The sequence below is a fragment of the Streptomyces sp. XY006 genome, assembly GCF_002237655.1.
Taxonomy (GTDB): domain Bacteria; phylum Actinomycetota; class Actinomycetes; order Streptomycetales; family Streptomycetaceae; genus Streptomyces; species Streptomyces levis.
The window spans coordinates 1-230,686 of record NZ_NOKT01000010.1 but is presented as its reverse complement, the minus strand read 5'-3'; the positions used below and the strand labels follow the sequence as shown (position 1 = coordinate 230,686).

General features: G+C 72.1%; 184 protein-coding genes, 1 tRNA gene, 1 rRNA gene, 1 pseudogene and 1 riboswitch (1 of these 188 cut by a window edge). Of the genes and pseudogenes, 66 read left to right on the top strand and 121 right to left on the bottom strand.

Annotated features, from left to right (window positions below; translation table 11 throughout):
- Positions 1 to 910, top strand: the 3' portion of a protein-coding gene (locus CHR28_RS14245; RefSeq protein ID WP_094053967.1) for a sugar ABC transporter permease. The gene continues 392 nt to the left of window position 1, outside the view; only the last 910 of its 1,302 coding nucleotides appear in the window; the start codon falls outside the window, past its left edge; the stop codon is at positions 908 to 910.
- A gap of 46 nt (positions 911 to 956) precedes the next feature.
- Positions 957 to 2,315 (top strand): ABC transporter substrate-binding protein, encoded by a 1,359-nt coding sequence (locus tag CHR28_RS14240; RefSeq protein WP_094053966.1) that lies wholly within the window; start codon positions 957 to 959, stop codon positions 2,313 to 2,315.
- Between the two features lie 102 nt (positions 2,316 to 2,417).
- On the opposite strand, the gene CHR28_RS14235 is transcribed toward CHR28_RS14240, so the two are convergent.
- The gene (locus tag CHR28_RS14235) at positions 2,418 to 5,213 is read right to left on the bottom strand and encodes an aconitate hydratase (protein ID WP_094053965.1); all 2,796 of its coding nucleotides are present in this window, start codon (positions 5,211 to 5,213) and stop codon (positions 2,418 to 2,420) included.
- 420 nt (positions 5,214 to 5,633) lie between these two features.
- On the opposite strand from CHR28_RS14235, the gene CHR28_RS14230 reads away from it, so the two are divergent.
- The 7 genes from CHR28_RS14230 (at position 5,634) to CHR28_RS14200 (ending at position 13,418) form a co-directional block, all read left to right on the top strand.
- On the top strand, positions 5,634 to 5,834 hold the full coding sequence (locus tag CHR28_RS14230) for a DUF4236 domain-containing protein (protein ID WP_094053964.1): 201 nt from the start codon (positions 5,634 to 5,636) through the stop codon (positions 5,832 to 5,834).
- Between the two features lie 92 nt (positions 5,835 to 5,926).
- On the top strand, positions 5,927 to 7,456 hold the full coding sequence (locus CHR28_RS14225) for a helix-turn-helix domain-containing protein (protein WP_094053963.1): 1,530 nt from the start codon (positions 5,927 to 5,929) through the stop codon (positions 7,454 to 7,456).
- A 612-nt stretch (positions 7,457 to 8,068) separates the two neighbouring features.
- Positions 8,069 to 9,550, top strand: a complete 1,482-nt coding sequence (locus tag CHR28_RS14220) for a Y4yA family PLP-dependent enzyme (protein ID WP_094053993.1) — start codon at positions 8,069 to 8,071, stop codon at positions 9,548 to 9,550.
- Positions 9,547 to 10,866, top strand: coding sequence for a pyridoxal-phosphate dependent enzyme (locus tag CHR28_RS14215; protein WP_094053962.1), 1,320 nt, complete (start codon positions 9,547 to 9,549; stop codon positions 10,864 to 10,866). The genes CHR28_RS14220 and CHR28_RS14215 overlap by 4 nt, the downstream gene beginning before the upstream one ends.
- On the top strand, positions 10,863 to 12,068 hold the full coding sequence (locus CHR28_RS14210) for an aminotransferase class V-fold PLP-dependent enzyme (protein WP_373453352.1): 1,206 nt from the start codon (positions 10,863 to 10,865) through the stop codon (positions 12,066 to 12,068). Before CHR28_RS14215 ends, CHR28_RS14210 begins: the two co-directional genes overlap by 4 nt.
- A 92-nt stretch (positions 12,069 to 12,160) precedes the next feature.
- Positions 12,161 to 12,943, top strand: a complete 783-nt coding sequence (locus tag CHR28_RS14205; RefSeq protein ID WP_094053960.1) for a class I SAM-dependent methyltransferase — start codon at positions 12,161 to 12,163, stop codon at positions 12,941 to 12,943.
- 175 nt (positions 12,944 to 13,118) lie between these two features.
- Complete coding sequence (locus tag CHR28_RS14200; RefSeq protein ID WP_094053959.1) at positions 13,119 to 13,418, top strand: hypothetical protein; 300 nt, start codon at positions 13,119 to 13,121, stop codon at positions 13,416 to 13,418.
- Positions 13,419 to 13,430: 12 nt separating this feature from the next.
- Here CHR28_RS14200 and CHR28_RS14195 read toward each other — a convergent pair whose 3' ends face one another.
- The 6 genes from CHR28_RS14195 to CHR28_RS14170 all read right to left on the bottom strand — a co-directional run bounded on the left by CHR28_RS14195 (position 13,431) and on the right by CHR28_RS14170 (position 19,201).
- Entirely contained in the window at positions 13,431 to 14,084 is a 654-nt protein-coding gene (locus CHR28_RS14195) for an ABC transporter ATP-binding protein (protein ID WP_094053958.1), read from the bottom strand.
- Positions 14,077 to 15,006, bottom strand: a complete 930-nt coding sequence (locus tag CHR28_RS14190; protein ID WP_094053992.1) for an ABC transporter ATP-binding protein — start codon at positions 15,004 to 15,006, stop codon at positions 14,077 to 14,079. The genes CHR28_RS14195 and CHR28_RS14190 overlap by 8 nt, the downstream gene beginning before the upstream one ends.
- A 98-nt stretch (positions 15,007 to 15,104) precedes the next feature.
- A complete protein-coding gene (locus CHR28_RS14185) occupies positions 15,105 to 16,004 on the bottom strand; it encodes an ABC transporter permease (protein ID WP_094053957.1) in 900 nt (299 codons plus the stop codon).
- Complete coding sequence (locus CHR28_RS14180) at positions 15,994 to 16,962, bottom strand: ABC transporter permease (protein WP_094053956.1); 969 nt, start codon at positions 16,960 to 16,962, stop codon at positions 15,994 to 15,996. Before CHR28_RS14180 ends, CHR28_RS14185 begins: the two co-directional genes overlap by 11 nt.
- Before the next feature lie 20 nt (positions 16,963 to 16,982).
- The gene (locus CHR28_RS14175; protein WP_094053955.1) at positions 16,983 to 18,572 is read right to left on the bottom strand and encodes an ABC transporter substrate-binding protein; all 1,590 of its coding nucleotides are present in this window, start codon (positions 18,570 to 18,572) and stop codon (positions 16,983 to 16,985) included.
- Between the two features lie 173 nt (positions 18,573 to 18,745).
- The gene (locus tag CHR28_RS14170) at positions 18,746 to 19,201 is read right to left on the bottom strand and encodes a DUF6299 family protein (RefSeq protein WP_094053954.1); all 456 of its coding nucleotides are present in this window, start codon (positions 19,199 to 19,201) and stop codon (positions 18,746 to 18,748) included.
- Between the two features lie 245 nt (positions 19,202 to 19,446).
- On the opposite strand from CHR28_RS14170, the gene CHR28_RS14165 reads away from it, so the two are divergent.
- Positions 19,447 to 19,641, top strand: coding sequence for a DUF5999 family protein (locus tag CHR28_RS14165; RefSeq protein WP_094053953.1), 195 nt, complete (start codon positions 19,447 to 19,449; stop codon positions 19,639 to 19,641).
- A 13-nt stretch (positions 19,642 to 19,654) separates the two neighbouring features.
- On the opposite strand, the gene CHR28_RS14160 is transcribed toward CHR28_RS14165, so the two are convergent.
- Together CHR28_RS14160 and CHR28_RS14155 are read right to left on the bottom strand one after the other, a co-directional pair.
- The gene (locus CHR28_RS14160; protein ID WP_094053952.1) at positions 19,655 to 20,053 is read right to left on the bottom strand and encodes a RidA family protein; all 399 of its coding nucleotides are present in this window, start codon (positions 20,051 to 20,053) and stop codon (positions 19,655 to 19,657) included.
- Positions 20,050 to 21,177: an acyl-CoA dehydrogenase family protein gene (locus tag CHR28_RS14155; RefSeq protein ID WP_094053951.1), complete on the bottom strand. Its 1,128-nt coding sequence runs from the start codon at positions 21,175 to 21,177 to the stop codon at positions 20,050 to 20,052. Before CHR28_RS14155 ends, CHR28_RS14160 begins: the two co-directional genes overlap by 4 nt.
- A gap of 126 nt (positions 21,178 to 21,303) precedes the next feature.
- Between CHR28_RS14155 and CHR28_RS14150 the strand changes: the two genes are divergently transcribed.
- Together CHR28_RS14150 and CHR28_RS14145 are read left to right on the top strand one after the other, a co-directional pair.
- Entirely contained in the window at positions 21,304 to 22,932 is a 1,629-nt protein-coding gene (locus CHR28_RS14150) for an AMP-binding protein (RefSeq protein ID WP_094053950.1), read from the top strand.
- Between the two features lie 15 nt (positions 22,933 to 22,947).
- Positions 22,948 to 23,760, top strand: a complete 813-nt coding sequence (locus tag CHR28_RS14145) for a PaaX family transcriptional regulator (RefSeq protein WP_094053949.1) — start codon at positions 22,948 to 22,950, stop codon at positions 23,758 to 23,760.
- A gap of 25 nt (positions 23,761 to 23,785) precedes the next feature.
- Here CHR28_RS14145 and CHR28_RS14140 read toward each other — a convergent pair whose 3' ends face one another.
- From CHR28_RS14140 to CHR28_RS14125, 4 genes are all read right to left on the bottom strand, one after another.
- Positions 23,786 to 28,045 (bottom strand): nSTAND1 domain-containing NTPase, encoded by a 4,260-nt coding sequence (locus CHR28_RS14140; protein WP_179272433.1) that lies wholly within the window; start codon positions 28,043 to 28,045, stop codon positions 23,786 to 23,788.
- Between the two features lie 43 nt (positions 28,046 to 28,088).
- Positions 28,089 to 28,460: a CU044_2847 family protein gene (locus CHR28_RS14135; RefSeq protein WP_094053947.1), complete on the bottom strand. Its 372-nt coding sequence runs from the start codon at positions 28,458 to 28,460 to the stop codon at positions 28,089 to 28,091.
- A gap of 122 nt (positions 28,461 to 28,582) precedes the next feature.
- Positions 28,583 to 30,934, bottom strand: a complete 2,352-nt coding sequence (locus CHR28_RS14130) for a bifunctional salicylyl-CoA 5-hydroxylase/oxidoreductase (protein WP_094053946.1) — start codon at positions 30,932 to 30,934, stop codon at positions 28,583 to 28,585.
- The gene (locus CHR28_RS14125) at positions 30,919 to 31,746 is read right to left on the bottom strand and encodes an enoyl-CoA hydratase family protein (protein ID WP_094053945.1); all 828 of its coding nucleotides are present in this window, start codon (positions 31,744 to 31,746) and stop codon (positions 30,919 to 30,921) included. The genes CHR28_RS14130 and CHR28_RS14125 overlap by 16 nt, the downstream gene beginning before the upstream one ends.
- 308 nt (positions 31,747 to 32,054) lie before the next feature.
- On the opposite strand from CHR28_RS14125, the gene CHR28_RS14120 reads away from it, so the two are divergent.
- Complete coding sequence (locus CHR28_RS14120) at positions 32,055 to 32,522, top strand: ATP-binding protein (RefSeq protein ID WP_094053944.1); 468 nt, start codon at positions 32,055 to 32,057, stop codon at positions 32,520 to 32,522.
- On the opposite strand, the gene CHR28_RS14115 is transcribed toward CHR28_RS14120, so the two are convergent.
- The 13 genes from CHR28_RS14115 to CHR28_RS14055 all read right to left on the bottom strand — a co-directional run bounded on the left by CHR28_RS14115 (position 32,479) and on the right by CHR28_RS14055 (position 53,175).
- The gene (locus CHR28_RS14115) at positions 32,479 to 33,909 is read right to left on the bottom strand and encodes an amino acid permease (protein WP_094053943.1); all 1,431 of its coding nucleotides are present in this window, start codon (positions 33,907 to 33,909) and stop codon (positions 32,479 to 32,481) included. The genes CHR28_RS14120 and CHR28_RS14115 overlap by 44 nt on opposite strands.
- A 144-nt stretch (positions 33,910 to 34,053) precedes the next feature.
- Positions 34,054 to 35,061, bottom strand: a complete 1,008-nt coding sequence (gene argF, locus CHR28_RS14110; RefSeq protein ID WP_094053942.1) for an ornithine carbamoyltransferase — start codon at positions 35,059 to 35,061, stop codon at positions 34,054 to 34,056.
- A gap of 106 nt (positions 35,062 to 35,167) precedes the next feature.
- Positions 35,168 to 36,391: an arginine deiminase gene (locus CHR28_RS14105; RefSeq protein ID WP_094053941.1), complete on the bottom strand. Its 1,224-nt coding sequence runs from the start codon at positions 36,389 to 36,391 to the stop codon at positions 35,168 to 35,170.
- A gap of 112 nt (positions 36,392 to 36,503) precedes the next feature.
- A complete protein-coding gene (locus CHR28_RS14100; protein ID WP_094053940.1) occupies positions 36,504 to 38,189 on the bottom strand; it encodes an HEXXH motif domain-containing protein in 1,686 nt (561 codons plus the stop codon).
- 93 nt (positions 38,190 to 38,282) lie between these two features.
- Positions 38,283 to 38,516, bottom strand: a complete 234-nt coding sequence (locus CHR28_RS14095) for a hypothetical protein (RefSeq protein WP_094053939.1) — start codon at positions 38,514 to 38,516, stop codon at positions 38,283 to 38,285.
- Between the two features lie 99 nt (positions 38,517 to 38,615).
- Complete coding sequence (locus CHR28_RS14090; protein WP_094053938.1) at positions 38,616 to 39,740, bottom strand: effector-associated domain 2-containing protein; 1,125 nt, start codon at positions 39,738 to 39,740, stop codon at positions 38,616 to 38,618.
- Complete coding sequence (locus CHR28_RS14085; protein WP_094053937.1) at positions 39,737 to 40,912, bottom strand: alpha/beta fold hydrolase; 1,176 nt, start codon at positions 40,910 to 40,912, stop codon at positions 39,737 to 39,739. The genes CHR28_RS14090 and CHR28_RS14085 overlap by 4 nt, the downstream gene beginning before the upstream one ends.
- Positions 40,913 to 40,999: 87 nt before the next feature.
- Positions 41,000 to 45,247, bottom strand: coding sequence for an FxSxx-COOH system tetratricopeptide repeat protein (gene fxsT / locus CHR28_RS14080; RefSeq protein ID WP_256984244.1), 4,248 nt, complete (start codon positions 45,245 to 45,247; stop codon positions 41,000 to 41,002).
- 57 nt (positions 45,248 to 45,304) lie between these two features.
- On the bottom strand, positions 45,305 to 46,375 hold the full coding sequence (locus CHR28_RS14075) for an AAA family ATPase (RefSeq protein ID WP_094053936.1): 1,071 nt from the start codon (positions 46,373 to 46,375) through the stop codon (positions 45,305 to 45,307).
- Complete coding sequence (locus CHR28_RS14070) at positions 46,372 to 47,898, bottom strand: VMAP-C domain-containing protein (protein ID WP_179272431.1); 1,527 nt, start codon at positions 47,896 to 47,898, stop codon at positions 46,372 to 46,374. The genes CHR28_RS14075 and CHR28_RS14070 overlap by 4 nt, the downstream gene beginning before the upstream one ends.
- A 196-nt stretch (positions 47,899 to 48,094) precedes the next feature.
- A complete protein-coding gene (locus CHR28_RS14065) occupies positions 48,095 to 50,635 on the bottom strand; it encodes a polynucleotide kinase-phosphatase (protein ID WP_094053935.1) in 2,541 nt (846 codons plus the stop codon).
- A complete protein-coding gene (locus tag CHR28_RS14060; protein WP_094053934.1) occupies positions 50,632 to 52,095 on the bottom strand; it encodes a 3' terminal RNA ribose 2'-O-methyltransferase Hen1 in 1,464 nt (487 codons plus the stop codon). Before CHR28_RS14060 ends, CHR28_RS14065 begins: the two co-directional genes overlap by 4 nt.
- Positions 52,096 to 52,251: 156 nt before the next feature.
- On the bottom strand, positions 52,252 to 53,175 hold the full coding sequence (locus CHR28_RS14055; RefSeq protein WP_094053933.1) for an LLM class F420-dependent oxidoreductase: 924 nt from the start codon (positions 53,173 to 53,175) through the stop codon (positions 52,252 to 52,254).
- 239 nt (positions 53,176 to 53,414) lie between these two features.
- Here CHR28_RS14055 and CHR28_RS37775 point away from each other — a divergent pair, with 239 nt between their 5' ends.
- Positions 53,415 to 53,588, top strand: a complete 174-nt coding sequence (locus tag CHR28_RS37775) for a hypothetical protein (RefSeq protein WP_179272430.1) — start codon at positions 53,415 to 53,417, stop codon at positions 53,586 to 53,588.
- A gap of 481 nt (positions 53,589 to 54,069) precedes the next feature.
- Here CHR28_RS37775 and CHR28_RS14050 read toward each other — a convergent pair whose 3' ends face one another.
- The 4 genes from CHR28_RS14050 to CHR28_RS14035 all read right to left on the bottom strand — a co-directional run bounded on the left by CHR28_RS14050 (position 54,070) and on the right by CHR28_RS14035 (position 56,881).
- Positions 54,070 to 54,540, bottom strand: a complete 471-nt coding sequence (locus CHR28_RS14050) for a DUF6099 family protein (protein WP_094053932.1) — start codon at positions 54,538 to 54,540, stop codon at positions 54,070 to 54,072.
- 198 nt (positions 54,541 to 54,738) lie between these two features.
- Complete coding sequence (locus tag CHR28_RS14045; protein WP_094053931.1) at positions 54,739 to 55,071, bottom strand: nucleotide pyrophosphohydrolase; 333 nt, start codon at positions 55,069 to 55,071, stop codon at positions 54,739 to 54,741.
- Positions 55,064 to 56,392, bottom strand: coding sequence for an ATP-binding protein (locus tag CHR28_RS14040; protein WP_256984243.1), 1,329 nt, complete (start codon positions 56,390 to 56,392; stop codon positions 55,064 to 55,066). The genes CHR28_RS14045 and CHR28_RS14040 overlap by 8 nt, the downstream gene beginning before the upstream one ends.
- A 93-nt stretch (positions 56,393 to 56,485) precedes the next feature.
- Positions 56,486 to 56,881, bottom strand: coding sequence for a cell division protein SepF (locus CHR28_RS14035; RefSeq protein WP_094053930.1), 396 nt, complete (start codon positions 56,879 to 56,881; stop codon positions 56,486 to 56,488).
- Positions 56,882 to 57,074: 193 nt separating this feature from the next.
- Here CHR28_RS14035 and CHR28_RS14030 point away from each other — a divergent pair, with 193 nt between their 5' ends.
- Positions 57,075 to 61,301 carry a bifunctional nitrate reductase/sulfite reductase flavoprotein subunit alpha gene (locus tag CHR28_RS14030; protein WP_094053929.1) on the top strand — a complete coding sequence of 1,409 codons (4,227 nt, stop codon included), beginning with the start codon at positions 57,075 to 57,077 and terminating at the stop codon, positions 61,299 to 61,301.
- A gap of 55 nt (positions 61,302 to 61,356) precedes the next feature.
- Here the strand turns inward: CHR28_RS14030 and CHR28_RS14025 are convergent, their stop codons facing one another.
- Entirely contained in the window at positions 61,357 to 61,872 is a 516-nt protein-coding gene (locus tag CHR28_RS14025; protein ID WP_094053928.1) for a YceI family protein, read from the bottom strand.
- Between the two features lie 122 nt (positions 61,873 to 61,994).
- Between CHR28_RS14025 and CHR28_RS14020 the strand changes: the two genes are divergently transcribed.
- The 5 genes from CHR28_RS14020 to CHR28_RS37770 all read left to right on the top strand — a co-directional run bounded on the left by CHR28_RS14020 (position 61,995) and on the right by CHR28_RS37770 (position 66,156).
- On the top strand, positions 61,995 to 62,528 hold the full coding sequence (locus tag CHR28_RS14020) for a MarR family winged helix-turn-helix transcriptional regulator (RefSeq protein ID WP_094053927.1): 534 nt from the start codon (positions 61,995 to 61,997) through the stop codon (positions 62,526 to 62,528).
- 163 nt (positions 62,529 to 62,691) lie between these two features.
- Positions 62,692 to 64,035 carry a hemolysin family protein gene (locus tag CHR28_RS14015; RefSeq protein ID WP_094053926.1) on the top strand — a complete coding sequence of 448 codons (1,344 nt, stop codon included), beginning with the start codon at positions 62,692 to 62,694 and terminating at the stop codon, positions 64,033 to 64,035.
- Positions 64,032 to 65,054 (top strand): hemolysin family protein, encoded by a 1,023-nt coding sequence (locus CHR28_RS14010; protein WP_094053925.1) that lies wholly within the window; start codon positions 64,032 to 64,034, stop codon positions 65,052 to 65,054. The genes CHR28_RS14015 and CHR28_RS14010 overlap by 4 nt, the downstream gene beginning before the upstream one ends.
- A 496-nt stretch (positions 65,055 to 65,550) precedes the next feature.
- Positions 65,551 to 65,778, top strand: a complete 228-nt coding sequence (locus CHR28_RS14005; RefSeq protein ID WP_094053924.1) for a hypothetical protein — start codon at positions 65,551 to 65,553, stop codon at positions 65,776 to 65,778.
- A 207-nt stretch (positions 65,779 to 65,985) separates the two neighbouring features.
- A complete protein-coding gene (locus tag CHR28_RS37770; protein ID WP_179272429.1) occupies positions 65,986 to 66,156 on the top strand; it encodes a hypothetical protein in 171 nt (56 codons plus the stop codon).
- A gap of 16 nt (positions 66,157 to 66,172) precedes the next feature.
- Here CHR28_RS37770 and CHR28_RS14000 read toward each other — a convergent pair whose 3' ends face one another.
- The 3 genes from CHR28_RS14000 to CHR28_RS13990 form a co-directional block, all read right to left on the bottom strand.
- Entirely contained in the window at positions 66,173 to 66,508 is a 336-nt protein-coding gene (locus tag CHR28_RS14000) for a DUF3140 domain-containing protein (protein ID WP_094053923.1), read from the bottom strand.
- A 6-nt stretch (positions 66,509 to 66,514) separates the two neighbouring features.
- On the bottom strand, positions 66,515 to 66,745 hold the full coding sequence (locus tag CHR28_RS13995) for a DUF2945 domain-containing protein (RefSeq protein ID WP_094053922.1): 231 nt from the start codon (positions 66,743 to 66,745) through the stop codon (positions 66,515 to 66,517).
- Positions 66,746 to 66,933: 188 nt separating this feature from the next.
- Positions 66,934 to 67,992, bottom strand: a complete 1,059-nt coding sequence (locus tag CHR28_RS13990) for a peptidoglycan recognition protein family protein (RefSeq protein WP_094053921.1) — start codon at positions 67,990 to 67,992, stop codon at positions 66,934 to 66,936.
- Between the two features lie 661 nt (positions 67,993 to 68,653).
- On the opposite strand from CHR28_RS13990, the gene CHR28_RS13985 reads away from it, so the two are divergent.
- Positions 68,654 to 69,247: a hypothetical protein gene (locus tag CHR28_RS13985; protein ID WP_094053920.1), complete on the top strand. Its 594-nt coding sequence runs from the start codon at positions 68,654 to 68,656 to the stop codon at positions 69,245 to 69,247.
- Positions 69,248 to 69,340: 93 nt separating this feature from the next.
- On the top strand, positions 69,341 to 70,009 hold the full coding sequence (locus CHR28_RS13980; protein WP_094053919.1) for a DsbA family protein: 669 nt from the start codon (positions 69,341 to 69,343) through the stop codon (positions 70,007 to 70,009).
- A 98-nt stretch (positions 70,010 to 70,107) separates the two neighbouring features.
- Here CHR28_RS13980 and CHR28_RS13975 read toward each other — a convergent pair whose 3' ends face one another.
- On the bottom strand, positions 70,108 to 70,806 hold the full coding sequence (locus tag CHR28_RS13975) for a GNAT family N-acetyltransferase (RefSeq protein WP_094053989.1): 699 nt from the start codon (positions 70,804 to 70,806) through the stop codon (positions 70,108 to 70,110).
- Positions 70,807 to 70,933: 127 nt separating this feature from the next.
- Here CHR28_RS13975 and CHR28_RS13970 point away from each other — a divergent pair, with 127 nt between their 5' ends.
- Positions 70,934 to 71,515, top strand: coding sequence for a sugar O-acetyltransferase (locus CHR28_RS13970; RefSeq protein WP_094053918.1), 582 nt, complete (start codon positions 70,934 to 70,936; stop codon positions 71,513 to 71,515).
- Between the two features lie 111 nt (positions 71,516 to 71,626).
- Here the strand turns inward: CHR28_RS13970 and CHR28_RS13965 are convergent, their stop codons facing one another.
- The gene (locus CHR28_RS13965; RefSeq protein WP_094053917.1) at positions 71,627 to 72,571 is read right to left on the bottom strand and encodes a hypothetical protein; all 945 of its coding nucleotides are present in this window, start codon (positions 72,569 to 72,571) and stop codon (positions 71,627 to 71,629) included.
- 1 nt (position 72,572) lies between these two features.
- Positions 72,573 to 72,950, bottom strand: a complete 378-nt coding sequence (locus CHR28_RS13960; protein ID WP_143655838.1) for a hypothetical protein — start codon at positions 72,948 to 72,950, stop codon at positions 72,573 to 72,575.
- Between the two features lie 177 nt (positions 72,951 to 73,127).
- On the opposite strand from CHR28_RS13960, the gene CHR28_RS13955 reads away from it, so the two are divergent.
- Complete coding sequence (locus CHR28_RS13955) at positions 73,128 to 76,754, top strand: CHAT domain-containing protein (RefSeq protein WP_094053915.1); 3,627 nt, start codon at positions 73,128 to 73,130, stop codon at positions 76,752 to 76,754.
- Between the two features lie 43 nt (positions 76,755 to 76,797).
- On the opposite strand, the gene CHR28_RS13950 is transcribed toward CHR28_RS13955, so the two are convergent.
- The 3 genes from CHR28_RS13950 to CHR28_RS13940 all read right to left on the bottom strand — a co-directional run bounded on the left by CHR28_RS13950 (position 76,798) and on the right by CHR28_RS13940 (position 81,542).
- Positions 76,798 to 78,126 (bottom strand): class I SAM-dependent RNA methyltransferase, encoded by a 1,329-nt coding sequence (locus CHR28_RS13950; protein ID WP_094053914.1) that lies wholly within the window; start codon positions 78,124 to 78,126, stop codon positions 76,798 to 76,800.
- A gap of 121 nt (positions 78,127 to 78,247) precedes the next feature.
- The gene (locus CHR28_RS13945; RefSeq protein ID WP_094053913.1) at positions 78,248 to 80,299 is read right to left on the bottom strand and encodes an APC family permease; all 2,052 of its coding nucleotides are present in this window, start codon (positions 80,297 to 80,299) and stop codon (positions 78,248 to 78,250) included.
- Positions 80,300 to 80,627: 328 nt separating this feature from the next.
- Complete coding sequence (locus CHR28_RS13940) at positions 80,628 to 81,542, bottom strand: PfkB family carbohydrate kinase (RefSeq protein ID WP_094053912.1); 915 nt, start codon at positions 81,540 to 81,542, stop codon at positions 80,628 to 80,630.
- A gap of 247 nt (positions 81,543 to 81,789) precedes the next feature.
- Between CHR28_RS13940 and CHR28_RS13935 the strand changes: the two genes are divergently transcribed.
- Positions 81,790 to 82,461, top strand: coding sequence for a potassium channel family protein (locus CHR28_RS13935; RefSeq protein WP_094053911.1), 672 nt, complete (start codon positions 81,790 to 81,792; stop codon positions 82,459 to 82,461).
- On the top strand, positions 82,461 to 83,138 hold the full coding sequence (locus tag CHR28_RS13930; protein WP_094053910.1) for a potassium channel family protein: 678 nt from the start codon (positions 82,461 to 82,463) through the stop codon (positions 83,136 to 83,138). Before CHR28_RS13935 ends, CHR28_RS13930 begins: the two co-directional genes overlap by 1 nt.
- A 75-nt stretch (positions 83,139 to 83,213) precedes the next feature.
- Here the strand turns inward: CHR28_RS13930 and CHR28_RS13925 are convergent, their stop codons facing one another.
- The 8 genes from CHR28_RS13925 to CHR28_RS13890 all read right to left on the bottom strand — a co-directional run bounded on the left by CHR28_RS13925 (position 83,214) and on the right by CHR28_RS13890 (position 90,986).
- Entirely contained in the window at positions 83,214 to 83,945 is a 732-nt protein-coding gene (locus tag CHR28_RS13925; RefSeq protein WP_094053909.1) for a DUF3159 domain-containing protein, read from the bottom strand.
- 3 nt (positions 83,946 to 83,948) lie between these two features.
- Positions 83,949 to 84,347, bottom strand: a complete 399-nt coding sequence (locus CHR28_RS13920; RefSeq protein ID WP_094053908.1) for an OB-fold nucleic acid binding domain-containing protein — start codon at positions 84,345 to 84,347, stop codon at positions 83,949 to 83,951.
- Positions 84,348 to 84,400: 53 nt separating this feature from the next.
- Positions 84,401 to 85,084: a response regulator gene (locus CHR28_RS13915; RefSeq protein WP_094053907.1), complete on the bottom strand. Its 684-nt coding sequence runs from the start codon at positions 85,082 to 85,084 to the stop codon at positions 84,401 to 84,403.
- Positions 85,081 to 87,624, bottom strand: coding sequence for a sensor histidine kinase (locus CHR28_RS13910; RefSeq protein ID WP_094053906.1), 2,544 nt, complete (start codon positions 87,622 to 87,624; stop codon positions 85,081 to 85,083). The genes CHR28_RS13915 and CHR28_RS13910 overlap by 4 nt, the downstream gene beginning before the upstream one ends.
- A gap of 132 nt (positions 87,625 to 87,756) precedes the next feature.
- A complete protein-coding gene (locus tag CHR28_RS13905) occupies positions 87,757 to 88,941 on the bottom strand; it encodes an alginate lyase family protein (protein ID WP_094053905.1) in 1,185 nt (394 codons plus the stop codon).
- Positions 88,942 to 89,099: 158 nt separating this feature from the next.
- A complete protein-coding gene (locus CHR28_RS13900; RefSeq protein WP_094053904.1) occupies positions 89,100 to 89,852 on the bottom strand; it encodes a DUF3710 domain-containing protein in 753 nt (250 codons plus the stop codon).
- 1 nt (position 89,853) lies between these two features.
- Complete coding sequence (gene dut, locus CHR28_RS13895; RefSeq protein ID WP_179272428.1) at positions 89,854 to 90,390, bottom strand: dUTP diphosphatase; 537 nt, start codon at positions 90,388 to 90,390, stop codon at positions 89,854 to 89,856.
- A gap of 11 nt (positions 90,391 to 90,401) precedes the next feature.
- Complete coding sequence (locus tag CHR28_RS13890) at positions 90,402 to 90,986, bottom strand: PaaI family thioesterase (RefSeq protein WP_094053902.1); 585 nt, start codon at positions 90,984 to 90,986, stop codon at positions 90,402 to 90,404.
- A 58-nt stretch (positions 90,987 to 91,044) separates the two neighbouring features.
- Between CHR28_RS13890 and CHR28_RS13885 the strand changes: the two genes are divergently transcribed.
- A complete protein-coding gene (locus CHR28_RS13885) occupies positions 91,045 to 91,503 on the top strand; it encodes a DUF3093 domain-containing protein (protein WP_094053901.1) in 459 nt (152 codons plus the stop codon).
- A 66-nt stretch (positions 91,504 to 91,569) separates the two neighbouring features.
- On the opposite strand, the gene CHR28_RS13880 is transcribed toward CHR28_RS13885, so the two are convergent.
- The 4 genes from CHR28_RS13880 to CHR28_RS13865 all read right to left on the bottom strand — a co-directional run bounded on the left by CHR28_RS13880 (position 91,570) and on the right by CHR28_RS13865 (position 95,152).
- On the bottom strand, positions 91,570 to 92,544 hold the full coding sequence (locus CHR28_RS13880) for a hypothetical protein (protein ID WP_094053900.1): 975 nt from the start codon (positions 92,542 to 92,544) through the stop codon (positions 91,570 to 91,572).
- A 13-nt stretch (positions 92,545 to 92,557) separates the two neighbouring features.
- On the bottom strand, positions 92,558 to 92,854 hold the full coding sequence (locus CHR28_RS13875; RefSeq protein ID WP_003993510.1) for a DUF4193 domain-containing protein: 297 nt from the start codon (positions 92,852 to 92,854) through the stop codon (positions 92,558 to 92,560).
- A 405-nt stretch (positions 92,855 to 93,259) separates the two neighbouring features.
- Positions 93,260 to 94,492, bottom strand: a complete 1,233-nt coding sequence (locus CHR28_RS13870) for a sensor histidine kinase (RefSeq protein WP_094053899.1) — start codon at positions 94,490 to 94,492, stop codon at positions 93,260 to 93,262.
- 6 nt (positions 94,493 to 94,498) lie between these two features.
- Positions 94,499 to 95,152 (bottom strand): response regulator transcription factor, encoded by a 654-nt coding sequence (locus CHR28_RS13865; protein ID WP_003993508.1) that lies wholly within the window; start codon positions 95,150 to 95,152, stop codon positions 94,499 to 94,501.
- A gap of 411 nt (positions 95,153 to 95,563) precedes the next feature.
- Between CHR28_RS13865 and CHR28_RS37765 the strand changes: the two genes are divergently transcribed.
- Positions 95,564 to 95,737 (top strand): hypothetical protein, encoded by a 174-nt coding sequence (locus tag CHR28_RS37765; RefSeq protein WP_179272427.1) that lies wholly within the window; start codon positions 95,564 to 95,566, stop codon positions 95,735 to 95,737.
- Positions 95,738 to 95,949: 212 nt separating this feature from the next.
- Here CHR28_RS37765 and CHR28_RS13860 read toward each other — a convergent pair whose 3' ends face one another.
- Both CHR28_RS13860 and CHR28_RS13855 read right to left on the bottom strand, forming a co-directional pair.
- Positions 95,950 to 96,765, bottom strand: a complete 816-nt coding sequence (locus CHR28_RS13860) for an inositol monophosphatase family protein (protein WP_094053898.1) — start codon at positions 96,763 to 96,765, stop codon at positions 95,950 to 95,952.
- 8 nt (positions 96,766 to 96,773) lie between these two features.
- Positions 96,774 to 97,901, bottom strand: a complete 1,128-nt coding sequence (locus CHR28_RS13855) for a ferrochelatase (RefSeq protein ID WP_094053897.1) — start codon at positions 97,899 to 97,901, stop codon at positions 96,774 to 96,776.
- A 170-nt stretch (positions 97,902 to 98,071) separates the two neighbouring features.
- Here CHR28_RS13855 and CHR28_RS13850 point away from each other — a divergent pair, with 170 nt between their 5' ends.
- Entirely contained in the window at positions 98,072 to 99,310 is a 1,239-nt protein-coding gene (locus CHR28_RS13850) for an MFS transporter (RefSeq protein WP_094053896.1), read from the top strand.
- Positions 99,270 to 100,589: a D-arabinono-1,4-lactone oxidase gene (locus CHR28_RS13845; protein ID WP_094053895.1), complete on the top strand. Its 1,320-nt coding sequence runs from the start codon at positions 99,270 to 99,272 to the stop codon at positions 100,587 to 100,589. Before CHR28_RS13850 ends, CHR28_RS13845 begins: the two co-directional genes overlap by 41 nt.
- Here CHR28_RS13845 and CHR28_RS13840 read toward each other — a convergent pair.
- Positions 100,513 to 101,322 (bottom strand): hypothetical protein, encoded by an 810-nt coding sequence (locus tag CHR28_RS13840; protein WP_094053894.1) that lies wholly within the window; start codon positions 101,320 to 101,322, stop codon positions 100,513 to 100,515. The genes CHR28_RS13845 and CHR28_RS13840 overlap by 77 nt on opposite strands.
- Positions 101,323 to 101,823: 501 nt before the next feature.
- Between CHR28_RS13840 and sepH the strand changes: the two genes are divergently transcribed.
- A complete protein-coding gene (gene sepH, locus CHR28_RS13835; protein WP_094053893.1) occupies positions 101,824 to 102,873 on the top strand; it encodes a septation protein SepH in 1,050 nt (349 codons plus the stop codon).
- A 203-nt stretch (positions 102,874 to 103,076) separates the two neighbouring features.
- On the opposite strand, the gene CHR28_RS13830 is transcribed toward sepH, so the two are convergent.
- Complete coding sequence (locus tag CHR28_RS13830) at positions 103,077 to 103,928, bottom strand: sulfurtransferase (protein WP_094053892.1); 852 nt, start codon at positions 103,926 to 103,928, stop codon at positions 103,077 to 103,079.
- A gap of 252 nt (positions 103,929 to 104,180) precedes the next feature.
- Between CHR28_RS13830 and CHR28_RS13825 the strand changes: the two genes are divergently transcribed.
- Positions 104,181 to 104,984 carry a VOC family protein gene (locus CHR28_RS13825; protein ID WP_094053891.1) on the top strand — a complete coding sequence of 268 codons (804 nt, stop codon included), beginning with the start codon at positions 104,181 to 104,183 and terminating at the stop codon, positions 104,982 to 104,984.
- 121 nt (positions 104,985 to 105,105) lie between these two features.
- On the opposite strand, the gene CHR28_RS13820 is transcribed toward CHR28_RS13825, so the two are convergent.
- From CHR28_RS13820 to CHR28_RS13805, 4 genes are all read right to left on the bottom strand, one after another.
- Positions 105,106 to 105,756 carry a thymidine kinase gene (locus CHR28_RS13820; RefSeq protein ID WP_094053890.1) on the bottom strand — a complete coding sequence of 217 codons (651 nt, stop codon included), beginning with the start codon at positions 105,754 to 105,756 and terminating at the stop codon, positions 105,106 to 105,108.
- Between the two features lie 43 nt (positions 105,757 to 105,799).
- Positions 105,800 to 106,996, bottom strand: a complete 1,197-nt coding sequence (locus CHR28_RS13815) for an alkaline phosphatase family protein (protein ID WP_094053889.1) — start codon at positions 106,994 to 106,996, stop codon at positions 105,800 to 105,802.
- Positions 106,996 to 107,583 carry a DUF5998 family protein gene (locus CHR28_RS13810; protein ID WP_094053888.1) on the bottom strand — a complete coding sequence of 196 codons (588 nt, stop codon included), beginning with the start codon at positions 107,581 to 107,583 and terminating at the stop codon, positions 106,996 to 106,998. The genes CHR28_RS13815 and CHR28_RS13810 overlap by 1 nt, the downstream gene beginning before the upstream one ends.
- Before the next feature lie 155 nt (positions 107,584 to 107,738).
- Positions 107,739 to 110,558, bottom strand: coding sequence for a bifunctional acetate--CoA ligase family protein/GNAT family N-acetyltransferase (locus CHR28_RS13805; RefSeq protein WP_094053887.1), 2,820 nt, complete (start codon positions 110,556 to 110,558; stop codon positions 107,739 to 107,741).
- 174 nt (positions 110,559 to 110,732) lie between these two features.
- Between CHR28_RS13805 and CHR28_RS13795 the strand changes: the two genes are divergently transcribed.
- Positions 110,733 to 111,014, top strand: coding sequence for an HPr family phosphocarrier protein (locus CHR28_RS13795; RefSeq protein ID WP_003993478.1), 282 nt, complete (start codon positions 110,733 to 110,735; stop codon positions 111,012 to 111,014).
- A gap of 178 nt (positions 111,015 to 111,192) precedes the next feature.
- Here the strand turns inward: CHR28_RS13795 and CHR28_RS13790 are convergent, their stop codons facing one another.
- The 4 genes from CHR28_RS13790 to CHR28_RS13775 form a co-directional block, all read right to left on the bottom strand.
- Entirely contained in the window at positions 111,193 to 111,888 is a 696-nt protein-coding gene (locus CHR28_RS13790) for a GntR family transcriptional regulator (protein ID WP_094053886.1), read from the bottom strand.
- Between the two features lie 187 nt (positions 111,889 to 112,075).
- Positions 112,076 to 112,864: a M23 family metallopeptidase gene (locus tag CHR28_RS13785; RefSeq protein ID WP_094053885.1), complete on the bottom strand. Its 789-nt coding sequence runs from the start codon at positions 112,862 to 112,864 to the stop codon at positions 112,076 to 112,078.
- Positions 112,865 to 112,876: 12 nt separating this feature from the next.
- Positions 112,877 to 113,044: riboswitch (cyclic di-AMP (ydaO/yuaA leader) on the bottom strand.
- A gap of 192 nt (positions 113,045 to 113,236) precedes the next feature.
- Positions 113,237 to 114,625 (bottom strand): M16 family metallopeptidase, encoded by a 1,389-nt coding sequence (locus CHR28_RS13780; RefSeq protein WP_094053884.1) that lies wholly within the window; start codon positions 114,623 to 114,625, stop codon positions 113,237 to 113,239.
- Entirely contained in the window at positions 114,622 to 116,031 is a 1,410-nt protein-coding gene (locus tag CHR28_RS13775; RefSeq protein ID WP_094053883.1) for a M16 family metallopeptidase, read from the bottom strand. Before CHR28_RS13775 ends, CHR28_RS13780 begins: the two co-directional genes overlap by 4 nt.
- A gap of 219 nt (positions 116,032 to 116,250) precedes the next feature.
- Here CHR28_RS13775 and CHR28_RS13770 point away from each other — a divergent pair, with 219 nt between their 5' ends.
- Positions 116,251 to 118,707, top strand: a complete 2,457-nt coding sequence (locus CHR28_RS13770) for a DNA gyrase/topoisomerase IV subunit A (RefSeq protein ID WP_094053882.1) — start codon at positions 116,251 to 116,253, stop codon at positions 118,705 to 118,707.
- Here the strand turns inward: CHR28_RS13770 and CHR28_RS13765 are convergent.
- The gene (locus CHR28_RS13765) at positions 118,704 to 119,792 is read right to left on the bottom strand and encodes a CobW family GTP-binding protein (protein WP_094053881.1); all 1,089 of its coding nucleotides are present in this window, start codon (positions 119,790 to 119,792) and stop codon (positions 118,704 to 118,706) included. The two genes, CHR28_RS13770 and CHR28_RS13765, sit on opposite strands and share 4 nt — an antisense overlap.
- A gap of 329 nt (positions 119,793 to 120,121) precedes the next feature.
- On the opposite strand from CHR28_RS13765, the gene CHR28_RS13760 reads away from it, so the two are divergent.
- Together CHR28_RS13760 and CHR28_RS13755 are read left to right on the top strand one after the other, a co-directional pair.
- Positions 120,122 to 120,361: a hypothetical protein gene (locus CHR28_RS13760; RefSeq protein ID WP_094053880.1), complete on the top strand. Its 240-nt coding sequence runs from the start codon at positions 120,122 to 120,124 to the stop codon at positions 120,359 to 120,361.
- 86 nt (positions 120,362 to 120,447) lie between these two features.
- Entirely contained in the window at positions 120,448 to 121,134 is a 687-nt protein-coding gene (locus CHR28_RS13755) for a DUF6082 family protein (protein ID WP_256984242.1), read from the top strand.
- Between the two features lie 15 nt (positions 121,135 to 121,149).
- Here CHR28_RS13755 and CHR28_RS13750 read toward each other — a convergent pair whose 3' ends face one another.
- Positions 121,150 to 122,313 (bottom strand): citrate synthase/methylcitrate synthase, encoded by a 1,164-nt coding sequence (locus CHR28_RS13750; RefSeq protein ID WP_094053879.1) that lies wholly within the window; start codon positions 122,311 to 122,313, stop codon positions 121,150 to 121,152.
- A gap of 110 nt (positions 122,314 to 122,423) precedes the next feature.
- On the opposite strand from CHR28_RS13750, the gene CHR28_RS13745 reads away from it, so the two are divergent.
- From CHR28_RS13745 to CHR28_RS13730, 4 genes are all read left to right on the top strand, one after another.
- Positions 122,424 to 123,752, top strand: coding sequence for a citrate synthase (locus CHR28_RS13745; protein WP_179272426.1), 1,329 nt, complete (start codon positions 122,424 to 122,426; stop codon positions 123,750 to 123,752).
- 53 nt (positions 123,753 to 123,805) lie between these two features.
- Positions 123,806 to 124,750, top strand: a complete 945-nt coding sequence (locus CHR28_RS13740) for a sucrase ferredoxin (protein WP_094053877.1) — start codon at positions 123,806 to 123,808, stop codon at positions 124,748 to 124,750.
- 84 nt (positions 124,751 to 124,834) lie between these two features.
- The gene (locus tag CHR28_RS13735; RefSeq protein WP_094053876.1) at positions 124,835 to 126,505 is read left to right on the top strand and encodes a sensor histidine kinase; all 1,671 of its coding nucleotides are present in this window, start codon (positions 124,835 to 124,837) and stop codon (positions 126,503 to 126,505) included.
- Positions 126,505 to 127,185, top strand: a complete 681-nt coding sequence (locus tag CHR28_RS13730) for a response regulator (protein ID WP_094053875.1) — start codon at positions 126,505 to 126,507, stop codon at positions 127,183 to 127,185. Before CHR28_RS13735 ends, CHR28_RS13730 begins: the two co-directional genes overlap by 1 nt.
- Before the next feature lie 126 nt (positions 127,186 to 127,311).
- On the opposite strand, the gene CHR28_RS13725 is transcribed toward CHR28_RS13730, so the two are convergent.
- From CHR28_RS13725 to CHR28_RS13715, 3 genes are all read right to left on the bottom strand, one after another.
- A complete protein-coding gene (locus CHR28_RS13725) occupies positions 127,312 to 128,904 on the bottom strand; it encodes a solute symporter family protein (RefSeq protein WP_094053874.1) in 1,593 nt (530 codons plus the stop codon).
- The gene (locus tag CHR28_RS13720) at positions 128,901 to 129,461 is read right to left on the bottom strand and encodes a DUF485 domain-containing protein (protein ID WP_094053873.1); all 561 of its coding nucleotides are present in this window, start codon (positions 129,459 to 129,461) and stop codon (positions 128,901 to 128,903) included. Before CHR28_RS13720 ends, CHR28_RS13725 begins: the two co-directional genes overlap by 4 nt.
- Positions 129,462 to 129,660: 199 nt before the next feature.
- A complete protein-coding gene (locus CHR28_RS13715) occupies positions 129,661 to 131,784 on the bottom strand; it encodes a DNA gyrase/topoisomerase IV subunit B (protein WP_094053872.1) in 2,124 nt (707 codons plus the stop codon).
- Positions 131,785 to 132,225: 441 nt separating this feature from the next.
- Here CHR28_RS13715 and CHR28_RS13710 point away from each other — a divergent pair, with 441 nt between their 5' ends.
- Positions 132,226 to 132,456, top strand: a complete 231-nt coding sequence (locus CHR28_RS13710) for a DUF7455 domain-containing protein (protein ID WP_094053871.1) — start codon at positions 132,226 to 132,228, stop codon at positions 132,454 to 132,456.
- Between the two features lie 165 nt (positions 132,457 to 132,621).
- Here CHR28_RS13710 and CHR28_RS13705 read toward each other — a convergent pair whose 3' ends face one another.
- The 7 genes from CHR28_RS13705 to CHR28_RS13670 form a co-directional block, all read right to left on the bottom strand.
- Positions 132,622 to 133,455 carry a S1 family serine peptidase gene (locus CHR28_RS13705; protein ID WP_094053870.1) on the bottom strand — a complete coding sequence of 278 codons (834 nt, stop codon included), beginning with the start codon at positions 133,453 to 133,455 and terminating at the stop codon, positions 132,622 to 132,624.
- Positions 133,456 to 133,728: 273 nt separating this feature from the next.
- Positions 133,729 to 135,270, bottom strand: a complete 1,542-nt coding sequence (locus tag CHR28_RS13700; RefSeq protein WP_094053987.1) for an RNA polymerase sigma factor — start codon at positions 135,268 to 135,270, stop codon at positions 133,729 to 133,731.
- 436 nt (positions 135,271 to 135,706) lie between these two features.
- Positions 135,707 to 136,594, bottom strand: a complete 888-nt coding sequence (locus tag CHR28_RS13695) for a FadR/GntR family transcriptional regulator (protein ID WP_094053869.1) — start codon at positions 136,592 to 136,594, stop codon at positions 135,707 to 135,709.
- Between the two features lie 161 nt (positions 136,595 to 136,755).
- Positions 136,756 to 139,173 carry an ABC transporter ATP-binding protein gene (locus CHR28_RS13690; RefSeq protein ID WP_094053986.1) on the bottom strand — a complete coding sequence of 806 codons (2,418 nt, stop codon included), beginning with the start codon at positions 139,171 to 139,173 and terminating at the stop codon, positions 136,756 to 136,758.
- A 184-nt stretch (positions 139,174 to 139,357) separates the two neighbouring features.
- Positions 139,358 to 140,116, bottom strand: a complete 759-nt coding sequence (locus CHR28_RS13685; RefSeq protein WP_094053868.1) for an NUDIX hydrolase — start codon at positions 140,114 to 140,116, stop codon at positions 139,358 to 139,360.
- Between the two features lie 153 nt (positions 140,117 to 140,269).
- The gene (locus CHR28_RS13680) at positions 140,270 to 142,192 is read right to left on the bottom strand and encodes a glycogen debranching N-terminal domain-containing protein (RefSeq protein ID WP_094053867.1); all 1,923 of its coding nucleotides are present in this window, start codon (positions 142,190 to 142,192) and stop codon (positions 140,270 to 140,272) included.
- An 830-nt stretch (positions 142,193 to 143,022) separates the two neighbouring features.
- On the bottom strand, positions 143,023 to 144,747 hold the full coding sequence (locus CHR28_RS13670) for a DUF4192 domain-containing protein (RefSeq protein WP_094053866.1): 1,725 nt from the start codon (positions 144,745 to 144,747) through the stop codon (positions 143,023 to 143,025).
- Between the two features lie 134 nt (positions 144,748 to 144,881).
- On the opposite strand from CHR28_RS13670, the gene CHR28_RS13665 reads away from it, so the two are divergent.
- Positions 144,882 to 147,047, top strand: a complete 2,166-nt coding sequence (locus tag CHR28_RS13665; RefSeq protein WP_094053865.1) for a RecQ family ATP-dependent DNA helicase — start codon at positions 144,882 to 144,884, stop codon at positions 147,045 to 147,047.
- 343 nt (positions 147,048 to 147,390) lie between these two features.
- Complete coding sequence (locus CHR28_RS13660; protein ID WP_094053864.1) at positions 147,391 to 148,005, top strand: hypothetical protein; 615 nt, start codon at positions 147,391 to 147,393, stop codon at positions 148,003 to 148,005.
- Between the two features lie 343 nt (positions 148,006 to 148,348).
- Here the strand turns inward: CHR28_RS13660 and CHR28_RS13655 are convergent, their stop codons facing one another.
- The 3 genes from CHR28_RS13655 to CHR28_RS13645 form a co-directional block, all read right to left on the bottom strand.
- Positions 148,349 to 148,978 carry a hypothetical protein gene (locus CHR28_RS13655; protein WP_094053863.1) on the bottom strand — a complete coding sequence of 210 codons (630 nt, stop codon included), beginning with the start codon at positions 148,976 to 148,978 and terminating at the stop codon, positions 148,349 to 148,351.
- A 68-nt stretch (positions 148,979 to 149,046) separates the two neighbouring features.
- Positions 149,047 to 149,748 carry a ribonuclease HII gene (locus tag CHR28_RS13650; protein WP_094053862.1) on the bottom strand — a complete coding sequence of 234 codons (702 nt, stop codon included), beginning with the start codon at positions 149,746 to 149,748 and terminating at the stop codon, positions 149,047 to 149,049.
- A gap of 81 nt (positions 149,749 to 149,829) precedes the next feature.
- Positions 149,830 to 150,447 (bottom strand): TetR/AcrR family transcriptional regulator, encoded by a 618-nt coding sequence (locus CHR28_RS13645; RefSeq protein WP_094053861.1) that lies wholly within the window; start codon positions 150,445 to 150,447, stop codon positions 149,830 to 149,832.
- 187 nt (positions 150,448 to 150,634) lie between these two features.
- Here CHR28_RS13645 and CHR28_RS13635 point away from each other — a divergent pair, with 187 nt between their 5' ends.
- A complete protein-coding gene (locus tag CHR28_RS13635; protein ID WP_094053860.1) occupies positions 150,635 to 152,185 on the top strand; it encodes an MFS transporter in 1,551 nt (516 codons plus the stop codon).
- 397 nt (positions 152,186 to 152,582) lie between these two features.
- Here the strand turns inward: CHR28_RS13635 and CHR28_RS13630 are convergent, their stop codons facing one another.
- The 3 genes from CHR28_RS13630 to CHR28_RS13620 form a co-directional block, all read right to left on the bottom strand.
- Complete coding sequence (locus tag CHR28_RS13630) at positions 152,583 to 153,488, bottom strand: ADP-ribosylglycohydrolase family protein (RefSeq protein ID WP_094053859.1); 906 nt, start codon at positions 153,486 to 153,488, stop codon at positions 152,583 to 152,585.
- Positions 153,489 to 153,500: 12 nt separating this feature from the next.
- On the bottom strand, positions 153,501 to 154,160 hold the full coding sequence (locus CHR28_RS13625; RefSeq protein ID WP_094053858.1) for a histidine phosphatase family protein: 660 nt from the start codon (positions 154,158 to 154,160) through the stop codon (positions 153,501 to 153,503).
- 160 nt (positions 154,161 to 154,320) lie between these two features.
- Positions 154,321 to 154,926 carry a YdbC family protein gene (locus CHR28_RS13620; protein WP_094053857.1) on the bottom strand — a complete coding sequence of 202 codons (606 nt, stop codon included), beginning with the start codon at positions 154,924 to 154,926 and terminating at the stop codon, positions 154,321 to 154,323.
- Between the two features lie 155 nt (positions 154,927 to 155,081).
- Between CHR28_RS13620 and CHR28_RS13615 the strand changes: the two genes are divergently transcribed.
- Positions 155,082 to 155,615 (top strand): TerD family protein, encoded by a 534-nt coding sequence (locus CHR28_RS13615; RefSeq protein ID WP_094053985.1) that lies wholly within the window; start codon positions 155,082 to 155,084, stop codon positions 155,613 to 155,615.
- A 107-nt stretch (positions 155,616 to 155,722) separates the two neighbouring features.
- Here CHR28_RS13615 and CHR28_RS13610 read toward each other — a convergent pair whose 3' ends face one another.
- Both CHR28_RS13610 and nrdR read right to left on the bottom strand, forming a co-directional pair.
- Positions 155,723 to 158,614, bottom strand: a complete 2,892-nt coding sequence (locus tag CHR28_RS13610) for a vitamin B12-dependent ribonucleotide reductase (protein WP_094053856.1) — start codon at positions 158,612 to 158,614, stop codon at positions 155,723 to 155,725.
- Between the two features lie 164 nt (positions 158,615 to 158,778).
- Complete coding sequence (nrdR, locus tag CHR28_RS13605) at positions 158,779 to 159,339, bottom strand: transcriptional regulator NrdR (protein ID WP_094053855.1); 561 nt, start codon at positions 159,337 to 159,339, stop codon at positions 158,779 to 158,781.
- A gap of 724 nt (positions 159,340 to 160,063) precedes the next feature.
- Between nrdR and lexA the strand changes: the two genes are divergently transcribed.
- The gene (lexA, locus tag CHR28_RS13600) at positions 160,064 to 160,843 is read left to right on the top strand and encodes a transcriptional repressor LexA (protein WP_030845416.1); all 780 of its coding nucleotides are present in this window, start codon (positions 160,064 to 160,066) and stop codon (positions 160,841 to 160,843) included.
- A 280-nt stretch (positions 160,844 to 161,123) separates the two neighbouring features.
- Here lexA and CHR28_RS13595 read toward each other — a convergent pair whose 3' ends face one another.
- From CHR28_RS13595 to CHR28_RS13575, 4 genes are all read right to left on the bottom strand, one after another.
- Entirely contained in the window at positions 161,124 to 163,103 is a 1,980-nt protein-coding gene (locus CHR28_RS13595; RefSeq protein WP_094053854.1) for an ATP-dependent DNA helicase, read from the bottom strand.
- A 387-nt stretch (positions 163,104 to 163,490) separates the two neighbouring features.
- Positions 163,491 to 164,321: a GNAT family N-acetyltransferase gene (locus tag CHR28_RS13585; protein ID WP_373453351.1), complete on the bottom strand. Its 831-nt coding sequence runs from the start codon at positions 164,319 to 164,321 to the stop codon at positions 163,491 to 163,493.
- A 217-nt stretch (positions 164,322 to 164,538) separates the two neighbouring features.
- Entirely contained in the window at positions 164,539 to 166,404 is a 1,866-nt protein-coding gene (locus CHR28_RS13580; RefSeq protein WP_094053852.1) for an IucA/IucC family protein, read from the bottom strand.
- Between the two features lie 232 nt (positions 166,405 to 166,636).
- Positions 166,637 to 167,971 (bottom strand): aminotransferase class III-fold pyridoxal phosphate-dependent enzyme, encoded by a 1,335-nt coding sequence (locus CHR28_RS13575; protein WP_179272425.1) that lies wholly within the window; start codon positions 167,969 to 167,971, stop codon positions 166,637 to 166,639.
- Positions 167,972 to 168,481: 510 nt separating this feature from the next.
- Between CHR28_RS13575 and CHR28_RS13570 the strand changes: the two genes are divergently transcribed.
- The gene (locus CHR28_RS13570) at positions 168,482 to 169,705 is read left to right on the top strand and encodes a trypsin-like serine peptidase (RefSeq protein ID WP_094053982.1); all 1,224 of its coding nucleotides are present in this window, start codon (positions 168,482 to 168,484) and stop codon (positions 169,703 to 169,705) included.
- Positions 169,706 to 169,978: 273 nt separating this feature from the next.
- Positions 169,979 to 171,178, top strand: coding sequence for a trypsin-like serine peptidase (locus CHR28_RS13565; RefSeq protein WP_094053851.1), 1,200 nt, complete (start codon positions 169,979 to 169,981; stop codon positions 171,176 to 171,178).
- Positions 171,179 to 171,336: 158 nt separating this feature from the next.
- Here CHR28_RS13565 and hflX read toward each other — a convergent pair whose 3' ends face one another.
- The 6 genes from hflX to miaA all read right to left on the bottom strand — a co-directional run bounded on the left by hflX (position 171,337) and on the right by miaA (position 179,683).
- Positions 171,337 to 172,830: a GTPase HflX gene (hflX, locus tag CHR28_RS13560; protein ID WP_094053850.1), complete on the bottom strand. Its 1,494-nt coding sequence runs from the start codon at positions 172,828 to 172,830 to the stop codon at positions 171,337 to 171,339.
- A 161-nt stretch (positions 172,831 to 172,991) separates the two neighbouring features.
- Positions 172,992 to 174,515 (bottom strand): M1 family metallopeptidase, encoded by a 1,524-nt coding sequence (locus CHR28_RS13555; protein ID WP_094053849.1) that lies wholly within the window; start codon positions 174,513 to 174,515, stop codon positions 172,992 to 172,994.
- Positions 174,516 to 174,607: 92 nt separating this feature from the next.
- A complete protein-coding gene (locus CHR28_RS13550; protein ID WP_094053848.1) occupies positions 174,608 to 176,905 on the bottom strand; it encodes a RelA/SpoT family protein in 2,298 nt (765 codons plus the stop codon).
- Positions 176,906 to 177,183: 278 nt separating this feature from the next.
- The gene (gene dapF, locus CHR28_RS13545; RefSeq protein WP_094053847.1) at positions 177,184 to 178,056 is read right to left on the bottom strand and encodes a diaminopimelate epimerase; all 873 of its coding nucleotides are present in this window, start codon (positions 178,054 to 178,056) and stop codon (positions 177,184 to 177,186) included.
- Between the two features lie 46 nt (positions 178,057 to 178,102).
- Entirely contained in the window at positions 178,103 to 178,636 is a 534-nt protein-coding gene (locus CHR28_RS13540; protein WP_179272424.1) for a hypothetical protein, read from the bottom strand.
- A gap of 108 nt (positions 178,637 to 178,744) precedes the next feature.
- Complete coding sequence (miaA, locus tag CHR28_RS13535) at positions 178,745 to 179,683, bottom strand: tRNA (adenosine(37)-N6)-dimethylallyltransferase MiaA (RefSeq protein ID WP_094053845.1); 939 nt, start codon at positions 179,681 to 179,683, stop codon at positions 178,745 to 178,747.
- Between the two features lie 182 nt (positions 179,684 to 179,865).
- On the opposite strand from miaA, the gene CHR28_RS13530 reads away from it, so the two are divergent.
- On the top strand, positions 179,866 to 180,132 hold the full coding sequence (locus CHR28_RS13530) for a hypothetical protein (protein WP_094053844.1): 267 nt from the start codon (positions 179,866 to 179,868) through the stop codon (positions 180,130 to 180,132).
- 26 nt (positions 180,133 to 180,158) lie between these two features.
- The gene (locus CHR28_RS13525; protein ID WP_094053843.1) at positions 180,159 to 180,569 is read left to right on the top strand and encodes an antitoxin; all 411 of its coding nucleotides are present in this window, start codon (positions 180,159 to 180,161) and stop codon (positions 180,567 to 180,569) included.
- A 156-nt stretch (positions 180,570 to 180,725) separates the two neighbouring features.
- Here CHR28_RS13525 and CHR28_RS13520 read toward each other — a convergent pair whose 3' ends face one another.
- From CHR28_RS13520 to CHR28_RS13505, 4 genes are all read right to left on the bottom strand, one after another.
- The gene (locus tag CHR28_RS13520; protein ID WP_094053842.1) at positions 180,726 to 181,445 is read right to left on the bottom strand and encodes a class III extradiol dioxygenase subunit B-like domain-containing protein; all 720 of its coding nucleotides are present in this window, start codon (positions 181,443 to 181,445) and stop codon (positions 180,726 to 180,728) included.
- A gap of 212 nt (positions 181,446 to 181,657) precedes the next feature.
- A complete protein-coding gene (miaB, locus tag CHR28_RS13515; protein WP_094053841.1) occupies positions 181,658 to 183,184 on the bottom strand; it encodes a tRNA (N6-isopentenyl adenosine(37)-C2)-methylthiotransferase MiaB in 1,527 nt (508 codons plus the stop codon).
- 63 nt (positions 183,185 to 183,247) lie between these two features.
- A complete protein-coding gene (locus CHR28_RS13510) occupies positions 183,248 to 183,913 on the bottom strand; it encodes a response regulator (protein ID WP_094053840.1) in 666 nt (221 codons plus the stop codon).
- On the bottom strand, positions 183,910 to 184,980 hold the full coding sequence (locus CHR28_RS13505) for a sensor histidine kinase (RefSeq protein WP_373453350.1): 1,071 nt from the start codon (positions 184,978 to 184,980) through the stop codon (positions 183,910 to 183,912). Before CHR28_RS13505 ends, CHR28_RS13510 begins: the two co-directional genes overlap by 4 nt.
- A 123-nt stretch (positions 184,981 to 185,103) precedes the next feature.
- Here CHR28_RS13505 and CHR28_RS13500 point away from each other — a divergent pair, with 123 nt between their 5' ends.
- Together CHR28_RS13500 and CHR28_RS13495 are read left to right on the top strand one after the other, a co-directional pair.
- On the top strand, positions 185,104 to 185,589 hold the full coding sequence (locus tag CHR28_RS13500; RefSeq protein ID WP_094053838.1) for a cation:proton antiporter regulatory subunit: 486 nt from the start codon (positions 185,104 to 185,106) through the stop codon (positions 185,587 to 185,589).
- A gap of 4 nt (positions 185,590 to 185,593) precedes the next feature.
- Complete coding sequence (locus CHR28_RS13495) at positions 185,594 to 186,847, top strand: cation:proton antiporter (protein ID WP_094053837.1); 1,254 nt, start codon at positions 185,594 to 185,596, stop codon at positions 186,845 to 186,847.
- A gap of 76 nt (positions 186,848 to 186,923) precedes the next feature.
- Here the strand turns inward: CHR28_RS13495 and CHR28_RS13490 are convergent, their stop codons facing one another.
- Entirely contained in the window at positions 186,924 to 187,331 is a 408-nt protein-coding gene (locus CHR28_RS13490; protein ID WP_094053836.1) for a MazG nucleotide pyrophosphohydrolase domain-containing protein, read from the bottom strand.
- A 95-nt stretch (positions 187,332 to 187,426) separates the two neighbouring features.
- Here CHR28_RS13490 and CHR28_RS13485 point away from each other — a divergent pair, with 95 nt between their 5' ends.
- Positions 187,427 to 188,428, top strand: coding sequence for a TAXI family TRAP transporter solute-binding subunit (locus CHR28_RS13485; protein WP_094053835.1), 1,002 nt, complete (start codon positions 187,427 to 187,429; stop codon positions 188,426 to 188,428).
- Here the strand turns inward: CHR28_RS13485 and CHR28_RS13480 are convergent.
- Together CHR28_RS13480 and CHR28_RS13475 are read right to left on the bottom strand one after the other, a co-directional pair.
- Positions 188,418 to 189,824 (bottom strand): sensor histidine kinase, encoded by a 1,407-nt coding sequence (locus tag CHR28_RS13480; protein WP_094053834.1) that lies wholly within the window; start codon positions 189,822 to 189,824, stop codon positions 188,418 to 188,420. The two genes, CHR28_RS13485 and CHR28_RS13480, sit on opposite strands and share 11 nt — an antisense overlap.
- A gap of 9 nt (positions 189,825 to 189,833) precedes the next feature.
- Complete coding sequence (locus CHR28_RS13475; RefSeq protein WP_094053833.1) at positions 189,834 to 190,520, bottom strand: response regulator transcription factor; 687 nt, start codon at positions 190,518 to 190,520, stop codon at positions 189,834 to 189,836.
- A 290-nt stretch (positions 190,521 to 190,810) separates the two neighbouring features.
- Here CHR28_RS13475 and CHR28_RS13470 point away from each other — a divergent pair, with 290 nt between their 5' ends.
- The 8 genes from CHR28_RS13470 (at position 190,811) to CHR28_RS13440 (ending at position 197,283) form a co-directional block, all read left to right on the top strand.
- Positions 190,811 to 191,587, top strand: a complete 777-nt coding sequence (locus CHR28_RS13470) for an amino acid ABC transporter ATP-binding protein (protein WP_094053832.1) — start codon at positions 190,811 to 190,813, stop codon at positions 191,585 to 191,587.
- A gap of 75 nt (positions 191,588 to 191,662) precedes the next feature.
- Positions 191,663 to 192,508, top strand: coding sequence for a glutamate ABC transporter substrate-binding protein (locus CHR28_RS13465; RefSeq protein ID WP_179272423.1), 846 nt, complete (start codon positions 191,663 to 191,665; stop codon positions 192,506 to 192,508).
- Between the two features lie 128 nt (positions 192,509 to 192,636).
- Positions 192,637 to 193,314 (top strand): amino acid ABC transporter permease, encoded by a 678-nt coding sequence (locus tag CHR28_RS13460; RefSeq protein ID WP_094053830.1) that lies wholly within the window; start codon positions 192,637 to 192,639, stop codon positions 193,312 to 193,314.
- The gene (locus tag CHR28_RS13455) at positions 193,311 to 194,216 is read left to right on the top strand and encodes an amino acid ABC transporter permease (protein ID WP_094053829.1); all 906 of its coding nucleotides are present in this window, start codon (positions 193,311 to 193,313) and stop codon (positions 194,214 to 194,216) included. The genes CHR28_RS13460 and CHR28_RS13455 overlap by 4 nt, the downstream gene beginning before the upstream one ends.
- Before the next feature lie 208 nt (positions 194,217 to 194,424).
- Positions 194,425 to 196,032 carry an FAD-dependent monooxygenase gene (locus CHR28_RS13450; protein WP_094053828.1) on the top strand — a complete coding sequence of 536 codons (1,608 nt, stop codon included), beginning with the start codon at positions 194,425 to 194,427 and terminating at the stop codon, positions 196,030 to 196,032.
- A 33-nt stretch (positions 196,033 to 196,065) separates the two neighbouring features.
- Positions 196,066 to 196,212: a putative leader peptide gene (locus tag CHR28_RS38970; protein WP_373453349.1), complete on the top strand. Its 147-nt coding sequence runs from the start codon at positions 196,066 to 196,068 to the stop codon at positions 196,210 to 196,212.
- A 94-nt stretch (positions 196,213 to 196,306) separates the two neighbouring features.
- Entirely contained in the window at positions 196,307 to 196,870 is a 564-nt protein-coding gene (locus CHR28_RS13445) for a cysteine dioxygenase (RefSeq protein ID WP_094053827.1), read from the top strand.
- Positions 196,861 to 197,283 carry a rhodanese-like domain-containing protein gene (locus tag CHR28_RS13440; protein ID WP_094053981.1) on the top strand — a complete coding sequence of 141 codons (423 nt, stop codon included), beginning with the start codon at positions 196,861 to 196,863 and terminating at the stop codon, positions 197,281 to 197,283. The genes CHR28_RS13445 and CHR28_RS13440 overlap by 10 nt, the downstream gene beginning before the upstream one ends.
- 120 nt (positions 197,284 to 197,403) lie before the next feature.
- Here CHR28_RS13440 and recX read toward each other — a convergent pair whose 3' ends face one another.
- The 4 genes from recX to CHR28_RS13420 all read right to left on the bottom strand — a co-directional run bounded on the left by recX (position 197,404) and on the right by CHR28_RS13420 (position 201,329).
- On the bottom strand, positions 197,404 to 198,270 hold the full coding sequence (recX, locus tag CHR28_RS13435; RefSeq protein WP_094053826.1) for a recombination regulator RecX: 867 nt from the start codon (positions 198,268 to 198,270) through the stop codon (positions 197,404 to 197,406).
- Between the two features lie 3 nt (positions 198,271 to 198,273).
- On the bottom strand, positions 198,274 to 199,398 hold the full coding sequence (gene recA, locus CHR28_RS13430) for a recombinase RecA (protein ID WP_094053825.1): 1,125 nt from the start codon (positions 199,396 to 199,398) through the stop codon (positions 198,274 to 198,276).
- 378 nt (positions 199,399 to 199,776) lie between these two features.
- Entirely contained in the window at positions 199,777 to 201,045 is a 1,269-nt protein-coding gene (locus CHR28_RS13425; RefSeq protein ID WP_094053980.1) for an AI-2E family transporter, read from the bottom strand.
- Positions 201,046 to 201,134: 89 nt separating this feature from the next.
- Positions 201,135 to 201,329 carry a DUF3046 domain-containing protein gene (locus CHR28_RS13420; RefSeq protein ID WP_094053824.1) on the bottom strand — a complete coding sequence of 65 codons (195 nt, stop codon included), beginning with the start codon at positions 201,327 to 201,329 and terminating at the stop codon, positions 201,135 to 201,137.
- 80 nt (positions 201,330 to 201,409) lie between these two features.
- Here CHR28_RS13420 and CHR28_RS13415 point away from each other — a divergent pair, with 80 nt between their 5' ends.
- Positions 201,410 to 202,357, top strand: a complete 948-nt coding sequence (locus tag CHR28_RS13415; protein ID WP_094053823.1) for a hypothetical protein — start codon at positions 201,410 to 201,412, stop codon at positions 202,355 to 202,357.
- Here CHR28_RS13415 and CHR28_RS13410 read toward each other — a convergent pair whose 3' ends face one another.
- The 3 genes and pseudogenes from CHR28_RS13410 to CHR28_RS13400 form a co-directional block, all read right to left on the bottom strand.
- Positions 202,358 to 202,666, bottom strand: coding sequence for an AzlD domain-containing protein (locus tag CHR28_RS13410; RefSeq protein ID WP_094053822.1), 309 nt, complete (start codon positions 202,664 to 202,666; stop codon positions 202,358 to 202,360).
- Positions 202,663 to 203,385: an AzlC family ABC transporter permease gene (locus CHR28_RS13405; RefSeq protein WP_094053821.1), complete on the bottom strand. Its 723-nt coding sequence runs from the start codon at positions 203,383 to 203,385 to the stop codon at positions 202,663 to 202,665. Before CHR28_RS13405 ends, CHR28_RS13410 begins: the two co-directional genes overlap by 4 nt.
- A gap of 32 nt (positions 203,386 to 203,417) precedes the next feature.
- A pseudogene (locus CHR28_RS13400) lies at positions 203,418 to 204,239 on the bottom strand (AraC family transcriptional regulator); the annotation flags it as partial.
- 91 nt (positions 204,240 to 204,330) lie between these two features.
- On the opposite strand from CHR28_RS13400, the gene CHR28_RS13395 reads away from it, so the two are divergent.
- The 3 genes from CHR28_RS13395 (at position 204,331) to CHR28_RS13385 (ending at position 211,128) form a co-directional block, all read left to right on the top strand.
- Entirely contained in the window at positions 204,331 to 209,412 is a 5,082-nt protein-coding gene (locus CHR28_RS13395) for an ATP-dependent helicase (protein ID WP_094053819.1), read from the top strand.
- A gap of 88 nt (positions 209,413 to 209,500) precedes the next feature.
- The gene (locus CHR28_RS13390; RefSeq protein ID WP_094053818.1) at positions 209,501 to 210,331 is read left to right on the top strand and encodes an Fpg/Nei family DNA glycosylase; all 831 of its coding nucleotides are present in this window, start codon (positions 209,501 to 209,503) and stop codon (positions 210,329 to 210,331) included.
- 32 nt (positions 210,332 to 210,363) lie between these two features.
- Complete coding sequence (locus CHR28_RS13385; RefSeq protein ID WP_094053817.1) at positions 210,364 to 211,128, top strand: SDR family NAD(P)-dependent oxidoreductase; 765 nt, start codon at positions 210,364 to 210,366, stop codon at positions 211,126 to 211,128.
- Between the two features lie 136 nt (positions 211,129 to 211,264).
- On the opposite strand, the gene CHR28_RS38320 is transcribed toward CHR28_RS13385, so the two are convergent.
- The 10 genes from CHR28_RS38320 to CHR28_RS13335 all read right to left on the bottom strand — a co-directional run bounded on the left by CHR28_RS38320 (position 211,265) and on the right by CHR28_RS13335 (position 226,474).
- A complete protein-coding gene (locus CHR28_RS38320; protein WP_094053816.1) occupies positions 211,265 to 211,555 on the bottom strand; it encodes a hypothetical protein in 291 nt (96 codons plus the stop codon).
- A 226-nt stretch (positions 211,556 to 211,781) separates the two neighbouring features.
- A complete protein-coding gene (locus CHR28_RS13375; RefSeq protein WP_094053979.1) occupies positions 211,782 to 212,252 on the bottom strand; it encodes a Dps family protein in 471 nt (156 codons plus the stop codon).
- A gap of 313 nt (positions 212,253 to 212,565) precedes the next feature.
- Positions 212,566 to 212,946: a helix-turn-helix domain-containing protein gene (locus CHR28_RS13370; RefSeq protein WP_003993396.1), complete on the bottom strand. Its 381-nt coding sequence runs from the start codon at positions 212,944 to 212,946 to the stop codon at positions 212,566 to 212,568.
- A gap of 109 nt (positions 212,947 to 213,055) precedes the next feature.
- On the bottom strand, positions 213,056 to 213,601 hold the full coding sequence (locus tag CHR28_RS13365; RefSeq protein WP_094053815.1) for a CinA family protein: 546 nt from the start codon (positions 213,599 to 213,601) through the stop codon (positions 213,056 to 213,058).
- Positions 213,598 to 214,452, bottom strand: a complete 855-nt coding sequence (gene pgsA, locus CHR28_RS13360) for a CDP-diacylglycerol--glycerol-3-phosphate 3-phosphatidyltransferase (protein ID WP_094053814.1) — start codon at positions 214,450 to 214,452, stop codon at positions 213,598 to 213,600. Before pgsA ends, CHR28_RS13365 begins: the two co-directional genes overlap by 4 nt.
- Positions 214,449 to 215,930: a 30S ribosomal protein S12 methylthiotransferase RimO gene (gene rimO, locus CHR28_RS13355; RefSeq protein WP_094053813.1), complete on the bottom strand. Its 1,482-nt coding sequence runs from the start codon at positions 215,928 to 215,930 to the stop codon at positions 214,449 to 214,451. Before rimO ends, pgsA begins: the two co-directional genes overlap by 4 nt.
- Positions 215,931 to 216,023: 93 nt before the next feature.
- A complete protein-coding gene (locus CHR28_RS13350) occupies positions 216,024 to 216,872 on the bottom strand; it encodes a helix-turn-helix domain-containing protein (protein ID WP_094053812.1) in 849 nt (282 codons plus the stop codon).
- Between the two features lie 264 nt (positions 216,873 to 217,136).
- Positions 217,137 to 219,896, bottom strand: a complete 2,760-nt coding sequence (locus CHR28_RS13345; RefSeq protein ID WP_179272422.1) for a DNA translocase FtsK — start codon at positions 219,894 to 219,896, stop codon at positions 217,137 to 217,139.
- 127 nt (positions 219,897 to 220,023) lie between these two features.
- A complete protein-coding gene (locus tag CHR28_RS13340; protein WP_094053811.1) occupies positions 220,024 to 220,704 on the bottom strand; it encodes a response regulator in 681 nt (226 codons plus the stop codon).
- Between the two features lie 307 nt (positions 220,705 to 221,011).
- Positions 221,012 to 226,474, bottom strand: coding sequence for a HAMP domain-containing protein (locus CHR28_RS13335; RefSeq protein ID WP_094053810.1), 5,463 nt, complete (start codon positions 226,472 to 226,474; stop codon positions 221,012 to 221,014).
- Between the two features lie 376 nt (positions 226,475 to 226,850).
- On the opposite strand from CHR28_RS13335, the gene CHR28_RS13325 reads away from it, so the two are divergent.
- A complete protein-coding gene (locus tag CHR28_RS13325) occupies positions 226,851 to 229,604 on the top strand; it encodes a SpoIIE family protein phosphatase (RefSeq protein ID WP_094053809.1) in 2,754 nt (917 codons plus the stop codon).
- Between the two features lie 69 nt (positions 229,605 to 229,673).
- On the opposite strand, the gene CHR28_RS13320 is transcribed toward CHR28_RS13325, so the two are convergent.
- From CHR28_RS13320 to rrf, 3 genes are all read right to left on the bottom strand, one after another.
- Positions 229,674 to 229,749: transfer RNA gene (locus tag CHR28_RS13320), tRNA-Thr, on the bottom strand.
- Between the two features lie 73 nt (positions 229,750 to 229,822).
- Positions 229,823 to 230,485 (bottom strand): DegT/DnrJ/EryC1/StrS family aminotransferase, encoded by a 663-nt coding sequence (locus CHR28_RS13315; protein ID WP_094053808.1) that lies wholly within the window; start codon positions 230,483 to 230,485, stop codon positions 229,823 to 229,825.
- 114 nt (positions 230,486 to 230,599) lie between these two features.
- Positions 230,600 to 230,686 (bottom strand): 5S ribosomal RNA (gene rrf / locus CHR28_RS13310); the annotation flags it as partial.

The following is a 230,686-nucleotide window of genomic DNA, read 5'->3' as shown; positions in this document are numbered from 1 at the left end:
GCTGGCGGTGATCGTGGCGGTGGCCGTCGGCACGGCCGTCGGTGCCTTCCACGGGGCCTTCCACGCCTGGCTGGGGGTGCCGGCGTTCGTGGTGACGCTCGCGGGACTGCTGATCTGGAACGGCCTGACGCTCTACCTGCTGGGCGCGAGCGGCACGATCAACATCGACGAGGAGGGGCTGGTGGCGTCCCTGACCAGCCGGCACTTCGGTGCCGACGCGGTGGCGTACGCGGTCGCGGCGCTCGGCACGGCCGGGTACCTGCTGGCCGCGCGCCGCCGTCGGGGCCGGCACCGCGCGGCCGGGATGCCGTACCGGCCGCAGGGCGAGATCTGGCTGCGCACCGCCCTGCTCGCGGTGGCCGCCTTCGCCGCCGCCTACACCCTCAACCGCTTCCAGGGCCTGCCGCTCGCCCTGCTGATCTTCCTGGTCGTACTGGTCGTCTCGGACTACGTGCTGCGGCGCACCCGCTACGGGCGGCGGGTGTACGCGCTCGGCGGCGGGGTCGAGGCGGCGCGGCGCGCGGGCATCGGGGTGGAGCGGGTCCGGGTGGCGATGTTCATGGTGTCGGGGACGCTGGCCGCGGTCGGCGGGCTGTTCGTGGCCTCGGGGCTGACCTCGGCGAGCCCGACCACGGCCCGGGCCGCCGGTTCCGGCATGCTGCTGATCAACGCGATCGCCGCGGCCGTCATCGGCGGTACGAGCCTGTTCGGCGGGCGGGGCTCGCCCTGGTCCGTGCTGCTCGGGGTGCTGGTCATCCAGTCGATCGCCTCGGGCATGGCCCTGCTGGGCGTGCAGGACGCGGTGCAGTTCATGATCACCGGAGGGGTGCTGCTGGCCGCCGTGGCGGCCGACGCCCTGTCCAGACGGGCGGCGGCCCGCAGCGGCCGCTCCCGAGCCACCCCCACATGACCGCATATGCATCCAAATGGGAAAAGTGGGTATACGGTCGGGTGTCATGACACGCAGCCGCCTCGTCAGGGTGGCCGTGACCGCCACGGTCGCCGCGGGCCTGGCCCTCGCCGGGTGCGGTGACACCGATCCGCCCGGCGCCGAGGAGCAGCAGGCCGACCTCAGCGTGCTCGCGACGGACGCACCCCAGATGCAGACCCTGGAGCGGCTCACCAAGCGGCACTTCACCGCGGAGACGGGCATCACGGTCGACTACACGCTGCTCCCGGAGAACGAGGCGCGCGAGCGGATGAACCGCGAGTTCGCCACCCAGGCCGGAAACCACGACGTGGCGAGCGTCAGCGCGTACGAGGTGCCGATCTACGCGGACAACGGCTGGCTCGCCCCGCTGGACTCCTATGTGAAGGCGGACCAGGACTTCGACCAGGACGACGTCCTGCCGAACCTGGTGGCGTCCCTGACCGGGGAGGACGGCAGGCTCTACGCCGAGCCCTTCTACGGCGAGGGCTCCTTCCTGATGTACCGCAAGGACCTCTTCCGCAAGGACGGCCTGACGATGCCGCCGGATCCGACGTGGCGGGAGGTCGCCGACCTCGCCGCCCGGGTCGACGGCACCGACGGCGCGAGCGGCATCTGCCTGCGCGGCCTGCCCGGCTGGGGCCAGAACCTCGCCCCGATCAACACGGTCGTCAACACCTTCGGGGGCGCCTGGTACGACACCGGCTGGAACGCGCGCCTGACCTCGCCGGAGTTCAAGGAGGCCGTCGGGTTCTACGTCGACCTGCTGCGCTCCCACGGCCAGCCCGGCGCCGAGCGGATGGGCGTCATGGAGATCCTCGACCGCTTCGTGGAGGGCGGCTGCGCCATGATGTACGACGCCACCTCGCTGGCGTCGACGATCGAGGCCGACACCTCCCCCGTCAAGGGCAAGGTGGGGTACGTCCCGGCCCCGCACGAGAAGACCGAGAAGGCCGGCTGGCTGTGGACCTGGGCGTGGGGGGTGCAGCAGGCCTCGGCGAAGAAGGACGCCGCCTGGGAGTTCATCTCCTGGGCCTCCTCCAAGGAGTACCAGGAGCTGGTGGGGCGCGAGCGGGGCTGGACGGCGGCGCCCGCCGGGAACCGCAGGTCGCTCTACGCCAACCCGGAGTACCAGCAGGCGGCCGGTGCCTGGTACCGGCAGGAGTACGCGGCGGCCACCGGCTCCGCCGACCCGCGCAACCCCGGTGTCGCCCCGCGTCCCTACGGCGGCATCGGCTTCCTGGACATCCCCGAGTTCGCCGTGCTCGGTACGGCGGTCTCGGAGCAGATCGCGGCGGCCATCGCGGGACGGCAGCCGGTGGACACGGCCCTGGAGAAGTCCCAGGACCTCGCCCAGGCCGCGGCGGCCAAGTACCGGGGCGAGTGAAACGGCGCGGGCCACGCCCCCGGTCACCCGGGAACGCGGCCCTCGAACTGCCCTGGACTGCCGTGGACCGTCCTGGACTGCCGGACTGCCCTGCCGGTCCGCCTACTTGCGGATCAGGCTGCGCAGCACGTACTGCATGATGCCGCCGTTGCGGTAGTAGTCGGCCTCACCCGGGGTGTCGATGCGGACGACCGCGTCGAACTCGACGCCGGTGTCGGTGGTGACCTTCACCGTGCGCGGGGTGGTGCCGTCGTTGAGCTCGGTGACGCCGGCGATGGAGAAGGTCTCCTCACCGGTGAGGCCGAGGGAGGCGGCGGACTGGCCCTCCGGGAACTGCAGCGGCAGGACGCCCATGCCGATGAGGTTCGAGCGGTGGATGCGCTCGTAGGACTCGGCGATGACGGCCTTGACGCCGAGGAGCGCGGTGCCCTTGGCCGCCCAGTCGCGGGACGAGCCGGAGCCGTACTCCTTGCCGGCCAGGACGACCAGCGGGATGCCGGCGGCCTGGTAGTTCTGCGAGGCGTCGTAGATGAAGGAGACCGGGCCGCCGTCCTGCGTGAAGTCGCGGGTGTAGCCGCCCTCGGTGCCCGGCGCGATCTGGTTGCGCAGGCGGATGTTGGCGAACGTGCCGCGGATCATGACCTCGTGGTTGCCTCGGCGCGAGCCGTAGGAGTTGAAGTCACGACGCTCCACACCGTGCTCGGTGAGGTACTGGCCGGCCGGGGTGTCGGCCTTGATGGCACCGGCCGGGGAGATGTGGTCGGTGGTGACCGAGTCGCCCAGCTTGGCGAGCACCCGGGCGCCGGAGATGTCCTGGACCGGGGCCGGCTCCATCTCCATGCCCTCGAAGTACGGGGGCTTGCGGACGTAGGTGGACTCGCTGTCCCACTCGAAGGTGTTGCCGGTCGGGATCGGCAGGGCCTGCCACTGGGCGTCGCCCGCGAAGACGTCCGCGTAGGACTTGGCGAACATGTCCTCGCCGATGGCGTTGGCGACGACGTCGTTCACCTCGGCCTCGGAGGGCCAGATGTCCTTCAGGAAGACCGGGTTGCCGTCCTGGTCGGTGCCCAGGGCGTCCTTGGTGATGTCCACCTTCATGGAACCGGCGATGGCGTAGGCCACGACCAGCGGCGGGGACGCCAGGTAGTTCATCTTGACGTCCGGGTTGATGCGGCCCTCGAAGTTCCGGTTGCCGGAGAGGACCGAGGTGACGGCGAGGTCGTGGTCGTTGACGGCCTTGGAGACCTCCTCCGGCAGCGGGCCGGAGTTGCCGATGCAGGTGGTGCAGCCGTAGCCGACGAGGTTGAAGCCGACCTTGTCGAGGTAGGGGGTCAGGCCCGCCTTCTCGAAGTAGTCGGTGACGACCTTGGAGCCCGGGGCGAGCGTGGTCTTGACCCACGGCTTGCGGGTCAGGCCCTTCTCCACCGCCTTCTTGGCCACCAGCGCGGCGGCGACCATGACGTACGGGTTGGAGGTGTTGGTGCAGGAGGTGATGGCCGCGACCGTCACCGCGCCGTGGTCGAGCTCGTAGGTGGTGCCGTCGGGGGCGGTCACCTGGACCGGGTTCGACGGTACGGCACCGGTGCCCTGGGCGTGCTGCGGGGCGCCGGCGCCGTTCTCCTGGCTGCCGTAGGCCGGGGCGTCGGAGGCCGGGAAGGACTCGTCGCTGGCCTCGTCGACCGGGGAGGCGGCCGCGGCCGGGGACTGCGCGACGGGGGCCTCGACGTAGTTGAGGACGTCCTTGGCGAACTGCTGGGCGGCCTCGGCGAGGACGATGCGGTCCTGCGGGCGCTTCGGGCCGGCGATCGACGGGACGACCGTGGCGAGGTCGAGCTCCAGCTTCTCGGAGAAGTCGGGCTCGGCGGCCGGGTCGAGCCAGAGGCCCTGCTCCTTGGCGTACGCCTCGACCAGGGCGAGCTGCTGCTCGCTGCGGCCGGTGAGCCGCATGTAGTTGATCGTCTCGTCGTCGATCGGGAAGATCGCGGCGGTCGAGCCGAACTCCGGCGACATGTTGCCGATGGTGGCGCGGTTCGCCAGGGAGGTCGCGGCCACGCCCTCGCCGTAGAACTCGACGAACTTGCCGACGACGCCGTGCTTGCGCAGCATCTCGGTGATGGTGAGCACCAGGTCGGTGGCGGTGGTGCCGGGCTGCAGCTCGCCGGTCAGCTTGAAGCCGACGACGCGCGGGATCAGCATGGAGACCGGCTGGCCGAGCATGGCGGCCTCGGCCTCGATGCCGCCGACGCCCCAGCCGAGGACGCCCAGGCCGTTGACCATGGTGGTGTGCGAGTCGGTGCCGACCAGGGTGTCCGGGTAGGCCTTGCCGTCGCGGACCATCACGACGCGGGCCAGGTGCTCGATGTTCACCTGGTGGACGATGCCGGTGCCGGGCGGGACGACCTTGAACTCGTCGAAGGCGGTCTGGCCCCAGCGCAGGAACTGGTAGCGCTCCTTGTTGCGGCCGTACTCCAGGTCGACGTTCTGCTTGAAGGCGTCGTTCGTGCCGAACTTGTCGGCGATGACGGAGTGGTCGATGACCAGCTCGGCCGGCGCCAGCGGGTTGATCTTCGCCGGGTCGCCGCCCAGCTCCTTCACGGCCTCACGCATGGTCGCGAGGTCCACGACACAGGGAACGCCGGTGAAGTCCTGCATGATCACGCGGGCCGGCGTGAACTGGATCTCCTGGCTGGGCTGGGCCTGCGAGTCCCAGCCGCCGAGGGCACGGATGTGGTCGGCGGTGATGTTCGCGCCGTCCTCGGTGCGGAGCAGGTTCTCCAGCAGGACCTTGAGGCTGTAGGGCAGCCGGGCCGAGCCCTCCACCTTGTCCAGCCGGAAGATCTCGTACGACTCGTCGCCCACCTGCAGCGTGCTGCGGGCGTCGAAGCTGTTCGCCGACACGACAGTCTCCTTCATTGATGTGCGCGTACCACCACGATCCTGCCGCCACGGCCTCTCGACCGATCCGCTAAGGTAAGGCTAAGTTAGGTAACCCTTACCGGGGTGACGGCTGCGGTGCTCCTCGGCAGATATCTCGATGTCGAGATAACTCTAGTACACCCGGGCCGGTTGGTCATGCCCGGGCACCGCCCGAGCCGCGGCCGCCATGGCCGAAACGCGCCGGCACGGACCCGCCGGCCCGCCGCGGCCACACCCCCGCCCGAAACAGCGCCGGCACCCTCCGCCCGGGACACCGCGGACACCGCGGACACCGCGGACACCCATCGGACGACCCCGCTCCCCCAACGGAGCCATCAGAACGGGAACTCGGGGTAACCGAACGGAACCGGGGACACCCGGTGACCCGAAAGGAGGCCCTGAATGCCCCTCACGTTCCGTAAGAGTTTCCGGATTCTTCCCGGCGTGCGGCTCAACATCAACAAGCGCTCCTGGTCCATCACCACCGGCGGCGGCAAGAACGGCCCCCGGCACACGCGCAGCAGTACCGGACGTCGTACGACATCGATGGATTTGCCCGGACCTTTCGGATGGCGGCGCACCACGACGTCCAAGCGACACTGAGGCGCCCGGGCGGGATTGACGGTCCCTCACACCCTCACCCGAACGGACCCCCCGCCCGGACCACATCTCATATCTGAGATAACCTCAACCCCATGGCAGACGACTACCTCGTACGCATCGGCAAGCTCATCCGCGACGCCCGGCAGCACCGCGGCTGGACGCAGTCGCAGCTGGCCGAGGCGCTCGGCACCAGCCAGAGCGCCGTCAACCGGATCGAGCGCGGCAACCAGAACATCAGCCTTGAGATGATCGCCCGCATCGGGGAGGCCCTCGACAGCGAGATCGTCTCGCTCGGCTACGCCGGTCCGATGCATCTGCGAGTGGTCGGCGGCCGCCGGCTGTCCGGTGCCATCGACGTCAAGACGAGCAAGAACGCGTGCGTGGCGCTGCTGTGCGCCTCTCTGCTCAACCAGGGGCGCACAGTACTGCGCCGCGTCGCCCGCATCGAGGAGGTGTACCGCCTCCTGGAGGTGCTGGGCTCCATCGGCGTCCGCACGCGGTGGATCAACGACGGGGTCGACCTGGAAATCGTGCCGCCGGCCGAACTGGACCTGGCGGCCATCGACGCGGACGCGGCCCGCCGCACCCGCTCGATCATCATGTTCCTCGGTCCGCTGCTGCACCGCATGGACCACTTCAAGCTGCCCTACGCCGGCGGCTGCGACCTCGGTACGCGCACCGTCGAGCCGCACATGATCGCCCTGCGCCGGTTCGGCCTGGACATCGCCGCCACCGAGGGCCAGTACCACGCCCAGGTGGACCGCTCGGCCAGCCCCGACCGCCCGATCGTCCTGACGGAGCGCGGCGACACGGTGACCGAGAACGCGCTGCTCGCCGCTGCCCGGCACGACGGCATCACCGTCATCCGCAACGCCTCCTCCAACTACATGGTCCAGGACCTGTGCTTCTTCCTGGAGGCGCTCGGCGTCAAGGTCGACGGCATCGGCACCACCACGCTCACCGTGCACGGCGTGCCGACCATCGACGTCGACGTGGACTACTCCCCCTCCGAGGACCCGGTCGAGGCGATGAGCCTGGTCGCCGCCGCCGTGGTCACCGAGTCGGAGCTGACGGTCCGCCGGGTCCCCATCGAGTTCCTGGAGATCGAGCTGGCGGTCCTGGAGGAGATGGGGCTCGACCACGACCGCACGCCGGAGTACTTCGCCGACAACGGCCGTACGCGCCTGGTGGACCTGACCGTCCGCCCCTCCAAGCTGGAGGCGCCGATCGACAAGATCCACCCCATGCCGTTCCCCGGCCTGAACATCGACAACGTCCCGTTCTTCGCGGCCATCGCGGCGGTCGCCCAGGGCAAGACCCTCATCCACGACTGGGTCTACGACAACCGCGCGATCTACCTCACGGACCTGAACCGCCTCGGCGGCCGCCTCCAGCTCCTGGACCCCCACCGCGTCCTGGTCGAGGGCCCCACCCGCTGGCGCGCAGCAGAAATGATGTGCCCCCCGGCCCTGCGCCCCGCGGTGGTCGTCCTCCTGGCGATGATGGCGGCAGAAGGCACGTCGGTGCTGCGCAACGTCTATGTCATCAACCGGGGTTACGAGGACCTGGCGGAACGCCTGAACTCGATCGGCGCCCAGATCGAGATCTTCCGCGACATCTGAGCCCCCTCCCGCGCACTCCGGCCCGCGCCTGTCGAGCAGCATCTCGACGGGCGCGGGTCGCTGCGTTCGTTCGCCGTCGCGGGTGCCAGTCCGCGGGCCTCCTCGTACCGGCCGGAATCATGGCGGCCTGATCGGTCGCGGGCAGGGGCCGGGATACCCCTGGTGCGGGTGGTGCATGCGTGTGGTGGGGGCTTCGCCGGACGGATGGGGCGCATGGCCGGGCGCCCGGCGTGCGCCGCCTGCTCCCGTCGTGATCCGCTTCGCATCGGCCGCAGGACAGGCCCCGGCCTTACAGGGCGTAAAGCGACCGAAGAATGGATATGGGTCATACGGCGACACGCGGGGAGTGTCCGACGTGCCCGGATGCCGGGCGCAGCGGCTTCAGGGGAGGGAGCGCGCATGGACGGCCGGCCCTTGCACACCGAACCGCAGAAACCCGAACCGCAGCATCCCGAACCGCAGATTCATGAGCTTCGGAGTCACAGGCCTCAAAGTCACAGGCCTCAGAGTCACCAGCCCCGGATTCACGAGCCGCGGAGTCCGGAACCGCAGGTCCCTGACCCGCAGATTCCAGACCCGCCGAGTCCAGACCCGCTGAATCCAGATCCTCGGATTTCAGACCCGCCGCATCTCGCACCGCTCTACCTCCACCCCCGCCTGGAGCCACGGCTGCGGTCCTTCCTGGCGGATGCCGCGACCCTGCACTCGCTCACCGGCGCGCTCGGTTCGCCGCTGCACGTCGTCGTGCCCGATCAGATCGCGGAGAACGTGGAGCGGTTCCGGTCCGTGTACCGGGCGCATCACCTGGCCGGGCAGGTCTTCTACGCCCACAAGGCCAACCGGTCCAGCGCGCTGCTGCGCCGCCTGGCCGCGACGGACGCGGGCGTGGACGTCGCGTCGCTGGAGGAGTTGCAGCACGCGCTGGGGGCCGGTTTCTCCCCGGACCGGATCATGGCCACGGGGCCGAAGAACCCGGAGTTCCTGTGGCTCGCGGCCCGCGCGGGCGTCACGGTCGGCGTGGACGGGACCGCGGAGCTGGACCAACTGGCCACGCTGGTGCGCAAGTACGGGCTGGGAAGGGTGCGGGTCCTGCCGCGGCTGTCGGGGTTCGAGACGACGGGCGTGCGCGTGCTGAGCCGGCGCAGCCGCTTCGGCACCCCCGTACGAGAGGCGGAGCTGCTGCTGGAGGCGGTCGAGCGGCACGGTGACGCGGTCGACGCAACCGGAGTGGCCTTCCATGTGGACACGATGAGCGTGGCGGAGAAGGCGGTCGCCCTCGAAGGGTGCCTGGCGGTGCTGGAAGCGTGCCGCAGCCGGGGGTTGCGGCCCCGGGCCGTGGACGTGGGCGGCGGGTTCGGCGTCAGTTACCTCGCCGAGCGGGAGCAGTGGGAGACGTACACGAGCGAGCTCACCGCGGCGGTGATGGCCCGCCGCCCTCCCCTGACCTGGGGCGGGCACGGTTACGGGCTGCGTGAGGAGTCCGGCACCCTGCGCGGCTCGCTCGGCCTGTACCCCGCCTTCCGGTCCGTGGCCGGCGCCGCCTACCTGGACGAGCTGCTGGCCCAGCCCGCTCCCTCCCTGGGCGGGCGTCCACTGGCCGCGTTGCTGCTGGAGCACCTGTACGACCTGTACACCGAGCCCGGCCGGGCCCTGCTGGACCAGTGCGGGCTGACGCTCGCGAAGGTGCTGGAGGTCCGCACGCAGGGGACCGACGGGGCCCTGCTCGTACGGCTGGCCGCGAAGGCGGACGACATCGCCCTGGAGGACCACGGCGTGCTGATGGACCCGGTGCTCATTCCCCGGAGCGGAGCCGCGGCGGACGGCGACGGGCCCGTCGCCGCGCACCTCTTCGGCAGCCTGTGCCTGGAGACCGACCTGATCACCCGGCGCACGGTGTTCCTGCCACGCCGCCCGGCCCCCGGCGACCTGCTGGCCTTCGCCAACACCGCGGGCTACGCCATGGACTTCCACGCCACCCGCGCGCAGCAGCAGCCCGCCGCCCGCAAGGTCGCCGCCTGGCAGGACGGCGACGCCTGGCGGTGGTGCCTCGACGACCAGTTCTGGCCGATCACGCCCTCGGGGGGAGCCCAGTGAGGTACGACAGCATCACCGAGGCGATCGGCAACACCCCGCTGGTGCGGATCGACCCGGCCGTGCACGGTCTGCGCCACATCGACCTGTACGCCAAGCTGGAGATGCTCAACCCGTTCGGCTCGGTCAAGGACCGGGCCGCCTGGAACATGGCGCGGCCCCTGCTGGACGAGGCCGTGGAACGGGGCAGCCAGGTCGTGGAGTTGTCCAGCGGCAACACGGCCAAGGCCCTGGCGGTCATCGCGGGCATGCACGGCCTGGGCTTCAAGAGCGTCACCAACCGGATGCGCATCCCGGAGATCAAGGACCTCCTGCTGCTGCTCGGCGCGGAGATCGAGGAGCTGCCGGGCCAGAGCGAGTGTCTCGACCCGTCCGCGACGGACGATCCGCTGACCCTCTTCCACCGCACGCTGTCGGCGTCGGGCGGCGCCTATCTGCACACCGACCAGTACTTCAACCCGCGCAACACCGAGGCCCATCTGACCGGCACGGGGCCGGAGATCGTGAAGGACCTGGACGGCCGGGTCCCGGACTGGTTCGTGGCCTGCGTGGGCACGGCCGGTTCCTCCACGGGCGTGGCCCGCGCGCTGCGCGAGGAGGATCCGTCGGTGCGGGTGCTCGGGCTGGTCGCGGCCAAGTCCGACTTCATCCCCGGGATCCGCACGATCGACGAGGTGCAGGAGGTCGGCCTGTTCGACCCGGACACGTACGACACGATGGAGTCGGTGACCGCCGACGAGGCGATCGAGGGGATGCTCACGCTGAACCGCCGCTGCGGCATCCTGGGCGGACCGACGGGCGGGGCCGCGTACTTCGGCGCGGTCCGTCATCTGCGCGCCCTGGACGAGGAGTCGGAGGAGCGGCGCACGGCGGTGTTCATCGTCTGCGACCGGGTGGAGAGCTATCTGAGCTACGTCCGGCAGCGGCGGCCCGACCTGCTGGGCCGGCCGCCGCGGAGGAACTCACCGGCCGATCTGTCGGAGGCGGAGGTGGGCCGGGCGCCGTCGGTGACGGTGGCCGAGGCCCGGCGCTGGATCGACACCGACCGGCCGCTCGTGGTCGACCTGCGCAGCCCCTACGCGTACGCGGCGCTGCACATCGACGGTTCGGTCAACATCGTCGACGAGCTGTTCGGCGAACTCGTGCGGGGCGGTCTGCCGTTCAGCCGGAGCCGGCCGGTTCTGCTGGCCTGCCCGGTCGGGGAGCAGTCCGCCCGGTACGCGGCCCTGCTGACCCGCATGGGCCACCCGGGCGTGCGCAGCCTCGCGGGCGGCATCATCGCCTGGCGGGACGCGGGCGCGCCCCTGGTGCGGGACTGACGGCCGTGACCGCACCGACCGCCGGCGAGGACCTCGGCGCGTGGCAGCGGGAGCTGCGCGCCCGGTTCCCGATCGTCACCGGGCACCCGGAGCTCGCCTACCTGGACAGCGCGGCCACGGCGCAGAAGCCGCAGGCCGTCCTGGACGCCGTGCAGACGTATCTGACGACGTCCAACGCCAACTCCGCGCGCGGCACGTACACCTGGGCCAACCGGACCACGGAGCTGGTCGAGCGGACCCGTGAGCGCGTCGCCCGGTTCCTGGGCGATCCCGGGTCCGGCGGCTCGGTGGTGCACTTCACCGGAGGCACCACCGAGGGGCTGCGCACGATCGCCCGCGACTGGCTGCCGGGGTTCCTGCGCGACGGCGACGAGATCGTCGTACCGGACGCCGATCACCAGGCCAACATCGTGCCCTGGCTGGAGGCGCAGCGGCAGATGGCCCGCGAGGGCGTGCGGGTGCGGGTGGTGCCGATGCCGTACCAGAGCGGCTCCGGGGACTACGACCACCGGGCGCTGGCGGAGCGGGCCGGGCCGCGCACCCGGTTCGTCGCGACGACCCATGTGCACCACGTCTACGGCGGCGACATGAACGTGCAGCGCATCCGCCGGGCGGTCGGCCCGGACGCGGTGATCTGCCTGGACGCGGCGCAGAGCGTGGGGCATCTGCCGGTGTCGGTGGCCGAGTTGGACGTCGACTTCGTCGTCTTCTCCGGGCACAAGGCGCTGGCCCTGCCCGGTTCGGGCGCGGTGTGGGCGCGGCAGGCGCGCGGGCCGGCGTTCGTGCCCGGCGGGTGGAGCGGCACGCCGAACACGGTGGGCATCGCCTCGCTCGAAGCGGCTCTGGACTGGCTGGACGCGGCCGGTGTGGACAGGATCGAGCGCTGGACGGCCGACCTGGCGTCCCGGCTCACCGACGGGCTGCGCCGGCTGGACGCCTACGAGATCCTCGGCTGTCCCCTGAGCCTGGCGGCCGACGCGCCGGTGCAGCGGCGGCAGGGCATCGTCTCCCTGCGCCACCACGCGATCGACTCGGGCGACCTGGGGTTCATCCTCTTCAGCCACGGCTTCATGGTGCGTTCGGATCACCACTGCCAGGGCGACGCGGGCGAGAAGACCGGTTCGGTGCGGGTGAGTCTGCATGTGTACAACACCGTGGAGGAGATCGACCGGCTGCTGTCCGTTCTCGCCTCACTTGGGTGAGCGCGGGCCGCCTGAGCGTAATGAGAACCGTTTCCACCTGTAGGCTCGGAACGGCAGGATTCAGGGGCGAGACGGCAAGGTGGCACGACCGGATGGGGCTGAGTCTGGCGACGGCGGAGCGGTGGGTGGAGCGCTGGGAGCTCCAGCAGCAGCGGTACGCCGTCGACCGCGAGGAGCGGTTCACGGTGATCGCCGACGTGGTCGAGCACGTCGTGGCGGGGCGCGCCGGCCGGCCGCTCGTGGTCGACCTGGGCTGCGGGCCGGGCTCGCTCGCCGCCCGGCTGGTGCGGCGGCTGCCCGAGGCGGAGATCGTGGCCGTGGACCGGGATCCGCTGCTGCTGGAACTGGGCCGCACCCACCATCCGGACGCCGCCCGCTACGTCGACGCGGAGATCGGCGCACCGGGCTGGACCGACGCCCTGGAATTGGACCGGCCGCTGGACGCGGCCGTCTCCACCACGGCCCTGCACTACCTCGACCACGCCACCCTGCTGCGCGCCTACCGGCAGCTCGCTTCGCTGCTGCGCCCCGGTGGAGTCCTCGTCAACGGCGACCATCTGCCCCCGGACGAGGCGGGGCCGGCCGGGATCGCCGCCCATGTCGGGCGCTGCCGGGCCGGCCGGCAGCGGGTGTTCGCGCACGAGGACTGGCGCTCCTGGTGGGCCGCCGTCGCCGAGGACCCCGAACTGGCCGATCTGCTCGCCGAGCGCCGGCGCCGCGCGGAGCCCTCCGGCAGCTCCACCGGCAGCTCCACCGGCACCCCCGCCGAACTCCCCCTCTCCGTGCACCTGGACCTGCTCCGGCGGGTGGGTTTCCGCCAGGCCGGTCCGGTCTGGCAGTACGGCGAGAGCTGCGTGCTGGTCGCGGTCCGCTGATCCGCCCGGGCCGCGTGCCGTCCGCGGGCCCCTGATCCGCCCGGGCTCACCCGTGTGCCGCCGCCGGATGGTGGACCTCGGCCGGCCGCCGGATGGTGGACGCAGGTGCCGCCGCCCCACGGCGATGCCGCCCTGCCGGTCCCCCGGCGGCCACCAGCACACGCGAGGAGCCCCGATGACCACCGCCGAGCACGTCCCCCACGCGGACCACGCGCACGCCCACGGCGACGACTGCGGCCATGTCGCCTTCCCCCACGGCGACCACACGGACTATGCCCACGACGGCCACCTCCACCGGATGCACGGGGACCACGCCGACGAGTGCGCACCCGGCGGCCACACCGTGCACCGGAACCACGACCACCAGCACGGCGACCGGTGCGGCCACCTGGCCGTCCGGCACGGCGACCACACCGACTACGTGCACGACGGGCACCGCCACGCCGCCCACGAGGGTCACTGGGACGACCACTGACCGAAGCGGGTCTCAGGTCAGTTCGTCCCAGTGGACGGTGCGGTCGCACCAGCGCCGGAGCAGGGTGCGGTCGTGGCCGACGGCCAGCAGGGCGGCGCCGGTCGCCGCCCGGTAGTCCTCGACGGCGGCGACCAGGGCCGCGGCGGTGGACGCGTCGAGCATGGCGGTCATCTCGTCGCACACCAGCACGCGCGGGCGCAGCACCAGGGCGCGGGCCAGGCAGGCCCGCTGCAGCTGGCCGTCGCTGACCTCGTGCGGCCGCCGGGTCAGCAGGTCGGGGGTGAGTCCGACGGCGGGGGCCAGTTCGGCGATCCGGCCGGGGATCTCCCGGGCGCGGCCGGTGGCGCGCAGGGGTTCGGCGATCAGGCCGGTGAGCGGCAGCCGGGGGTCGGCGGAGAGCCTGGCCTGCTGGAAGACGACCCCGAAGGCGGTGCGCTGGTCGCGCGGGGCGCTGTGGCGCCAGCGCCGTACCGGCTCGCCGTCCAGCAGGACGGAGCCCGCCTCGGGGCGGTGCAGCAGGGCCGCGACCCGGGCGAGGGTGGACTTGCCGCAGCCGCTCGGGCCGAGCAGCCCGACGGATGCGCCGGGGGCGAGCGTCAGGGAGACGTCCCGGACCACCGGGGCGTTCCTGGTGTATCCGGCGGTGATGGAGCGCAGTTCAAGCACGGACGTCCTCCGGCACGTGCGGGTGGTGGCAGGCGACCTCGCCGGACGGGGGCGCCTGGCCGGTGCAGAGATCGGTGGCCCGGGCGCAGCGGGGGGCGAAGGCGCAGCCGTCGGGGAGGTCGCCGAGTTTGGGCGGCATGCCCGGGACGGGCCTGAAGGCGCGGTCGGGCAGGGCTTCCAGGAGGCCGCGGCTGTAGGGGTGGCGGGGGCCGGGGGTGCCGAAGAAGGCGGTGGCGTCGGCGAGTTCGACGATCCGCCCGGCGTACATGACCGCGACCCGGTCGGCGATGCGCTCGGCCGCCGCCAGGTCGTGCGTGATCATCAGCAGGGCCCGGCCGGCGCCCTCCGTGCCGCCCGGGTCGTCGACGTGCCGGCGCAGTTCGTCGACGGTGCGGTCCACCAGGTCGCGGTCGAGGCCGGTGGTGGGTTCGTCGGCGAGCAGCAGGGGGGCGTCGCCGACCAGGGCGAGGGCGGTGGCGGCGCGCTGGGCGAGGCCGCCGGAGAGCTCGTGCGGGTACCGGTCGAGGTGGGTGGCGGGGAAGGCGGCCCGTTCGGCGGCGGCCTCGGCGGCGGTGCGCAGGGCGGCCCGGCCCCGGGTCGCGGTCAGGGCGGCGACCGTCTCCTCCAGCTGGGAGCGGACGGTGCGTACGGGTGTGAGGTGGGCGGCCGGGCTCTGCGGCACCAGCCCGATGAGCCGGCCCCGTACGGTGCGGGCGAGGGTCCGCTCCCCGGCGGTGAGCAGGTCCAGGCCGCCGAGGAACGCGGACCCGGCGGTCTGCGCGTTGCCGGGCAGCAGCCCGAGCAGGGCGGAGGCCAGCACGGACTTGCCGCAGCCGCTCTCGCCGATGAGGGCGAGGCACTCCCCCGGCAGCACGTCGAACCGGGCCCCGGTGACGGCCGCGACGCGCCGCCCGGCGGGCATGAGGAACCGCACGGACAGGTCGCGCACGGACAGCACGGGGGCGGGACGGGGGGCGGGGCCGGTCGCCGTGCCGGCCGGTCCGGGCCCGATTCCGGTGCTCACAGCATCAGCTCCGATCGGTGACGGGGGTGCAGCCGCTCCCGCCACGCGCCCGCCAGCCCGGCGATGGCCAGGGTGGGGACGATGAGGAAGAGGCCGGGGAAGAGGGTCGGCCACCACTGGCCGGCGAGGAGCGAGCCGCGGGCCGTCTGGATGAGCGTGCCGAGGCTCGCCGTGTGCGTGGGCAGGCCGAGGCCGAGGAAGGACAGGGCCGACTCGTGCCACATGGCGTGCGGCACCATCAGTACGGCGGCCAGGGCGGCTTGCGGGAGCACGGCCGGCAGCAGGTGCCGTACGGCCACCCGCCACCGGGACGCCCCGCCGGAGACGGCCGCGTCGATGTAGGGCCGCGAGCGCAGCGACAGCACCTCGGCGCGCACGATCCGGGCCGTGGACAGCCAGTGGGTGAGCGCGACCGAGATCACCACCGGCCACACCCCGGGCCGGAACATCGCGACGACGAAGATGCCGAGCAGCAGGTGCGGCACGGACGAGAACGTGTCGACCACCCGCATCAGCGCCCGGTCCACCCAGCCTCCCAGCGCCCCGGCCGCCGCGCCCACGGCGGTGCCGACGACGGTCGCCGTCACCGCCGCCGCCACGCCGACCAGCAGCGAGACGCGCAGTCCGTAGACGCAGCGCAGCAGCAGGTCGCGGCCGACGTCGTCGGTGCCGAACGGGTGTCTGAGGGACGGCGGTTCCAGCTTGGCGGCGAGGTCGACGGCCTGCTGGTCGAGCTGGACCAGCGGCGGTACGAGCAGCACGGCCAGCACGGTCGCTGCCACCAGCACGGCGGAGGTGCGCACGCGCAGGGCGCGGGTGGAGCGGCGCCCGGGCCCGTGCGACCGCCACGCGCTCTCGGCCGGGGAGGCGGCGGGTGCCGGTGCGTCACATGTCACTGAGCTTCACCCTCGGGTCGAACAGTCCGTACAGCAGGTCGGCGAGCAGGTTGCCCGCGAGCACGGCGGCGGTGGCCAGGGCCGTCAGGCCGGCGAGCAGCGGGAAGTCGACGGCGGTGGCGGCCTCGACGGTGGCGGCCGCGATGCCCGGCCAGCTGAAGACGCTCTCCACCAGCAGGGCGCCGGTGATGAGTTCGGGCACGCGGGAGCCGATCAGCGTGAGCACGGGCAGCAGTCCGGAGCGCAGGGCGTGCCCGAGCAGCACGGTGCGTTCGCTCAGGCCGCGGGCGCGGGCGCCGCGCACGGGGTCCTCCGCGAGCGCGTCGCCGACCCCTTGGCGCACGTACAGCGTGAACCAGGGCAGCTGGGAGATCGCGAGGACCCCGGCGGGCAGTACGAGATGGCTCGTGACCTGGCCGAACGTCACGTGTGCGCTGCCGGTGTCGGTCAGGCCGCCGGCCGGCAGGACGTCCCACCGCAGGGCGAACAGCCAGATGGCGAGGAGCGCGATCCAGAAGACCGGGGCCGCCTCCAGGGTGTAGGCGAGGGAGGTGACGGCCCGGTCGACGGCCGAGCCGGGGCGGCGGGCGGCGAGCACGCCGAGGACCGTGCCCACCAGCACGGCGGCGGCGAAGGCGACGGCGCACAGCAGCGCGGACCACACGAGCCGTTCGCCGATCACCTGCGCGACCGGCTGGCGCAGCACGCTGGAGTGGCCGAGGTCGCCGGTGAGCGCGGAGGTCAGCCAGTCCCACCAGCGGAGGGCGAAGGGCCGGTCCACGCCGAGGTTCTCGCGCAGCCGGTCCAGGGTCTCCTGGTCGGCGCCGAGGGCGGCGGTGCCCGCGTAGGCCTTGACGGGGTCGAAGGGGGAGGCGGCGGCGATGGCGAACACGCCGAAGGTGACGACGAGCAGGGCGGGGACGGCGAACATGGCCCGCCGTCCCGCCAGCCGTGCCATGTCTCCCCAGGGCGGACGGCTCACTTCTTCGGCTGCCAGTCCTCGATGTTCCACCAGGGCCCGCTGGCGAAGCCGTGCTCGTGCGGCTCCAGCTGGGTGTTCAGGCCGTCCCAGCGGTCGGCCAGGACGTACGTGTGGTCGATGTGGGTGAGGAAGGTGTAGCCGGGGTCCTGGACCAGGGCGCGCTGCACCTTCTCGTAAGCGGACCGGCGCTCGTCCGGGTCCTGGCTGCGGCGGGCGTCGTCGAGGGCTCGGTCCACGGCCGGGTTGTCGTAGCGGGCCATGTTGTTGAAGCCGTCGCCGGCGAGGGAGGAGTGCAGCAGGGTGTAGAGGCCGAAGTCGGGGTCGCCGATGCTGCCGAAGCCGGCGAGGACGGCGGTGTCCTTCATGCGCGGCTCGATGACCTCCCAGGTGGCGCTCTCCACCCGGACGTCGATGCCCGCCTTCTTGGCGTCGGAGGCGTAGGCGAGGGCGTGGTCCTGGCGGACCTTGTCGCCGGAGGGGTAGAGGAGGGTGAAGGAGGCCCGCTGCCCGTCCTTGACGCGGATGCCGTCCCCGCCGGGCTTCCAGCCGGCCTCGTCCAGGATCCTCTTGGCCTTGCCGAGGTCGCGGGGGCGTTCGACGGACGTGCTGAACGCCGGGTCGTCGACGGGCAGCGGCCCGTAGGCGGGGCGGCCCGCACCGTCGAGGATCCGGTCGACCATGGCCTCGCGGTCGACGGCGGCGTCCAGGGCCCGCCGGATCGCGCGGTCGCCGGTGACCTTGCCGGCGGTGGGGAGGGTGACGGCCCGGAAGTCGTAGGACCGGGCCTCGTAGGTGCGCTTGCCGTCGTCGTTCTTGAACGTCGCGGCGAGGTTGGGCGGGAGGACGGCGCCGTCGAGGTCGCCGGAGCGCAGGCGGGTGGCGCGGACGTTGTCGTCGGCGACGATCGCCATGGTGAAGCTCTTGACCTTCGGCGCACCGCCCCAGTAGCGGGGGTTGGCCTCGAAGGTGAGCTTCTCGCCCTTGCTCCACTTCGTCAGGACGTACGGTCCCGTGCCGACCGGCTTGGTGTTGAAGGAGCCGGTGTTCGGGTCCTGCTTGCCCGCGAGGTGCTCGGGGACGATGGGCAGGACCGTGCGGGCGGCGAAGGGGGCGTAGGGGTACTTGAGGGTGAAGACGACCCGGTCGTCGCCCTCGGCCCGGACCTCCTTGACGGCGTCCAGCTCGCTCTTGAAGGTGTTGTTGGTCTTCGCGTCCAGCACGGTCTCGTACGTGTAGACGACGTCGTCGGCGGTCAGCGGTTCGCCGTCGCTGAACTCCACGCCCTCTCGCAGGGTGTAGGTGTACGTGCGGCCGCCGTCGGTGACCTTCGGGAGCGCCGCCGCGAGGGCGGGCTTCAGCTTCAGGCCGGCGTCGCGGGCGAGGAGCCCGTCGAAGATCTTGGAGTTGCCGTCCTTGCCGTAGCCGAGCAGCGGGCTCAGCGTGTCCGGCTCGGAGGCCACCGCGATGGAGACGGATCCGGCGGACGCGTCGTCGTCCGAGCCGCCACTGCCCGGAGCGGAGCAGGCGGTGACCGCCGCGGCCAGCGCCGCCGTGACGGCGGCCCCTCGTATCCGACGGGTCGACATGTGACCTCACACCCTTGTTGCGCTAGTCAGGTTGTTGCCAAGACTTCGCAATTAAACAGGCAAGGGGGGTGGTCGCGCACCATCGCGGTGCGGAAGGAGCAGGTCATCGACGCGCGCGGACCGGCGGCGGGCCGGTGAAGTGGGGCTCGCCGCCGGTCCGTTCACGCCGTGGTTCAGCCCTGGGCCAGGGTGACGTCCTGCTTCGAGGCCGCGTGGAACGCGGGCAGCGGCAGGAGGCCGAAGGTGCGCAGCTCCATGAGGGTGGCCTCGACGTGCGCCGCGCCGGGCACGAGCACGCCGGGTGCGGGCCGGCCCGTGTTCACCCAGCGGTGCACGGCTCCGTCGCACACCGCGCGGGTGCCGCCGACGCCGTACCGGGTGGTGGAGACGCCCTGGCTCACCGAGGAGCCGACGAAGACGGGGCCGCTGGAGCTCGCGCAGCGGTAGGTGCCGGACAGGGTGACGGTGCCGTCGGCGGCGATGCGGCCCACCGCGTCGACGGTCACGGACTCGTTCGGGGCGATGACGGACGGGGCGGCGGTGGACGCGGCGGCGGGGGCCGCGCCGGCGCCGGTCAGCGCCAGCAGCGCGGCACCGGCCGCGGCACCGAGAAGGGGACGGACACGCATGGGGAAACCTCCAGAAATGAGGGGAATGACCGACTCCCACTCGTACCGGCCCTCCGGGCCGCCGCCCGTGACCCTCACCCCTTCGGTGGCGAGTCCGCACCGGGCGTCGTGGAACCGTCCGGGGACTGTCCGGGGCGTGTCACACTTCCGGCCGCGCCGTTCCGATGAGTGCCGGACGGGAGGACGGTCTGTCCATGGGAGTCGTTCGAACCGTACGGACGGCCCCACCGACGTGGAGGTGCGCCATGTGTGCCCACGAGCCCCTGTGCCCCGCGACCGGTTCCCCCGCCGCGCACGTCGTCGCCGCCCGCCCCGAGCAGGGCTGGAGCCTGCTGTGCGACGGGGCGATCGTCTTCGACGACACCGGCGAACTGCTGCCTGACGGACGCGTGGTGGAGCCCCACCGGGTGGGCGTGGAGGGGCTGGCCGCCGCGGCCTGACCGGAGCGCCGCGTCAGGGCAGGACCGCGAAGCCGTCCAGTTCGACCAGGGCCTCCTCGTCCCACAGCCGGACCACCTGCACGACCGCCATGGCCGGGTAGTCGCGGCCGGCCAGCTCCCGCCACCGGCGGCCCAGCTCCGGGGCGTGGGTGCGGTAGGCGGCGACGTCCGTGGCGTAGACGGTGACACGGGCCAGGTCGGCCGGGGTGCCGCCGGCCGCCGCGAGGGCGTCCAGCAGGTTGGCGAGGGCCTTCTCGAACTGCTCGGGCAGGGTCGCCCCGGCCACCTTGCCCTCGGCGTCCAGCGCGGTCTGCCCCGCCAGGAACACCACGCGGGAGCCACGGGCCACGACGGCGTGGGAGAAGCCGGCGGGCGGGGACAGCTCGGGCGGGTTGACGCGTTCGATGCTCACCGGGCCTCCTGCCGGGCGTACAACTCCTTGGCGATGATGCCGCGTTGGACCTCACTCGCGCCCTCGTAGACGCGCGGGGCGCGCACCTCGCGGTAGAGGTGTTCGAGCAGGTGGCCGCGGCGCAGCGCCCGGGCGCCGTGCAGCTGGACGGCCGTGTCGACGACGTACTGCGCGGTCTCGGTGGCGAGCAGTTTCGCCATGGCGGAGCGCCGGGGCACGTCCGCGTCGCCCGCGTCGTACGCGGTCGCCGCCGCGTAGACCATCAGCCGGGCCGCCTCCGTGCGCAGGGCCATCTCGGCGACCTGGTGGGAGACGGCCTGCAGGTCACGCAGCTTGCCGCCGAAGGCGTCGCGGCGGGCGGTGTGGTCGAGGGTCGCGTCGAGCGCCGCCTGCGCCATGCCGACCGCGAAGGCGCCGACGCTGGGCCGGAACAGGTTCAGCGTGCCCATGGCCACCCGGAAGCCGCGGTCGACCTCGCCGAGCACGTCGTCGGCCGTGACCGGTACGCCGTCGAAGCCGAGGGCGCCGATGGGGTGCGGCGAGAGCATGTCGAGCCCGTGTCCGGTCAGGCCGGGGCGGTCGGCGGGCAGGAGGAACGCCGTGACCCCGCGGGCGCCGGCACCCGGGGTGGTCCGTGCGAAGACGGTGTAGAAGTCCGCCTCGGGGGCGTTGGAGATCCAGCACTTCTCGCCGGAGAGGCGCCAGCGGCCGGGGCCGTCGGGGTGGGCGGTCAGGGCCAGGGCCGCCGCGTCCGAGCCCGCCCCGGGCTCGGTCAGGGCGAAGGCCGCGACGGCCGTGCCGTCGGTCACCCCGGGCAGCCAGCGGGCCCGTTGGGCCGCGGTGCCGTGCGCGTGGACCGGGTGGGCGCCGAGGCCCTGGAGGGCCAGGGCGGTCTCGGCCTCGGTGCAGGCCTGGGCCAGGGACTCGCGCATCAGGCACAGGTCGAGCGCGCCCGCGCCGAACAGGCGCCCGACGAGGCCCAGTCGGCCCAGTTCGGCGACCAGGGCCCGGTTCACCCGGCCCGGCTCACCCTTCTCGGCCAGGGGGCGCAGCCGCTCGGCGGCCAGGGCGCGCAGCTCGGCACACCAGGCGAGTTGTGCCGGTTCGAGCGAGAATGCGGTCATCGCCGGTCCCTTCTCCGCCGCCCTGCTTCCGGCCGGGCCGCTCCGAGGCTATCGCGGACCGTTGACTGCCGTCACCAACACGATACGCTCCAGGGGCGAGCCCACCACGCCAAGGGGGCGAACCGTATGAATTCACGGCGCACGGCCCACGTCGACACCTTCGCGCGCGACCATCTGCCACCTCCGGACCAATGGCCCGAGCTCCGCTTCGACCTGCCGGAGCTGCGCTATCCCGAACGGCTCAACTGCGCCGCCGAGCTGCTCACCGGCCAGCCCGGCGACCGGCCCGCCTTCCTCACCCCCACCGGCGAACCGTGGACGTACGCCGAGCTGCGCGCCCGGGTCGACCGCCTGGCCCACCTGCTCACCGGCGAACTCGGCGTCGTTCCCGGCAACCGGGTGCTGCTGCGCGGCCCCACCACCCCCTGGCTCGCCGCCTGCTGGCTGGCGGTGCTGAAGGCGGGGGCCGTCGCGGTGACGGTGCTCGCCCAGCAGCGCCCGCACGAGCTGAGCACCCTGTGCGAGATCGCCCGGGTGCGGCACGCGCTGTGCGACATCCGCTCCGTCGACGACCTCGCCAAGGCCGAGATCCCCGGCCTGCGCCTGACGACCTACGGCGGTGACGCGCCGGACGACCTGCTGCGCCGCCCCGCGCCTCACACGCCGTTCGAGGCCGTCGCGACCGCGGCCGACGACGTGGCGCTGATCGCCTTCACCTCCGGCACCACCGGCCGCCCCAAGGGCTGCATGCACTTCCACCGGGACGTCCTGGCCGTCGCCGACACCTTCTCCCGGCACGTGCTGCGGCCCGGCCCCGACGACGTGTTCACGGGCAGCCCCCCGCTCGGTTTCACCTTCGGCCTCGGCGGGCTGGTCGTCTTCCCGCTGCGCGCCGGGGCGAGCGCGCTGCTCCTGGAGCAGGCGGGGCCCAGGCAACTGCTGCCGGCCATCGCCCGGCACCGGGTGACCGTGCTGTTCACCGCGCCCACGGCGTACCGCGCGATGCTCGGCGAGCTCGACGGCCACGACCTGTCGTCCCTGCGCCGCTGCGTCTCGGCCGGTGAGAACCTGCCCGCCGCCACCTGGCAGGCCTGGCACGAGCGCACCGGCCTGCGCCTCATCAACGGCATCGGCGCCACCGAGCTGTTGCACATCTTCATCTCCGCCGCCGACGAGAACATCCGCCCGGGCACCACCGGCGTCCCCGTGCCGGGCTGGCAGGCGCGTGTGCAGGACGCGGACGGCGAGCCGGTGCCCGACGGGCGGCCCGGACTCCTCGCCGTGCGCGGACCGGTCGGCTGCCGCTACCTCGCCGACCCGCGGCAGCGCGTGTACGTGCGCGACGGCTGGAACGTCACCGGCGACACCTACGTCCGCGAACCCGACGGCTGGTTCCGGTACGTGGCCCGCGCCGACGACATGATCATCTCGGCCGGGTACAACATCGCGGGCCCCGAGGTCGAGGACGCGCTGCTGCGCCACCCGGACGTGGTGGAGGCGGCGGTCGTCGGACGGCCCGACGAGGAACGCGGCCAGGCCGTGGTGGCCTTCGCCGTGCTGAAGGAGGGCGCCGACCGGGACGCCGAGGCGCTGCGCGCCTTCGTGAAGACCGAACTCGCCCCCTACAAATGCCCACGGGAGATCGTCTTCCTGGACGCGCTGCCGCGCACGGCCACGGGGAAGCTCCAGCGGTTCAGACTCCGCACCCGGCACCCGCGCGCCGAAGCCCCGCACACGGAAGGCGGCCGGGACTGATCCGTACGACCTAAGATGATCAACGTGTCCGACCAGCATGCACCACGGTCTCTCATCGTCACGCTCTACGGCGCGTACGGGCGCTTCGTCCCGGGCCCCGTGCCCGTCGCCGAACTGATCCGGCTGCTGGCCGCGGTCGGCGTGGACGCCCCGTCCGTACGCTCCTCGGTGTCGCGGCTCAAGAGACGCGGACTGCTCCTGCCCGCCCGCACCGCCCAGGGCGCGGCGGGCTACGAACTGTCCCCGGACGCACGCCAGTTGCTCGACGACGGCGACCGGCGCATCTACGCCGCGGCACCGCCGGAGGACGAGGGCTGGGTGCTGGCGGTGTTCTCCGTGCCGGAGTCGGAGCGGCAGAAACGGCATGTGCTGCGCTCGCGCCTGTCCGGGCTCGGCTTCGGCACGGCCGCTCCCGGCGTGTGGATCGCGCCCGCGCGGCTGTACGAGGAGACCCGGCACACGCTGCAGCGGCTGCGGCTCGACACGTACGTCGACTTCTTCCGCGGCGACCACCTCGGTTTCGCCCCGACCGCCGAGGCCGTCGCCCGCTGGTGGGACCTGGCGGCCATCGCCAAGGAGCACGAGGCGTTCCTCGACCGCCACGAACACGTCCTGCGCGCCTGGGAGAAGCGCGAGGACACCCCGCCCGAGGAGGCCTACCGCGACTACCTCCTCGCCCTGGACTCCTGGCGCCACCTCCCCTACACCGACCCGGGCCTGCCCGCCGGCCTCCTCCCCGAGGACTGGCCGGGCGTCCGCTCGTCGGCCGTGTTCCGGGGCCTGCACGAGCGACTGCGGGACGCGGGGGCGGAGTTCGTGGGGGTGTGACACCGCACCCGGGTCTTCGCCGCGTTCAGGTGGAGGGGCACGGCGGTGTGTCCTTGGCCGCCTCCAGGACCGGACGTCCGTTCTGGGCAGCACTGTTGGGGCCGTCCAGGGCCGCGCACAGGGTGTCGTGCCACGCGTCGGGCGAGAGACGGAGTGCCCGGGTCCCCTTGTCCGTGGCCAGGTGCAGGGTGTCTCCGTGGATCCGGGCCGCGTGCAGGTTTTCGCCCCCGTCCTTCAGATGACCGAGCGGCTCGGCGTCGTCCGGGGAGACCAGGCTGACGCCCGCGGCGGCGACGGCGAGGGTTCCGTCGGGTGCCACACCCAGGAAGCCGGTGGCGTCGGCGACGGCGCGGGTCGGCTGCCGCGGGTGCTCGCGGTCCACGTCCCACCACACCACGCGTCTGTCCGCGTCAAACGCGGCGAGCCGGTCCCCGTCGGGGGTGAAGACCACCCACCGTTCGGCGTCGCCGTTGAGGAACGACGCGTGCAACGGCCCGCCCTCCAGCCGGGCCACCCGGGTGCCGCGCCGGACGTCCCAGACCTCGATCCGGCCGTCGGCACGCCACGGGCCCGTGATCACCGCCACCTGGTGCGGGTGGCCCGGCCGCGCGGTCAGCCGGCCCGCGTCCTGGAACATCCCCCGCTCGACGGGGGTGTCCTCCAGCCGGACCGGGCCTCCGCTCTGCACCCCGGAGCGCGGGTCGAGCCGGACCAGTGTGTCGCCGAAGCACAGCAGCACGAGGTCGCCGTCGCCGGTCTGCACGACGTCCTGAGGCCGATTCGCCGCCGGGTCGCCGGACCGGCCGCAGTCCCAGGTGACCCGGCGCGAACGCAGGGTCTCGGCGTCGTACAGCCGCGCGTCGGTGGAGTCGTCCGACCACACGAGCAGCGCGTCCGCGCCCCGGCGGGTGACCCAGACCAGGTGCACGTCCCAGGAATCGACCTGCTGCGCCCGCTTCGGCAATGCCGTGTGGTGCGAACGGGCACCGGGCCCCGCGACCTCCAGCCTGCCCGCGCGCAGCCGCGCGGTGCGCGAACCGTCGGGTGAGACGGCGGCGGCGTCACCGGGGCGGGAGGACAGTTCGCTCTCGACCGCAGCCATCGGCTCGGCACGGGAGCGGAGCAGGGTGTCTCCCTCGACGGTCAGGACGGTGCGCCGGCCGGTGCCCTGCCCGACGACCCCGAGCGCTCGGGAACCGTCCCGGCCAGGGAGCGTGAGGGACCAGAAGCGGTCGCGTGCCCGCGGATCGCGGATCGTGACCCGCCGGTAGGCGCCCGTCTCCCCCGGCACGGACGAGGCGTCGCGGTAGAGGTGCGTGCCCGTGAGGTCCCGGAAGGTCACCCCTCCGCCGTAGCTGCCGCTCGGCATGCGCGCGCCGGGGACGAGCGCGTACCAGCGCACCCCGTCGTTCACGTCCAGCCAGACGCCCCCGTACGGGTCGGCCGGCTCCTGGTTCACGGCGGTCCTCGGCCCGTAGACGCGGCGGACGTGCTCGCCCGAGGAGGTGGCGTAGAGGTCGAGGAAGCGCTCCTCCCCCTTCGCGCGGGTGCCGGCGACGGCGATGCGCTCGCCGTCTCCCGGCAGCCAGGCCTTGACCGGCTTCCGCTGCGCCACGACGCGCTGCGGCACCGGAAGGGCGCGGCCGGTGCCGGTGTCCCAGAGCCGGACGAGCGACGTGCGCCCGTCGTCCTCGGGGCGGGGGGTCTCGAAGGAGAGGAAGTACAGGAGCCGGGATCCGTCGTCGGAGAAGTCGATGTGCGGGCTGTACACGTCTCCGCGCTCGGGCAGCGCCCCTGACAGCCGGCGCGGCCCGGATCCGGCGGTGGCGAGGTCCCACACCAGCACCCTGCCGTCCCAGACGGCCAGGGCGTAGTGACGGCCGTCGGGGCTGACGGCGTCCCGGAAGCTCTGCGGACGCAGGCCGGTGGGGAAGCCGCGCAGCCGGGCGGCCCGGGGCCGTCCGTCGACCGCACCGGTCACCACCGTCGCTGTCAGGTCCGCGGCTCCGTCCCGGCGCGAGAGCACCACCATGGTCCGGCCGTCCGGGGACATGGAGGTCCACTGCGCGGTGCCCGGCCACAGCCCGCTGTGCGCGGACGTCACGTCCGCGGCGCGCACGTACTGCCCGAGCAGGGCCTGCCGCGCCTGTGGGGTGGGGCGCGCGGACCAGGCGCCGGCCGCGTAGCGGAACGCGCTGTCCGGCGAGCGGTCGGCCACATCGGCGGCGAGCGTGCCCAGTTCCGCTGCGGCGGCCGTGCGCAGCTGTGCCCGGTCCCGCTGGAGGGCGCGGTACGTGCTCACCGCGAGGGTGGACGCCAGCACCGCGAGCACGGTCACCAGGGCGGTCACGCCCCAGAGCCGGCGCAGTCCGCGCCGCTGCCGCCGCCGGCCCGCCTCCAGATAGGCCCGCTCGGTGCCGGTGAGGTCGTCGGGCCGCTGGACGAGCCACTGCAGCCCTTGGGCCAGGCGGGCTCCATGGGGCAGCAGTCCGTCGGGCCGGCCGGCGCCGTCCCACTCGGCCGCGTCCCGGGCGGTGCGTTCGTGCCACTCCAGGAAGTCGGCGCCTTCGTGCAGCCAGGCCGCCGGACGCTCCCACTCGCGCAGGAGGGCTTCGTGCACCACCTGCACGGTGCCGGCCCGCGCGGACGGATCGGGCCGCTCCACGACGTCCCACACGAGCAGCCGGCGGCCGGCCAGGGCGCGGGCGAGCGCTGCCTGTTCCGGCGACAGCTGCCGGATCGGGGCGGCGCGCCGGGTGAATCCGCCCTGGCCGTCGGGCCGGGCCAGTTGCTGGAACAGCCTGCGGGCCGCGTCCTCCGGGACACCCGTCGAGGCGAGGCAGTCCCGGAGCGCGTCGTTCGCGTACTCGGCCAGCGCCTTGACGACACCGCCGGTGCGCTCGTAGGCGGCGTGGGTCATGGTGTGCGCCTTGCGCTGTTCCCACAGCCGGGTCAGGGCGAACTGCAGCAAGGGCAGGCAGCCCGGTTCGTCCACGGCGTCCGACACCAGGCGCCGGGCGAGCCCCTCCTCCAGTCGCAGGCCCGCGACCGCCCGCACCGGTTCCTCCACGGCCCGGGTCAGGGCTTCGGCGGTCATCGGCGCGAGGAACTGGACGGCACCGTCCAACCGGGCCGAGGTGTCGGCGGCGGTGAGGGCCTCCAGCGTGGCGGAGCGAGCGGTGAGCACGACGCGCAGACCGCCGCCCTGGGCCGGATCAGGCGCCTGGGCCAGTGCCGACAGGGCGCGGAAGGCGCGCAGGGCTCCCGGCGGGGAGGCCACGGCGTACTCCTCGAACTGGTCGAGGAGCAACACGGCGCCGGGCGGGCCGAGTTCGTGGGTGAGCCGACCGCGCAGCACCCGCCGTCCGGCCTCGTCGCCGGCGCACGCCGCACGGACGGCCTCGAAGCGGTCGCGCCGGGCGGCCTCGTCCGGTACGGCGTCGTGCCAGGCCGCCGTGACCGCTTCGGCGACCCAGGCGTCGGCGTCCCCGGCGGATGTGCCGGCCGGGTCGGCGGGCTCGGGCACCCGCAGCGCCCAAGGCGTCCCCCGCTTGCGGACGGCAGCCAGCAGACCTGCTCTGAGCAGGGACGACTTGCCGCTTCCGGAGGGTCCGACGAGAACGGTGAGGGGGCGGGTCTCCAACGCCCGCACCAGCTTGCCCACTTCGTCGTCGCGACCGTGGAAGTACCGGGCGTGTTCGCTCTCGAACCGGGCCAGGCCGCGGAACGGGCACGGCAGGGCGTCGGGATCAGTCAGCCGGTCCGCGGCCAGCAGGTAGGCGGTGTCGCCGATCGGCCCTCTGCCCCGCGTGGTGAGCATGCCGACGACGGCCTCCTCCTGCGGATCCCAGACAGCGGCGCCGCTGAACCCGGGGCCGATCCGCACGCCGTGCGCGGTCAGGTCGAGTTGGATGAGGTCGGCGCGCTGCCGGCCGCGCATGGTGCCGGTCGCGTTCACCCCGCGGGATACCTTCGGCGGGAAGCCGAAGGCGCGAATCTCGCGGTTCCATTCGTTCTCGGTGCCGTCCGCGAGGGGCAGCGGCTCGGTCCCGTCCACCGTCGTGGTCAGGCGCAGGTGCGCGATGTCGTCCTCGGGCCACCAGTTCTCCACCACCGCGGGCACGCGAGGGCCCGGTTCGGCACCGGCGAGCAGCGGGAAGTCGACCTCGACGGGCTGCGATGGGCGGCTGCCGTCAGGTGCGGCCACGACGTGGGCACACGTGCACAGCAGGTCGTCGTCCAGGAGGAATCCCGCACCGACCGGCTCGCCGTCCGGTGCGAGCACCCGGGCGGCGCCGCGTTCGTATCGTGCCCGGCGCGGTAGGGAACTAGCCGGCATCGGTGGTTCCGGCGACGCTCGCGGCGTCCCACTCGACGCCGACCGTGAAGTGTGCCTCGGCCGCGGTCCTTGCCACGACCACTCCTGCCTCGGTGGTCACCTTCACCCCGAACTCCAGTGTGATCCGGTCGGGACGGCGAGGCAGGGAGCGCAGGGAGCCCACAATGTCCGCGATCGCCGGACGGACCCGGTCGACGGCGCTGCGCAGGGTGTCCGCCGCGCCCGTCACGTCATCCGCCGGGCGCGGTCGGCGGATGGGTTCGTAGGGGTCCTCTGCCACGGTGTGCGGCGAAGCCGGTGCCGTGGTCTCGACGCGCAGCAGCGAGCCGTCGTCGAGTCGGATGCTGGTGATGGCCGTCATCGGTGGCTGTCTGTCCTTCGATGCCGTAGTGAACGGATGACGACTCAGCGTAGTAACAGGCCGCTGCCGGATAGGCAACCTCCGCCCTTCAGGCTGCGGTTCGGCTCGAAACCGCCGTCACCTCACAGGCTCAGCCGCGGCTTGGGGGCGTCCGTGCGGCCCGTGCGGGGGCGGCGGCTGCCCGCGCGGTAGGGGGCCGGCCAGGGGGCGGCCGGGCCCGTGTAGCCCTGTTCGGCGGCCGCGTGCAGGGTCCAGTGCGGGTCGTAGAGGTGCGGGCGGGCCAGGGCGCACAGGTCCGTGCGGCCCGCCAGGATCAGGGAGTTGACGTCGTCCCAGGAGGAGATCGCGCCGACCGCGATCACCGGGACGCCGGTGGCGTGCCGGATCCGGTCCGCGAAGGGCGTCTGGTACGAGCGTCCGAAGTCGGGCCGCTCGTCCGCCACGACCTGCCCTGTCGACACGTCGATCGCGTCGGCGCCGTGCGCGGCGAAGGCCCGGGCGATCTCCACGGCCTCCTCGGCGCTCGTGCCGCCCTCGGCCCAGTCGGTCGCGGAGATGCGGACCGTCATGGGCCGCTCCCCCGGCCACGCGGTGCGCACGGCGTCGAAGACCTCCAGCGGGAAGCGCAGCCGCTTGTCCAGGCTGCCGCCGTAGGCGTCGGTGCGGCGGTTGGTCAGCGGCGAGAGGAAGCCGGAGAGCAGATAGCCGTGGGCGCAGTGCAGTTCGAGCAGGTCGAAGCCGGCCCGGGCGGCACGGCAGGCCGCGGCGGCGAACTGCTCGCGCAGATCGGTGAGCTGGGCGCGGGAGAGCTCGCGCGGCGTCTGGCCGGAAGGCTTGTAGGGCAGCGGCGAGGCGGCCACGAGCGGCCAGTTGCCCTCCGGCAGCGGCTCGTCCATGCCCTCCCACATCACCTTCGTGGAGCCCTTGCGGCCGCTGTGGCCGAGCTGCACGCCGATCGCCGTGCCGGGGGCCTGCGCGTGCACGAAGTCCGTGATCCGCTTCCAGGCCTCGGCCTGCCGTCCGGTGTAGAGGCCGGCGCAGCCGGGCGTGATCCGGCCCTCCTCGCTGACGCACACCATCTCCGTCACCACCAGCCCCGCCCCGCCCAGTGCCCGCGCGCCCAGGTGGACGAGGTGGAAGTCGCCGGGGACGCCGTCGACCGCCGAGTACATGTCCATGGGCGAGACGACGACCCGGTTGCGCAGGGTCAGGCCGCGCAGCCGGAACGGGGTGAACATGGGGGGTGTGCCGGGCGGGCAGCCGAACTCCCGCTCCACCGCCTGGGTGAAGTGCGCGTCGCGCAGGCGGAGGTTGTCGTGGGTGACGCGGCGGCTGCGGGTGAGCAGGTTGAAGGCGAACTGGCGGGGCGGCTGGTCCAGGTAGAGGGCGAGGTTCTCGAACCACTCCAGGCTGGCCCGTGCCGCCCGCTGCGTGGAGGCGACGACCGGGCGCCGCTCGGCCTCGTAGGCGGTCAGCGCCTCGGGCAGGGAGTCCTGCTCCTGAAGGCAGGCCGCGAGCGCCAGGGCGTCCTCGACGGCCAGCTTCGTGCCGGAGCCGATGGAGAAGTGGGCGGTGTGGGCGGCGTCGCCGAGGAGCACGACGTTGCCGTGCGACCAGCGCTCGTTGACGACCGTGCGGAACGTCGTCCAGGTGGAGTTGTTCGACCGCAGGGGCCGGCCGTGGAGCGCCTCGGCGAAGATCTTGGCGCAGCGCTCGATCGACTCGGCCTCGCCGAGCTCGTCGAAGCCGGCCGCCCGCCAGACCTCTTCGCGCATCTCGATGATCACGGTGGAGGCGTCCGGCGCGTAGGGGTAGCCGTGGAGCTGCATCACGCCGTGTTCGGTCTCGGCGATGTCGAAGCGGAAGGATCCGAACGGGAAGTCGGTGGCGAGCCAGATGTAGCGGCAGCGGTGTGCGGTGGCCCGGGGACGGAAGACGTCCGCGTACCTGTCGCGGGTGGTGCTGTGGATGCCGTCCGCGGCGACGACCAGGTCGTGGGTGTGCGGGAGGTCGTCGGGCGCCCCGGTGCGGAAGCGGAGGCGGACGCCGAGGTCGCGGCAGCGGGTGTGGAGGATCTCCAGCAGACGCCGGCGGCCGAGCGCGGCGAATCCGTGGCCGCCTGAGGTGTGGCGTACGCCCCGGTGGACGATGTCGATGTCGTCCCAGCGGACGAAGTCCCGCTGGAGGGCCCGGTAGACGGTGGGGTCGGCGTGCTCTATGCCGCCGAGGGTCTCGTCGGACAGGACCACGCCGAAGCCGAAGGTGTCGTCGGGGGCGTTGCGTTCCCAGACGGTGATGTCGCGGGTGGGGTCGAGGCGTTTGAGCAGGGCGGCGGCGTAGAGGCCGCCGGGGCCGCCGCCGATGACGGCGACGCGCAGGGGGTGGTCCGGCCCGGTGTGCGACTGCGGGCGTCCGGTGGTTGCCCGCGCGGTTCCCCGCGCCCCTTGAGGCGTGTCCACTATCGTCCGCTCCATTTCGGCGGGCGCTTCTCGGTGAAGGCCGCGTGGAACTCCGCGTAGTCCTCCCCGGTCATCAGCAGGGCCTGGGTGGAGGCGTCCAGTTCGACCGAGGCCGCCAGGGGCATGTCCAGCTCGGCCGTGAGCAGGGCCTTGGTCTGGGCGTGGGCCAGGGCGGGGCCCTCCGCCAGGCGGTGGGCCAGCCGCTGCGACGTCTCGTCGGCCTCACCCTCCTCGGTCAGTTCGCTGATCAGGCCGATGCGCTCGGCCTCGGGGGCGCGGACCGGGTCGCCCAGCATCAGCAGGCGGGTGGCGTGGCCCAGGCCGACGACCCTGGGCAGCAGGTAGGCCGCGCCCATGTCGCCGCCGGAGAGGCCGACGCGGGTGAAGAGGAACGCGAAGCGGGTGGTGGGGTCGGCGACCCGGAAGTCGGCGGCCAGGGCCAGGACCGCCCCGGCGCCCGCCGCCACGCCGTGCAGGGAGGCGATCACCGGGAACGGGCACTCGCGGATCGCGCGGACCACCTGGCCGGTCATCCGGTTGAAGTCGAGGAGCTGGGCGGTGTCCATGGCGAGCGTGGCGCCGATGATCTCGTCGACGTCACCGCCGGAGCAGAAGCCGCGCCCCTCGCCGGCCAGCACCAGGGCCCGCACGGACCGCTCCCGGGACAGCTCGGCGAGCAGGTCGCGCAGGTCGGCGTAGGCGCCGAAGGTGAGCGCGTTGAGCTTGGCGGGGCGGGCCAGGGTGACGGTCGCGACGCCGTCGGCCAGGTCGACGCGCAGATGCTCCCAGCCGGGGGTGCGCGCGGCGGAGCCGGTGAAGGGACTCATGACGGGCGGCCTCCTAGGGCGGGCACTGCCTCACAGAGCTCTACCCCTCGAAGCTATCACTCATCCGTGACTGTCGTCATGAGTGCGCGATAGGCCGTGCGGGTAGGAATCCGGTGAGTCCGGGAGTGCTCCGGGCCGGTCACATCCGTCACAGCTCGTCCACACCGGCGTAACGGTAGGGAGCAGCCGTGCGCGGCACCGCGTTCACCTGGGTAAGCCGTCGGCAAGGGGGGCGACGGTGCCCCCGCCGGTGCCCCTCGGAAGCGTCCGGGAAGTGGCGCCGTACCATTCATAAGGTTGAAAGCAGGATGTCCTGCTCCATGAACGGACCCGCCTTGTACGAACTCCCCTCAGCCCCCGCCTCCTGGCGCGTCGCGCTGCCGCACACCGCCGCGGCGGTGCCGGTGGCCCGTGCCCTGGTCCGTACGGCGCTGGCCGAGGTGGAGCACGGGGCGGACTGCGACACCGCCGAGCTGCTCACGGCGGAGCTGGTGGCCAACGCCGTGGAGCACACCTCCGGCGAGACGCCGATAGAGCTGGTCGTGGAGTTGAAGCCGTCGGGCTGCCAGGTCGAGGTGCACGACACCGACCCGGCTCCGCCCGGCGACCTCACCTGCCCGGCCGGCGGGCCGCCCGACCCCTGGCAGGAGCACGGGCGCGGGCTGCTGCTGATCCGCGCCCTGAGCTCCTCCTGCGGACACCGGCCCACCGAGTCGGGCAAAGCGGTCTGGTTCAGACTCCCTGCGGTACCCGCTCAGCGGCGTCCGTCGGCGTGACGCGGGCCAGCCGCGAGTTCCGGCGCCCGTAGAGCAGGTACAGGGCCGCGCCCACCGCGAGGAACACGGCGAACTGGAGCCAGGTCGCCCGGCCCGTCTCGTACATCAGGTACAGGCAGAAGCCGACGCCGAGCAGCGGGGTGAGCGGGTACAGCGGCACCCGGAAGGTGCGGGCGAGGTCCGGCTCGCGGCGGCGCAGGACGATGACCGCGATGTTGACGACGGCCATGATGGCGAGCGTGCCGATGGTGCACAGGTTGACCACCGCGTCCAGCGGCGCGAAGGCGGCGGGCAGCGCGAAGACGAGCGCGACGATCAGCGTGCCGGCGACCGGGGTGGAGGTCTTCGGCGAGACCCTCTCGAAGACCCGCGGGATGAGCCCGTCACGGGACATCGACATGAGGATGCGGGTCTGGCCGTACATCACGGCGAGCACCACGGAGGCGATGGCGACGACCGCGCCGAAGGCGATCACGCCGCCGCCGACGGTGGCGCCGGTGACCTGGTTGACCACGTAGGACAGCGCGGCGGGACGGCCGCCGACCGCGTCGCCGCCGATGGCGCCGATCGCGGCGAGCGCGACCGCGCAGTAGAGCACGGTGACCAGGCCGATGCAGACCAGGATCGCGACCGGGATGTCCCGGCGGGGGTTCTTCGCCTCCTCACCGGCCGTGGTGATCGCGTCGAAGCCGATGTACGAGAAGAAGGCGGCGGTGGTGCCCGCGCCGATGCCGGCCAGGCCCTCCGGCGAGAACGGGGTGAGGTTGCCGTCCTGGAAGGCGGTGAAGCCGATCGCGACGAAGGCCACGAGCACGGCGAGCTTGAGGACGGCCATCGCGGCGGTGGCCCGGGCGCTCTCGCGCACCCCGCGGACCAGCAGGACGGCGGCCATGGCGATGACGATCACGGCCGGGAGGTTGATCACGCCGCCCTCGGCGGGGCCGGCCGACAGGGCCGCGGGGAGCCGCAGTCCGACGAGGCTGTCGAGGAGCTCGTTGACGTACTGGCTCCAGCCGACCGCCACCGCGGACACCGACACGCCGTACTCCAGCAGCAGGCACCAGCCGACGAGGAAGGCCGTGCCCTCGCCGAGCCCGGCGTAGGCGAAGGAGTACGAGGAGCCGGAGACCGGGATCGCGCCGCCCAGCTCGGCGAAGGCGAACGCGGTGAAGACGCAGGTGATCGCGGCGAGGATGAAAGAGACGACGACGGCCGGACCGGCCTGGGCGACCGAGTCGGACAGGCCGACGAAGATGCCGGTGCCGACGATCGCGCCGACGCCGAAGCAGACAAGCTGGAAGAGGCCCATCGTGCGCTTGAGGCCGTGGCCTTCGCGGTCGGCGCCGGATTCGGCCACCAGCAGGTGGGGCGACTTGTAGCGGGGCATGCGGGTGGTGCTCGTTTCTGGTGGTGCGGGGTGCGACGGGTGCGTCGCGCGGACGGCCGCGGAAGGGGGGTGGTTCCGGGCCGCCGGTCAGCATAAGGCCTGTTCAGGCGAGGGTTGCCACGATCGCCGTGGGAGGGGGGTCGTTCAGGCCAGGGTCGCGACCAGGACGGCCTTGATGGTGTGCATCCGGTTCTCCGCCTCGTCGAAGACGACCGAGTGGGCCGACTCGAAGACCTCGTCGGAGACCTCCAGGTGGTCCAGGCCGTGCGAGGCGTGGATCTCCCGGCCGACCTTCGTGCCCAGGTCGTGGAAGGCGGGCAGGCAGTGCAGGAACTTCACGTCCGGGTTGCCGGTGGCGCGCAGGACGTCCATGGTCACGGCGTAGGGGGCGAGGGCGGTGATGCGCTCGTCCCAGACCTCCTTCGGCTCGCCCATGGAGACCCACACGTCGGTGGCGACGAAGTCGGCGCCGCGGACGCCCTCGTCGACGGTCTCGGTGAGCGTGATCCGGGCGCCGCTGCTCTCGGCGAGCGCGCGGGCCCGGTCGACGACCTCCTCGGCCGGCCAGTAGGCCTTCGGGGCGACGAGCCGTACGTCCATGCCGAGCAGGGCGCCGGTGACCAGGTAGGAGTTGCCCATGTTGAAGCGGGCGTCGCCGAGGTAGGCGAAGGCGGTCTCCGTCAGCGGCTTGGCGCAGTGCTCGGTCATGGTCAGCACGTCGGCGAGCATCTGGGTGGGGTGCCAGTCGTCGGTGAGCCCGTTGTAGACGGGAACCCCGGCGAACCGCGCGAACTCCTCCACCTTCCGCTGGCTGTCGCCCCGGTACTCGATCGCGTCGTACATCCGGCCCAGCACCCGCGCGGTGTCCTTGACCGACTCCTTGTGCCCGATCTGGGAGCCGGAGGGGTCGAGGTACGTGGTCGAGGCGCCCTGGTCGGCGGCCGCGACCTCGAACGCGCAGCGGGTGCGGGTGGAGGTCTTCTCGAAGATCAGCGCGATGTTCCGGCCCCGCAGGTACGCGGTCTCGGTCCCGGCCTTCTTGGCGGCCTTCAGCTCGGCGGCCAGCTCGACCAGCCCGCGGAACTCCTCCTCGGTGAAGTCCAGCTCCTTGAGGAAGTGGCGGCCGGCGAGGGCGGTCGGGACTGTCGCCATGGGGGCGCTCCAGGGATACGGGACGGGAACAGGGACACGGACTGCTGGAATATCATACGAGACTCAGCATGCCTATGCGGAGCGGGGGCGCCCGTGCCCGCCGTCCTCACACGGGGTCGCGTTCGACCGGGCAGCTCATGCACCGAGGTCCGCCCCGTCCCCGGCCCAGTTCGCTGCCCGGGATCTCTATCACCTCGATGCCCTGTTTGCGCAGGTGGGTGTTGGTGGTGGCGTTCCGCTCGTAGGCGACGACCACGCCGGGCTCCACGGCGAGCACGTTGCAGCCGTCGTCCCACTGCTCCCGCTCGGCGGCGTGCACGTCCTGGGTCGCGGTCAGCACGCGGATCTCGTTCAGGCCGAGGGCCGCTGCGATCGCGCGGTGCATGTGCTCCGGCGGGTGGTCGGTGACCTTCAGCTCCTTCTCGCCGACGCCCGGCTCGATGGTGTAGGAGCGGAGCATGCCGAGGCCCGCGTACTGGGTGAAGGTGTCGCCGTCGACCATCGTCATCACGGTGTCCAGGTGCATGAAGGCCCGGCGCTTCGGCATGTCGAGGGCGACGATCGTCTGCGCCGACCCGGCGGCGAACAGCTTGTGCGCGAGCATCTCCACGGCCTGTGGCGTGGTCCGCTCGCTCATCCCGATGAGCACGGCCCCGTTGCCGATGACCAGCACGTCCCCGCCCTCGATGGTGGACGGGTAGTCGGCCTGCCCCTCCGACCAGAGGCGGAAGGTCTCGTCGCGGAAGAGCGGGTGGTGCCGGTAGATCGCCTCGAAGTGCACGGTCTCGCGCTGCCGGGCGGGCCACCGCATGGCGTTGATGGACACGCCGTCGTAGATCCAGGCGGAGGTGTCCCGGGTGAAGAGGTGGTTGGGCAGGGGGCCCAGCAGGAAGTCGTCGAGCTCCATGGCGTGGAAGCGCACCGAGGTCGGCTCGGGGTGCACGTCGAGGAACTCGCGCTTCGTCATGCCGCCGACCAGCACCTCCGCCAGCTCCCGCCCGGGCAGGTCCTCGAAGGCGGCTCTGAGGTGGTCGGTGGCCAGCGGGCCGTACTCCTTCTCGTCGAAGACCCGGTCCAGGACGAGGGATCTCGCCTCGGGAACCTCCAGCGTCTCGGCCAGCAGGTCACCGAAGAGGTGGACGGTGACGCCCCGGTCGCGCAGCACGTCGGCGAACCCGTCGTGCTCGGCGCGGGCCCTGCGCACCCACAGCACGTCGTCGAAGAGCAGCGAGGTCTTGTTGCTCGGGGTGAGCCTTTTGAGCTCGAGGTCGGGCCGGTGCAGGATGACGCGGCGCAGCCGCCCGGCCTCGGAGTGGACGTGGTATGCCATGCCTTCATCCTGACCGCCGGGGCACGGGTTGACGCGCTCCTCGCGGGGTTTCGCCGCACTTCTGTTCGCGTCGGGGTGACGACAACGAGGTCCGGAGGCAGGCGCCGGCGCGTCAGCCGCTGGGCAAGGGCTGGAGGCGTTCCGGGCGGGCCAGCATGCGGCGGGTGGCGCGGCCCGGTTCGAGGGCGGCCCGGGCGACGATCCAGCCGGCCAGGGCGTGCGGCTCGGCCGGGTCGCGGGCCAGCCGGTCGGCGTACCCGGCGAGCGCGGCGGCCGCGTCCCCGGCGGCGAGGTGCTCGTCGGCGGTGCGCGGCGCGGCCGGCCGGGTGGCGAAGGCCTGGGTGCGGACGTCGGGCCAGGGGGTGCGGTCGGGGCGGAAGAGCGGACCGTCCGGCTGTGCCGCCGCCGGGTCGACGTTGCGCAGGCGCCACTCGGTGCGGTGCAGGGCGGCGGCGGTGCGGGCCCGGGCGAGGGCGGCGGACGGCACGGGTTCGCGCAGCCAGCCGTCCAGGGTGCGGGCGAGGCCGGAGACGAGGGCGCGTCCCGGCCGGGTCAGCCGGCCACTGGCCAGCAGGGTGCGCACGGCCAGGCGGCTCTGCAGGCGGCGCAGGGCGAAGAAGTAGGCCGCCCGCTCGGCCGTCTCGGCCCCTTCCGGACCGGCCAGCCGGTCCCGCCAGAAGCCCGCGACGCCGGTGAAGGCGTACGCGCCGTGCAGCAGCCCGGTGAGGTGGCGGGGGTCGGTGCGCCAGGGGGCGTAGTAGCGCTCGGCGCGGTCGTCCTCCAGCAGCGGGAACAGGTGCAGCAGGGCGGCCAGCTTGCTGTGCTGGAGTTCGTGCACCAGGGTCTCGGCGAGGGCCGGCGCGGAGGCCGGGCGGACGATCAGCATGCCGCCGAAGGAGTCGCCGCTGGAGGCCGACACCTGGACGAACGGCAGCGCCGGCGGGCTGAGGGCCGTGCGCCCGAAGGGCACGATCGCCCGGATCGTGCCCGGGTCGACCCGCCCCGGGCCCGGCGGCCCCGGGCGGGCGAGGATCCGCACGGCCTCGCCGAACAGCCGCTGCCACTCCCGGGCCTCGTCCTCGTCGAGCCGGGCGGGTGGCAGATGGTCGTCGAGATCGCGATAGGGGTCGAGGTCGTCGAGTACGACGGTGACGGGCGCCGCGCCGTCGGGGCGGGGGTGGGTGAGGGTGCGCAACGGGAGCCAGGGGCCGGTGTCTTGACGCTGGATCAGCGGACGGCACGTCACCCGTACCGGGCCGGTCGCGCGGCCCGGCCCGGTGACCGTGAGCTCTCCCCCGGCGGTCGTGGCCCGGCCGACCTCCAAACCCCCTCGCGCCTCGGGCAGTCGGACCATCCCGAGCCCGGGCAGGTGCAGCCGGCCGTCGGTCAGGGCAACGTCGAGGGCCGTCTCGGCGCCCGCGTGCAGGGCGGCCGACAGGGCCAGCGCGCTCAGGTGGCCCGCCTCCGCCCACAGGGGCGGCCCGCTCGCCGTGCCGTGCACCCGGCGCAGCATGTGGGAGATCCAGCCGCCGGTCGCCGGCGCCAGCAGCAGGCGTTCCACCGGCTCGGGCGACTTCTCGGCCGCCTCCTTGAGCAGCCGCCAGGCCTCGGGGACCGGGGTGAGGGGCGTGGGCAGGGCGTCGAGATGCCCCAGGAGGGTGCGCAGGAGCAGCAACCTGCGGGCGCGCTCGGCTCGTTCGAGGAAGGCGACGGCCGCTGCCGAGCCACCTCCGGCGGCCAGTTCCGCGAAGAGCCGGTCCGGCATGCGGAGTGGAGCGAGGTGCTGCTCGCTGGTCATCGTCGCGGGCCTCCGGTCGCTTGGCGGACATGCGCGGGACCCGGTGCGCGTGCGGGTGTCGCACCGGGCCTGCCGTCGGGACGGCGTGGGCGGCTAATCGGCTCGGGCGCCTCCCGGCCCTTCACCGGCCCTCATGCTGCTGCGGGCGCGCAGCACCTCGGTCAGCAGGCGCGTGGTGGGGGGCAGGGCGGGGAGACCGTCCACGGCGCTCAGGGGCAGCGCCGCGAGGTCCGCCAGATCGGATTCCCAGACACCGGTCCCCGCGGTGGCGGCGACCGGTTCAGGTGCGGCGGCTCCGGCGCGGTGCAGAGCGGGCGGCTGGTCCAAGATGCTCCCCCTTCTCGCACGGTGGCACGCGATGCCCCGTGTCTTTCCATGATGGCCATGGCCGGTCCCCGAGGGGTGGAAACCGTGAATCACGCCACTTCACCACGAGTCACGCCGAACTGTCGCCGGTGGTGTCAACGCGGCCAGGGCGGCCGCGAGTTCCCTCTTTCGTTCCGGGTCGTCGTCCACGGACACCACGGCGTCGAACAGGTCCCACAGTACCTCCGGGTTCCGCCGGAGTCCGCTGAGGATGTTGACGGCGTCGGTGCGGGCTTTGCTGTGACGGCGCAGTACCGCGGTGACACGGGGATCGAGTGCGCTCACGACCGTCTGCCGTTCTTCGGAGTCCAGCATCAGCGGGTAAGCAAGCAACGCCTCCACCGCCCGCTGCACCGCCGTGAGGGGCCGTGGCGCGGCGGACGGCACGGGCGGCGGCAGGGTCTCGGTGCGATCGGGGCCCTGGAGCCGGATCTCCGGATGCTGAAAGGTACGGCCCTCTTCCCTGAGGGCCGCGATGCGCGCCCGAACGGCCGGAAACAGTTCTTCCGGATCGGGCGGTGCGGGCAGCGCGGCCGCCCGCTCGGCCAGCAGCCCCAGCAGGACGTCGGAGAACAGGCCGGTGGCGCGGACCGGGTCGTTGGCCGCCGCCCTGCCACGGCCGGCGGCGCGCAGCACGATCTGCCGGTGGACGTGGCCGGGCCGCCCCACCGGCAGGGCGTCGGCGGGCAGCGCCTCCTGGAAGGCGAGGTCCTCCTCGAAGGTCTCGCAGGCGTCCACGACCCACATCTGCTCGCGCAGCCCGGGCACGGCGTCGCTCGTGTAGCGGGCGAGGGCGGACTCCAGGTCGATCCCGACCTTGTCGGCCACGCCCGCGTCCGCGCAGAACAGCCGCAGCCGCCCGGCCCGGTCCAGCACCCCGTGCCCGCCCCACCACACCCACAGCACATCGCCCTGGGCCAGGGGCATCTCGCGCACGAGGACCCGGCGCAGGGTCGCCCGGTCCGCGGGCTCGTAGGGGACGTGCGGCTCGTACGGCGGCAACGGGGCAAGATGCAGGCGCACTTGGGATGCGGGCACCCCGGCGTCCCGCAGCAGCCGGCAGAACCGCACGGCGTCCCGGGCGGGCCCTGGCAGGCGCCAGGTGTCACCGGCCTCGTACGTCTCGATGCCGACGACGAGGGCGTGCACCCGGGCCGGATCGACGGACGGCGTCGGGCCGTTCACGGCAGGTGGTCCACGAGGTGGCGGTACACGGCCGGGTTCGTCCAGTAGGCGCTGTGCGCGGCGGGGAACGGCTGGCCGCTGTCGACGGGGACGTCGGTCACGCGGCCCGGGAAGAGGCCCGCGCCGAGGTAGCCGAGCAGGTCACGCGGGTCGTACAGGTTCAGCCAGGCGGGCACGTGCGGTGGCAGGGGTGCGGGGTGTTCGAGGGACGGCAGCGAGCCCGATTCGAAGAGGAAGGGCCCCTGGGAGCCGGCCGTGACCAGGAGGCCGACCTGCGGCAGCGGTTCGGAGATCAGCGTGTCGAGGGCGATGATGCCGCCGAGGCTGTGACCGACCAGGGCGACGGGCGGCTCCAGACCGGCGACGAGGGCGCGCAGGCCGGCCCGGAAGGCCGCGCCTCGGCTCAGGTAGCGCAGGATGTCGCCGGCGGCGGGGTGGGCGGCCTCGGTGAGGGCGCGGCGGCGGCGTTCGACGGCCCGGGCGGCCAGGGTTCCGGCCGACCGCAGCAGGAAGGAGCGCAGCCCGCGTTCGGTGCCCCCAGGCGGTGCGCCGAGAGCCTCGGCGATCCGGCCGGTGACGGCGTCCCGCGTGTCGCCGACGGGGACGAGCGGGGAGTCGGCGTCGAGGGCGTCGGCGACGAGGCGGGCGGTCAGGGAGCGGGCGGCCAGGACCGCGAGGTCCGCCGGGTCGAGGGCGTCGGCGGCGGGGCCGAGCAGGGGGTGGGCGGCCAGGGCGGTGGCGGCCCGGGCCAGCCCGGGGCCGGCCTCGGCCCCCGGTGCGTCGCCCCGGGCGGCGAGGGCGGCAAGCCGCGCCCGTATGTGCTGCTGCGGAGGGACCGTGCCGGGCGGGCGTTCGGCGACCGGGCCGGACGCGGCGGCCGCGGAGGCCAGTTCGGCGTAGGGGTCGTCATAGAGGACGGCCCATGCCGCGGCCGTCTCGTCGCCCGGGTCCGGGCCCGCCGGGCCCGCTGCCGGGCCGCGTGTGGTGCCGGACCGGGGCGGGAGGCTGGCGCCGCCGGCCGCGAGGGTGGCACCGTGTGCCGCTCCCCAGGCGTAGGGCACGACGTCCAGGCCGGGGCGCTGTGCGGCCAGTCCGGCCGTCACGCGCTCCACCAGGGCGGAGAGGGCCGGTTCCCGCACCCCGGTTCCGTGAACGAAGACGACCGCCGTCATGCGCCCCCCGTGACACGAACACCCTTGCGGTGTCAACTCCTCACTCTTGCCCGGAAGTTGCGGCCCGGCAAACCGGCGCGGCCGGTGTCACATGGGCATGGGAGCGATGTCGCACTCGATGCGGCGGCGCTGGCGCGCGGCCTGGAGCCAGGGGTGGTCGTTGCGCAGCACCGCGGCGAGGCCCTCCACCGCCTTGCGCTGCAGCACGTCCGCCTCGTCGGCCCGCCCGAGCCCCCGCAGATCGAGGGAGAGGTTGGAGGTGCAGGAGAGGGTGAGCGGGTGGTCCTCACCCGCCACCTCAGTCAGCAGGAGCAGGTTGGCGGAGTCGATGGTGTGAGCCCGCTCGAAGTCGAGCCGGCCATAGGACGTGCTGGCCTGACCGATGCCCACCGTGAGGGTGATGACGTGATGCGGCCCCACGGTGTCGCTCAGCCGGCGCACGACGTCGTCCTCCAGCTCCTGCGCGGAGTCCAGGGCGCCCAGGGCACGCTCGGTCGCGGCCAGGTTGGCCCGGGTCAACAGGGTGTGTGCGTGGTTCGCTCCGAGGCGCCGCTCCAGCCGGGCCGCGGTGATGGCCGCGAGCCGGTGGGAGCCGTCCAGGTCCCCGGCCAGGCGGCGGTCGACGGCGACGTTGGTCGCCGTGGTCAGCGAGTCGAGGTGCTCGTCGCCGTATCGGGTCCCGAAGTGCCGCAGCGTCTCCTCCGTGAGCTTGGCGCCCTCGGCGAGGTTCCCGTCCCGGCGGCGGCACACTCCGAGGTCTCGAGCGATGCGCAGAGTCAGGGGGTTCTTCTCACCGAGCGCAGTCAGCGCCCGGCGGTAGACGTCCTCCTGGATCTCGCGTGCCTCGGGGTATCGGCCTGCCTCCCGCGTGTCGATGCCGACGCAGTGGAGCGTGTTGAGCGTGAAGAGGCTGGCGTCGCCGAACAGGGCCTCACGCTGGCGGGCGGTTTCCCGGTCCAGCGTGAGCGCCTCCTCGAACTGCCCGCACAGTCGCAGGTCCACGCCCCAGCTGTGAGCACCCCGCAGGGTGGCCTGGTCCTCAGGGCCGAACAAGGAGCGGGCCAGTTCGGTGGCCTCGCGGCCCAGCTCCCGTGCCTCCTGGAACCGGCCCTGGTAGCGGCGGGCGTCCGCCATGTCGCACAGGGAGTCGATGAGTTCCTCGGGCTCCACCTGCATCCTGCGGGACACCTCGAGCGCCTTCTCGGTGAGCGGTATCGACTCGGGGATCTGCCCGGTCCGCCGCAACAGGAACGCGAAGCCTTTGGTCATGCGAATGACATAGATGTCCTCCTCGCCGGAGGCGGCGAGCCAGGCGCTCCACGCCTGCCGGCCGAAGGCCGCCGCGCCCTCGTGGTCGCCCCAGTAGTAGAGGAACCACATGGTGTCGTAGACCAGGTCACGCACGTAGGGGTCGGTGCTGGTCACCGCCTGGGAGGCGAGCACGTGGGGCAGCAGCGCCTGGTAGTCGCGCCACTCCAGGGAGGACCCGAAGGGGCCGCGGTTGGCGGCGGACAGCAGCTGGTGGGTGGCGTCCCGCATCCGCTCGCGTTCCTCTTCGCCGAGCTTGGCGAGGAGCACGGTCTGGAGCAGGCGGTGCATCTGCAGGGTGCCCGCGCGCGGGTCCACCTTGATGAGGGAGAACTGGCTGAGGTCGCGGATCGCCCGGTTCAGTTTGATCGGCTCACGCAGCATCGGGTCGATCTGCGGCGTGATGTTGACGCCCCGGCTGCTGCGCAGGATCGACCTCGGGATCGGTTCGGGAGCCAAGCTGGCGCAGATGTCGAGCAGTTGGCGGGCCCCCGGGTTGTTCTGCCTGATCCGCTCCAGGGAGATGTCCCAGGCGGCGGCGACGGAGACCGGATAGTCGGGGCTTTGCTCGATCTCCAGGATCTCCGGGCTGCGCCGGGCGAGCAGTTCGAGGTATTCGCTGACCTCCATGCCGGTGGCACCGAGCCAGGCGCCCGCCTGCTCCACTGCGAGGGGCAGGTCGCCGAGGGCCTCGGCGAGGCGGTCGGCGTCCTCGCGCGGCAGCTCCACGGCGCGCTTCTGGAGCAGCTCGATGGACTCCTCGCGCTCGAAGACGTTCACCGGCAGTGAGGTGGCCACCCGTTCCCAGGCCCGGTTCCGGGAGGTGACGATGATTTTCCCGGGCGCGTTTGCGGGAAAGTAGCCACGCACCATCTCAACGTCTTCGGCGTTGTCGAAGACAAGCAGCCAGTTGTCGTACGGCACCCCCGTGCGCAGCGCTTCCAGGGCGGCGGGAACCGCCGTACCGGCAGCCGGGACTCCCGCCGTGTCCTGATCGGCCGGCGCGACGCCCAACTGGGCGGCCAGGGCCGCGAGGGCCGCAAGCACCAGGCTCTCCCTCTCGGCGGGAATCCAGCAGATCACTCTGTAGTCGTGCTGGTGGGTGTAGATGTACTCCAGCACGAGCTGAGACTTGCCGACGCCCCCGAGTCCGTGCAATGCGTGAGGCAGTACGGCTGCGGTGTCCTGGGCTGCGAGTTGCTCCTCCACTGCTCGCAGCAGTGCCTGCCGGCCGACGAACGTGGTGTTCCGCAGGGGAACGTTCACCAGGAGGGCAGGCCGTTCCGTCGATGTCCTGTTCATTCCCTGCCCTGCCTCCGTTGGATGCTGGTTCGGGTCCGCTGGCGCCGTAGCCGTCCGCGCGGCTGGCCGCTCGAAGGCGGTGTCGCCCTGCGGTCTCGTGGATCGCCCTCCGGGCGTGTCGCCGACGGCACCCGGAATGCCTCGCTCCGCCTCGATCCGGCGGGCTCGTTCGGAGTACGGTCCTGCCAGCGCCCGCATGACGGCGAGCTCCGACTGTCGCCAGGCCCCGGAGTTGGCGGCAGGCAGGGCGGTGCCGTACGGGTCCCGCAGAGCGGCCCGCAAGGCGACGCCCCGCTCACCTGCTGCGGGCAGTTCACCGAGGACCCCGATGATGCGGGCCAGCTGAGCACGGGTCGTGGTGGCCAGGAGTGCTTCGCGGACACCGTCGGCGAATTCGAGGCGTTGCATGTCGCGTCCGCCCCAGTCGATCAGACCACCCATCAGGATCTCGGCGAGGTGTTCGGGGCCGGCCGTCGGAATCGTCCGTCTCCGCAGCTGGTCGATGATGTCGAACTCGAAGGGTACGGCGGCGACTTCGGTTGCCAGTCGCCGGGCTATGGGTGTGGCCAGCGTGAAGAAGCGGCCCACCGCTTCACCGGCACCCGCCCGACGGGGGGCACGCAGGCCGGGTGCGGGGACTCCTTGGTGCAGCGTTCCGGCCACGACGGTGGGTAGAGCCCTCCGAACGCCACGCTCTCCGACCACGAGGTCGGCCCAAGCGGAGAACGACCCCGCTTTCAGTGACAGCACCGGGACGGGCAGGGTCCCGTCGACCAGCCGTGGCAGCGGACGCATCGGATCGAGCCCGCCGGCCGACGGCTGGAGACTCAGGCGACGGTTCGTCGCTCCGAAACCACCGGCCTCCAGCTGCGCCGGATAGGGGTACAGGGACGAGCGGTGCCGCATGTGCGGCGGGAGGAGATGCACGAGAGCGGTGGGGCCGGCCCGGCCCAGGCGGCCGAGGAGGTGGTCGGCGGCGGGTGTGGCCCAGCCGTGGCGGAGTCCGTCCGTGACGACGAGGAAGAGGCGGTCCTTACGGCCGTTGAGGACCTCACCGACATCCGCCGTGGTTCCCGCGGCACTCCAGCGCAGCATCGGCTCGCCACTGCGGGGCACCACCACGTCGACGGTGCGTACGGCACGGAAGGCACCGCTGTGCTCAGCGGCGGCGGCCAGGGCGGTCGTCTCCTCACGCCACACCGCCATGGTGGGAGCATCGTCCATGAGGATGACCAGCTCGAAGGCGGTGGCATCGGCGGGCCGCAAGGTGGGAAGCCACAGCTCGTCGAAGATGCCCCGTTCCGCCGTGGCCTCTTCGTCGAGTTGCACGGCGTCGTGGGACGGCACTTGGCGGGAAAGGCGGTGCAGCACTCGCGCCAGCTCGGCAGCGGGTCCCCCGCCCGTGGGCGCGGTGGGCCGCTCGCGCGACAGAGCGGGGACACCCAGTCGTATGCGGTCGGCGCCGTCCGGGTCCGGTGTGAAGGAGGGGATCTCGGGCCCCAGGGCATCTTCGCGCCCCGGCTGGGCTCCCGGATCCTCGTGCGACAGCCGGGGCGGGGTCGCGGGCGCCGGACCGGCTCCTTCCGCGTCCGGAGAGTTGCCGTCGGTGCGGACGTGGGTCCCGCTGTCGGTCCAGTGCGCCGCCAACCACACGGCGTCGGCGAGGTCCTGCCAGCGCAGGGCGGAGGGCCGCCGGGCGGTCGGGGACGCCTCCGCTGTCACCATCGTGTGAGCACCGTCGGGACCGGGCCCGGATGCCGCACGGCCGGGCTCCCGCTTCATTCATCGGCCCTTCGCGAGATCTCGCAGCAGCATCTCCAGGAGCCTGCGTCCGCCTTCGTCGGCGCGGAAGGTGCCGTTGGAGGTGAGCTGGACGGCGTTGAGCAGCTGATCCAGGGAGTGCATGCCACCCGCCTCGATGCGCTGGACGAACGAGTCCACGAGGGCTACGGCGTCCGGCGGCCGCGTCCTCAGGTGGCTCTCCACGATGGCGAGCAGTTGCTCGCGGGTCGGAGTGCGCATCGCCAGCGGGAGGCAACGCCGGCGGAACGCGGCAGGAAACTCCCGTTCCCCGTTGCTGGTGATCACAACGACCGGGAACTCCCGGCATTCCACCCGTCCTTGCCGTACGACGGCGTGGATCCCCGGGTCGCCGGTGTGCACCTGTGCGCTGTCCTGGGTGTCCCGCACCAGCTCCGGAATCTCGTAACTGCCGTTCTCGAGCACATGCAGGAGGTCGTTCGGCAGGTCAATGTCGCTCTTGTCGAGTTCGTCGACAAGCAGCACTCGAGGGCGTTCATAGGGCAGCAGGGCGGTACCCAGCGGGCCCAGGGTGATGAAATCCCCGATGGCGGGTGCTGACGCTGCCGGCGCCCCGTGCTCGGTCCGAGCGTCCGAGGGGGCGGCTTCCACAGGGGTGAGGCCGGCCCGCCAGGCCGCGATGGCCTGGGCGCGGCCGAGTGCGTCATGAGAGTAGAGGCCGTCACGCAGGGTTGTCCGGCTGACGATGTTCCACTCGAGTACGCGGCCTAGGCCCAGCTCACGGGCCATGAGGTAGGCGAGTGTGGATTTGCCCACGCCCGGGGACCCGGTGACCAGCAGCGGCCTGCGCAGCAGCAGGGCGGCATTGACGATGTCGATGCTTTCGCTGTCGAGCTGGGGCACCGCGTCGACCTGTCCGAGGCGGCGTGTCGCCGACTCCTCGTCCTCGGGTGCGGGAGGCTGCGGCGGGCCGCCCCGGAACCGGCGCCAAGGCGGTACGGGCGGTAGTCGGGGTGGCGTCCCTCGCGGGGCGGCTCCTGTGGCACGGAAAACACGCCAGTCCTCCACCTCCGCCGGCTCCGTCCCGCTCATACCGGAGTCCCCTCACTGTCGATGGTGTGCCTGCCGTCCGTATAGGCGATGTCATGGTCCGGCGCCAGGTCGTCGTCCGCGGCTGTCTGGATGTCGACGAGCCGGTGGGGGTCGTCCCAGAAGAAGGCGATGTGCCGCCCGAGCAGTAGTGTTCCGGCGGCATCGACTTCAGCTCTGCGTCTCAGCCGATGGATGACGAGGGGGAGGTGGGCCGGCTTCTGGACGGCGGCGAAGACGGCTGTGACCACCTCGCGCCGCTCTTCCAGGAACGTGCCCCGCCGGTCCCAGACCGCCAGCGGGACTCCCTCGGCGATGGCAGCCTTGAGTACCTCCATGGCCGGGCCCCCGTCGGGAGCGTCGATCACGGCGGCGGTGCGGCCGGGATCGGCGGCAAGGGTTGCCTGCCACTCGTCCAGCCCTTCGGTGTCCGCCGACCGCCAGCCGTGCACGGTGATCCCCTGACGCTGCAGTCGGGTCCATCGCTCCAGCCATTGCGCTCTGACCAGTACGTCGTCCGTGCGCATCCGCTCCAGGCTGCGCAGGTGCACCGCGTACTTCAGTCCCAGAGGCAGTGCGATACCGTCCCCCGAACGTACGGTCAGTCCGGCCACGTTGTGGTTCAGCAGCTCGTACGGCAGGACGAACTCGACATAGGGCGGCATGGCTTGCGCATCGTCGATAACGGGTTCACCCGGGCCTGTGGGGGCCAGCCGCACAACCTGACGCAGGGCTCGCTCCACCGCCCCGCCCAGTCCGTCCAGGCCGATCGTCTCGGGCAGAGAAGGCCGGGGGTGCCAGTAGCCGGGGACCGTGTTCAGCCAGGGGCGGACCACGATGTCCCCGGAACCGTCTCCGGCCGGTTCCACGGTCACCACCAGACACCGGGGAATGGCGGGGTCGGCAGTGGCACCGAACCGCTGGGACCGGCGTCGCCGCAGCGGGGCGAGCAGCCCGGCCCGTTCTGCCCAGCCCCGGGACCACGAGGACAAGGCGTGCTGCCAGGCGGGGGTCGGCACCAACCCGGCCGCATGCTCGATGAGGAGCACGGCCGGTGGCAGACCGTCCGGCTGCACGTTCAACTCCGCCAGGTGGGTGAAGAGTTGTTCGGGAGACAAGCGAGGCGGCATCTGGCAGTGCAACTCCCTGGCGAGCCCGTCACGCAGAGCCGACGCGGACAGCTGTCCCCTCACGGCCGCCAACAGGGCCAGGGCCCCTTCCATGTCGCGTCGGGTGAGCGGTCCGGACAACGGCGAGGCGACGTCCACCGCGTGTCCACCGGGAATCAACAACCGCTCGAATTGCGAAGCGACCGAGGCGCCTTCGAAGAGCCGCACCACGTCGACCAGCACCCGCCCGCCCTCCGGCACGCTGAGCGCTGCGCGCACCAGGGCGATGACGTCTTCACGCTGCTTGGTTCCGCGCACATCGACGTGCAGATTCAGCTGCTCGGAGAGAACACCGGCGAAGAACACCCGCCCGGGTTGATCCTCCACACAGCTCAGTTCGCACAGCGCCTCTGTCATGCGGAGCAACAGAGACCCTCCAGGCGTGCGCCCGAACTCGCCTAAATCCGCCGCTGTCTCCACCGACCTTCCCCCACGAGCCGGTACAACTGACTGACCAGGGAACGTAGCACGTCGATTCCCGGCTAACCAGGTCGCTTGGCGTCGAGGGATCGGAAACCGCAGGTGGGCGACGGAAGAACCGTCGCCCACTCCTTCACAGCCGCGGATCCACCGGCTCCGACTCCAGCGCCAGCACCCCGAACACCGCCTCGTGCACCCGCCACAGCGGCTCGCCCCCGGCCAGGCGGTCCAGGGCCTCCAGGCCGAGTGCGTACTCGCGGATCGCCAGGGAGCGCTTGTGGTTGAGGAAGCGCGAGCGCAGGCGGGCGAGGTTCTCCGGGCGGGTGTACTCGGGGCCGTAGATGATCCGCAGGTACTCCCGGCCGCGGCACTTGATGCCGGGCTGGACCAGGCGGCCCTGGCCGTCGCGGACGACCGCGCCGACCGGCTTGACGACCATGCCCTCGCCGCCGCGGCCGGTCATCTCCAGCCACCAGTCGACGCCGGCCCGGACCGACTCGGGGTCGGCCGTGTCGACGTAGAGCCGGCGGGTGGTCCGGAGCAGGCCGCTGCCGTCGTGCTCGACGAGCCGGTCGATGAGGGCGAGCTGCTCGTCGTGCGGCAGGGCGGCCAGGCTGCGCCCCTGGACCGCGAGGATCTGGAACGGTGCCAGGCGGACGCCGTCCAGGCCGTCGGTGGTCCAGCAGTAGCGGCGGTACGCGGCGGTGAACGCGGCGGCTTCGGCGGCGCGTTCACCGGTGCGGGCCAGCAGGCCGGAGACGTCCACACCCCGCTCGGCGGCGCCCCGCAGCGCGTCCAGCGCGCCGGGGAAGACCGCGCCGGACGCGGCGCCCACGGCGGCGTACTGGGAGCGCAGCAGCCCGGACGCCTTCAGCGACCAGGGCATCAGCTCGGCGTCCAGCAGCAGCCAGTCCGTCTCCAGCTCGTCCCAGAGGCCGGCCTCGCCGATCGCCGTGCGCAGCCGGTCGAGGATCGCCTCGGTGAGCGTGTCGTCGTCGAGGAACGGGCGGCCGGTGCGGGTGTAGACGGACCCGGTGGGCCCGTCCACGCCGAAGCGCTTGCGGGCCGCCTGCGCGTCGCGGCACACCAGGGCCACCGCCCGCGAGCCCATGTGCTTCTCCTCGCACACGACCCGCGCGACGCCGTCGCGCTCGTACTGGGCGAAGGCCTCGGCCGGGTGCTCCAGGTAGCCGTCGACGTGGCTGGTGGCCGTCGGGGCCATGGTCGGCGGCAGGTACGGCAGCAGCCGCGGGTCGACCGCGAAGCGGCTCATGACCTCCAGCGCCGCCGCCGCGTTCTCCTCGCGGACCGAGATGCGCCCCTGGTGCCGGGTCTCCACGACCCGCCGGCCGCGCACGTCCGCGAGGTCCAGCGGGCGGCCGTCGTGCCCGCCGGGCGCCTCGCTGCGCAGCGGCTTCAGCGGCTCGTACCAGACCCGCTCGGCGGGTACGTCGACCAGCTCGCGCTCCGGCCAGCGCAGCGCGGTGAGCTTGCCGCCGAAGACGGCGCCGGTGTCCAGGCAGATGGTGTTGTTGAGCCAGGTGGCCTCCGGGACGGGGGTGTGGCCGTAGACGACCGCCGCCCGGCCGCGGTACTCCTCCGCCCACGGGTAGCGCACCGGCAGGCCGAACTCGTCGGTCTCCCCGGTCGTGTCGCCGTACAGGGCGTGGCTGCGGACCCGGCCCGAGGTGCGGCCGTGGTACTTCTCGGGCAGGCCGGCGTGGCAGACGACGAGCCGGCCGCCGTCGAGGACGTAGTGGCTGACGAGGCCGTCGAGGAACTGCCGCACCTCGGCGACGAACTCCTCGCTCTGGCCCGCCATCTGCTCGATGGTCTCGGCGAGGCCGTGGGTGTGCTGGACGTTGCGTCCGCGCAGGTACCGGCCGTACTTGTTCTCGTGGTTGCCGGGGACGCACAGCGCGTTGCCGGACTTCACCATGGACATCACGCGGCGCAGCACGCCCGGGCTGTCGGGGCCGCGGTCGACGAGGTCGCCGACGAAGACGGCCGTGCGGCCCTCGGGGTGGACGCCGTCGGTGTAGCCCAGCTTGCCGAGCAGCGCCTCCAGTTCGGCGGCGCAGCCGTGGATGTCGCCGATGATGTCGAAGGGGCCGGTCAGGTGGGTCAGGTCGTTGAAACGCTTCTCGGTGACGACCGTGGCGTGCTCGACCTCCTGGGCACCGCGCAGGACGTGCACCTTGCGGAAGCCCTCGCGCTCCAGGTGCCGCAGGGAGCGCCGCAGTTCCCGGGTGTGGCGCTGGATGACCCGGCGGGGCATGTCGGCGCGGTCGCTGCGGGCCGCGTTGCGCTCGGCGCACACCTCCTCGGGCACGTCGAGCACGATGGCGATGGGCAGCACGTCGTACTGACGGGCCAGGTCGATCAGCTGGCGGCGGGCCTCGGACTGCACGCTGGTCGCGTCCACGACCGTGCGCCGGCCGGCGGCCAGGCGCTTGCCGGCGATGTAGTGCAGGACGTCGAAGGCGTCCTTGGTCGCGCTCTGGTCGTTCTCGTCGTCCGAGACGAGGCCGCGGCAGAAGTCGGAGGAGACGACCTCGGTCGGCTTGAAGTTCCTGCGCGCGAAGGTGGACTTGCCGGAGCCGGAGGCGCCGATCAGCACCACCAGGGACAGGTCGGTGACGGGCAGCACGCGCCCCTGGGTCTCGTCGGTCATGCCGCCTTCGCCTCCTTCGGGTTCGTCAGGGTGAACAGGGCCATCTGGGTGGGCGGTCCCACCTCGGGGTCGTCGGGTCCCACGGGCTCGTACGCGACCGTGTAGCCGTGGCGTTCGGCCACCGCCTGCGCCCAGGCGCGGAATTCGTCGCGGGTCCACTCGAAGCGGTGGTCGCCGTGCCGGACGTGTCCGGCCGGGAGGGTCTCCCAGCGCACGTTGTACTCGACGTTGGGGGTGGTCACGAGGACCGTGCGCGGGCGGGCCGCGCCGAACACGGCGTATTCCAGGGCGGGCAGCCGGGGCAGGTCGAGGTGCTCGATCACCTCGCTGAGCACGGCGGCGTCGTAGCCCTTGAGCCGGGTGTCGGTGTACGTGAGCGAGCCCTGCAGGAGCGTGACGCGGGAGGCCTGCCGCTCGCCCATGCGGTCCAGCTTCAGCCGCCGGGAGGCGATGGTGAGGGCGCGCATGGACACGTCGACGCCCACGATCTCGGTGAACGCCGGGTCCTTGAGGAGCGTCTGCACCAACTGGCCCTGGCCGCAGCCCAGGTCGAGCACCCGGGCGGCGCCCGAGCGCCGCAGCGCCGTGACGATCGCCTCGCGGCGCTGCACGGCCAGCGGGGTGGGCTTCTCCTCCGTCTCGGTCTCCGCCTCGACGGCGTTGTCGATCGTCTCGACCTCGCTGTCGTCGGCCTCGGCGAGCCGTACGAGCTCCAGCCGCTCGGTCGCCTGGCGGGTCAGCGACCAGCGGCGTGAGAGGTAGCGGCTGGTGATCAGCTTCTGCTCCGGGTGGCCGGGCAGCCAGCCCTCGCCGGCCCGCAGCAGCTTGTCGACCTCGTCGGGGGCGACCCAGTAGTGCTTGGCGTCGTCGAGGACCGGCAGCAGGACGTAGAGGTGGCGCAGGGCCTCGGCGACGGTGAGCGTGCCGGATTCGAGGACGAGGCGGACGTACCGCGAGTCGCCCCAGTCGGGGAACTCGGTGTCCAGGGGCACGGCTTGTGCGGTGACCGTCCAGCCGAGCGGCTCGAAGAGCCGGGTGACGAGGCCGGGGCCGCCGCGGGCGGGCAGCGCGGGCACCTCGACGCGCAGCGGCCTGGCCTGGCCGGGCAGCTCCGGGCGGGCGTGGCAGACGCCCTTCATCGCGCTGGAGAAGACGCTGCTCAGCGCCACGGCGAGCAGCGAGGAGGCCGCGTAGGGGCGGTCGTTGACGTACTGGGCGAGCGCCGCGTCGGGAGCGCCGCCGCGTCCCTTGCCCTTGCCCTTCCTGACCAGGGCCACCGTGTCCACTTCCAGCAGCAGGGCCGCCGTGCAGCGCCCGGCGTCGGCCTCGGGGTAGAGGACGTGCGCCGTGCCGGAGGAGGTGGAGAACGCCTGCGCCTTGTCGGGATGCTTGTGCAGCAGGTAGCCGAGGTCGGTGGCGGGGCGCTCCGGGGTGCCGGTGGTACTGATCGTCAGGAACATGCTGGGGGCCTCTCCGGCCGGGTCGGATGACTGCGGTGCCGTACGCGAAAGCCCCCAGGAGTGGTGATCCCGGGGGCCCGGCAGGACGACGCCCACAGCTTCGCACACCTGTGCCCACCAGCGCCTTCGTTTATCGACGGCGGACTGGCCCGGCCGCTACGACAGCTGCGACTGCACCTGCGAGGAGATCAGCTCCAGGTGGTCCAAGTCGTCCAGGTCGAGGACCTGGAGGTAGATCCGGCGGGAGCCGATCGCGGCGTAGCGGCCGATCTTGTCGACGACCTCGGCCGGGGAACCGGCCAGGCCGTTGAGCTTGAGCTCGTCGACCTCGCGGCCGATCGCGGCGGCCCGGCGGGCGACCTCCTGGTCGTCACGGCCGACGCAGACGACGAGGGCGTTGGAGTAGGTCAGGTCGTCGCCCTTGCGGCCGGCCTCCTCGGCGGCGGCGCGCACCCGGGCGAACTGCCGCTCGCTGTCCTCGACCGAGGCGAAGGGCATGTTGAACTCGTCGGCGTACTGGGCGGCCAGCCGCGGGGTGCGGCTCGGGCCGTGGCCGCCGACGAGCACGGGGATCTTGGCCTGGGCCGGCTTGGGCAGCGCGGGCGAGTCCGTGAGGTCGTAGTAGGTGCCGTGGAAGTCGTAGGTCTTGCCGGGGGCCGTGGCCCACAGGCCGGTGACGATCTCCAGCTGCTCCTCGAGCCGGGCGAACTTCTCCTTGGGGAAGGGGATGCCGTAGGCCTTGTGCTCCTCCTCGAACCAGCCCGCGCCGAGGCCGAGTTCGACGCGGCCGCCGGACATCTGGTCGACCTGCGCGACCTGGATGGCGAGCACGCCGGGCAGCCGGAAGGTGCCGGCGGTCATCAGCGTGCCCAGGCGGATGCGCTTGGTCTCACGGGCGAGTCCGGCCAGGGTGATCCAGGCGTCGGTGGGGCCGGGCAGGCCGTCGACGTTGCCCATGCGCAGGTAGTGGTCGGAGCGGAAGAAGGCGTCGAAGCCGAGGTCCTCGGTGGCCTTGGCGACAGCGAGCAGAGTGTCGTAGGTCGCCCCCTGCTGGGGCTCGGTGAAGATGCGAAGATCCATGCCTCCATCCTGCACGCCGGGGCGACTGACCACGCGATCGGTCCCCCGTCCCACCGCGTCCCCGGTCGGGTGAAATTACGTCAATACCGCAGGACCCGCGTGACAGGGCCAGTGACCGCCCCCGGTGGTGATCGTTTGCTCGTGCGGAGCCGGAGCCCCCGGCTTCCGCACCGGCCGGTCACCGCCGGGGCGTCACCCGCGTCGGCCTCCCCGGGGGGCCAGGGGCCGAGGAGGCCGTCATGTCCGAAGAGACCGTGCCGCAGCAGGGCGGGACCAGGCAGCCGAAAGGGCTGTTGCAGCAGATGGAGGAGCTGATGGCGGCGTTGAACGCGGACCTGTCGGCGTTGGACGCGGATCTCCAGGCCTCGGGGGACGCGGGACGGGAGACGGTCGAGGAGGGCCGGGCCGGCTAGGGCGGGGGCGGTTATGGGCCGGGGCGGCTGGGGCCGGGGCGGTTATGGGCCGGAGCTGCTGAGGCCGGGCCGGTTATAGGCCGGGGCGGCTGGGGCCGGGGCGGTTATGGGCCGGAGCTGCTGAGGCCGGGCCGGTTATAGGCCGGGGCGGCTGAGGCCGGGCCGGTTATAGGCCGGGGCGGCTGAGGCCGGGCCGGTTATAGGCCGGGGCGGCTGAGGCCGGGCCGGTTATAGGCCGGGGCGGCTGAGGCCGGGCCGGTTATAGGCCGGGGCGGCTGAGGCCGGGCCGGTTATAGGCCGGGGCGGCTGAGGCCGGGCCGGTTATAGGCCGGGGCGGCTGAGGCCGGGCCGGTTATAGGCCGGGGCGGCTGGGGCCGGGCCGGTTGAGGGCCGGGCAGCTACGGGCCGGGGCGGCTGGGGGCGCGTCCGGGAGCGGGGGCCTTGCTCGGACTGGGGTTGTGCCTGGGTCTCCCCTACGGCCTCACCCCGCCTCCCGTTCCGGGACTGCCTGTTCGCGGTCCGCGAGTCTGCGGAGCATCTCCAGGACGCGGTCGCGGGACTCGTCCGCCGCGTCGATGGCCTCCATGCACTGCCAGTAGGTGCCCTCGTCGACGGCGGCGCAGGCCAGGGCGACCAGGGCGATGCCGACCTCGCCGAGGAGGCCGCCGAGGTACATCAGGGTGTGGCGGGCGTCGCCCAGCTCCGTGAGCTGGCCCGCCCGCAGCTCGCCCGGGGCCAGCTCGGGCGCGTCCAGGACGCCGCAGCCGCGGCCCGCCAGCTCCGTCAACCCCAGGGCCTCACCGCGCAGTTCGGGTGGGCCGGCGACCGCGAGGCGGCTCCCTATCGCCTGCGCGAGGGCCTGCGCCTGCCACACCTCGGCCATGACCTCCCGCGCCTCGCCACCCGCGGCCAGGGACCGCCTGCTCGTCACGATGAGCCGCACCGCGTCCATGCGCTGCCCCCGTCTGTCCGACGCGCCCCGCGCGTCCGTCTGCCCGAACTCCCTTGTTCACTACCCAGAGTGAAGGCCCGTGAGACCAAAAGCCAGAGGAAGACGGAAATTAACGGACAACAATTCGGATTCGGGCCGCCTTTTGGTTACGTAGCGTACAAACGGACGACGCCACTCCCCGCCCGCCCGGACACCCCGCTAAGGCAGCGGAAACCGGCGTTCGTTGCGGTCGATCTTCGCGTCGAGGGCCGCCAACGGGTCGATGCCGAGCACCTCGCACAGCTGGAGCAGGTACGCGAGCACGTCGGCGACCTCGTCGGTGACGCGGTGCGCGGTGTCCGGGTCGGCCATCACGCCAGCCGACTCCTCGGGCGTCAACCACTGGAAGATCTCGACCAGTTCGGACGCCTCCACGCTCAGCGCGGCGACCAGGTTCTTGGGGGTGTGGTACTGCTGCCAGTCGCGCGCGGCGGCGAATTCGGCCAGCCGGCGCTGCAGGGTCGCCACGTCCAGGGGATGGGGATCAGTCACGGTCCAGGTGTACCACCGTGACGCCCTCGGTCCCGGTGGCCCACGAGGCGTCGCTGACCGCGCCGACCAGCCGGATGTGCCCCCGCTCGCACATCGCGGCCGCGAGGCCCAGCAGTTCCCGCCGCTGCAGCGGGTCCAGTGCGCGGTCCAGTCCGTCGGCCAGGACGGTGAGCGTCTGCAGCGCGGCGGGCACCTCGCCGGCCGGGTCGACCTCCAGCACGCCGGGACCGGTGAGCAGCACCAAGGACAGGGCCAGGTAACGGAGTTCGCCGTCGCCGAGCCGCCCCAGGTCCGTACGGACGCCGTCACCGCGGTCGAGCGCGGCACGGACGCCCCCGACGCCGTCCTGCCGCACCTCCTCGGCGAGCACGTCCGTCACCGGCCCGGCACAGCCCGCGCCCGCCGCCGCCACGAACCGCGCGTGCCGCCGCCCGCACTCGGTGCGGGTGCGCCACAGCACCTCGGCGAGGTTCCCGCAGTCGCCGAGCAAACGGCCGGGTCCGGCCGGTACGGGTTCGCGCATGCGGGTGGGTTCGGGGTCGCAGGCGAAGACCGAGCGCAGGGCGACGACCATCTGCTCGGCCGCCGCCAGCACCTTGCGCTGTCCGGGGGTCCGGCCCGCGACGCGCAGCGGCAACAGGGCGGTGCCGAGCCGGTCGTCGGGCAGCGGGCCTCGGGTCACCGGCGTCGGACCGGCCGTGTGCCAGGCGGCCTGGACGACGCGCTTGCCGGGGTCGCGCAGGGCGGTCTCCAGCAGGACCAGTCCGCCGGAGGTGAGCCGCTCGCCCACGATGCGCAGTTCGGGCTCGGCCTGCACGGCGAGGTCGAGCCGGACGGGACCGGCCGGGCCGTCGGCCGTGCAGCCGATGCGGAAGCCCCGGCGGTTCCGGGCGTCGGGCCGGGCCCGTTCCGGGACGCAGAGGGCGAGGTCCGGGAACGCCTCGCCGAGTACGTCCCCGCCGCCGAGCCGGGCGAGCGCCTCGTAGGCCCGCAGCGCGCTGGACTTGCCGGAGCCGCTGGGGCCGGCCAGGAGAGTGAGCCGCCCGAACGGGAGCACGGCCCGACGGTGCCCGGCAAAGGCGGACAGGCGCAGCTCGGTGATGTGGGGCCGGCCGGGATGCGCAGGGGTGGCCGGACTCGAAGTGGGTGCGGCAGCCGACGTGGGCAGGGTGGCCGGACTCGGACCGGGCGGGTGCGCCGGAGTCGGAGTGGGTCGACCGGCCGGAGCCGGATCGGGTGCGGCGGCCGGAGTCGGTTCGGGTGCGGTGGTCGGCGTCGGGAGAGCCCGGGAAGGCGTGGTGGGGGCGGGGGGTGGCGTCATATCCGGACCGTAGGGGGCCGCCGGCGGGACGAACCGTTCCGTCCCCGCGGCGTTCCTACGATCGGGCGACCTGGCGGCGACGGCCGCCGCGCGTCACGCTCCGGGCACGCCGACCCCTTCCATCAGTCCCGTGACCTCGGTCCCGGCCGGGGTCAGCAGGAACACGTTCCGGTCCACCCGGTGCATCCCGCTCGCCAGACCGAAGACGACGCCCGTGCTGAAGTCGAGGACCCGCTTGGCGACCTCCGTCTCCGCCCCGGTCAGGTCGAGCAGCACCGGCACGCCCGCCATCAGTGTCTCCGCGACGTCCCGGGCGTCGGCGAAGACGTTCACACGCAGCACGACGAAACGGCGCCGCGCCTCGGTCTCGGCCTCGGGTATGGAGCGGTGGCCGACGGAGGAGGGCCAGGCGTCCCGGCCCCGCAGCGGCACGACCTGGGCGAGCCCCTCCCACTGTTCGTCGGTGACATCGTGGCTGTTCACCGGCATGCTCCGTCCTGGCTCGCACTGGCTGTCTGCATCGGGCAATTCTTGCGCAGAGTCACCCGTTCGGCCCAACTGCGACACGCTCCGCGACCTCAATGCACCTCACAACGGCCGGATGGCGGCTGTGTGACGGGCGTAACTCCCGATGATCAAGCGGTGTGACAGCGGCGTAACGGGCGATTCGTACCGTCGGTGCATGACCACGACCCCCGAGCGCCGGCCGGACACGCGGCAGGTGCGCACCGTCTGCTCGTACTGCGGTGTCGGCTGCGGTCTCGTGCTCGACGTGGCCATGGGCCCGGACGGCCGGCGCACCGTCCTGAAGGCCTCCGGCGACAAGGCGCACCCGGCGAACGCGGGCCGGCTGTGCACGAAGGGCGCGACGACGGCCGACATGCTGGCCGCGCCCGGCCGGCTGACCACCGCGCTGGTGCGCGCCGACCGGGGCGAGGAGCAGGTGCCGACGCCGGTGGCCGACGCGATCGCCGCGACCGCGGCACGGCTGCGGGGCATCGTCGACGAGCACGGGCCGGACGCGGTCGCCTTCTACGTGTCCGGGCAGATGAGCCTGGAGGCGCAGTACCTGGCGAACAAACTGGCCAAGGGGTTCGTGCGGACGAACCGGATCGAGTCGAACTCGCGGCTGTGCATGGCGAGCGCCGGCACCGGCTACAAGCTCTCGCTGGGCGCGGACGGACCGCCCGGTTCCTACGAGGACTTCGACCGGGCGGATCTCTTCCTCGTCATCGGGTCGAACATGGCCGACTGCCATCCGATCCTGTTCCTGCGGATGATGGAGCGGGTCAAGGCGGGTGCCAAGCTGATCGTGGTCGATCCGCGCCGGACCGCCACGGCCGCCAAGGCCGACCTGTTCCTCCAGGTCCGGCCGGGTACCGATCTGGCGCTGCTGAACGGCCTGCTGCACCTGCTGCACGAGGGCGGGCACACCGACCCCGAGTTCGTCGCGGCCCACACCGAGGGCTGGGAGGCGCTGCCCGGTTTCCTCGCCGACTACACCCCGGCGGCGGTCGCCGGGATCACCGGGCTCACCGAGGAGGACCTGCGCACGGCGGCGCGGCTGATCGGCGCGGCGGGCGCCCGGTGGATGAGCTGCTGGACCATGGGCCTGAACCAGTCCACGCACGGCACCTGGAACACCAACGCCCTGGTCAACCTGCACCTGGCGACCGGCGCGATCTGCCGTCCCGGGGCCGGGCCCTTCTCCCTGACCGGCCAGCCCAACGCCATGGGCGGGCGGGAGATGGGCTACATGGGTCCGGGCCTGCCCGGCCAGCGGTCGGTCCTGGTGGCGGAGGAGCGGGCGTTCACCGAGGAGGTGTGGGAACTGCCGCCGGGCACGCTGCGCGCGGACGGCGTCGGCAAGGGCACCGTCGAGATGTTCCGGCAGCTGGCCGACGGCGAGATCAAGGCCTGCTGGATCATCTGCACCAACCCGGTCGCCTCGGTCGCCAACCGCCGCACCGTCATCGAGGGGCTGGAGGCCGCCGAGTTCGTCGTCACCCAGGACGTGTTCGCGGACACCGAGACCAACGCGTACGCCGATGTCGTCCTGCCCGGCGCGATGTGGACCGAGGCGGAGGGCGTCTTCGTCAACAGCGAGCGCACCCTCACCCTGACCTCACCGGCCGCCGATCCGCCCGGGGAGGCGATGGCCGACTGGCGGATCATCGCGGAGGTCGCCCGCGCAATGGGCTACGAGAAGGGGTTCTCGTACGACAGCGCCGAGCAGGTCTTCGAGGAGATACGGCGGTTCGGGAACCCGACGACCGGGTGGGACCTGCGCGGGGTGACCTACGGGCGGCTGCGGGAGACGCCCGTGCAGTGGCCGGCCAGGCGCGAGGACGGCCCCGCGCGCAATCCGATCCGGTACGTCGGTGACGGGGAGCTGCGTTTCCCGACGGCGAGCGGCCGTGCCGTCTTCTTCGCCCGGCCCCATCTGCCCGCGGCGGAACTGCCCGACGACGACTATCCGTTCACGCTCAACACGGGGCGGGTGCAGCACCAGTGGCACACGCTGACCAAGACCGGCAAGGTCGCCAAGCTGACCAGGCTGAATCCGGGGCCGTTCGTGGAGGTGCATCCCGAGGACGCCGCGGCACTCGGGATCGCCGAGGGGGATCTCGTCGAGGTCGCCTCGCGGCGCGGCCGGGCGGTGCTGCCGGCGGTGGTCACGGACCGGGTGCGGCCGGGGTGCTGCTTCGCCCCGTTCCACTGGAACGACCTGTTCGGCGAGTACCTCAGCGTCAACGCGGTGACGAACGACGCGGTGGATCCGCTGTCGTTCCAGCCGGAGTTCAAGGTGTGCGCGGTGTCGCTGGCGAGGGTGGCGTCCCCGGCCCCGGCGGGCTCCGCCCCCGGCGCGTCCGTACCGGTGGCGCCCGAGACGGACCTGACGGCCCTGACGCCCCTCACCGCCACGCCCGCCGTCGTCACGCCCACCGCCGCCGTCACGCCCGCCGCCGTCGCCCCGGGCACCACGAACGCCTTCGGGCTGGCGCCCGCCCCTCCCCCGGTGCTGTCCGCGCAGGAGCGTCAGTACCTCAACGGCTTTCTCGCCGGGCTGGGTTCGGGTGCCCCGGGCATCCCGGTGCTGCCGCCCGACGCGCCCTTCTCGCCCGAGCACGCCCTGTGGGTCAACGGCGTCCTCGCCGGCATGTACTCGCGCTCGGCGCCACCGGCCGCGCCCGAGGGCGAGCCCGCCGGGCGTGAGGTGGTGGTGCTGTGGGCCTCGCAGACGGGCAACGCCGAGGAGTTCGCCGGCGCCACCGCCGAGCGGCTGGCCGCGACCGGGCACCGCACCACCCTCGTCGGCATGGACCAGGCCGACGTCGCCTCGCTCGCCCGCACGGCCGACCTGCTCTTCATCACCAGCACGTTCGGGGACGGCGACGCGCCCGACAACGGCTCCGGCCTCTGGGACGCCCTCTGCGGGGAGCGGGCCCCGCGGCTGGACGGGGTGCGGTACGCCGTACTGGCCTTCGGCGACTCCTCGTACGACGACTTCTGCGGGCACGGACGGCGGCTCGACGCGCGGCTCGGCGAGCTGGGCGGAGTGCGGCTGGCGCCGCGCGCCGACTGCGAGCCGGACTACGAGCCCTCGGCCGGGGCCTGGCTCGACGAGGTGCTCTCGGCGCTCGGCCGCACCACCACCGAGATTCCGAAGCCGCCGTCTCAGGCCGCCCCGCCGGCCCAGGCCAAGCCCCCGGCCCAGGCCGACCCGCCGGCCCAGGACAAGGCACCGGCTCAGGACAAGGCTCCGGCCCAGGCCACGCCCCCGCCCCGGGCCAAGCCGTCGGTCGCCACGGCCCGGCTCGTCGGCAACGAGCTGCTCAGCGGCCCCGGCGCGGGCAAGGAGGTGCGGCGGTTCACCTTCGACACCAGCGGCACGGATCTGACGTACGAGGCCGGGGACGCCCTCGGCGTGCGGCCGGTCAACTCGCCCGCGCTGGTGGAGGAGTGGCTGGCGGTGACGGGGCTCGACGCCTCGGAGGCCGTGCCGGTCGGCGCAGCCGGCGACGTCCCCTTCGGTGAGGCCCTGCACCGGCACCTGGACATCACCCGGATCACCCCCGACCTGCTCCGCTTCGTCGCCGAGCGCACCCGGGACGACCACGCGCTGCGCCGGCTGCTGCGGCCCGACAACAAGGACGGCCTGGCGCAGTGGAGCTGGGGGCGGCAGGCCGTGGACGTGGTCGCCGAGTACGCGGTGCGGGCGAGCGCCGCCGAGTGGGCCGGGGTGCTCAGGAAGCTCCAGCCGCGGCTGTACTCCATCTCCTCCAGCCCGCTGACCGACCCGCACCTGGTGTCGCTGACGGTGTCGGTGGTGCGGTACGAGAATCTGCACGGCCGGGCGCGCGGCGGGGTCTGCTCACCGTTCCTCGCCGACGCCGGCCCGGACACCGAGGTGCCGGTGTTCGTCCAGCGTTCGCCGCACTTCCGGCCCCCGTCCGACGCCTCGACGCCGATGGTCATGGTCGGTCCGGGCACCGGCGTGGCGCCCTTCGTCGGCTTCCTCCAGGAACGGCGGGCCCTCGGCCACCACGCCCCCAACTGGCTGTTCTTCGGCGAGCAGCACCGCGCGACGGACTTCTACTACGAGGACGACCTGACCGCCCTGCTCGACGAGGGCACCCTGACCCGGCTGGACACCGCCTTCTCGCGCGACCAGCGCAACAAGGTGTACGTGCAGGACCGGATGCGCGAGCACGGCCCGGAGCTGTGGCACTGGCTGCGCGACGGCGCCCGCTTCTACGTGTGCGGGGACGCCTCCCGGATGGCCAAGGACGTCGACCGGGCGCTGCGGGACATCGCGGTGGCGCACGGCGGGCTGAGCGAGACGGAGGCGGCCGCGTACGTGAAGCAGCTCGCGGCGGACAAGCGGTACGTGCGGGACGTGTACTGACGACCGCCGCCGGCCTTGCCCCCTCGTGGAAGTGTCACGTGCCGGGCGGAGGGGGTCAGGCCGCGGCCCGGCCGAAGCGGAGGGTGGCGGTGACCGTGGTCCGGCCGCGGATCATGCCGAGCTGGTTCCAGGCCATGCCGAACTGCTCGCGGTCGACGCTGAACTCGGTGTCCAGGGTGAGGCCCGTGGCGTCGGCGTCCCTCAGGCGGGCGGTCAGGGACAGCGGCCTGCTGATGCCGCGCACGGTCAGCCGGCCGACGACGTGCACCTGGTCGCCGTCGCGGAGCTCGGCGCTGTGGGCCGCGAAGGTGATCTCCGGGTGGTGATCGGCGTCGAAGAAGTGGTCGGACCTCAGGTGGGTGTCGCGCTTGGCGTTGCCGGTGTCGAGGGAGGCGGCGTCGAAGGTCAGGGTGCCGACGGCGGACCCGTCGGGGCGGACCTCGCCCGAGCCGCCGACCTCGGCGAACGTGCCCTTGACGGTGACCAGGCCCCACATGGTCTTGTGCCGCACGCCCACGGTCGAGGCGGTCGCGTCGAGCTGCCACGTTCCGGTTTCCACGGCGACGGTCATGGTCTTCTCCCACTCGTTGGCCTGACATTGTTGGTCCAAATTTGGATGACTGCACGCTAGCGGCTCGTCCAAAATTGAACAACCCCCTGCTCCAAATTTGGACGACAGGTAGGCTTGGGGGCATGGCCGATCCGCAGGAGCACCCCGCCGACCAGCCCGAATGCCCCTCCGGGGGCGGTGGGCTGCTGCCCGCCGAGCTGCGTGCCTGGATGCTCCTGCTCGCCGCCACCGGGGCCGTGGAGCAGCGGCTGCGCACGGTGGTGAAGGAGAGCCTGGACGTCTCGCACGACGAGTTCCTCGTCCTGTGCCTGCTCGCGGAGCAGCCCGAGGGCGGACTGCGCATGACGCGCGTCGCGGAGCTGCTGGGTCGCCCCAAGACCCGCCTCACCTACCAGATCGCCTGCCTCCAGCACGCCGGGCTCGTCACCCGCAGATCGGTCTGCGGCGACAAGCGCGGCGTCGAGGTCGCCCTCACGGACAAGGCACGGCAACTGCTGACGGAGGCGTCGGCGCCGCTCGCGCAGACGGTCACCGAGGCGCTGGGACGGTTCATGGGACCGGAGCAGCGTCAGGCGCTGTGCGGGCTGGTGCCGGAGCTGGCCGAGGAATCCCGGACGGACCAGGGCGCACCCCGGCCGTTTTCTACACCGTCGTAGAATCAGCCCGGGAACACGGGCGCGACGACGAGCGTTGTGCCGGGTACACACCAGACATGAGGAGCGCGTCCTTGTCCGCCAGACCGACGGACCCCCCGGGGCACAGTCCCGGACCATCCCGCCACGACATCACTGATCGCGGCACACGGCGGGGTGGTGTTCGATGAGTGCCGCACAGGCCCTGCTGGGCCTGCTCGCCGTGTTCCTGCTGACCGCCGGCACCGGCTACTTCGTCGCCCAGGAGTTCGCCTACGTCTCCGCCGACCGGCTCACCCTCGCGCGTGAGGCCGAGGCCGGGGACCGCCGGGCCGCCCGTGCCCTGAAGGTGCTGGAGCGGCTGTCGTTCATGCTGTCGGGCGCGCAGCTCGGCATCACCGTCACCGGACTGGTCGTCGGCTTCATCGCCGAACCGTCGGTGTCCGCCCTGCTCAAGCCGGCCCTGTCCGGCCTCGGCCTGCCCGACGCGGCCGTGAGCGGCGTCTCCGTGGTGCTCGCCTTCGTGCTGGCCACGGTCGTGCAGATGGTGCTGGGCGAGCTGGCTCCGAAGAACCTCGCCATCGCCGTGCCCGAGCGGCTGGCGAAGGCGCTGGCCCCGTCGACGCTGGCGTATCTGAAGGTCGTCGGGCCCGTCGTGCACGTCTTCGACAGCGCGGCGAACAGGCTGCTGCGCAAGGTGGGCATCGAGCCGGTCGAGGAGCTGCACCACGGCGCCACGCTGGAGGAGCTGGGCCATCTCATCGGCGAGTCCCACGAGCAGGGCGAGCTGCCCAAGGACACCGCGGCGCTGCTCGACCACGCGCTGGAGTTCTCCGAGCGCACCCTGGACGAGGTGATGGTGCCGCGCGCCGACGCCGTCTTCGTCCGCAAGGACGCCGGCGCCGAGGAGGCGGTCGGCCTGATCGCGCGGCACGGCCACTCGAACTACCCGGTGCTCGGCGACCACCCGGACGACATCGCGGGGGTGCTGGGCGTGCGCGAGCTGATGGCGCTGCCGGCGGCCCGCCTGGCCGGCGCGCGGGCGGGCGAGGTGGCCCGGGGTCCGCTGCTGCTGCCGGACACGCTGGCGCTGCCCGACGCGGTGGCGCGGATGCGCGAGCAGGACGACGAGTTCGCGGTCGTCCTGGACGAGCACGGCGGCGTGGCGGGCATCGTCACGTACGAGGACATCGCGGAGGAACTGGTCGGCGACATCGCCGACGAGTCCGACAAGGTCACGCTCCTGGCCGTCGCGGTCGGCGACGGCTGGCTGGTCGACGCCGGACGCCGCCTGGACGAGGTGGCCGAGGCGACCGGTGTCCGGCTGCCGGAGGACGACGACTACGACACCGTGGCCGGCCTGGTCGTGGACCGGCTCGGCCGCTTCCCGACCGTCGGCGACCGGGTCACCGTCGACCTGCCCGAGGGCGGCAGCGCCGTGATCGAGGTGCGCACGCTCGACCGGCACGTGGCCGACCGCGTCCGCATCAGCGTGCTCGCGGACGCCGAGGAAGCCGAGGAGATGGCATGAGTTTCCCGATGGCGGTCTTCGTGACCGTGCTGCTGCTGATCGGCAGCGGCTTCTTCGTGGCGGCCGAGTTCGCCCTGGTCGCGGCCAAGCGGCACCGGGTCGAGAAGGCGGCGGCCGAGGGCCGGCGCGGGGCCGGGGCGGCCCTGGCCGGCATGCGCGAGCTGTCCCTGATGCTGGCCGGTGCCCAGCTCGGCATCACGGTGTGCACGCTGGGTCTGGGCTCGGTGTCCAAGCCGGCCATCTCGCACGAGCTCGACCCGCTGCTGCACTCCCTGGGCCTGCCCAGCGCCGTCAGCTACGGCGTCGCCTTCGCCGTGGCGATGGTCGTGGTGGTGTTCCTGCACATGGTGGTCGGCGAGATGGCCCCCAAGTCCTGGGCGATCGCCCACCCGGAGCGGTCGGCGATGCTGCTCTCCCCGCCCTTCCGGGCCGTGGTGCGGGTCGTGCGCCCGCTGATCCGGCTGCTCAACCGGCTCAGCAACGCCCTGGTGCGGCTGTGCCGGGTGGCCCCGCGCGACGAGCTGGCCTCCGTGCACAACCGGGAGCAGCTGACGCACCTGGTGGAGGAGTCCGAGCGGCTGGGCCTGATCAGCGCGACCGACTCGGAGCTGCTGACCCGCTCGCTGACCGAGCCGGAGACCCCGGTGGCCGCGCTGCGGATCCCCGCCGCCGACATCACCTGGGTCGGGGGCGGCGCGGACGTCGACGCCCTGCTGCGGCTGGCGGCCGCGCACGACCGCACCCGGCTGCTCGTCCGGGAGAACGGCGTCGTCCTGGGGTCGGTGCACGCCCGGGACGCCCTGGTCGCCCGGGCCCGGGGGCGCGCCACGACCGCGCGGGATCTGGCCCGGCCGGTGCCCGAGCTGACGGAGGCCACGACGGTCGCCGACGCGATCGAGGTGCTGCGCCGCCGCCGCTCGTCCCTGGCCGTGGTCCGCGACGGCTCGGGCCACCTCTCCGGTCTGGTCACGCTGGACGACCTGCTGGCCCGCCTGATGCAACCGGCCGCCGCGGCGTGACGCGGACGGACCGGGCCGTCAGCCTGACACGGGCGAGGCCCTCGGCCGGACGCACGCGGGTCCACGGCCCGACACGGGCGAGGCCCTCGGCCTGATTCGGGCGGGGCCCGAACCTCCCGCACATCTGCACACCGCGCGCCAGGGGGCGGCGGGCCGCCCGGGCCCGCCGCCCCCGCGCCGCCGCCGCACGGGAACTTGGCGCCGAAGTGCCCGCTTCCGCGTGCGGGGCGCAAGCCCGCGGCGTGCCGCCGGGCGACGGGCCCTGTGAAGGAATGTCCATATCCGGTGACCCGCCCGTCATAGCGGTGAAGAAGACCGCCGGAATACGCCGCACACGGCCGGCGGGCAGCTGGCTCTCTTCTCCGGTGAGTGCTTTGATCCTGCGCACGGCGCAGCCGCCGGGGCGCAATTGCGGTTTTCGGGAATGCCCGGGAATCGCGACGCCCAGCGGCGCTCACCGCCATTGCGAGACATTCACGCGAAGGGAAACACCCCCATGAACCTCACTCCTCGGGTCGACGTCGCCGAGCTGTCCGACGCGGACCTGGAGCAGATCTCCGGCGGCAACGCGGGCGTCGGCGCCTCCGCGGGCCTCGTGGGCGGGCTCTCCGCCGGCCTGGTCGGCCCCCTGACCGGTGAGCTCTGCGCCACGGTGCAGGGTGCCCTGTCGGCGGACGGCGCCGCGCTGGGCGGCCACGCGGGCGCGCGCACGACCTCGCTCTGACGTACACCGCGCGAAGGCCCCGGGAGACATTCCCGGGGCCTTTTCGCGTGCCGGGCGGACTTCCGCCGTGGTCACACACGTGGGGAATTCGCGCAGTACGTGACGGATGCATGGACACCACGGGGGTGGGTAACACGGTGCGGGGCCGTGACGCAGACTTACTCGGACCCCTGAGAAACCGGCTGTGAAATCGACAGGAAGACCACTGTGCGATCCGAAGCGACCCGAACCGCCGAACTGCCCATCTACGAAAGCCTCATACGCGAACGCGGTGACGTCGTCGAGGAGGCCCGCGCGGTGGCGGAGAAGACCCAGCAGCAGATGAGCCAGGCACTGGCCGGACACGCCCCGGCCCCCACCGAGCCCGGCGAGCACTGACCCGGGGCTGCCGGGCTCACCCGCCGAGCGGGTCGTGCCCCCAGTTCATCAGCGAGTACCGCCACCGCGTGTCCCGCACGTCCCCGGAGGGCCGCTGGGCGAGGTGACGGCGGACGTAACCGACGACCTTGCGCATGTGCCGGTAGTCGTCGTCCGAGAGGTCGCCCTTCTTGGTCCGCAGGATCGTCACGATGCGGCGGCCGGAGGCGTGCCCGGTGGACTCACCCCCGTCCTGGTGCTGGCCGGCGTCGCGGGAGTCGTCCGACTCCAGCCACTTCTCCAGTTCGGCCGGTGTCATGTTCACCAGCTTCCGGAAGTCGTTCCAGGTCTCCTCGCGCTCCTCGCCGTCCACGCCGCCTCACTTCTTCTTCTTGAGCGCGGACGGCTTGTGCACCGCGTTCCGTCCCGACTTGTCGCTGCGCACCTCGTACTGCGGTTCGTCCTCGGAGGCGTCGACCGTGCGGCCGGCCGCCTCCGTCCGCTCGGTGATCTCCCGCTCCACGGTGCCCTCGGTGCGGCTGCCGTGACTGCTCCAGGTGACCTTGTCGCCCTTCTTCGGCTTGCCGCCCTTGCTGCGGTCATTCGCCATGCCGGTGCTCCCTCGCGCAGAAGTGTGCTGTCCCTCCAGCCTGCGGGCTCGGCGTCCACCCCGCAGCCCGGCGGACGGCACCCGGGTCGCTCCCGACGAACGCCCACACCATCCGGGGCTCCCGGTTCCCGGGTGCTGTCGGCGTGAAGCAACCAGGCGCGGTCCGTCCGGGGCACCGGCGGGGACGGTCAGGACTCCTTCCACACCAGCACGGTCAGCACGGCGCTCGCGACGGTGACCGGGACGGCGGCCTGGTTCAGCAGCCGCACCCGCATGCCGCGGCCCGACGCCAGTCGCTTGGTGACCGGCAGGACCACGAAGGTGCCGCCGCCGGTCCCGGCCACCTCGTGGATCGGATGGTCGGCGCGCAGCTCCTCACCCTGGTACTCCGACATCCGTGCCTGCACGACCGCGCCCGCCGGCAGACCGTCGATGTGCACGCTGAAGGTGCCGCTGAACCGGGCCGGACCGCGCGCGAAGACGCTGCCGCCGGTGGCGTGGTCGCCGGTCTCGTCGGTCCACTCCTCGGCGAACTCGACCGAGTCCCAGGCGCCGGGCGCGAGTTGATACGGCCCGGCGATACCGAGGTTGACGTACTGGGGCATGTCCTCTCCTTCCCACACGCCCGCCGGGAGGGCCAGGGCGTCGGCGACGTCACGGCGGAAGTCGGCCATGTCGAACCCGCGCGGGTCGACCTTCCAGTCGCTCCATTCCAGGTGGCCTATCGCGCTCTTGTGGCCCCAGCCGTGCGCGCGGCAGACCGCGGCGGTGGCCTTGACCATGGCGAGGTACTGCGCCGGCGGCCACGGGTCCCTGCCGTCGCCCCGGTTCTCGCACTCCCAGCCGTAGAAACGGGCGTTGCCGTCGACCGCGCCGCCCGAACCGTCGTGCTCGTGCGTCGGGGGCGGGTACGTGCCGTACGACTCGCCGATCACGGCGTTCAGGACGTCACCGTCGCCGCCGCCGGCGTGGTTGGCCCGGCCGTTGCCGGTCAGGTGGACCACCCCGTCCTTGGTGATGCAGCCGGTGGCAAGCGGGCCGGGCAGGGCGCTGTGGCCGTGGTAGATGAGGCCGACGACGTCCGTGCCCGGTCCGGTCACGGTGTGGTGGATCATCACGCCGTGCACGGGCCCCCAAGGTCCCACGTGGTTGCGGTTGTTGGTGCGCCAGCCGGCGACCTCGCGCACGGAGCAGCCCTCGGCGCGCAGCGCGGCGACGAGCCGGGCGGCGGTGAGCGGTGTGGCCATGGTTCGGTCCTCCGTTTCGGCGCGCGCGAGGCGGATGTCCGGGGCGGTTCGTGGGGGGGCGGGGCCGGGGCCGGGCGGGGCGTGGGAGCGGGTTGTGGGGGGGCGGGTTGTGGGGGGGCCGGGGCGTTCCCGGCGCAGCTCAGGGGGTCGCGAAGTGTGGGGGTGGAGCGTGCGGGGCGGTTCGCGCGGGGTGGGGGCGCTCAGCGCGGATCGTCGCGCCGGAGGGACCGCGTGAGCGCGCCGGGCCCTCACCATTCTCGCGCCGTGCGTGCCGTCACTCACCTCGCCGTACGCCCCTTCCATGAATTCGGCGGGAATACGCCCCTGCCGCACCGGCACGAAGAAGCCGCTGCCAGGCCCCGCCTGACCGGGTGTCAGGGGAGGGACGGTGTCCCGCGGGGTGCCCAGCCGTCCGTCTTCCCGGTGCCGCCGAGGGCACACCACTCGCGTGCCCCGCCCACAGGGGGTGCCCCCGGGATGCCCGCCGGCGACCGGCACACCGGCGGTCGGTACGCTGCCGGGGACCCGGGGACCCGGGGCCCCGGGGGCGCCACAGCCACCTGCCCCTGCCCCTGCCCACCTGCCCCTGCCCCTGCCCCTGCCCCTGCGACCTGCTCCCCCGCACACCACGCGCCCGAACCGCTCCCGAAAGCCCGACCAGATGCGATCGCTGTGGCCGACCGGCCCCGCCTCCCCGACCTCCGGTGCGCTGCGCGGACTGCGCGCCGGGTTCCTCGCGGTCCTGTGCGTGCTGCTGCCGTCGGCCTGTCACGTCCTGGACCGGTGCCACGCGCCGCGCTGGACCGTCGTCGCGACGATCGCCGCCGTGGCGCTGCCCGGGTGCCTGTTCCTGACGCGCCGCCGGCTGTCGGACGCGCAGGTGCTGGGCGCCCTGCTGGCCGCCCAGGCAGCGGCGCACGCCGCGTACGCGCTGGCGGGCGTCTGCCGGGCGGCCGGGCACGCCACGCCCCCGGCGGGCGCACTGCTGGCCGGCCACCTGATCACCGCCGTCGTCGCGGCGCGCCTGCTCGGCGTCACAAAGCGGCTGCTGCGGCAGGGCAGGCCGCTGCTCACCGCCGTCCGCCGGCTGCTGCTCCTCGCCTGGCCCCTGCTCGGCCGGGTCCACGGGCCGGGACCCCGGATCACCGTCCGGGAGAGCGCCTCGCCCCTGAGGTCGGCCCTCCTGGCACGGCTGCACGAAGGGCGGGCCCCGCCGCGCCCCGGGATCGCCTCCGCCCCGTCCTTCTCCGGCTGACCCACCCCCGGCACCCGCACCTCTGCGCCCCCAGGCGCCTTCCCCGCGGGCCGGTGACGCCGGAGCATCCCGGCTTCCCGCGTGGAAGGAACCATGAGCAAGTTCAAGAAGCACCTGTACGTCGCCGCCGTGCTCGTCGCCGGCTTCGCCGCCGCCCTGGCCTCGTTCCTGCTGCTCTCCCCGGACGATCGCGGCAGCGGCGGCCCGGATGTGCGGCCCGCCGCCGAGGCGCTGCCGGTACGCCCCGACAGCCACCGGCTGAGCGCGCCCGCCGAGAGCGAACTGACCGTCGTGGAGTTCCTCGACTTCGAGTGCGAGGGATGCGGCGCGATGTACCCGGTCGTGGAGAGACTGCGCGAGGAGTACGGCGACCGGGTCACCTTCGTCGCGCGCTACTTCCCCATGCCCGGCCACCGCAACGGCGAACTCGCCGCCCGCACCGCCGAGGCCGCTGCCCGGCAGGGCAAGTTCGAGAAGATGTACGTCAAACTCTTCACCACCCAGCGCGAGTGGGGCGAGTCGCAGGACTGGAAGCAGGACGTCTTCCGCGGTTATGCCGAGGATCTGGGCCTGGACCTGGCGAAGTTCGACGCCGCCCTCGCCGACCCCGAGGTGGCCGGCCGCGTCCTGGACGACCAGCGCGACGGACTGGGCCTGGGCGTCCAGGGCACCCCGACGTTCTTCGTCGACGGGGAGATGATCCGGGTCCCCGCCTCCTACGAGGAGTTCAAGGCCCTCATCGAGGACCGGCTGGCCGACTGACGCCCCCACCGGGAGGACGGTCCCTCTCAGGGGACACGTCTCAGGGGGCACGTCTCAGGGGACACGTCTCAGGGAAACACGTCTCAGGGAAACACGTCTCAGGGGACGCGGAAGCCCCGGAAGGTCACCCGCTTGCGGGTGGTGAAGCCGAGGCGCTCGTACAGGGCGAGCGCGCCGGTGTTCGCCTCGGCCACGTGCAGGAAGGGGCGTTCACCGCGGGCCGTGACGCGCGCGGCGACCGCGGTGATCAGCCGTGCGGCGTAGCCGCGCCCGCGTGCCTCGGGGGCGGTGCAGACGGCACTGATCTCGGTCCAGCCCGGGGGCCGCAGCCGTTCCCCGGCCATCGCCACCAGCTCACCGTGCTCACGGATGCCGAGGTACGTGCCGAGTTCCCGGGTCCGCTGCCGGAACGGCCCCGGCTGGGTCCGCGCGACGAGGTCGAGCATCTCGGGCACGTCGTGCGGCCCCAGTTCGACGACGGCGGGCCCGGCCTCCTCCCGCTCGGCCGGGACGGCGCCGGACCACACCAGCTGCCGGCCCGCCATGCCGAAGACGAGTTCCCAGTCACGCGGTGGAGTGGCCGGAGCGCTGAACAGGTCGGCGAGCTCGCCCGGCCCGAGCAGCTTCGCCAGGTCGTTCCACTCGGCCGCGTCCGGGTCGGAGGAGACCGCGGAGAACGACGCGACCTCCGGCTGGAAACTCACGGCCCGGCCGAGCCGGCGGGCGAGATGCGCGTGCCGGCCACCGAGGGACCCGCCCACCGGGTCGTCGAGGGCCGGGACGTCGCGATCCGTCATCGTCTGCACCTCCGTGTCGCCGCGCACTCCGAACGGTGCGCCAGGGAAATCGTGTCAGGCGCGGTGGCGGAAGTAGGCACCGCCCGGTGAACGCACGTTCATACACTGCACCGATTACGCTCCCCGCATGCCGACGGACCACTTCGCGAACGACCCGCGCACCAACCTGGAGCGCATGGAGGCCGGCGATCTGTACATCGCCGACGACCCGGAGATCGCCCACCGGCAGCAGCGGGCCGTCCGTCTGGCCGCCCGCTACCAGGCCGTGTACGCCGAGGACGCCGAGGCGGCCCAGCCGGTGCTGGCCGAACTGCTCGGCTCCGTCGCGGCCGGGGCGCACGTCCGCCCGCCGCTGTACGTCGACTACGGCAGCAACATCACCATCGGCGCCCGGACCTTCGTCAACTTCAACCTCACCGCCCTGGACGTCGCCGCCATCACGATCGGCGAGGACTGCCAGATCGGACCGAACGTCCAGTTGCTCACCCCCACCCACCCCCTGGAACCGGGGCCCCGCCGCGACAAGCTGGAGGCGGCCCGGCCGATCACCATCGGCGACAACGTCTGGCTCGGCGGCGGGGTGATCGTGTGCCCGGGGGTGACCATCGGCGCCGACTCCGTGATCGGTGCCGGCGCGGTCGTCACCAAGGATGTGCCCGCCGGGGTCGTCGCCCTGGGCAACCCCGCCCGCGTGGTACGCAGCCTGTAGACCCGACGCCACGGCCCCGGCCACACCGCCCCGGGACGCGGCACCCGCATCCCGACGCCCATCTCGCCACCCCGGCCGACCCGGATGACTGCCCCGGCGTGGCAGCGCCTGTCAGCCGTCTGCCGAGGCAGGAGGAGGCAGAGGCTCGCTGCGGAGGTGGTGGGTGAGGCGGGCGCCGAGGTCGGGGGTGAGGGGGCCGGCGTGGTCGAACCCGAGCTGAGCAGCCAGGTCGGGGAGGTGGAGGCGGGCGGCCACGTCGAGGAGCCGAGCGTAGGTGTCCGCACAACTGCGGGTGCGGTGCCTGGCGGTCGCCGCCAGGACCAGGGCCACCGGGGCGGCCGGCCACCACCACCAAGCGAGCGGTGCGTACAGCACGGCCCAGCCGGCCAGGGTCGTGGCGCGGGCCAGCGCGGCTCGGGCCTCGGAGATCCGGGCGCCCAGCGCCTCGGGAAGGACGGGTTCGAGGTAGGGCCACAGGGTGGCGAGGTCCAGGCTGTGGTCCCGGTCCAGGCGCAGCGCGACGGCCTGGACGCGGTCCCCACTCCAGGTCGGCCGCTCGGGCCGTTCCAGGGCGATGCGGGTGCGCCGTGCGAGAGCTGCGCGCCCCACCGCGGGATCGGGCCGGTCGGCAGGGTCGGGCGCGAGGGTGAGCCGTCGCTGCTCGTGGTAGACCCTGTGGGCGTCGTCCCAGCGACGCTGCCTGCGCCGTACCCACCAGCCGGCCGGCACCGGCAGCCCGAGCGGCCACTCCTTCCAGCCGACTGCCAGAACCAGGCGTTCGACCAGCGCACCCGCTGCCTCGGCGACGATCCCGGCCGCGGCCGAGGCGATCAGAATCGCTCCCACCAGCACGATCTGCCCGCCGACCCCGGTCACGGCCGGCTGCTTGGCGACGGTCGTCACCTCCTGGATCAGCCTTGCGGCGTCCAGGGCGTGCCGCTGCCCCAGGGTGTGCGCGGCAGCGGCCGTGGCGAGGTAGAGCACCCCCGGCAGGACCAGCAGGGACAGCCACCGGTCGGCAAGCTTCTTGCCCAGCTCGCCCCACAACCCGCCCACTTCAGACCAGCCGTTCCCGGATGAGTTCCCGACGGCTGATCGAGCAGACCGGCCGGGCGACGGCCACCTCGCTGCCGTGCCGCCCCGTGCACTGCCGCAGTGGACAGCGGAAGACGATCTGCAGCGGCTCCAGACCGCTCGGTTCCCGGGCACGGCCCTGACCGGCACCGTGGATGCTCACGAAGCCGTCGGTCGCGGCCCTGAGCGCCGCGTCGACCTCGGCCAACAGCCGTGCGGCCTGCGTCGCGTCGGCACCGCAGACCGCCCGCAACCGCGCCAAGGGCGTCGTCGGATCGGTGCCGTCGTCGCCGAGCAGCTCCCGCAACTCCTCGAAATGGGCGCACACATACGCCAGACCCGCCGCGTCCCTGCCCGACACCCCGACCCTCCCCGTCCCCAGCCGGAGCATGGTCCCACCAAATCCCTTCCCACGGAGGGCAATTGCCCCGAAAACCCTTCCACCCCCTAGCCTGGGCCGGACGACGCAGCCGCGCGAGAGGGGGGACCGCTGAAGGGGATCGAGGAATCCGCGCAGGGTTCACCGAGCGATGGTGCGGTGGACCTCGTCGGTCTGGTGCTTCACCACATCCGGGCGTACTCCGGCACGAACGACCCCCGGACCGCGCTCGCGGCAGCGCCGTTGTGGGCCGCGGGCGCGCTGATCCACGAGATCAGCGAGCGGCTGTACCAGGATTCCGTGACCGAGGACGACGTGGAACTCGCCCTCCTGGTGGGTGCCCTGCTCGGCACCCGTCTCCAGGCTCTCGGCGAGGAACAGACCCCCTTGGACCATCACGCCTGGCTGTCCGTGTTCGGGCTCCTGCACGCGATCGCTCCGCAGGTCGTTCCCGAAGACCTCGCCGAGGCGTTCGCCGACGCACCTCCCCCTGTGCCGGAACGGCACACGCTGCTGAGCGCGATGGGCATGGTCCTGCTCCAGGCATGCGGACGGACCAAGGACGCCAAGCTCTCGGGCACCGCCATCTCCTTGTGGGAGGCCGCGCTGGAGTCCGCTCCCGAGGAGGAGCAGCCTGCGATCCGGGGCAACCTGGGCAGTTCCTGGAGGGAACTGGCCGAGGTCCTCGGCGAACCCGACCTGCTCAAAGTGGCCGCCCACCACATGGACCAGGCGGCCGGCGCGGCCGAAGGGAATCCGGAGAGGCCGCGGATGTGGGACGGCCTCGCGACAGTGCTGGACGCCCTGTTCGACCACCACCACGACGTCGCCGACCTCGACCGGGCGATCGGCGCCCGACGGGCGATGGTGAAAGAGGTCCTTCCCGAGGCCGGTCAGTGGTTCCAGCTCGGGGTCCTGCTGTGGAAGCGGTACCAGTACACCCGGGTCGAGAGATATCTGAACGAGGCCATCGACGCGGTCGCTCGCGAGACCGGGATCATGCCCGGCGAGCACCCGGTCCTGCCCGGAGTGCTGGGCAGCCTCGGGAACATGCTGCTCGCCCGCCACGCCGCCACCGGCGACCTGGACGACCTGAAGGCCGCTCTGGCCGCCACGGCCGCAGGCGAGCGGCTCGCGCCACCGGAGCATCCGCAACGCGCGGCGCTGCACCGGAACACGGATGCCTTGCGACAGCGCTACGCGTCGGCCCTGAGCGGTCAACCCCCGGATGGACCTACCGGGTTGGGCCTCGAACCGCCGGAACCGGATGTCCTCGTGACGCTCGCCAGGAGTCTGCTCGGCCAGTTCATCCGATGCGGCGACTCGGCGGATGTGGAGGCGGCGCTGCGGCTCTCCCGGGACGCGCTCGCCGCGCTCCCCGGCCATGCCCCAGCCCTGTCCACGGAGTCCGCCGCGCTGTTCCACCGCTTTCGTCTCAGGGCCGAGCCGGCCGATCTCGCCGACGCGTTCGACTCCGCCTCCGCGGCACTGGCCGCCACTCCCGACGACGCTCCCGTCCGTGTCGACCGCCTGGCCGCCCTCGCGTTCGTCCTGCGGATCCGGTTCGAGACCGTGGGCGACCTGGAGGACCTCACCGCCGCGATCGAGGCGGCCGAGGCCGCTGTCGGCCTTGCCGACCGCCTGGGTGCCCCCGAGCACACGGCGCCGGCCGTCCTCAGCGGCCTCCTGCTCGCCCGGTTCGTCACGCTGCGCCGCCGCGGGGACATCGACCAGGCGATCGCCGCCGGCCACAAGGCAGTGGACAGCGCGCCGCCCGGCCCGGAGACCGGCCGCGCGCTGACCCACCTGGCCGCCGCCCTGCACGCCCGCTACCACGCCCTCGACCAGCGAGAGGACCTGGACCGTGCGATCACGGCCCTCCGCACGGCGATCTCCGCCACCCCGTCCACCCACGTGGACCACCCCGTCATGCGGCTCAAACTCGCCGTGGCTCTGCGCGACAGCGGCGACCGGGACGACCTCGACGCCTCGGTGCTCATCCTCCGCCGGACGGCACGGGATCTCGCCGCCCGCAGTCCCGGCGACCCCCAGCTCGCGCACCTGCAGTCGGAGCTGGGAGCAACCCTCCTGAGGCGATGGTCCAAGGGCGGCGGTCCGGCCGAGGACGTCCACACTGCCCTGGCGTCCTTCCGGGCCTCCACCGCGAGCGTGAACGCCTCGACGCGAACCCGCCTGTTCTCGGCCTTCCACTCGGGCAGACTGGGCATGCTGACCGGCGACACCAGGGGCGCGCTCGCCGACTACCGCACGGCGATCGAGCAGTTGCTGCCCCGGCTGGCGGACCGAGGCATCCCCCGGACGTCGCGGCTGGCGCAGATCGCGCAACTGCCCTTGCTGGCCAGCGATGCCGCAGCGGCCGCGATCGCCGCGGACGACCTGCGCGGCGCCGTCCGGCTGTTGGAGCAGGGGCGCTCGGTGATCTGGTCCCAACTGATGCAGACCCGCGCCGACCGGAACGCGCTGCGTGCCAGGCATCGCCTGCTGGCCGAGGAGTTCGACGCGATCTGCGCCGAGCTGGAAGGCGGTGGGCCCGGTCCGGACGGCAATCACACCGAAGTGCCCGGGGGCGGTTCGCGGCGCTGGGGGCTCAGCGAACGGTTCGACGACGTCCTGGCCCGGATCCGCGGTCTCCCCGGCTTCGCCGACTTCCTGGAGCCGCTGTCCTTCGAGGATCTGCACCGCGCCGCCGACGACGGCCCGGTCGCGATCATCAACATCAGCAGCCACCGCTGTGACGCCCTCCTGCTCACCTCCACCCCGGGCGAAGACCCGGTCAGGCTGGTCGAGTTGCCCGGCGTCACCGCCGAGGACATCGAGCGCAGCGCCGCCGGCTTCCTCGACGCCGTCAGCCGGCTGAACGAGCCCGGGCTCGCTCTCGGCCCCATCGAGGCCCACGCTCTGGGAACCCGGATCACGGACACACTGCACCGGCTCTGGGAGGACATCGCCGAGCCCGTCCTCGCCGAACTGGGCCTGGACCAGCCGCGTGCGGTGATGCCCCGCATGTGGTGGTGCCCCACCGGCCCCCTGGCCCTTCTCCCCTTGCACGCCGCCGGGACGAACGGCTCGCGGGTCATCGACCGGGTGATCTCCTCCTATACCCCCACCCTGGACTCACTCGTCAGGGCCAGAGCGCACCGCCCGTCCCGGCGGCCGCAGTTGCTCGCGGTAGGGGTGGCCGACGTACCGGGAAACGACGGAACCTCCGCGCCCCCGGCTGCCCTGCCCGGCGTCCGCAGCGAACTGTCCGTGCTGGGCGAACTCTTCGGCGACGGGCACACCCTGCGGGCCGAGGAGCAGGCTGTCATGCCCGCCGTCCTGTCCGCCCTGCCCTCGCACCCATGGGTCCACTTCGCCTGCCACGGCATGCACGACCCGGACGACCCCGCCGCCAGTCATCTGGTCCTGCACGACGGCCCCCTCTCGGTGACGACCATCGCCGAACAGGACCTCTCCGGTGCGGAACTCGCCTTCCTCTCCGCGTGCCACACCGCCCGAGGCACCAGCGCCCTCGCCGACGAGGCGATCCACCTGGCCGCCGCTTTCCAACTCGCCGGCTTCCAGCACGTCGTCGGCACCCTCTGGAGCCTCGCCGACGGCCCGGCCCCTGACATCACCCGCGATTTCTACCGGGCCCTGAGAACCTCGGACCAGGGCGCGGGCGGCAGTGCCCGGGCTCTCCACGACGCCGTCCAGCGACTCCGCCGGGACCCCGCACACGCCGCACGCCTGAACTGGGCCTGCTACGTCCACGTGGGCCCGTAGCGCTCCAAAGTCCTTTCCTGCCCGCGCTTGCGGAACCAGCAGGTCAGGCACCCTTGGAGGCAGGCTCCAGAATCGCCACGCACTCCACGTGATGCGTCATCGGGAACAGATCGAACGCCCGCAGCGTCCGCACCCGGTAGCCGCCGTCGCGGAAGTACGCCAGGTCCCGCGCCAGCGCGGCCGGGTCGCAGGCCACGTACGCGATCCGGCGGGCTCCCAGCGACGACAGGTGCTGGACCGTCTTGCGGCCGGCTCCCGCCCGCGGCGGGTCCAGGACGATCAGGTCGACCTCGGTGATGCCGGTCCGCGGCAGCACGCTCTCGACCTTGCCCTGCTCGATCCGCACCCGCTCGAACTCGGCGAGGTTGTGGCGGGCGTCCTCCACCGCGCGCTTGCCGGACTCGATGCCGAGCACCGCGCCCTGGTCGCCGACCCGGTCGGCGAGGGCGCCCGCGAAGAGGCCGACGCCGCAGTAGAGGTCGAGGGCCATGTCGCCCTTGCGCGGCAGCAGGCCCTGCATTACCGCCTTCACCAGGGTGTCCGCCGCCATGGGGTGGACCTGCCAGAAGCCGCCGTTGGCCACGCGGTGGGTCCGGCCGTCCGCGCGCTCGCGGACGAACGGGCGGCCGTGGACGCGGTGGACGCCGCCGGAGCGCTCGTCGACGCGCAGCACGGACACCGGGCGGTCCAGCTCGACCAGCGGCAGACGCGCGCCCGGCTTCGGCGTGAGGATCACCTGCCGGTCCTGGGAGCCGGTCGCCGCGATCGCCTCGACGGAGTCCATGCCGGTCCAGTCGCGCTTCTCGATGCCGAGCTCGCTGACGCCCTCCGCGGCGATCATGCAGTGGTCGATCGGCTCGACCTCGTGCGACCGGTGCCGGCGCAGACCGGCCCGCCCGTCGGCCGTGACGGCGTACTGGACCCGTGTGCGCCAGGCCGGGACCTGGCCCGCGGGCACCTTGTCGCCCTCGGCGGGTACGACCGTGCCGTCCCAGCCGGCCTCCTCCGGGGTGAGCCCGGCGAGCCGCTGCAGCTGCTCGGCGATCACGTCGGCCTTCAGGCGCCGCTGCGCTCCGGGCTTGGCGTGCTGCCAGTCGCAGCCGCCGCAGCGGCCCGGCCCGGCGTACGGGCAGGGCTCGTCGATCCGGTCCTTGGAGGCGTCGAGCACGCGCACCGCGTCGGCCCGCAGGAAGCGCGCGCCCTCCTCGCCCTCGGTCACCCGGGCCACGACCCGCTCACCGGGCAGGGCGTGCCGGACGAACAGCACCTGGCCCTCGGACGTACGGGCGATGCAGTGGCCGCCGTGGGCGACGGGGCCGACCTCGACCTCGTACTCCTCCCCCACCAGCGACTTCCTCGGTTCTGCCTGCATGGCGGGGTGACTCCAAAACGCGTGAAGGGAAAGGCCGGCCGAACGGCCGCAGCGAAGCGGCCGGACAACAGCCCACCAGTCTACGTGGCTGCCGCCCGGCCGATTCACACGAGCCGTCGGCTCATGCCTTGTGGTCGGTGTTCTCCTTCGACCGCACCTGGGCGGGGCCGCGGCGCACCGATCCGGGCGCGTTCCACTCCTGCTGCCTGCGGGCCCGCCGCTTGGCCGCCTCGGAGGACTGCAGCTGGTACGGCACGGAGGTCACCATGATCCCGGGCGTGAACAGCAGCCGGCCCTTCAGCCGCAGGGCGCTCTGGTTGTGCAGCAGGTGCTCGTACCAGTGGCCGACGACGTACTCGGGGATGATCACGGAGACCGCGTCGCGCGGCGACTCCTTGCGCAGGCTCTTGACGTACTCGATGATCGGGCGCGTGATCTCGCGGTAGGGCGAGTCGAGGACCTTCAGCGGTACGTCGATGCCGCGCCGGTTCCACTCCTCCTGGAGCGCCTTGGTCTCGGCCGGGTCGACGTTGACGCTGAGGGCCTCCAGCGTGTCCGAACGCATCAGCTTGGCGTAGGCCAGGGCGCGCAGCGTCGGGCGGTGGATCTTGGAGATCAGGACGACCGAGTGGACGCGGGAGGGCCGGACGCTGTCGTCGCTCGGGCCCTCGGGGGCGGCGATCTCGGCGGCGACGCGGTCGTAGTGCTTGCGGATGGCCGTCATCGTCGCGAAGAAGATCACCATGCCGAGCAGGGCGACCCAGGCGCCGTGGGTGAACTTGGTGACGAGGACGACCACCAGCACCAGGCCGGTGAAGAACGCGCCGAAGGCGTTGATGGCGCGCGAGCGGACCATGTGGCGGCGCTTGGCCTGGTCCTTCTCGGTGGCCAGGTGCCGGTTCCAGTGCCGGACCATGCCGGTCTGGCTGAGCGTGAACGACACGAACACGCCGACGATGTACAGCTGGATCAGGCGGGTGGAGTCGGCGCCGTAGATCCCGACCAGCAGGGCGGCGGCGCCGGCGAGGAGCACGATGCCGTTGGAGAAGGCCAGCCGGTCGCCGCGGGTGTGCAGCTGACGCGGCAGGTAGCGGTCCTGGGCGAGGATCGAGCCGAGCAGCGGGAAGCCGTTGTAGGCGGTGTTGGCGGCGAGGAACAGCACCAGCGCGGTGGCCGCGGCCAGCACGATGAACAGGAAGCTGCCCGCGCCGAAGACGGCCTCGGCGACCTGGGAGATCACCGGGTTCTGGACGTAGTCCGGGCCGAGCGGGACGCCGTTGTGGACGAGGTCCTTGGCCGGGTCCTCGGCCATGCGGACATCGGTGGCGGCGGCCAGCGCGATGATGCCGCAGAACATGGTGACGGCCAGCAGGCCCATCATCGCCAGGGTGGTCGCGGCGTTCTTCGACTTCGGCTTGCGGAAGGCCGGGACGCCGTTGGAGATCGCCTCGACGCCGGTGAGGGCGGCGCAGCCGGAGGAGAACGCGCGCAGCAGCAGGAAGACCAGGGCGAACCCGGCCAGGCCCTGGTGCTCGGGCTTGATGACGTAGTCCGCGGTCGGTGCCCGCATGGTGTCGTCCAGGACGAGTGCGCGGAAGGCGCCCCACGCGAGCATGGTGAAGACACCGGCGACGAAGACGTAGGTGGGGATCGCGAACAGGGTGCCCGACTCGCGCACGCCGCGCAGGTTCATCAGCGTCAGCAGCACGATGACGCCGATCGCGCAGGCCACCTTGTGCTCGACGACGAAGGGGACCGCGGAGCCGAGGTTCTCGATGCCGGAGGAGATCGAGACGGCGACGGTGAGGACGTAGTCCACGAGCAGAGCGCTGGCGACCGTGAGACCCGCCTTGGGGCCGAGGTTGGTGTTGGCCACCTCGTAGTCGCCGCCGCCGCTGGGGTAGGCGTGCACGTTCTGCCGGTACGAGGCCACGACGGTGAACATCAGGACGACGACCGCGACCGCGATCCACGGACTGAAGTGGTACGCCGTCACGCCCGCGATCGACAGGACCAGCAGCACCTCGCCGGGCGCGTACGCCACGGAGGACAGCGGGTCGGAGGCGAAGACGGGGAGTGCGATGCGCTTCGGCAGGAGCGTTTCGCCCAGCCGGTCGCTGCGCAGTGCGCGCCCGATCAGGATCCGTTTGGGCACGTCGGTCAGTTTGGACACAACAGAGGATCGTAAGCGTTCGAACGCGGGGCCGCCCACCCGCCACCCCTCATCGGCGTTCCCTCTGCTCTCCGAGTGAATTCAGAGGCTCGTGCGGCTGCGGATTCCGCAGGTCACGCCACTTCCATGCCTATATGACTTACCCCGTCCCCGACCTGGCCCGACACCGCCTCAGGAGGCCCCATGCACGCGTCCGCGGAACTGCTCGGCGCCGCAGCCACACTCGTCGTCCTCGGAATCCTCACAATGGCGAGCGTGCGGAGCATCAGCCGCCGGTGACCATCACGCGCCGGTGGGCATCAGCCGCCGCATCAGGCACCGGTGACCATCAGCCGCCGGTGAGCAGCGCCGCCACCCCCGCCGCCAGTTCCTCCCGGCCGATGCTGTCCGTGCGGGTCGACGGCACCGTGCAGGCGTAGGCGCCGGCCACCGTGCCGTGCAGGGCGCAGTCGCGGGGTGGTGCGCCGGCGAGCCAGGCGTGCAGGAACGCGGCCGCGAAGGCGTCACCGGCGCCGTTGGAGTCGACGACCGGGGCCGGGGGCGCGGCGGCGGGTACGTGGGTCAGCTCGCCGTCGGCCAGCAGGTACGCCCCGTCCGCCCCGGCGGTGGCGACGACGGCCCGGGCGCGGCCCCGCCCGGCGATCCGCCGCATGGTCGCCTCCGGGTCGGCCAGGGCGGCGCTGGAGAGGAAGACCAGGTCGGCCTGGTGGGCGAACGGCTCGTGATACGGGTTCACCCCGTCCCAGTCGTGCAGGTCGGTGGAGATCGTGACGCCCGCCGCGCGCAGGACCGGCAGCGCGTGGGCGCACGGCTGGGTGATGACGACATGGGCGTGCCGGCTCACGGCCGCCAGCTCCCGCACCGTGGCCTCGGGCAGCCGGTCGGTGTCGGCGGCGCGCGTGGCGTCGTAGAGGGACAGGCGCCTGCCGTCGGGGTCCACGAGGTTGACGGCCCGCTTGGTGCCGAGAGGCTGCGGGACGGCGGTGAGGGGGATGCCCCGGTCGCGGTGGAGCGCCCGGACGAGGTCGCCCTCGGGGTCGTCGCCGAGCAGGTCGAGGTGGTGCGTGCGCAGCCCCAGCGCGTGCGCCGCGAGGGCGACGAAGTCCCCGCTCTGGCCCGCGCGGGTCACGATCCCGGGCCGGATCATGTGGCTGTCCGCGTAGGGCACGGGCAGTGCGGGCACGTGCACGATCGTGTCCACACCCGCGCCGCCCAGCACCAGCACGTCGATCTCGATGGTCATGACAGTCTCCTCCCCCGCCGGGCCCTCACCGGGGCCCCGGCAACGCCCCCGCCTTTGCCGATACGTTGGAGTCGGGCAGCCGGACGCGGCACCGCCCCCGGAGGGCATCATGGCGTGATTTCACCGGCATGATGTTGCCTGGCGGCCCGCACTCAGGCCGCGACGTGTTGCCCGGCCAGCCGAAAGAGAGACATGAGCACGACATTCATGAAGGTCAGAGGGCCTGCAGGAAGCGCGGTGTGACGCGATGCATATTGTCATCATGGGTTGCGGAAGGGTCGGTTCCGCCCTCGCCCAGAACCTGGAGCAGCAGGGCCACACCGTCGCCGTGGTCGACCAGGACCCCACCGCCTTCCGCCGCCTGGGGTCCTCCTTCGGCGGCCGCCGCGTCACCGGGGTCGGTTTCGACCAGGACACCCTGAGGGAGGCGGGCATCGAGGAGGCCGGCGCCTTCGCCGCCGTTTCCAGCGGTGACAACTCCAACATCATCGCCGCTCGCGTGGCCCGCGAGATGTTCGGCATCGAGAACGTCGCCGCGCGCATCTACGACCCGCGCCGCGCCGAGGTCTACCAGCGCCTGGGCATCCCCACCGTCGCAACCGTGCGCTGGACGGCCGACCAGATGCTGCGCCGGCTGCTCCCCTCCGGCGCCGAGCCGCTGTGGCGCGACCCGACCGGCGGTGTCCAGCTCGCCGAGGTGCACACCTCCACCGCCTGGGTCGGCCACAAGATCAGCCGGATCCAGGAGGAGACCGGCGTGCGCGTGGCGTTCCTGACCCGGCTCGGCGAGGCGGTCCTGCCCACCTCGCAGACGGTTCTCCAGGAGGGCGACCTGGTGCACGTGATGATGCGCACCGACGAGGTCGACAAGGTCGAGGCGGCGTTCGCCAAGGGTCCCGAAGAGGAGGGCGGTCACTGATGAGGGTCGCCATTGCCGGAGCCGGCGCGGTCGGCCGCTCGATCGCGGGCGAACTGCTGGAGAACGGCCACGAGGTCCTGCTGATCGACAAGGCGCCGACCGCCATCTCGGTCGAGCGCGTCCCGCAGGCCGAGTGGCTGCTGGCCGACGCGTGCGAGATCACGTCCCTGGACGAGGCGGCGCTCCAGCGCTGCAACGTCGTGATCGCCGCGACGGGCGACGACAAGGTCAACCTGGTCGTCTCGCTGCTGGCCAAGACGGAGTACGGCGTCCCGCGCGTCGTCGCCCGGGTGAACAACCCGAAGAACGAGTGGCTGTTCAACGAGTCCTGGGGCGTGGACGTCGCCGTCTCCACGCCACGTCTGATGTCGGCCCTGGTCGAGGAGGCGGTGAGCGTGGGCGACCTGGTCCGCCTGCTCCGCTTCAGCCACGGCGACGCCAACCTCGTCGAGCTGACCCTGCCGGAGGAGTCGGCCCTGGCCGGCACGCAGGTGGGCGACGTCGACTGGCCCGAGGACACGTCCCTGGTCACGATCATCCGCGGCACGCGCGTCCTGACGCCCTCCCGGGAGGACTCGCTGGAGGCGGGCGACGAACTCCTCTTCGTGGCCGCGCAGGCCCGTGAGGAGCAGCTGGAGGACCTGCTGTCGGTACGCCGGGACAACGCGGCGAGCTGACCGCGGGCCGGGCAGACGGAAGGGGCGTCCCGAACCAGTCGGGACGCCCCTCCCCTTTCGCTCAGCTGTCCGCGATCACTGCTCGGCGGACCGGGCGGCGGACTGCCGCTCCCTCTCCTCGGCGGCCTTCTCCTCCGCCTCCATCTCCGCGAACACGTCGATGGGCGCGGGCGCCTTCGCCAGGAAGACCCAGGTCAGCCATACCGCGAGCAGGAAGGGCGGGATCTTCAAAGCGACCAGGACCCAGCCCAGCTGCGTGGTGTCCGCCCACCAGTACAGCGGGAAGAGGATCGCGCACTTGGCGAGCAGGATCGCGCCCCAGGCGTAACTGGCCTTGGTGTACGCCTTCTTGCGCCCCGGATTCCGCGTGCGCCAGGAGAGGTTCTCCTTGAACACCGGCCCGAGGATCAGCCCGATCAGCGGCACCCCGCACAGGGCGGTGATCACGTAGGCGAGGCCGAGGCCCAGCGTGTAGAGCATGCCGGGCAGGTAGAAGTCCTTGGCGTTGCCGGTCATCATCGCAAAGACGACACCGAAGGCCACGCCGAAGACACCGCTGAAGGCGTGCTTGACGGTGTCCTTCATCACCAGCCGGACCACGACCAGCACCAGCGACACGGCCAGCGCCGCGATCGCCGACAGGTGCAGGTCCTTGTTGATCGTGTAGATGGTGACGAAGAGCAGGCCGGGCACCACCGTCTCGACCATGCCCCGCACGCCGCCGAACGCCTCGAACAGGGCGGCCTCGGTCACCGCCCGGGCGTCGTCCGCAGAATTCTCTTCGGTCGGCTTGTCGAGCGACGTCACCGGCTACTCCCGTCCGAGGGGTCTCAGTTCGTACTTGGGATTGAACAGCACCCGGCGGCCCCGGCTCATGGAGATCCGGCCCGATGCGATCAGCTTGCGGCCCGGCTCTATGCCGACGATGGAGCGCCGGCCGAGCCACACCACGTCCAGCGCCGCCGAGCCGTCGAACAGCTCGGCCTCCAGCGCCGGGACTCCGGCCCGCGGCCGCAGGGTGACCGTGCGCAAGGTACCAGTAACCGTCACTATCTGGCGGTCCTGGCAGTCTCCGATCCGGGTGCAGCCGGCCGTCGCGGTGTCCTCCCGCAGTTCCTCGGACTCCAGGTCCTCCTGCGACGAGGAGAGCCGGTCAAGCATGCGCCGGAACCGGCCCGCCGGCTTTTCGGAACGAGGAACAGCACTCATATCTGAAGCGTACCGGGGCCTGCCGACATCTCCGTAGCGCTGTGGTGAGGACCCTATTTCTCGAACCGGTAGCCCATCCCCGGCTCGGTGACGAAGTGCTTGGGATGGGACGGATCCGCCTCCAGCTTCCTGCGCAGCTGCGCCATGTACACGCGCAGATAGTTGGTCTCCGTCCCGTACGACGGCCCCCACACCTCCTGCAGCAGCTGCTTCTGCCCCACCAGGCGGCCGCTGTTGCGCACCAGGACCTCCAGCAGGTGCCACTCGGTGGGGGTCAGCCGGACGTCCCTGCCTGCGCGCTGGACCTTCTTGGCGGCCAGATCGACCGTGAACTCGCCGGTCTCCACGATCACGTCGCCCTCACCGGTACCGGCCGGCTCGGCCCGGCGCACGGCGGCCCGCAGCCGCGCCAGCAGCTCGTCCATGCCGAAGGGCTTGGTCACGTAGTCGTCGGCACCGGCGTCCAGCGCCTCGACCTTCTCGTCGGAGGAGTGCCGCGCGGACAGCACCAGGATCGGCACCCGCGTCCAGCCGCGCAGGCCCCGGATCACGTCGACGCCGTCCATGTCGGGCAGCCCGAGGTCGAGGACGACCACGTCGGGGTGGCGGGCCGCGGCGAGCTGGAGGGCCGTGGCACCGTCGTGGGCCGCGTCGACCTCGTACGTGCGTGCCTTGAGGTTGATCACGAGGGCGCGCACGATCTGCGGCTCGTCGTCGACCACCAGGACGCGGGTCATGACACCTGCCTTTCGGGTTCTGCCAGGGGGAGGGCGCCCGGGCGCGTTCCCGACGCGCGGAGGGTGAGGACCATGGTGAGTCCGCCGCCCGGGGTGTCCTCGGCGTTGAGGGTGCCGCCCATGGCCTCGGCGAAGCCGCGGGCGACCGCGAGTCCCAGCCCCACGCCGGCGCCGCGCGGGGCGTCGCCGTAGCGCTGGAAGGGTTCAAAGATGCGGTCCTTGGCCGTGTCCGGGACGCCCGGCCCCCGGTCGGCCACGCGCACCTCCACCCGGTCGGCGAGCGCGCTGGCGGCGACCAGCACGGGCACGCCCGGCGGACCGTACTTGACGGCGTTCTCGACGAGGTTGGCCATGGCCCGCTCCAGCAGTCCCGGATCCACCTCGACCATGGGCAGGCTCTCCGGCACGTCCAGTTCGACGCTGCCCTCGGGCACCCCGCCGAGCGCCATCGGCGCCACCTCGTCGAGGTCGATCTCGCGGATCAGCGGGGTGACGGTGCCGGTCTGCAGGCGGGACATGTCGAGCAGGTTGCCGACGAGGTGGTCGAGCCGGTCGGCGCCCTCCTCGATGCCCTCCAGCAATTCGGCCCGGTCCTCCTCGGACCACTCCACGTCCTCGGAGCGCAGCGAGGAGACCGCCGCCTTGATCCCGGCCAGCGGCGTGCGCAGGTCGTGGCTGACGGCGGCCAGCAGCGCCGTGCGGATCCGGTTGCCCTCGGCGAGCGCCCGGGCCCGGTCGGCCTCCTCCCGCAGCCTGCGCCGGTCCAGTACGACGGCGGCCTGGGCGGCGAAGGCGGCCAGCACGCGGCGGTCCTCGGCGGGCAGGACCCGGCCGGTCAGCGCGAGGGCCATGTGGTCCCCGACCGGCATGTCCACGTCCGCCTGGTCGGGCCGCTCGACGGGGCGCCCCTGGCCGACGCGGCCCGCGCAGGTCCACGGCTCGACGTCGCTCTCGCGTTCCAGCAGGGCGGCGGACTCCATGCCGAAGGTCTCCCGGACCCGTTCCAGCAGTTCCTCCAGGCCGGTCTCGCCGCGCAGGACGTTGCCGGCGAGGAACGACAGGATCTCCGACTCGGCGCGCAGCCGGGCCGCCTGATGGGTGCGGCGGGCGGCGAGGTCGACCACGGAGGCCACGGCCGCGCCGACCGCCACGAAGATCACGATGGCGACGATGTTCTTCGGGTCGGCGATGGTCCACCGGTGCAGGGGCGGTGTGTAGAAGTAGTTCAGCAGCAGCGACCCGACGGCCGCCGAGGCCAGGGCGGGCAGCAGCCCGCCGAGCAGGGCCGCCGCCACCGTCAGGGCCAGGAACAGCAGCATGTCGTTGGCGAGGCCGAGGTCGACGGTGCTCAGCAGCGCCGTCAGCACCGGGGGCCCGGCGACACCGGTGATCCACCCCCACACCCGCCGGGACCGCCCGAGGCGCGCGCCCCGGGCCACCGGCAGGCCGCGGCCCTTGGCGACCTCGTCGTGGGTGACGATGTGCACGTCGAGGTCGGGTCCCGACTCCCGCGCGACGGTGGCGCCGACGCCGGGTCCGAAGACGTACTGCCAGGTCTTGCGGCGGGAGGAGCCGAGCACGATCTGGGTGGCGTTCACCCCGCGGGCGAAGGAGAGCAGCGCGGCCGGTATGTCGTCGCCGACCACGTGGTGGAAGGTGCCGCCGAGGTCCTCGGCCAGGGTGCGCTGGAGGGCCAGTTCCTTGGGCGAGGCGGAGGTCAGCCCGTCGCTGCGCGCTATGTAGACGGCGAGCACCTCGCCGCCGGCGCCCTTCTCGGCCAGCCGGGCGGCGCGGCGGATGAGGGTGCGGCCCTCGGGGCCGCCGGTCAGGCCGACCACGATCCGCTCGCGTGAGCCCCAGATCCGCGACACCCGGTGCTCGCTGCGGTACCGGGTGAGGTGGGCGTCGACCCGGTCGGCCACCCACAGCAGGGCCAGCTCGCGCAGGGCGGTGAGGTTGCCGGGGCGGAAGTAGTTCGACAGGGCCGCGTCGACCTTGTCGGGCTGGTAGATGTTGCCGTGCGCCATCCGGCGCCGCAGCGCCTCGGGCGACATGTCGACCAGCTCGACCTGGTCGGCCCGCCGTACCACCTCGTCCGGCACGGTCTCCTGCTGCCGTACGCCGGTGATCGACTCGACGACGTCGCCGAGGGACTCCAGGTGCTGGATGTTGACGGTCGAGACCACGTCGATGCCGGCCGCCAGCAGTTCCTCCACGTCCTGCCAGCGCTTGGCGTTGCGGGAGCCGGGGACGTTGGTGTGGGCGAGTTCGTCCACGAGGGCGACCCGGGGGCGGCGGGCGAGCACGGCGTCGAGGTCCATCTCGGGGAAGACGCCGCCGCGGTACTCCAGCTCCCGGCGCGGCACCTGCTCCAGACTGTGCAGCATCACCTCGGTGCGGGGCCGGTCGTGGTGCTCGACGAAGGCGACCACGCAGTCCGTGCCCCGCTCCACGCGGCGGTGCGCCTCGGACAGCATCGCGTACGTCTTGCCGACGCCCGGTGCCGCACCGAGGTAGATCCGTAGCTTGCCGCGTGCCATGGCCCCATTGTCTTCCGGTCTGCTGCCTGCGCAGCGTCGACCTTACGGCCGGCCGGGGCGGCGTGCCGGTGCCGGGCGGGTCCGCGGGGCCGTCTTTGACGGAACCCTGACGCGCCCGGCCGGTCGGGGGCCTCAGGCGGGGTTGTCGCCGTGGGTGAGGGTCTCCCAGGCGACGAAGAGGTTGTTGCTGCCGGCGGGGCGGCCGCGCAGGGTCAGCGTCTCGGTGTTGGTCATGGCGTGCCCGAGGCGGTTGGCGAGGGCGTTGTGGCCGACCTCGGTGATCGGGCCGAGTCCGGGCTTGAGCGAGCCGCCGCACAGCCAGCTCGGGACGGCGCCGCCGAGCTCGTACTTGGCGTGGAAGCCGAGGCCGTGGCGCAGCCGCTCCCCGACGTCCGTGCCGTAGAGGTCCTGGCCCTGGATCCGGCTGGTCTCGGCGACGTGCGAGATGGCCGAGAGGCCGTAGCCGGTGTGGGTGAAGTCGCGGCAGGTCTCCTGGCTGAGCCCGTTGACGAAGGTCGACTGCCCCTGCCAGTACTTGACGATCTTGTCCCGGGTGTCCAGGTTCTGGCTGGGCACGGTCCTGGGCAGCGCGCCGTCGGACTCCAGGTAGATGTAGGCGGCCGTGCGGGTGCGGAACTTCGCCATGGCCTTGTCGTAGGAGGCCTTGTCCTCCAGGAAGACGGAGATGCCGACGGCGGCCTCCATCATCGACAGCTCCCAGTTGCCGTTGGAGTTGGAGCCGTTGATGATCTCCGGCAGGTAGACCGTGCGGAGCATGGTGGCGAAGCGGCCGGAGTTTGCCCAGGTCCCGGTGTACGTGTGCTTGATGATCTCGGCGGCCCGGGGCCAGGAGGATCCGGCCCAGCCGGTCTGCAGGGGCGCGTTGCTGTTGGTGTGGTCGCGGATCACGGCGGACCAGGCGTCCATCAGCTCGATGGCCTTGCGCGCGTGCCGTTCGTCGCGCGTGATGTACCAGGCCAGGGCCTGGGTGTACGCGGCGATCGCGTCCTCGCGTTCGTCGGTGCAGCCGTAGTTGGGGTTGGAGTACGAGCCGCACTCGACGACCGCCCGGGGCTTGGGCGTGCGGTTCAGGTCGGCGTACTTGCTCGCCATCATCCGGTCGAAGGCGCCCTTCCAGGGCTGGGCGCCGGCGTTGACCTGGGACCGGGCGAAGTCCAACTGCCCCTTGGAGACGGTGACTCCGGGGTGGACGAAGGCCGCGGGGGCGGCGGGGGCACTGGGTGCGGCGCCGGCGGGCCAGGCGAGGACACCGGCGACGAGGGCGGCCGCGGCCGCGAAGAGAGCGGTTCTGCGCATGTGTGGGGGGCCTTCCGTTCTCGTATGTGAACGTGAAGCGCCTTTATGAACGGGCGCGTTGGTCGGAGACGGTAGGTACAGACCAATGCGCCGTCAAGGTTCCGCGCACGAGAAAGGGCCGCACCCCTGCTGGGATGCGGCCCTGGTGTCCTCGTCGGTCAGCGGACCTCGGTGATCTCCGGTCCGCGCTGGAGCTGGCCCATTCCGCCCGCGAAACGGGAGCCCTCCTCCTGCTGCACGCCCTCGGGAACCATCTGGGCGTCGTTCGGCAGCTTCAGGACGATCGGGTCGCGGGGCGCCATCGGGCCCTCGCCGCGCACCACGACCGTGTCCCGGAAGATCTGCTCCAGCAGCCCGGCGGCCTGCGGCTGCACCGCGCCCTGGCCCGAGATCACGCCGCGCAGGAACCAGCGGGGGCCGTCCACGCCGACGAACCGCACGACCTGGAAGCCGCCGGTGCCGTCCGGCAGCTGGACCGGGACCTGGGCGCGCAGCTCCCAGCCGAGCGGACCCTCGACCTCGTCGACGATGCCGCCCTGCTGGGTGATGCCGGTGCCGATCTCCTCGCGCACCTCGCCCCAGATGCCCTCGCGCTTGGGTGCGGCGAAGGCCTGCAGCTGGATGGCGCTGTCGCGCAGCACGACCGTCGCCGCGACGATCGCGTCGCCCGCGACCTCGACCCTGAGCTCCATGCCGTCGACGCCCGGCACGAACATGCCTCCCAGGTCGACCCGGCCCTCGGCCGGGTCGCGCACCTCGGAGCTGTCCCAGGGTCCGTCGGGGCGCGGCGCCGGTTCGAGCCTCAGGCGCCCGCCCTCTTCGTCCGCCTCAGTGTCGACACCGTCGACGACCTGCTCGGCCTCGCCGGCCGCGTCCTCGGCGGCATCCCTCTTCTTGCGACGTCCGAACACGTCACTGTCCTTCCCGGTCGGATACGACCGAAGCGTATCGATTCCCACCCGCCTGACCGCCCAGGGCGGCCTGACCGCTTGTGCCGCTCGTCCCGTCCACCGCCGCGTGGCCTCCGGTGGACCCGAAGCCCCCCTCGGCCCGCGCGGAGCCGGAAAGCTCCGCCACCTCCTGGAAGCGGACCCTCTCGACCTGCTGGACGACCAGTTGGGCAATCCGGTCGAAGCGCTCGAACCGCACGGCCTCGCGCGGGTCGAGATTCACCACGATCACCTTGATCTCCCCACGGTACCCGGCATCAACCGTCCCCGGGGCATTCACCAGGGCGACGCCGCAGCGCGCGGCCAGGCCGGATCGCGGGTGCACGAAGGCCGCGTACCCCTCCGGCAGCGCCACAGACACCCCCGTGGGCAGCACGGCCCGCTCCCCGGGCGCCAGTTCGCACGCCTCGGTGGTGCGCAGATCGGCCCCCGCGTCACCGGGATGCGCGTACGACGGGAGCGGTACGTCCGGGTCGACGCGGCGGATCAGCACGTCCACGGGCCGGCGGCTCACGGGTTCACCTCGAAGGCACGGGCGCGCCGGACCTGGTCCGGGTCGTTCATGGCCGCCTGGATCTCCTCCTGGCGGCCGTGGTCGACGAAGTGGTCGACCTTCACCTCGATGAAGAGCGCGTCGGCGCGCACGGCGACGGGGCCCTCGGGGCCGCCGACCCGGCCGGTGGCGGTCGAGTAGATCTTCCGCCCGGCCACGGCCGTCACCTCGGCCTCCAGGTGCAGCGTGGTGCCGACGGGCACGGGCCGCACGAAGTCGGTCTCCAGCCGGCCGGTCACGGCGATCGTGCGCAGCAGCCAGTTCAGCGAGCCGAGCGTCTCGTCCAGGGCACTGGCGAGCACACCGCCGTGCGCCAGGCCCGGCGCCCCCTGGTGCGCGGGCTGCACGGTGAACTCGGCGGTGAGGGAGACGCCCTCGCCGGCCCGGGCCTCCAGGTGCAGCCCGTGCGGCTGGTCACCGCCGCAGCCGAAACACTGGCCGTAGTGCGCGCCGAGGAGTTCTCCCGGTGCCGGGGCGTCCGGATGACGTACGGGCGGCACGGCGTCGGCCGGGGGCTGAAGAGCTGCGGAAGTACCACTCACAGGCGCAGACCTTACCCGCGCGTCGGCCCGCCGCGGACACCGTGCCAAGCTTGGCTCCATGCAGCTCTCCGCCGCCCCCTACGAAGAACGCCTCACCGCCCCGCGGACCTGGTGGCTGATCTCGTTCCTCGTGGGCGTCTCCATGGCCCTGGTCCTGCTCCCGTTCGGCACGCTGCCGATGCTCGGCGGGCTGGCCGGGGGCACCGCGGTCGCGGCCGTCGCCGCGAGTTCGTACGGTGCGGTCCGCATCCGTGTCGTGGGCGACGCCCTGATCGCCGGCGAGGCGCGGATCCCGGTGGCGGCCCTGGGCGAGGCGGAGGTGCTGGACGCGGAGGAGGCCCGCGCCTGGCGCACGCACAAGGCCGACCCGCGTGCCTTCCTGCTGCTGCGCGCCTACATCCCCACGGCCCTGCGCGTGGAGGTCACGGACCCGCAGGACCCGACGCCCTACCTGTACCTGTCGACGCGCGAGCCGGAGCGGCTGGCGCAGGCGCTGCGCGCCGCGAAGGCGCAGTAGCACAGCCGCTCGGGGCCTCCCCCGCAAGGCGGATCTCCCCGGAGGACACCCGGCGGACGACGGGCCTCAGTGCCCGCCGTCCTGCTGTCCGGCGTCTCTTCCGCGGTGCTCGCGGTCGTCGTGGTGGCCCAGGGGGTCGTGGGTGATCTCGCCCATCGGAAGGGCGTCCGCCGGCTGCTCCAGGGTGGGCAGCGCCTCCAGGGCGTCCCAGGGCACCTGGACCTTGCGCAGGTCCGCACGGATCCGTCCGGCGAGCTTTCTCGTCTCGCTGCGGTTCATGGCCGCGCCGACGGCGGCTCCCACCATGAACGGGATCAGGTTGGGCATGTTGCGGACCATCCGCTTCATGATCCGCTGGCGCAGCTCGCGCTTCATGCGGCTGTTCAGCGCCGTGTTGAAGGTCGACGGCTTGGTCGCGTCGATGCCGCGCTCCCCCGACCACGAGTCGAGGTACGCGGTGCTGCGCTGCTTGAGGTTGCCGGGCGGTCGTACGCCGTAGACCTCGTGGAGTTCGGCGATCAGCTTGAGCTCGATCGCGGCGACGCCGGTGACCTCGGCGGCCAGTTCCGTCGGCATCGCGGGCGGCACGGGCAGCATGGCCGCCGCGCCGACGCCGGCTCCGACCGTCGCCGTCGCCTTCGCGGCGCCCGCGACGAGCTTGTCCGCCAGCTCCTCGGGCCCGAGGCCGGGGAACTGCCTGCGCAGCGTCGCCAGGTCCCGTACGGGGACCCGCGGGGCCAGTTCGATGATCCGGTCGGCGAGATAGGCGAGGCCCGCACGGGCCCTCTCGCCGCCCTTGAGGGCGCTCTGCCTGGCCCGCTCCCGGATCGCCCCCGCCCGCCGCCTGGCGACGGGTGCGGGGACGTCCACGGACGCCGGGAGGTCACCCCGGTCCGCTGCCGGTTCGAGCGAGGCCGCCCCCGTACCGGTGGAGCCTCGCCCGTCGTCACGCGCGCCGTACTGCGGGCCGTCGTCGATCGGCCCTTCGTCCGCCTTCCGCTTGGAGAAGCGGCGCTTCCAGGGAGGGGTCGAGCCAGTCACGGCCGACCCGCCCTCAGTCGCAGTCGCGGCAGATCGGCTGACCGTTCTTCTCCCGGGCCAGCTGGCTGCGGTGGTGCACCAGGAAGCAGCTCATGCACGTGAACTCGTCCTGCTGCTTCGGAAGCACCCGGACGGCCAGCTCCTCGTTCGAGAGGTCCGCCCCGGGCAGCTCGAGGCCTTCCGCGGCCTCGAACTCGTCGACGTCCACGGCGGAGGCCGACTTGTCGTTCCTCCGGGCCTTCAGTTCTTCGAGACTGTCCGAGTCGACGTCGTCGTCGGTCTTGCGTGGAGTGTCGTAATCGGTTGCCATGTCGCTCTCCCCCTCTGGGTGTCTGCGGTGTCTCCAGCGCACGTAACGCGTGAGAGGCCGGACTTGTGCCCGACCTGAGGCGGAGATTTTGCCTCACATCAAGGTCTGTTACTCAATCGACACCCAACCGGACTCCTCACGAGTGATCGGCTTGGATGGCGATGGGGACCGTACACGGTCCGAATGCCGCACTTCAAAGGCGTCTCACCGTGTACTTCCCGTGATCAAGACCCTCGAAAACCGGGATTTTCCCGGCTTTCCGACAGGGTGCATGATCACGGAGAGTAGATGGCCGGAAAGGCGCCCCTGTGATCGATCACACACGGGGCTGGTGCGGCGAACCTTGCGAAATTCCGCGCAAAGCGAACATCCCCGTGTGTCGCCGAGTTGATCGGCGCCATGATCTCAGATGGGCAGCGTGACTCGCATCACGAGCCCCCCTCCATCACGAGGCTGGGCGTAGATGTGCCCGCCGTGTGCCCGGGCCACGGAGCGGACGATCGACAGACCGAGCCCGACGCCCTTGTCGCTGCCCGTGCGCTCGGTGCGCAGCCGCCGGAACGGCTCGAAGAGGTTGTCGATCTCGTACGCCGGCACCACCGGGCCCGTGTTGGACACGATCAGGACCGCCTGGCCGTGCTGGACGTCGGTGGTGACCTCGACCCAGCCGCCCTCGGGCACGTTGTAGCGCACGGCGTTCTGCAGCAGGTTCAGCGCGATCCGCTCCAGCAGCACGCCGTTGCCCTGGACGACTGCGGGCTTCTGTTCGCCGCGGATGGTCACGCCCTTGGCCTCGGCCTCGCCGTGGACCTGGTCGATGGCCTGCCCGGCGACCTCGGCCAGGTCCACCGGGCCCCGCTCGACGATCTGGTTGTCGCTGCGGGCGAGCAGCAGCAGCCCTTCCACCAGCTGCTCGCTGCGCTCGTTGGTGGCCAGCAGGGTCTTGCCGAGCTGCTGGAGCTCCACCGGGGCGCCCGGGTCGGACAGGTGCACCTCCAGCAGGGTGCGGTTGATCGCCAGCGGCGTTCGCAGCTCGTGCGAGGCGTTGCCGACGAAGCGCTGCTGGGCGGTGAAGGCGCGCTGGAGCCGCTCCAGCATGTCGTCGAAGGTGTCCGCCAGCTCCTTCAGCTCGTCGTCCGGGCCGTCCAGCTCGATCCGGCGGGAGAGGTCCGAGCCCGCCACCGCGCGGGCGGTGCGGGTGATCCGGCCCAGCGGCGACAGGACGCGCCCCGCCATGGCGTAGCCGAAGGCGAAGGCGATGACCGCCAGGCCCAGCAGCGCCAGCAGCGAGCGGCTGAGCAGGTTGTCCAGGGCGTTCTGCCGCTGCTCGTTGACGCAGTGGTTCATCGCGTTGTTGAACTCGCTGGGCGAGGCCTGGTCGGGCAGGTTGCAGATGTCGCTGGTGACCTTGCCCTCGACGATCTTGAACGGCAGGTCACTGCCCACGTTCAGCGCCTGCGCCGCGAGCAGGTAGATGATCGACAGCAGCAGGATGCCGGCGATCAGGAACATGCCGCCGTACAGCAGCGTGAGCCGTATGCGGATGGTGGGGCGCAGCCAGGGGAAGGGCGGTACGGGCCTTCTGGGATCCCAGGTGGGCTTCGGGGGCGCCTGCGGAGGCGCGGGGGTCGCTGCCACGGGGGATCAGATCCGGTAGCCGGAGCCGGGGACGGTGACGATGACGGGCGGCTCGCCGAGCTTGCGGCGCAGGGTCATGACCGTCACGCGCACGACGTTGGTGAACGGGTCGGTGTTCTCGTCCCACGCCTTCTCCAGGAGCTGCTCCGCCGAGACGACGGCGCCCTCGCTGCGCATCAGCACCTCCAGGACGGCGAACTCCTTCGGCGCGAGCTGGACCTCCTTGCCGTCGCGGAAGACCTCGCGGCGGTTGGGGTCGAGCTTGATGCCGGCGCGCTCCAGCACGGGCGGCAGGGGCACGCTGGTGCGCCGGCCCAGGGCGCGGACGCGGGCGATGAGCTCGCTGAAGGCGAACGGCTTGGGCAGGTAGTCGTCGGCGCCGATCTCCAGACCCTCCACACGGTCGCTGACGTCGCCGGAGGCCGTGAGCATCAGCACGCGCGTGGGCATGCCGAGTTCGACGATCTTGCGGCAGACGTCGTCGCCGTGCACCAGCGGGAGGTCGCGGTCGAGGACGACCACGTCGTAGTCGTTCACGCCGATGCGTTCCAGGGCGGCCGCACCGTCGTAGACGACGTCGACCGCCATGGCCTCCCGGCGCAGTCCGGTGGCCACCGCATCGGCGAGCAGTTGCTCGTCCTCGACGACGAGTACGCGCACGTCCCTTGTCCTTCCTGATGTCCGCCCGCACAGCGCTCTTCGGGCGCACGCGGGCAGGGGGTTCGACGGTGTCGGTGTGTTGCCCTCCATCCTGCCCTTTTCGGCCATAAGTCGGAGGTAAGGCGGGTGCGGGGCCGTGGAGGCGGCGGGGAATAAGAGATTTTCTCCCCCGGTTAGGTTTCCACGGAAGGGAGCTTGGGGAGGACGGCTTTACATCCCACGATCACTCTCTGCAGGTACCGCACCACCATGCGGTGCGCACCATCCGCTTTTCCGCAGAGCGGGCGTGGGTGTCCGGCACCGCCGCCGCCCAGCCGAGCGGCGCTGGGCATCCGCAGGAGACGTGATCGTCCCTTCCGATCGGCACACCCCCGTGCCATCTATCCACGACCCAGGACGAGGGGGCGCAGCATGGACGCATTCACCGCAGGACTTCTGCAGCGCATAAGGGCGACCGAGTCCGATCTGTCCCGGGCTCGCGACGAGGGCGACGAGTTCCTCGTCGAGGTGGAGCAGGGTGAGCTCGATGACCTGCGCCGTCTCGCCGCCGAGCACGGTGTGGAGGTCGGCGCGACGAGCGTCTGACTCAAGGCTTGTACGGCGGGCCCCGGCGAATCCAGCGCCGGAGCCCGCCGCTTTGTCTCACGGCGGTGTTCACGACGGTGCCCTCGGCGGTGTTCACGGGGTGTTCGAGGTACCGCCGGCCGTCGTTCGCCGGGCCTTGCGGTGCTGCTGCCTTCCGCCGGCCGTCGTTCGCCGTGGCGCTGCCGCCGTTCCGCCGGCCGGCGGGGGGCCTCTCAGTCGTGCCAGGCGCCGAAGTCCTCCAGGAGGCGCTGGAGGGGCTCGAAGACGCCCGGGGTCCCGGCGACCGTCAGGTCGCCCGAGGGGCGCTCTCCGGGGCGTCCACCGGTCAGCGCGCCCGCTTCCCGGGCGATCAGGTCGCCCGCCGCGAGGTCCCAGGCGTGCAGTCCGCGCTCGTAGTAGCCGTCGAGGCGTCCCGCGGCCAAGTCGCACAGGTCGACCGCCGCCGAACCGCCGCGCCGGATGTCGCGCAGCAGCGGGATCAGCCGCCGGGCGACCTCCGCTTGGTGGGCGCGGACCTCGGCGACGTAGTTGAAGCCGGTGGAGACCAGGGCCTGGTCCAGGGGCGGCGCGGGGCGGCAGGCCAGCCGGCGTTCGCCGTCCCAGGCGCCGGTGGCCCAGGCGCCGTGCCCGCGCACCGCGTGGAACGTCTCGCCGCGCATCGGGGCCGTGACGACTCCGACCACGGTCTCGCCGTCCTGTTCGGCGGCGACGGAGACGGACCAGGTGGGCAGTCCGTAGAGGTAGTTGACCGTGCCGTCGAGGGGGTCGATCACCCAGCGGACGCCGCTGGTGCCCTCGGTGGAGGCGCCCTCCTCGCCGAGGATGCCGTCGTCCGGGCGGTGCTCTGCGATCAGTCCCGTGATCAGCTTCTCCGCCGCGATGTCCATCTCCGTGACGACGTCGATGGGGCTGGACTTCGTCGCGGCGACCGCCAGGTCGGCCGGGCGGCCGTCCCGCAGCAGCGCGCCGGCGCGGCGGGCGGCCTCCTGGGCGAGTGCGAGCAGATCCGAGTGCAGGGGGTCGGTCACGGGGCTCCTCACGCGTAGGGGCTGTCGGCGCCCGCGGCGGCGGGCCGGGGGGCGCGGGCCGGGCAGCAGCCGACCGGGCAGAGGTTGTGGCTCGCGCCGAGCGCGCCCAGGGCGCACGGCGTGACCTCCTGCCCGCGCTCGGCGGCGGCGCGTTCCAGGACGAGCTCGCGGACCGCGGCGGCGAACCTCGGGTCGTCCCCGACGGTGGCCGAGCGGCGCATCGGCAGCCCCAGCTCCTCCGCCTTGGCCTCGGCCTCCGTGTCGAGGTCGTAGAGGACCTCCATGTGGTCGGAGACGAAGCCGATGGGGGCGATCACGACGGCCGGGACGCCGGCCGCGTGCCGCTCCTCCAGGTGGTCGCAGATGTCGGGCTCCAGCCACGGGATGTGCGGGGCGCCGGAGCGGGACTGGTAGACGAGCTGCCAGGGGTGGTCGACGCCGGTGCGCTCCCGGACGGCCTCGGCGATCAGCTTCGCCATGTCCAGGTGCTGCCGCACGTACGCGCCGCCGTCGCCGTGGCCCTCCACGGGCCCGGAGGTGTCGGCGGCGGACGTGGGGATCGAGTGCGTCGAGAAGGCGAGGTGCGCCCCGTCGCGGACGTCCTCGGGCAGCTCCTCCAGGGAGCGGATGACCCCGTCGATCATGGGCTCCAGGAAGCCCGGGTGGTTGAAGTAGTGCCGCAGCTTGTCGATCTTCGGAAGGTCCAGGCCCTCGCTCTCCAGGGCGGCGAGCGCGTCGGCGAGGTTCTCGCGGTACTGGCGGCAGCCCGAGTACGAGGCGTAGGCGCTGGTGGCCAGGACCAGGATGCGGCGGCGGCCGTCGCGGACCATCTCGCGCAGGGTGTCGGTGAGGTACGGCGCCCAGTTGCGGTTGCCCCAGTAGACCGGCAGGTCCAGGCCGTGCTCGGCGAAGTCCTTGCGCAGGGCGTCCAGCAGGGCGCGGTTCTGGTCGTTGATCGGGCTGACCCCGCCGAAGAGGAAGTAGTGCCGGCCGACCTCCTTGAGGCGCTCGGTGGGGATGCCGCGCCCGCGGGTCACGTTCTCCAGGAACGGGACCACGTCGTCCGGGCCCTCCGGGCCGCCGAAGGAGAGCAGGAGCAGGGCGTCGTAGGGGGTGACATCACGCGCGTCTGGCATGACTCCGATCCTGCCACCCTGCACTGACAGCCGGGAAACGGCGGGGTGGCACCCGCGCGGCGCGCTGGCGGGCCGGCCTCGGGGATGGTCGAACAGGTGCGCCAGAGACGCGCGGAGCCGTAAGCTGTGTCGACTGCGTTCGCAGCTTACTGAGCCTTTCGGAGTCCCCGTTGCCCAGCCCTTACCGCGCCCTGTTCGCCGCCCCCGGCACCAAGGGCTTCTCCGCCGCGGGCTTCCTCGGCCGGATGCCGCTGTCGATGATGGGCATCGGCGTGGTCACGATGGTCTCCCAGCTCACCGGGCGGTACGGCCTGGCCGGTGCCCTGTCGGCGACGATCGCGCTGGCCGCGGCGGTGGCCGGACCGCAGGTCTCGCGCCTGGTGGACCAGTACGGGCAGCGGCGGGTGCTGCGCCCGGCGACGCTGGTCTCGCTCGCGGCGGCGGCCCTGCTGCTGCTCGCCGCGCACTACGGGTGGCCGGACTGGGTCCTGTACGTGGCCTGCGTCGGCATCGGCTGCGTGCCGAGCGTCGGCGCGATGATCCGGGCCCGCTGGGCGACCCTGTACCGGGGCACGCCGCAGCTGCACACCGCGTACTCGTTCGAGTCCGTGGTGGACGAGGTGTGCTTCATCTTCGGGCCGATCATCTCCATCGGCCTGTCCACGGCCTGGTTCCCGGAGGCCGGTCCGCTGCTCGCCGCCTGCTTCCTCGCGGTGGGCGTGTTCTGGCTGACCGCGCAGCGCGCCACCGAGCCCGAGCCGCATCCGCGCGAGCGCAAGGGCGGTGGCAGCGCGCTGCGCGCACCCGGGCTGCAGGTCCTGGTGGCCACCTTCGTCGCCACCGGGGCGATCTTCGGCGCGGTCGACGTGGTGACCGTGGCCTTCGCCGACGAGGAGGGGCACAAGGCGGCCGCGAGCGTCGTCCTCGCGCTGTACGCGGCGGGTTCCTGTGTGGCGGGCATGGTCTACGGGTTGATGCACTTCGCCGGGGCACCGGAACGTCGGTGGTTGCTGGGCGTGTGCGCCATGGCCGTGAGTATGATCCCACTTCTACTGGTCGGAAACTTGCCGTTCCTGGCCGTGGCGCTGTTCGTTGCGGGTCTGTCCATCGCGCCGACGATGATCACGACGATGTCCCTCATCGAAGAGCACGTACCACGCGCGCAGCTCACCGAGGGCATGACCTGGGTGAGCACCGGTCTCGCGGTGGGGGTCGCGCTCGGCTCCTCCGCGGCCGGCTGGGTGATCGACGCCGCCGGCGCGCGCGCCGGGTACGGGGTTCCGGCGGTGTCCGGTGCCGTCGCGGTCGCGGTGGGTTTCCTCGGTTACCGCCGGCTCACGCGGCCGGCTCCGGGTCGGGGAGGCTCCGTTGAGCAGCACAGCGAACGGAAAGAACGGCACGTGGCGTAACTGGGGCGGCAACGTCTCGGCGCGCCCCGCGCGGGAGGTCACCCCGGCCTCCGTCGACGAGCTGGCCGACGCCGTGCGTCAGGCCGCCGAGGACGGCCTGACGGTGAAGGCCGTCGGCTCGGGCCACTCCTTCACGTCCATAGCCGCGACCGACGGTGTGTTGATCCGCCCTCAACTGTTGACCGGCATACGCCGGATCGACCGCGAGAACATGACGGTCACGGTGGAGGCCGGCACCCCGCTCAAGAGACTCAATGTCGCGCTGGCGCGCGAGGGCCTGTCGCTGACCAACATGGGCGACATCATGGAGCAGACCGTCTCCGGCGCCACCGGCACGGGCACGCACGGCACGGGCCGCGACTCCGGTTCGATCGCCGCGCAGATCAAGGGCCTGGAACTGGTCACGGCCGACGGCTCGGTCCTCACCTGCTCCGAGAAGGAGAACCCGGAGGTCTTCGCGGCCGCCCGCATCGGCCTGGGCGCCCTGGGCATCGTCACCGCGCTCACGTTCGCCGTGGAGCCGATCTTCCTGCTCACGGCCCGCGAGGAACCGATGCCGTTCGACCGGGTCCTGGCGGACTTCGAGGAACTCTGGGCCGAGAACGAGCACTTCGAGTTCTACTGGTTCCCGCACACCGGCAGCACCAACACCAAGCGCAACAACCGCAGCGCGGGCCCGGAGCAGCCGGTGCCGCAGGTCACGGGCTGGATCGAGGACGAGTTCCTCTCCAACGGGGTGTTCCAGGTGGCCAACTGGGTGGGCCGGGCGGTGCCCGCGACGATCCCCTCGATCGCCCGCATCTCCAGCAAGGCCCTGTCCGCGCGGACCTACACCGACATCCCCTACAAGGTCTTCACCTCCCCGCGCCGGGTGCGCTTCGTGGAGATGGAGTACGCCGTCCCGCGCGCCGCCGTCGTCGAGGTGCTGCGCGAACTGAGGACCATGGTGGACCGCTCGGGCCTCAAGGTCAGCTTCCCCGTTGAGGTGCGCACCGCGCCCGCCGACGACATCACCCTCTCCACCGCCTCCGGCCGCGACAGCGCCTATGTCGCCGTGCACATGTTCCGGGGCACGCCCTACCACCGCTACTTCACCGCGGCCGAGCGCATCTTCACCGCCCACGAGGGCCGTCCGCACTGGGGCAAGATCCACACCCGGGACGCGGAGTACTTCTCCCGGGTGTATCCGCGCTTCGGCGAGTTCACGGCGCTGCGGGACCGTCTGGATCCCGATCGGCTGTTCCGGAACGACTACTTGCGGAGGGTGCTGGGGGCGTAGGCGACGCGCTGGGGGTGGTGCGCTCCGGGTCCTCGCCTCCGGTGGTGTCCGGCGCCGGCGTGGAAGGGGACGCCGTACCGCCGGAGTCACCGGAATCGCCCGAGTCAGCGGAGCCACGCGGGGAAGGCGAGGCACCCCCGCCCGGTGCGGAGCCGGTGGACGGAACATCCGAGGCGCCGCCGTCACCTTCCGAACCCGCGTCGGAACCCCCGGGCGTCCTGGAGTCGCCCGAGGTGCCCGACTTCTCCGAACCGCCGGAGTCCCGCGAGGAGTCGCCGCCGCCGGAGAAGGCGTCACCGACGGTGGTGCTGCGACCGCCGCCGAGGTTGTGGCCGGACGCCAGCTCGTAGGTGGTGATTCCGGCCATCGCGACACCGAAGACGAGGGCCGCCGCGAGCACCGGCCGCTTCCAGCCCCGGGCCCGGGCGCGGTAGACGGTGCCGGTGGTGAACTCGCCGGGCGGCGGAGGCGATTGCGGCGCCGACGCGGCCGCCGGCCCCGGGGTCGTGGCCGTCGCACCGCGGAGTTGTTCGCCGGTGCGCTTGAAGAAGTGCTGGAAGAGGGAACCGCCGCAGGTGGCGACGACACTGACCACGCCGGCGCCCACGATCGTGCCGTACACCCCGAAGTACGAGGCCAGTTTGGCCGCGAGCACCGCCGCCAGGGCGCCACCGGCGACCTGCGACACGTTCAGATCGATCCTCCTGGACGTCCCCGTCTCGGGTTCGCCCATCTCGCCGACACCATCGGGCCTTTCACGCATCCCCGGACCTTGCCTGCCTTTCCCGTACATGGTCGATCAACTGCACAAGAAGGGGACGTGCGACCGAAACCCTTAGTTCCGATTCCGGCGATTACGTGAAGTTCCCCACGTTCAAGATCGCGGAACGGGGGCATGGGGCGGCCAAGTCCCCCCTCTTGCCAGAAGTTGGGCGGCGTGCCAATCCACGCACGTGGCCCGAATGGAGTACTGTTGCGAGCCCTGGGTCCGGTCTCCCTTCAGGGTGCACGGGACCTTTAAGGACCGCCGGGAGGGGGCTAGTTGCACAGGGTGATGAAGTTCGTCACTTAGCGTTGCGAATAGGTAACCGTGCCATAACGGCGATCCAGGGCCCGCGCCCGACACGCCGGGCAACTCGGCAAGGTTGTGGCAGGCTGCACCCGGGCAGGCCACACTCGACTAGCGGAAGCAGCGACGCACGTGACGTCGGCAGGCACCACCCGGGAGGTCCCCATGCCCGAACTGCGTGTCGTGGCCGTCTCGAATGACGGCACACGGCTGGTGCTGAAGGCTGCGGACAGCACGGAGTACACGCTTCCGATCGACGAACGGCTCCGCGCCGCCGTGCGCGGCGACCGTCCCCGCCTCGGCCAGATCGAGATCGAGGTGGAGAGCCACCTCCGCCCCCGCGACATCCAGGCGCGTATACGTGCCGGCGCGACCGCGGAAGAGGTCGCGCAGATGGCCGGCATCCCCGTCGACCGGGTCCGCCGCTTCGAGGGTCCGGTGCTCGCCGAGCGCGCGTTCATGGCCGAGCGGGCCCGCAAGACTCCGGTCCGCCGCCCCGGCGAGAACTCCGGTCCGCCGCTGGGCGAGGCCGTGCAGGAGCGGCTGCTGCTGCGCGGGGCCGACAAGGACACCGTCCAGTGGGACTCGTGGCGTCGTGACGACGGCACGTGGGAGGTCCTGCTGGTCTACCGCGTCGCGGGCGAACCACACTCGGCGAGCTGGACGTACGACCCGCCGCGGCGGCTCGTCCAGGCAGTCGACGACGAGGCCCGCTCACTGATCGGCGAGTCCGACGACCTGGCCGCGCCCGAGCCCAGCTTCCCGTTCGTGCCGCGGATCGCACGGCTGCCGCGCGACAGGCCGCTGGACCGGCCCGGCGACCGCGAGCGGCCGAGCCTGCCCGCGCCGGCCTCCGAGCCCGACGAGGAGACCCTGGCCATCACGGCCTCGACCGAACGGGACTCGCTGACCAGCCTCCTGGAGGCGGTGCCGAGCTTCCGCGGCGACCTGGTGGTTCCCGAGCGCCCCGCGCCGGAGCCCGAGGAGGAGCCCGTCGTCGAGTCCGAGGAGGAGGAGCCGCCGGCTCCCGCCGCCTCGGCCGGTTCCGCGTACGCGGACGTGCTCATGCCGCGTTCCGTGGGCAGCCACCGCGACCGTCTCATCGGCGCCACCGACCGTCAGGCGGAGGCCGACGGCGTCCGCCCGGGCCGCCGAGCGGCCGTGCCGAGCTGGGACGAGATCGTGTTCGGGACCCGGCGCAAGAAGCAGGAGTAGCCGGCCGGGTCGGTCGTCGTCCATGTGACTACGCCTGAGGGCCGCGCCGTACCGGGTGCGGCCCTCATGCGCGTCTGATCACCCAGGGCGGCCGCGCACGTCCGAGCGCTCAGGGCCGTGCGCGTCCCGGGCGTTCATCGACGCACGCGTCCCGGGTGCTCAGGGCCGTGCGCGTCTCAAGCGCTCGGGCCGTGCGCAGCCGGTCACTGGGGGTCGGGGCCCACCGCGACCGGGCGGGCCGGGTCCGCCGACCACTCCGACCACGAGCCCACGTACAGGTGTGCCGGGATGCCCGCGACCGCGAGCGCCAGCACCTGGTGCGCCGCCGACACGCCCGACCCGCAGTACACGCCCACGGGTGAACTCTGCGACACACCGAGGTTCTTGAAGCGTTCCCGGAGCTCATCGGCGGGCAGGAAACGGCCGTCCGCGCCCACGTTCTCCGTCGTGGGCGCGGACACCGCGCCCGGGATGTGCCCGGCCACCGGGTCGATCGGCTCGACCTCGCCCCGGTACCGCTCCCCCGCCCGCGCGTCCAGCAGCACCCCGGACCGCGCCAGCTCCGCCGCCGCGTCCGCGTCGAGCAGTCCCGCCGCCCCCGGCTCGGGCGCGAAGTCGCCCTCCGCCGGATCCGGCACGGCCGTCTCCAGCGGCCCCTCCCAGGCCGGCAACCCGCCGTCGAGGACCCGCACGTCCGGGTGACCCGTCCAGCGCAGCAGCCACCATGCCCGGGCCGCCGCCCAGCCCTGGCCGCCGTCGTAGACGACCACCGGCGTCCGGGACGACACGCCCGCCGCGCGCATCGCCGCGCCGAAGCGCGCCAGGTCGGGCAGCGGATGCCGGCCGCCCGTGCCCGGAGCCGAGGCCAACTCCCGGTCCAGGTCGACGTAGACGGCCCCCGGCAGGTGCCCTGCCTCGTACGCGGCCCGGCCGTCGAACGGCGGTTCGCCGGACGCCTTGGCCGCGGTGAGCTGCCAGCGGACGTCGAGCAGGACCGGCGGGGTCGGGCCCGTCAGAGCGTGCGCGAGGTCGGATGCGGAGATGATGGCGTTCATGCTCCCCATCCTCGCGCACCGGGTGGCCGAGCCGTCGCGGTCCGGCTACTCTGCTCCGCCGAGCCGGGTCGATCACTCGGTGTACGGGAACAAGCACATGCTGTACAGCTGAACGACACCTGTCGATAAGCGCGCCGCAAGGGACAGCGCCCCGCACATCGGGCATTCTCCCGGACAAAGGTCGTCCCGCGGGGCGAGCCCTACGAGGGCTGCGGAGAGCACGGCCACCGCCAGGCCGAGAAGAGAGTGACGATGAGCGACGCACCGGCGTCCGCCGGCCCGAGCGGCAAAACACCCGCTCGGCACGCGCCCGGCACACCCTGCTGGGTGAGCCTGATGGTGCACGGCCTGGCCGCGACCGAGGAGTTCTACGGGGCGCTGTTCGGCTGGGAGTTCCGGCCCGGCCCCCAGCAGCTCGGCCCGTATGTGCGCGCGCTGCTGGACGGGCACGAGGTGGCCGGCATCGGCCAACTGCCGCCGGACCGGCACCTGCCCATCGCGTGGACCCCCTACTTCGCCTCGCGCAACGCCGATCTGACGGCCGAGACGGTGCGCAGCTGCGGCGGCACCATCGGGGTGGGCCCGCTGGACGCCGCCGACGCCGGCCGGCTGGCGATCGGCTCCGACCCGTCCGGCGCGGTCTTCGGCGTGTGGCAGCCCGCCGCGCACCTGGGCACGGCCGTCTCGGACGTCGCCGGCACCCCCGCCTGGAACGAGCTGCTGACCTTCGAGTCGGCCACCGTCGCCAAGTTCTACCGGACGGTGTTCGGCTACGAGGAGGAGCCGGTCGTCTCCGCCGACTTCGACTACGTCACCCTGCAGCTCGGCGGCCGGCCCGTCGCGGGCGTGCACGGAATGGGACAGTCGCTGCCCCGCGACCGGGGGCCGCACTGGGTGACGTACTTCCAGGTCGACGACGTCGGGGACGCCCTGGACCACCTCGTCCACCTGGGCGGGACCGTCCTGAAGCCGGTGCGCGACACCCCGCAGGGGCGCGTGGCGGCGGTGGCGGATCCGGAGGGAGCGCGGTTCGCGCTGCTGCAGCGGCCGGACTGACGGACGCCGCCAGGCCCCTGCCACCGGGACCCCGCCACCGGGACACCGCCACCGGGACCCTGCCACCGGGCCGCTGCCCGGCAGGGCGGTCGGACGGTCAAGCGGTCAAGCAGTCAGGCGGTCAGGCGGACGTGACCGGCAGGACGTCCGGGGACAGGGCCGCCGCGCGGGCCGTCGCCGCGGTCATGCGGCGGCGGTGGTGGCGGCGGCACAGCACCTCGTAGCCGACCTCGTCGGCGGAGCGGGTGACGTCGCCGACGACCACCTGGGCGCCCTCGACGACCATGACGCCGCCTATCGTGCGGGCGTTGTGCGTGGCGCGTGCGCCGCACCAGCACAGGGCCTCGACCTGGAGCACCTCGACCCGGTCGGCCAGCTCCACCAGCCGCTGGGAGCCCGGGAACAGCTTGGAGCGGAAGTCGGTCGTGATGCCGAAGGCGTACACGTCCAGGCCCAGGTCGTCGACCACGCGGGCGAGTTGGTCGATCTGCTCGGGGGCGAGGAACTGCGCCTCGTCGGCGATGACGTAGTCGGCCCGGCCGCCCTGGGAGAGGTGGTCGACGAGGTAGGCGTACAGGTCCTGCCCGTCCTCGACCTCCACGGCGTCCGTGACCAGGCCGAGCCGTGAGGACAGCTTGCCGTGGCCGGCGCGGTCATCCCGGGAGAAGATCATGCCCTGCAGTCCGCGCGCCGAGCGGTTGTGCTCGATCTGGAGAGCCAGCGTCGACTTCCCGCAGTCCATCGTTCCGGAGAAGAACACCAGCTCGGGCATGGGGGGTTGAGCACCTTTCGGCGGAAGGGATCGGCGTGCGGTCTCAGGAGCGTACTTCGAGCAGGGGGACCAGCTGCTCGGCGGGGGTCATCGAACCGTGGTTGCCGACCATCGCCGACTCCTTGGGCTCCCGCTCGGAGGCGATGAGCAGGACGTCGTCGCGCGCGGCGGCGACCACGTCCCCGATCCGGTCGTAGACCCGGGCGTCGATGTGCGGGCCGAACCAGCCCGCCTCGATGGCCTGGTCGCGGGAGGCGACCCAGAACTGCTCGCCGAGCACCTCGCGCCAGCAGGTCAGCACGTCGTTCGCGGCGCCCGGTACCGCGTAGACGTGCCGGGCGCGGCCCTCGCCGCCGAGCAGGGCGACGCCGGCGCTGAGCTCCCAGTCCTCGTCGAAGTCGATGCGGTGCTGCTCGCCGAAGGGCACGTCGATCATGCCGTGGTCGGCGGTGACGTAGAGGGCGCTGCGCGGGGGCAGTTGCTCCGCGAGGCGCTGGACCAGGCGGTCGGCGTACATGAGCTGGCCGCGCCAGGCGTCGGAGTCGACGCCGAAGCGGTGGCCGGCGCCGTCGACCTCGGCGAAGTACGTGTAGACCAGGGAGCGGTCGCCGGCGGCCAGTTGCCCGGCCGCCAGGTCCATCCGCTCCTCGCCGGTCAGCCGCCCCAGGAACGTTCCGCCACTGAGCGCCACCCGGGTGAGCGGGGTGTTCTCGAAGGTCGGGGAGGACACCTGCGCGGCGTGCACACCGGCCTCGTGGGCCAGCTGGAAGACAGTCGGGTACGGCTGCCAGGGGCCGGGCGGGGTCCAGGGCTGCCAGCGCAGCTGGTTCATCAGCTCGCCGGTGTCGGGGTTGCGCACGGTGTAGCCGGGCAGGCCGTGCGCGCCGGGCGGCAGGCCGGTGCCGACGGAGGCCAGGGAGGTCGCCGTGGTCGCCGGGTAGCCGGCGGTGAGCGGACGTCCGGTGCCGCCGCGCGAGGTCGCGAGCAGGGACGTCATGAACGGGGCGTCCTCGGGATGCGCCTTCAGCTGCTCCCAGCCGAGGCCGTCGATCAGGAACACGCAGTTCCGGTCGGCCGGGGTCAGCTCGGGGATCGCGGCGGTCATGCCGGGCACGCCCAGCCCGGCGGCCAGCGTGGGCAGCAGGTCGGCGAGGGAGCCGCTGCCGTACTCGGGGGTCGGTGCGGAGGCCACGGCGAGCGGTTCGGGGTGGTGGTCCCAGGCCGTCTTCGGCTGTGCCATCAGCGGGCGCTGTCCGCGGTCGCCTCGGAGAGGGCCTGCGCGAAGTCGAGCGCCTGGCGCACCGTCTCCGGTCCGTCGCCGGCCTCGCTGACGCGCAGGCTGAGGTCGTCGGCCGTGGAGTTGCCGGTGTAGCCGTGGTCCGCTTCGCAGTTGGGGTCGCCGCAGGCGGCCGGCTCCAGATCGATGCGGGAGACGGCGCCCCAGCCGATGGTGAGCACCACCTCGCGGGGCAGGGTGCCCGGCTTGTACGACTCCGGGTTGGCGACCACGCGGCTGACCACGATCGAGGAGATGCGGCCGATCTTCACGGACTCCGTGGACGTCGTGGCGTACGGCGTCGGGGACGTGCTGTCGGCGGCCTGCTCGTCGGTGTGGCTGACGATGAAACGGTGGTCCGTGAGGACGAGCACCGTCACGTGCCGGCGCACCTCGTTCTGGTCGAACGTCGTCTCCTGGTGGACCAGGTACGACCGGATGGGCTCGCCGCCCACGGCGGCCTCCACCGCCTCGGCCACGAGGGCCGGGTAGTAGCCGCTGCGCTCGATCGCCGCCCGCAGCCCCTGGGTCGTCGTACTGGTCTTGGCCATGACGCCCATCCTACGGGGGACCACTGACTGCGAGGCACCGCTCGCCCCCTGTCCGTGCGAGGGCGGGGCTCCCCTCAGGGCTCGGGGGTCCCTTCAGTGCGGGGAGGGTCCCTTCAGTACGCGGGGAGGGTCGCTCAGTACGCGGGGCGGACCGCTCAGTACGCGGGGAGGGTCCGCGGGCCGAGGTCGTCGCGGGCGGGGGGCGGCGCGAGGCGGACGGAGGCGCCCAGGACGCTCAGACCGTGCGAGGCGACGACGACCGGCTCCAGGGTGACCGCCACGACCTCGGGGTGGTCGTCGACCAGCCGGGAGACCCGCAGCAGCAGCTCCTCCAGGGCACGGGTGTCGGCCGGAGCGGAGCCGCGCCAGCCGAAGAGCAGGGGGGCCGTGCGGATGGAGCGCACCAGCGTGCTCGCCTCGCGGTCGGTGACGGGGATCAGCCGGTGCGCCGTGTCCCCGAGCAGCTGCGAGGCGGCCCCGGCCAGCCCGAAGGAGAGCACCGCGCCGGCCGCCGGGTCGATGACCGCCCGTACGACGACGTCGACGCCGCGCGGCGCCATCCGCTGCACCACGGGGCGCAGCTCGTCGGGCGCGCCGAACAGCTCGGTCAATTCGGCGTACGACCGGCGCAGTTGCTCCTCGTCCGCGAGGTCGAGGCGAACGCCGCCCAGGTCGGAGCGGTGCCTCAGGTGGGGGGCGGTGGCCTTCAGGGCCACGGGGTAGCCGAGGGCGCGGGCGGCGTCAGCGGCGGCGTCCGCGGTCGGGGCGGGCAGGGCGCGGTGGACGTCGACGCCGTAGTGGCCGAGCAGGTCGCAGGTCGCGTCCGTGCTCAGGGTGAGGCCCTGCCCGCTCGAGAGCAGCCCGTCGATCAGGGCGGCGGCGCCCTTCTGGTCGACGTCGTCGTACTCGGGCACCTTGCCGGGGTCGGCGGCCTCGCGCCGCCACTGGGCGTACGAGAAGGCCTGGCCGAGCGCGCGGACGGCGCGTTCGGCGGCGGGATAGGCGGGGATGAGGTGGGTGCCCTCGGGGGCGTCGGCGGCGGGCCGTGCCGCGGCGGACGCCGGGTCGGGAGCGGGCAGCGGGGACTTGTCCGTCTCGGGCTGGGGTGCCGTGCTCGCCGCGGCCGACAGGGCCTCGGCCAGACCGCCGAGCTCGACGTGGACCACCAGGACCGGCTTGGCCGGCGCGGCGGCCGCGGCCGAGCGCAGGGCCTCGGCGAGGGCGGCGTCCCCGACCGAGCCCTCCCCCACCGCCGGGATCGCGGTGACGACCACCGCGTCGCACCGGTCGTCGGCCAGTGCGCGCGACAGGGCCGCGTGGAAGTCCGCGGCGGAGGCGGCCGTGGTCAGGTCCTGCGGAGGGTGCGGCCGCAGTCCCTCGGCCAGGCAGGCGTCGTAGGTGAGCAGGCCGAGCGACTCGGAGTTGCCGAGGATCGCCACCCGGGGTCCGGCGGGCAGGGGCTGGCGGGCGAGGAGCAGGCCGGCGTCCACCAGCTCGGTGATCGTGTCGACCCGGATCACGCCGGCCTGCCGCAGCAGGGCGGAGACGGTGGCGTGCGGCAGCCGCGTCGCCCGTACGGCGTGTCCCTGGGGAGCAGCTCCGTGCCGGGCGCCCTGGACCACGACCAGGGGCTTCGCCGCGGCGGTCCGGCGGGCGAGGCGGGTGAACTTGCGGGGGTTGCCGATGGACTCCAGGTACATGAGGACGACATCGGTGTCGGGGTCCTCGTACCAGTACTGCAGGACGTCGTTGCCGGAGACGTCGGCGCGGTTGCCGGAGGAGACGAACGTGGAGACGCCGGTGACGCCCGTGACACCGCCGCCGCGCCGGTGCAGCCGGGACAGCAGGGCGATGCCGATGGCGCCGGACTGGGCGAACAGGCCGATCCGGCCCGGGCGGGGCACCTCGGGGGCGAGGGAGGCGTTGAGCCGCACCCGGGGGGAGGTGTTGATGATGCCGAAGGCGTTCGGGCCGATGATGCGCATGCCGTACGTGCGCGCCTGGCGCACGAGGGCGCGCTGGCGTTCGCGTCCCTCTGGCCCGCTCTCGGCGTACCCCGCGGAGACGACGACGAGTCCCTGCACGCCGTGTTCGCCGCACTCGGTGACGACCTCCGGGACCTGTTCGGCCGGCACGGCGACGACCGCGAGGTCCACGGGGCCGTCGATGTCCCGCACGGAGCGGTGAGCGGGCACCCCGTCGAGCTCCTTCTGCTCCTCGGGCAGGGCCTTGTTCACGGCGTGGAGGCGGCCGGTGAAGCCGGCGTCCCGGATGTTGCCGAGGACGCTGCGGCCCACCCCGCCCGGGGAGCGCCCCGCGCCGATGACGGCGACCGAGCCGGGGGCGAGCAGCCGCTGCACGGACCGGGCCTCGGCGCGGTGTTCGCGCGCGTACTGCACGGCGAGGGAGCGGTCGGTGGGCTCCAGGTCGAACTCCAGGCGGACCACGCCGTCCTCGAAGCTGCGCTTCTGGGTGTACCCGGCGTCCGTGAACACCTTGATCATCTTGGTGTTGGCGGGCAGCACCTCGGCGGCGAAGCGGCGGATGCCGCGCTCCCGGGCGACGGCGGCGATGTGTTCGAGCAGGGCGGAGGCGACCCCGCGGCCCTGGTGGGCGTCCTGGACCAGGAAGGCGACCTCGGCCTCGTCGGCGGGCACGGAGGCGGGCGTCCCGTCCGGGCCGATCCGGTCGTAGCGTACGGTGGCGATGAACTCGCCGCCGACCGTGGCCGCGAGTCCCACCCGGTCCACAAAGTCGTGGTGCGTGAAGCGGTGGACGTCCTTGGCGGACAGGCGAGGGTACGGCGCGAAGAAGCGGTAGTACTTCGACTCGTCGGAGACCTGCTCGTAGAAGCTGACGAGACGCTCGGCGTCATCGACGGTGATGGGCCGGATGCGCGCGGTGCCCCCGTCGCGCAGCACCACGTCGGCTTCCCAGTGGGCGGGATACTCGTGCCGGTCCGGCGAGGTCTGCATGGGCCCCAGAGTACGGCTAGCGCCTGACAACGGCGCGAGGCAGTCTGTGGAGGGCGTCAGTCGGGTCGAGGCCGCGATCCGACGGCACCGGCGGGGCGGAACGACAGGTCCGCCCCGGGCCTCACGTATGGGAAACTGGTCTAGACAACCCTGAACAGCGAAGGGCAGCAACACATGGCTGAGCGCCGCGTCAACGTCGGCTGGGCCGAGGGTCTCCACGCCCGCCCCGCCTCCATCTTCGTCCGAGCCGCCACGGCCGCAGGCGTCCCGGTGACGATCGCCAAGGCAGACGGCAACCCCGTCAACGCGGCCTCCATGCTCGCCGTCCTGGGCCTCGGCGCCCAGGGTGGCGAGGAGATCGTCCTCGCCTCCGACGCCGAGGGCGCCGACGCCGCCCTGGACCGGCTGGCGAAGCTGGTCTCCGAGGGCCTTGAGGAACTGCCCGAGACCGTCTGAGTCGTTCGAGCGGTTTTCCACGGGTGAAGCCGCGCCGGCCCGCATGGCCGGCGCGGCATCACTCATTTCCGGGGTCCGGTCGCCAAGAATTCACGCGGTTCGTCCGCACGGCCGGCCGTAAAATGGCAGCAGAAATAATTCCCCGCGAATTCACCACTCTTTGTATACGGCTCACGTGTTAATGCCGCGGGCTCGCCGTGTTTACGGCATGTTGCGGATTCCTCACACGCTCGCCGCGCTCCCGCGGCCCGCCGAGGCGCAGCCGGTGCGCGGCCGTCGAGCGCTCGGTGTGCAGCGCCGTGACCGCCCGGGCGCGCTCGCTGTCACCGCGCGCCACCGCGTCCACGATCGCGCCGTGCTCGGCCCAGGACTCGCCCGGATCGGCCGGCGCCTCCACCGCGTACATCCAGGCGATCTTGTGGCGCAGCTGGGTGAGCATCGCGATCAGGGCGGGGCTGCCGGAGGCCTGGGCCAGCGTCTCGTGGAACCAGCTGCCCAGGGAACGCAGGTCGTCGCTGGTACCCCGGCGGGCGCGCTCCTGACCCAGCCGGACCAGGCCGCGCAGCACCTTCAGATGGGCCTCGGTGCGCCGCTGGGCGGCCCGGGCGGCGCCGAGCGGCTCCAGCAGCGCCCGCATCTCCAGCAGGTCGGCGGCCTCCTGCTCGGTGGGTTCGGCCACGCAGGCGCCCGCGTGCCGCCGGGTCACCACGAAGCCCTCGGCCTCCAGCGTGCGCAGGGCCTCCCGGACGGGGACGCGCGAGACGCCGTAGCGGCGCGCGAGGAGTTCCTCGGTGAGCCGGCTGCCGCGCTCGTGGACACCCGCGACGATGTCGTCCCGGATGGCCGTGCACACCGAGTGCGCGGGAATACGCATGACCCGACCTCCGCTTAATCCCCGTGAAACGTCGATGAGTGACGTGTGTTCCGTGACTCTATTGCAACCAGCCGGAATTTCCGACGGCAGCCCCGAATCCATGGATATTTTTTGGACAGAGGCCCGGTGAATGCCGAAAGGCCCCGGCTCGGTGAGCCGGGGCCTTTCGGGCACTGAAGGGGTGGCGTCAGAGGTTCACGCCGTGCGAGCGGAGGTAGGCGAGGGGGTCGATGTCCGAGCCGTACTCCGGGCTCGTCCGGGCCTCGAAGTGCAGGTGCGCACCGGTGACGTTGCCGGTCGCGCCGGACAGGCCGATCTGCTGGCCCGGGGTGACCTGCTGGCCCACCGAGACGCCGACGGACGACAGGTGGCCGTACTGGGTGTACGTCCCGTCGTTCATCTTGATCACGACCTGGTTGCCGTAGGCACCGCCCCAGCCGGCCTCGACGACCGTGCCCGCGCCGACCGCGTGGACGGACGTGCCGGTGGCGGCGTGGAAGTCGATGCCGGTGTGGCTGCCGGAGGACCAGACGGCGCCGCCGGCCTTGTAGCCGGTGGAGACGTAGGAACCCGGGATCGGGGACACGTAGCTGTTGAGGCGCTTGCGCTCGGCCTCGCGGGCGGCGCGCTCCTTGGCCTCGCGGGCCTTCTCGGCGGCCTCCTTGGCCTTCTTCGCCGCCTCGGCGGCGCGCTCGCGAGCGGCCTGTTCGGCCTTCTCCTTGGCGGCGGCCATCTCGGCCGCCTGCTTCTGCGCGACGGCCTGGGCGTCGATCTGCTGGGCCACGGTGTCACCCATGGTGACGACCGGGGTGAGGCCGGTCTGCTCGACCGCCGGCTCGGAGGCGGCGAAGGCCGGGGCGGCCACACTACCGATCACTCCGGTGGTGGCGAGCGCCGCGACGCCCGCCGCGCGGGCCGTGCCGCGCTGGATCCTGCTGGGACGGCGATGCTTGCCGGTGGCGCGCGTGAACGCCATGAAGTGGCTGGTCCTTTCCTTCCCTCTCGCCTACCGGGTTAGCTGACGGGTTCGGAGCAGGAAGGTCTCCTACGGACCCCCTCGCGACTCGCGCGCGGGCGTCCGATTCACCCCAGGGACTGCGGTTGGGTCCCCGGCTCCCCTGGCTCGCGCCGTACGGGGACTCGGCGATGACTGTCCGGTGCCGCGGGTGCGGCGCACTGCCTGACGAACAGCCCGCACGAAGCTAAGCGGGGCCACTTTCAATTCCCAAACGGATCGGGCCTTTTGTAGCGCATCCCACAGGGCAGACAGGCAACTCCCGCCCCAATTCGGACATTAAGGAGCCCTGGTGCCTTAGAAGACAACCAGGGCTCCTGCGCGCGCGTGCCGTTACTCGGCGGCCACGACCGTGACGTCGCCGATGCCCAGGGCCTCCACAGGGGCCTTGATCTGCGCCGCGTCGCCCACGAGGACGGTCACCAGACGGTCCACCGGGAAGGCGCTGACGGCCGCCGCCGTCGCCTCCACCGTGCCCGTCGCGGCGAGCTGGCGGTACAGCGTGGCCTGGTAGTCGTCGGGCAGGTGCTGCTCGACCTGGTCGGCCAGCGTGCTCGCGACGGCCGCGGCGGTCTCGTACTTCAGCGGTGCGACCCCGACCAGGTTCTGCACGGCCACGTCCCGCTCGGCGTCGGTCAGGCCCTCGGCGGCGAGGGTGCGCAGCACCGTCCACAAGTCCTGCAGGGCCGGGCCGGTGTTGGGCGTGTCCACGGACCCGCTGATGGCGAGCATCGAGGCACCGGACCCGTCGGGCGCGGAGCGCAGCACCTGGGCGAAGGACCGTACGCCGTAGGTGTAGCCCTTCTCCTCGCGCAGGACGCGGTCCAGGCGGGAGGTGAGGGTGCCGCCGAGGCAGTACGTGCCGAGGACCTGGGCGGGCCAGACGCGGTCGTGCCGGTCCGGGCCGATCCGGCCGATGAGCAGCTGCGTCTGGACGGCGCCCGGGCGGTCCACGATGACGACCCGGCCGGTGTCGTCGGCGGTCACGGGCGGCACCGGGCGCGGCTCGGCCGTGGAGCCGGTCCAGGAGCCCAGGGTGTCGCCGAGCAGGGCGTCCAGGTCGATGCCGGTCAGGTCGCCGACCACGACGGCCGTGGCCGTGGCGGGGCGGACGTGCTTCTCGTAGAAGGCGCGCACGGCCGCGGAGTCGATCGCTGCGACCGTCTCCTCGGTGCCCTGCCGGGGCCGCGACATGCGCGAGTCCGCCGGGAACAGCTCCTTGGAGAGTTCCTTGGCGGCGCGGCGGGAGGGGTTGGCCAGCTCGTGCGGGATCTCGTCGAGGCGGTTGCGCACCAGCCGCTCGACCTCGCTGTCGGCGAACGCGGGCGCCCTGAGGGCGTCGGCGAGCAGACCGAGTCCCTTGGCGAGCCGGGAGGCCGGGACCTCCAGGCTGATCCGGACACCGGGGTGGTCGGCGTGCGCGTCGAGGGTGGCGCCGGCGCGCTCCAGCTCGGCGGCGAACTCCTCGGCGGAGTGCTTGTCGGTGCCCTCCGAGAAGGCCCGCGCCATGATCGTGGCCACGCCGTCCAGGCCGGCCGGCTCGGCCTCCAGGGGGGCGTCCAGCAGCACCTCCACGGCGACGACCTGCTGGCCCGGGCGGTGGCAGCGCAGCAGCGTCAGGCCGTTGTCCAGCGTGCCGCGCTCGGGGGCCGGGAAGGCCCAGGGCCGGGCCTCGCCCGCCTGCGGCCGGGGGTGGAAGTCCATCGTGGCGAGCTCGGTCACTTGGCCGCCTCCTCGTTCTCGTCGCCGGCCGCGGCTGCGGTGTCCCCGGCTGTGTCGGCGTCGTCGGTCTCGGCGGTCTCGGCGGTCTCGTCGGCTGTCTCGTCGGCGACCGGCTCGTAGACGAGCACCGCGCGGTTGTCGGGGCGCAGGCGGGCCTTGGCGACCTCCTGCACCTCCTCCGCCGTCACCTCCAGCACGCGCTGCACGGCGGTCAGCGCCAGCTGCGGGTCGCCGAACAGCACCGCGTACCGGCACAGTTCGTCGGCGCGGCCCGCGACCGTGCCGAGCCGGTCCAGCCATTCGCGCTCCAGCTGGGCCTGGGCGCGCTCCATCTCCTCGGCCGTCGGGCCCTGCTCGGCGAACCGGGCGAGCTCCTCGTCGATGGCGGCCTCGATGACCGGCACCTCCACGTCACCGGACGTCTTCACGTCCAGCCAGCCCAGGGAGGGCGCCCCGGCGAGCCGCAGCAGGCCGAAGCCCGCCGCGACGGCCGTACGGTCGCGCCGCACCAGGCGGTTGTACAGGCGGGAGGACTCGCCGCCGCCGAGGACCGTGAGGGCCAGGTCGGCCGCGTCGCACGCGCGCGTGCCGTCCTCGGGCAGGCGGTAGGCGGCCATCAGGGCGCGCGCCGGGACGTCCTCCTCGACGACCTCGCGCAGCTGCTCGCCGATGATCTCGGGCAGCGAGCCGTCACGCGGCGCCGGCTTGCCGTCGTGACCGGGGATGGAGCCGAAGTACTTCTCGATCCAGGCCAGGGTCTGCTCCGGGTCGATGTCGCCGACCACGGAGAGGACGGCGTTGTTCGGCGCGTAGTACGTGCGGAAGAACGCGCGCGCGTCCTCCAGGGTGGCCGCGTCCAGGTCGGCCATGGAGCCGATGGGCGTGTGGTGGTAGGGGTGGCCCTCGGGGTAGGCGAGGGCGGTGAGCTTCTCGAAGGCGGTGCCGTAGGGGACGTTGTCGTAGCGCTGGCGGCGCTCGTTCTTCACGACGTCCCGCTGGTTCTCCATCGACTCCTCGTCGAGGGCGGCGAGCAGGGAGCCCATGCGGTCGGCCTCCAGCCAGAGGGCGAGCTCCAGCTGGTGGGCGGGCATGGTCTCGAAGTAGTTGGTCCGCTCGAAGCTGGTGGTGCCGTTCAGCGAGCCGCCCGCGCCCTGGACGAGCTCGAAGTGGCCGTTGCCCTTGACCTGGGCGGAACCCTGGAACATCAAGTGCTCGAAAAGGTGAGCCAGGCCGGTACGGCCCTTGACTTCGTGGCGTGAGCCGACGTCGTACCAGAGGCACACCGCCGCGACGGGGGTCAGGTGGTCCTCGGAGAGCACCACGCGCAGACCGTTGGCCAGGCGGTGCTCGGTCGCTGTCAGGCCCCCGGAGCCTGCCTGGGCTGTGGCCGTGTGACCCATGGGCATGTACGTCCCTTCGATCGCGGAGCGGTCTTCACAACCGCGGATTCCTGCCGGTCCTGCCACTGTATGCAAGCGTGCGAAGCGCTGGTGAAGTTCCCGGCGCCGACCTGGTCCCGGGAGCCGGAAAGGGCTTGTGGACCGGGTCCTGGTCCCGCTTGTCAGTGCGGCGGTCCACAATGGTCGGCGTCAGATCCGGATCGCAGCAGCAAGGAGCCGGCAGCGATGGCCCGCCGCAGCACGAAGACCCCGCCGCCCGACGACTCGTACGAGGAGCGGATCCTCGACATCGACGTCGTCGACGAGATGCAGGGCTCCTTCCTCGAGTACGCGTACTCGGTCATCTACTCCCGGGCCCTGCCGGACGCCCGCGACGGCCTGAAGCCGGTGCACCGCCGCATCGTCTACCAGATGAGCGAGATGGGCCTGCGCCCCGAGCGCGGGTACGTCAAGTGCGCCCGTGTCGTCGGCGAGGTGATGGGCAAGCTGCATCCGCACGGCGACGCGTCGATCTACGACGCGCTCGTGCGCATGGCCCAGCCCTTCTCGATGCGGGTCCCCCTGGTCGACGGCCACGGCAACTTCGGCTCGCTGGGCAACGACGACCCGCCGGCCGCCATGCGGTACACCGAGTGCCGGATGGCCGAGGCCACCAGCCTGATGACGGAGTCGATCGACGAGGACACCGTCGACTTCAACCCCAACTACGACGGCCAGGAGCAGGAACCGGCCGCCCTGCCGGCCGCCTTCCCGAACCTGCTGGTCAACGGCGCCTCGGGCATCGCGGTCGGCATGGCCACGAACATGCCGCCGCACAACCTGCGCGAGGTCATCGCCGCGGCCCGCCACCTGATCAGGCACCCGAACGCGGACCTCGACGCCCTGATGAAGCACGTCCCGGGCCCCGACCTGCCCACCGGCGGCCGCATCGTCGGCCTCTCCGGCATCCGGGACGCCTACGAGACGGGCCGCGGCACGTTCAAGATCCGGGCGACCGTCTCCGTCGAGCAGGTGACGGCCCGCCGCAAGGGCCTGATCGTCACCGAGCTGCCCTTCGCGGTCGGCCCGGAGAAGGTCATCGCCAAGATCAAGGACCTGGTCGGTTCGAAGAAGCTCCAGGGCATCGCCGACGTCAAGGACCTCACCGACCGCGAGCACGGCCTGCGCCTGGTCATCGAGATCAAGAACGGCTTCGTGCCGGAGGCGGTGCTGGAGCAGCTGTACAAGCTGACGCCGATGGAGGAGTCCTTCGGCATCAACAACGTCGCCCTGGTGGACGGCCAGCCGCTCACGCTGGGCCTGAAGGAGCTGCTGGAGGTCTACCTCGACCACCGGTTCAACGTCGTGCGGCGGCGCTCGGAGTTCCGCCGTGGCAAGAAGCGCGATCGTCTCCACCTGGTCGAGGGTCTGCTGACGGCCCTGCTGGACATCGACGAGGTCATCCGGCTGATCCGCTCCAGCGAGAACTCCGCGCAGGCCAAGCAGCGCCTGATGGAGCAGTTCTCGCTGAGCGAGGTGCAGACGCAGTACATCCTCGACACGCCGCTGCGCCGCCTGACCAAGTACGACCGCATCGAACTGGAGACGGAGAAGGAGCGGCTCACCGCGGAGATCGAGGAGCTGACCCGGATCCTCGACTCGGACGCGGAGCTGCGCAAGCTGGTCTCCTCCGAACTGGCCACGGTGGCGAAGAAGTTCGGCACCGACCGGCGCACGGTCCTGCTGGAGTCGGGCGGTGCCCCGGTCGCGGCCGTGCCGCTGCAGGTGGCCGACGACCCGTGCCGGGTGCTGCTGTCCTCGACGGGGCTGCTGGCGCGTACGGCGAACGGCGAGCCGTTCCCGGAGGACGCCGGCGCCAAGCGCGTCAAGCACGACGTGATCGTCTCGGCGGTGCCGGCCACCGCGCGCGGCGAGGTCGGCGTGGTCACCTCGGCGGGCCGGCTGCTGCGGCTGAACGTGGTCGACCTGCCCACGCTCCCCGAGTCGATGCCGACGCCGAACCTCGCGGGCGGCGCCCCGCTGGCGGAGTTCGTCTCCCTGGAGGACGACGAGACGGTGGTCTGCCTGACGACGCTCGACGAGTCCTCCCCCGGCCTGGCGCTCGGCACGGCCCAGGGTGTCGTGAAGCGTGTCGTGCCGGACTATCCGGCCAACAAGGAAGAGCTGGAGGTGATCACCCTCAAGGAGGGTGACCGGATCGTCGGCGCGGTCGAGCTGCGCACGGGCGAGGAGGATCTGGTCTTCATCACCGACGACGCCCAGCTGCTGCGCTTCCAGGCCGCCCAGGTGCGCCCGCAGGGCCGCCCGGCCGGCGGTGTGGCGGGCATCAAGCTCTCCGAGGGCGCGAAGGTCATCTCCTTCACGGCGGTGGACCCGGCCGCCGACGCGGTCGTCTTCACGGTCGCGGGCTCGCGCGGCACGCTGGACGACTCCGTGCAGACGACGGCCAAGCTGACGCCGTTCGACCAGTACCCGCGCAAGGGCCGGGCCACCGGCGGCGTCCGCTGCCAGCGGTTCCTGAAGGGCGAGGACTGCCTGTCCCTCGCCTGGGCGGGTCCCAGCCCGGCGCTGGCCGCCCAGAAGAACGGCGGCCCGGCCACGCTGCCGGAGATCGACCCCCGCCGGGACGGCTCGGGCGTGTCGCTGGCCAAGACCGTCGCGGTGGTGGCCGGGCCGGTCTAGGCCGGTTCGGCGGGATCCTCGTCCCGGCCGCGTACGTATCGCAGGACGCCCCACATGCCGTGCTCGTCGGCGTGCGGGGCGTCGCTCCGGCAGGCGTCGAGCTGCAGCTCCAGGGCGGGGGCGTCGATTCCTGAGCCGATGAGCACCAGCTGCGTAAGGTGCTCTTCACCGGTCGGCCAGGGCTCCGGGTAGAAGCGCAGGAACCGCCCGACGGCGTGGACGGCGTAGCGGTTGCGGACGTCGTACGGGCCGAAGTCGACGTACCCCTTGATCCGGTACAGCCCCTCGGGACGGCTGTCGAGGAACTCCATCAGCCGCCGCGGATCGAGGGGCCGCGCCGAGGTGAACGACAGGCTGTCGTAGGCGCTGTGCAGGTGCCCGGTGTGGTCGGCGTGCTCGCCGTGTTCGTCATGTTCGTGGTGTGCACCGTGGTCGTGCAGGTCGTCGAAGGACAGCTGCCCGATGCGTTCCTCGCTCGGCCGGCAGTCGAAGAGGAACTCGGGGTCGATCCGCCCGTAGGCGGCCGGCACGACGGCGGCGCGGTCGACGAGGGACCGGACGAGCCCGAGGACGCGCTCGCCGTCCGCCGCCCGGTCCACCTTGTTGACCACGACGAGGTCGGCCAGCGCGAGATGCCGGTCGATCTCGGGGTGCCGGGCCCGGGTGGCGTCGAACTCGGCGGCGTCCACGACCTCGACGAGCCCGCCGTACACGATGCCCGGGAGCTCGCTGGCGAGCAGCATCCGCACGAGCTCCTGCGGCTCGGCCAGCCCGCTCGCCTCGATGACGATGACGTCGATGCCGAGGGAGGGTTCGGCGAGCTTCTCCAGGTACTGGTCGAGCTCGCTCGCGTCGACCGCGCAGCACAGGCACCCGTTGCCGAGGGAGACCGTCGAGTCGCCGAGCGCACCGGCTACGGCCATCGCGTCGATCTCGATGGCCCCGAAGTCGTTGACGATGGCGCCGATCCGGCTTCCCCCACTGTGGTGGAGGAGGTGGTTGAGCAGGGTGGTCTTGCCGGATCCTAGGAATCCGGCCAGGACCACGACCGGGATCTGCCGCGGTTCCGGACTCGGCTGACGCACGTACGACCTCTCTCACACCGACGCGCGCACCGGCCTGCGCGACCGGCACACGTACGAGCTGGGATGCGGGGCCAGGATACGAGCCGGGGAGGCCCGACCCGAGGGGGCATCATCGTCGACTCGTGGGGGCAGCGCTCCTTCGCTGCTGCCGTGGGAACATGCAAAGACGACACAATGTCACCCGGTCGGTAGTGAGTACGCAATACTCTGCCGTCCCGAGCCACGCCACAAGCGTCGTTCGCTCCGCCGAGAACGAGCCCCCCTACCGTGCAGTGCTCGTCTCGTGGTTCCGTGTGCACCAGCCCTGCGCAAGCTCTTAGGATTCTTCATTGAGTCGAATCATCCGCCGGATCGGCGCTTCACCGCGTGAACGAGGAAGCATATCCGGCGCCCATTGTCCCGACATCTTCGAACTGAACGACGGGAATTTCGCCGTCATCGGCACAGACGTCACTGACGCGCTGGACGACGAACTCCCCGCGGATGCCTATCGGGCGGACTACGAACGGATCGTCATGATCACCCGGGAGACCCTGGTCAAAGCCAAGGCGGATATCCCGGACGCCTGATCCCCATCGGGTTCTCCTGCACTGCCGGGAGAACCCGTTTCCCGGCCCCCCACCGGGGAAGCATCACGCAGATGCCGGGAGGGCGGATGGATCATCGACGCTTCGGGCGTGCCCTGCTGTGGGGTGTGGCCGCCTTGCTCGGAGTGGCTCTGGTGGGTGCCGCGTCCGTGGTGATCAGCGGTTGGCTCCTGACCGGTGTCGAGGAGGCGAACGGCGGGCGCCGAGAGGCAGCGGAACGCAGCGCGGTGGGGGATTACTTCGGCGGTATAAGCGCCGTGTTTTCCGGCCTGGCTCTCCTGTTACTGGTGTTCACCCTGCTGTTCCAGCAGCGAGAGTTGCGCCTACAACGTGAAGAACTCCGCTTGCAACGACAGGAACTCATCTTTTCCCGCCAGGAACTGCGCCGCAGCGCGAGAGCCGATCTGCGAGCACTGCACGTCCAGCTGACCGAGATGGCGATGGACGACCCCACACTGGCCGCCGTGTGGAACGACTATCCCGACGAGCCACACGAGGTAGTCCGCCAGCACTTGTTCGCCAACCTCGTGTTCGGCCACTACCTCCTATTCTATGAGTGGGGTGAGATATCTGAAGAGGAGTTGCTCGAATACGCCCGCACACTGCTCAGGAGCCCTCTTTTCCAGCGCTACTGGGAGGCTTCGCGAGGAGCGAAGGAGGGCCTCTCCCCGGACAGCCACGAAGGACGTCTGTTCCGCATCTTCGAGCAAGCCATTCGCGACCTGCAGGGCCGCGGCACCCCCCGCCCGCCGTGACGCAGAGGCGACCCCTCACACCGCCGGTACCGGGGCCGGGGCCTTCGGGCCCACGTAGCGGGCCACCGGGCGGATGATCTTCGTGTCCTCCGCCTGTTCCAGGATGTTGGCGCTCCAGCCCACCACCCGCGCCGCGGCGAAGGTCGGGGTGAACATCTCGCGGGGCAGGCCGCAGAGTTCCATGACGACGCCCGCGTAGTACTCGACGTTGGTGTGGAGTTCGCGGCCGGGCTTGAGCTCCGCCAGGATCGCCTCGACGTGCCGTTCGACCTCCACGGCGAAGTCCACCCGCGGTCCGCCGAACTTCTGGGCGACCTCGCGCAGCATCCGCGACCGCGGGTCCTCCGTGCGGTAGATCGCGTGCCCGAAGCCCATGATGCGCTCACCGGCGAGCACCCTCTCGCGCACCCAGGCGTCGATGCGGTCCGGGCTGCCGATCGCGTCCAGGGTGTCCAGGGCGCGGCTGGGCGCGCCTCCGTGCAGGGGCCCCGACAGCGCCGCCACCGCACCGGCCAGGCACGCCGCCACGTCCGCGCCCGTCGAGGCGATCACCCGGGCCGTGAATGTTGACGCATTGAATCCGTGGTCAATGGTGGAGATGAGGTACTGCTCGACGGCCCGGGCGTGCCCGTCGTCCGGTACCGAGCCGGTCAGCATGTACAGGTAGTTCGCCGCGTAGGACAGGTCCTCCCGCGGCTCCACCGGATCGAGTCCCCGGCCCAGCCGGTGCAGGGCGGTCAGCAGGGTGGGCACGGCCGCCGCCGCTTCGAGCGCGTCGCGTCGGCGCTGGTCGGTGTCGATGTCGTACACCGGCCGGAAGCCCTTCGCGGCGCCCAGCAGCGACAGTGCCGTGCGCATCCCGGCGAGGGGGCCGGAGCGTCCGCCGGCCGCGGCGATGGCGGGCAGCGCGGCACGCACCTCGTCGGGCAGTCGCCGCAGCGCGGCGGTCTCCCTCGTGAAGGCCGCGCCGCGGGCGGCGTCGGGCAGCTCGCCGTGCACGAGCAGGTGCCAGACGTCCTCGAAGCCGCGGGTCTGCGCGAGCTCGACGGCCGAGTACTGGCGGTAGTGGTAGAAGCCCTCCAGACCGCGGACGTCACCGATCCGGGTGTCGGTGACGACGACACCGGCGAGCCCCCGCGGTACCTCGACAAGAGTGGCTGTGGACCTGTTGACGGACATGTCTTCCTCCCTGGACTTGATTCGACTGTCCATGCTTGACTTGAGGCGTGTCAACATTGATCCAGTCAATACAGAAGTCAATGATCCGCTAGACGGATACGGTGAGCCCCATGCGCGATCAAGAACCCGCCCCTCTCGACCCGGGGCGGCGGCTGAGCACCAAGGAGGCCGCCGAGCTGCTCGGCGTGAAGCCGGAGACGGTCTACGCCTACGTCAGCCGCGGCCAGCTCAGCAGCCGGCGTGGCAGCGGCGGCCGGGGCAGCACCTTCGACGCCCGGGAGGTCGAGGCCCTCGCCCGGCGCAACAGGCGCGAGAGCGCGGGCCCTTCGGCGGCCGGCGGCGAGCTGTCCGTGCGCACCCGCCTCACCCTCATCGAGAGCGACCGGTACTACTTCCGCGGCGTCGACGCCGTCGACCTGGCCACGCGGCACAGCTACGAGGAGGTCGCCGAATGGCTGTGGACGGGCCGGTTGCGCCCGGGCAGCACGTTCGCGGCGCCCGCCGGAGCCGTGGCCGTCGCCCGCCGCGCCGTCGACTCCCTGCCCGAACACGCCGCGCCCGCCGATCTGCTCCGCGTCGCGACGGTCGCCGCCGCGACCGCGGACCCGCTGCGCTTCGACCTGTCCGAGGACGCCGTGCTCGGCACGGCCCGCACCCTCATCCCGACGCTCGTCGCGGCCCTGCCGCCCGCCGGGCGCGATCGCCGCGACGACCGCCGTGATGACCGCAGTGCCCCAGGCCGTGGCGACGGCCGCGGCAACGACCGTGACGACCGCCGCGACCAGGCTCCGCTGGCCCACCGCCTGTGGACCCGGCTGTCCCCGCGGGAGGCCGACGAGGCGTCCCTGCGCGTGCTGGACACGGCGCTCGCCCTCCTCGTCGACCACGACCTGGCCGCCTCCACCCTCGCCGTGCGGGTCGCCGCCTCGGCGCGCGCGCACGCCTACGCGGCCGTCTCCGCCGGACTCGGCGTGATCGAGGGCCCCCTGCACGGCGCGGCCAGCGGGCTCGCCCACCGGATGCTCCAGGACGTGCTCGACCAGGGCGACGCCGGGCCGGTGATCGCGGACGAGCTGCGCGCAGGCCGCCGTATCCCGGGACTGGGGCACCGGCTGTACCACGGCGAGGATCCACGCGCGCGTGCACTGTTCTCCCTTCTGGAGAGCATCCCTCGCGCCGAGCCCGCCCTTCTCGCGGCCCGGGACATCGTCGACACCGCCGCCCGCCACGCCCCGCTGCACGCCAACGTCGACCTCGCCCTCGCCGTGCTCACCGCGTCCTGCGGCATGCCCGCGACCGCGGGCGAGACGATCTTCGCCGTGGCCCGTACGGCGGGCTGGATCGCCCACGCCCTGGAGGAGTACGGCGAACGCCCGCTGCGGATGCGCCCGAGCGGTCAGTACGCCGGTCCGAAGCCGCCGCAGCCACTACCGGAGTAGGCCGGGGCGCCCCCGGGAGGAGAGCCGGGCCAAGTCAGGTTAGGCTCACCTCTGTGAGTACGTGCTCAAGCGTCTCCCGGGACTCCGACGAGCCCGTTTCGGGAACCGCGGCCACCGCGAGGACCTGGCTGCTGCTGGAGCAGCCCGGTCCGTGGGGTGCCAAGGCGCTCACCTCGAGCCACCTGGACCCCGCCCTCGGGCGTGCCCTGGAGGCGGCCGCGAAGGACACGGGCGTACGCATCGTGCTCATCCGCCGCCCCGGACGTCACGCCGACCGCCGGATGCCCGCCACGCGCCGGGTGTACGCGGCGCACACCACGCCGGGCAACGTGTGGCTGCACTCCGCCACGACCTCCGACCCCGCGCGGCTGCTCGACCTCGACTTCGCCGCACTGGGCCGGGGCGACCACCACTCCTTCGACGCGGTGCTCGGCGCGCGGCCGCACCAGGGCGACCCGCTGGCGCTCGTCTGCACCAACGGCAAGCGCGACCGCTGCTGCGCCCTGCTGGGCCGCCCCCTCGCGGCCGAGCTCGCCACCTCCGGGGTCGAGGGCGTCTGGGAGGTCACCCATCTGGGTGGTCACCGTTTCTCTCCGACCGTGCTGGTGCTGCCGTACGGATACGCCTACGGGCGGGCCGAGGCACACCTGCTCAAGGAGGTCCTGCAGGGGGCGCGCGAGGGACGCGTCGTCGTGGAGGGCTGCCGGGGCAGGTCGGCCTGGGAGCGGCCGGGCCAGGCCGCCGAGCTCGCCGTACGCACCGGCATCGGCGAGTACGCGGCGGAGGCGCTGAGCGTCGTACGGACGGCCGGCGCCGCCCCGCACTGGGAGGTGACGGTCGCCCACGCCGACGGACGCCGCTGGCAGGTGGAGGTGGCGCAGAGCGCGGCCCTGCCGCCCCGTGCGGAGAGCTGCGGGGCGTCGGTCCTGGGCTCACCCGCGCGGATGGACGTGGTGGCGGTGCGCGAGTCGAGGGTGACGACGGCCCTCGCGAGCTGACGCCGGCGACCGCTGCACCATTGATCAAGAGATCCATGCCACACCCGTTACGGGAGCCGGGCAGCCGCACGTACCGTCTTCGGTATGAGCCCCACTCCCCCCGCACGTCGCCTGCGCCTCGGCCTGCCGCGGCGGGTGTTCTCGCAGGTGCTGCTGATGCAGGTGGCCATCGCCGCCGGAGTCGCGGTCCTCGCGACCGGGCTGTTCCTCGCCCCCCTGGGTGACCAGCTGGACGACCAGGCCATGCGCCGCGCGCTGGCGATCGCGCAGACCACCGCGCAGCGGCCGGGGCTCGCGCGGGACCTGCGGGACACGCCGCCGTCGCCGAACGGCCCGGTGCAGCGGGAGGCGGAGCGCATCCGGAAGGCCACCCAGGCCGAGTACATCGTGGTGATGGACTGGCGGGGCGTGCGCTGGTCGCACACCGACCCGAAGCAGATCGGCGGGATCGTCTCGACCGACCCGGGCCAGGCCCTGGCCGGTCACGAGGTCATGGAGATCGACGACGGCACCCTCGGCCGTTCCGCCCGGGGCAAGGTGCCGCTGCGCGACGCTGACGGCACGGTCGTCGGCGCGGTGTCGGTCGGCATCGCCTACGACAGCGTCCGCAGCCGGCTCATCCACGCGATCCCGGGGCTGCTCGCGTACGCCGGAGGCGCCCTCGCCGTGGGCGCGCTGGCGGCGTGGCTGATCTCGCGGCGCGTGCACCGGCAGACCAGGGACCTGGCCTTCTCGGACATCGCCGCGCTGCTGTCGGAGCGGGAGGCGATGCTGCACGGCATCCGGGAGGGCGTCGTCGCCCTGGACCGAACCGGCCGCATCCGGCTCGTCAACGACGAGGCGCAGCGCCTGCTGGGCCTCGGGGACACCGTGGTGGGCCGCACGCCCGACGAGGCGCTGGGCGCGGGCCGTACGGCCGATGTCCTGGCCGGACGCGTGACCGGCACGGACCTGCTCACCGTGCGGGGCCAGCGCGTCCTGGTCGCCAACCGGATGCCCACCGACGACGGCGGCGCCGTGGCCACCCTGCGCGACCGCACCGAGCTGGAGCAGCTGGGCCGCGAACTCGACTCCACCCGCGGGCTGATCGACGCCCTGCGCGCCCAGGACCACGAGCACGCCAACCGGATGCACACACTCCTGGGGCTGCTGGAGCTGGAGATGTACGACGACGCCGTCGACTTCGTCGGCGAGGTGGTCGGCGACCACCGTGCCACCTCCGAGCAGATCACCGAGCGGATCGAGGACCCGCTGCTCGCCGCCCTGCTGGTCGGCAAGGCGACGGTGGCAGCCGAGCGGGGTGTGGGCCTGGGGGTCTCGGACCCGACCCGGCTGCCCGACCGGCTGGTCGACCCGCAAGGGCTCGTCACGGTCGTCGGCAATCTGGTGGACAACGCCCTCGACGCGGCTGCGGGCACGCCGCACGCGCGCGTGGAGGTGGAACTGCGCGCCGAGGGCCGTACGGTGACCCTGCGGGTGCGCGACACCGGGCCCGGAGTCCCGCCGGAGCACCGGGAGTTGATCTTCACCGAGGGCTGGTCCACGAAGAAGCCCCCCGCCCACCGGGAGCGGGGCATCGGGCTGTCCCTGGTGCGCAGGCTCGCGGAACGGCAGGGCGGCAGCGCGACCGTCGGCGAGGCGCGCGGCGGGGGCGCGGAGTTCACCGTCGTGCTGCCCGAGGCGCTGACCGAGCCGCGCCCCGAGCCGGCGCTGACTGCGCCGTCCGTTCCGCAGCACGCCGAGGAGGGGTCGTGATGATCGAGGTCCTGGTCGTGGACGACGACAGCCGGGTCGCCCGGGTCAACGCCGCCTACGTCGAGAAGGTGCCGGGTTTCCACGTCGCCGGCGAGGCCCACAGCGCGGCGGACGCGCTGCGCCAGGTGGAGACGCTGCCCCGGCTGGACCTGGTGCTGCTGGACCACTACCTGCCCGACGACACGGGGCTGGCGGTCGTCCAGGAGATGCGCAGGCGCGGCCACCAGACCGACGTGATCATGGTGACGGCGGCCCGGGACGTGTCCACCGTGCAGGCGGCGATGCGGCACGGAGCCCTGCAGTACCTGGTCAAGCCGTTCGCCTTCGCGGGCCTGCGCGCGAAGCTGGAGGCGTACGCGGAGCTGCGCCGCACCCTCGACGGGGGCGGCGAGGCGGAACAGGCGGAGGTGGACCGCATCTTCGGCGCCCTGTCGGCCGGGGCGGAGCCCGCCCTGCCGAAGGGGCACTCCCCCACGACCGCCGAGCTGGTCCGGCAGTCACTGATGAACGCCGACGGCCCGCTGTCCGCCCAGGAGCTCGCCGAACGGACCGGCGTGAGCCGCCAGACCGCGCAGCGCTACCTCAAGCTCCTGGAGCGCACGGGCCGGGCCCGGCTCACCCTCAAGTACGGCGACGCGGGCCGCCCGGAGCACCGTTACGTGTGGGCGACCCGCTCGTAGGGGCGTTGCGGCCAGGGAGGGGCCGCTACGGCGAGGAAGCAGCGCTGCGGGGCCCGGCAGCGGCCTACGGGGCCCGGCAGCGGCCGCTACGGCCGGAGAGCAGCCGTCACGGCCCGGGCAGGGCCGTTACGCCGCTCCCGCACCCGTCAGCGACCGCACCTCGGTCTCCGCGTGCCGGGCCTCGTCCGGGATCTCCGCCGACGTGACCGTGCCCAGCCAGCCCGCGAGGAAGCCCAGCGGGATCGAGACCAGCCCCGGGTTCTGCAGCGGGAAGTACTGGAAATCCGCGCCGGGGAAGAGCGAGTCGGGGCTCCCCGAGACGACGGGGGACAGCACCACCAGCACCACGGCCGGGACCAGACCGCCGTAGACGGCCCACACGGCGCCTCGGGTCGTGAAGCCGCGCCAGAACAGGGAGTAGACCAGCACGGGCAGGTTCGCCGACGCGGCGACGGCGAAGGCGAGGCCCACCAGGAACGCGACGTTGAGGTCGCGGGCCAGCAGGCCGAGGGCGATCGCCACCACGCCGACCCCGACGGCGGCGACCCGGGCCACGGCCACCTCGCTGCGCGGCTTGCCGCCCTTGCGGCGCAGGGAGGCGTACAGGTCGTGGGCCACGGACGCCGAGGACGCGAGCGTGATCCCGGCGACCACGGCGAGGATCGTGGCGAAGGCGACCGCGGCGACGATCGCGAAGAGAACCGTTCCCCCGGTGCTTCCGGCGCCGCCGCCCAGATCGAGCGCCAGCAGCGGAACGGCCGTGTTCCCGGCCGCGTTGGACCCGCGCACGGCGTCCGGACCCACGATCGCGGCCGCTCCGAACCCGAGCACGATCGTCATCAGATAGAAGCCGCCGATGAGCCCGACCGCCCAGACGACCGAACGGCGTGCGGCGCGCGCGGTTGGCACGGTGTAGAAGCGGGACAGGATGTGCGGCAGCCCCGCCGTGCCCAGGACCAGGGCCAGTCCCAGGCTGATGAGGTCGAACCGTGCGGCCCAGTCGCCGCCGAACTTCAGCCCGGGCGCCAGGAACGCCTCGCCGTGCCCGCTGCGCTCGGCCGCCGTGAGCAGCAGCCGGTTGAGGTCACCGTGGAAGCGCACGAGGACCAGCGCGGTCAGCGCGATGGTGCCGGCCAGCAGCAGGACGGCCTTGACGATCTGGATCCAGGTGGTCGCCCGCATCCCTCCCCACGACACGTAGATCACCATGAGTGCCCCGACGCCGATGACGGTCCAGGCCCGCGCCGCCCCGCTCGTGCCTCCGAGGAGCAGCGCCACCAGGCTGCCCGCGCCGACCATCTGCGCCACCAGATACAGAACGGACACGGTGACCGAGGAGGTTCCCGCCGCGATGCGCACCGGCCGCTCCCGCATCCGCGCCGCCACGACGTCGGCGAGGGTGAAGCGACCGCAGTTGCGGACCAGTTCGGCGACGAAGAACAGCACCACCAGCCAGGCCACCAGGAATCCGACGACATACAGCAGCCCGTCGTACCCGAACAGCGCGATGAGACCGGTGACTCCCAGGAAGGAGGCGGCCGACATGTAGTCACCCGCGATGGCAAAACCATTCTCCATGGGCGTGAAGAGCCGTCCGCCCGCGTAGAACTCCTCCGCGGAACCACGCCGGTTGCGGCCCACCCACGTGGTGATGCCCAGCGTGACCGCGACGAACGCGCTGAACAGCAGCAGAGCCAGGGTCTGGTGCTCGTCCGTCATGAGGCACCGCCGCTCACGCCGCGGGTCAGTTCCTGGGTGTCCCAGCGCAGTTCCAGCGCCGCGCGGTCCCGGCGCAGCCGCGCGTGCCGCGCGTACGCCCAGGTGAGCAGGAACGTGGTCAGGAACTGGCCGAGCCCCGCCACCAGCGCCACGTTCACGGCGCCCGCCACGGGCCGGGCCATGAGCTCCGGCACCGTCGTGGCCGCCACGACGTACCCCACGTACCAGGCGAAGAACGCCGCGAAGGCCGGTACCACGAACCCGCGGTAGCGCCGCCGCACCTCCTGGAAGGCCGCGCTGCGCTGCACCTCCAGGTACACCTCGGCCGCCGCGACGCCGCCCTCGCCCGCCCCACGCGCCGGGGGCACCGTCGACGGTGCAGGCGCTCCGGCACCCTCCGACTCACCCCATCCGGACGCCAGGGCGTCGTACCAGGGGTCGTCGTACCTCGGCCGTACGGCCTCCTCGGCCGGGTCCGGGGCATGACCGTCGAGCCGCTCGACCGTACTCTCCCGACCGGCCCCGACTCCGCGGGGACGGCCCTTGCTTGACTGCATGTCCAAGGATGGACAGAACGGGAAGATCCCCGACTCTTCTTCCCCCCGCGCTTCACCCCATCAGGTGACCCACCCGCGCGGGGACCGCACCGGAGCCCCCTGGAACGCCGAACGCCCGCCGGGAGCATAAGCACTCCCGGCGGGCGCGGAGCCCTGCGATGCCGCTACGCGTCGGTCCGCGCGGGACCCTGTGCAGCCGCTACGCGTCGATCCGTGAGCGGTCCAGCGTCGCCGCCGAGTTGGAGATGAACTCCTTGCGCGGCGCGACGTCGTTGCCCATCAGCAGGTCGAAGACCTGCTCGGCCGCCTCCAGGTCGGAGAGGTTGATCCGCCGCAGCGTGCGGTGGCGCGGGTCCATGGTCGTCTCGGCCAGTTGGTCGGCGTCCATCTCGCCGAGTCCCTTGTAGCGCTGGATCGAGTCCTTGTACCGGATGCCCTTGGTCTGGAACTCCATGAGCTTGTCGCGCAGTTCCCGGTCCGAGTACGTGTACACGTACTTGTCCTGGCCCTTCTTGGGCTGGACGATCTCGATCCGGTGCAGCGGCGGCACGGCGGCGAACACCCGGCCGGCCTCGACCATGGGCCGCATGTAGCGGTGGAAGAGGGTCAGCAGCAGCGTGCGGATGTGGGAGCCGTCGACGTCGGCGTCGGTCATCATGATGATCTTGCCGTAGCGCGCCGCGTCGATGTCGAAGGTCCGACCGGAGCCGGCTCCTATGACCTGGATGATCGCGCCGCACTCGGCGTTCTTCAGCATGTCCGTGACGGACGACTTCTGGACGTTGAGGATCTTGCCGCGGATCGGCAGCAGCGCCTGGAACTCGGAGTTCCGGGCAAGCTTGGCCGTGCCGAGCGCGGAGTCGCCCTCGACGATGAACAGCTCACTGCGGTCGACGTCGTCGCTGCGGCAGTCGGCGAGCTTGGCCGGCAGGGAGGAGGACTCCAGGGCCGTCTTGCGGCGCTGCGCGTCCTTGTGCTGCCGGGCCGCGATGCGCGTACGGGCCGCGGCGACGGCCTTCTCCATGACGACACGGGCCTGCTGGGCGGCGTCACGCTTCGTGGACGTCAGGAACGCCTTGAGTTCCTTGCTGATGACGCTGTTCACGATGCGGCGGGCCGCCGAGGTGCCGAGGACCTCCTTGGTCTGGCCCTCGAACTGCGGCTCGGCGAGACGCACGGTGACGACCGCGGTCAGGCCCTCCAGGGCGTCGTCCTTGACGATGTCGTCCTCGGCGACGCGCAGCAGCTTCTTGGCGCGCAGCACCTCGTTCATCGTGGCCGCCACGGCCTGCTCGAAGCCGGCGACGTGGGTGCCGCCCTTGGGGGTGGCGATGATGTTCACGAACGACTTGAGGGTCGTGTCGTACCCGGTGCCCCAGCGCATGGCGACGTCGACGTCCAGCTCGCGGGTGACCTGGGTCGGGGTCATCTGGCCGTGCTCGTCCAGCACCGGGACGGTCTCCCTGAACGTGCCCTGCCCGGAGAACCGGAGGACGTCGCAGACCGGCTTGTCGGTGGCCAGGTACTCGCAGAACTCGCTGATGCCGCCGTCGAAGCGGAAGGACTCCTCGCCCTTGCTGCCGCCCTCGCCGAGCCCGTACTCGTCCCGGACGACGATGGTCAGGCCGGGCACCAGGAACGCGGTCTGGCGGGCGCGCTGGTGCAGCGTCTCCAGGTTGAGCTTGGCGTCCTTGAGGAAGATCTGACGGTCGGCCCAGTACCGCACGCGCGTGCCGGTGCGGGTCTTCGGGATCTTCTTCGCCTTGCGCAGGCCGCTCTTCGCCTCGAACTTCGCGTCCTGGCCGTTCCCGGCGAAGGCACCGGGGACCCCGCGCCGGAAGCTGATCGCGTGGGTGTGCCCACCGCGGTCCACCTCGACGTCCAGCCGGGCCGACAGGGCGTTCACCACGGAGGCGCCGACGCCGTGCAGACCGCCGGAGGCGGCGTACGAGCCGCCGCCGAACTTGCCGCCGGCGTGCAGCTTGGTCATGACGACCTCGACGCCGGAGAGGCCGGTCTTGGGCTCGACGTCGACCGGGATGCCCCGGCCGTTGTCCCGGACCTCGACCGAGCCGTCGTCGTGGAGGATGACCTCGATGTGGTCGCAGTAACCACCGAGGGCCTCGTCGACGGAGTTGTCGATGATCTCCCAGAGGCAGTGCATCAGACCGCGGCTGTCGGTCGAGCCGATGTACATGCCAGGGCGCTTGCGCACGGCCTCGAGCCCCTCGAGGACGAGCAGGTGCCGCGCGGTGTAGTTGGAACCGTCCCGGTCTGCTCCTGCCAGCAGAGCTGTGGACGGCACGGACGTCTCGGCGGTCACGCGGTTCGCTCCTCGCTGAATTTCAGATGGGGCCCTCATGGGTAAGGGCGCGGCTTCAGTCACCGGTGAGAGGGTACCCAGGCCTGGTAGAGCCCTTGTAACGCCACCCTCGCCGGAAACTCAGACTAGTCCACAGTCGCATGCCTGTTCGATCCCTCGATGGAGTGAAGTCCACATCACGTTCCCTTCCAGGCATGAACCATTTAGGCTCCGGGCACGTCCTCATGAACAACCGGCAACCCAGCCGGGAGGACCGACCACCGATACAACGCGAAGCCCCGTAAGACACATAGACACGCAATACGGCACATTCGCCGCCAACCGGCAGCAGACAGCCGCCTCGAAAGATTTTTTCGAGGAAAAGCCACGAGCGGGAACGTTTTGGGGCTGGTTGGATGTTGACCCTGGTACGACAGCTCGTCGAGCTAGAGAAGAGGCGACGTGACTACTGTTCTGACCCCTGCGAGCCAGTTGACGGCCGCTGATCGCTGCGACCGCTGCGGCGCCCAGGCGTACCTGCGCGTCGTCCTGCTCAGCGGCGGAGAGCTGCTCTTCTGTGCCCACCACGGGCGCAAGTTCGAGCCGGAACTCAAGAAGATCGCCGCTGAGATACAGGACGAGACGGAGCGACTCACGGCCGCTCCCGCGACCGCCTCCGAAGAAGAGCGCTGACACCTCGCGTCCGACGACGAGCCAGCCCGGCACAGGCCGGAGGACGGGCGGCTGCCTCTCCCAGAGGCAGCCGCCCGTCCTCGTGCCGACAGAGCCGCACGCACCGCGTCGGACGCCTCACACACCGCTGCCGCCCCTGCGGAACGCTCCGCCCGTGCGGAACGCTCACCTCCAGCCGAGCGTCCGCATGATGTCGGAGACCCGCATGTACACGCCGGGGCTGCCGGCCCGCCCGCAGCCGATCCCCCAGGACACGAGGCCGATCAGCCGCCCCTGAGCGACCAGCGGCCCCCCGCTGTCGCCCTGGCAGGCGTCCCGGCCCCCGTCCATCTCTCCGGCACACAGCATGCTCCTGGCGTCGTAGGTGCCGTCGGCCCCGCCGCCCGGATACGCCTCCTCGCACGAGGCGTCGGGCAGCACGCGCACACGCGCCGCCCGCAGATCGTTGGGGTACTCCCCCGCACCCGAGATGTCACCCCACCCGTACACCGTCGCGGCCCCTCCCGGCGCGTACGCCGGATCCCCGTCGGCCGCCATGCCGATGACCGAGCCGGCGGGAAGGGGCCGGGCCAGGGTGAGCACGGCGAAGTCCCCGATGTTGCTCACGCCGTCGTAGGCCGGGTTCACCCAGGCGGACCGCACGGCGATCTCCTGGCCCCCGCGGTCCGCGAGCAGGTCCGTCCGGCCCGTTATGACCTTGAGGTCCTTCACCCGCTCCGGCGGCCCGCCCAGGACGTCGCGGTCCATGCAGTGCGCCGCCGTGAGCACGGTCGTCCGGCCGACGGCCGCGCCTCCACAGAACTGCCCCGAGCGCGTACCCCCGAACCGGTCACGACTGGACAGGGCCACCGTCCAGGGACTCTGCGACGCGTCGACCGGGAATCCACCTATGACGGCCCGGTCGGCGGCCACGGACGCGGTGGAACCCGCTGACAGGGCGGTGACCGCGGCGGCCAGAGCCAGGGGCCGGACCAGGGCGCGGACCAGACGACGGCGCATACGCACTCCTCACTCCGTGACGTCGGCGAGACACCCAGAGTGATCCAACCGCCGACACCCCGCACCCGCGCGGCGCCGACGCGCGCACACCCGCGGTGCGGCAGACCCGCCAGTCCTGCACCCGCGGTACGGCAGACCCGCCGGCCCCGCACCCGCGGCACGGCAGACCCGCCGGCCTCACGCATGGGTACGCCAGCCCCGCGTACGGCGGACACGGCGAAGGCCCGGCTCCCTGTGGGGGCCGGGCCTTCCGCGTCTTGTGACTCGACTCGATCAGTCGAGGTAGTCGCGCAGCACCTGCGAACGGGACGGGTGGCGCAGCTTCGACATCGTCTTGGACTCGATCTGGCGGATCCGCTCACGCGTGACGCCGTAGACCTTGCCGATCTCGTCGAGGGTCTTCGGCTGACCGTCGGTGAGACCGAAGCGCATCGAGACGACGCCCGCCTCGCGCTCGGACAGGGTGTCCAGGACGGAGTGCAGCTGCTCCTGGAGGAGCGTGAAGCTGACCGCGTCGGCCGGGACGACCGCCTCGGAGTCCTCGATGAGGTCACCGAACTCGCTGTCGCCGTCCTCGCCGAGCGGGGTGTGCAGCGAGATGGGCTCGCGACCGTACTTCTGGACCTCGATGACCTTCTCGGGGGTCATGTCGAGCTCCTTGGCCAGCTCCTCCGGGGTGGGCTCGCGGCCCAGGTCCTGGAGCATCTGGCGCTGCACACGCGCGAGCTTGTTGATGACCTCGACCATGTGCACCGGGATACGGATGGTGCGGGCCTGGTCGGCCATGGCGCGGGTGATCGCCTGACGGATCCACCAGGTGGCGTACGTGGAGAACTTGTAGCCCTTGGTGTAGTCGAACTTCTCGACCGCGCGGATCAGACCGAGGTTGCCCTCCTGGATGAGGTCCAGGAAGAGCATGCCGCGGCCGGTGTAGCGCTTGGCCAGGGAGACCACCAGACGGAGGTTGGCCTCCAGCAGGTGGTTCTTGGCGCGGCGGCCGTCCTCGGCGATGATCTCCAGCTCGCGCTTGAGCTTGGGCGCCAGCTTGTCCGCGTTGGCCAGCTTGTCCTCGGCGAACAGACCCGCCTCGATGCGCTTGGCGAGCTCGACCTCCTGCTCGGCGTTGAGCAGGGGGACCTTGCCGATCTGCTTGAGGTAGTCCTTGACCGGGTCGGCGGTGGCACCGGCGGCGGCGACCTGCTGCGCGGGCGCGTCGTCCTCGTCCTCGTCGGACAGCACGAAGCCCGCGGCCTCGGTGCCCTCGGGCTCCTCGCCGGCCTTGCCGGGGGCTGCTTCCTCGAGCACCTCCTCTTCGAGGAGCTCGGCGTCGTCCTTCTTGGCGCTGGTCTTCTTGGCCGCCGTCTTCTTGGCGGCGGGAGCCTTCTTCGCCGCCGCCTTCTTGGCGGTGGTCTTCTTGGCGGCCGCCTTCTTGGCGGGCGTCTCTTCCTCGGCTGCGGGCTCGGCGGCGGGCGCCGCCGGCGTGGCGGTGGCGGTGGCCTTCCTCGTGGTCACCGCCTTGGCCGCGACCGTCTTGGTCGCGGTGCGCTTGGCGGGAGTCTTCGCTGCGACGCTCTTTCGGGTGCGCTTGGGCTCTGCGGCACTGACCATCAGCGTCACACCCTCTTCCTCGAGGATCTGGTTGAGGCTGCGCAGTACGTTCTTCCACTGAGTGGCCGGAATCTGGTCAGCTTCGAAGGCCCGACGCACGTCATCGCCGGCGATCTGCCCCTCAGCCTTTCCCCGCTCAATGAGCGCCATGACAGAGACGGACTCGGCGATCTCCGGCGGGAGCGTACGGGATGTGCTGGCCGACACGAACAACCTCTCGGAACGTTGGAAAACGGCTTCCGGCCCCGTCCACAGGGACAGGAGCCGACCGCCGGCTTGGGGATGGGCCGACGGCGCGGGCGGGGGCCGGGAAGATGCACAGCGCCTTCGACGGCGTCCGTATTCCCTCCGCGGCTGTCACCTCTTAGGTCATCGCGTTCTTCCCACGAGCGTTACGCCCAATCTGCGTGGCCCGAGTCACACCCCGTAAGCGAACAAAAGCGGTCAAACGCGGACAGATGCCGCCAGAGGGTGTCACCTCTGGCAGCGGCCCGGCCGCTCCGGCGGAACAGGGCCCTTTCGCGCCGTCGGACCCCGCAGGATCACCAAGGATCCCACGGGGTCCGACGGGAGGCGGGTCACCGAGCGGGTGGTGCCACAGGAGGGGGGTGGCACACCCGGCCGCGCCGCCCGTGGAACGCGGTCAGTGCTCGCGAGGGGCGGGCACCACGCGTTCCACCTCGGGGTGGACCGTGAGCAGTTGCCGCATCGCCGCCTCGGCGCCGGCTCCGTCGCCGGTCGCGAGGGCGTCGCAGATGCGGCCGTGGTGCGCCAGCGACGCCTCGTTCGGCCGGTCACAGCCGGTGACCGGGCCGCCGGAGACCTGGAGGGCCGCGGAGACGATCCCGGAGAGGTGCTCCAGCATGCGGTTGCCCGCGATCTGGATGAGCAGCGAGTGGAACTCGGAGTCGGCGCGGGAGAAGGTGAGCGCATCACCCTGGGCCATCGCGTGCCCCATGATCTCGACCATGTCCACGAGGCGCTGCTGGACGTCCTCGCGTCCGTGTCCCGCGGCGAGGCGGGCGGCGAGCGGCTCGATCGTCCAGCGCAGCTCGCTCAGCTCACGGCGCTGGTCGTCGCGCTGCGGCCCGAAGGCCCGCCACTCGATGATGTCCGGGTCGAGCAGGTTCCAGTCGCTGACGGGGCGCACGCGCGTGCCGACGTTCGGCCGGGCGCTGACCAGGCCCTTGGCCTCCAGGACGCGGAGCGACTCGCGGACGACGGTGCGGGAGACCTCGAAGCGCTGGCCGATCTCCTCGGGCACCAGCGGACGGTCGGCGCCCAGGTCCCCGGAGACGATCATCTGACCCAGCTGCTGAACGAGTTGGCCGTGCAGCCCGCGCCCGCGGCTGCCCGCGGCGCGCCGGCCGACACGGCCCAGCTCCGGGTCCCCGCCGTCCCAGACAGGGGCCCCGACCCGGTCGACGGGGGGCGCCTCGGCGTAGGGGTAGCGGTCGAGTTCGCCCGGGCTCGTGAGGCCGGTGTCAGCGGAGCGGGCGGCGGTCATCATGGTGTGCGCAAGGGTACTCACGCATCCTTTGTCGGCGTCGTCTCCAACTCCCTTGAGGTCTTTGGTGAAAAGCACACGAAAGGGTGATCGCTCACCCCGTCGCAATTGACGCCTTATCGGAAAGAAATGGGCGTTCTGCGGGGAGTTGTGCGCATGGCCGAACTAAGGGTTACGGACAGTCGTCACCGGGACCGGCTGCGCAGGCCGGTGAGCAGGTAGGCGCAGAGCAGCGTGGCCAGCGACAACGTCAGTGCGCCGCCCACGGGTTGGGAGATCACCCGCAGCGCTGCCTCCAGATAGCGCTCTCCCCCGAAGGGCCACCGCGGCAGCAGGGCCTCGCGCAGCCGCATGGGCAGCCCGGCCGCGGTCCGCACGGACGGCCCGTTCAGGAGCTGGTGTACGACGGGGACGACGAGCAGGGGCACGGCGGCCACGGCGGCGAGACCGGCCGTGGTGGACCGGAAGACTCCCGCGGCCAGCACCCCGGCCCAGGCGCAGCCGACCACCAGCCCGATCCAACTCGCGGTGAGCGGCAGCCAGTCGGCGGGAACCTGGGCGAGCTCCCGTCCGTAGACGAGATAGAGCACCTCGGCGTTGCAGCCGACGGTGAGCACGGCCAGGGTCAGCGCGGTGGCCGAGGCGACGAGCAGTTTGGCGACCAGCAGCCCCAGCCGACGGGGCACGGTGCCGCGATACGCCGCCAGGGCGGGGTGGCGGAACTCGTCCCCGAAGGCCAGCGCGCCGAGCAGGCCCGCGCCGAGCGCCGCCGGCGGCAGCGGCAGCTCCTGCGGCCAGGCGGCCAGCAGGCGCGGCTGCGGGGTGTGCCCGATGCGGGCGAGCACGACGGCGGTCACGGCCGACATGACGAGCACGACGGCCCCCGTGAGAAACCCGGTGCCGATCCCGGCGGCGCGCCGGATCTCATAGCGGAGAGGGCGAAGAGGACTGGGGGCGGGACGGACGGAGATGGGGGGCGGCAGCGGGGGCAGGGCATCGAGGGTGCGTGCGGCGCGGGCGGTGCGGGCCTCGGGCGTGCCGGCGGTTGGGGTGTGGAGCGTGCGGGGGGTCTGGGTGTCGGGGACGCGGGTGGCTCGGGCGTCGAGGGCCCGGGAGGTTTGTTCGTCGAGCGTTCCGGCGGTGTCGGCGTCCGGCGTGGGGGTAGTGCGGGGCGCGCGGAGGTCGAAGGTGCCGGCGTCCAGCGGGTGGGTCGTGCTGGAATCGAGCACGTCGGCTCCGGTGGGGCTCGGTGGCCGAGGGTGGGAGCCGCCGGCCGGGGGTTCCATACCGGCGGGCGCGAGCGGCGCGACTGCTGTCTCGTCGGCCGAGATGCACTTGTCGACGACGACCGACGGCGGCAGGACACCGGCGTCACCGATCAGGACATCCATGCCGGCAAGTGACTGCGCCGGAACACCGGGGCCGTCCACCGGCGTGTCCGCACCCTCGTGCGAAGACGACGAGGACGGGGCCGTCCAGGCCGACGGCGCTCCGTCGCGCGGACGGTCGGCCGGAACAGCGTCCGAGTACTCCTCGGACTCGTCGGCGTGCTGATCCGACCCGGCAGGAACCGGCGGCGGCCGCTCCTCAGCCGCTGACTCCAAGGCCTCGTCCTCGATGGCGGGGAGCGGGTCGAGCGTGGGAGGCCGCTCGGTGACGACGGAGGCGGCGACGGCCACGGGCTGCGTGGCGGTCGGGCTCGGCACCGCCGGGACGGAACCGGCGCCAGGCCCCATGTCCCCAATCTCGTCCGCGAGTTGGTGCACGACGATGCCGTGGCGGAACGCGATCTCCCCCACGTCCGCGCAGGTACTGCCGTACACGGACAGGCGGTTGCCGCCCTCGCGTACGACTTCGACGGAGCGTTGGGCGGTGCGGGCCTGCTTGGTCAGGAGGGCGGCGAGACGCGCCGCGTGCGGACTGCGCACGGCGACCCGGGGACGCAGGCGGGTCCGGGAGAACTCCGCTGCCTCCTGGTCGGCGACGATCCTGCCCTGCTCCAGGGTGACGACGCGGTCGGCGGTGCGGGCGGCCTCTTTGGGGTCGGCCGTGGTGAACAGGACCGTGCCGCCCTGGGCGGCATGGGCCCGCAGCATGCCGTGCAGCCAGTTGCTCTCCCGCGCGGAGAGCCCGTCGGCGGGGTCGTCGAGGACGAGGGTGTGCGGGTCGGCCAGGAGGACGCAGGCCAGGCCGAGTCGGCGGTCCATGCCGCGCGAGAGGGTGCCGAGACGTTCCTCCCGCAGGCTCACGAGCCCGACCGCTTCGAGGACTTCGTCGGCACGCCGCACCGGCACCCCCGCCGCGGCGCACAGCATGCGCAGATGACCGCGGACCGTCCGGGCCGGGTGACCCGGTACATCCCCGAGCAGGACGCCGACTTCACGTGACGGGTGCGCGATGCGATGCAGCGGCCGGCCCCGGAAGTAGGTGATTCCACGGCCCTGTTGGAGTTCGAGCATGAGTCTGAGGACCGTTGTCTTCCCGGCGCCCGGCGCACCGAGCAGCGCGGTGACGCGGCCCGCTCGCGCCTGGAAGGAGACGTCGTCGGCCGCGGGCGGGAGCTCTTTGCGGGGGTTGCTGGTCAGTCCGTAGGCCTCGATCACCCGCAGCAAGATAGCGCGCTATGTCCGGTTTTTCGGGCATCCCGGCGGCCCCTCGCACGGCCGGACCCGGCACTACGCCCGACTTCGCCCGGGCCCGCTCGCAAGTACGCCCGCCACGACGCGCGACTTCGCCCGGGCCACGAACGGCTCTCTGTCGGTGGCGCGGCGCGGGCCGCGCCACCGATCACACCTCGGGGCGCAGCATCGGGGGGTTGAGCAGAGTCGCCCCTCCCGCGCGGAACAGTTGCGCGGGACGGCCGCCCTGGCGGGTGGTCGTCCCGCCGGTGGGGACGAGGAAGCCCGGTGTGCCCGTCACCTTGCGGTGGAAGTTGCGCGGGTCGAGTGCCACGCCCCACACCGCCTCATAGACCCGGCGCAGCTCTCCGACCGTGAACTCGGGCGGGCAGAACGCCGTGGCCAGCGACGAGTACTCGATCTTGGAGCGGGCACGCTCAACCCCGTCCGCCAGGATCTGCGCGTGGTCGAAGGCCAGCGGCGCGAACGGCTCGGCGTCCCGTCCGTATCCACCCTGCTGCAGCAACTCCTCGACCGGGGCCCAGCGCGCGTTGCTGGCGTCACCGCCCGCCCTCGGCGCGGGCAGGTCCGGCGCCAGGGCGAGGTGCGCGACGCTGACGACCCGCATCCGGGGGTCGCGCTTGGGGTCGCCGTAGGTGGCGAGCTGCTCCAGATGAGCGCCGTTGTCCTGAGCGGGGACGGCCGGGTCGTGGACACGCAGCCCGGTCTCCTCGGCCAGCTCGCGTGCCGCCGCCTGCGCCAGGTCCTCGTCGGCCCGCACGAAACCGCCGGGGAGCGCCCACCGCCCCTGGAACGGCGGTTCGCCCCTGCGTACCGCCAGCGCACACAGGGCATGGCGGCGCACGGTCAGCACGACCAGGTCCACGGTGACGGCGAAGGGCGGAAACGCTGACGGGTCGTAGGGCATGCCGCGATCATAGTCGTCTGCCTGACGATAAACACTCCCTTCGCCGATCGCTTCGCTTCCTGATCCACTACTGATCCATTACTGATCCACCTGGGTCCGTAATGGGCTCGAGTGTCTGTGCCCGCCCGTCCGAAGACGACCGGTCGTGCCAGGTCACGCACCCAGTTGCAGTCCGTCGGCCGCCTCTTCGACCATGGCGAGGCCCAGCCGGCTCACCCGCACGGAGAACGGTGCACCAGCCACGCGCAGGCCGGTGAAGCCGATCTCGCCGAGAGGGGCGCTGCGCACGGGTCTCAGGGTGACCGTCCCGGCCGGAGCGTCGGGGCGGATGCCGGCAAGAGTGGTCAGCAGCAGGACCACCGCGGCCGCGGCGGTGGCCGCGGGGCGGCAGGCCGCCGGGTGCGGGAGCGGGGTGCTGCCTTCCGTGCGCTGCTCCCCCGCGTACATCTCGGGCAGACGGTGCTCGAAGTACGCGGCTGCCGCTAGGACGCCCCGCAGCAGCGAACTCGCCTCCTTCTCGAAGCCGGCTGCGGCCAGCCCCGCCACAGCGAGTGCTGTCTCCTGGACCCGCACGGCTCCCGCTCGGTGCCCGAACGGGTTGAACCCCGGTTCCTTCACGCCGAGCCCGCGCAGACCCCAGCCCGAGTCCATGACCGGGCTGCCGAGCAGCCGGGCGAGGTGCTCGGTCTGCACCTTGTCGAGCAGTCCCGGGGCCATGGCTCCCCCACCCAGCAGTCCGGTGTCGAGAAGGTGGGCTGCGGCCGAGCTCAGATGCGGCACGGGTCTGCCGTCCGGAGCACGGGCCACCGCAGGCCTTCCGCCTCCCAGGTCGTCCACCCAGAAGTCCCTCCGGAACGCGGTTCGTGAAGCCTGTGCCCACTGCCGCAGTCCGTCCCCACCCGCGCGTCCGCAGGCGTCGAGCAGGTCGGCGCCGAGCAGGGCGGCACGGTGAGCGTGTGCCTGGGTCTCGCAGCGGGTGAGACCGCCGGAGTGCGGGTCGCGCAGGTACGGGTCGTCGCCCGCGGTGGCTAGCAGCCAGGTCAGGCACCGCTCGGCGGCTGGCAGCAGGGCCTCCGTCTCCTGCTCGGGGAGGCCCCAGCGGCGGGCCTCGGCGAGCAAGGCCGGGAAGAGCAGCGTGGCCTCCGTGCCGGTGCACTGCGGCGGCAGGAGCGGGCCGGCGTCCCGTCGCGGGCCGGGGATCATCCCGGACTGCGGTCCCGGGCCGGTGAGTTGGGTGCGGGCAAGGATCCGCAGCGTCCCCGCGGCCAGACCGGTGCCGAGGGGCAGGGCCATGCGGGCGGCTACTAGCGCGTCGGCCGGGGCCAGACCGCAGCGCCAGGGAGCCCCTGCCGCGAGATGGGTGTCGGCGGGATGGACGGCATCCCGCAACAGGAGAGCCTGCAGGTCCTCGATGCTCGTCCGCAGCAGGGCGGCAGCCGTCGGATCGTCGCCTTCCGCGCGGGCCGCGGCCAGGGGGCTGGTCGCCGCGCGGCCCACGGCCCGGAGGGGGCCGGCACCGTCCGGCCGCACCCGCAGTTCCACACTTCTGCTGCCGCCCGGCGGCAGGTTCAGCTCCCAGCGCAGCAGCCCGGCGGAGGCGAGGGCGTCCGCGGGAGGCGGTTCGGCCGTGACGGACGCGTCGCCGGTAGCGCAGGACCAGCGCAGGCCGGAGCCATGGACGCTGGCGGGAAGTTCGGGACCGGCGTTGCCTGAGGCGATCGCCCCGAGATCGGCGAGGTCCGTGCCGAGGGCCACCTCGACCGGCAGCCGCAGCGGACGGGAAGCCGCGCTGTGCAGAGTGATCCGCTCGGTGCCGTCCGCGTAGCGGTTGCGTTCCACGACCACATCCGGGTCCGGGCCCGCCTGTGGAGACGTGCGGAGTGTGCCCACGAAGCGGGCACGGTCGGCGGCGATCATCTGAGCCTGAACCGCGAGCGGCTTCCGTCCGGCCACACGGATCTCACACCGGGAGAGCACGCGTCGGCCGGCTCGGTAGAAGCCCTCCAGTCCCCGCCCGGTCAGCTGCCCTTCATCCCTGGACGAGATGGCGAGGCCCGGAAGGGCGACACAAATCATGACCGTGTGGGCGGGCGGCAGATCGGCGGACCAGCGCAGCCCGGGAATCGTGGCGCCACGGGGAGGAGGTGGGGGCGCCTGCCCCGTGGGGGTCTGGGCCCGGCCGTGGGAGGGGGGTGGTCCGGGGAGTGAGGAGGGCGAGGGTGAGCCGTACCCGGGAGCGGGACCGGGACCGGGCCGACGGTTCTGCACCACCCATTCGGCGGAGGACGGCCGACCTGGGCCCAGGGTGGAGGACCGGCGCGGCTCCCGCCCCGTGAGGGGTGAGCCGGTGTCGACGCCGCCCGGGAATCGGGGCCCGAAGCCGTCGAGCGCGGCCGCTGCGCGCGGAGGTGTGCCAGCGTCGCCCGGCGAGGGCGCGCCCGGCCCCTGCCCCGGCCCGGGTCCTGCCCCCGGCCTGAGCTCTGGCCCTGGCCCTGGCCCGGTCCCTGGTCCGGGCCCTGGCCCTCGTCCAGACCCTGGCCCTGGCCGGGGAAGCCCCGCCGACGCACGCGCCGACTCAGATTCGGGCTCGGGCGCAGGCTCAGGCTCACGCTCGGGCTCGACCTCGGGCTCAGGCTCAGAGGAAATCGAGGGCACGTCCACGAAGGGACGGTCGTCGGCGGCGGAGGGCGGAGTCGGCTGGTGCATGGGAGGGCTTCCTCTGCGCTCTGTGCGCCTCGATCGGGTTCGGCGCCGGAGGGCTCCGACGGGGCAGGGGCAGTACGGCGTCACAGCCGGTCCGGGCGTTCCGCCACTCAGGTGAACGGTGGGGACGTCGTGGGAGTCACGCCCCGGCCCCAGCCCCTTCCCCGCCTGGGCCGCCCGGGCAACCCGGGCAACCCGGGCACTCACTCTTCTCCCTCCACTGGTACGCCGGGACGGGCGCCGTCCTGGCTCGTGTCCTGGCTGGGCAGGACCGCCTTGTGCGCCCCACGCACACGTGCGAGGCGTGTGCGCGCGGTCCCGGGTCGCCCGGAGTTCGGTGATGCCGCGCGGCCCGGGCGCGTGGCGGCGTCGGCAGCACCGGCAGGGCGTGCGGAGTCGGCGGGCGTACGCCCGTGGGACGTCCGCGGGCTCGGGTCACGGTCGTTTGCGCGCGTACGGCCAGGGACCGCTCCGGCTCCCGCGGGCCGGGGCCGGCGGCGTCGGCGGGTGGTGGCCGTGGCAGGCGAAGGTTCGGGGTTGGCCCGTTGCGGCATCTCCACCGACTCCGAGGCAGGCGGCTCGACCGCGGAAGATCCCGAGCTTTGCTCCCGCCCTTGCATGCCCTCTGCCCGAACACCGGCCCCGGCGGCCACCGCCCGCCCCCGCCCGGTGCGCTCCGCTCGCAGGCAGCGGCGGATGGACTCCGGTTCCAGCCCTTCATTGCAGGCCTGGTGCAGGAGTCGGGCGAAGAGATAGTCGGGATCCGCGGCCAGGGCCATGGCGAGGGCTTCCCGTGCCTCCAGTTCGTCGCCGGTGGACCATGCGACCCAGCCGGCGAGGGTGAGCGGTGCGGCGGCGTGTTCGCCGTAGGGCCCGACGCAGCGGCGGGCGAGGGTCCGCCACAGGCGCAGGGCGCGTGCGGCCTCGTCGCCCTCCATCCATTCGGCCGCCCGGTCACGGGTCGAGCGGTCCTGGAGACCGAGGATCAGCCGGGCGGCCTCGTCGTGCCCGATCAGTTCGTCGTCGCGAAGGTCCGCCAGGAGCATGCCGGAGACGGGCTCCGCCCCGGCCAGGCGGCCCAGCATCCGCTCGGCGAGGTCGAGCGTCTCGTCGGCGACCTCGGCGCGGCCGGCCTCGTCCAGGATGCGCGGGACGAGCGCCATGCTCGCGGCGTCCAGCGCGGCCTCCTGCTGCAGGGCGCTCGCGGTCTCCCAGGGCTGCAGCCGGGCCCGCAGTTCCTTCAGCGTGCCGCGGACCTGGATCCCGGCATAGGCGGCAGCGGCGGCGAGCACGGAGGTACCCAGCAGGCCCATGGGCGCTCCCTCGGGCGAGCAGCAGACCGGGTTGTCACAGCAGTACGACCAGTAGCGCCCTTCCGAGATGCACAGGGCCTCGACCACCACCACGTCGAGGGAACCGCATTCGACGCGCAGCCTCTGGGCCAGTGGCCTCAGCCGCTCCATGACCTGGCGGCCGGTTCGGCCCTTCTCCGGCTCCTGGCACAGGAAGGCCACCATCGCCTCGGGGCGGGCTCCTCTGCGTTCGCTGCCCTTCACCAGGCCGTGGGCCAGCTGCCGGGCGGCGGACGGCCAGTCGTCCTCATGGGCGGGGATACCGAGCCGGGCCCGGCCCCCGAACCGTCCGTGGCCGTCCTTGTCGTGCAGGGCGACGAGGACGATGCTGTCCTCCGGCCGGTATCCGAGCAGGTAGGGCAGGGCGTCGGCCAGTTCCGCCGGTGTGCGCAAGGTGACCTGGTGTTCTCCGCCGTGACCTCCGTATGCCTGGCCGGGGACGAGCGGTCCGGCCCCGTCGCCCGTCCGCTTGTCCTGTCCGCTTCCCCGTCCGCCCGCTGCGTGGGCGCGGTGTGCCCCGGACGCGTCGATGTCGCCGTTTTCGGAGGATCCAGTGGTTTCGCCGTGGTTCGTCATGCGAAGACGATCTCGCGGAATTCAGAGCTCCGCTTTGCCCTGTGGATAACTTCAAGCAGGGACACGTCACCCGGAACGGCCGCTGTCCACAGGCGCCGCGGCGGCTGACACTGCCGTCCTGTTGTATGGAACGCATGGAGCACACGAACAACGCGGATCTCCGGGCGGCGGCCGACGCCGTCCTCACCCGTCTCGTCGGGGGCGAATCGGGAGCGGCCCGGCTGCGCGAGGACCAGTGGCGGGCGATCGAGGCGCTGGTCGCCGACAGACGCCGCGCCCTGGTCGTCCAGCGGACGGGCTGGGGCAAGTCCGCGGTGTACTTCGTGGCGACCTCGCTGCTGCGTGCGCGGGGCAGTGGCCCGACGGTGATCGTGTCCCCGCTGCTCGCGCTCATGCGGAACCAGGTCGAGGCGGCGGCCCGCGCCGGCATCCACGCCCGCACCATCAACTCCTCCAACACGGAGGAGTGGGAGGCCGTCCAGGCAGAGATCGCCGCGGGCGAGGTCGACGTCCTGCTGGTCAGTCCCGAGCGGCTCAACAACCCGGACTTCCGTGACCAGGTGCTGCCCAGGCTCGCGGCCGCCACCGGGCTGCTGGTGGTGGACGAGGCGCACTGCATCTCCGACTGGGGCCACGACTTCCGGCCGGACTACCGCCGGCTGCGCACGATGCTCGCCGACCTGCCGCCCGGGGTGCCGGTGCTCGCGACCACCGCCACGGCCAACGCGCGCGTGACGGCCGATGTCGCGGAGCAGCTCGGCACCGGTGGCGGCTCGGACGCCCTCGTGCTGCGGGGGCCGCTGGACCGGGACAGCCTGAGCCTGAGCGTGCTGCGGCTGCCGGACGCCGCGCACCGGATGGCGTGGCTCGCCGAGCATCTCGACGACCTGCCGGGGTCGGGGATCATCTACACGCTCACGGTGGCCGCCGCCGAGGAGGTGAGCGCCTTCCTCCGGCAGCGCGGGCACACGGTCGCGTCCTACACGGGCAAGACGGAGAACGCCGATCGCCAGCAGGCCGAAGAGGATCTCCTCGCCAACAAGGTGAAGGCGCTGGTCGCCACCTCCGCGCTCGGCATGGGCTTCGACAAGCCCGACCTGGGCTTCGTGGTCCACCTCGGCTCGCCCTCCTCCCCCATCGCCTACTACCAGCAGGTGGGGCGCGCGGGACGCGGTGTCGAGCACGCCGAGGTGCTCCTGCTGCCGGGGAAGGAGGACGAGGCGATCTGGAAGTACTTCGCGTCGCTCGCCTTCCCCTCGGAGGATCTGGTGCGCCGCACCCTCGACGTGCTCGCCCGCGCGGAGAAGCCGCTGTCGCTGCCGGCCCTGGAGCCTCTGGTGGAACTGCGCCGTTCCCGCCTGGAGACGATGCTCAAGGTCCTGGATGTGGACGGTGCGGTCAAGCGGGTCAAGGGCGGCTGGATCGCGACGGGGCAGCCGTGGACGTACGACGCCGAGCGGTACGCGTGGGTGGCGCGGCAGCGCGAGGCCGAGCAGCAGGCCATGCGCGCGTACGCGTCGACGACCGACTGCCGCATGGAGTTCCTGCAGCGCCAGCTGGACGACGAGGCCGCGAAGCCGTGCGGCCGCTGTGACAACTGCGCGGGCCCACGCTTCACCGCCGACACGTCCGTGGAGGCCCTGGACGCCGCGCGCGTGGACCTGGGACGCGCGGGTGTGGAGGTGGAACCCCGCCGGATGTGGCCGACCGGCCTGCCGGCGATCGGAGTGGACCTCAAGGGACGCATCCCGGCCGGCGAACAAGCCGCACCGGGGCGGGCCTTGGGGCGCCTGTCGGACATCGGCTGGGGCAACCGGCTCCGGCCCCTGCTCGCACCCCAGGCACCCGACGAGCCGGTACCGGACGACGTGGCGAAGGCCGTGGTGGACGTCCTGGCCGACTGGGCCAGAGGCCCCGGCGGCTGGGCCTCCGGATCCTCGGACGCCCCGCCGCGCCCGGTCGGCGTGGTCACCGTGGCGTCCCGCACCCGGCCCCGGCTGATCCACTCCCTGGGAGCCCGCATCGCGGAGGTCGGCCGGCTGCCGCTCCTGGGTGCTGTCGAGTACACAGGTGAAACGCATCCCGGTCCCCGCAGCAACAGCGCCCAGCGGCTGAAGGCGCTCGACGGGACCCTGACCGTGCCGGAGGCTCTGGCTGCCGTCCTCGCCCAGGCCCAGGGCCCGGTCCTCCTGGTGGACGACTACACGGAGACCGGCTGGACCCTCGCGGTCGCCGCCCGTCTGCTCCGACGGTCCGGGGCGCAGGGGGTGTTGCCGCTGGTGCTGGCCGTGCAGGGCTGACGGCCTTCCCCGGCCATCCGCCTGTGTGGGCCCGCGTGCGAGGCGGCCCCGTGCCTCCTGGCGCACGCCCTCTGGACGTGGCGCGCCCCCGTGGCGTACGAACGTGTTGTGCTCGAACGCCCCATGGGTGGCTCCACGACACACGCGGTGGGGATATTAGCCGCGCATCATCTGATAACGGTCGGCTGCCTCAATTGCTCGTTGCCGCATTCAAGTTCGACAGGAAGAATTGAGGTCCGCTCCCCGCACGGTTCGTCCGCCGCCCGGTAGGGCTTCCCTGCGGTGCGCGCTCCCAGGAATCCGACCCCGCCCGCAGTGTGGGCGCGTAGCCGAAGGGAGGACCGTGACCTTCGGATTCGCTCCGGCCTCGGCAGCGGCGTCGACATCCGCCGCTTCCGCCAACCGCCTGCTCGAACCCGCGGAATGGGCCGCCGCCGGGATCCCCCTGCTGCGCAGCCCCCGCGAGGTGGTCAGCGGACTGCACGCCCGGCACCATCCGCAGCCGGCGACCGCCGTCATCGCCGTGCTCGACTCGGACGAGCGGCTGCGGGCGAGCGCCTCGTTCGTCCGCCGTCCGGCGCCGGCCGACGGCTGGATGTTCCGCAACGTGCTGCTGGCGCAGTTGCGCCGCATCATCCCGCACGACCTGCGGCGACGGACACCGGTGCGCACGGCGGTGCTGCTCTACTGCCGTGAGGGAGACGCGCGTTGGACGGAGGAGGACGGTGCGTGGATGTGGGGTCTGCGTGACGCGTGCACCCTGCACGGGCTGCGGTGCGGGGCGTACATCACGCTGACCCGTGACGGCTGGCAGGTCCTGGGCGAGGACCGCGGCGGACGCCGCCCGCACTCGGCCTCGGCGCCGGAGCCGTTCGCCACGTCGGAGGCGCCGCCACCGCAGCCGCGTACCGGCGGCGCAGCCTCCGAGATACTGCGCCGCGCGGCGGCGGCTCGCTGAGGCCCCGGCCGAGCGCACACTCCCGGACCCGAGCGCGTACTCCCGGACCCGGGGGCCGCGCCCTACGGCGCGGCTCACCACGTCTGCTGCCCCTGCATGACTCCCGGAGGACGTCTTCTGTGCCTGTACGGCGCCCGAGAGCAGACGGCCCCGGACGACACGCCGAAACCGGGGTACGGCGAACCGGCGGCACGGCTGTGCGATCCCCGGTCAGCGCGACAGCGCTCGTCCGCGACGGCCGGGTGTTCCGTGCTCAAGGCAGGCTGAAGTGCCCGCTGTGCGAAGCCGCCGAATCGGCGTCCGGATCAGTCGCCGGCGCCCTGGCGGGTGCCGCGGCGCCTGCTCAGACGCCCGCGCCGAGGACCGCGTTGATGCGCTGCGGGTCTCCGCAGACGATCAGCAGGGCGTTGGCCCGGGAGTGGGCCAGCGCCAGCGCGCTCGCGGCCGCGGCCTCGGAACCGCCGTTGACGGCGACGACGACCACCGGGCGCGACGCGGCGCGGGCCGCGACGGTGGCGTCCGTGTAGAAGACGTCGTCGCGGGCGTCGTGCTGGGCCCAGTAGGAGGCTTCACCGAAGGACAGCTCGTGGGTGGCCCACGGGTGCTGCTCACCGGTCGTGATCACCAGGATGTCGCCGGGGGCACGACCGGAGTCCAGCAGCAGGTCCACGGCCTCCTCGGCGGCGTCGAGCGCGCCGTCCACGGAAGCCGGGATCAGCTGGATCTGGGGCGTGGCCGGGGCGGCGGCACCGGCGTCGGGGCCCGACGGAGCGGGCTTGGCGGCCACGTCACGCGGGGTTCGCTGCACCGGCGGTGCGGGCCTGAGAGGCCCGGGACGACCGGGACGGGACGGAGCCGCGGGACGGGGGCCGGGTACGGGACGGGGGGTCGGCGCGGTACGGCCGCTGGCCGGAGTGGCGCGGGGACCCTGGGCACTCTCGTGAATCTGAGGCTCCTCGGGAATGAGAGGCATGGGTTGATATTTATCAAACGTTGGTATGGCCCGCGTCAGCGGGTGGCACATGAGTGCGAACGAAACCGTCAGAAATCGAAGCCCAGCTGACCCTCGATTTCCGGAACACTTCCGTCCGCCCAGCTGCGGACCTTCTTGAGGTGCCGCCACTGGGGCAGCGCATCAAGATACGCCCACGACAAACGGTGGTAGGGGGTGGGGCCCCGCTCCGCCAGTGCGGCCTTGTGCACGGGTGACGGATACCCGGCGTTGTCCGCAAAACCGAAGTCTGCATGGTCGATACCCAGTTCGGCCATCATTTTGTCGCGCTGAACCTTGGCGATCACCGAGGCCGCGGCGACCGCCACGCACGACTGGTCGCCCTTGATCACCGTGCGGACCCGCCAGGGGGCGCCGAGGTAGTCGTGCTTGCCGTCGAGGATGACGGCGTCGGGTCGGACCGGCAGGGCGTTCAGAGCGCGCTCGGCCGCGAGCCGCAGGGCGGCGGTCATGCCCAGCTCGTCTATCTCCTCCGGAGAGGCGTGCCCCAGGGCGTACGACGACACCCAGGTGCGCAGCGTCTCGGCGAGTTCGGTGCGTCGTTTGATGGTGAGCAGTTTCGAGTCCGTCAGGCCCTCGGGTGGGCGGCGCAGTCCGGTGATCGCCGCGCAGACGGTGACGGGACCGGCCCACGCGCCGCGCCCCACCTCGTCGACACCTGCAACGATCTTCGCTCCGGTCGTGGCTCGAAGGGAGCGCTCGACGGTGTGAGTAGGCGGTTCGTACGGCATGGCGCCCCTAGATTACGCCGCCCCGAACCGCCTGCGACACCCTGGCCCGCCTCTCGGCGCCCTGGCCCTCGCCGACTCGTGTCAGGAGCCGTCCGGCCGCAGCAGGGGAACCATCAACTGGTCGATCATCTCCTCGACTTCATTGTCCTGCCATTCGCAGCCGCACATCTTGGAGCGGTACATCATCATGGCCGGGAGGGCGTCGAAGACATACCCGTTCGCAGCGTCGGGCCGCACCTCGCCACGCGTGATGCCGCGCTCGATCACTTCCCGGAGCATCTTGATGGTGGGCTCCACGACACCCTCGAAGATGACCGCATGGAAGCGCTCGGCCTGAGTGGTGTCGCACTCGTGAATCACCGAGCGAAGGGCGAAACCGGGACGGGAGAACATCGCGTCGCGGGCCCGCAGGCACAGGGCGAGGAGGTCCTCACGCACGCCACCCTCGTCGGGCGCCTCGTCGAACTCCGGCAGGCCGGCGCGCAGGGCGTCGGCGACAAGGTCCTCCTTTGAGGGCCAGCGCCGGTAGACGGCCGCCTTACCGGTCTGGGCGCCGGCGGCGACGCCCTCCATCGTCAGGCCGTTCCAGCCGACGGTGCTGAGTTGGTCCAGCGCGGCGTCGAGGATCGCGCGTTCGAGCACGGCGCCGCGGCGGCGGGCCGTCTGAGCGGGGGCATCCGCCCAGCTCGGGGTAACCATCGGACTCTCTCCAACGAGCAGAGGAAGCGGGGATTCCGGGGATGGGGGGCGCGCCGGACGGCACCACAGGGGGATGTGCCGAGCGACGCCGCCGTAAGTGAACGCTTGCGTTCACTGTCTGGGACTCACTACCTTTGACGCGACAGTGAACGCGAGCGTTCACTAAGGCACTCGTGGGGGACCCATAGTGACAACCTCTCCATTGCTCAAGGACCAGAAGAAGCCAGGTGCGGCCCGCCGGGAAGGACATCCCGGCATCGCGCTCGCGGTCATCGCGGCCTGCCAACTCATGGTGGTACTCGACGCGACGATTGTGAACATCGCGCTGCCGCACATTCAAGACGCGCTCGAGTTCAGCACCACCGACCTCACCTGGGTCGTCAGCTCCTACACACTCACCTTCGGCGGTCTGCTGCTCCTCGGCGGCCGCGCCGGTGACATTCTCGGCCGCCGCCGGGTCTTCATGACCGGCATCCTGCTGTTCACCCTTGCCTCGCTGCTCGGCGGGTTCGCCCAGGAACCCTGGCAGCTGCTGGCCGCACGCGTCCTGCAGGGCGTGGGAGGCGCGATCGCGTCGCCCACCTCGCTGGCGCTCATCACCACCACGTTCCCCGAGGGGCCGGAGCGCAACCGGGCCTTCGGCGTCTTCGCTGCCGTCTCGGCGGGCGGCGGCGCCATCGGCCTGCTCGCGGGCGGCATGCTCACCGAGTGGCTCGACTGGCGCTGGGTGCTCTTCGTGAACGTGCCGATCGGCGTCCTGATCGCCGTGCTCACCCCGCTCTACATCGGCGAGTCCGAGCGGCACTCCGGCCGCTTCGACATCGCGGGCGCGGTGACCTCGACCGCAGGTATGGCCTCCCTCGTCTACGGCTTCATACGCGCGGCGGACGAGGGCTGGAAGGACAGCCTCACCATCGGGTCGTTCGGGGCCGCGGTCGTCCTGCTGGTGGCGTTCGCGGTCATCGAGTCGCGGGCCAAGGAGCCGATCACCCCGCTGCGGATGTTCGCCGACCGCAACCGCTCGGGCACGTACGTGATCATGCTGAGCCTGGCCGCGGCGATGTTCGGGATGTTCTTCTACATCGTGCTGTTCGTGCAGAACGTGCTCGGCTACACCCCGATCGAGGCCGGGCTGGCCTTCCTGCCCGTGACGGTCGTGATCGCCCTGGGCGCGGGTCTGTCCCAGCGGTTCCTGCCGGTGCTGGGTCCCAAGCCGTTCATGGTCGTGGGCTCGGCGCTCGCGATGATCGGACTGGCCTGGCAGGCACTCATCACCTCGGACAGCTCGTACGCCGGAGGTGTCCTCGGTCCGATGCTGGTGTTCGGCTTCGGCATGGGGCTGAACTTCGTCACGCTGACGCTCACCGCCGTCTCCGGCGTCGCCCAGCACGAGGCGGGCGCCGCGTCCGGCCTCCTCAACGCCACGCAGCAGGTGGGCGGGGCGCTGGGTCTGTCCATTCTGACGACGGTCTTCGGCACGGCGACCAAGAACGAGGCGGAGAAGCAGCTTCCGCAGTTCATGGCCGAGGGCTCCGCCCAGCAGAAGGCGGAGTTCGCCAGCACCCATCAGCTGCCCGCGCCGTGGGGGCACGAGGTACTGGCCCAAGGCATCTCCGCGGCCTTCGTCCCGGCTGCCGCGATGGCCGTCCTGGCCGTCGTCACGGCCTGGCTTGTCATCCAGGTCCGCAAGAGCGACCTGGAGGCACTGGCGGGATCGGCCGGGCCTGGAGTCGGCTGACGCGAGTCCTTCACGAGCCGGCCTCGGCGGCTCGCCGGCAGCCCCGACACGGGCCTGTCGGCGACTGTCGGGCCGGCTCGCGACCGGTCCCGCCGCGCGGCGGCGTACGACAGCGCCCCAGCAATGGAGCAGGACCAGGAACAACGCGAGCAACGCCTTCATCATCACCCCCTGCACGCCGACACTGAGCCTCCGGGACCGTGGACTGTGCGCCCGCCCTGAACACGACGCGCAGCAGTTGTCAGAAGAACGCGCGGACGGTCACGGAGAGTTCCCGAGGTGTACGGAGAGTTCCCGAGACATACGCAGGGCTCGCAGAAGTCGGCGGCAAGGCAAACCCCCGGCGCCCACACGGCAGCACTCTCGCTCGCGCGGCCGGCGCCCCGGTCGCCGGGCTCTAGGCCGACGCGGGCACCCAGTCCGGAAGCGGCTCGGTCCTCTCCGCCCACGCGGCAGGGGGCGCCCCCGCCTTGCCGGAGGCGATCACGCCACCGACGATGGCGCACGTCGTGTCGACGTCACCGCCGACCTGCGCGGTCGTCCAGAACGCCTTCTCGAAGTCGCCGAGACCTCTCGCGGCCGACCAGAGGGCGAAGGGGACAGTGTCGTGGGCCGTCGTACGCCGGCCGCAGCCCAGCACCGCCGCGACCGTGGCGGCGTCGCCGTAGTCGAGCATGTCCCGGGCCCGGCGCAGCCCCGCGCCGACCGCGCTCTTGGGGACCAGAGCGATCACCCCGTCGAGGAGCGCCTCAGCGCTCGGCGGTCCGCCCGGCGCCGCGGCGAACGCGGCGGCAGCGGCGACGGCCATGGCGCCGACGACGGCCTCGCGGTGCTGGTGGGTGGTGTACGCGGAGATCTCCGCCTGGTGAGTCGCCTGCTCGGGATCGTCCGCGTACCAGGCGCCCAGCGGGGCGATCCGCATCGCCGCGCCGTTGCCCCAGGACCCCTGGCCGTTGAAGAGCGCGGCGGCGAGCTCACGCCAGTCGCCACCTTCACGGACGAGCCGCAGGAGGCGATTGACCGCGGGGCCGTACCCCCGGTCGAAGTCGTGGTGCTCGGCGAAGGACCAGGCCAGCGCATCCTGGTCGATGCGGTGGTGAGCGGCCAGCACGGCGACGACGGAAGCCGCCATCTCCGTGTCGTCGGTCCACTGCCAGGGCCCGGGCGGGAGCTCGCGGCGCTTGAGCAGCGGGTAGTGCACCGGCACGAAGTACTGGGAGCCGAGGGCGTCCCCGACGGACAGTCCGCGCAGGGCGGCCAGGGCGCGGTCCAGGCGCACGTCGGGGGAGAAGTCAGCGGTCATCGCCCTGCCACTCTATCCGGAGATCCCGTACGGCTCTGGCTCCCGCCAGCGATCGAACGGCCGGTCCAGCGTGTACTTGCCGTCGTCTCCCAGAACGAGCATCCTCACCTCGCCGTTCCCCGGATTCGACAGCGACTCGAACTCCGCGACCGTCCAGTGGAACCACCGCATGCAGAACAGCCGCATGGCCAGCCCGTGGGTCACGATGAGCACGTTCGGCGGGTGGCCGGGGTCCTCGAAACTGCGGAACAGACTCTCCAGGAAGCCGCCGACCCGGTCGTAGACGTCGGCGCCGGACTCCCCCTGGGCGAAGCGGTAGAAGAAGTGGCCGTACGCGTCCCGGTAGGCCTTCTGGAGGCGGACCTCGTCCCGGTCCTGCCAGTTTCCCCAGTCCTGCTCGCGCAGCCGGGGCTCCTCGCGTACGCGTATGCGACCGGGGTCGAGACGGAAGGCGCGCAGTGTCTCGTGGGTGCGCCGGTACGGGGAGACGTAGACGCTGACGCGTTCGTCGCCGAACAGTTCGCGCAGCTGCTCACCCGTCGCCTCCGCCTGCCGTCGACCGCGGTCGGTCAGGGCCAGGGCGTGGTCGGGTTCACGCTCGTACACGGAGTCATCAACATTGCCCGTTGACTCGCCGTGCCGGACAAGGACGATGCGCCGTGGTCGTGCCATGCCAAAACCCTAGATCGGGTGAGGGCCCGCAGAGCACCCGGACGGTGCCCATACAGCGTAGGTCACACGGATTCCCCACCCCGGGGCGCCCGCAGGACGAGCCCTACAGTTCCCTGATCCGCCGGGTTCCCGGGTCCACCGTGATCCGCGACGGCCCTGGTCACACGGTCCAGCTCGGCTCCATGTCCACGACTGCACCGGTCAGCGCCGCCACGTCCGCCTCCGTCTGGGCCCGCAGGGCGAGCCGTTCCACCCGTTCGGTGCGGTACTTGCCGTGCTCGGCGGCCGACCGCCACATCGACAGCACCAGGTACTCGTGGCCCGGCGCCTCGCCGAACAGCCCGCGCACCATGCCGGGCGAGCCGGCCATCGCAGGATTCCAGACCTTCTCCTGCATCAGCACGAAGTGCTCGGCCCGTTCCTCGTGGACCCGGCAGAGCGCGACGCGCAGCAGGTCGGCGTCCGTGAAGCGCGGCTCGAAGCCGGTCTTCACGTCGAACCGGTAGTCGAAGAGCCTGACCCGGGCGTCCTTGAAGGTGCCCGACTGGGCCGTTGCGAGCCGGTCGTGGGACCGCGCCATGAACGAGTCGTAGAAGGCACGGCTCTCCCAGAACGCGAAGATGTGCGCCACGTCCGGTCGCCCCCGGCTCCAGCCACCCCCCTGCCCGCGAAACCCCGGCTCCCCCAGAAGCCCCGCCCACTTCCGCTGCCCCCGCTCGAACCCACGGCGGTCCACCACGGTGCAGCGAATCCACTTGACCAGCACCGCGCCATGGTAAGGCCAGGGAGCGTGGCGCCGGTCACTCTCGGCTGGACCACTCCTCCCCGGTGGCACGCGCGCGCGTGGCAGGATGGACAAACAGTCGTGAGCGCCCGGCAGTTGGGGTGAACGGGCGGGTCGGTACGGAGAAGGGGACGCCGGTGGACGGGCTCAACAAGGGGCTGCGCAAGGTCGAGATCGCGGTGCGGTGGGATCCCAGTCCGGCGGGGCAGCCCTCCACGGACCTGGATCTCGTCGCGGCGACGTATCCGGCGGACGATCCGCACGGCGACCCCGCCTACGTGGTGCACTTCGACAGCCGCTCCCCCGACGGCACCATCTATCTCAACCGGGACAGCAAGGACGGTCAGGGCTTCGGCTTCGACGAGGTCATGACGCTGGAGCTGGAGCGGCTCGACCCCCGGTACGCGCGCGTGGTGGTCGGTGTCGTCATCCAGCAGCGCCCGGCGGAACGCACCTTCGTCAGCGTCGTCAACCCCGGCCTGCGGATTCGGGAGGGGTACGACGTGCTCGCCGAGGACGACTTCGGTGGAGTCCTCGGAGCCACGGCGGCCACGGTCGCGGAGTTCGTCCGGGAAGGATCCGGCCCCTGGCGCTTCCGTCCCGGCCTGCGCGGTTTCGAGGGCGACCCCGTGACGTTCACCAGGACGATGGGCGCGGCGGGCCGGCCCTGACCGCGCCGGCCCGCGCGGCTCGTTCCGGCGCCCGCGGAGAGCAGTGACGACGAGAGGGGCACCGCCCGAAGGCGGTGCCCCTCTGTCATCGGCTCAGGCGCCCGGCGTCAGCTGCAGCCGCTGGTCGAGCCGCAGCCCTCGCAGATGTAGCAGGAACCGGCGCGCTGCATCTTCGTCCCGCAGGAGAAGCAGAGCGGGGCGTCGGCCTGGATGCCCAGCTGCATCTCGACCAGTTCCGCACTGGTGTGGGCCTGCTGCGGGGCGGGCTTGGCAGCCTCTTCCACCTTCGGGGCGGAGACGGCCTTCAGCTCCTGGGCGCGCGGCGCCGACTGGGCCAGGCCCTCGACGTCGACCTCGTCCTCGGACGGCTCGTAGGAACCGGTCTCCAGGTGACGCTGGCGCTCCTCGGCGGAGTGGATGCCGAGCGCGGAGCGCGTCTCGAAGGGCAGGAAGTCCAGCGCCAGGCGGCGGAAGATGTAGTCGACGATCGACTGCGCCATCCGCACGTCCGGGTCGTCCGTCATACCGGCCGGCTCGAAGCGCATGTTCGTGAACTTCGAGACGTATGTCTCCAGCGGCACGCCGTACTGGAGGCCGACCGAGACGGCGATGGAGAAGGCGTCCATCATGCCCGCGAGGGTCGAGCCCTGCTTGGACATCTTCAGGAAGACCTCGCCGAGACCGTCGTCCGGGTAGGAGTTGGCCGTCATGTAGCCCTCGGCACCGCCGACGGTGAAGGACGTGGTGATGCCGGGGCGTCCCTTCGGCAGGCGCTTGCGGACCGGGCGGTACTCGACGACCTTCTCGACCGCGGTACGGATCGTCTCCTCGGTCTTCTCGGTGATCTCCGCCTTCTCCTTCTCCTTGGTCTTGGCGGAGAGGGGCTGGCCGACCTTGCAGTTGTCGCGGTAGATCGCGAGCGCCTTGACGCCCAGCTTCCAGGCCTCGAAGTAGATCTCCTCGACCTCCTCGACGGTCGCCGTCTCCGGCATGTTGACCGTCTTGGAGATGGCGCCGGAGATCCACGGCTGGATCGCGGCCATCATGCGGACGTGGCCCATCGGGGAGATGGCCCGCTCGCCCATGGCGCAGTCGAAGACCTCGTAGTGCTCGGGCTTGAGGCCCGGGGCGTCGATCACGTTGCCGTTCTCGGCGATGTGGGCGACGATCGCCTCGATCTGCTCCTCGAGGTAGCCGAGACGGCGCAGGGCCTGCGGCACGGTGCCGTTGACGATCTGCATCGAGCCGCCGCCGACCAGCTTCTTGAACTTGACCAGCGCGAGGTCGGGCTCGACACCGGTGGTGTCGCAGGACATCGCGAGACCGATGGTGCCGGTCGGGGCGAGCACGGACGCCTGCGAGTTACGGAACCCGTTCTTCTCGCCCAGGCGCAGGACGTCGCCCCAGGCCTCGCTGGCGGCGGCCCACACCGGGGTGTCCAGGTCGTCCATGCGGACGGCCTTGTCGTTGGCGTCGGAGTGCTGCTTCATGACGCGCTTGTGGGCGTCGGCGTTGCGGGCGTAGCCGTCGTACGGGCCGACCACCGAGGCGAGCTCGGCGGAGCGGCGGTAGGCCGTGCCGGTCATCAGGGAGGTGATGGCGCCGGCGAGGGCGCGGCCGCCGTCGGAGTCGTAGGCGTGGCCGGTGGCCATCAGCAGGGCGCCGAGGTTGGCGTAGCCGATGCCGAGCTGGCGGAACGCGCGCGTGTTCTCGCCGATCTTCTGGGTCGGGAAGTCCGCGAAGCAGATCGAGATGTCCATCGCGGTGATGACCAGCTCGACGACCTTCTGGAAGCGCTCGGCCTCGAAGGACTGGTTGCCCTTGCCGTCGTCCTTGAGGAACTTCATCAGGTTCAGCGAGGCAAGGTTGCAGGACGTGTTGTCCAGGTGCATGTACTCGCTGCACGGGTTCGACGCGGTGATCCGGCCGGACTCGGGGCAGGTGTGCCAGTTGTTGATGGTGTCGTCGTACTGGATGCCGGGGTCGGCACAGGCCCAGGCGGCCTCGGCGATCTTGCGGAAGAGCGCCTTGGCGTCGACCTCCTCGATGACCTCGCCGGTCATACGGGCACGCAGGCCGAACTTGCCGCCCTCGTCGACCGCCTTCATGAACTCGTCGTTCACGCGGACGGAGTTGTTGGCATTCTGGTACTGGACGGACGTGATGTCGTCGCCGCCCAGGTCCATGTCGAAGCCGGCGTCGCGCAGGACGCGGATCTTCTCCTCTTCCTTGACCTTGGTCTCGATGAAGTCCTCGATGTCCGGGTGGTCGACGTCGAGGACGACCATCTTGGCGGCGCGGCGGGTGGCGCCACCCGACTTGATCGTTCCTGCGGAGGCGTCGGCGCCACGCATGAAGGAGACCGGGCCGGAGGCGTTGCCGCCGGAGGACAGCAGCTCCTTGGAGGAGCGGATGCGGGAGAGGTTCAGGCCGGCGCCGGAGCCGCCCTTGAAGATCATGCCCTCTTCCTTGTACCAGTCGAGGATCGACTCCATGGAGTCGTCGACGGACAGGATGAAGCAGGCGGAGACCTGCTGGGGCTGCGGCGTGCCCACGTTGAACCACACGGGGCTGTTGAAGCTGAAGATCTGGTGCAGGAGGGCGTACGCCAGCTCGTGCTCGAAGATTTCGGCGTCGGCGGGCGAGGCGAAGTACTTGTAGTCCTCACCGGCCTTCCGGTACGTCTTCACGATGCGGTCGATGAGCTGCCTCAGGCTCACCTCGCGCTGCGGGGTGCCGACGGCACCCCGGAAGTACTTGCTGGTGACGATGTTGACCGCGTTCACCGACCAGAAGTCGGGGAACTCGACGCCGCGCTGCTCGAAGTTGACCGAGCCGTCGCGCCAGTTGGTCATGACGACGTCACGGCTCTCCCAGGCCACCTCGTCGTAGGGGTGGACCCCAGGGGTGGTGTGGATGCGCTCGATACGCAGGCCCTTGCTCGCCTTGGGGCTCTTGGCGCGGGAACTCCGTGCCGGACCGCTCGCCGTCTCTGTCATGCCGCCTCCCTGTACGGGCGAAAACGCCCTGAAGTGCCCCGATGTTCCCGGTGCACGGTGTTCTGTCTGACGCTGCGGGCGCCCACTCACGCCGCCCGCAACAGGTCTTCACATCGCCGCCGCCCGGCCGGTCCCGGAGCTGCCGTCCGGATCCGGCCCGCCGGTCAGTCGGCGGCGCCTGCGGGCTCGGGGACCTGTGCCGCCCCTCCGGGCCCGCGGTCGTCTTCCTGGCTCCCCGCACCCGTGTGCTCGCGGTCGCCGTCGTCCGCGTCGGGGCGTCCCGTCTCTTCCCTGAGCTCCGCGATGGCCGCCTCGAAGTCCTCGAGCGAGTCGAAGGCCCGGTAGACGGAGGCGAAGCGCAGGTAGGCGACGAGATCGAGCTCCTGCAACGGGCCGAGTATGGCCAGCCCCACGTCGTGGGTGGTCAGCTCGGCGCTTCCGGTGGCCCGCACCGCCTCCTCGACGCGCTGGCCGAGCTGGGCGAGCGCGTCCTCGGTGACGGGCCGTCCCTGGCACGCCTTGCGCACACCATTGATGATCTTCGTGCGACTGAAGGGTTCGGTGACGCCGGATCGCTTGACCACCATGAGCGAGCACGTCTCCACGGTCGTGAAACGACGGGAGCAGTCAGGACACTGGCGGCGCCTGCGGATCGACGTGCCGTCATCCGTCGTACGGCTGTCGACGACCCGGCTGTCGGGGTGCCTGCAGAAGGGGCAGTGCATGATCTCCCAACCCTCCTCACAGCAGACTCAATAGCCTCGCTGGACGTCTCGCGCCCCACGAAGCAGCCCCAAGCATAGGCGATGACCATGGCCGCGAAGACCGGGGGGACCACAACTTGTGGGCTGCTGCTGCAATCCAACCACTAGATGTGGGGATTGGCTCATACATCCAGGCCGTACGCGCGTGTCGCACGCGTAGCCGCAGGTGGCGTACGACGGGCTGACCCCACCGGACCCGCGTGTCCCCACGAGACCGCCGATCACACCTCGGAGCGGCTGCCCGCCCAGGGCACGACCGCATCCGTTGACGCGGCACGACCGCGTCCGTTCGCGCGACACGACCGCATCCCTTCACGCGACACGGCCGCGTCCGTTCGCGCGACACGACCGCATCCGTTCGTGCACGGCCGTATCGCTGCGGCACATGCGGAGATACGGTGGGCGCCGCGAGGAGGGGACGTGGGACTCCCGCACAGAAGAGGGCTGGTCCCAGGGCAGGGGAATGCCGGATGGCAGACTGGGGCAGCAGTCCACGAGGCGATCACCCCGGCGGTGAAGAGTACAGCAATGGGCCCTTTTGCCCGCCAGGTGGCCCGGCCGCCAATACACCCGGACACATGATCGCGTCCGGTAATTCGCGTTTTTTCACTCGAACGTGTGTTTGGCGCAACCTTTCGAAAGCAACTACCGTTGTCCAGCAGGGAGACCATCGAGAGGGGCCGACGTGACCACCACCGCAGACAGTGCCGCCATCACTGCCCAGGACCGCTCCCAGGGCCGACTGGAGCCGGTGCATGCGATGAACGAAGCCACGAACCCTGAGGGGCACAAGCGCTCCCTGCCAGGGCGACCTCCCGGCATCCGGGCCGACAGCTCGGGCCTCACCGACCGCCAGCGTCGCGTGATCGAGGTCATCAGGGACTCCGTGCAGCGGCGCGGCTATCCGCCGTCGATGCGTGAGATCGGCCAGGCGGTCGGCCTTTCCAGCACCTCCTCGGTCGCGCACCAGCTGATGGCGCTGGAGCGCAAGGGTTTCCTGCGCCGCGATCCGCACCGCCCGCGCGCCTACGAGGTGCGCGGCTCGGACCAGGCCGCCTCGGTGCAGCCCACGGACACCGCGGGCAAGCCGGCCGCGTCGTACGTCCCGCTGGTCGGCCGCATCGCCGCCGGTGGGCCGATCCTCGCCGAGGAGTCCGTCGAGGACGTCTTCCCCCTGCCCCGCCAGCTCGTCGGCGACGGTGAGCTGTTCGTTCTCAAGGTCGTCGGTGACTCGATGATCGAGGCCGCGATCTGCGACGGCGACTGGGTCACGGTCCGGCGCCAGCCGGTCGCCGAGAACGGCGACATCGTCGCCGCGATGCTCGACGGCGAGGCCACGGTCAAGCGCTTCAAGCGCGAGGACGGCCACGTCTGGCTCCTGCCGCACAACGCGGCGTACGAGCCCATCCCCGGTGACGACGCGACCATCCTCGGCAAGGTGGTGGCCGTACTGCGCCGCGTCTGACAAGCGCGCACCGCGTCGGGCGGGCCGCGCACGGCCGCCCTCTGACCGGGCCCCGGAACCCCTGCGCCGGTTCCGGGGTCCTGCGCTGTCCCCGCCCTGCGCTGTCCCCGCCCTGCGCTGTCCCGGCCCTGCGCTGTTCGCGCCCTGCGCTGTCTGGGGTCCTGCGCTGATCGGGGCCGGTCCGCGTTGCTGTGGTGCCGCGGATGGGGCGTTCCGGCTCGGCGGTGCGCTCAGCCAGGTGGTCGGCCTACGACCCACGGGCCGCAGGCCGGACCTGTGATCATTCGGCCGCTTCCGTCTGTTTCGCCGCCGCGTCGATTGCCGCCAGCGACTTCCGCACCTGGTTGCGGTCCGTCGTGTACCAGAAGTCGGGCAGCGACGCCTTCAGATACCCGCCGTACCGTGCCGTGGCCAGCCGCTGGTCGAGCACCGCGACCACACCGCGGTCGCCCGACGCCCGTACGAGACGTCCCGCGCCCTGCGCCATGAGGAGGGCGGCGTGGGTGGCGGCGACCGCCATGAAACCATTGCCGCCGGCGTCCTCCACGGCCTTCTGGCGGGCGCTCATCAACGGGTCGTCCGGACGCGGGAACGGGATCTTGTCCATCACGACGAGCTGGCAGCTGGGGCCCGGGACGTCCACGCCCTGCCACAGGGACAGCGTGCCGAACAGGCAGGTCTTGGGGTCGGCCGCGAAGTTCTTGATGAGCTCGCCGAGCGTCTCCTCGCCCTGGAGGAGGATGGGGAACTCGGGGATCCGCGCGCGCAGCTCCTCAGCGGCCAGCTGGGCGCCCCTCATGGAGGAGAACAACCCCAGCGTGCGGCCACCGGCTGCCTGGATCAGCTCGGTCAGTTCGTCGAGCATGTCCGCACGGTCGCCGTCGCGGGCGGGACGCGCCAGGTGTTTGGCAACGTAGAGGATGCCCTGCTTGCGGTAGTCGAAGGGCGAGCCGACGTCGATGCCCTTCCACTGCGGGAGGTCGTCGCCCTCCGTGCCTTCCGGGGCGAGGCCCAGGGAGGCTCCCACGCCGTTGAAGTCGCCGCCCAGCTTCAGCGTCGCCGATGTCAGGACCACGGAGCGGTCCGCGAAGAGCTTCTCGCGCAGCAGCCCCGAGACGGACATGGGCGCGACGCGCAGGGAGGCACCGAACCGGTCGTGGCGCTCGTACCAGACCACGTCCCATTCGGAACCGTTGGTGATCCGCTCCGCGACGTCGTGGACGTTCTCCACGGCGGCCAGGGCCTGCTTGCGCACCGCGTCCTCGTCCTGGACCGACTTGTCGCGGGTCGTCCCGATCGCGGAGATGACCGCGCGGCACGCGTCGCGCAGCGCCATCAGTGCGTAGCCGAGGTCCTCGGGGATCTCCTCCAGGCGGCCCGGCAGCGCCAGCTCCATGAGCCGCTCGAAACCCTCGGCGGCCGTCTGGAGCTGGTCGGCGGCCTTCTCGTTGGCGAGCTTCGCGGCGCGGCGCACCGCGCGGTTGACCTGGCCCGGGGTGAGTTCGCCGGTGGCGGCGCCGGTGACCCTCGACACCAGCTCGTGCGCCTCGTCGACGATCAGCACCTCGTGCTGCGGGAGGACCGGCGCGCCCTCGATGGCGTCGATCGCGAGCAGGGCGTGGTTGGTGACGACGACATCGGCGAGCTTGGCCCGCTCGCGAGCCATCTCGGCGAAGCACTCCGCGCCGTAGGCGCACTTCGAGGCACCCAGGCACTCCCTCGACGACACCGACACCTGGGCCCAGGCGCGGTCGGAGATACCGGGAGTGAGGTTGTCCCGGTCGCCGGTCTCGGTCTCGTCGGCCCAGTCGCGCACCCGCAGCAGGTCCTGCCCCAGCTTGCTGGTGGGCGCGGCCGCCTCGAACTGGTCGAAGAGGGCGTCCTCCTCGTCCTGCGGGACGCCCTCGTGGAGACGGTGCAGACAGAGGTAGTTCGACCGGCCCTTGAGCATGGCGAACTCGGGGCGGCGGCGCAGCAGCGGGTGCAGCGACTCGACCGTTCTCGGCAGGTCGCGCTCCACGAGCTGGCGCTGCAGGGCCAGGGTGGCGGTCGCGACGACCACTCGCTCCCCGTGCGCGAGCGCGGGCACCAGGTAGCCCAGGGACTTACCGGTACCGGTGCCGGCCTGGACCAGCAGGTGCGAACCGTCGTCGATCGCTTCCGCGACGGCTTCGGCCATGGCCACCTGGCCAGGGCGCTCCGTGCCACCGACGGCAGTGACGGCGGCATGGAGGAGTTCGGGGAGTGAGGGCTTCGTCATAGCGCGACCACCCTACGACCCAGCACTGACAAACGGGTGATCAAGACGAGGAAGGGGGGTGGGATCAAGACCGTGGACTCCTCGGTGGGGAGTGGGGCGGATGAGCTGGATATGGGGATGGATGCAGGGCTGGGTACAGGTGTGGAGCGCCCGGCGTTGGCGGTGCCGCAGGCACCCCCAACGGTGTGGCAGGCACAAGCGGCGCGGCAGGCACAAGCGGCGCGGCAGGCACGAGCGGCGCGGCAGGCACCAGCCGTGTGGCAGGCCCCAGCGGCGCGGCAGGCACCAGCGGTGTGGCCCGCGGACCGGTTCGGAAATTTTCTGCGGTGGGTGGGAACCGCGGCGGCACGCGGCACGTTCGATGAGTGATGGCGTGGTGACACAGCGCTACAGCAGATGCCGGAGGGATCGGTCTCGGACCATGAGGGCGGCCCGCTTGTCGGGCAGGTCGACCTCGGCGGAGAACCGGAAGCCGGCGGTCAGGAAAGCGGCGACGGAGGGGGTGTTGCGAATGTCGGGTTCCGCGATGACGCGTGCGCAGGAGGGGCGCCGCGCGAGAACGAGATCGGCCACGGCTCGGAGGAGCGTGCTGCCCAGACCGCGCCCGCGGTCCGCGACGGCACCGACCAGAAGGTGAACGCCCGTGTCATGGGGCCGGGCCGCATAGTGGCGGGCCAGCGGATCCAGGTCGGCCCGGTAGATCTCCCAGTAGCTCATCGGTGTTCCGTCCAGCACACCGACGCACGGCACGCTGCGCCCGTCGCCCGCGAGCTGGTCCCGCACGTGGTCCTCGGTCACGCTCGCCGGCCCTGACAACTCCCAGAACGCCGCAGCGGCAGGGTCGTTCATCCAGCGGCTGATGAGCGGAAGATCGCGTTCCATGCGCACGGGCACGAGGTGGAACAGTCCCCTGGGGGTGGCCGCCGGGCCCCACTCGGCCACGTCGTCGAGCAGGTCGTCGTACGGCATGCGGAGGTCGGCCCGGGGTGTCGCGGTCGGGGGAGCGAGGGACACTGCCGAGCCCTGGTCGGCAGTCCGCCTTGACCCGCTGGGCTCGGTCTTCTCCTCCGCGATCAGGGCGAGGAGTTCGTCGGGGAGCCGAAGGTCCATGGTGTCCTCGGTGCCGTCGGCGTCCTCAGAGCCGTCCGCATCCTCGGTGCCGTCCGCGTCCTCGGCGGCGCCCGCGTCGAAGTCCGGCTCGCCTTCGACGCCGGACACGGAACCACGCCCCGGCTCGTGTTCCGATCCGGGCTCGGTGGGCTCGCTGTCGGTGTCGGCAGCGAGCCCAGTCGGACAAGCGGCCCCGGCAGAGACAGGGGTGGCCGTCGGGACGGACGGATCGACGGAAGGCACCAAACGCTCCTCTCAGAAAGGCGGATGGGGCATGTCCTCAGCGATGAAGGAGGTCGGTCATGGTCGGAGGAAGCCGGAGTGATCAGCAGTGCAGGGGGTTGGCGATGGTGACGTAGACGGACTGGGTGTCGACCGGGCCGACGAGTTCGTCGAGGCCGTGCAGGCGGGTGAGCAGGTTGGCCTTGCAGCGCAGTACGGGTGAGTCGAGCAACCGGGCAGGAAGTGAGGAGCGCAGTCGGGCCGGGCCGGAGGCGACGGTCCTGAGGAAGCGACGGAGGGCGGCGAGCAACAGCCGCTCATCGGCGAGCCCTTGAGAACCCAACGCGCCGACGAGACCGAGCACGTTGTTGACGCCCAGGTAGTACGCGAGGCGTTCGTCGGCGACCTCGTCGCGGACGAAGGTGTCGCTCCGCTCCCCGATTCCGGGCAGCCGGGCGTCGAGCTCCGCGCGCCGGGACTCGCGGAAGTAGTAGCCCTGGTTGTCGCGGTACCGGCCGCCCGTGGGCCAGCCTTCGGCGTCCAGTAGGAGCAGCGTGTTCTGCTGGTGCGCCTCCAGGGCGACACCGGCCTCGCCGTCCAGCCACAGGATGGGACGCACCACGTGTTCCAGGTAGCGCAGGAACCACTCGGCGGCAACGGCTCCGCGAGGCCGGCCGGTCCGTCGGGCGATTCCGGTGACGAGTTCGGCCAACCGTGAGCGAAGGACCGGGCCTTCGCCCTCGGAGCGGTCCGAAGCGGTGCCCGGAAGGGTCGGTGGGCACGGGCGCGGTGAGACGAGTCCGGCGACGCAGGAGACATCGTCCGAGGGGCTGAACGGGTTGTGGCGGATGACCACGTCCAGCCCGGGCAGCGGGGTGCCGGCCGGCCCGTCGACGGCGAGCCAGGCCGGGTCGCGCACGATGTCGAAGCCTGGATGGGCGGCCCGCCACTGGTGCCCGAGACCGCTGCGGAGGAGGCGGTGGACCTCTACGCCGCGGTGGAGTTCCTTGCGGAGGTTCTCTCGACGGGAGTTGGTGATGCGCAGCCCCAGGGACAGCTTGAACATGGCGGGGGCGCCGGACCGGTAGACGGTGCGTACGGAGGAGGTGGGATGCCAGGGCTCCCCGTGGGGGCCGAGGTCGCGGAGCTGTCCGTCGTCCATCAGGGCGGCGATCCGCGGACGGTGTCGGATCTCGCGTGCCTGCCACGGGTGCAGGGGCAGCAGGGCGTGGCCGTCCGGCAGCGGCAGTCCGGGTCCGGCCAGAAGGCCGGTCAGAGCGGGGGCCGGGACAGGACGGCCGCGTTCGGTCCAGCAGGAGTCGGTGGCGAGAAGAGAGGGGGCGACAGCCATCCAGTGCAGGGGGAAGGATCCGCGGAGTTCGGGTGAGTACCGCCGGGCTTCGGCCTCGGAGAGACCTTCACGGCTCTTCGGTGTCGGGTGCAGGGGGTGACCGAGGAGGAGTGCCTGTTCTGCGGCCAAGAAGAGGTCGGGGGTGTCGACAGGGTGTTCCTGGCGCTCGCTGACGAAGGTGGTGATGCGACGGAGGGAGTCGGCGACGCCCGCGACAAGAGCGATGCCGTCGTTGTCGCCCGGCACGGCAGCGTCTGCCTTGTGGGCAGGGACATCGCCTGAGGCCCAACCCCCGGTCGGGCTTTCCCTGGTGAGCAAGGCGGCGGCCGTCACGGCGTCGACCGGAGGGGCGTCAACGGGTGCGTCGGCCAGGCGCGGGAGGCCGAAGCGGTGCCAGCCCGTCGGGGACCAGTAGCGGACGGGGACGAGAAGGGCCGTGCCGCTGGCGGGCAGGGGGACGCGGAGGACGCCGTCGAAGGGGGCAGCCTGGCCGGTCTCCCGAACCCAGCAGCGCAGCAGGGTCTCCACGGTTGCCTTGTGGGCGACGAGGTGAGGGTCGGGTTGGCGCAGGGGGTCGGGCGCGGACTGACCGCCGTGCCCCGCCGGGTCGGGCTCCATCGCCTCAAGTCGCTGCTCGGGCAGAGCCGATGCCGATGCCACCGACGTCCCGGGCGGCGGAGAGCCGGCGGAAGATCCTGCCGTGGCGGGGATGTCGGGCGTGGGGATGGCGTTCAAGGATGGCACCTCGGTGGGGGGGTGGTTCGGACCGTCTGGGCCGGGGACGGGGACGGGGACGGCAAGGGTGATTCCCCGCGAACGGTCGGGAGAGCGAGCGCGAGGACCTGCGACGTCAAGGGGCACGACGCGTGCGCGATGTGCCGCCCCGCTGCCGTGTCGTGCCCTGCCATGTCGTGCCCTGCCGTGTCGTGCCCTGCCGTGTCGTGTCCTGTCGGCGCTGCGCCGCTGCCTGGATCGCGTCGGTCAGGCGGTCCAGTACGGCGGCCGCCTGCTCGTCGGTGATCGTCAGGGGTGGCAGCAGTCGTACGACACGGGCGTGGCGGCCGCCGAGCCCGACGATGAGACCGCGCCGCAGGCACTCGCGCTGGACCACGGCGGCCAGTTCGAGCGCTGGTTCCGTCTCCCCCGATGAATCCACCAACTCGACCCCGATCATCAGCCCTCTCCCCCGGACCTCACCCACGCACGCGACATCACCGGAGAACGACCGCAGTTGGTGCAGCATCCGCGCGCCGAGGGACGAGACGCGTTCGGCCAGGCGGTTCTCACGGACGTGGGCGAGTGTCGCCGTGCCAGCGGCCATGGCGAGCTGGTTGCCACGGAAGGTGCCGGTAGGGGTACCGGGTTCCCCGGGGTCGAGGTCGTCGAGGTCGTCGCGGTAGACGACGACGGCCAAAGGCAGGCTGCCGCCGATGGCCTCGGAGAGGACCATCACGTCCGGGGTCACGCCGCTGTGCTCCACTGCCCAGAAGGCGCCGGTGCGCCCGACGCCCGTCTGGATCTCGTCGGCGATCAGCGGGACGGACCGGTCGGCCGTGAGCTGCCGTACTCGCCGCAACCAGCTGTCCGGCACGGGGAACACGCCGCCCTCGCCCTGAACGGGTTCGACGATCACCCCGGCAGGGGGCGCGGCAGCACCGGCGCGCAACAGGTCGGTGCAGTCCTGCGGATACGCCACACGAACGATCGCTGCCTCGTCACCGGAAAGAAGGCCAGGGGCTCGCCCGGCCGCCGCTCGGACCAGCTCGTTTGCCGTCCTTACCGCGTCGTTGCCGGTCGGGCCGCAGAAGCGGACGCGGGCGCGGTCGGCGAGTCCGGGAGGCAGGGTGCGGAAGAGTTCGGTGACGAAGGCGTCCTTGACGGGGGTCGCGAGGTCGAGGGCGTTCAGAGGGGCGCCGGAGTCGAGGACCTTGCGGATGGCTTCCAGGACGACGGGGTGGTTGTGTCCGAGGGCGAGGGCCCCGGCGCCCGAGAGGCAGTCGAGGTAGCGGCGGCCGTCCGCGCCCTCGATCGTCATGCCTCGCGCGCGCACCGGCACGATGGGCAGGGCCCGGGCGTAGGTCCGGGCCGCCGCCTCGCGAGCGGACTGGCGGCGCGGAAACCCCTCTCGCGCGCCACGCGCTCCCCGGGCACCCTCATCCAGAGCCTCAGCGGGGTCATCGTCCAAGGTCTCGGCGGCGTCCTCGTGTAGGCCCCGGTTGGCGCTGGCTTCCGCAACCCTCCCGGAAACCCCGGCCTCCGTACCCCCCGGGGCACCGTCATCCGCTCTTATGGAGCCGTCGCCCGCTTCCACCGCGGTGTCGTCGGCGGGATCACCGGAGAGGGTTTTCACCGGCGCATGCCCCACAGCGGCCTCCTCTGACGCACAACCCCCAAGGACGGATTCCGCCACGACTTTCCTGACCTCCTACTGGGCACGGGCACCAGGGACCGCGCACAGACAGCAGACCCCCCACCGCTACCAACCCCGGATCGCTCACCGGGTTACGGGTTGCCTCAAGATCCTTTCCGTGACGGAACTGTTGCTGTTCCGTCGGGCCTCCCCCACAGCCACCGCATAGTGTGTGGTGCCGTTCCCGGACGCGGTGTGTCGGCCCGAAGTCCCCATGCAGCAGCGGAAAACCACGGCCGAGCACCGGTTTCGTCCATGTTCGTCACCATCAGGGGGAGTCACATCATGCGATCCATCCGGCCGTCGTTCACCACACGCCGAGAGGGGAGGGCGCACCGCAGGAACTCCCCCGTGCTGGGCGCCGTGGCCCTCGCGTCGGCGCTCGCGCTGACCGCCACCGCCTGCGAGTCGGGTGACGCCGCGGCGGGCGGGGAGGCCTCCGCGTCCGCCACCGCCTCGGACGACGGCAAGCTCCGGATACCGGACGACATCAGGGACCGGCTCCGCGAGCACGGGATCGACATCGACAAGTGGAAGAACGGCGCCTGGAAGAACTGGGACCGGGACGACTGGCTGCGCGAGGCCCACGAGTACATCAACCCGATCATCGAGGGGCTCTGGAACCCGGACCGGATGCGGGAGGCGGAGGAGCCCGACCAGGGCGTCGACGAGAGCGACCTCTCCGGTGACCAGGGCGTCACCGATCCCACGCCGGCGCCGGTCCGGGCGCAGGCCGTGCCGCCGTCGTACCACGCCGCCGCGCCCACGGCCGGGAAGGTGTTCTTCGACTCCCCCAAGGGTTCGGCGGTCTGCTCGGCGACGGTGGTGAAGGACCCGGCGCACCCGGGCAAGTCCAACCTGGTGTGGACGGCGGGCCACTGCGTGCACGCGGGCAAGAAGGGCGGCTGGTACCGCAACATCGCGTTCGTGCCCTCGTACAACGACGACGGCAAGCCGGTCCAGGAGCTGGAGAACGCCACCCGCGAGGACGTCGCTCCCTACGGCGTCTGGTGGGGCGACTGGGCGCAGACCTCGGACCAGTGGATCGAGCAGGGCGGTTCGACGGGCGGCGACGGCGCACCGTACGACTTCGCCGTCATCCATGTGACGCCGGAGAAGGGCAGCGGCGGCAAGTCGCTGGAGGAGACGGTCGGTTCGGCGCTGCCGGTCGACTTCAAGGCGCCCGCCGTACCGCAGGTCGAGAGCGTCACGGCGATCGGCTACCCGGCGGCGCCGCCGTACGACGGGCAGAAGCTGTACCGGTGCCAGGACCGGCCGGGTCGGCTGTCGCTCACGGCGTCGGACCCGACGATGTACCGGATCGGCTGCACGATGACGGGTGGTTCGTCGGGCGGCGGTTGGGTCGCGACGGGCTCGGACGGCCGGCCGGCGCTGGTGTCCAACACCTCGATCGGCCCGGTGACGTCGGGCTGGCTGGCCGGACCGCGTCTGGGTGAGGTCGCCAAGGGCGTGTTCGACTCGGTCAGCGAGAAGTACGCGGGCCGGTAGTCCGGCCCGTGGCGGGGGTGGTGGGCCCGGCGCGGGGGCGGGCCGGCCGGCGCACCGGCGGAGCGCCCGGCGCACGGCGCCGCCGGTTCACGGAAACCTTCACCGCCCCACCCCGGTTCGCCCTCAACTGCCCCGGCATAGTGGGGTGTCGCGCCGGGCAGCGCACCACCGGCCAGGACGCTCGGCAGCACCACACCAGACGAGACCACACCACACCACACACACAGCAGCAGCAGCAGCACATACGTACGCATCAACGGGGGTCATCGCACCATGCGTTCCACACGTACGCCCGCATCGAGGCGCGGGCGGCGCACCGTTCTCGCCGCCACCGGGCTCGTCGCCGTCCTGGCGCTCACCGCCACCGCTTGTGGCGGCTCGGCGGACTCGGCGAGTGACAAGCCCGACGCCACCCCCACTCAGGCGGGGGACACCGGCGGCAAGGTCAAGATCCCGGCCGATCTCGCGGGCAAGCTCAAGGAGCACGGGATCGACGTCGACAAGTGGAAGAACGGCGGCTGGAAGGACTGGGACCGGGACCAGTGGCTCAGTGAGGCCAAGGACTTCGTCAACCCGGTGATCGAGGGTCTCTGGAAGCCCGAGCGGATGCAGTCCGCCGAGGAGGCCAACAAGACGGTCACGACGAAGGACGCGTCGGCCGGGCAGGGCATCAGCGACCCGGACCCGGCGCCCGTCGCGGCCCAGGCCGAGAAGACGCCGTACCACCGCAACGCCGCGCCGGTCGGCAAGGTCTTCTTCGACTCCCCCGACGGCCCGGCGGTCTGCTCCGGCACGGTGATCAAGGACGTCAACCACCCGGGCAAGTCCAACCTGGTGTGGACGGCGGGCCACTGCGTGCACGCGGGCGGCAACGGCGGCTGGTACCGCAACATCGTGTTCGTCCCGGCCTACAACGACCTCGGCAAGTCCGAGGCGGAACTGAGCAACGCGAACCCGACGGAGATCGCCCCGTACGGCAACTGGTGGGCGGACTGGGCCTCGACGTCGAACCAGTGGATCCAGGGCGGTTCGGAGACGGGCGGTGACGGGGCCGCGTACGACTACGCGGTGCTGCACGTGAAGCCCGAGCAGGGTGCGAAGTCCCTCGAGGAGACGGTCGGCGCAGCGCTGGACGTGGACTTCTCCGCCCCGTCCGCGGCGGAGGCGGCCAAGATGGGCGCCTGGGGCTACCCGGCCGCGCCGCCTTACAACGGCCTGAAGATGTTCAAGTGTGTCGACGTCCCGGGCCGTTTCTCGCTCAGCACGAGCCTGCCGACGATGTACCGCATCGGCTGCACCATGACCGGCGGGTCGTCCGGCGGGGGCTGGTTCCGGGTGCTGGACGGCAAGTCCGTGCTGGTCTCCAACACCTCGATCGGTCCGGCCGACAACACCTGGCTGGCGGGCCCGCAGCTGGGCCGTGACGCCGAGGCGCTCTACGAGAACATGAGCAAGACCTACGGCGGCCGCTGACCCGCGCACACGAAGAAGGCCCGCCCCCGATCGACTCATCGACTCGGGGGCGGGCCTTTTCGGTTCGGCCGGTCAGGCCATCCGACTTCGGCCGGCCGGTCAGCCGGCGGCGTCAGGCCGGGACCAGGCCGGCGGCGTCAGGCCGGGACCAGGCCGGTTCAGGCGAGCGGCGCCGGGACGTACGGCGTGAGCTCCGCCGCCAGTTCCTCGTGCACCCGGACCTTGAGCAGCGTGCCCTCCGGGGTGTGCTCCTCGGAGATCACATCGCCCTCGTCGTGGGCGCGGGCGACGAGCTTGCCGTGCGTGTACGGCACGAGCGCCTCGATCTCGACCGAGGGACGCGGCAGCTCGTTGTCGATGAGCGCGAGCAGTTCCTCGATGCCCTGGCCGGTGCGGGCCGAGACGGCCATGGACCGCTTCTCGACGCGCAGCAGGCGCTGCAGCGTCAGCGGGTCGGCCGCGTCCGCCTTGTTGATCACGACGATCTCGGGTACGTCGGTGGCGCCGACGTCCCTGATCACCTCGCGCACGGCGGCCAGCTGCTCCTCCGGGTTCGGGTGCGAACCGTCCACCACGTGCAGGATCAGGTCGGACTCGCCGACCTCCTCCATCGTGGAGCGGAACGCCTCGACCAGGTGGTGGGGCAGGTGCCGGACGAATCCGACGGTGTCCGCGAGCGTGTACAGCCGGCCGCTCGGCGTCTCGGCCCGGCGCACGGTCGGGTCGAGGGTCGCGAACAGGGCGTTCTCGACCAGGACGCCCGCGCCCGTGAGGCGGTTGAGCAGCGAGGACTTTCCGGCGTTGGTGTAGCCCGCGATGGCCACGGACGGCACCTTGTGGCGCTTGCGCTCCTGGCGCTTGATCTCGCGGCCGGTCTTCATCTCCGCGATCTCACGGCGCATCTTCGCCATCTTCTCGCGGATCCGTCGCCGGTCCGTCTCGATCTTGGTCTCACCGGGACCACGGGTGGCGAGGCCGCCGCCCTTGCCGCCGCCCATCTGCCGGGACAGCGACTGACCCCAGCCGCGCAGTCGCGGCAGCATGTACTGCATCTGCGCGAGCGCGACCTGCGCCTTGCCCTCTCGGGACTTGGCGTGCTGGGCGAAGATGTCCAGGATCAGGGCCGTACGGTCGATGACCTTGACCTTGACGACGTCTTCGAGGTGGATGAGCTGGCCCGGGCTGAGCTCACCGTCGCAGATGACGGTGTCCGCGCCGGACTCGAGGACGATGTCCCGCAGCTCCTCGGCCTTGCCGGAGCCGATGTACGTGGCCGCGTCGGGCTTGTCGCGGCGCTGGATCACGCCGTCGAGCACGAGCGCGCCCGCCGTCTCGGCGAGGGCGGCGAGCTCCGCGAGGGAGTTCTCCGCGTCCTGGGCGGTTCCCGAGGTCCAGACGCCGACGAGCACGACCCGCTCCAGGCGGAGCTGGCGGTACTCGACCTCGGTGACGTCCTCGAGCTCGGTGGACAGGCCCGCCACGCGGCGCAGAGCCGCGCGCTCGGAGCGGTCGAACTGGTCGCCGTCCCGCTCTCCGTCGATCTCGTGGCTCCAGGCGACGTCCTCTTCCATCAGGGCATCGGCCCGAAGACCCTCGGGGTGGCTGTGCGCGAAGCGCTTGGTGTCCTGGGAAGGGGAAGAAGAGGAGGTCATTGGATCCTTACGTAGGTGGGAAACCGATGTCGGCGACGGAGAGCCGGGGCTGGTCCGTCACCGTGCACAACGCATGGGCACTCCGGGAGATTCCCGGCGTCCCGCGCCGTGCCGCGCCGACCTGAAGATGGTCGCACGGCACGGGGCGTCTCGTCACCGTGTTATCGCGCGCCTCCCCCGCCGGAAACGGCGGCCGCCACGGGCTTCGCAGGGTTCCCGGGCTTCCCGGGGTCCTCCGGCTTCCAGTCCGGATGCCCCGGCATCGGCGGGGTCTTCTCGCCGTACAGCCAGCCCTGGAAGAAGCCGTCCAGGTCGCGGCCGGAGATCTCGGCGGCGAGCCGGACGAAGTCCTGCGTGCCGGCCGTGCCGTCCTGGTGGCGGCCGACCCATTCACGCTGGAGGCGCTCGAACGCCGGGCCGCCGATCTCCTGGCGCAGGGCGTACAGGACGAGCGCGGCGCCGTCGTAGACGTTGGGCCGGAAGATGTCGGTCTTGTGGCCGGGCTCGGGTGCCTTGGGCGCGGCGGGCGGTCCGCCGGCGGCGCGCCAGCGGTCGGAGGCGCCGTAGGCGAGCTTCATCCGGTCCCGCATGGGCTTTCCGGCCTGTTCCTCGGCGTAGAGCGCCTCGTACCAGGTGGCGTGTCCCTCGTTGAGCCACAGGTCGGACCAGGTGCGGGGGGTGACGCTGTCGCCGAACCACTGGTGCGCCAGCTCGTGCACCATGATCGACTCGACGTACCAGGCGGGGTAGACGGGCTCGGTGAACAGCTCCCGCTCGAAGAGGGAGAGCGTCTGGGTCTCCAGTTCGAAGCCGGTGGAGGCGTCGGCCGCGAGGACGCCGTAGGTCTCGAAGGGGTAGCGGCCGACCTTGTTCTCCATCCAGGCGATCTGCGCGGGTGTCTTCTCCAGCCAGGGCTCCAGCGCCTCGCGGTACCGGGTGGGGACGACGTCCCGTACGGGCAGGCCGTGCGGGCCGGTGCGGTGCAGCACCGTGGAGCGGCCGATGGACACCTGGGTGAGCTCGGTGGCCATGGGGTGCCGGGTGCGGTACGTCCACGTGGTCTGCCCTCCGGCCCGCTCGACACCGGCGGGCAGACCGTTGGCCACGGCCGTGTGGCCGTCGGGCGCGGTGACCCGGATGGTGAACATGGCCTTGTCGGAGGGGTGGTCGTTGCACGGGAAGACCAGGTGCGCGGCGTCGGCCTGGTTGGCCATGGCGAGGCCGTCCCCGGTGCGCACCCAGCCGCCCTCGCGCCCCTCGGCGGGCACGGGGTCGCTGGTGTGGCGCACGGTGATGCGCATCCACGTGTCGTCCGACACCGCGTCCTCGGGCGTGATCACCAGGTCCTCGCCGGCGGTGCGGAATTTCGCGGGGTCGCCGTCGACCTCGACCGAGTCGACCTTGCCGTGCGCGAAGTCGAGGTTGATCCGGTCCAGGTCCGCGGTGGCCCAGGCGTCGATGGTGGTGACGGCCCGCAGCGGCTCGCTGTTGGTGCCGGGGTAGGTGAAGGACAGGTCGTACGAGGCGACGTCGTAGCCGGGGTTGCCCAGGTGCGGGAAGAGGCGGTCGCCGACGCCGAGCGGGACGGCGGGGGCGCTCGCGGCGACGAGGCACACGGAGACGGCCGAGGCGAGCAGGGCGGCGGACGTCCGCCGGCGGGTGGGGGAAGCGGGCGTGAGGGGCATGCCTCACGGCTATCAGCGCGCGCGGGCGCGGCACGGCAGACGCGCGTCCGGCCCACCCGAACCGGGGACCGGGGCCTGCGCCGCCTGCCGCCTCAGGTGCCCTGCGTCTGCGGCTGCGCGCGGCTCACGTCGTACACCCCGGCCACGTTCCGCATGGCGCGCATCAGGGCGGGCAGGTGGGCCGCGTCCGGGAGCTGCACGGTGTAGGTGTGCCGCACCTGCTGCTGGGTCGGGGGTTCGACGGTCGCGGAGACGATCTCGGCGCCTTCCAGGGCCATGGCCTCGGTGAGGTCGGCGAGCAGATGGGGACGGACGAACGATTCGGCGACCAGGGTGACCCGGCACTCGGTGGCCTCGCCCCAGCGCACGCCGACGTCCTCACGCCCCCCGTCCTTCATGCGCGCCACCGCCGGGCACTGCACCCGGTGCACCGTGACCGCTCCCCCGCGTACGGCGAAACCGGTGATCTCGTCGGGCGGTACGGGCGTGCAGCACCGGGCGAGCCGTACGGTCGCGCCCGGCCGGTCCGCGAGGACGTCGCCGCCGGCGGGGCGGGCGCCGGGCTGCTCGGGGGCGGAGGCCGCCGGCGCATCCGAGCCGGGCCGGGGCGTGGCCGTACGGTCACCCGAGGGCCGTTCGGTCCCGGAGGGCTGTTCGGTCCCGGAGAACCGGTCGGCCCTAGAGAACCGGTCGGTCCCGGAGACCCGGTCGGACCGGTCGCCGCCGCCGGAGGGCCGGTCCGTCCCGGTGGTGCGGGCCTCGTGCTCCTGGGCCTCGGCCTGCGCCGGATGGGCGGCCAGCCAGCGCTGGATGGCGATCCGGGCCGCGGGCGTGTGCGCGTGCTCCAGCCACTCCCGGGAGGGCTCGGAGGCCGGGTCCTGGCCCATGAGGAGCTGGACGGTGTCGCCGTCCCTCAGCACGGTGGACAGCGTCGCCAGCCGGCCGTTGACCCGGGCGCCGATGCAGGCGTGCGCGTCCTCGCCGTACTGCGCGTACGCGGCGTCCACGCAGGTCGCCCCCTCGGGCAGCCCGAGTGTGCCGCCGTCGGGCCGGAAGACGGTGATCTCGCGGTCCTGGGCGAGGTCCTCGCGCAGGGTCGACCAGAAGTGGTCGGGATCGGGCGCGGCCTCCTGCCAGTCGAGGAGCCGGGAGAGCCAGCCGGGGCGGGTGGGATCGACACGCTCGCCGTCGGCCGGGTCGTCGGGGGCGGGGGCGTACGGGTTGCCGAGGGCGACGACCCCCGCCTCGGCGACCTTGTGCATCTGGTGGGTGCGGATGAGGACTTCGACGACCTGGCCGTCCGCACGGGCGACGGCCGTGTGCAGCGACTGGTACAGGTTGAACTTCGGTACGGCGATGAAGTCCTTGAACTCCGAGACCACCGGGGTCATACAGGTGTGCAGTTCGCCGAGGACGCCGTAACAGTCGGCGTCCTCGCCCACCAGGACCAGCAGGCGGCCGAAGTCGGAGCCGCGCAGCCGGCCGCGTTTGCGGGAGACGCGGTGCACGGAGACGAAGTGGCGGGGGCGGATGAGGACTTCGGCCGGGATGCCCGCCTCGCGCAGCACCGAGCGCACCTCGTCGGCGACCTCGGCGAGCGGGTCGTCGGCACGGTCGGCGTTGCGGACGATCAGTTCCCTGGTGTGCGCGTACTCCTCGGGGTGCAGGATCGCGAAGACCAGGTCCTCGAGTTCGGTCTTGAGCGCCTGGACGCCGAGCCGTTCGGCGAGCGGGATGAGCACGTCACGTGTCACCTTCGCGATGCGCTCCTGTTTCTCGGGACGCATGACGCCGAGGGTGCGCATGTTGTGCAGCCGGTCGGCGAGTTTGATCGACATGACGCGGACGTCGTTGCCGGTGGCGACGAGCATCTTGCGGAAGGTCTCGGGCTCGGCGGCGGCGCCGTAGTCGACCTTCTCCAGCTTGGTGACGCCGTCGACGAGGTAGCGGACCTCCTCGCCGAACTGCTCACCCACCTGGTCGAGCGTCACATCCGTGTCCTCGACGGTGTCGTGGAGCAGCGAGGCGGTCAACGTGGTGGTCTCCGCGCCGAGTTCGGCGAGGATCAGGGTCACGGCCAGCGGGTGCGTGATGTACGGCTCGCCGCTCTTGCGCATCTGGCCGCGGTGCGAGGACTCGGCCAGGACGTAGGCGCGGCGCAGGGGATCGAGGTCGGCCTCGGGGTGGTGGGCGCGGTGGGCCTCGACGACGTGGCTGATGGCGTCGGGCAGCCGGTCGCGGGCGGCGGGTCCGAGCAGCGCGGCTCTGCCGAGGCGGCGCAGGTCGATCCGGGGGCGGGTCTTTCTGCGCGGCGCGGTCGGTGTCACCGGCCCCGACGCCGCGCCCGGCATCGGGCCTGGGGTCACGGGATTCGTGGCCTCCGCACTCATGGGCACCTCCGGCTGCGTCAACCGGCGGACGGGGTGCCCCAGGGCGGACACGGCTCAGGGGGCGGCTTCGGTCCCCCGTCCGGGCCGGTGCTTGATGCTATCGAGCCCACCACGCGTGGCTGACCGCCTCTCGCCGAGCGTGAAACTGATCACCCATTCGAGGGACGAATGTGAGGTTTGTACCCTCATGCAGGCTGACCAGAGTGGTCGTGTTCCCGCCAACTGGCCGGTTCCGTACGCCGGTTTCGGGTCGAGGTCGCCAGGACGGCGGTGCCGGCTCAGCCCCGCGGAACGGCCTGCAGCCAGTCCGCGTCGATCTCGCCCTCGGCCACGATCACGGCCGGGCCGGTCATCTCGATCTCGCCGTCGGGCCGCTCGGTGATCACGAGGGTGCCGCCGGGGACGTCCACGGTGTAGGTCACCGGCGTTCCGGTGGTGGCGGGGTCGGCGCCGTCGCGGCGGGCGGCGGCCACGGCGACCGCGCACGCGCCCGTGCCGCACGAGCGGGTCTCGCCGGAGCCGCGCTCGTGCACGCGCAGCGCGACGTGCCGGGGGCCGCGGTCGACGACGAACTCGACGTTGACCCCGTCCGGGTAGACGGAGGCCGGGCTGAAGGGCGGCGGGGCGTACAGGTCGCCGGCGTGCGCCAGGTCCTCGACGAAGGCGACGGCGTGCGGGTTGCCCATGTTCACGTTCCGCGCGGGCCAGCTGCGCTCGCCGACGCTCACGGTGACGCCGTCCTCGGGGAGCAGCGCCTTGCCCATGCCGACGGTGATGTCGCCGTCCTTGGCGATGTGCACGGTCTTCACGCCTCCGCGGGTGGCGACCGCGAGGTCCCCCTCGGTGACGTGCCCGGCGCGCTGGAGGTAGCGCGCGAAGACCCGCACGCCGTTGCCGCACATCTCCGCGACCGAACCGTCGCCGTTGCGGTAGTCCATGAACCACTCCGCCTCGGCCGCCATGCTCCTGGCCTCGGGATGCGCGGCGGACCGCACGACGTGCAGCAGTCCGTCACCGCCGATGCCCGCGCGGCGGTCGCACAGGGCGGCGACGGCAGCCGGGGGCAGGTCGATGGTGTTCTCGGGGTCCGGGACGATCACGAAGTCGTTCTCGGTCCCGTGGCCCTTGAGGAAGGCGATCGGCGTGCTCATGCCCCGATCGTACGGCGCGCTGCGCGGGGACGGCCCGCGCGCGGCTTCAGCGGAGCCGGGCCACCCGCCACACGGCCAGGACGACCACCGCGGCCACCATCACCGCGTACCCGAGGACGACCCGCCAGTCCGCTCTGCGGCCGGAGCCCTTGGCCGGGAGGCCGGGCCAGGTGTATCCGACGCGGCGGGCGGCCATCATGCCCCAGCCGGCCGCGCAGGAGCAGATCAGCAGGCCGAGCATGGCGATGACGGCCCCGCTGTCGCCGAAGTCGAAGGCGAGCGGGAAGGCGAACATCAGGGAGCCGAGGGCCGCGAGTCCGACGATCGGGGCGAGCTGCCAGATGCGCAGCCGGCGCTGCGGGCGCAGCTCCACCTCGACCTCGTCCGCGAACATCTCGTCGGGCTCGGGGCCGTCGTCCGTCACGCTCGGCGTCTCGTCGGGGCCGTCGGAGCTGAGGCGGTCCGTGTCCTGCTCCGGTCCGTCCTCGTGCTCCGGCACGTCCCGCTCGTGCTCCTGCCCATCCCGCTCCGCGGTGATGTGATCGGTGCCTTGTGCGGTGTCGCGAGGGCCGGCCTCCATCGCCACGCGCCCTCCCAACTAGGACTCAACTCGGTCGATCGAAGCTCGATGATGGCACGCCGCCGAAGGACCGGATGACGGCCTGGGCGTCCCGATGCCATGACGTGATCAGGCTGTAACCGGTCGTTCGACCAAGGACAGCGCGAGCTGCGGAAGTTCTGTGAGATCGGCCGCAGCCCCACTCAACCAGTGCACCCGCGGATCGCGCCTGAACCATGAATCCTGACGGCGCGCGAAGCGCTTGGTGGCACGCACGGTCTCGGACCGCGCTTCCTCCAGGGTGCACTCCCCGGCGAGCGCCGCGAGGACCTGCTGGTAGCCGAGCGCGCGCGATGCCGTACGCCCTTCGCGCAACCCCTGCGCCTCCAGCGCCCGCACTTCGTCCACGAGTCCGGCGTCCCACATCCGGTCGACCCGGCGCGCGATGCGCTCGTCCAGCTCGGGGCGGGCCACGTCGACGCCGATCTGGAGCGTGTCGTAGACCGAGTCGTGGCCGGGGAGGTTGGCGGTGAAGGGCTTGCCGGTGATCTCGATGACCTCAAGGGCCCGTACGACCCGGCGTCCGTTGCTCGGCAGGATGGCGCGGGCCGCCTCGGGGTCGGCGGCGGCCAGGCGGGCGTGCAGTGCGCCCGAGCCGCGGAGGGTGAGTTCCTCCTCCAGACGGGCGCGCACCTCGGGGTCGGTACCGGGGAACTCCAGGTTGTCGACGGCACCTCGGACGTACAGCCCCGAGCCCCCGACCAGGATCGGCCAGCGGCCCTCGGCGAGCAGCGCGTCGATGCGCGCACGGGCCAGACGCTGGTACTCGGCGACGGACGCCGTGACGGTGACGTCCCAGATGTCCAGGAGGTGGTGCGGGACTCCGCCGCGCTCCTCGGGCGTCAGCTTGGCGGTGCCGATGTCCATCCCTCGGTAGAGCTGCATGGAGTCGGCGTTGACGACCTCACCGCCGAGCCGCTGGGCCAGGAAGACGCCCAGATCGGACTTTCCGGCCGCAGTGGGACCGACGACGGCGATGACGCGGGGGGCGGGGGGTGCGCTGCTCACCGACCCAGTCTCGCAAACCTCGCACACCGCTCTCGAACGAGTTACGTGACGCCACGGCCCCGGGGTCGTTGCCCGTTGCGAGGTTCCTGCCGCCGGATCACAGAGGCGGTGGCCCGGGCCGTGCAAACGGACGCACCGGGCGACGCGGGATTTCGCCCGCACGAGTAACGTATGGAGTGGATATGGGCGTTTTTGCACGCATTCTCCGACGGTCCAAGGCCACGGAGGCGCCTGCCGCCGAGGCCGGCAGCGACGCGGCGCAGGCCGGGTCCGAGACGGAGGAGGAGACGGCGACCGCCGAGGCGAAGGCGGCCGAGGGAGCGGCGGACACCGCCGAGCCGAAGGCCGAGGCCGCCGAGAGCACCGAGGGCGAAGGCGTCGACATCCCCAAGCAGCAGTCCACCGACAAAGCGGCCGACAACGAGGCCGGTGAGGGCGCCCGTACGTGACCGCCCCGCGCGAGGGAAGGTGAGCCATGGGTCTCCTGGAGAACGTGAAGGCCAAGCTGGGCCCCGCGAAGGGCAAGGTCTCGCACCTCGCGCAGCGGCACGAGGACAGGATCCAGCACGGTCTCGACAGAGCCGCGCAGGTCGTCGACAAGAGGACCAAGGGCAAGTACAGCGACAGGATCCACTCGGGCACGGGCAAGGCCAAGGGCGCCATGGGCCGACTCGCGCACAAGGACGACGGCGGACCGCACACGGGCGGCGCGACACCGACGCCGGACGCGGCCACCCCGTCCCAGGGTGGGGCGACTCCGCCTCGGGGTGCGGCGACCGCGCCTCAGGGCGGGGCGACTCCTCCGGCGGACGCGGACCGTACGGCACCGCCGCGCGACGCGGCCGGCGGCACACCGCCGGACAACGCACCACCGCCGGTCTCCTGACCTGGCACCGGCACACCGAAAGGGCACATCGCCGGACGGCCGTGGAGCAGGAGCTCCCGGCCGTCCGGCGTTTCCCGCACCCGCCGCGGACCGGCAGCGCGTCCCCGCGCGTCCCCGCGCGCCGTCGCGCACCTCGCGCTTCCGCGGCGACGCGGGCTACGACCAGGTGGCGACGGCGTACCCCACCCCGTACGGCGCGTCCTCGAACAGCAGTGATCCCCCGAGGTCCGCGCCCTCGGCCGCGCCCGCAAGGACCTGCCAGGGGGCCCGGCCGGACACCTTCAGCTCGCGGGCGAGGCCGACGTCCAGCGCGAGGAGGGCCGGAAGGTCCGCCGTGCCGAGCGCGCGCCCCACCTCGGCGTCGAAGGGGGCCGCCCGCTCGTCGAGGTAGCCCGGGGCCTTGAGCGTCCGGCACGCGCTGGCGTCGCCCATCACCAGCAGCGCGACCCGCTCGGCACCGGCGGCGAGGTCTCGTCCGACCCGGGCGCAGTCCCCCGGCGTGAGCCGCTCCCCCACGCCGACCCCCTCGACCGGGGCGTCGGACCACCCGGTCCGCTCCAGCAGCCAGGCGGCCACCGCGAGCCCGTACGGCAGCCGCCGTTCCGGGCCCGCGTCGCCAGCCCTGGCCCGTCCGAGCCGTACGTCGAGATCGACACCGAAGCCCCGGAACGACCCCCGGCTGCCCTCCGGGTACCTCTCGGGCCCGGGGACGTCCACCGGCCCGACGACCACCAGCCGGTCGGGACGGGCTGCGGCGAGCACGCCCAGCGCGTCCGTGCAGGCGGCTCGCGCGGCGTCCAGCTCCGGGGCGGCACCCGCGGCGACCTCGGGAATCAGCAGGGGCGGGCAGGGACAGACAGCGGCGGCGACAAGCATGATCGGCAGGGTAACCCTCGGCGGACGCGATTCCGCACGGGGCGACCGCCACCCGGCCCCACCCCGCCGGAGGTCACGCCCCGCGTGAGGCCACGCCCAGTCGCAGCCCCCGCCCCGCCGGAGGTCACACCCAGTCGGAGGTCGCACCCCGTGGTAAGTCCCGAAGGTCACACTCCCCCGGAAGTCACGCCCCCTCGGAAGTCACCCCCGGCTCAGTCGCAGCCGCAGCCGCTTGCCGCGACCGGCAGCGGCTCCGGGACGCCGATCTTGGGGAGGCCGAGCAGGACGCCCGTCGGCTGGGACGCCTTCGCCGCCTTCTCCGCCGTGCGCTTCTCCCAGGCGTCGCCCGCGCGCGTGCGCCGCACGTCGAGGACGGGGCCCTCGGCGAGCAGGTGGTGCGGGGCGGCGTAGGTGATCTCGACCGTGACGACGTCGCCCGGGCGGACCTCCTGGTCCGGCTTGGTGAAGTGCACCAGGCGGTTGTCGGGGGCGCGGCCGGACAGGCGGTGGGTGGTGTCGTCCTTGCGGCCCTCGCCCTCGGCGACCATCAGCTCCAGCGTGCGGCCGACCTGCTTCTTGTTCTCCTCCCAGGAGATCTCCTCCTGGAGGGCGACCAGCCGCTCGTAGCGCTCCTGGACGACCTTCTTGGGGATCTGGCCGTCCATCTCGGCGGCCGGGGTGCCGGGCCGCTTGGAGTACTGGAAGGTGAAGGCCTGAGCGAAGCGGGCCTCGCGGACCACGTGCAGCGTCTGCTCGAAGTCCTCCTCGGTCTCGCCGGGGAAGCCCACGATGATGTCCGTGCTGATCGCGGCGTGCGGGATGGCGGCGCGGACCTTCTCGATGATCCCGAGGAAGCGCTCCTGGCGGTAGGAGCGGCGCATCGCCTTCAGGACCGCGTCGGAGCCGGACTGCAGCGGCATGTGCAGCTGCGGCATCACGTTCGGCGTCTCGGCCATGGCGGCGATGACGTCGTCGGTGAAGTCGCGCGGGTGCGGCGAGGTGAAGCGGACGCGCTCCAGCCCGTCGATCTTCCCGCAGGCGCGCAGCAGCTTGCTGAAGGCCTCGCGGTCGCCGATGTCCGAGCCGTACGCGTTGACGTTCTGCCCGAGGAGGGTGATCTCGGAGACGCCCTCGGAGACCAGGGCCTCGATCTCGGCGAGGATGTCGCCGGGGCGGCGGTCCTTCTCCTTGCCGCGCAGGGCCGGGACGATGCAGAAGGTGCAGGTGTTGTTGCAGCCGACGGAGATGGAGACCCAGGCCGCGTAGGCGCTCTCGCGGCGGGTCGGCAGGGTCGAGGGGAATGCTTCCAGGGACTCGGCGATCTCGACCTGCGCCTCCTCCTGCACGCGGGCGCGCTCCAGCAGGACGGGCAGCTTGCCGATGTTGTGCGTGCCGAAGACGACGTCCACCCAGGGCGCCTTCTTCACGATGGTGTCGCGGTCCTTCTGGGCCAGGCAGCCGCCGACCGCGATCTGCATCCCGGGGCGCGCTGCCTTCTTCGGCGCCAGGTGGCCGAGGTTGCCGTACAGCTTGTTGTCGGCGTTCTCCCGGACGGCGCAGGTGTTGAAGACGACGACGTCCGCCTCGCCGTCGGAGCCCTCGGGGGCGCGGACGTAGCCCGCGTCCTCCAGCAGGCCGGCCAATCGCTCGGAGTCGTGGACGTTCATCTGGCACCCGTAGGTGCGTACTTCATAGGTGCGCGTGCCGCCCACTGACTGGCTCCGGTCGATGCTGCTCATAGGGACAAGGGTAGGCGGTCGGCGAAAGTGACTCGGTCGCCTGTGGACAACCGGGGCCCGGGCTCACGGCTCGATGAGCCCGGCCCTGATGGCGTACCGGGTCAGCTCCAGGCGGTCGCGCATGCCGAGCTTCTGCAGGAGGTTGGCGCGGTGGCGTTCGACGGTCTTGGCGCTGATGAAGAGGAGTTCGCCGATCTCCTTGGAGGTGTGGCCCTCGGCGACCAGCTTGAGGATCTCCTCCTCGCGTTCGGTGATGGCCCGTTCCGGCAGGCCGTCGCCGCGGTGGAGGCGCTCCAGGTAGGAGCGGACCAGGGCCCGCTCGGCGCCCGGGTAGATGAACGGCTCGTCCCGCACGGCCGCCCGGCACGCCTCGACCAGGTCGCGGTCGGCGACCGACTTGAGGACGTAGCCGCTGGCCCCGGCCCTGAGCGCCTCGAAGAAGTACTCCTCGTTGTCGTACATGGTCAGGATGAGGATGTGCAGGTCGGGCAGCCGGCGGGAGAGTTCCCTGGCCGCCTGGAGGCCGGTCATGCGGGGCATGGCCACGTCGAGGACGGCCAGGTCGACGGGGGTCTCCCGGGCCTTCGCGACGGCCTCGGCGCCGTCTCCGGCCTCGGCGACGACCGTCAGGTCCGGTTCACCGTCCAGGATGAGGCGCACGCCCCGGCGCACCAGCGTGTGGTCGTCGGCGAGCAGGACGCGAATCGGACGGCTCGTCCGGGTGGTCATCGGCGTGCTCCGTCCGGCACGGGCAGGCGCAGCCGTACGTCGGTGCCGCCGTCCGGGGCCGGTCCGACGGTGAGGGCGGCCCCGATCAGCAGGGCGCGTTCGCGCATGCCGGTGATGCCGGCGCCCTCGGGGGCGGTGCCGACGCCGGTGCCGTTGTCGCGGACGAGGAGTTCGACGCCGCCCGGGACGGGCCGGAGGCGGAGTTCGGCGCGGTCGGCGCCGGCGTGCCGGGCGGTGTTGGTCAGGCCCTCCTGGGCCACCCGGTAGACGACGAGTTCCGCTTCGGGTGTCAGGGCGGGGAGGTCGCCGGTGACGTGGTGGCGCACCGTCAGCCCGTGTGTCGTGAACTCGCCGGCGAGTGCGCGCAGGGCGCTGGCCAGGCCCAGTTCCTCCAGGACACCCGGGCGCAGCCGCCGGGCGATCCGGCGGATCTCGTCCAGGCCGGCCCGGGTCGCCTCCTGCGCCTGGCCGACCTCGTCGCGCAGCTCCCCCGGCGCCCGGTCGGCGACGCGCTTGAGCTGGAGCAGGACGGCGGTCAGGGTCTGCCCGACCTCGTCGTGCAGCTCCCGCGCGATGCGGTGGCGTTCGCTCTCCTGCGCGGACAGCGCGCGGGCGGCGCCCGTGGCCCGCTCGGCCTCCAGCCGGTCGAGCATCGTGTTGTACGTCGTGATCAGCCCGGCCGTCTCCGCCGGACCGCCGACCACCGGGCGGGAGCCGGGGCGCAGCAGGTCCGCGGTGGCCATGGCGCGGTCCAGCCGCTGCAGGGGGGCCAGGCCGAAGCGCAGCACGAGCGCGTTGCCGGCGAGCAGCAGCACCAGGCCGCCGAGCAGGACGAGCGCCTCTCCGGCCAGGACGGGGGTGGAGACGGTGACCGGGCCGAGCAGCAGCGCGGTGGCCACGACCAGGCCGGCCGCGTTGAGCGAGAAGATCCGCCAGAACAGCGACACGTTCCTGGCTCCGCTCCTTCCGGCGCTCGCGTCCGACAGCTCCCCGGCGCTCGCCTCCGACAGCTCCCCGTCGAGTCTCTCCGGCGACCGGCCGCTGCGTATATCCGTCACGACACCCATATCGCCACCGTACGGCCGGATGGCAGCATGCGGAGGTGGCCCGTCCGTTGATCGACACCGCTCACGGCACCGCTCAGGACACGGACACAGGCAAGAACCACCGGACGAACAAGGGGAAGAAACGTGTCAGCTCCGCGCCTGAGGGCGACGCCGCTGCCGGGCATCGGGGTCCAGTACGACCTGGAGACCCGCGAACACCGTCATCTGTCGGTGGTCGCGCACCGCGACGGGACGCGCACGGTGAACGTGTACCGCTCCGACGACCCCGATTCCTGCGCGCAGTCCCTGCGGCTGACCAGTTCCGAGGCGGGTTCGCTGATCGACGCGCTGAAGCCGTCCCACCACAGCCCCAGCCTGCTGTACACCACGGACCTGGGGCTCGTCGCCGAGCGGATCGAGGTGGCCGCGACCTCGCGCTGGAACGGGCGGGTGCTGGGCGACACCCGGATGCGGACGGACACGGGCGCGTCGGTGGTGGCGGTGCTGCGCCGGGCCGAGGCCATCCCGTCGCCGGCGCCGGACTTCCGGCTGGCGGGCGGTGACACGCTGATCGTCGTCGGCACGCGCGAGGGCGTCGACGCGGCCGCGATGATACTCGAGCGGGAGTGAGCCGGTGCACTCCGCGGTTCTGCTGATCGAGTTCGGTTCCATCATTCTCGGCCTCGGCCTGCTCGGCCGGTTCGCCGCCCGTTTCCAGCTCTCGCCGATACCGCTGTACCTCCTCGCCGGTCTGGCCTTCGGCGAGGGCGGTCTGCTGCCGCTGGGGGCGAGCGAGGAGTTCGTCGCCACGGGCGCGGAGATCGGCGTCATCCTGTTGCTGCTGATGCTGGGCCTGGAGTACACGGCGAGCGACCTGGTCTCCAATCTCAAGACGCACTATCCGTCCGGTCTGGTCGACTGCGCGCTGAACGCCCTGCCCGGTGCGGCGGTGGCGTTGCTGCTGGGCTGGGGCCCGGTGGCCGCGGTCGTCCTGGCCGGTGTCACCTGGATCTCGTCGTCCGGCGTGATCGCCAAGGTGCTCGGCGACCTGGGCCGGGTCGGCAACCGTGAGACGCCGGTGATCCTCAGCGTGCTGGTGCTGGAGGACCTGGCGATGGCGGTGTACCTGCCGATCGTCACGGCGCTGGTGGCGGGCGCCGGGCTGCTGGCCGGGAGCGTGACCCTGGCGATCGCGCTGGGCGCGGCGGGGCTGGTGCTGTTCCTGGCCGTGCGCTACGGCCGGGTCATCTCGCGGTTCGTCTCCAGCGACGACCCGGAGAAGCTGCTGCTGGTCGTGCTGGGCCTGACGATCCTGGTCGCGGGCGTGGCGCAGCAGTTGCAGGTGTCGGCGGCGGTGGGTGCCTTCCTGGTGGGCATCGCGCTGTCCGGGGAGGTGGCGGAGGGCGCGCACACGCTGCTCAGCCCCCTGCGCGACCTGTTCGCGGCGGTCTTCTTCGTCTTCTTCGGGCTGCACACCGACCCGTCGAGCATCCCGCCCGTGCTGCTGCCGGCCCTGGGCCTGGCCGTCGTCACCGCGCTGACGAAGATCGCCACCGGCTACTGGGCGGCCCGGCGGGCCGGGATCTCCGTCAAGGGCCGCTGGCGGGCGGGCGGCGCGCTCGTCGCCCGCGGCGAGTTCTCGATTGTCATCGCGGGCCTCGCGGTCGCCGCCGGTATCGAGCCGTCCCTCGGCCCGCTGGCCACGGCGTACGTCCTGATCCTGGTCGTCCTGGGGCCGCTCACCGCGCGGTACACCGAGCCCGTGGCGACATGGTGGGGGCGGCGCCGCGAGCGCGGTCGGCCGGAGCCGAAGCCGGAGCCTGAGCCTGAGCCGAAGCCTGAGCCGACGCCCAGGGCGACGGAGGCGGACGCGCCGGTCGCCGACTGAGGGTCCCCGGAGGGCGAAGGGGGAGCTGCAGGGCGATGTGCCGAGGGGCGATGTGCCGACGGGCGAGGTGCCGAGGTCAGGCGCCCCCGCCCGGCGTCCACCCCTGCTTACGCAGCACCCCCGCCACATCCGGTGCCTCGTAGTGCTCCCCCTTGAGGACCTTGCCGTCGGCGCGGCGGGAGACCGAACCGTCCGGGCCGAGCTTGGTCATGTTGGACCGGTGGATCTCGGCGAGCACCGCGTCGAGGTCGATGCCGTGGACCAGGGCCGTGCCGTACGCGACGTAGACCACGTCCGCCAGTTCGTGCGCGAGCCGGTCCAGCGGGCCCGTCACCGCGACCTCGGCCACTTCCGCGGCCTCCTCCGCGAGAAGCTCGCCGCGGTGGGCGGCGAGTTCCGGGGAGACCTCCGCCGGGGTGCTGCGGGCGTCCAGGCCGAAGGCATGGTGGAACGCACGGACCAGGTCGGCGGGCGAGGAGCTCATGGGGGCGACTGTAGTGGCCGCCACTGACACTCCCCGCCCCGTCCTGTGACCCCTGCCCTGGTCAGGGGTGCGCCCCGGCTGGCAGGATCGCCCGCATGTCCAGGACGTTCCCCCGTATCGGCAGGCAGCGGACCCTGCAGGGCGGTGCCGCCGCCCTCGTGGTCCTCGGGCTGCTGCTGTGGTGGCTGCGCCCCTGGGCCGAGCAGCCGCCGGGCGGGGAGATCGAGTTCAGCACCGGCACGCGCGCCGGGGTCTACCACGAGTACGGCGAACTCCTGCGCAACGAGATCGACAAGGACATGCCCGACCTGCGCGTGCGGCTGCTGACCAGCGCCGGTTCGCAGGAGAACGTCGCGGACGTGGCGACCGGCGAGGCCGACTTCGCGATCGCCGCGGCCGACGCCGTCGCCACGTACAAGCTCGACAACAGCACGGGCGCCGACCGGCTGCGCGGAGTCGCTCGCCTGTACGACGACTACCTCCAGCTGGTCGTGCCGCCGGACTCGGACATCCGCTCCGTCGCGGACCTGCGGGGCAAGCGCGTGGCCATAGGGCTCCCCGACTCCGGCGTGCGGCTGATCGCCAACGGCGTGCTCAAGGCGGCCGGCATCGACCCGGAGAAGGACATCGTGCCCTCGTCGGACGGCATCGACACCGGGCCCAAGCGGCTGGGGCACGGGCTGGACGCGTTCTTCTGGTCGGGCGGGCTACCCACGGACGGACTCAGCCGGCTGGCGAAGAAGTCGGCGTCGGCGTTCCGGTTCGTGCCGATCGACGCCGCACTGGTGGCCAAGCTGCACGACCAGGGCGGCGCCACGCGGTACTACCGCGCCACCAAGATGCCCGAGTCGGCCTACCCCACGATCCAGCGGGGCGACCCGGTGCCGACGCTGGCGGTGTCCAACATCCTGGTGACGCGCAGCGACGTCGATCCGCGGCTCACCGAGTGGCTGACCCGGACGGTGATCGACAGCCGTGACGGCATCGGCGCGACCGTCCACTCCGCCCAGCTGGTCGACGTCCGCACGGCGATCTACACCGACCCGCTGCAACTGCACGCCGGGGCGCAGCGCTACTACCAGTCGGTCAAGCCGTAGGCCCCGACCTGGGCACGCGCACGGTCACCCGCAGACCGTGCGGCTGGTTGTGGTCGTAGGCGATCGAGCCGCCGCCCGCCGCGAGCAGCGCCCGCGAGATGGACAGTCCGAGGCCCGAGCCCTTGATGTTCTGGTGCCGGCCGCTGCGCCAGAAGCGGTCGCCGATGCGGGCCAGCTCCTCGTCGGTGAGGCCGGGGCCGCGGTCGGTGACGACGACGGTGGAGGTGTCGCCGTCGGGAGCGACGGTCACCTCGACGGTCTCGCCCTCGGGCGTGAACTTGACCGCGTTGTCGATGACCGCGTCCAGGGCGCTGGACAGGGCGACCGGGTCGGCCCAGGCGGTCGTCGGCGGGCAGTCGCCGACCAGGCGGACGCCCTTGGCCCCGGCGGTGGGGGCCCAGGCCGCGACGCGTTCGGCGGCCAGCTCGCCGATGTCCGTGACCCTCAGGTCCGCCTCGGTGTGCTCGGCCAGCGCCAGGTCCAGCAGGTCGTCCAGGACCTGCGCGAGGCGCTTGCCCTCCGCCTGCACGGAGGCGATCTCCTTGTTGCCCTCGGGCAGCTCGAAGGCGAGCAGCTCGATGCGCAGCAGCAGTGCCGCGAGGGGGTTGCGCAGCTGGTGGGAGGCGTCGGCGACGAAGGCGCGCTGCTGCTCCAGGACGTCCTCGACGTTGTCCGCCATCTCGTTGAACGACCGGGCCAGGCGGCGCAGTTCCGGCGGGCCTCCGGCCGCGGCGACCCGGGACTTCAGCCGTCCCGTGGCGATGTCGTGGGTGGTGGCGTCCAGGATCCGCACGGGCTTGAGCACCCAGCCGGTCAGCCGCAGGGCGGCGCCGACGGCCAGCAGCATCGCGGCGAACTCGCCCGCGCCGATGATCAGCCAGCCCTGCAGCGTCCGGGAGCGCATCTGCCCGGTCGGCGAGTCGGTGACGACCACCGCGACGACGTCGCCGTCGCGGATGACCGGCGAGGCGACCACGAGATTGCCGCGCTGCCAGGGCCACACCTGCTTCGGGTCGTGGCTGCGGCGGCTGAGCAGCGCCTCGTCGAAGGCCGCGCGCACCTCGCCGTCCTTGGGCAGGGCCCACTTGGCGGGTGCGTGGGCCATGGCCCTGCCGCTGCGGTAGAAGACGCCGGCGCGGATGCCGTAGACCTCGTGGTAGCTGCGGAGCTCACTGCTGAGCGTGGCCAGGCGCTCGTTCTCGAACGCGCCGGTGGTGGCGTCGGGCGAGTCGGTGACGAACTGTGCGAGGGCCGCGAACCGCGCGGTGTCGTCGATGCGGTCGACGACGACCTTCTGCTGCTGGGCGCCCGCCAGGCTGACGGCGAGCGGCACGCCGAGCGCGAGCAGCACGGCCGCCATCAGGACGATGAGCAGCGGGAGGAGACGAGTGCGCACCCGGCCCCGCTATCCGGCAGGGGCGACGAGCCGGTAGCCGACGCCGCGTACGGTCTCGATGAGCGCGGGCATGCGCAGCTTGGCGCGCAGGGACGCGACGTGCACCTCCAGGGTGCGCCCGGTCCCCTCCCAGCTGGTCCGCCACACCTCGCTGATGATCTGCTCCCGGCGGAAGACCACACCGGGCCGTTGCGCGAGGAGGGCCAGCAGGTCGAACTCCTTGCGGGTCAGCTGGATCACCGCCCCGTCGACGCTGACCCGGCGCGTGGGCAGCTCGATGTGCACGGGGCCGAGCCGCAGCTCGGTCTCGATGCCGCTGGAGGTGTCCTCGTGCGAGGTGCGCCGGCTGACCGCGTGGATCCGGGCGAGCAGCTCGCCGGTGTCGTAGGGCTTGACGACGTAGTCGTCGGCGCCGAGGTTGAGGCCGTGGATGCGGGAGCGTACGTCGGAGCGGGCCGTCACCATGATCACGGGGGTGCTGGTGCGCTTGCGGATCTTGCCGCAGACCTCGTATCCGTCCTGGTCGGGCAGGCCCAGGTCGAGCAGGACCACGCCGAAGCCGTCGCCCTCGGGGACCAGGGCCTGGAGAGCCTCCTCGCCGCTGCGCGCGTGCGTGACGTCGAAGCCGTGCCGTGCCAGGACCGCCGACAGGGCGGCGGCGACGTGGTTGTCGTCCTCGACGAGCAGCAGTCTCACCCGGGCCCCCTTCGGTTCACTGGCCGTACGATCTGGATGTGTACAAAAACGCGTGCACGCGCGCGCGTGCACCTTGTGCAGTCACGCCGATGGATGACGACGGCGTCAAGAGGGTTCCGGTTGCTGAGCGCTTCCGTTACCCGGCTGGTATGAGCGCTGCTCATAAGTGCTACGACATGTGTCCGATTGCTATCGGATCGTGATGCTCAGATTCCCCTCAGATGTAATGACGCAGGTCGTGGAGGGTAACTACTGTCCTCCGAAACCGAGGAGGACGGAGCCTGAGAGCGATGACCGAAGTATCGGTGGCCAAGGAAGATGTGGCCGCGACCGGAGAACTGGTCGTCCTGAAGAGCGTCAACAAGCATTTCGGCGCGTTGCACGTACTCCAGGACATCGACCTGACGATCGCCCGCGGTGAAGTCGTCGTGGTCATCGGACCCTCCGGGTCCGGCAAGTCCACCCTGTGCCGCACCATCAACCGCCTGGAGACGATCGACTCCGGCTCGATCACGATCGACGGCAAGCCGCTGCCCGCCGAGGGCAAGGCCCTGGCGAAGCTGCGCGCCGACGTCGGCATGGTCTTCCAGTCCTTCAACCTCTTCGCGCACAAGACCGTGCTCGAGAACGTGATGCTCGGCCAGATCAAGGTCCGCAAGAAGGACAAGCAGGCGGCCGAGGAACGGGCCCGTGCCCTGCTCGACCGGGTCGGCGTGGGCGCGCAGGCCGAGAAGTACCCGGCACAGCTCTCCGGCGGCCAGCAGCAGCGCGTCGCGATCGCGCGGGCGCTGGCCATGGAGCCGAAGGTGATGCTCTTCGACGAGCCCACCTCCGCGCTCGACCCCGAGATGATCAACGAGGTGCTGGAGGTCATGCAGCAGCTCGCCCGCGACGGTATGACCATGATCGTCGTCACCCACGAGATGGGTTTCGCACGATCGGCGGCAAACCGCGTGGTGTTCATGGCGGACGGCCGAATCGTCGAGGAGGCTGCGCCCGACCAGTTCTTCAGCAATCCGCGCAGCGACCGCGCCAAGGACTTCCTGTCGAAGATCCTGCACCACTGACGGCGCACGTCGCGCCCGCGACGGTCCGCGCCCCCCGCAACGACGGTTTTCTCTTCACGGCAAAGGATGTTCCCAATGAAGCTCCGCAAGGTCTCCGCCGCGGCCGCCACCGCTCTCGTCCTCGCTCTGACCGCCACGGCCTGTGGAGGCGACGACGGCGGAGACTCGAACGGCTCCGGCTCCGGCGGCGGCGACAAGATCAAGATCGGCATCAAGTACGACCAGCCCGGTCTGGGCCTGAAGGAGCCCGACGGTTCCTTCTCCGGCTTCGACGTGGACGTGGCGACCTACGTGGCCAAGGAACTTGGCTACAAGCCCGACCAGATCGAGTGGGTCGAGACCAAGAGCGCCGACCGTGAGAACGCGCTGTCCCGTGGTGATGTCAAGATGATCGCGGCGACGTACTCGATCACCGACGAGCGCAAGCAGAAGGTCGACTTCGCCGGTCCTTACCTGCTGGCTCACCAGGATCTGCTGGTCAAGGCCGACTCGGACATCAAGGAAGGCACCGACCTCAACGGCAAGAAGCTGTGTTCGGTGACCGGCTCCACCTCGGCCCAGAACGTGAAGAAGGAGATCGCGCCGAAGGCCCAGCTGCAGGAGCTCGGCGGTTACTCGGAGTGCATCGCGGGTCTGCAGAGCGGCGCTCTTGACGCCGTGACCACGGACGACGCGATCCTCGCCGGCTTCGCAGCGCAGGACCAGTACAAGGGTCAGTTCAAGCTCACCGGACTGAAGCTGAGCAACGAGAACTACGGCATCGGCGTCAAGAAGGGCGACACCGAGACCCTGAACAAGATCAATGACGCCCTCGAGAAGATGGTCAGCGACGGCGCCTGGGAGAAGGCGGTCAAGGACAACTTCGGCCCGGCCAACTACAAGAACGAGGAAGCCCCGAAGATCGGCCAGATCGTCCAGTAACGCGGGACTCCGCCGACGCAGGATCCCCACGCTCCCCGTGGGGGTCCGCAGGCGCGCCGCCGCCGGCTTTCGGCGGCGGCGCGGCCCGTCCGCCCCCCTCAGCCACACACCCGGAAGCGCGGGAGATCGTGTTCGACTTCCTTTCTGACTATGACGACCCGACCCTGCTGGGTGCCTTCTGGGTCACGGTGCAACTCACCGTCTTCTCGGCCATCGGCTCCCTGATCTGGGGCACCCTGCTGGCGGCCATGCGGGTCAGCCCGGTTCCGCTGATGCGCGGTTTCGGCACCGCCTACGTGAACATCGTCCGTAACATCCCCCTGACTGTCATCATCGTCTTCACCTCGCTGGGACTCGCCAACATCTTCGGCGTGACGATGGGCGCCCCCGACGATTTCAAGGCCAAGGCCTTCCGGCTCGCGGTCCTCGGCCTCGTCGCCTACACCGCGGCCTTCGTCTGCGAGGCCATTCGTTCGGGTATCAACACCGTGCCCGTCGGGCAGGCCGAGGCGGCACGCGCCATCGGTCTCAGCTTCACCCAGGTCCTGTGGCTGGTCGTTCTGCCGCAGGCCTTCCGGTCGGTCATCGGACCCTTGGCCAACGTCCTCATCGCACTGACCAAGAACACGACCGTGGCGGCCACGATCGGCGTGGCGGAGGCCGCCCTCCTGATGAAGGAAATGATCGAGAACGAGGCACAGACGCTGCTCATCGGCGCCGTCTTCGCCTTCGGGTTCGTGGTACTGACCCTGCCCACCGGCCTGTTCCTCGGCTGGCTGAGCAAGCGACTGGCGGTGAAGCGATGACGTCCGTTCTTTACGACGCCCCCGGCCCCAAGGCCAAGCGGCGCAACGTGCTCTTCTCGGTGGTTTTCTTCGTCCTGCTCGCCCTGCTCCTGTGGTGGGTCTGGGAGACGATGGACGAGAAGGGCCAACTGGAGTGGGCTCTGTGGAAGCCGTTCACCACGTCTGAGGCATGGACGACCTATCTGCTGCCCGGCTTGGCCGACACGCTGAAGGCCGCGGCGCTCTCCATGGTCATCGCCCTGCCGCTGGGCGCCGTCCTCGGCATCCTGCGCCTGTCCGACCACCGCTGGGTGCGCATCCCGGCCGGCGCCGTGGTCGAGTTCTTCCGGGCCATCCCGGTGCTGCTGCTGATGCTCTTCGCCAACGAGTTCTACGTCCGTTCCACGGGCATCCCGAGCGATGAGCGTCCGCTGTACGCGGTCGTCACGGGCCTGGTGCTCTACAACGCGTCGGTCCTCGCCGAGGTCGTCCGCGCGGGCATCCTCTCCCTGCCCAAGGGGCAGTCGGAGGCGGCCATGGCGATCGGTCTGCGCAAGAACCAGACGATGACCAGCATCCTGCTGCCGCAGGCCGTCACGGCCATGCTGCCGGCCATCGTCAGCCAGCTGGTCGTCATCGTGAAGGACACCGCGCTGGGCGGCGTGATGCTCGGGTTCACCGAGCTGCTCAACACGCGGAGCACCCTCGCGGCCAACTACGCGAACGTCATCCCCAGCTTCATCGTGGTGGCGGTCATCTTCATCGTGCTGAACTTCATCCTCACCTCCTTCGCCTCCTGGCTGGAGGGCAGGCTGCGGCGCAGCAAGCGGAGCACGGGTGCCGTTCTGGGCGCCGAGAAGGTCGACGACCTCAACGCGGCCGAGCTCGGCGGTGGAACCGACGCCGGCGGCGCAACTCGCTGACGGTCGGCCTGTACTCATCGAGGGGCGCCTGACGCTCTCTCACCTCGTGTGACACACAAAGGGGCAGTGGCATGATCGCCACTGCCCCTGGTCACTTGACGCAAGCACCGGCAATAGGTTGCATACGTTCTGTGATCGTGCACCCTGCTCCACCTTCGTGTTCACCTACGTCTCTCAGGACAACACCGCGGGCAGGGGGCGCCGCGCCGTGGACCCGGTGATCATCGTCGGAGCGGGGCCCGTGGGGCTCACGCTCGCCCTGGCGCTGGCCCGCCAGGAAGTGCCGTGCGTCGTCCTCGACGAGGGCCCGGGCAAGGACGAGCCCCGCGCGGCACGCACCGTCGTCCTGCGCGAGGACACCGCCGCTCTCGTCGAGCGCCTGACCGGTGTTCCCCTGGACGAGGTCGGTGCCCAGTGGGCCGGATGGCGGTCGGTGCGGCGCAAGCAGGTGATGCGCGAGGTCTTTTTCGACGGCAGCGAACCCATCCCGCTGCACATCGCCCAGCACGTGCTGACCGGCCTCCTGCGTTCGGCCCTCGCCGGCGAACGGCTCGTCAAGATCGCCGTGGACAGCCGCCTCGACGGCATCGAGCAGGAACCCTCGGGCGTCACGGCCCACACGCGCGGCCCCAAGGGCACCTGGTGGCGCGGCAGTTACCTGGTCGGCTGCGACGGCCCCCGCTCCACCGTGCGCAAGCTCCAGGACATCCGCTTCCCGGGCCGTACGGCGGTGGAACGTCACGCCGTCGCGGCCCTGCGCACGGAACTGCCCTGGCACAACGAAGCATTGCTGCACCGCATGCCGCCCTGGCGCATGTCGGGCCCCTCGGCCGGCGAGATCACCGCACGGCCCCTGCCGGACGGCGTCTGGCGCCTGGACTGGCTCCTGCCGCCCGGCAAGGACCTGGTCACCCCCGAACTGCTGCTGACCCGCATCCGGGAGACCCTGGCCGGCTGGTCGGGCGGCACGACCCCGCCGTACGAGCTGCTCGACACCGGCGTCCACACGGTGCACCACCGGCTGGCCCGTCGCTGGCGCGCCGAACGCGTCTTCCTCGCCGGGGACGCGGCCCACCTGCTCGGTGCCCTCGGCACGCACGGGCTGGACGAGGGCCTGCGGGACGCCGACAACCTCGCCTGGAAGCTGGCCCTGGCCTGGCACCACGGGCCGCACGAGGCGCTTCTCGACAGCTACCAGGCCGAGCGCCGTGCGGTCGTCGCCGCCCGGCTGCGCGCCGCCGACCAGGCGCTGCCGCTGCTGCGCGGCGGCGGAGGGCTGCGCTCCTACGTGCCCGGCTCGTCCCGTGGCCACGACACGCTCCTCACGGACGGTCACCTGGGGCAGGGCCAGCTCGGCGCGCCGGGGGCGTACGCCGAGTCGCCGCTCGCGCCCGGGCCCCTCGAAGGAGAGGTGCCGGTCGACACCCCGCCCGGTTCTCCGGTCGCCGACGTCCGGGTCACCGCCGAGGACGGCACCTTCGTACGGCTGAGTGACCGGCTCGGCCGGGGCGCCCTGCTCGTGGTGCTGATCGCGCCGGGCACGGGCGTGTGGGAGCGCAAGCACTGGGCCCGGGCGGGCATCATGCCCCGGCTCGCCGCCGCCGTGACGGCCCTGCCGCACCCCGCGGAGCTGCTGGTCGCCGAGAGCTATCCGGGCGCGGCCGCCCACACCGTGCTCCTGGTACGCCCCGACGGGCACCTCGTCACCGCGTTCGGCGGTGTGCGCCCCGAGGAGCTGTACGCGGCGGCCGAGGCCACGCTCGGCGGACCGGCGAAAGCGCAGGCCGGCGCCGGTGCTTCGGCCGGCTCGCCCTGATGCGGCACGGGGAGTGACGGCCTCACTGTCACGGTGCGTCCGCATGGTGACAGTGAGTTGACCGGTCCGGGCGGCCATGGTGTACTCCGGTGCGTGACCGACACCTGTGTGCGCCTGTGGCGGAGGGTCCATATGGACCTCGTCCGCTATGCGGGCTGCGTGTGTCGCCCGTCCTGCTGACTTCGCATCCTTCTTCCTTCGCGCGCCCCACGCCCTGTCCGCGTGGGCTGCCGCGCATCTCGCGAACCCTCATCAGGACTTCAGGACGGCACCCGTGTCTGTATCTCCTTCCTCGTCCCCTTCCGCATCTCCTTCCGCGCTCCCCTCTGTTTCGCCCGCCCGTTCGGCTCCCACCCAGGCCGACCTCTACGACTTCGTCCGGCGCACGGCCGCCGACAGCGAGCTGATCGCCTCCCTGCCGCTCGACCCGGAGGGCCGCACCTGGGTGCGGCTGGACGGCCCCGGCGGCAGCGAGGCCTGGCTGATCGGCTGGCCGCCCGGCACGGGCACCGGCTGGCACGACCACGCCGACTCCGTCGGTGCCTTCCTGACCGCGTCGGGCGAGCTCAAGGAGAACTCACTGGCCGCGCGGCTGCCCACCGACGGCTGGAAGACGCTCGAACTCACCGAGGGCGTGGACCGGGAGCGGCGGCTGCCGGCCGGTCAGGGCCGTGCCTTCGGACGCCACCACGTCCACGAGGTGCTCAACGAGTCCCGCGACCAGCACGCCGTCTCGGTCCACGCCTACTACCCTCCCCTGCCGCAGATCCGCCGCTACAGCCGCAGCGGGCCGATCCTGCGCCTGGAGCAGGTGGAGCGACCGGAGGACTGGCAGTGAGCACTCCCGACACCACGAACGGTGAGGTCCGGCCTCCCCTGGGGATCGACGCACTGCTGGAGCGCGTCCGCGCGGGCTACGAACGGATCGGGCCGCGGGAGGCGTACGAGGCCGCCCGGGCCGGTGACGCGCTGCTGGTGGACATCCGTTACGCCGCCCTGCGCGAACGGGACGGCCTCATCCCCGGTGCCGTCGTCGTCGAGCGCAACGAGCTGGAGTGGCGCCTGGACCCGCAGGGGAGCCACCGTCTGCCCGAGGCCACGAGTCACGCCCTGCGCGTGGTCGTGATCTGCAACGAGGGATACGCCTCCAGCCTGGCCGTGCAGTCCCTGCAGCAGTTGGGACTGCACCGGGCCACCGATCTGATCGGCGGGTTCCAGGCGTGGCGGGAAGCGGGACTCCCGGTGGAGTGAGCCGGAGGCCAGTGAATGAGCTGGAGGCCAGTGAGTGAGCCGGAGGCCTGAGTGACGAGCCGGAACCCCGTGGAGTGAGCCGGGCCGAAGGCCGGTGGGGTGCAAGCTCCGGCTTTCGGCTCAGAAGTCCTCGCCCACCGGGAAGTCCGTGTCCTCGCCCTCCTCTTCCAGCGCCTGCCGGACCACGCGCAGCGCCATGCCCTCCGGGTAGCCCTTGCGGGCGAGCATGCCCGCGAGGCGGCGCAGCCGCTTGTCGCGGTCGAGCCCCCGGGTGGAGCGCAGCTTGCGGTCGACGAGCTCGCGCGCGGTCGCCTCCTCCTGCTCGGAGTCGAGCTGGGAGACGGCCGCGTCGATCAGCGTGGAGTCGACGCCCTTCGTGCGCAGCTCCTGGGCGAGGGCCCGCCGGGCCAGTCCTCGCCCGTGGTGACGGGACTCCACCCAGGCGTCGGCGAACGCGCTGTCGTTGATGAGGCCGACCTCTTCGAAGCGCGACAGCACCTCTTCCGCCGCCTCGTCCGGGATCTGCCGCTTGCGCAGGGCGTCGGCGAGCTGTTTGCGCGTCCGCGGGGTCCCGGTCAGCAGGCGCAGGCAGATCGCCCGAGCCTGCTCGACCGGGTCCCCCGGAGGCGCCTCCTGCTCGGCCCTCGACGAGGGAAGGTCGCCTCCGTCCTGGGCGTCGGCCGGCTCACCGAAGCCGCGCCGACGCCGCCCACGCCCCCGGCGCGTCCCGCCGCCACGCGAGTCGCCCCTGGGAGTCCTGGGAGTGCCTCCCCCGTACGGTCCTTCGTCCTCGTGCTCGTCCTCGTACAGGCCGTCGCCCCCGCGCTGACCGCTGCCCCCGTGCAGCCGGTCGTCCCCGTACAGCGCGGATTCCCGGTGCGTGTCCTCCCCGCCCACGGCCGAGTCCGTCGCTCCTCCGGTGCCCCTCCCCCGTGGGGCACCGGAGGCGGTGTACTCGTACTCCGCCCAGTCGGTTCGTCGTGTCACGGGTCAGCTCTTGGCTGCGGCGGCCTTGGACTTGGTGGCCTTGGCCGCTGCCGGGGCGGGGACGGCCGGGGCCGCGTCGGTGGGAGCGGAGGCCGCGGCGTCCGTGCCCGACGGGGCGGCCGGCTCCTCCGGACGCACGCCGACGCCCAGCTTCTCCTTGATCTTCTTCTCGATCTCGTTGGCCAGGTCGGGGTTGTCCTTGAGGAAGTTGCGCGCGTTCTCCTTGCCCTGGCCGAGCTGGTCGCCCTCGTACGTGTACCAGGCGCCGGCCTTGCGGACGAAGCCGTGCTCCACGCCCATGTCGATCAGGCCGCCCTCGCGGCTGATGCCCTGGCCGTAGAGGATGTCGAACTCGGCCTGCTTGAAGGGCGGCGCGACCTTGTTCTTGACGACCTTGCAGCGGGTGCGGTTGCCGACCGCCTCCGTGCCGTCCTTCAGGGTCTCGATGCGGCGGATGTCGATGCGCACCGAGGCGTAGAACTTCAGGGCCCGGCCACCGGTCGTGGTCTCCGGGGAGCCGAACATCACACCGATCTTCTCGCGGAGCTGGTTGATGAAGATGGCGGTGGTCTTGGACTGGTTGAGCGCGCTGGTGATCTTCCGCAGGGCCTGGCTCATCAGACGGGCCTGCAGACCCACGTGGCTGTCGCCCATCTCGCCCTCGATCTCCGCGCGCGGGACGAGCGCGGCGACGGAGTCGATCACGATGAGGTCGAGGGCGCCGGAGCGGACCAGCATGTCCACGATCTCCAGGGCCTGCTCGCCGTTGTCCGGCTGGGAGAGGATGAGGTTGTCGATGTCGACGCCGAGCTTCTTCGCGTACTCGGGGTCGAGGGCGTGCTCCGCGTCGACGAAGGCGACCTGGCCGCCGGCCTTCTGCGCGTTCGCCACCGCGTGGAGGGTCAGGGTGGTCTTACCGGAGGACTCCGGTCCGTAGATCTCCACGACGCGGCCGCGGGGCAGGCCGCCCACGCCGAGGGCCACGTCCAGGGCGGTGGATCCGGTCGAGATGACCTCGATGGGCTCCTGGGTCCGGTCGCCCATGCGCATGACCGCGCCCTTGCCGAATTGCCGTTCAATCTGTGCGAGCGCGGCATCCAGGGCCTTCTCGCGGTCGGTTCCTGCCATGGGTTCCACCCGATTTGCTTGAGTCGATCGCTTCACGTCAAAGACGCTAACGCCTGCCACTGACAATGCGCCTCGACGCACGTCCGGCCTGTGGATAACTCGGGCACTTCTCCACCCAAACTACGTCGAAACGCCCGCCGTTGAGCCTGGCCGGTGCCCCCATGAGAATGGATGTTCGATTTTCGTGTCAAGCGCACCACGCGGCACCCACGGCTCACGATCCAGGGCCGAGCTGGCCGAGCCGGCCGAGCCGGAGGACCATCCCCCCGTAGGGACGCCGCTCGACGGACCGCTCCGTTCCGACGAACGGGAGAGCCTGCTCCGGGCTGCCGGGCCGCGGCCCGGCAGGGACCGGCGGGACCGACGGCATCCGGTGGCTCAGGTGCCGTCCTGCCCGGGGCCCTCGTCCGTGGGCCGCCGCTCCGCCGGCCGTCGCGCCGCCCACAGTCCCCGCGCGCGGGTGAGCAGGCTCGGGCCGTCGCCCCGTCGGTGCCCGTGGACCCGGGGGTCGTCCGTGACGGCGTAACGCTTCACGTACGCCCCCAGGAACGCCTGGAGGGTGGCGATGGCGGGGATGGCGATCAGCGCGCCGACGGCGCCGAGGAGCGCGGTGCCCGCGATGACCGAGCCGAAGGCGACCGCGGGGTGGATGTCGACGGTCTTCGAGGTGAGCTTGGGCTGCAGCACGTAGTTCTCGAACTGCTGGTAGACGACGACGAAGATCAGCACCCACAGCGCGTACCAGGGGTCGACGGTGAACGCGATCAGCATGGGCAGCGCACCCGCGAGATACGTGCCGATGGTGGGAATGAACTGCGACACCAGGCCCACCCACACGGCGAGCACGGGCGCGTAGGGCACGCCGAGTATCTGGAGCAGCACGAAGTGGGCCACGCCGGAGATCAGCGCCATCAGGCCGCGCGAGTACAGGTAGCCGCCGGTCTTGTTCACGGCGATCTCCCACGCGCGCAGCACCTCGGCCTGCCGGGCGGGCGGCAGGACGGAGCAGATGGTGCGGCGCAGCCGGGGGCCGTCGGCGGCGAAGTAGAACGAGAACAGCGCGACCGTCAGCAGCTGGAACAGGCCGCCGATGACCTGCGCGGAGACGTCGAGGACGCCCGTGGCGCTGTTCTGCACGTAGTTGCGCAGCCAGTCGGAGCGGAGCAGTCCTTCCTGTATGTCGACGCGCTTGAGGTCGGTCTTGAAGTGGGCGTTGACCCAGTTGATGACGGAGTCGAGGTAGTCCGGGAACCCCTCGACCATCTTGATGATCTGTCCGGCGAGCATGGACCCGAGGAGCGTGACGAAGCCCGCGGCCACGATCAGCACGCCGATGAAGACGATGAACGCGGCGAAGCCCCGGCGCAGGCCGCGCGAGGCCATCCAGCTCACCGCGGGCTCGATGGCGAGGGCCAGGAAGAACGCGATGAGAACGTTGATCAGCAGCCCGGTGAGCTGGTGGAACGCCCAGCTGCCGAGCTGGAAGACGGCGACGAGGGCGAGCGCGAGCACCATGGCGCGCGGCAGCCAGCGCGGCATGCGGCCGTTCGGTCCGGCGGCCCCGCCGGCGGGGGGCCGGGCGGGCGGCGTCGTACCGAACGGGGGTGCCTGCTGGGCTGCCTGCCCGGTCTCGTCAGTGGGTGCCACGGACCAAGTCTCGCCCACGCCACCGACAGCCGTCTGCCCGCCTGCGATCTTCGTGACCGGCCGGCGAACCCGGAGCCCGCCGGCAGGGGTCAGCGCTTCTCCCGGGGCACGTCCATCACCGAGCAGACCACCTGCCAGACGTCCTTGGCGTCCCAGCCGGAGTCCAGCGCCTCGTTCACCGTGCGCCCGCCGAGCTCCGACATCACGTGGTCGCGCGCGAAGGTGTCGGCGTACCCCGGACCGAAGTACTCCGCCATCCGCTGCCAGAAGACCGTCAACCGCATGACTCCAGTATCCCGCCCCTGGGGGTGGGCCTGAGCCGGGACCGCCTGCGCGCACCCCTTCGCGCCCTACGGTCGGTGCCATGGCCGAAACAGGAGCATCCGCACAGCCCCCGACGCCCCCGCCGCCGCACACTCCGGTGGCGCGCGCCGAACACTTCGTCTGGCTCACCGCGCGCGTGCTGGAGCAACACCTCTTCGCCCACCACTTCCGCGGCGGTCCCGCCGACCCGGTGGAGACGGCCCTGGACGCCTATCGCAACCCGGACGGCGGTTACGGCCACGCCCTGGAGCCCGACCTGCGCGGTCCGGTCAGCCAGCCGCTGCACACCGCCCGCGCCCTGGGCGTCCTGGACGCCGTCGGGCGGTGCGCGGGGCAGCGGGTGGAGCGCATGTGCCGCTACCTGACGTCCGTCTCGACGGCGGACGGCGCGCTGCCGGCGGTCCGTCCCGAGCAGCGCGGCTACCCCACGGCCCCGTTCGTGCCGGTCGTTGCCGACCCGCCCAGCGAGCTGCTGGCCACCGGTCCGGTGGTGGGGCTGCTGCACCGCAACGAGGTGTGGCACGCGTGGATGTTCCGGGCCACGGACTTCTGCTGGCAGGCGGTCGAGTCCCTGGAGAAGTCGCACCCGTACGAGATCGAGGCGGCCGTGGCCTTCCTGGACGCCGTTCCCGACCGCCCGCGCGCGGAGGCCGCCGCCGACCGCCTGGGCCGTCTGGTGCGCGCGCAGGGCCTCGCCGCGCTCGACCCCGACCGTCTGGACGCGTACCCGGTCTCCCCCGGCTACGCCCCGGGAGAGCACCACTTCCCGTACGACTACGCGCGGACACCGGGCTCCCTCGCGCGCGCGTGGTTCACGGACGACGAGATGGCCCGCTCCCTGGACCACCTCGCGGCCCAGCAGGAGGAGGACGGCGGCTGGCCGGTCCGGTGGCGCCGGTGGGCCCCGGCGCCCGCGCTGGAGGCCCGTCCGATGGTGACGATCGAGGCCCTGCGCACCCTCGGCGCGTACGACCGGGCCATCGGCTGATCACGCCCCCAGGGCCCGCACTCCCGCGGTGACCACCACGGCCGCCGCGACGACGAGCAGGAAGGGTGCCCGCAGCAGCAGCGCCACGGCGGCCGCACCGAGCCCGGCGGCCCGCGCGTCCAGCACCAGCGTCTGTCCGTCGGCGAAGGTCTGCTGGGCCGTGAGCGCCGCGAGCAGCGCCACCGGCAGCAGCGCGGCCAGGCGCTTGACGACGGGCCGCTCCAGGGCGCCCGCGGGCACCAGCAGCCCGGCCAGCTTGACGGCGTAGCAGCCGAGGACGGTCACCCCGATGGCGATCCAGACGTTCATCGTCCGGCCCCCTGTCCCCGGCGCCGGCCCTCGGCCCACAGCACGACGGGTGCCGCCAGCGCCGCCAGCAGCACCGGCACCCCGGCGGGCAGGACGGGCAGCAGGCCGAGCCCCAGCAGCACGGCGAGCCCGGCGGCGGCCCGCTCGGTGCCGGTCTTCAGCATGGGCGCGAGCAGTGCGAGGAACACGGCGGGTCCCGCGGCGTCCAGGCCCCAGGCGTCGGTGTCCCCGATGGCCTCGGCGCCCAGGGCACCGAGCAGCGTGGTGAGGTTCCACAGCACGTACAGGGTCAGTCCGGTCACCCAGAAGCCGATCCGGGCGGTGCGGCGCGTGGGCTGGGCCAGGGCAACGGCGGCCGTCTCGTCGATCACCCACTGGGCGGCGAACGGCCGCACCGCGCGCGGGAGGGCCAGCACCTGCGACAGCCGCAGGCCGTAGAAGGCGTTCCGCACGCCCAGGAAGAACGCCCCCGCGGCGGCCGTGAACGGACTGCCCCCGCCCGCCAGGGCCCCGACCAGGGCGAACTGCGAGGCACCGGTGAACACGAGGAGACTGAGCGCGCAGGTCTGCCACAGCGTGAGTCCGCTCCCGGCGGACGTCACCCCGAAGGCGAACCCGGAGAGCCCGACGGCCACCCCGACCCCCAGGGCGTCCCGTATGACGGCCCGGTCCGGTTTCCCGCCGGTCCCTGCATCCTTGAGAGCTGTCGTTTCTGCCACACCCTGAAAACTACGGCCGGCCGCTACGCCGGGTCTTGTACGTTCTTGCGCTCCCGCTGGTACGCGCCCGGAGGCACTCCGACGATCCGGCTGAAGTGCCGGTTGAGGTGCGGCTGGTCGGTGAATCCCACGGTCAGAGCCACCTCCGAGGGCGGCGTCCCCGCGTCGAGCAGCCGCCGCGCCCTGCGCACCCGGGCGTCCGTGAGCCAGGCGTGCGGCGGCATCCCGTAGGTGTCCCGGAAGGCCCGCAGCAGCGCGAAGGGGCTGGTCCCGAGGTCGGTCGCCAGCTGCTCCAGGCTCGGGGGCCGTGCCATCCGCTCCTCCAGCACACCACGCGCGCGTGCCGCGATCCCGGCTCCGGCCGTCCGCACCGCCCGCCTGGGCATGGGTCCGCCGTTCAGCCGGAGCAGCCTGGTCACGGCGACCCGCAGCAGGGTGTCGGCGGCCAGCGCGTTGCCCTCGTCGGCGGCCCGCAGCACCTGGTGCACCAGCCCGACGGCGTACGGGTCGTCCACCACCGGGCTGACGAACGCAGGCGTCCCGCGCAGGGCCGTCGTCTCGGCCGCGATCTCCGCCACCACGTCCACCGGCGGATACACGGCCCCGTAGCGCCACCCCTCGGGGACGCCGGCCCGCCCGGTGTGCGGGGTGTCCGGGTTCACCAGCGCGAGGGCCCCCGCCCCGGCGTACTGGTCGCCCCCGCCGTGGTGGAAGACCTCCACGCCGTCCGCGATGGCGGCGATCACGAAGTTCTCGTGCGTGTGCCGCACAAAGGTCTTGCGCACGTACCGGGCTCGCAGCAGATCCACTCCGGGCAGTTCCTCGTACTGCCAGTGCCGCGCGCGCTCACTCATCCCTCCATTGTCCGGCCTCCGCCTGCGTGCCGGACGGGGGCCCGGCCTGCCGCGATCCCCCGTTGTCAGTGCCGGGGTGCACGATGGACGCATGGTCAGCAACGCGTCCGGCCCCCTCGACGGCTTCTCCCCCGCGACCCGCGCCTGGTTCACGGGTGCCTTTCCCGCGCCCACCACGGCCCAGGCCGGCGCGTGGCAGGCCATCCACGAGGGCTCGGACGTGCTGGTCGTGGCCCCGACCGGCTCCGGCAAGACCCTGGCCGCCTTCCTGGCCGCGCTGGACCAGCTGGCGTCGAGCCCGCCTCCCGCCGACCCCAAGAAGCGCTGCCGCGTCCTGTACGTCTCTCCGCTCAAGGCCCTGGCCGTGGACGTCGAGCGCAACCTCCGCAGCCCTCTGACGGGCATCCGCCAGGAGTCCGTGCGGCTGGGGCTGCCCGAGCCCGAGGTCAAGGTGGGCATCCGTTCGGGAGACACGCCCGCGGCGGAGCGCCGCGCCCTGTCCACCCGCCCGCCGGACATCCTGATCACGACCCCGGAGTCGCTGTTCCTGATGCTGACGTCGGCCACGCGCGAGGCGCTGACCGGGGTGGAGACGGTGATCCTGGACGAGGTGCACGCGGTCGCCGGCACCAAGCGCGGCGCCCACCTCGCGCTCTCCCTGGAGCGGCTGGACGACCTCCTTCCGAAGCCCGCCCGCCGTATCGGCCTGTCGGCGACGGTCCGTCCGGTCGACGAGGTGGCCCGTTTCCTCTCCCCGCGCCGCAGGGTGGAGATCGTCCAGCCGGAGTCGGGCAAGGAGTTCGACCTCTCCGTGGTCGTCCCGGTCGAGGACCTGGGCGAGCTGGGCGGCTCCCCGGTTTCGGACGGTTCGGAGGGCGCCGAGCGCCCGTCGATCTGGCCGCACGTCGAGGAGCGGATCACCGACCTCGTCCAGTCCCACCGCTCCACGATCGTCTTCGCGAACTCCCGCCGCCTCGCGGAGCGCCTGTGCAACCGCCTGAACGAGATCGCGTACGAGCGGGCCACGGGCGAGCCCCTGGCCGAGCACCACTCCCCTGCCGAGCTCATGGGCGGTTCGGGGGCCGCCCAGGGCGCGCCCCAGGTCATCGCCCGCGCTCACCACGGCTCGGTGTCCAAGGAGCAGCGCGCCCTGGTCGAGGAGGACCTCAAGGCGGGCCGCCTCCCCGCGGTCGTGGCCACGTCCAGTCTGGAACTGGGCATCGACATGGGTGCGGTCGATCTCGTCGTCCAGGTGGAGTCGCCCCCTTCGGTGGCCTCCGGGCTGCAGCGCGTGGGCCGCGCGGGGCACCAGGTGGGCGCGGTCTCCACCGGCGTGGTCTTCCCGAAGTACCGCGGCGACCTGGTCCAGGCGGCCGTGGTCACCGAACGCATGCGCACGGGCGCCATCGAGTCCCTCAAGGTCCCCGCCAACCCCCTGGACGTCCTGGCGCAGCAGCTCGTCGCGATGACGGCGATGGACACCTGGCAGTTCGACGACCTTCTCGCCGCGGTCCGCCGGGCCGCCCCCTTCGCCTCCCTCCCGGAGTCGGCGTTCACGGCGGTCCTGGACATGCTGGCCGGCCGCTACCCGTCCGACGCCTTCGCCGAGCTGCGGCCGCGCGTGGTGTGGGACCGCGTCACCGGCGAGATCACCGGCCGCCCCGGCGCGCAGCGCCTCGCCGTCACCTCCGGCGGCACGATCCCCGACCGCGGCCTGTTCGGGGTCTTCCTCGCCGGTTCGGACCCCAAGAAGGGCGGCGGCCGGGTCGGCGAGCTCGACGAGGAGATGGTCTACGAGTCCCGGGTGGGCGACGTCTTCACGCTGGGCACGAGCTCGTGGCGTATCGAGGACATCACCCGCGACCGCGTCCTGGTCTCCCCCGCCCCGGGCGTGCCGGGCCGGCTGCCCTTCTGGAAGGGCGACCAGCTGGGCCGCCCGCTCGAGCTGGGCCGGGCGGTGGGCGCGTTCCTGCGCGAGGTCGGCTCGCTGTCCAAGGACGACGCCCGTCTGCGCCTGGTCGCGGCCGGGCTGGACGCCTGGGCGGCGGACAACGTGCTGTCGTACCTGGACGAGCAGCGCGAGGCCTGCGGCCACATCCCGGACGACCGGACGATCGTCGTCGAGCGCTTCCGCGACGAGCTGGGCGACTGGCGCGTGGTCGTGCACTCCCCCTTCGGCGCGCAGGTGCACGCCCCCTGGGCGCTCGCGCTCGGGGCCAAGCTCTCCGAGCGGTACGGCATGGACGCGCAGGTCATGCACGCCGACGACGGGATCGTGCTGCGCCTGCCGGACGCCGACCTGATGGGCCTGGACCTGCTGGACCAGGAGCCGGTGAAGGCGGGCCGGGAGTACGACGTCGAGCAGGCCCCCGTGGGCGCCGCCGACGTCGTCTTCGACAAGGGCGAGGTCGACCAGGTCGTCACCGACCAGGTGGGCAGCTCGGCCCTGTTCGCCGCCCGGTTCCGCGAGTGCGCCGCCCGCGCGCTGCTGCTGCCCCGCCGCAACCCGGGCCGGCGCACGCCGTTGTGGCAGCAGCGGCAGCGCGCCTCCCAGCTGCTTCAGGTGGCGAGCGAGTTCGGCTCGTTCCCGATCGTCCTGGAAGCGATCCGCGAGTGCCTCCAGGACGTCTTCGACGTCCCCGGGCTGGTCGAGCTCATGGGCGACCTGGAGTCCCGCAAGGTCCGTCTCGTCGAGGTGACCACCCCCGAGCCGTCCCCCTTCGCCCGCTCCCTGCTGTTCGGCTACGTCGCCCAGTTCCTGTACGAGGGCGACTCCCCCCTCGCCGAGCGCCGCGCCGCCGCCCTGTCGCTGGACTCCCGGCTGCTGGCCGAGCTGCTGGGTCAGGCGGAGCTGCGCGAGCTGCTGGACGCGGAGGTGCTGACCGAGCTGGAGCGGGAGCTGCAGTGGCTCACCGAGGACCGCCGCGTCAAGGACGCCGAGGGCGTCGCGGACCTCCTGCGCCTGCTCGGCCCGCTGACGGACGCGGAGCTCGCCGAGCGGGGCGCCGAGCCGCGGTGGGCCGAGGAGCTGGCCGGTGCCCGCCGCGCCATCCGGGTCCGCATCGCAGGCGCCGACCACTGGGCGGCCATCGAGGACGCCGGCCGGCTCCGCGACGCGCTGGGCACGGCCCTGCCGGTCGGCGTCCCGGAAGCCTTCACGGAGCCCGTCAAGGACCCGCTCGGCGACCTCCTCGCCCGCTACGCCCGCACCCACGGCCCGTTCACCTCGGCCACGGCCGCCGCCCGCTTCGGCCTGGGCGTGGCCGTCACCGAGGGCGCCCTCCAGCGGCTGGCCGCGGCGCAGCGGGTCGTGCAGGGCGAGTTCCACCCGGCCGGGATCGGCCAGGAGTGGTGCGACGCGGCCGTGCTGCGCCGGTTGCGCCGCCGCTCCCTGGCCGCCCTGCGGCACGAGCTGGAGCCGGTGCCCCCGGCCGCGCTGGCCCAGTTTTTGCCCCAGTGGCAGCACATCGGCAGGGGGCATTCCCTGCGCGGCGTCGACGGACTGGTGCGCGCGATCGAGCAGTTGCAGGGCGCCTCCGTGCCGGCCTCCGCCCTGGAGAAGCTGGTCCTGCCGTCGCGGATCGCGAACTACAACCCGGCGATGCTGGACGAGCTCACGGCCGCTGGGGAAGTGATCTGGGCCGGGGCCGGCTCCCTGCCCGGCAAGGACGGCTGGGTCTCCCTCTACCTGGCGGACGCCGCTCCTCTGTTGCTGCCGCCCCCTCACCCTCTGGAGCTGACCGCCCTGCACCAGTCCGTCCTGGACACGCTCTCCGGCGGTTACGGCCTGTTCTTCCGCCAGATCGCCGACCAGGTGCGCGCCACCACCCACCCCGAGGCCACCGATCCCCAGCTGGCCGACGCCCTGTGGGATCTGGCCTGGTCGGGCCGTCTGACCAACGACACGCTCAGCCCCCTGCGCTCCCTGCTCGGCTCGGGACGCACCGCCGGTTCCACGGCCCACCGCGCCAAGCGGGCCGTCCCGCGCGGCCGCTACGGCTCCCTGACGGCCGCGGCCCGGACGGCGTCCCGCTCGGGCCCGCCGACCGTCGCGGGCCGCTGGTCCCTGCTCCCGCCCCACGAGGCCGACCCGACCGTGCGGGCCCACGCCCTGGCCCACACGCTCCTGGACCGGCACGGCGTGGTCACCAGGGGCGCGGTCTCGGCGGAGGGCGTCGAGGGCGGCTTTTCGGCGACGTACCGTGTCCTGTCCGTCTTCGAGGAGAGCGGCCAGGCCCGCCGCGGCTATGTGGTGGAGGGACTCGGCGCGGCGCAGTTCGCGATGGACGGCGCCGTGGACCGGCTGCGGGCGGTGTCCAACGCCCGCGACCGCGGCGAGACCCTGCCGGGACCGCCCCCGGGCCCCGGCCCCGATCCGTTCACAGGCACCGGCCCAGGTGCCGATCCCTTCGCGGGTACCGGTCAAGGTGCCGACCCGTTCGCAGACACGGGTCAAGGTCCCGACCCGTTCGCAAACAGCGGCCCCGGCACCGACCCGTTCGCAAGCTCCGGCCTCGCCCCCTTCCCGGGCGCCGACCCCGACGCCTTCCCGGCTCACGACTTCGCCGGCCCGGACGACTCCGGGCCCTCCACCGACCACACGGACGACCCGGGCCACGACGGCTTCCCCGGACCGGGCTCCCCGTACGAGCCGCCCAAGCCGCGCCCTGGCGAGTGGATCTCGCCCCGCGACTACCCGCCGCAGAGCCCCCCGCCCTGGCAGAACGGCGGACGCGCGGCCCACGACTCCGGCTTCGCCGGCCGCCGTACCCGCACGGACGCGTCCCGGGCCGTCGTACTCGCCGCCGCCGATCCGGCGAACGCGTACGGCGCGGCCCTGCCCTGGCCCGAGCCGCCGGCCGGTGCGGGGCACAAGCCGGGCCGCAAGGCGGGCTCCCTGGTGGTGCTCGTCGACGGTGAGCTCACGCTCTACATGGAGCGCGGCGGCAAGACCCTGCTGGCCTGGCCCGCCGACCCGGACGGCGACCCGGGCGACGATCCCCGCCTGCGCACCGCGGCGGAGGCCCTGGCCTCGGCCGCCCGCGCGGGCTCCCTCGGCACAGTCACGGTGGAGCGCGTCAACGGCGCCCAGGCGCTCACCTCCCCCATCGGCACCCTCCTGGAAGGAGCGGGCTTCATCGCGACACCCCGAGGTCTCCGCCTGCGTGCCTGACGTCCGCCGCACCGGATGCGGCACCCTCGCGGGCCGGCCCCCGGAAGGCCCACGTCCGTGTGCCCGCCCGACGTGCCACCCTTGACCCATGCCCGAAGGAGACACGGTCTGGCAGGCGGCGAAGCGGTTGCACGACGCCCTCGCGGGCCACGTGCTGACCCGCAGCGACCTCAGGGTGCCGCGCTTCGCCACGGCCGACCTCACGGGCCGCACGGTCCTGGACGTCACCCCGCGCGGCAAACACCTCCTCACCCGCATCGAGGGCGGTCTGACGCTCCACTCCCACCTGCGGATGGACGGCTCCTGGAAGGTGTACGCGAACGGCCAGCGCTGGAGCGGCGGCCCCGGACACCAGATCCGCGCGATCCTCGGCACCACCCACCGCACGGCCGTCGGCTATCGCCTCCCCGTCCTGGAACTCCTGCGCACCACCGACGAGGACCGCGCGGTCGGCCACCTCGGACCCGACCTCCTCGGCCCGAACTGGGATCCCGACCGGGCCCTCGCCAACGTCCTCAAGGACCCGGCCCGCGAACTCGGCGAGGCCCTGCTCGACCAGCGCAACCTCGCCGGCATCGGCAATGTCTACAAGAGCGAGCTCTGCTTCCTGCTGGGCGTCACCCCGTGGCTCCCCGCGGGTGAGCTGCCCGCCGACCGCGCCGCCAAGCTGCCCGCGCTCGCCAAGAAGCTGCTGGAGGCCAACCGCGAGCGCCCGGTCCGCATCACGACGGGCCTCCGCGGCCAGGACCTCTTCGTGTACGGGCGGGCCCGCCGCCCCTGCCTGCGCTGCCGTACCCCGATCCGGGTCGCCGAGCAGGGCGACGGCTCCCGCGAGCGCCCCACGTACTGGTGCCCCGTCTGCCAGCCGGGCCCGGCCCCGGCACCCGCCCGGCGCCCCAGCCGCTACACGACCAATTGACGACCCGTCAGAAACGCTCGTACGGTCCCCGTATGCCCGTCACGGCGTACGACCTCACCGGCCGCACCGCGTTCGTCACCGGCGCCGCGAGCGGCATCGGCCGCGCCAGCGCCGTTCTGCTGGCCGAGGCGGGCGCCACCGTGCACTGCGCGGACCGCGACGCCGAGGGCCTGCACACCACGGCGACCCTCATCGAGGACACCGGCGGCACGGCCCGCACCCACCTCCTGGACGTCACCGACCGCGCCCGGCTGCGGCAGGCCGTCACCTCCTGCGCGCGCCTGGACGTCCTGGCCGCGGTCGCCGGCATCATGCACAGCAGCCCTGTGCTGGAGACCCGGGACGAGGACCTCGACCGGGTGCTCGCCGTGAATTTCAAGGGCGTGCTGTACGCCTGCCAGGAGGCGGCCCGCCTGATGATCGCGCGCGGCACCCCGGGCAGCATCGTCACCATGGCGTCGGGCGCCGTCGACACCGGCGCCCCCGGGCTGCTCTGCTACGGCGCGGCCAAGGCGGCGGTGGTCCAGCTGACGAAGACCCTCGCGACGGAGGTCGGCCGGCACGGCATCCGCGTCAACGCGGTCGCGCCGGGCTGGATCCGTACGCCGATGACCGACCGCCACGACGGCGAGACCCAGGCCCGTACGGAGTCCGCCATGACCCGTATGTCACCGCTGCGCCGGGTCGGCTCGCCCGAGGACGTCTCCCACGCGGTCCTGTACCTGGCGTCCGATGCGTCGGCCTTCATCACGGGCCAGATCATTCGCCCGAACGGGGGTGTGGCAATGCCGTGGTGACACGCAAGCGCTGCGCCCCACACCACAACAGCCAACAGCCATCAGCCGACAGGCGACAGGCGACAGGCAACAGGCAACAGGCAACAGGCAACAGGCAACAGGCAACAGGCAACAGGCAACAGGCAACAGGCAAAGATCATCCCCGTCGAAGCACCCCCCGCACCCCCACCCCCAAAGCCTTCCGCAACCGCCCCGCACCGACCACCACCCCGCCGGCCCGCCCCTTCGGGACACAGTGCACCGGCAGCACGCTCAGCCCCCACCCCCCGGCGGCCACCGTCGCCTCCAGCGCCCCCGCGCCGGGCGTCACCACCAGCCGCACCACGGCCCACCACCACAACACCCCGAGCCCCAGCGCAGCCCCCCGCGATCCCCAGCCCCAAGCCCTCCGGCCCTGGAGGACCTCGGGGCGCCCTATCGACGCCATGGCCGCCACCTCCGGCCCGACGCTATTCGGGCGCCCGCGCCGGCGCACAGGGCGCACCACCGGCACACAGACGCACAGCCACCCCCGCCCCGCTCGCCCACGCCCCGCTCACCCGCACCCGCACCCGCACCCGTACCCGCACAGCGCAGCCCGCACCGCCGAGCGGCGAGGCCGCCCGGCCCATAGCCCGCTACCGCGCCCGCGCCCGCGCGCGCCGGGACGGTGATCACCCGTTCTCGGCCTGGAACATCCAGTGATGCTTCTCCAGGGCCGCCGTGATCTGGATGAATATGTCCTGGCTCACCGGGTCCGGCTCCCCGGTCGCCTCGACCCGCTCCCGCATCCGCGCGATCACCGCGCCCAGTGCCTCGACGAGCGCGCTCACGGCGGTCGTGTCGTCGACCCACCCCTCGGGCGTCACGCCGATGCCGCTGCCGACGGCCACCGTCGCGGCCCGCCCGTCCGGCGGGACGCCCAGGGCCGCGGCACGCTCGGCCACGGTGTCGGAATACGTCCGCGCGGTGTCGACGACCTCGTCGAGCTGGAGATGCACGGACCGGAAGCGCGGCCCCACCACGTTCCAGTGGATCTGCTTCGCCACGAGGGCGAGGTCCACCAGATCGACGAGCGCGCCCTGCAGCGCCTCGGACACGGTCTTCAGGCTCGCGTCCGACAACGGGCTCTTCACGACGTACATCCGCACCTCCGTGGACTGTTCCCCGGCCATCCCCTCAACGATGACGGCCGCACGCCGCACGGGCAAACGCACGCAAACCGGACGAGACGACGGACCCGACAACCGAACCATACGACTGAACGCGACTACCGAGCCCGACCACCAAAGCCAACGACCGCACCCAACAACCGCACCCGACCACCAAACCCGTACCGGGACAAGCGAAAACCCCGACCGACTCTCCTCCGGATCTCCCGGAGAACCCCGGCCGGGGCCTCACCACATCCCGGCGCCCGATCAGCGCCGCTCGTTCATGCCACGTACGCGCGGAGCGTCACGCGGCGACGACGTCCACCGCTTCGGCGGGCGCCTTGATCGTCACCCGTTCCGGTGGCACACCGGTCACCGAAACGGAGCCCAGCATCGGTCGCACCGGCGTGGGCACGGGCTCGCTGGGGGTGGCCGCAGCAGACTGGGCCAATTCGGCGAGGGCGAGCTCGTCGCTCACTTCCCGCATGAGCTCGGACATCCGTACGTCCAGCGCGTCGCAGATGGCGGAGAGCAGCTCGGAGGAAGCCTCCTTCTGCCCCCGCTCCACCTCGGAGAGATAGCCGAGTGAGACTCGGGCGGACGAGGAGACTTCGCGCAGAGTACGGCCCTGGCGCTGGCGCTGCCGACGCAGCACGTCACCCAGCAGGCGACGGAGCAGAATCATCGGTGGCTCCCTCCTCGGACCGCGTAGCCGCATCCATTACGCCCCACCGTACCGCCTTGCGCCGCGGCCGTGCGGGGAGCGATGTCGTGTTCACTCAGGGCTGCAAACATCAAAACCCCCCGTTCCGTTCCGTATCCTGTGCCCGCTCATTCCCAGTCTGTTCGCCCGCAAGCTCCTTCAGGAGCAGTGCGAGTACGCTCCGTACACTCTCTCTACGAATTTCCGCGCGGTCGCCGTTCAACCGCAGACCCTCCACTTTTCCGCCGCCGGCAGAACCGGAATCCGGTGCGAACGGGCCGTCCACGGCGACGAAGACCGTCCCGACGGCCTGTCCGTCCTGCGGGTCGGGACCCGCCACACCGGTGGTCGCGATGCCCCAGTCCGCGCCGAGCGCCTTGCGGACGCCGACCGCCATCTGGGCCGCGACCTGCGGGTCCACCGCTCCCTGCGCCGCCAGCAAGGTGGCGTCGACGCCGAGCAGCTCCTGCTTCAGTTCGGTGGCGTAGGCCGTCACCGAGCCCCGGAAGACCTTGGACGCCCCGGGCACCGATGTGATGTCCGCCGCAACGAGGCCACCGGTCAGCGACTCCGCGACGGCGAGCGTCTCGCCCTTCACTGTGAGTAGTCGCACCACGTCGGTGGCCGTGGAACTCACGCTTCCTTCTCCTCCAACGCGGCCTTGCGCTCGGCGATTCCCTGCCTGCGCAGCACAATGGCCTGTTTCACATAGTCCAGCCCGGTCACCACGGTCAGCACGACCGCCGCGGCCATCACCCACCACCGCAGGGTGGCCAGCCACCCCGTCAGCGCCAGCACGTACATGCCCACGGCCACGCCCTGGGTGAGCGTCTTGAGCTTGCCTCCGCGGCTGGCCGGGATGACGCCGTACCGGATGACGAGGAAACGCAGCAGGGTGACGCCCAGTTCCCGGCCGAGGATCACGCCGGTCACCCACCACGGCAGATCGCCGAGGGCGGACAGACAGATCAGCGCCGCTCCCATGATCGCCTTGTCGGCGATGGGGTCGGCGATCTTCCCAAAGTCCGTGACCAGGTTGTAGGTGCGCGCCAGGTGACCGTCGAAGAGGTCGGTGATCATGGCGATGGCGAAGGCGGCCCAGGCCAGGGAGCGCCACGCCGGGTCGTAGCCGCCGTCCGCGAGCATCAGCGCGACGAACGCCGGCACGAGGATCAGCCGGAGCATGGTCAGCAGGTTGGCGATGTTCCAGACGCTGGCCTGGTTCACGGCCGCGGCGGCCAGTTTCGCGCCCCGCGCGGGCCGGTCGTCGTCCTGGGCGTCGGCACCGGTCCCCGCCGCCCCCGCCGCGTCCTCGCGGACGAGGGCCTCACCCGCGACGGCTCCGGGTGCCGCGGTCTCGGCCGACGGCACGGGCGCGTGTCCCGCCACCGCTCCGGGAGCCTTCTGGGCGGCCTTGGACGCCGCACCGGCGGCGGCTCTCCTCGCGCCGGAGGAGCCTCCCGCCGCGGATGCCGGGACACCGGTCATCTGCCCGCCTCCTCACTCGACGAAGGCGACGCGAACGAGCCGGGGAGCGGCTCGGCCACCAGGTCGACACCTTCCGTACCGACCACCTTCGCCTCGACCATACGGCCGACGGTCAGCCCCGCGCCGCTCGTGAGGAGCACCTGGCCGTCCGTCTCGGGCGCCTGGTGGGCCGCACGGCCGTGGACGCCGTCCTCCTCGTCGACGGACTCGACCAGGACGTGGACCGTCTCGCCGACCCGCTCCTCGGCGCGCTGCGAGACGAGTTCCTCGGCGAGCCGCGAGACGCGGGCCAGGCGCTCGGCGACGACGTCCTCGTCGAGCTTGTTGTCGTAGCCGGCCGCTTCCGTGCCCTCCTCGTCGGAGTAGCCGAAGACGCCGATGGCGTCCAGGCGGGCGCCGTTCAGGAAGCGCTCCAGCTCGGCGAGATCGGCCTCACTCTCCCCGGGGAAGCCGACGATGAAGTTGGAGCGCACACCGGCCTGAGGGGCCTTGGCGCGGATGGTGTCGAGCAGTTCCAGGAAGCGGTCGGTGTCGCCGAAGCGGCGCATCGCGCGCAGCACGCCGGGCGCGGAGTGCTGGAAGGACAGGTCGAAGTAGGGCGCGACCTTCGGGGTCGAGGTCAGCACGTCGATGAGGCCGGGGCGCATCTCGGCCGGCTGGAGGTAGCTGACGCGCACGCGCTCGATGCCGTCGACCTCGGCGAGCTCCGGCAGCAGCGACTCCAGCAGGCGGATGTCGCCCAGGTCCTTGCCGTAGGAGGTGTTGTTCTCGGAGACCAGCATCACCTCCTTCACGCCCTGCTCGGCGAGCCACCGCGTCTCGTTCAGGACGTCGGAGGGCCGGCGCGAGATGAAGGAGCCACGGAAGGACGGGATGGCGCAGAAGGTGCAGCGCCGGTCGCAGCCGGAGGCCAGCTTCACGGAGGCCACCGGGGAGCCGTCCAGACGGCGGCGCAGGGGCGCGCGCGGGCCGGAGGCCGGGGCGAGGCCCTCCGGGAGGTCGGCCGGGGCGTGCCCGGGCAGCGCGACCTCCGTGGCGGACTCCTGCCGCTCTGCCGGGCTGATCGGCAGCAGCTTGCGCCGGTCGCGCGGGGTGTGCGAGGCGTGGATGCCGCCGTTGAGGATGGTCTGGAGGCGGTCGGAGATGTCGGCGTAGTCGTCGAAGCCGAGCACGCCGTCGGCTTCGGGCAGGGCCTCGGCGAGTTCCTTGCCGTACCGCTCGGCCATGCAGCCCACCGCCACGACGGCCTGGGTTCTGCCGTGCCCCTTGAGGTCATTGGCCTCCAGGAGGGCGTCGACGGAGTCCTTCTTGGCGGCCTCGACGAAGCCGCAGGTGTTCACGACGGCGACGTCGGCTTCCTCGGCGTCCTCCACGAGCTGCCAGCCGTCCGCCTCCAAACGGCCTGCGAGCTCCTCCGAGTCCACCTCGTTACGGGCGCAGCCAAGGGTGACGAGTGCGACGGTACGGCGTTCAGGCATGGGCTCAAGAGTACTTCGTCTCGCTGACACCCCACGTCGACGGGGTTGGCCGATCACGGCCAACCCCGTACTCGCCGCACTCCTTCGGGCTGGTCACCCGGCCTCGGGGTCGCCCTTGGTGTACGTCAGGCGTTCGACGGCGCCGGGCTGGAAGTCGTCCTCGATCTTCTTGCCGTTGACGAAGAGGTCGATCGCACCCGCGTCCCCGAGGACGAGGTGGATCTTGGAGCTGTCCTGGAAGGTCTTGGAGTCGCCCTGCTTGAGGACTCCGTCGAACAGCATGCGGTTGTTGTGGTCCCGGGCGGCGATCCAGCTGCGGCCGTCGACGGCGGCCACCTGGACCGTCACCTTGTCCTGCGGCGCGGCAGCGATGGCGCTGTCGGACGGTTCGGGCTCGGGATCGGCGGGCTTCTTGGTCTTGGTGGTCGGGGAGGCGGAGTCGCTGGGCGTGGAGCCCTCGGCGACGTTCGCCTCGCTGCCGCCGTCGTCACCGCCCTGGAACATGGTGAAGCCGACGAAGCCGATCACGGCGACGATCGCGGCGACCATCGCCGCGGTCCAGTTGGGCCCCCGCCGCTCGGGACGGATGCGCTCCGCCTCGAACAGGGGAGCCGCAGGGGTCGGTGCCGGGCGCCCGCCGTGCTCCTCGCCGTACTGGGCGAGCAGGGGCTCCGGGTCGAGGTGGACGGCCTTGGCGAGGGTCCGGATGTGCCCACGGGCGTAGACGTCACCGCCGCAGGGGGTGAAGTCGTCCGCCTCGATGGCGTGCACGATGTTCATGCGGACCCGGGTGGCGCTGCTGACGTCGTCGACGGTCAGCCCGGCGGCGATACGAGCCTGCTGCAGGGCACGGCCGATGGAGGGGCGGGCTTCCTCGCGGTCTGCTTCGACGCGCTCGTCTTCGAACGGACGCTCGTCTTCAGGGGAGTTGCCGATGGACACGGGGGCGCCTTTCGAGCGTATAGCCGCCTGTGCTGGAGGTTCAGTCTAGGGGGGGTACAAAAGGGTGGGGCAACCGGGCGGTGTCACTTTGTACGCCATCGGAATGGCCCGACATTCCGATGGTGGGGTCACTGCTTTTCGCTTCGCTCAACTTGACGTACGCCGAAGGGAAACGGTTGCTCAATGATCCCTTACGGAAGAGTCACGATCAGGACACCCGATTGCCGTACACGCCAGGCGAGTCGACCGCCGTGTCCCGCTTCCCTACCCATCAGACTCCCCCCGGATCAGGGCGAGCACGCCATCCAGCTCATCAGGCTTCACAAGAACGTCACGAGCCTTCGAACCCTCGCTCGGCCCGACGATGTTCCGGGACTCCATGAGGTCCATCAGCCGCCCGGCCTTGGCGAAGCCGACGCGCAGCTTGCGCTGGAGCATGGACGTCGAGCCGAACTGCGTGGAGACGACCAGTTCGGCCGCCTGGCACAGCAGGTCGAGGTCGTCACCGATGTCCTCGTCGATCTCCTTCTTCTGCTTGGTGCCGACGACGACGTCGTCCCGGAAGACGGGCGTCATCTGCTCCTTGCAGTGCCGCACGACGCCCGCGATCTCCGCCTCGGTGACGAAGGCGCCCTGCATACGGGTGGGCTTGTTGGCCCCCATCGGCAGGAACAGCCCGTCGCCCTTGCCGATGAGCTTCTCGGCGCCGGGCTGGTCGAGGATGACCCGCGAGTCGGCGAGCGAGGAGGTGGCGAAGGCGAGCCGGGAGGGCACGTTCGCCTTGATCAGGCCGGTGACGACGTCCACCGAGGGCCGCTGTGTGGCGAGCACCAGGTGGATGCCGGCCGCGCGCGCGAGCTGCGTGATGCGCACGATGGCGTCCTCGACGTCCCGGGGCGCCACCATCATCAGGTCGGCCAGCTCGTCCACGATCACCAGCAGGTAGGGGTACGGCTGGAGCTCGCGCTCGCTGCCCTCGGGGGGCTTGACCTTGCCCTCGCGCACGGCCTTGTTGAAGTCGTCGATGTGCCGGTAGCCGTAGGCGGCCAGGTCGTCGTAGCGCAGGTCCATCTCGCGTACGACCCACTGGAGCGCCTCGGCGGCGCGCTTGGGGTTGGTGATGATCGGCGTGATCAGGTGCGGGATGCCCTCGTAGGCGGTCAGCTCGACCCGCTTGGGGTCGACGAGGATCATCCGGACGTCCTCCGGGGTCGCCCGCATCATGATCGAGGTGATCAGGCAGTTGATGCAGGAGGACTTGCCGGAGCCGGTGGCACCGGCGACCAGCATGTGCGGCATCTTCGCCAGCGAGTGCATGACGTAGCCGCCCTCGACGTCCTTGCCGAACGCGACCAGCATCGGGTCGTCGTCCTCCGCGGACTCCGCCAGACGCAGCACGTCACCGAGGTTGACCATCTCCCGGTCGGTGTTCGGGATCTCGATGCCGACCGCGGACTTGCCGGGGATGGGGCTGATGATCCGCACGTCCGGGCTGGCGACGGCGTAGGCGATGTTCTTGGCCAGCGCGGTGATCCGCTCGACCTTCACGGCGGGGCCGAGTTCGACCTCGTAGCGCGTGACCGTCGGCCCGCGCGTGAAGCCGGTGACCCGGGCGTCGACCTTGAACTCGGTGAAGACGGTGGTCAGCGCGGCGACTATGGCGTCGTTGGCGGCGCTGCGGGCCTTGCCCGGGCCGCCGCGCTCCAGCAGGTCCAGCGAGGGCAGCGCGTACGTGATGTCGCCGGAGAGCTGCAGCTGCTCGGCGCGCGGGGGCAGGTCGCGGGGCTTGGACGGTGGGGCCTTGGTGAGGTCCCGGACGCCCGCCCGGGGCTTCTGCGGCGCGGGCTCGTCCTGCTGCGGCCGGTCCGGCCGGGGCGGGTCCTGCTGGGGCCGGGCGGCCGGGACCGGCGTCGGCGTGGTCGGCTCCTGGTCGCCCGCCCGCACGCCCTGGGTGAGGTCGGCGACGACCGGGGAGGGCGGCATGCCGTGCAGCACGGCGCCGTCGAGCGCCGCCGCGGCCGCGGCGGCGACGTCCACGGCGTCCCTGGGCCGGTCCATGTCGGGCTGCGGCACGGCCGAGCGCCGGGGACGGCCCCGGCGCCGCGTGAGGGCCTCCTCCTCGGCGCTCTCGGGGTCGTACGCCGCGGGCGCCGGCGCGCGCCTGCCGCGCGGGCGTGCGGGCAGCGCCCCGCGCCACTGCTCCTCGTAGCGCTCGTCGTCGTCCTCCCCGTAGCCGTACGCGTCCTCGGCCGGGTCGCGCAGGATGCCGAGGCGCACGCCGAGCAGCCGCAGCCGCTGCGGGATGGCGTTGACCGGCGTGGCCGTGACGACCAGCAGTCCGAAGACCGTCAGCAGCACCAGCAGCGGCACGGCCAGCACATCGCCCATGGTGTACGACAGCGGGGTCGCCATGGCCCAGCCGATCAGACCGCCGGCGTCCCTTATGGCCTGCATGCCGTCGGCGCGCGCGGGTGAGCCGCAGGCGATGTGGACCTGGCCGAGCACGCCGATGACGAGCGCGGACAGGCCGATGACGATGCGCCCGTTGGCCTCGGGCTTCTCCGGGTGGCGGATGAAGCGGACGGCGATGACGGCGAGCAGGATCGGCACCAGCAGGTCGAGCCGGCCGAAGGCACCGGTCACCAGGATCTCGACCAGGTCGCCGACGGGACCCTTCAGGTCGGCCCAGGTGCCGGCGGCGACGATCAGCGCGATGGCGAGCAGCAGCAGGGCGACGCCGTCCTTGCGGTGGGCCGGGTCGAGGTTCTTGGCGCCTTGCCCTATGCCGCGGAAGACGGCACCGACGGCGTGGGCCACGCCGAGCCACACGGCGCGCACGAGCCGGTAGACGCCCCCGGTGGGGCTGGGTGCCGGCCGGGGCGCGACTTTCCTGGCCGCGGCCTTCCTGGCGGGCGCCTTCTTCGCGGGAGCCTTTTTGGCAGCGGCCTTCTTCGCCGGGGCCTTCGCGGAAGCGGCCGCCTTCTTCGCCGGCGGCTTCTTGGCTGCGGAGGGACGTGAGGCCATGGGTGTGAGGTTACCGGGGGAGACGACGGGGGACACGTGTGCCTGCCGCTTCACCCGTTCGTGTCGCTCCGGGAGAGGCGCGAAACTGACGCGCGGTCATGGACGGGCAACGCCGCGTCCGCGTGCGTCAGTTCTGCGAGGAGACGTGGGAGGTGCTGCCGGTGCCGGGCTCCAGCGCGTCCAGCGCCCGCCGCAACCCCGTGAGCTTGCGCTCCAGATGAGCCGCCGTGGCCACCGCGGCGGCGTCCGTCGAATCGTCGTTGAGCTGCTTGGTCAGTGCTTCGGCCTGCTCCTCGACGGCGGCCAGCCGCGCGGAGAGCTCCGCGAGCAGCCCGGCCGACTCCTTGGCCTCGCCGTCCGCGTCCTTGCCGCCGCCCTCCAACTGCAGCCGCAGCAGCGACGCCTGCTCACGCAGCTGGCAGTTCTTCATGTACAGCTCGACGAAGACGGAGACCTTCGCGCGCAGCACCCACGGGTCGAACGGCTTGGAGATGTAGTCGACCGCGCCCGCCGCATAGCCCCGGAAGGTGTGGTGCGGGCCGTGGTTGATCGCCGTGAGGAAGATGATCGGGATGTCCCGGGTCCGCTCGCGCCGCTTGATGTGCGCGGCTGTCTCGAAGCCGTCCATGCCCGGCATCTGGACGTCCAGCAGGATCACCGCGAAGTCGTCCGTGAGCAGCGCTTTGAGCGCTTCCTCCCCGGACGATGCCCGCACCAGCGTCTGATCGAGCGCAGAGAGGATCGCCTCCAGCGCAAGCAGATTCTCCGGCCGGTCATCGACCAGGAGGATCTTGGCCTTCTGCACCATGGCCCGCCCTCCTCGCCCCGGCTTGGGGCCTCCCCTGTCCGCAGGACCTGAGGATGCACCGGTGGGTGCCACCTCAGCGGACGACTCCCTGGCGCCGTCCGTCCTTGTGCCGGTCATCGTAGCCGCACCCCGCCCGTCGCCACACCCTGTCACCGTGATGTCACTGTGCACATAGCAGAAACGCAGCAGGAGACCAGAAGGTTCCCCGGAACTCGTACTTCTACACGACTATGCGCACACCGAGTCGGCAACTGCGAGTGCACACCGAACCTTCCCGGCACGGTCGCGCAACGGTCCACGGATCCCCTCATTCCGCGCGCATCCACTGTTCCATCACCGTCAGCAGGTGATCGGGGTCGACCGGCTTCGTGACGTAGTCGGAGGCCCCCGACTCGATCGCCTTCTCGCGGTCGCCCTTCATCGCCTTGGCCGTCAGCGCGATGATCGGCAGCCCGGCGAATTGCGGCATCCTGCGGATCGCCGTGGTCGTCGCGTACCCGTCCATCTCGGGCATCATGATGTCCATCAGCACGACCGCCACGTCGTCGTGCTGCTCCAGGACCTCGATGCCCTCACGCCCGTTCTCGGCGTACAGCACGGACAGGCCGTGCTGCTCCAGCACGCTGGTCAGCGCGAAGACGTTGCGGATGTCGTCGTCGACGATCAGGACCTTCTCACCGCCGAACCGGATGCCCCGCCGCGGTCGCGGCGCCGCCTCCTGCTCGGCGGGCACCCACTGCTCGGGCTGCGCCGGGCGCGCCTGCAGCTCGGGCATCCGGCGCCGCCGCCGGAACAGGGCCGCCGGCCCGTTCTGCGTCTCGCGGTACGACTTCACCTCGGCCGGCGTCTCGACCTCCGCGTCCGACAGCTCGGCCTTCGACGCCACCAGGTCGCCGGCCTCCAGGGCGGGGAGCTGCTGCTGGTAGCCCTGCGGCGGCAGCTCGCTCGGGTGCAGCGGCAGGTACAGCGTGAACGTCGAGCCGCGGCCCGGCTCGCTCTGGGCGTGGATCTCACCGCCCAGCAGCTGCGCGATCTCCCGCGAGATGGACAGCCCCAGACCCGTACCGCCGTACTTGCGGCTGGTCGTGCCGTCGGCCTGCTTGAACGCCTCGAAGATCACCCGCATCTTGCTGGAGGCGATGCCGATGCCGGTGTCGGTCACGGAGAACGCGATCAGCCCGGCGTCCGGGTCGGTCAGCGACCCCGTCTCCAGCAGCTGCTCCCGGATCTTCTGCGGCACGTCGTCCCGCGCCGGCCTGATGACCAGCTCCACCGAACCCGAATCGGTGAACTTCACCGCGTTGGACAGCAGGTTGCGCAGCACCTGCAGCAGCCGCTGCTCGTCGGTGTGCAGCGTGGCGGGCAGCTCCGGCGAGACCCGCACGGACAGGTCCAGGCCCTTCTCCGCGGTCAGCGGCCGGAACGTCGCCTCCACGTAGTCCACGAGCTGGACGAGCGCGATCCGCGTCGGGGAGACGTCCATCTTGCCCGCCTCGACCTTCGACAGGTCGAGGATGTCGTTGATGAGCTGGAGCAGGTCCGAACCGGCCCCGTGGATCGTCTCGGCGAACTCCACCTGCTTCGGGGAGAGGTTCCCCTCGGCGTTGTCCGCGAGCAGCTTGGCCAGGATCAGCAGCGAGTTCAGCGGCGTGCGCAGCTCGTGCGACATGTTCGCGAGGAACTCGCTCTTGTAGCGCATCGACACCGCGAGCTGCTCGGCGCGCTCCTCCAGGACCTGCCGCGCCTCCTCGATCTCGGTGTTCTTCACCTCGATGTCGCGGTTCTGCTGGGCCAGCAGCTCGGCCTTCTCCTCCAGTTCGGCGTTGGACGCCTGCAGGGCCTTCTGCCGCTGCTCCAACTCGGCCGAGCGCTCACGCAGTTGCTCGGTCAGCTCCTGCGACTGCGCCAGCAGCAGCTCCGTCTTGGTGTTGACGGAGATGGTGTTGACGCTGGTCGCGATCATCTCCGCGATCTGGTTCAGGAAGTCCTTCTGGATCTGCGTGAACGGCGTGAACGACGCCAGCTCGATGACGCCGAGGACCTTCCCCTCGAACAGCACCGGCAGCACGATCACCTGCGCGGGCGGCGCCTCGCCGAGCCCCGAGGAGATCTTCAGATAGCCACTGGGCGCGTTCTCCACCAGGATCGTGCGCTTCTCCGTGGCGGCCGTCCCGATCAGCGCCTCACCGGGCCGGAACGACGTCGGCATGGAGCCCATCGAGTAGCCGTAGGAGCCCAGCATGCGCAGCTCGTACTGGTCCTCGTCCGCGGCATTCACGTCCTCGCCGTCGACCAGCGGCATGGCCAGGAAGAACGCGCCGTGCTGGGCCGAGACCACCGGCGTCAGCTCGCTCATGATCAGCGAGGCCACGTCCTCCAGGTCCCGCCGGCCCTGCATCAGCGCCGAGATGCGGGCCAGGTTGCCCTTGAGCCAGTCCTGCTCCTTGTTGGCGATCGTGGTGTCGCGCAGGTTGGCGATCATCTTGTTGATGTAGTCCTGGAGTTCCTGGATCTCCCCGGACGCGTCCACGTCGATCTTCAGGTTCAGATCGCCCCGGGTCACCGCCGTCGCCACGCGCGCGATGGCCCGCACCTGCCGGGTGAGGTTCCCGGCCATCTCGTTCACGGACTCGGTCAGGTCCCGCCAGGTGCCGTCCACGTCCCGCACCCGCGCCTGGCCGCCCAGCTGGCCTTCCGTACCCACCTCGCGGGCCACCCGGGTGACCTCCTCGGCGAAGGAGGACAGCTGGTCGACCATCGTGTTGATGGTCGTCTTCAGTTCCAGGATCTCGCCCCGGGCGTCGATGTCGATCTTCTTGCTCAGGTCGCCCTTGGCGATCGCCGTGGTGACCAGGGCGATGTTGCGCACCTGCCCGGTCAGGTTGGACGCCATCTGGTTCACGGACTCGGTCAGGTCCTTCCACGTGCCGGCCACACCCGGCACGTGCGCCTGCCCGCCGAGGATGCCGTCCGTGCCCACCTCGCGGGCCACCTTGGTGACCTGCTCGGCGAACGAACTCAGCGTCTTCACCATCGTGTTGATCGTGTCGGCGAGCTGAGCGACCTCACCGCGGGCCTCGATGGTGACCTGCCGCGTCAGGTCACCGTTGGCGACCGCCGCCGAGACCTGGGAGATGTTGCGCACCTGAGTGGTGAGGTTCTTGGCCATCAGGTTGACGTTGTCGCTCAGGTCCTTCCAGATGCCCGTGACACCCGGCACGTGCGCCTGGCCGCCCAGGATGCCCTCGGTGCCCACCTCACGGGCCACCCGGGTCACCTGCTCGGCGAAGGAGGACAGCTGGTCGACCATCGTGTTGACGGTCGTCACCAGCTCCAGGATCTCGCCCTTGGCGTCGACCGTGATCTTCTTCGACAGATCGCCCCGGGCCACCGCGGTGGTGACCTCGGCGATGTTGCGCACCTGGATGGTCAGGTTGTTCGCCATGCCGTTCACGGACTGGGTGAGGTCCTTCCAGGTGCCGGAGACGCCCTGCACCTCGGCCTGACCGCCCAGGATGCCCTCCGTACCCACCTCACGGGCCACTCGCGTGACCTCCTGGGCGAACGACGACAGCTGGTCCACCATCGTGTTCAGGGTGTTCTTCAGCTCCAGGATCTCCCCGCGCGCGTCCACGGTGATCTTCTGGGACAGGTCACCCCGGGCCACCGCGGTCGCCACCTGGGCGATGTTGCGCACCTGCGCGGTGAGGTTGCCGGCCATGCCGTTCACCGAGTCGGTCAGATCGCGCCACACACCGGCCACGCCGGGCACCTGCGCCTGACCGCCCAGCCGCCCGTCCGTGCCCACCTCGCGGGCCACCCGGGTCACCTGGTCGGCGAAGGCCGAGAGCTGGTCGACCATCGTGTTGATGGTGTTCTTCAGCTCCAGGATCTCCCCGCGGGCGTCCACGTCGATCTTCTGCGACAGGTCACCCCGGGCCACGGCCGTCGTCACCTGCGCGATGTTGCGCACCTGGGAAGTGAGGTTGCCGGCCATCGAGTTGACGGAGTCGGTGAGCTCCTTCCAGGTGCCCGACACGCCGTCGACCCGGGCCTGACCGCCGAGCCGGCCCTCCGTGCCCACGTCCCGGGCCATCCGCGTCACCTGGTCGGCGAAGCTCGACAGCTGGTCCACCATCGTGTTCACGGTGTTCTTCAGCTTGAGCATCTCGCCGGAGACGTCGACCGTGACCTTCTGCGACAGGTCGCCGTTGGCCACCGCCGTCGTCACCTGGGCGATGTTGCGCACCTGACCGGTGAGGTTGCGGAACGCCGTGTTGACTGAGTCCGTCAGGTCCTTCCACGTCCCCGCCGCGCCCGGCACCTGCGCCTGACCGCCCAGCTCACCCTCGACACCGATCTCCCGCGCCACGCGCGTCACTTCGGCACCGAAGGAGGACAGCTGGTCCACCATCGTGTTGACGGTGTTCTTCAGCTCCAGCATCTCGCCGGCCACGTCGACGGTGACCTTCTGCGACAGATCACCGTTGGCCACCGCCGTCGTCACGGCCGCGATGTCCCGCACCTGGGTGGTCAGGTTCCGGAAGACCGTGTTCACCGAATCGGTGAGGTCCTTCCACGTCCCCGCCGCGCCCGGCACGTTCGCCTGACCCCCGAGCCGCCCCTCGGCACCGACCTCGTTGGCCACGCGCGTGACCTCGTCCGCGAAGATCCGCAGCGTCTCGGTCATCTGGTTGATCGTGTCGGCGAGCTGCGCGACCTCGCCACGCGCGGGCACGGTCACCTTGCGCGACAGGTCACCGTTGGCGACCGCCGTCGTCACCTCCGCGATCCCGCGCACCTGGGCCGTGAGGTTCCCGGCCATGGTGTTCACCGAATCCGTCAGTTCTTTCCACACCCCGTCGACCCCGGGCACCTGCGCCTGACCGCCCAGCGCGCCCTCGGTGCCCACCTCACGGGCCACCCGGGTCACCTCGGAGGAGAACGCCGACAGCTGGTCCACCATCGTGTTGACGGTGTTCTTCAGCTCCAGCATCTCACCGGCCACCTGCACGGTGACCTTCCGCGACAGATCACCCTTGGCGACCGCCGTCGTCACCAGCGCGATGTCCCTCACCTGAGCGGTCAGCCGGTTCGCCATCGTGTTGACGGAGTCGGTGAGGTCACGCCACGAACCCGACATGCCACGCACGCGTGCCTGCCCGCCCAGCTTGCCCTCGGTGCCCACCTCACTGGCCACGCGCGTGACCTCGTCGGTGAACGTCGACAGCTGGTCGACCAGGTTGTTGACGGTCCGCCCGACCTTCAGGAACTCGCCCCGCAGCGGCTGGCTGTTCCCGTCCGTCGCCTGCGTGCGCAGCTCCATGCGCGGCGACAGATCACCCTCGGCCACCGCCGACAGCACCCGGCCGACCTCGGAGACCGGCCGCACCAGGTCGTCCACCAGGGCGTTCGAGTTGTCGATCGCGGTCGCCCAGGAGCCCTCGCAGGCACCCGTCTCCAGCCGCTCGGTCAGCTTGCCCTCACGGCCCACCATGCGCCGCACCCGGGACAGCTCACCCGTCAGATGCAGATTGCGGTCGGCCACCTCGTTGAAGACCGCCGCGATCTCGGCCATCACGCCGTCGCCGGACACCGTGAGCCGCTTGCGGAAGTTGCCGTCCCGCATGGACACCAGGGCCGCCATCAGCCGGTTCAGGGCCGCCGTGTCCACCTCGGTCGTGCCGTTGCGCGTTTTTCCCTGGTGGCTCGGGGACTGTCCGCCCTTCGCGCGCGTCTTCGTGCCACGCGTCGCTGCGCCAGACTCCACTGTGTCCCTCCCGCAGGGGTCGACCGTCACTCTGTGCTCGCGGTACCGCCAGGCGTACCAGTTACTACTGCGTATTCTCTGCCCTGCACACCGGGCCCGTCCCAGGGGGCTGCTGCCCGCCGTACGCCTTGTGCACTCAGCCTGCCCGGACCTTCACAAGAAGCTTGCCCAGTGTTTCACCCCGGCCGAACCAGGCCATAACAGTTCGGCAGCTTCGCACATCGTCCGCACACCCTCCGGACGGAAACACTGCAGACCGGCATCCGCACGGACCGCGAAGGTAAGTAACCTTGCATCCGGCTGTCCAGCCACGCCGGTCCGTCCGGCCTGGGCGGTGGCACGAAGACGAGCGGGCATCGGAGGGGCGGCCGCACACATGACCACCGGACTGATCCCGGGGGGACAGCCCCCGGACCCCCGGCCGACGGACAGCCTGCCGCAACAGCGGCGTGAGCCGGACGGCCACGCAGCCCAGCACGTCGAGAACCGGTCGAGGAGTTCTGTGATCACCGCGCGCGCGGCCGCCAGTTTCGAGCCCGTCGGGCGCTCGGTCGCGAGCGCCCGCTCCTTCGTCCGCGACACACTCCAGGGCTGGGGCTTCGCCGACATCGTCGACGACGCCGTGGTTCTCACCAGCGAACTGGTGACCAACGCCGTGGTCCACGCCGGCACCTCCGCCGACGTGCTGTGCCTGCGCAGCGACGAGGGCGTACGCATCGAGGTCGCCGACCGGTACCCCGAGCGCGAGATCCCGCTGCAGGGCGCGGCGGTCAACATGGGCAACCCCGACCGCGAGGGCGGCCGCGGCCTCCAGCTCTGCGCGGCCCTCGCCGGCCGCTGGGGCGTCGAGTACACGCCCACCCACAAGACCGTCTGGTTCCGGCTCGACCTCCCCGCCCGCACGGTCGGCACCCGCGCCGCCGGCCCCGCCCTCCCGGCCGACCTCCTCCCCCTCGCCGACAGCCGGGTCCGCGTGGCCGTCGTCCAGGTCGACCGCACCGGCCACATCAGCGCCTGGAACGAGGACGCCGAGGAACTCTTCGGCTACCCGGCCGAGCAGGTCACCGGCAAGCCGCTCACCGACCTCGCCGCCTGGCCGCATACCCCCGGCACCAGCACGGGCATCGCCGAGGCCCTCCAGCTCTCCCGCTGGGAGGGCAGCTACGGCATCCGCGACGCCGCCGGCCGCGTCGCCCCCGTCTACGCCTCCCACCTGCGCGTCCGCGACACCGGCGGAGAGCCGTCAACCGTGTGCCTGCTGGTGAGGGACCACGAACGGGCCGTTCTGCAGACCCCCCTGCGCGTCCCCGCCTCCGACACCTCCAGCGGCTCCGAGGGCCAGAGCACCGACCCCTTCGAGGTGTTCATCGGCTCCCCCGCCCCCGACGACCTCGACGGCCTCCTCCAGCGCACGGTCGAACGCGCCCGCGACATGCTCGACGGCGACTCCGCCTTCCTGCTGCTCGCCACGGACGACGAGACGGAACTGGAGGTCCGCGCCTCCACCGGCCTCCCCTCGGCCCGCCAGCGCTTCGCCCGCGTCCCCGTCGAGGCGGGCACCGGCCGCTACGGCTCCGCCCGCATGCCCGCCGTCCACGACGACCTCACGGCGGTCTCCGGCGCGGTCCCCCTGCTCAACGGCACGGGCATGCGCTCGGTCGTCACGGTCCCGCTCAAGGTCGAGGGCCGCCTCACCGGCTCCCTCGGCGTCGCCGCCGAGGCCCCCGGCCGCTACTCCAACGAAGAGGCCCTGCGCCTGCAGTTCGCCGCCGACCGCATCGCCCTGGCCGTCGAATCGGCCCGCCTCGGCGAACTGGAACGCCTGCGCCGCGGCTCCCTCAGCTTCCTGGTCGAGGCCTCCGACCTGCTCGCCGGCACCCTGGACCGCGACCAGACGCTGGCCCTGATGGCCCAGATGACCGTCCCGACCCTCGCCACCTGGTGCGCCGTCTACACGATCGCCGACCAGGCCTCCGAGCCGTACCTCTCCTACGTCCTGCACGAGGACGAGGAACTCATCGACGGCATCAAGTCCCTGCTGTCGAAGGTCCCCCCGCCCGACCCGGTCCCCACCCCGGGCGCCCGCGTCTGGACGGCCCCCGCCGAGGTCGCGCACCAGGCCGCCCTGCGCACCTCCATGCGCAGCCTCGGCCTCAGCGGCGGGCCCAGCCACCAGATCACCCCCGGCATCGGCCCCACCCTCGCCACCGCCTCAGCCGTCGGCGGCGAGACGGTCGTCCTGCCCCTGGTCGCCCGCAACCGCGTCATCGGCATGCTCACCCTCGGCAAGCCCACCGACGAGCACTTCCGCCAGGAGATCCTGGAACTCGCCGAGGACCTCTCCCGCCGAGCCGCCCTGGCCCTGGACAACGCCCGCCTCTACTCCGAGCGCACGGCCATCAGCCAGTCCCTCCAGCGCAGCCTCCTCCCCCCGGAGCTCCCCACGATCGAGGGCGTCGAGGTCGAGGTCATCTACCGCGCCGCCGGCGAGGGCAACGAGGTCGGCGGCGACTTCTACGACGTCTTCCCCATCCGCGACGGCGCCTACGGCTTCGCCATCGGCGACGTCTGCGGCACGGGCCCGAACGCGGCCGCGGTGACCGGCCTGGCCCGGCACGCCCTGCGCCTCCTCGCCCGCGAGGGCCTCAGCGGCCCCACGGTCCTGGAACGCCTCAACTCCGCCATCCTCGACGAAGGCGCCCGCAGCCGCTTCCTCACCCTCCTCTACGGCGAGATGCGGCCCCAGGAGGACGGCAGCGCCGAGCTGAAGGTCGTCTGCGCCGGCCACCCCCTGCCGCTGCGCCTGCGCCAGGACGGCACGGTCGAACCGGCCGCCGAACCCCAGCCGCTCCTCGGCGTCATCGAGGACCTGGAGCTCTACGAGCAGACGGTCACGCTCGACCCGGGCGATGTCCTGCTGTGCGTCACGGACGGCGTCACCGAACGCCGCGAGGGCACCCGCATGCTCGGCGACGACGGACTCGCCGACGTCCTGACGACCTGCACGGGCCTCACGGCCGGCGCGGTCGCGGCCCGCATCATGCGCGCGGTGGAACGCTTCGCGTCGGACGCCCCGTCCGACGACATGGCGATCCTCGCGATGCGCGTCCCGGGCCCCCACAAGGACTAGGGCCGACTAGGGCCACAAGGACTGGGACAACGAAAAAGGCCCCACCCTGACGGGTGGGGCCTTTTCTACTGGAGCCCCCAAACGGAATCGAACCGTTGACCTTCTCCTTACCATGGAGACGCTCTGCCGACTGAGCTATAGGGGCCTGTTGCTCTGCGGATTTGCCCCGCGGCAACGGAATAGATCATACCCCGAACGGACCCGTGCTCCCAACCACGTCAGAAGGCGGGCTGGAGCAGTCCTCCGAGGGCATTGCACGCGGACACGATCCGCTGCATGTCCCGCTTGGTGAGTGCGGCGTGCACCGGCAGCGCGAGCGTCTCGTCGGCGGCTCGCTCCGTCTCCGGCAGGGACACACAACGCCGGAACTCGGGCAGCCGGTGCACCGGTGTCTTCACCGGCACCCGGGCCTCAACTCCCCTGGCGCGCACGGCCCGAGCGAAGGCGTCCCGGTCGGGCCGCCCATTGCCCGGCACCCGCACGACGTACTGCTGATACGTGTGCCCGTCCCCGTCGTCCGGCGTCCGCACGCCCCGCAGTTTCGCGTCGAGATACGCCGCGCGCTCCCGACGCTGGGCTATCTCGTCATAGGGCGCCTCGGACTCGCCCTGCTCCAGGACGAGCAGTCCGTGCCGCTGACCCACGCCGTGCAGCCGGGCGATGTCGGCGAGCCGGCCGAAGCGGTGCACGACGACGACGGCCGCGGTCCGCGGAGTCACCGCCGCTTCCACCGCGGAGGCATCAAGGCAGTAGGTGACGGGATCTATGTCGGCGAACACCGGCAACGCCCCAGCCATGGCCACGGCCTCCGCGACCTCGACGTTCCCGAAGGCCGGCACGACGACCTCGTTACCGAGTCCGACACCGGCGGCCCTGAGCATTGCAGCAGTACCCATGCTGTGCATCGTGATTGCGCAACGTGAACTTCAAGTGACGCACAACAAAAAAGGGTCGGACCCGGAAACAAAGTTCCGGGTCCGACCCTTTCAATGATTGTTCGGCGGCGTCCTACTCTCCCACAGGGTCCCCCCTGCAGTACCATCGGCGCTGTAAGGCTTAGCTTCCGGGTTCGGAATGTAACC

Bases quoted from the DNA above. Each gene is read 5' to 3' on its own strand.
- pgsA (WP_094053814.1), bottom strand. From the start codon at position 214,452: ATGACCGGTGTCCCGGCATCCGCGGCGGGAGGCTCCTCCGGCGCGAGG.
- dapF (WP_094053847.1), bottom strand. From the start codon at position 178,056: ATGAGCACGCCGATCGCCTTCCTCAAGGGCCACGGGACCGAGAACGAC.
- CHR28_RS13395 (WP_094053819.1), top strand. From the start codon at position 204,331: ATGGTCAGCAACGCGTCCGGCCCCCTCGACGGCTTCTCCCCCGCGACC.
- fxsT (WP_256984244.1), bottom strand. From the start codon at position 45,247: ATGGTGACAGCGGAGGCGTCCCCGACCGCCCGGCGGCCCTCCGCCCTG.
- CHR28_RS13570 (WP_094053982.1), top strand. From the start codon at position 168,482: ATGCGATCCATCCGGCCGTCGTTCACCACACGCCGAGAGGGGAGGGCG.
- CHR28_RS14050 (WP_094053932.1), bottom strand. From the start codon at position 54,540: ATGGACGCGGTGCGGCTCATCGTGACGAGCAGGCGGTCCCTGGCCGCG.
- CHR28_RS14025 (WP_094053928.1), bottom strand. From the start codon at position 61,872: ATGACCGTCGCCGTGGAAACCGGAACGTGGCAGCTCGACGCGACCGCC.
- CHR28_RS13465 (WP_179272423.1), top strand. From the start codon at position 191,663: ATGAAGCTCCGCAAGGTCTCCGCCGCGGCCGCCACCGCTCTCGTCCTC.
- CHR28_RS14175 (WP_094053955.1), bottom strand. From the start codon at position 18,572: ATGTCGACCCGTCGGATACGAGGGGCCGCCGTCACGGCGGCGCTGGCC.
- recA (WP_094053825.1), bottom strand. From the start codon at position 199,398: ATGGCAGGAACCGACCGCGAGAAGGCCCTGGATGCCGCGCTCGCACAG.
- CHR28_RS14125 (WP_094053945.1), bottom strand. From the start codon at position 31,746: ATGAGTCCCTTCACCGGCTCCGCCGCGCGCACCCCCGGCTGGGAGCAT.
- CHR28_RS14200 (WP_094053959.1), top strand. From the start codon at position 13,119: ATGACCACCGCCGAGCACGTCCCCCACGCGGACCACGCGCACGCCCAC.
- CHR28_RS13670 (WP_094053866.1), bottom strand. From the start codon at position 144,747: ATGACGAACCACGGCGAAACCACTGGATCCTCCGAAAACGGCGACATC.
- CHR28_RS13985 (WP_094053920.1), top strand. From the start codon at position 68,654: ATGCGATCGCTGTGGCCGACCGGCCCCGCCTCCCCGACCTCCGGTGCG.
- CHR28_RS13580 (WP_094053852.1), bottom strand. From the start codon at position 166,404: ATGGAGCCCGACCCGGCGGGGCACGGCGGTCAGTCCGCGCCCGACCCC.
- CHR28_RS13530 (WP_094053844.1), top strand. From the start codon at position 179,866: ATGGGCGTTTTTGCACGCATTCTCCGACGGTCCAAGGCCACGGAGGCG.
- CHR28_RS13935 (WP_094053911.1), top strand. From the start codon at position 81,790: ATGCATATTGTCATCATGGGTTGCGGAAGGGTCGGTTCCGCCCTCGCC.
- CHR28_RS13455 (WP_094053829.1), top strand. From the start codon at position 193,311: ATGACGTCCGTTCTTTACGACGCCCCCGGCCCCAAGGCCAAGCGGCGC.
- CHR28_RS14035 (WP_094053930.1), bottom strand. From the start codon at position 56,881: ATGCCGGTGAACAGCCACGATGTCACCGACGAACAGTGGGAGGGGCTC.
- CHR28_RS14010 (WP_094053925.1), top strand. From the start codon at position 64,032: ATGAGTTTCCCGATGGCGGTCTTCGTGACCGTGCTGCTGCTGATCGGC.
- CHR28_RS14180 (WP_094053956.1), bottom strand. From the start codon at position 16,962: ATGGCACGGCTGGCGGGACGGCGGGCCATGTTCGCCGTCCCCGCCCTG.
- CHR28_RS14135 (WP_094053947.1), bottom strand. From the start codon at position 28,460: ATGACGGCCATCACCAGCATCCGACTCGACGACGGCTCGCTGCTGCGC.
- CHR28_RS13540 (WP_179272424.1), bottom strand. From the start codon at position 178,636: ATGGAGGCCGGCCCTCGCGACACCGCACAAGGCACCGATCACATCACC.
- CHR28_RS13730 (WP_094053875.1), top strand. From the start codon at position 126,505: ATGATCGAGGTCCTGGTCGTGGACGACGACAGCCGGGTCGCCCGGGTC.
- CHR28_RS14155 (WP_094053951.1), bottom strand. From the start codon at position 21,177: ATGACCGCATTCTCGCTCGAACCGGCACAACTCGCCTGGTGTGCCGAG.
- CHR28_RS13490 (WP_094053836.1), bottom strand. From the start codon at position 187,331: ATGAGCTCCTCGCCCGCCGACCTGGTCCGTGCGTTCCACCATGCCTTC.
- CHR28_RS13325 (WP_094053809.1), top strand. From the start codon at position 226,851: ATGACCACCGGACTGATCCCGGGGGGACAGCCCCCGGACCCCCGGCCG.
- CHR28_RS13420 (WP_094053824.1), bottom strand. From the start codon at position 201,329: ATGCGGTTGACGGTCTTCTGGCAGCGGATGGCGGAGTACTTCGGTCCG.
- hflX (WP_094053850.1), bottom strand. From the start codon at position 172,830: ATGACCTCCTCTTCTTCCCCTTCCCAGGACACCAAGCGCTTCGCGCAC.
- sepH (WP_094053893.1), top strand. From the start codon at position 101,824: ATGCCCGAACTGCGTGTCGTGGCCGTCTCGAATGACGGCACACGGCTG.
- CHR28_RS14020 (WP_094053927.1), top strand. From the start codon at position 61,995: ATGGCCGATCCGCAGGAGCACCCCGCCGACCAGCCCGAATGCCCCTCC.
- CHR28_RS14225 (WP_094053963.1), top strand. From the start codon at position 5,927: ATGGCAGACGACTACCTCGTACGCATCGGCAAGCTCATCCGCGACGCC.
- CHR28_RS13840 (WP_094053894.1), bottom strand. From the start codon at position 101,322: ATGGGCGAACCCGAGACGGGGACGTCCAGGAGGATCGATCTGAACGTG.
- CHR28_RS13370 (WP_003993396.1), bottom strand. From the start codon at position 212,946: ATGATTCTGCTCCGTCGCCTGCTGGGTGACGTGCTGCGTCGGCAGCGC.
- CHR28_RS13525 (WP_094053843.1), top strand. From the start codon at position 180,159: ATGGGTCTCCTGGAGAACGTGAAGGCCAAGCTGGGCCCCGCGAAGGGC.
- CHR28_RS14165 (WP_094053953.1), top strand. From the start codon at position 19,447: ATGTGTGCCCACGAGCCCCTGTGCCCCGCGACCGGTTCCCCCGCCGCG.
- CHR28_RS13725 (WP_094053874.1), bottom strand. From the start codon at position 128,904: ATGACGGACGAGCACCAGACCCTGGCTCTGCTGCTGTTCAGCGCGTTC.
- CHR28_RS13345 (WP_179272422.1), bottom strand. From the start codon at position 219,896: ATGGCCTCACGTCCCTCCGCAGCCAAGAAGCCGCCGGCGAAGAAGGCG.
- CHR28_RS13565 (WP_094053851.1), top strand. From the start codon at position 169,979: ATGCGTTCCACACGTACGCCCGCATCGAGGCGCGGGCGGCGCACCGTT.
- CHR28_RS13685 (WP_094053868.1), bottom strand. From the start codon at position 140,116: ATGCCCTACGACCCGTCAGCGTTTCCGCCCTTCGCCGTCACCGTGGAC.
- CHR28_RS14085 (WP_094053937.1), bottom strand. From the start codon at position 40,912: ATGACGGCGGTCGTCTTCGTTCACGGAACCGGGGTGCGGGAACCGGCC.
- CHR28_RS13770 (WP_094053882.1), top strand. From the start codon at position 116,251: ATGGCCCGCCGCAGCACGAAGACCCCGCCGCCCGACGACTCGTACGAG.
- CHR28_RS14205 (WP_094053960.1), top strand. From the start codon at position 12,161: ATGGGGCTGAGTCTGGCGACGGCGGAGCGGTGGGTGGAGCGCTGGGAG.
- CHR28_RS13975 (WP_094053989.1), bottom strand. From the start codon at position 70,806: ATGACGGATCGCGACGTCCCGGCCCTCGACGACCCGGTGGGCGGGTCC.
- CHR28_RS14130 (WP_094053946.1), bottom strand. From the start codon at position 30,934: ATGGAGCGGACGATAGTGGACACGCCTCAAGGGGCGCGGGGAACCGCG.
- CHR28_RS13505 (WP_373453350.1), bottom strand. From the start codon at position 184,980: ATGGGTGTCGTGACGGATATACGCAGCGGCCGGTCGCCGGAGAGACTC.
- CHR28_RS38320 (WP_094053816.1), bottom strand. From the start codon at position 211,555: ATGGCGTCGATAGGGCGCCCCGAGGTCCTCCAGGGCCGGAGGGCTTGG.
- CHR28_RS14100 (WP_094053940.1), bottom strand. From the start codon at position 38,189: ATGACCAGCGAGCAGCACCTCGCTCCACTCCGCATGCCGGACCGGCTC.
- CHR28_RS14170 (WP_094053954.1), bottom strand. From the start codon at position 19,201: ATGCGTGTCCGTCCCCTTCTCGGTGCCGCGGCCGGTGCCGCGCTGCTG.
- CHR28_RS13815 (WP_094053889.1), bottom strand. From the start codon at position 106,996: ATGGCACAGCCGAAGACGGCCTGGGACCACCACCCCGAACCGCTCGCC.
- CHR28_RS13735 (WP_094053876.1), top strand. From the start codon at position 124,835: ATGAGCCCCACTCCCCCCGCACGTCGCCTGCGCCTCGGCCTGCCGCGG.
- miaB (WP_094053841.1), bottom strand. From the start codon at position 183,184: ATGAGCAGCATCGACCGGAGCCAGTCAGTGGGCGGCACGCGCACCTAT.
- CHR28_RS13825 (WP_094053891.1), top strand. From the start codon at position 104,181: ATGAGCGACGCACCGGCGTCCGCCGGCCCGAGCGGCAAAACACCCGCT.
- CHR28_RS13650 (WP_094053862.1), bottom strand. From the start codon at position 149,748: ATGCCGTACGAACCGCCTACTCACACCGTCGAGCGCTCCCTTCGAGCC.
- CHR28_RS13930 (WP_094053910.1), top strand. From the start codon at position 82,461: ATGAGGGTCGCCATTGCCGGAGCCGGCGCGGTCGGCCGCTCGATCGCG.
- CHR28_RS13555 (WP_094053849.1), bottom strand. From the start codon at position 174,515: ATGCCCCTCACGCCCGCTTCCCCCACCCGCCGGCGGACGTCCGCCGCC.
- CHR28_RS14060 (WP_094053934.1), bottom strand. From the start codon at position 52,095: ATGTTCCTGACGATCAGTACCACCGGCACCCCGGAGCGCCCCGCCACC.
- CHR28_RS13610 (WP_094053856.1), bottom strand. From the start codon at position 158,614: ATGACAGAGACGGCGAGCGGTCCGGCACGGAGTTCCCGCGCCAAGAGC.
- CHR28_RS14055 (WP_094053933.1), bottom strand. From the start codon at position 53,175: ATGGATCTTCGCATCTTCACCGAGCCCCAGCAGGGGGCGACCTACGAC.
- CHR28_RS13755 (WP_256984242.1), top strand. From the start codon at position 120,448: ATGGATCATCGACGCTTCGGGCGTGCCCTGCTGTGGGGTGTGGCCGCC.
- CHR28_RS14070 (WP_179272431.1), bottom strand. From the start codon at position 47,898: ATGACAGAGGCGCTGTGCGAACTGAGCTGTGTGGAGGATCAACCCGGG.
- CHR28_RS13375 (WP_094053979.1), bottom strand. From the start codon at position 212,252: ATGTACGTCGTGAAGAGCCCGTTGTCGGACGCGAGCCTGAAGACCGTG.
- CHR28_RS14115 (WP_094053943.1), bottom strand. From the start codon at position 33,909: ATGCCCCGCTACAAGTCGCCCCACCTGCTGGTGGCCGAATCCGGCGCC.
- CHR28_RS13805 (WP_094053887.1), bottom strand. From the start codon at position 110,558: ATGCAGACCTCGCCGGACCGGCACGAGTATCCCGCCCACTGGGAAGCC.
- CHR28_RS13340 (WP_094053811.1), bottom strand. From the start codon at position 220,704: ATGGTGCAGAAGGCCAAGATCCTCCTGGTCGATGACCGGCCGGAGAAT.
- CHR28_RS13510 (WP_094053840.1), bottom strand. From the start codon at position 183,913: ATGACCACCCGGACGAGCCGTCCGATTCGCGTCCTGCTCGCCGACGAC.
- CHR28_RS13795 (WP_003993478.1), top strand. From the start codon at position 110,733: ATGGCTGAGCGCCGCGTCAACGTCGGCTGGGCCGAGGGTCTCCACGCC.
- CHR28_RS13390 (WP_094053818.1), top strand. From the start codon at position 209,501: ATGCCCGAAGGAGACACGGTCTGGCAGGCGGCGAAGCGGTTGCACGAC.
- CHR28_RS13705 (WP_094053870.1), bottom strand. From the start codon at position 133,455: ATGCGCCGTCGTCTGGTCCGCGCCCTGGTCCGGCCCCTGGCTCTGGCC.
- CHR28_RS13550 (WP_094053848.1), bottom strand. From the start codon at position 176,905: ATGAGTGCGGAGGCCACGAATCCCGTGACCCCAGGCCCGATGCCGGGC.
- CHR28_RS13875 (WP_003993510.1), bottom strand. From the start codon at position 92,854: ATGGCAACCGATTACGACACTCCACGCAAGACCGACGACGACGTCGAC.
- CHR28_RS14120 (WP_094053944.1), top strand. From the start codon at position 32,055: ATGTCCTGCTCCATGAACGGACCCGCCTTGTACGAACTCCCCTCAGCC.
- CHR28_RS13665 (WP_094053865.1), top strand. From the start codon at position 144,882: ATGGAGCACACGAACAACGCGGATCTCCGGGCGGCGGCCGACGCCGTC.
- CHR28_RS13995 (WP_094053922.1), bottom strand. From the start codon at position 66,745: ATGGCGAATGACCGCAGCAAGGGCGGCAAGCCGAAGAAGGGCGACAAG.
- CHR28_RS13785 (WP_094053885.1), bottom strand. From the start codon at position 112,864: ATGGCGTTCACGCGCGCCACCGGCAAGCATCGCCGTCCCAGCAGGATC.
- CHR28_RS13520 (WP_094053842.1), bottom strand. From the start codon at position 181,445: ATGCTTGTCGCCGCCGCTGTCTGTCCCTGCCCGCCCCTGCTGATTCCC.
- CHR28_RS13410 (WP_094053822.1), bottom strand. From the start codon at position 202,666: ATGAACGTCTGGATCGCCATCGGGGTGACCGTCCTCGGCTGCTACGCC.
- CHR28_RS14145 (WP_094053949.1), top strand. From the start codon at position 22,948: ATGATCAACGTGTCCGACCAGCATGCACCACGGTCTCTCATCGTCACG.
- CHR28_RS13950 (WP_094053914.1), bottom strand. From the start codon at position 78,126: ATGCAGGCAGAACCGAGGAAGTCGCTGGTGGGGGAGGAGTACGAGGTC.
- CHR28_RS14030 (WP_094053929.1), top strand. From the start codon at position 57,075: ATGACCACGACCCCCGAGCGCCGGCCGGACACGCGGCAGGTGCGCACC.
- CHR28_RS14040 (WP_256984243.1), bottom strand. From the start codon at position 56,392: ATGACGCCACCCCCCGCCCCCACCACGCCTTCCCGGGCTCTCCCGACG.
- CHR28_RS13720 (WP_094053873.1), bottom strand. From the start codon at position 129,461: ATGCAGTCAAGCAAGGGCCGTCCCCGCGGAGTCGGGGCCGGTCGGGAG.
- CHR28_RS13625 (WP_094053858.1), bottom strand. From the start codon at position 154,160: ATGGCACGACCACGGCGCATCGTCCTTGTCCGGCACGGCGAGTCAACG.
- CHR28_RS13655 (WP_094053863.1), bottom strand. From the start codon at position 148,978: ATGCCTCTCATTCCCGAGGAGCCTCAGATTCACGAGAGTGCCCAGGGT.
- CHR28_RS37775 (WP_179272430.1), top strand. From the start codon at position 53,415: ATGTCCGAAGAGACCGTGCCGCAGCAGGGCGGGACCAGGCAGCCGAAA.
- CHR28_RS13980 (WP_094053919.1), top strand. From the start codon at position 69,341: ATGAGCAAGTTCAAGAAGCACCTGTACGTCGCCGCCGTGCTCGTCGCC.
- nrdR (WP_094053855.1), bottom strand. From the start codon at position 159,339: ATGCACTGCCCCTTCTGCAGGCACCCCGACAGCCGGGTCGTCGACAGC.
- CHR28_RS14230 (WP_094053964.1), top strand. From the start codon at position 5,634: ATGCCCCTCACGTTCCGTAAGAGTTTCCGGATTCTTCCCGGCGTGCGG.
- CHR28_RS14015 (WP_094053926.1), top strand. From the start codon at position 62,692: ATGAGTGCCGCACAGGCCCTGCTGGGCCTGCTCGCCGTGTTCCTGCTG.
- CHR28_RS13470 (WP_094053832.1), top strand. From the start codon at position 190,811: ATGACCGAAGTATCGGTGGCCAAGGAAGATGTGGCCGCGACCGGAGAA.
- rimO (WP_094053813.1), bottom strand. From the start codon at position 215,930: ATGCCTGAACGCCGTACCGTCGCACTCGTCACCCTTGGCTGCGCCCGT.
- CHR28_RS14105 (WP_094053941.1), bottom strand. From the start codon at position 36,391: ATGGCATACCACGTCCACTCCGAGGCCGGGCGGCTGCGCCGCGTCATC.
- CHR28_RS14150 (WP_094053950.1), top strand. From the start codon at position 21,304: ATGAATTCACGGCGCACGGCCCACGTCGACACCTTCGCGCGCGACCAT.
- CHR28_RS14240 (WP_094053966.1), top strand. From the start codon at position 957: ATGACACGCAGCCGCCTCGTCAGGGTGGCCGTGACCGCCACGGTCGCC.
- CHR28_RS13415 (WP_094053823.1), top strand. From the start codon at position 201,410: ATGGCCGAAACAGGAGCATCCGCACAGCCCCCGACGCCCCCGCCGCCG.
- CHR28_RS13790 (WP_094053886.1), bottom strand. From the start codon at position 111,888: ATGCGTATTCCCGCGCACTCGGTGTGCACGGCCATCCGGGACGACATC.
- CHR28_RS13745 (WP_179272426.1), top strand. From the start codon at position 122,424: ATGCGCGATCAAGAACCCGCCCCTCTCGACCCGGGGCGGCGGCTGAGC.
- CHR28_RS13595 (WP_094053854.1), bottom strand. From the start codon at position 163,103: ATGACGAAGCCCTCACTCCCCGAACTCCTCCATGCCGCCGTCACTGCC.
- CHR28_RS14005 (WP_094053924.1), top strand. From the start codon at position 65,551: ATGAACCTCACTCCTCGGGTCGACGTCGCCGAGCTGTCCGACGCGGAC.
- CHR28_RS14065 (WP_094053935.1), bottom strand. From the start codon at position 50,635: ATGACCGACGAGACCCAGGGGCGCGTGCTGCCCGTCACCGACCTGTCC.
- CHR28_RS13885 (WP_094053901.1), top strand. From the start codon at position 91,045: ATGCAGCTCTCCGCCGCCCCCTACGAAGAACGCCTCACCGCCCCGCGG.
- CHR28_RS13905 (WP_094053905.1), bottom strand. From the start codon at position 88,941: ATGCGCAGAACCGCTCTCTTCGCGGCCGCGGCCGCCCTCGTCGCCGGT.
- CHR28_RS13830 (WP_094053892.1), bottom strand. From the start codon at position 103,928: ATGAACGCCATCATCTCCGCATCCGACCTCGCGCACGCTCTGACGGGC.
- CHR28_RS13315 (WP_094053808.1), bottom strand. From the start codon at position 230,485: ATGCTCAGGGCCGCCGGTGTCGGACTCGGTAACGAGGTCGTCGTGCCG.
- CHR28_RS13855 (WP_094053897.1), bottom strand. From the start codon at position 97,901: ATGCCAGACGCGCGTGATGTCACCCCCTACGACGCCCTGCTCCTGCTC.
- CHR28_RS13940 (WP_094053912.1), bottom strand. From the start codon at position 81,542: ATGACCATCGAGATCGACGTGCTGGTGCTGGGCGGCGCGGGTGTGGAC.
- CHR28_RS13990 (WP_094053921.1), bottom strand. From the start codon at position 67,992: ATGGCCACACCGCTCACCGCCGCCCGGCTCGTCGCCGCGCTGCGCGCC.
- CHR28_RS13810 (WP_094053888.1), bottom strand. From the start codon at position 107,583: ATGGCCAAGACCAGTACGACGACCCAGGGGCTGCGGGCGGCGATCGAG.
- CHR28_RS13775 (WP_094053883.1), bottom strand. From the start codon at position 116,031: ATGCCCATGGGTCACACGGCCACAGCCCAGGCAGGCTCCGGGGGCCTG.
- CHR28_RS13680 (WP_094053867.1), bottom strand. From the start codon at position 142,192: ATGATTTGTGTCGCCCTTCCGGGCCTCGCCATCTCGTCCAGGGATGAA.
- CHR28_RS13630 (WP_094053859.1), bottom strand. From the start codon at position 153,488: ATGACCGCTGACTTCTCCCCCGACGTGCGCCTGGACCGCGCCCTGGCC.
- CHR28_RS14075 (WP_094053936.1), bottom strand. From the start codon at position 46,375: ATGAGCGGGACGGAGCCGGCGGAGGTGGAGGACTGGCGTGTTTTCCGT.
- CHR28_RS13970 (WP_094053918.1), top strand. From the start codon at position 70,934: ATGCCGACGGACCACTTCGCGAACGACCCGCGCACCAACCTGGAGCGC.
- argF (WP_094053942.1), bottom strand. From the start codon at position 35,061: ATGGCGACAGTCCCGACCGCCCTCGCCGGCCGCCACTTCCTCAAGGAG.
- CHR28_RS13645 (WP_094053861.1), bottom strand. From the start codon at position 150,447: ATGGTTACCCCGAGCTGGGCGGATGCCCCCGCTCAGACGGCCCGCCGC.
- CHR28_RS37765 (WP_179272427.1), top strand. From the start codon at position 95,564: ATGGACGCATTCACCGCAGGACTTCTGCAGCGCATAAGGGCGACCGAG.
- CHR28_RS13915 (WP_094053907.1), bottom strand. From the start codon at position 85,084: ATGACCCGCGTCCTGGTGGTCGACGACGAGCCGCAGATCGTGCGCGCC.
- CHR28_RS13385 (WP_094053817.1), top strand. From the start codon at position 210,364: ATGCCCGTCACGGCGTACGACCTCACCGGCCGCACCGCGTTCGTCACC.
- CHR28_RS13920 (WP_094053908.1), bottom strand. From the start codon at position 84,347: ATGAGTGCTGTTCCTCGTTCCGAAAAGCCGGCGGGCCGGTTCCGGCGC.
- CHR28_RS13910 (WP_094053906.1), bottom strand. From the start codon at position 87,624: ATGGCACGCGGCAAGCTACGGATCTACCTCGGTGCGGCACCGGGCGTC.
- CHR28_RS13820 (WP_094053890.1), bottom strand. From the start codon at position 105,756: ATGCCCGAGCTGGTGTTCTTCTCCGGAACGATGGACTGCGGGAAGTCG.
- CHR28_RS13485 (WP_094053835.1), top strand. From the start codon at position 187,427: ATGTCCAGGACGTTCCCCCGTATCGGCAGGCAGCGGACCCTGCAGGGC.
- CHR28_RS14190 (WP_094053992.1), bottom strand. From the start codon at position 15,006: ATGCCCGCCGGGCGGCGCGTCGCGGCCGTCACCGGGGCCCGGTTCGAC.
- CHR28_RS13750 (WP_094053879.1), bottom strand. From the start codon at position 122,313: ATGTCCGTCAACAGGTCCACAGCCACTCTTGTCGAGGTACCGCGGGGG.